This is a genomic window from Leeia aquatica (genome assembly GCF_012641365.1).
Classification (GTDB): domain Bacteria; phylum Pseudomonadota; class Gammaproteobacteria; order Burkholderiales; family Leeiaceae; genus Leeia; species Leeia aquatica.
In genome coordinates this window covers 167636-391824 of sequence record NZ_JABAIM010000003.1, presented here as the reverse complement: position 1 = coordinate 391824, position 224189 = coordinate 167636, and the positions used below count along the sequence as shown (strand labels likewise).

General features: G+C 61.5%; 218 protein-coding genes (1 of these 218 cut by a window edge). 116 read left to right on the top strand and 102 right to left on the bottom strand.

Annotation, left to right across the window (positions count from 1 at the left end):
• The first annotated feature begins 222 nt into the window (after positions 1–222).
• The 5 genes from xseA (at position 223) to HF682_RS14515 (ending at position 4750) form a co-directional block, all read left to right on the top strand.
• The gene (gene xseA / locus HF682_RS14535) at positions 223–1581 is read left to right on the top strand and encodes an exodeoxyribonuclease VII large subunit (RefSeq protein WP_308418746.1); all 1359 of its coding nucleotides are present in this window, start codon (positions 223–225) and stop codon (positions 1579–1581) included.
• Positions 1582–1646: 65 nt separating this feature from the next.
• On the top strand, positions 1647–2774 hold the full coding sequence (locus HF682_RS14530) for a CobW family GTP-binding protein (RefSeq protein ID WP_168878034.1): 1128 nt from the start codon (positions 1647–1649) through the stop codon (positions 2772–2774).
• A gap of 3 nt (positions 2775–2777) precedes the next feature.
• Entirely contained in the window at positions 2778–3656 is an 879-nt protein-coding gene (locus HF682_RS14525) for an AraC family transcriptional regulator (protein ID WP_168878033.1), read from the top strand.
• Positions 3657–3719: 63 nt separating this feature from the next.
• Complete coding sequence (locus tag HF682_RS14520; protein WP_168878032.1) at positions 3720–4433, top strand: AzlC family ABC transporter permease; 714 nt, start codon at positions 3720–3722, stop codon at positions 4431–4433.
• Positions 4430–4750, top strand: a complete 321-nt coding sequence (locus tag HF682_RS14515) for an AzlD domain-containing protein (protein ID WP_168878031.1) — start codon at positions 4430–4432, stop codon at positions 4748–4750. Before HF682_RS14520 ends, HF682_RS14515 begins: the two co-directional genes overlap by 4 nt.
• On the opposite strand, the gene miaA is transcribed toward HF682_RS14515, so the two are convergent.
• Both miaA and mutL read right to left on the bottom strand, forming a co-directional pair.
• Positions 4751–5710, bottom strand: a complete 960-nt coding sequence (gene miaA, locus HF682_RS14510) for a tRNA (adenosine(37)-N6)-dimethylallyltransferase MiaA (RefSeq protein ID WP_168878030.1) — start codon at positions 5708–5710, stop codon at positions 4751–4753. It lies immediately after the preceding gene.
• Entirely contained in the window at positions 5707–7503 is a 1797-nt protein-coding gene (gene mutL, locus HF682_RS14505; protein ID WP_168878029.1) for a DNA mismatch repair endonuclease MutL, read from the bottom strand. The genes miaA and mutL overlap by 4 nt, the downstream gene beginning before the upstream one ends.
• A 283-nt stretch (positions 7504–7786) precedes the next feature.
• On the opposite strand from mutL, the gene HF682_RS17980 reads away from it, so the two are divergent.
• From HF682_RS17980 to HF682_RS14455, 10 genes are all read left to right on the top strand, one after another.
• Positions 7787–8923: a methyl-accepting chemotaxis protein gene (locus tag HF682_RS17980; RefSeq protein ID WP_168878099.1), complete on the top strand. Its 1137-nt coding sequence runs from the start codon at positions 7787–7789 to the stop codon at positions 8921–8923.
• 34 nt (positions 8924–8957) lie between these two features.
• Positions 8958–9323, top strand: coding sequence for a response regulator (locus tag HF682_RS14495; RefSeq protein ID WP_168878028.1), 366 nt, complete (start codon positions 8958–8960; stop codon positions 9321–9323).
• A gap of 49 nt (positions 9324–9372) precedes the next feature.
• Positions 9373–11520 (top strand): chemotaxis protein CheW, encoded by a 2148-nt coding sequence (locus tag HF682_RS14490; RefSeq protein WP_240947282.1) that lies wholly within the window; start codon positions 9373–9375, stop codon positions 11518–11520.
• A gap of 17 nt (positions 11521–11537) precedes the next feature.
• Entirely contained in the window at positions 11538–12023 is a 486-nt protein-coding gene (locus tag HF682_RS14485; protein ID WP_205882092.1) for a chemotaxis protein CheW, read from the top strand.
• Between the two features lie 21 nt (positions 12024–12044).
• Positions 12045–14783, top strand: a complete 2739-nt coding sequence (locus tag HF682_RS18110; RefSeq protein WP_168878025.1) for a methyl-accepting chemotaxis protein — start codon at positions 12045–12047, stop codon at positions 14781–14783.
• A 74-nt stretch (positions 14784–14857) separates the two neighbouring features.
• Positions 14858–15700, top strand: coding sequence for a CheR family methyltransferase (locus HF682_RS14475; protein WP_168878024.1), 843 nt, complete (start codon positions 14858–14860; stop codon positions 15698–15700).
• Entirely contained in the window at positions 15697–16308 is a 612-nt protein-coding gene (gene cheD, locus HF682_RS14470) for a chemoreceptor glutamine deamidase CheD (RefSeq protein ID WP_168878023.1), read from the top strand. Before HF682_RS14475 ends, cheD begins: the two co-directional genes overlap by 4 nt.
• A gap of 19 nt (positions 16309–16327) precedes the next feature.
• Positions 16328–17407: a protein-glutamate methylesterase/protein-glutamine glutaminase gene (locus tag HF682_RS14465; RefSeq protein WP_168878022.1), complete on the top strand. Its 1080-nt coding sequence runs from the start codon at positions 16328–16330 to the stop codon at positions 17405–17407.
• A gap of 78 nt (positions 17408–17485) precedes the next feature.
• Positions 17486–17794, top strand: coding sequence for an STAS domain-containing protein (locus HF682_RS14460; RefSeq protein ID WP_240947281.1), 309 nt, complete (start codon positions 17486–17488; stop codon positions 17792–17794).
• A 13-nt stretch (positions 17795–17807) separates the two neighbouring features.
• The gene (locus HF682_RS14455; protein WP_168878021.1) at positions 17808–19538 is read left to right on the top strand and encodes an ATP-binding SpoIIE family protein phosphatase; all 1731 of its coding nucleotides are present in this window, start codon (positions 17808–17810) and stop codon (positions 19536–19538) included.
• Between the two features lie 41 nt (positions 19539–19579).
• Here the strand turns inward: HF682_RS14455 and HF682_RS14450 are convergent, their stop codons facing one another.
• From HF682_RS14450 to HF682_RS14435, 4 genes are read right to left on the bottom strand one after another with little or no spacing between them, the layout of a single operon-like run.
• Entirely contained in the window at positions 19580–20170 is a 591-nt protein-coding gene (locus tag HF682_RS14450; protein WP_168878020.1) for a BON domain-containing protein, read from the bottom strand.
• A complete protein-coding gene (locus HF682_RS14445) occupies positions 20167–20760 on the bottom strand; it encodes an SIS domain-containing protein (RefSeq protein ID WP_168878019.1) in 594 nt (197 codons plus the stop codon). The genes HF682_RS14450 and HF682_RS14445 overlap by 4 nt, the downstream gene beginning before the upstream one ends.
• Before the next feature lie 59 nt (positions 20761–20819).
• Complete coding sequence (locus HF682_RS14440) at positions 20820–21155, bottom strand: YraN family protein (protein WP_308418744.1); 336 nt, start codon at positions 21153–21155, stop codon at positions 20820–20822.
• A complete protein-coding gene (locus HF682_RS14435) occupies positions 21152–22234 on the bottom strand; it encodes a penicillin-binding protein activator (protein WP_168878018.1) in 1083 nt (360 codons plus the stop codon). Before HF682_RS14435 ends, HF682_RS14440 begins: the two co-directional genes overlap by 4 nt.
• On the opposite strand from HF682_RS14435, the gene rsmI reads away from it, so the two are divergent.
• Together rsmI and HF682_RS14425 are read left to right on the top strand one after the other, a co-directional pair.
• Positions 22233–23099 (top strand): 16S rRNA (cytidine(1402)-2'-O)-methyltransferase, encoded by an 867-nt coding sequence (gene rsmI, locus HF682_RS14430; protein ID WP_168878017.1) that lies wholly within the window; start codon positions 22233–22235, stop codon positions 23097–23099. The two genes, HF682_RS14435 and rsmI, sit on opposite strands and share 2 nt — an antisense overlap.
• The gene (locus tag HF682_RS14425; protein ID WP_168878016.1) at positions 23099–24589 is read left to right on the top strand and encodes a YifB family Mg chelatase-like AAA ATPase; all 1491 of its coding nucleotides are present in this window, start codon (positions 23099–23101) and stop codon (positions 24587–24589) included. The genes rsmI and HF682_RS14425 overlap by 1 nt, the downstream gene beginning before the upstream one ends.
• A gap of 6 nt (positions 24590–24595) precedes the next feature.
• Here HF682_RS14425 and HF682_RS14420 read toward each other — a convergent pair whose 3' ends face one another.
• Entirely contained in the window at positions 24596–26227 is a 1632-nt protein-coding gene (locus tag HF682_RS14420; RefSeq protein WP_168878015.1) for a methyl-accepting chemotaxis protein, read from the bottom strand.
• Positions 26228–26365: 138 nt separating this feature from the next.
• Between HF682_RS14420 and nhaA the strand changes: the two genes are divergently transcribed.
• The 8 genes from nhaA (at position 26366) to HF682_RS14380 (ending at position 35465) form a co-directional block, all read left to right on the top strand.
• The gene (nhaA, locus tag HF682_RS14415) at positions 26366–27697 is read left to right on the top strand and encodes a Na+/H+ antiporter NhaA (RefSeq protein WP_168878014.1); all 1332 of its coding nucleotides are present in this window, start codon (positions 26366–26368) and stop codon (positions 27695–27697) included.
• An 85-nt stretch (positions 27698–27782) separates the two neighbouring features.
• Complete coding sequence (miaB, locus tag HF682_RS14410) at positions 27783–29120, top strand: tRNA (N6-isopentenyl adenosine(37)-C2)-methylthiotransferase MiaB (RefSeq protein WP_168878013.1); 1338 nt, start codon at positions 27783–27785, stop codon at positions 29118–29120.
• A gap of 10 nt (positions 29121–29130) precedes the next feature.
• Positions 29131–30081: a PhoH family protein gene (locus HF682_RS14405; protein ID WP_168878012.1), complete on the top strand. Its 951-nt coding sequence runs from the start codon at positions 29131–29133 to the stop codon at positions 30079–30081.
• On the top strand, positions 30078–30566 hold the full coding sequence (ybeY, locus tag HF682_RS14400; protein WP_168878011.1) for an rRNA maturation RNase YbeY: 489 nt from the start codon (positions 30078–30080) through the stop codon (positions 30564–30566). The genes HF682_RS14405 and ybeY overlap by 4 nt, the downstream gene beginning before the upstream one ends.
• Positions 30532–30969: an SMU1112c/YaeR family gloxylase I-like metalloprotein gene (gloA2, locus tag HF682_RS14395; RefSeq protein ID WP_168878010.1), complete on the top strand. Its 438-nt coding sequence runs from the start codon at positions 30532–30534 to the stop codon at positions 30967–30969. Before ybeY ends, gloA2 begins: the two co-directional genes overlap by 35 nt.
• 73 nt (positions 30970–31042) lie before the next feature.
• Positions 31043–31897 carry a CorC family transporter gene (locus HF682_RS14390; protein WP_168878096.1) on the top strand — a complete coding sequence of 285 codons (855 nt, stop codon included), beginning with the start codon at positions 31043–31045 and terminating at the stop codon, positions 31895–31897.
• Positions 31887–33416 carry an apolipoprotein N-acyltransferase gene (lnt, locus tag HF682_RS14385; RefSeq protein WP_168878009.1) on the top strand — a complete coding sequence of 510 codons (1530 nt, stop codon included), beginning with the start codon at positions 31887–31889 and terminating at the stop codon, positions 33414–33416. The genes HF682_RS14390 and lnt overlap by 11 nt, the downstream gene beginning before the upstream one ends.
• 402 nt (positions 33417–33818) lie before the next feature.
• Positions 33819–35465 carry a methyl-accepting chemotaxis protein gene (locus HF682_RS14380; protein ID WP_205882091.1) on the top strand — a complete coding sequence of 549 codons (1647 nt, stop codon included), beginning with the start codon at positions 33819–33821 and terminating at the stop codon, positions 35463–35465.
• Between the two features lie 41 nt (positions 35466–35506).
• Here HF682_RS14380 and HF682_RS14375 read toward each other — a convergent pair whose 3' ends face one another.
• A complete protein-coding gene (locus HF682_RS14375; protein ID WP_168878008.1) occupies positions 35507–36268 on the bottom strand; it encodes a flagellar brake protein in 762 nt (253 codons plus the stop codon).
• A gap of 196 nt (positions 36269–36464) precedes the next feature.
• Between HF682_RS14375 and HF682_RS14370 the strand changes: the two genes are divergently transcribed.
• Entirely contained in the window at positions 36465–37043 is a 579-nt protein-coding gene (locus HF682_RS14370; RefSeq protein ID WP_168878007.1) for a TetR/AcrR family transcriptional regulator, read from the top strand.
• Here HF682_RS14370 and HF682_RS14365 read toward each other — a convergent pair whose 3' ends face one another.
• The 3 genes from HF682_RS14365 to leuA all read right to left on the bottom strand — a co-directional run bounded on the left by HF682_RS14365 (position 37044) and on the right by leuA (position 42235).
• On the bottom strand, positions 37044–38516 hold the full coding sequence (locus HF682_RS14365; protein ID WP_168878006.1) for a protein adenylyltransferase SelO: 1473 nt from the start codon (positions 38514–38516) through the stop codon (positions 37044–37046).
• A gap of 125 nt (positions 38517–38641) precedes the next feature.
• Complete coding sequence (locus HF682_RS14360) at positions 38642–40453, bottom strand: 2-isopropylmalate synthase (protein ID WP_168878005.1); 1812 nt, start codon at positions 40451–40453, stop codon at positions 38642–38644.
• A 132-nt stretch (positions 40454–40585) separates the two neighbouring features.
• Positions 40586–42235 carry a 2-isopropylmalate synthase gene (leuA, locus tag HF682_RS14355; RefSeq protein ID WP_168878004.1) on the bottom strand — a complete coding sequence of 550 codons (1650 nt, stop codon included), beginning with the start codon at positions 42233–42235 and terminating at the stop codon, positions 40586–40588.
• Between the two features lie 283 nt (positions 42236–42518).
• On the opposite strand from leuA, the gene argB reads away from it, so the two are divergent.
• From argB to HF682_RS14340, 3 genes are read left to right on the top strand one after another with little or no spacing between them, the layout of a single operon-like run.
• Positions 42519–43403, top strand: a complete 885-nt coding sequence (gene argB, locus HF682_RS14350) for an acetylglutamate kinase (RefSeq protein ID WP_168878003.1) — start codon at positions 42519–42521, stop codon at positions 43401–43403.
• Positions 43404–44066, top strand: a complete 663-nt coding sequence (locus tag HF682_RS14345; protein WP_168878002.1) for a pyrimidine 5'-nucleotidase — start codon at positions 43404–43406, stop codon at positions 44064–44066.
• Positions 44060–44668, top strand: a complete 609-nt coding sequence (locus tag HF682_RS14340; protein WP_168878001.1) for a 6-pyruvoyl trahydropterin synthase family protein — start codon at positions 44060–44062, stop codon at positions 44666–44668. Before HF682_RS14345 ends, HF682_RS14340 begins: the two co-directional genes overlap by 7 nt.
• A gap of 98 nt (positions 44669–44766) precedes the next feature.
• Here the strand turns inward: HF682_RS14340 and HF682_RS14335 are convergent, their stop codons facing one another.
• Entirely contained in the window at positions 44767–45162 is a 396-nt protein-coding gene (locus HF682_RS14335) for a hypothetical protein (RefSeq protein WP_168878000.1), read from the bottom strand.
• Between the two features lie 55 nt (positions 45163–45217).
• Complete coding sequence (gene lgt / locus HF682_RS14330) at positions 45218–46093, bottom strand: prolipoprotein diacylglyceryl transferase (protein WP_168877999.1); 876 nt, start codon at positions 46091–46093, stop codon at positions 45218–45220.
• A 158-nt stretch (positions 46094–46251) separates the two neighbouring features.
• Between lgt and ilvD the strand changes: the two genes are divergently transcribed.
• The 3 genes from ilvD to HF682_RS14315 all read left to right on the top strand — a co-directional run bounded on the left by ilvD (position 46252) and on the right by HF682_RS14315 (position 49172).
• Positions 46252–48105: a dihydroxy-acid dehydratase gene (gene ilvD / locus HF682_RS14325; protein WP_168877998.1), complete on the top strand. Its 1854-nt coding sequence runs from the start codon at positions 46252–46254 to the stop codon at positions 48103–48105.
• A gap of 7 nt (positions 48106–48112) precedes the next feature.
• The gene (locus tag HF682_RS14320) at positions 48113–48421 is read left to right on the top strand and encodes an MGMT family protein (protein WP_240947280.1); all 309 of its coding nucleotides are present in this window, start codon (positions 48113–48115) and stop codon (positions 48419–48421) included.
• A 79-nt stretch (positions 48422–48500) separates the two neighbouring features.
• Positions 48501–49172 (top strand): MgtC/SapB family protein, encoded by a 672-nt coding sequence (locus tag HF682_RS14315; RefSeq protein ID WP_168877996.1) that lies wholly within the window; start codon positions 48501–48503, stop codon positions 49170–49172.
• A gap of 40 nt (positions 49173–49212) precedes the next feature.
• On the opposite strand, the gene ggt is transcribed toward HF682_RS14315, so the two are convergent.
• The 5 genes from ggt to HF682_RS14290 form a co-directional block, all read right to left on the bottom strand.
• Positions 49213–50964 (bottom strand): gamma-glutamyltransferase, encoded by a 1752-nt coding sequence (gene ggt / locus HF682_RS14310; protein ID WP_205882090.1) that lies wholly within the window; start codon positions 50962–50964, stop codon positions 49213–49215.
• Between the two features lie 135 nt (positions 50965–51099).
• Positions 51100–51831: an amino acid ABC transporter ATP-binding protein gene (locus tag HF682_RS14305; protein WP_168877994.1), complete on the bottom strand. Its 732-nt coding sequence runs from the start codon at positions 51829–51831 to the stop codon at positions 51100–51102.
• Between the two features lie 18 nt (positions 51832–51849).
• Positions 51850–52515, bottom strand: coding sequence for an amino acid ABC transporter permease (locus HF682_RS14300; RefSeq protein ID WP_240947279.1), 666 nt, complete (start codon positions 52513–52515; stop codon positions 51850–51852).
• Entirely contained in the window at positions 52512–53240 is a 729-nt protein-coding gene (locus tag HF682_RS14295; protein ID WP_240947278.1) for an amino acid ABC transporter permease, read from the bottom strand. Before HF682_RS14295 ends, HF682_RS14300 begins: the two co-directional genes overlap by 4 nt.
• Before the next feature lie 128 nt (positions 53241–53368).
• Positions 53369–54265, bottom strand: coding sequence for a transporter substrate-binding domain-containing protein (locus HF682_RS14290; protein WP_168877992.1), 897 nt, complete (start codon positions 54263–54265; stop codon positions 53369–53371).
• 286 nt (positions 54266–54551) lie between these two features.
• Between HF682_RS14290 and HF682_RS14285 the strand changes: the two genes are divergently transcribed.
• The 6 genes from HF682_RS14285 (at position 54552) to HF682_RS14260 (ending at position 60835) form a co-directional block, all read left to right on the top strand.
• Positions 54552–55343 carry a transporter substrate-binding domain-containing protein gene (locus HF682_RS14285; RefSeq protein WP_168877991.1) on the top strand — a complete coding sequence of 264 codons (792 nt, stop codon included), beginning with the start codon at positions 54552–54554 and terminating at the stop codon, positions 55341–55343.
• Positions 55344–55421: 78 nt separating this feature from the next.
• Complete coding sequence (locus tag HF682_RS14280) at positions 55422–57881, top strand: penicillin acylase family protein (protein ID WP_168877990.1); 2460 nt, start codon at positions 55422–55424, stop codon at positions 57879–57881.
• A 59-nt stretch (positions 57882–57940) separates the two neighbouring features.
• Entirely contained in the window at positions 57941–58354 is a 414-nt protein-coding gene (locus tag HF682_RS14275; protein WP_168877989.1) for an acyl-CoA thioesterase, read from the top strand.
• Complete coding sequence (locus tag HF682_RS14270; RefSeq protein WP_168877988.1) at positions 58351–59343, top strand: biotin--[acetyl-CoA-carboxylase] ligase; 993 nt, start codon at positions 58351–58353, stop codon at positions 59341–59343. The genes HF682_RS14275 and HF682_RS14270 overlap by 4 nt, the downstream gene beginning before the upstream one ends.
• A complete protein-coding gene (locus tag HF682_RS14265) occupies positions 59340–60131 on the top strand; it encodes a type III pantothenate kinase (RefSeq protein ID WP_168877987.1) in 792 nt (263 codons plus the stop codon). The genes HF682_RS14270 and HF682_RS14265 overlap by 4 nt, the downstream gene beginning before the upstream one ends.
• Positions 60128–60835, top strand: a complete 708-nt coding sequence (locus tag HF682_RS14260) for an SPOR domain-containing protein (RefSeq protein WP_168877986.1) — start codon at positions 60128–60130, stop codon at positions 60833–60835. Before HF682_RS14265 ends, HF682_RS14260 begins: the two co-directional genes overlap by 4 nt.
• Before the next feature lie 16 nt (positions 60836–60851).
• Here HF682_RS14260 and HF682_RS14255 read toward each other — a convergent pair whose 3' ends face one another.
• Positions 60852–61898 (bottom strand): asparaginase, encoded by a 1047-nt coding sequence (locus HF682_RS14255; RefSeq protein ID WP_205882089.1) that lies wholly within the window; start codon positions 61896–61898, stop codon positions 60852–60854.
• 146 nt (positions 61899–62044) lie between these two features.
• Here HF682_RS14255 and HF682_RS14250 point away from each other — a divergent pair, with 146 nt between their 5' ends.
• Complete coding sequence (locus tag HF682_RS14250; protein ID WP_168877985.1) at positions 62045–62842, top strand: substrate-binding periplasmic protein; 798 nt, start codon at positions 62045–62047, stop codon at positions 62840–62842.
• Here HF682_RS14250 and HF682_RS14245 read toward each other — a convergent pair.
• Genes HF682_RS14245 through HF682_RS14235 form a run of 3 tightly spaced genes read right to left on the bottom strand, consistent with a single transcriptional unit; the run spans position 62839 to position 63632 of the window.
• Entirely contained in the window at positions 62839–63009 is a 171-nt protein-coding gene (locus HF682_RS14245) for a protein MIGRI (RefSeq protein ID WP_168877984.1), read from the bottom strand. The two genes, HF682_RS14250 and HF682_RS14245, sit on opposite strands and share 4 nt — an antisense overlap.
• Entirely contained in the window at positions 63006–63350 is a 345-nt protein-coding gene (locus tag HF682_RS14240) for a hypothetical protein (RefSeq protein ID WP_168877983.1), read from the bottom strand. Before HF682_RS14240 ends, HF682_RS14245 begins: the two co-directional genes overlap by 4 nt.
• A 33-nt stretch (positions 63351–63383) precedes the next feature.
• Positions 63384–63632 carry a hypothetical protein gene (locus HF682_RS14235; RefSeq protein ID WP_168877982.1) on the bottom strand — a complete coding sequence of 83 codons (249 nt, stop codon included), beginning with the start codon at positions 63630–63632 and terminating at the stop codon, positions 63384–63386.
• A gap of 87 nt (positions 63633–63719) precedes the next feature.
• On the opposite strand from HF682_RS14235, the gene HF682_RS14230 reads away from it, so the two are divergent.
• Complete coding sequence (locus HF682_RS14230) at positions 63720–64793, top strand: potassium channel family protein (protein ID WP_168877981.1); 1074 nt, start codon at positions 63720–63722, stop codon at positions 64791–64793.
• Between the two features lies 1 nt (position 64794).
• Entirely contained in the window at positions 64795–65832 is a 1038-nt protein-coding gene (gene pyrC / locus HF682_RS14225) for a dihydroorotase (protein ID WP_168877980.1), read from the top strand.
• A 36-nt stretch (positions 65833–65868) separates the two neighbouring features.
• On the opposite strand, the gene HF682_RS14220 is transcribed toward pyrC, so the two are convergent.
• From HF682_RS14220 to purU, 5 genes are all read right to left on the bottom strand, one after another.
• Positions 65869–67035 (bottom strand): hypothetical protein, encoded by a 1167-nt coding sequence (locus tag HF682_RS14220; RefSeq protein WP_168877979.1) that lies wholly within the window; start codon positions 67033–67035, stop codon positions 65869–65871.
• A gap of 124 nt (positions 67036–67159) precedes the next feature.
• Positions 67160–68962 (bottom strand): acyl-CoA dehydrogenase C-terminal domain-containing protein, encoded by a 1803-nt coding sequence (locus HF682_RS14215; protein WP_168877978.1) that lies wholly within the window; start codon positions 68960–68962, stop codon positions 67160–67162.
• A gap of 252 nt (positions 68963–69214) precedes the next feature.
• Complete coding sequence (locus HF682_RS14210) at positions 69215–69769, bottom strand: dual specificity protein phosphatase family protein (protein WP_168877977.1); 555 nt, start codon at positions 69767–69769, stop codon at positions 69215–69217.
• A gap of 10 nt (positions 69770–69779) precedes the next feature.
• Positions 69780–70334, bottom strand: coding sequence for a hypothetical protein (locus HF682_RS14205; protein WP_168877976.1), 555 nt, complete (start codon positions 70332–70334; stop codon positions 69780–69782).
• Positions 70331–71185, bottom strand: a complete 855-nt coding sequence (purU, locus tag HF682_RS14200; protein ID WP_168877975.1) for a formyltetrahydrofolate deformylase — start codon at positions 71183–71185, stop codon at positions 70331–70333. The genes HF682_RS14205 and purU overlap by 4 nt, the downstream gene beginning before the upstream one ends.
• 345 nt (positions 71186–71530) lie before the next feature.
• Here purU and HF682_RS14195 point away from each other — a divergent pair, with 345 nt between their 5' ends.
• Positions 71531–74416, top strand: coding sequence for a ribonucleoside-diphosphate reductase subunit alpha (locus HF682_RS14195; protein WP_168877974.1), 2886 nt, complete (start codon positions 71531–71533; stop codon positions 74414–74416).
• A gap of 179 nt (positions 74417–74595) precedes the next feature.
• Positions 74596–75753 (top strand): ribonucleotide-diphosphate reductase subunit beta, encoded by a 1158-nt coding sequence (locus tag HF682_RS14190; protein WP_168877973.1) that lies wholly within the window; start codon positions 74596–74598, stop codon positions 75751–75753.
• Positions 75754–75869: 116 nt separating this feature from the next.
• On the opposite strand, the gene HF682_RS14185 is transcribed toward HF682_RS14190, so the two are convergent.
• Complete coding sequence (locus tag HF682_RS14185; protein WP_168877972.1) at positions 75870–76760, bottom strand: GIY-YIG nuclease family protein; 891 nt, start codon at positions 76758–76760, stop codon at positions 75870–75872.
• Between the two features lie 399 nt (positions 76761–77159).
• Between HF682_RS14185 and HF682_RS14180 the strand changes: the two genes are divergently transcribed.
• Positions 77160–77519 (top strand): hypothetical protein, encoded by a 360-nt coding sequence (locus HF682_RS14180; RefSeq protein ID WP_168877971.1) that lies wholly within the window; start codon positions 77160–77162, stop codon positions 77517–77519.
• Positions 77520–77546: 27 nt separating this feature from the next.
• Here the strand turns inward: HF682_RS14180 and HF682_RS18015 are convergent, their stop codons facing one another.
• From HF682_RS18015 to HF682_RS14165, 3 genes are all read right to left on the bottom strand, one after another.
• Positions 77547–79643 (bottom strand): O-linked N-acetylglucosamine transferase, SPINDLY family protein, encoded by a 2097-nt coding sequence (locus HF682_RS18015; protein ID WP_168877970.1) that lies wholly within the window; start codon positions 79641–79643, stop codon positions 77547–77549.
• The gene (locus HF682_RS14170; protein WP_168877969.1) at positions 79643–80905 is read right to left on the bottom strand and encodes a FecR family protein; all 1263 of its coding nucleotides are present in this window, start codon (positions 80903–80905) and stop codon (positions 79643–79645) included. Before HF682_RS14170 ends, HF682_RS18015 begins: the two co-directional genes overlap by 1 nt.
• A gap of 129 nt (positions 80906–81034) precedes the next feature.
• Entirely contained in the window at positions 81035–82333 is a 1299-nt protein-coding gene (locus HF682_RS14165) for a surface lipoprotein assembly modifier (RefSeq protein ID WP_168877968.1), read from the bottom strand.
• 314 nt (positions 82334–82647) lie between these two features.
• Between HF682_RS14165 and hemE the strand changes: the two genes are divergently transcribed.
• The 9 genes from hemE (at position 82648) to HF682_RS14120 (ending at position 95565) form a co-directional block, all read left to right on the top strand.
• On the top strand, positions 82648–83727 hold the full coding sequence (gene hemE / locus HF682_RS14160; protein WP_168877967.1) for a uroporphyrinogen decarboxylase: 1080 nt from the start codon (positions 82648–82650) through the stop codon (positions 83725–83727).
• Between the two features lie 436 nt (positions 83728–84163).
• On the top strand, positions 84164–86332 hold the full coding sequence (locus HF682_RS14155; protein WP_168877966.1) for a primosomal protein N': 2169 nt from the start codon (positions 84164–84166) through the stop codon (positions 86330–86332).
• Between the two features lie 33 nt (positions 86333–86365).
• Positions 86366–88789, top strand: coding sequence for a CHASE2 domain-containing protein (locus HF682_RS14150; RefSeq protein WP_168877965.1), 2424 nt, complete (start codon positions 86366–86368; stop codon positions 88787–88789).
• Positions 88764–89462, top strand: coding sequence for a response regulator transcription factor (locus tag HF682_RS14145; RefSeq protein WP_240947277.1), 699 nt, complete (start codon positions 88764–88766; stop codon positions 89460–89462). Before HF682_RS14150 ends, HF682_RS14145 begins: the two co-directional genes overlap by 26 nt.
• Positions 89455–91098, top strand: coding sequence for a FecR domain-containing protein (locus tag HF682_RS14140; RefSeq protein WP_168877964.1), 1644 nt, complete (start codon positions 89455–89457; stop codon positions 91096–91098). Before HF682_RS14145 ends, HF682_RS14140 begins: the two co-directional genes overlap by 8 nt.
• A 61-nt stretch (positions 91099–91159) precedes the next feature.
• Positions 91160–92590, top strand: coding sequence for a D-alanyl-D-alanine carboxypeptidase/D-alanyl-D-alanine endopeptidase (dacB, locus tag HF682_RS14135; protein ID WP_168877963.1), 1431 nt, complete (start codon positions 91160–91162; stop codon positions 92588–92590).
• Between the two features lie 84 nt (positions 92591–92674).
• Entirely contained in the window at positions 92675–93928 is a 1254-nt protein-coding gene (locus tag HF682_RS14130; protein ID WP_168877962.1) for an Hsp70 family protein, read from the top strand.
• A 9-nt stretch (positions 93929–93937) separates the two neighbouring features.
• Positions 93938–94411 carry a hypothetical protein gene (locus tag HF682_RS14125; protein WP_168877961.1) on the top strand — a complete coding sequence of 158 codons (474 nt, stop codon included), beginning with the start codon at positions 93938–93940 and terminating at the stop codon, positions 94409–94411.
• A 56-nt stretch (positions 94412–94467) separates the two neighbouring features.
• Positions 94468–95565: a YHYH protein gene (locus HF682_RS14120; protein ID WP_168877960.1), complete on the top strand. Its 1098-nt coding sequence runs from the start codon at positions 94468–94470 to the stop codon at positions 95563–95565.
• A 6-nt stretch (positions 95566–95571) separates the two neighbouring features.
• Here HF682_RS14120 and murI read toward each other — a convergent pair whose 3' ends face one another.
• Complete coding sequence (gene murI, locus HF682_RS14115) at positions 95572–96366, bottom strand: glutamate racemase (RefSeq protein ID WP_168877959.1); 795 nt, start codon at positions 96364–96366, stop codon at positions 95572–95574.
• Positions 96367–96815: 449 nt separating this feature from the next.
• Between murI and HF682_RS14110 the strand changes: the two genes are divergently transcribed.
• Together HF682_RS14110 and fusA are read left to right on the top strand one after the other, a co-directional pair.
• Positions 96816–96956 (top strand): hypothetical protein, encoded by a 141-nt coding sequence (locus HF682_RS14110; protein WP_168877958.1) that lies wholly within the window; start codon positions 96816–96818, stop codon positions 96954–96956.
• A 96-nt stretch (positions 96957–97052) separates the two neighbouring features.
• A complete protein-coding gene (gene fusA, locus HF682_RS14105; RefSeq protein ID WP_168877957.1) occupies positions 97053–99065 on the top strand; it encodes an elongation factor G in 2013 nt (670 codons plus the stop codon).
• Between the two features lie 36 nt (positions 99066–99101).
• Here fusA and HF682_RS14100 read toward each other — a convergent pair whose 3' ends face one another.
• The 3 genes from HF682_RS14100 to HF682_RS14090 form a co-directional block, all read right to left on the bottom strand.
• Entirely contained in the window at positions 99102–99569 is a 468-nt protein-coding gene (locus tag HF682_RS14100; protein WP_168877956.1) for a Dps family protein, read from the bottom strand.
• A gap of 225 nt (positions 99570–99794) precedes the next feature.
• On the bottom strand, positions 99795–101225 hold the full coding sequence (locus HF682_RS14095; protein WP_168877955.1) for a catalase: 1431 nt from the start codon (positions 101223–101225) through the stop codon (positions 99795–99797).
• A gap of 231 nt (positions 101226–101456) precedes the next feature.
• Positions 101457–102059, bottom strand: a complete 603-nt coding sequence (locus tag HF682_RS14090; protein WP_168877954.1) for an FMN-dependent NADH-azoreductase — start codon at positions 102057–102059, stop codon at positions 101457–101459.
• 114 nt (positions 102060–102173) lie between these two features.
• On the opposite strand from HF682_RS14090, the gene HF682_RS14085 reads away from it, so the two are divergent.
• A complete protein-coding gene (locus HF682_RS14085) occupies positions 102174–103103 on the top strand; it encodes a LysR family transcriptional regulator (protein WP_168877953.1) in 930 nt (309 codons plus the stop codon).
• On the opposite strand, the gene HF682_RS14080 is transcribed toward HF682_RS14085, so the two are convergent.
• On the bottom strand, positions 103093–103959 hold the full coding sequence (locus HF682_RS14080; protein WP_168877952.1) for a LysR substrate-binding domain-containing protein: 867 nt from the start codon (positions 103957–103959) through the stop codon (positions 103093–103095). The genes HF682_RS14085 and HF682_RS14080 overlap by 11 nt on opposite strands.
• 120 nt (positions 103960–104079) lie before the next feature.
• Here HF682_RS14080 and HF682_RS14075 point away from each other — a divergent pair, with 120 nt between their 5' ends.
• Positions 104080–105291 (top strand): MFS transporter, encoded by a 1212-nt coding sequence (locus tag HF682_RS14075; RefSeq protein WP_168877951.1) that lies wholly within the window; start codon positions 104080–104082, stop codon positions 105289–105291.
• A 2-nt stretch (positions 105292–105293) separates the two neighbouring features.
• Here the strand turns inward: HF682_RS14075 and HF682_RS18010 are convergent, their stop codons facing one another.
• The 5 genes from HF682_RS18010 to gcvH form a co-directional block, all read right to left on the bottom strand.
• Positions 105294–105830 (bottom strand): DUF2087 domain-containing protein, encoded by a 537-nt coding sequence (locus HF682_RS18010; RefSeq protein ID WP_168877950.1) that lies wholly within the window; start codon positions 105828–105830, stop codon positions 105294–105296.
• Between the two features lie 200 nt (positions 105831–106030).
• Entirely contained in the window at positions 106031–106825 is a 795-nt protein-coding gene (locus HF682_RS14065; protein WP_168877949.1) for a substrate-binding periplasmic protein, read from the bottom strand.
• 227 nt (positions 106826–107052) lie between these two features.
• On the bottom strand, positions 107053–107211 hold the full coding sequence (locus HF682_RS14060; protein ID WP_168877948.1) for a DUF3563 family protein: 159 nt from the start codon (positions 107209–107211) through the stop codon (positions 107053–107055).
• A gap of 288 nt (positions 107212–107499) precedes the next feature.
• Positions 107500–110376 carry an aminomethyl-transferring glycine dehydrogenase gene (gcvP, locus tag HF682_RS14055; protein WP_168877947.1) on the bottom strand — a complete coding sequence of 959 codons (2877 nt, stop codon included), beginning with the start codon at positions 110374–110376 and terminating at the stop codon, positions 107500–107502.
• Between the two features lie 93 nt (positions 110377–110469).
• Complete coding sequence (gcvH, locus tag HF682_RS14050) at positions 110470–110841, bottom strand: glycine cleavage system protein GcvH (protein WP_168877946.1); 372 nt, start codon at positions 110839–110841, stop codon at positions 110470–110472.
• Positions 110842–110968: 127 nt separating this feature from the next.
• Here gcvH and HF682_RS14045 point away from each other — a divergent pair, with 127 nt between their 5' ends.
• The 3 genes from HF682_RS14045 to HF682_RS14035 all read left to right on the top strand — a co-directional run bounded on the left by HF682_RS14045 (position 110969) and on the right by HF682_RS14035 (position 114834).
• Positions 110969–111847, top strand: coding sequence for a LysR substrate-binding domain-containing protein (locus HF682_RS14045; protein WP_168877945.1), 879 nt, complete (start codon positions 110969–110971; stop codon positions 111845–111847).
• Positions 111848–111931: 84 nt separating this feature from the next.
• Positions 111932–113284, top strand: a complete 1353-nt coding sequence (locus tag HF682_RS14040) for a carbonic anhydrase (RefSeq protein ID WP_168877944.1) — start codon at positions 111932–111934, stop codon at positions 113282–113284.
• A gap of 98 nt (positions 113285–113382) precedes the next feature.
• Positions 113383–114834, top strand: a complete 1452-nt coding sequence (locus HF682_RS14035; protein WP_168877943.1) for a rhomboid family intramembrane serine protease — start codon at positions 113383–113385, stop codon at positions 114832–114834.
• Here the strand turns inward: HF682_RS14035 and HF682_RS14030 are convergent.
• Positions 114781–115170, bottom strand: a complete 390-nt coding sequence (locus HF682_RS14030) for a hypothetical protein (RefSeq protein WP_168877942.1) — start codon at positions 115168–115170, stop codon at positions 114781–114783. The two genes, HF682_RS14035 and HF682_RS14030, sit on opposite strands and share 54 nt — an antisense overlap.
• Before the next feature lie 118 nt (positions 115171–115288).
• On the opposite strand from HF682_RS14030, the gene HF682_RS14025 reads away from it, so the two are divergent.
• Positions 115289–115546, top strand: a complete 258-nt coding sequence (locus HF682_RS14025) for a hypothetical protein (protein WP_168877941.1) — start codon at positions 115289–115291, stop codon at positions 115544–115546.
• 18 nt (positions 115547–115564) lie between these two features.
• Here HF682_RS14025 and HF682_RS14020 read toward each other — a convergent pair whose 3' ends face one another.
• Both HF682_RS14020 and HF682_RS14015 read right to left on the bottom strand, forming a co-directional pair.
• Positions 115565–115942, bottom strand: a complete 378-nt coding sequence (locus HF682_RS14020; RefSeq protein WP_168877940.1) for a hypothetical protein — start codon at positions 115940–115942, stop codon at positions 115565–115567.
• A 60-nt stretch (positions 115943–116002) separates the two neighbouring features.
• The gene (locus HF682_RS14015; protein ID WP_168877939.1) at positions 116003–116608 is read right to left on the bottom strand and encodes an excisionase family DNA-binding protein; all 606 of its coding nucleotides are present in this window, start codon (positions 116606–116608) and stop codon (positions 116003–116005) included.
• A gap of 152 nt (positions 116609–116760) precedes the next feature.
• On the opposite strand from HF682_RS14015, the gene HF682_RS14010 reads away from it, so the two are divergent.
• The 7 genes from HF682_RS14010 to ubiA are packed head-to-tail and all read left to right on the top strand — an operon-like array spanning position 116761 to position 124543.
• The gene (locus tag HF682_RS14010) at positions 116761–119562 is read left to right on the top strand and encodes a PAS domain S-box protein (protein ID WP_168877938.1); all 2802 of its coding nucleotides are present in this window, start codon (positions 116761–116763) and stop codon (positions 119560–119562) included.
• Between the two features lie 9 nt (positions 119563–119571).
• Positions 119572–120060: a response regulator gene (locus tag HF682_RS14005; RefSeq protein WP_168877937.1), complete on the top strand. Its 489-nt coding sequence runs from the start codon at positions 119572–119574 to the stop codon at positions 120058–120060.
• A gap of 31 nt (positions 120061–120091) precedes the next feature.
• Positions 120092–120898: a response regulator gene (locus HF682_RS14000; protein ID WP_168877936.1), complete on the top strand. Its 807-nt coding sequence runs from the start codon at positions 120092–120094 to the stop codon at positions 120896–120898.
• The gene (locus HF682_RS13995; protein ID WP_168877935.1) at positions 120895–121722 is read left to right on the top strand and encodes an HDOD domain-containing protein; all 828 of its coding nucleotides are present in this window, start codon (positions 120895–120897) and stop codon (positions 121720–121722) included. The genes HF682_RS14000 and HF682_RS13995 overlap by 4 nt, the downstream gene beginning before the upstream one ends.
• Before the next feature lie 2 nt (positions 121723–121724).
• Positions 121725–123062, top strand: a complete 1338-nt coding sequence (gene nosR, locus HF682_RS13990; protein WP_168877934.1) for a response regulator c-di-GMP phosphodiesterase, NosR family — start codon at positions 121725–121727, stop codon at positions 123060–123062.
• A 55-nt stretch (positions 123063–123117) separates the two neighbouring features.
• Positions 123118–123684 carry a chorismate--pyruvate lyase family protein gene (locus HF682_RS13985; RefSeq protein WP_168877933.1) on the top strand — a complete coding sequence of 189 codons (567 nt, stop codon included), beginning with the start codon at positions 123118–123120 and terminating at the stop codon, positions 123682–123684.
• Entirely contained in the window at positions 123671–124543 is an 873-nt protein-coding gene (gene ubiA / locus HF682_RS13980; RefSeq protein WP_168877932.1) for a 4-hydroxybenzoate octaprenyltransferase, read from the top strand. The genes HF682_RS13985 and ubiA overlap by 14 nt, the downstream gene beginning before the upstream one ends.
• Before the next feature lie 5 nt (positions 124544–124548).
• Here ubiA and HF682_RS13975 read toward each other — a convergent pair whose 3' ends face one another.
• The 6 genes from HF682_RS13975 to HF682_RS13950 all read right to left on the bottom strand — a co-directional run bounded on the left by HF682_RS13975 (position 124549) and on the right by HF682_RS13950 (position 131558).
• On the bottom strand, positions 124549–126381 hold the full coding sequence (locus tag HF682_RS13975; protein WP_205882088.1) for a DEAD/DEAH box helicase: 1833 nt from the start codon (positions 126379–126381) through the stop codon (positions 124549–124551).
• A gap of 125 nt (positions 126382–126506) precedes the next feature.
• Positions 126507–127217, bottom strand: coding sequence for a purine-nucleoside phosphorylase (gene deoD / locus HF682_RS13970; protein WP_168877931.1), 711 nt, complete (start codon positions 127215–127217; stop codon positions 126507–126509).
• 14 nt (positions 127218–127231) lie between these two features.
• Positions 127232–128428 carry a phosphopentomutase gene (locus HF682_RS13965; protein ID WP_168877930.1) on the bottom strand — a complete coding sequence of 399 codons (1197 nt, stop codon included), beginning with the start codon at positions 128426–128428 and terminating at the stop codon, positions 127232–127234.
• 41 nt (positions 128429–128469) lie between these two features.
• Positions 128470–129804: a thymidine phosphorylase gene (gene deoA / locus HF682_RS13960; RefSeq protein WP_168877929.1), complete on the bottom strand. Its 1335-nt coding sequence runs from the start codon at positions 129802–129804 to the stop codon at positions 128470–128472.
• A 3-nt stretch (positions 129805–129807) separates the two neighbouring features.
• Positions 129808–130575 carry a deoxyribose-phosphate aldolase gene (gene deoC, locus HF682_RS13955; RefSeq protein ID WP_168877928.1) on the bottom strand — a complete coding sequence of 256 codons (768 nt, stop codon included), beginning with the start codon at positions 130573–130575 and terminating at the stop codon, positions 129808–129810.
• A 101-nt stretch (positions 130576–130676) separates the two neighbouring features.
• Entirely contained in the window at positions 130677–131558 is an 882-nt protein-coding gene (locus tag HF682_RS13950) for a LysR family transcriptional regulator (protein WP_168877927.1), read from the bottom strand.
• 80 nt (positions 131559–131638) lie between these two features.
• On the opposite strand from HF682_RS13950, the gene HF682_RS13945 reads away from it, so the two are divergent.
• Together HF682_RS13945 and HF682_RS13940 are read left to right on the top strand one after the other, a co-directional pair.
• Positions 131639–132052, top strand: a complete 414-nt coding sequence (locus HF682_RS13945) for a DoxX family protein (protein ID WP_168877926.1) — start codon at positions 131639–131641, stop codon at positions 132050–132052.
• Positions 132049–132714, top strand: a complete 666-nt coding sequence (locus HF682_RS13940) for a glutathione S-transferase family protein (protein WP_168877925.1) — start codon at positions 132049–132051, stop codon at positions 132712–132714. Before HF682_RS13945 ends, HF682_RS13940 begins: the two co-directional genes overlap by 4 nt.
• Before the next feature lie 69 nt (positions 132715–132783).
• On the opposite strand, the gene proB is transcribed toward HF682_RS13940, so the two are convergent.
• From proB to rplU, 9 genes are all read right to left on the bottom strand, one after another.
• On the bottom strand, positions 132784–133905 hold the full coding sequence (gene proB / locus HF682_RS13935) for a glutamate 5-kinase (RefSeq protein ID WP_168877924.1): 1122 nt from the start codon (positions 133903–133905) through the stop codon (positions 132784–132786).
• 76 nt (positions 133906–133981) lie between these two features.
• The gene (locus HF682_RS13930; RefSeq protein ID WP_168877923.1) at positions 133982–136795 is read right to left on the bottom strand and encodes an AAA family ATPase; all 2814 of its coding nucleotides are present in this window, start codon (positions 136793–136795) and stop codon (positions 133982–133984) included.
• Positions 136795–137484, bottom strand: a complete 690-nt coding sequence (locus tag HF682_RS13925; RefSeq protein ID WP_168877922.1) for a hypothetical protein — start codon at positions 137482–137484, stop codon at positions 136795–136797. The genes HF682_RS13930 and HF682_RS13925 overlap by 1 nt, the downstream gene beginning before the upstream one ends.
• Complete coding sequence (locus HF682_RS13920) at positions 137481–138764, bottom strand: hypothetical protein (protein WP_168877921.1); 1284 nt, start codon at positions 138762–138764, stop codon at positions 137481–137483. Before HF682_RS13920 ends, HF682_RS13925 begins: the two co-directional genes overlap by 4 nt.
• A gap of 98 nt (positions 138765–138862) precedes the next feature.
• Positions 138863–139609: an SIMPL domain-containing protein gene (locus HF682_RS13915; RefSeq protein ID WP_168877920.1), complete on the bottom strand. Its 747-nt coding sequence runs from the start codon at positions 139607–139609 to the stop codon at positions 138863–138865.
• A gap of 159 nt (positions 139610–139768) precedes the next feature.
• Positions 139769–140209, bottom strand: coding sequence for a hypothetical protein (locus HF682_RS13910; protein ID WP_168877919.1), 441 nt, complete (start codon positions 140207–140209; stop codon positions 139769–139771).
• 67 nt (positions 140210–140276) lie between these two features.
• Entirely contained in the window at positions 140277–141398 is a 1122-nt protein-coding gene (gene obgE / locus HF682_RS13905; RefSeq protein ID WP_168877918.1) for a GTPase ObgE, read from the bottom strand.
• 90 nt (positions 141399–141488) lie between these two features.
• Positions 141489–141746 (bottom strand): 50S ribosomal protein L27, encoded by a 258-nt coding sequence (gene rpmA / locus HF682_RS13900; RefSeq protein ID WP_168877917.1) that lies wholly within the window; start codon positions 141744–141746, stop codon positions 141489–141491.
• A gap of 29 nt (positions 141747–141775) precedes the next feature.
• Positions 141776–142087, bottom strand: a complete 312-nt coding sequence (gene rplU, locus HF682_RS13895) for a 50S ribosomal protein L21 (RefSeq protein WP_168877916.1) — start codon at positions 142085–142087, stop codon at positions 141776–141778.
• 199 nt (positions 142088–142286) lie between these two features.
• Between rplU and HF682_RS13890 the strand changes: the two genes are divergently transcribed.
• Genes HF682_RS13890 through rfbD form a run of 5 tightly spaced genes read left to right on the top strand, consistent with a single transcriptional unit; the run spans position 142287 to position 146694 of the window.
• Positions 142287–143270 (top strand): polyprenyl synthetase family protein, encoded by a 984-nt coding sequence (locus tag HF682_RS13890; protein WP_308418742.1) that lies wholly within the window; start codon positions 142287–142289, stop codon positions 143268–143270.
• 59 nt (positions 143271–143329) lie between these two features.
• On the top strand, positions 143330–144406 hold the full coding sequence (gene rfbB / locus HF682_RS13885) for a dTDP-glucose 4,6-dehydratase (RefSeq protein WP_168877915.1): 1077 nt from the start codon (positions 143330–143332) through the stop codon (positions 144404–144406).
• Entirely contained in the window at positions 144403–145269 is an 867-nt protein-coding gene (gene rfbA, locus HF682_RS13880; protein WP_168877914.1) for a glucose-1-phosphate thymidylyltransferase RfbA, read from the top strand. The genes rfbB and rfbA overlap by 4 nt, the downstream gene beginning before the upstream one ends.
• A gap of 1 nt (position 145270) precedes the next feature.
• Positions 145271–145822 carry a dTDP-4-dehydrorhamnose 3,5-epimerase gene (rfbC, locus tag HF682_RS13875; protein ID WP_168877913.1) on the top strand — a complete coding sequence of 184 codons (552 nt, stop codon included), beginning with the start codon at positions 145271–145273 and terminating at the stop codon, positions 145820–145822.
• Positions 145813–146694 (top strand): dTDP-4-dehydrorhamnose reductase, encoded by an 882-nt coding sequence (rfbD, locus tag HF682_RS13870; protein WP_205882087.1) that lies wholly within the window; start codon positions 145813–145815, stop codon positions 146692–146694. Before rfbC ends, rfbD begins: the two co-directional genes overlap by 10 nt.
• Here the strand turns inward: rfbD and HF682_RS13865 are convergent.
• The 6 genes from HF682_RS13865 to HF682_RS13840 are packed head-to-tail and all read right to left on the bottom strand — an operon-like array spanning position 146686 to position 150344.
• A complete protein-coding gene (locus HF682_RS13865) occupies positions 146686–147483 on the bottom strand; it encodes a substrate-binding periplasmic protein (protein WP_168877912.1) in 798 nt (265 codons plus the stop codon). The genes rfbD and HF682_RS13865 overlap by 9 nt on opposite strands.
• On the bottom strand, positions 147480–147689 hold the full coding sequence (locus HF682_RS13860; protein ID WP_168877911.1) for a zf-HC2 domain-containing protein: 210 nt from the start codon (positions 147687–147689) through the stop codon (positions 147480–147482). The genes HF682_RS13865 and HF682_RS13860 overlap by 4 nt, the downstream gene beginning before the upstream one ends.
• The gene (locus HF682_RS13855; RefSeq protein ID WP_168877910.1) at positions 147667–148245 is read right to left on the bottom strand and encodes a sigma-70 family RNA polymerase sigma factor; all 579 of its coding nucleotides are present in this window, start codon (positions 148243–148245) and stop codon (positions 147667–147669) included. Before HF682_RS13855 ends, HF682_RS13860 begins: the two co-directional genes overlap by 23 nt.
• A 14-nt stretch (positions 148246–148259) precedes the next feature.
• Positions 148260–149228, bottom strand: coding sequence for a homoserine kinase (locus tag HF682_RS13850; protein WP_168877909.1), 969 nt, complete (start codon positions 149226–149228; stop codon positions 148260–148262).
• Positions 149229–149256: 28 nt separating this feature from the next.
• Entirely contained in the window at positions 149257–149607 is a 351-nt protein-coding gene (locus tag HF682_RS13845; RefSeq protein ID WP_168877908.1) for a DUF2782 domain-containing protein, read from the bottom strand.
• An 8-nt stretch (positions 149608–149615) separates the two neighbouring features.
• Positions 149616–150344 (bottom strand): LOG family protein, encoded by a 729-nt coding sequence (locus tag HF682_RS13840; protein ID WP_168877907.1) that lies wholly within the window; start codon positions 150342–150344, stop codon positions 149616–149618.
• Positions 150345–150426: 82 nt separating this feature from the next.
• Between HF682_RS13840 and polA the strand changes: the two genes are divergently transcribed.
• From polA to HF682_RS13825, 3 genes are read left to right on the top strand one after another with little or no spacing between them, the layout of a single operon-like run.
• On the top strand, positions 150427–153162 hold the full coding sequence (polA, locus tag HF682_RS13835; protein WP_168877906.1) for a DNA polymerase I: 2736 nt from the start codon (positions 150427–150429) through the stop codon (positions 153160–153162).
• Positions 153163–153567 (top strand): STAS/SEC14 domain-containing protein, encoded by a 405-nt coding sequence (locus HF682_RS13830; RefSeq protein ID WP_168877905.1) that lies wholly within the window; start codon positions 153163–153165, stop codon positions 153565–153567. It abuts the gene before it with no gap.
• Positions 153549–154058 (top strand): GNAT family N-acetyltransferase, encoded by a 510-nt coding sequence (locus HF682_RS13825; RefSeq protein WP_168877904.1) that lies wholly within the window; start codon positions 153549–153551, stop codon positions 154056–154058. The genes HF682_RS13830 and HF682_RS13825 overlap by 19 nt, the downstream gene beginning before the upstream one ends.
• Positions 154059–154064: 6 nt before the next feature.
• Here HF682_RS13825 and HF682_RS13820 read toward each other — a convergent pair whose 3' ends face one another.
• From HF682_RS13820 to HF682_RS13795, 6 genes are all read right to left on the bottom strand, one after another.
• Positions 154065–154304 carry a hypothetical protein gene (locus tag HF682_RS13820; RefSeq protein WP_168877903.1) on the bottom strand — a complete coding sequence of 80 codons (240 nt, stop codon included), beginning with the start codon at positions 154302–154304 and terminating at the stop codon, positions 154065–154067.
• A gap of 126 nt (positions 154305–154430) precedes the next feature.
• Complete coding sequence (locus HF682_RS13815) at positions 154431–155417, bottom strand: serine/threonine protein kinase (protein WP_168877902.1); 987 nt, start codon at positions 155415–155417, stop codon at positions 154431–154433.
• A gap of 18 nt (positions 155418–155435) precedes the next feature.
• Positions 155436–156320, bottom strand: a complete 885-nt coding sequence (locus HF682_RS13810; RefSeq protein WP_168877901.1) for a DMT family transporter — start codon at positions 156318–156320, stop codon at positions 155436–155438.
• A complete protein-coding gene (locus HF682_RS13805; protein WP_205882086.1) occupies positions 156298–156825 on the bottom strand; it encodes a methylated-DNA--[protein]-cysteine S-methyltransferase in 528 nt (175 codons plus the stop codon). Before HF682_RS13805 ends, HF682_RS13810 begins: the two co-directional genes overlap by 23 nt.
• The gene (gene alkA / locus HF682_RS13800; protein WP_168877900.1) at positions 156812–158251 is read right to left on the bottom strand and encodes a DNA-3-methyladenine glycosylase 2; all 1440 of its coding nucleotides are present in this window, start codon (positions 158249–158251) and stop codon (positions 156812–156814) included. The genes HF682_RS13805 and alkA overlap by 14 nt, the downstream gene beginning before the upstream one ends.
• A 49-nt stretch (positions 158252–158300) precedes the next feature.
• Positions 158301–159170, bottom strand: coding sequence for an alpha/beta fold hydrolase (locus HF682_RS13795; RefSeq protein ID WP_168877899.1), 870 nt, complete (start codon positions 159168–159170; stop codon positions 158301–158303).
• 106 nt (positions 159171–159276) lie between these two features.
• Between HF682_RS13795 and dtd the strand changes: the two genes are divergently transcribed.
• Both dtd and HF682_RS13785 read left to right on the top strand, forming a co-directional pair.
• A complete protein-coding gene (dtd, locus tag HF682_RS13790) occupies positions 159277–159729 on the top strand; it encodes a D-aminoacyl-tRNA deacylase (RefSeq protein WP_168877898.1) in 453 nt (150 codons plus the stop codon).
• 28 nt (positions 159730–159757) lie between these two features.
• On the top strand, positions 159758–160603 hold the full coding sequence (locus HF682_RS13785; RefSeq protein ID WP_168877897.1) for a hypothetical protein: 846 nt from the start codon (positions 159758–159760) through the stop codon (positions 160601–160603).
• A gap of 19 nt (positions 160604–160622) precedes the next feature.
• Here HF682_RS13785 and HF682_RS13780 read toward each other — a convergent pair whose 3' ends face one another.
• Positions 160623–161108 carry an Lrp/AsnC family transcriptional regulator gene (locus HF682_RS13780; RefSeq protein WP_168877896.1) on the bottom strand — a complete coding sequence of 162 codons (486 nt, stop codon included), beginning with the start codon at positions 161106–161108 and terminating at the stop codon, positions 160623–160625.
• Positions 161109–161288: 180 nt separating this feature from the next.
• Between HF682_RS13780 and HF682_RS13775 the strand changes: the two genes are divergently transcribed.
• Positions 161289–162305, top strand: a complete 1017-nt coding sequence (locus HF682_RS13775; RefSeq protein WP_168877895.1) for a 1-aminocyclopropane-1-carboxylate deaminase — start codon at positions 161289–161291, stop codon at positions 162303–162305.
• A gap of 6 nt (positions 162306–162311) precedes the next feature.
• Here the strand turns inward: HF682_RS13775 and HF682_RS13770 are convergent, their stop codons facing one another.
• Positions 162312–162758 (bottom strand): GNAT family N-acetyltransferase, encoded by a 447-nt coding sequence (locus tag HF682_RS13770; RefSeq protein WP_168877894.1) that lies wholly within the window; start codon positions 162756–162758, stop codon positions 162312–162314.
• A gap of 255 nt (positions 162759–163013) precedes the next feature.
• On the opposite strand from HF682_RS13770, the gene HF682_RS13765 reads away from it, so the two are divergent.
• Complete coding sequence (locus tag HF682_RS13765) at positions 163014–163919, top strand: EamA family transporter (protein ID WP_168877893.1); 906 nt, start codon at positions 163014–163016, stop codon at positions 163917–163919.
• Positions 163920–163928: 9 nt separating this feature from the next.
• Complete coding sequence (locus tag HF682_RS13760) at positions 163929–164909, top strand: GlxA family transcriptional regulator (RefSeq protein ID WP_308418741.1); 981 nt, start codon at positions 163929–163931, stop codon at positions 164907–164909.
• Positions 164910–164982: 73 nt separating this feature from the next.
• On the opposite strand, the gene HF682_RS13755 is transcribed toward HF682_RS13760, so the two are convergent.
• On the bottom strand, positions 164983–165132 hold the full coding sequence (locus HF682_RS13755; protein ID WP_168877892.1) for a hypothetical protein: 150 nt from the start codon (positions 165130–165132) through the stop codon (positions 164983–164985).
• 469 nt (positions 165133–165601) lie between these two features.
• Between HF682_RS13755 and metX the strand changes: the two genes are divergently transcribed.
• Positions 165602–166747: a homoserine O-succinyltransferase MetX gene (metX, locus tag HF682_RS13750; protein ID WP_168877891.1), complete on the top strand. Its 1146-nt coding sequence runs from the start codon at positions 165602–165604 to the stop codon at positions 166745–166747.
• Positions 166747–167337 carry a methionine biosynthesis protein MetW gene (gene metW, locus HF682_RS13745; protein ID WP_168877890.1) on the top strand — a complete coding sequence of 197 codons (591 nt, stop codon included), beginning with the start codon at positions 166747–166749 and terminating at the stop codon, positions 167335–167337. The genes metX and metW overlap by 1 nt, the downstream gene beginning before the upstream one ends.
• Positions 167338–167390: 53 nt before the next feature.
• Here metW and HF682_RS13740 read toward each other — a convergent pair whose 3' ends face one another.
• Entirely contained in the window at positions 167391–167936 is a 546-nt protein-coding gene (locus HF682_RS13740; protein WP_168877889.1) for a bactofilin family protein, read from the bottom strand.
• Between the two features lie 200 nt (positions 167937–168136).
• On the opposite strand from HF682_RS13740, the gene HF682_RS13735 reads away from it, so the two are divergent.
• The 4 genes from HF682_RS13735 to HF682_RS13720 all read left to right on the top strand — a co-directional run bounded on the left by HF682_RS13735 (position 168137) and on the right by HF682_RS13720 (position 172065).
• On the top strand, positions 168137–169606 hold the full coding sequence (locus HF682_RS13735) for a HAMP domain-containing sensor histidine kinase (protein WP_168877888.1): 1470 nt from the start codon (positions 168137–168139) through the stop codon (positions 169604–169606).
• Entirely contained in the window at positions 169590–170132 is a 543-nt protein-coding gene (locus tag HF682_RS13730; protein ID WP_168877887.1) for a hypothetical protein, read from the top strand. Before HF682_RS13735 ends, HF682_RS13730 begins: the two co-directional genes overlap by 17 nt.
• Entirely contained in the window at positions 170129–171502 is a 1374-nt protein-coding gene (locus tag HF682_RS13725) for a sigma 54-interacting transcriptional regulator (protein WP_168877886.1), read from the top strand. Before HF682_RS13730 ends, HF682_RS13725 begins: the two co-directional genes overlap by 4 nt.
• A 170-nt stretch (positions 171503–171672) precedes the next feature.
• Positions 171673–172065: a BON domain-containing protein gene (locus HF682_RS13720; protein ID WP_168877885.1), complete on the top strand. Its 393-nt coding sequence runs from the start codon at positions 171673–171675 to the stop codon at positions 172063–172065.
• A gap of 62 nt (positions 172066–172127) precedes the next feature.
• On the opposite strand, the gene HF682_RS13715 is transcribed toward HF682_RS13720, so the two are convergent.
• The 3 genes from HF682_RS13715 to HF682_RS13705 form a co-directional block, all read right to left on the bottom strand.
• Positions 172128–172715 (bottom strand): TetR/AcrR family transcriptional regulator, encoded by a 588-nt coding sequence (locus tag HF682_RS13715; protein WP_168877884.1) that lies wholly within the window; start codon positions 172713–172715, stop codon positions 172128–172130.
• A 35-nt stretch (positions 172716–172750) separates the two neighbouring features.
• Entirely contained in the window at positions 172751–173476 is a 726-nt protein-coding gene (locus HF682_RS13710; protein ID WP_168877883.1) for a hypothetical protein, read from the bottom strand.
• A gap of 109 nt (positions 173477–173585) precedes the next feature.
• On the bottom strand, positions 173586–175148 hold the full coding sequence (locus HF682_RS13705) for an FGGY-family carbohydrate kinase (RefSeq protein ID WP_168877882.1): 1563 nt from the start codon (positions 175146–175148) through the stop codon (positions 173586–173588).
• A gap of 105 nt (positions 175149–175253) precedes the next feature.
• Here HF682_RS13705 and HF682_RS13700 point away from each other — a divergent pair, with 105 nt between their 5' ends.
• Both HF682_RS13700 and HF682_RS13695 read left to right on the top strand, forming a co-directional pair.
• Positions 175254–175745, top strand: coding sequence for a glutathione peroxidase (locus HF682_RS13700; RefSeq protein ID WP_168877881.1), 492 nt, complete (start codon positions 175254–175256; stop codon positions 175743–175745).
• 8 nt (positions 175746–175753) lie between these two features.
• Complete coding sequence (locus HF682_RS13695; RefSeq protein ID WP_168877880.1) at positions 175754–176896, top strand: glycerate kinase; 1143 nt, start codon at positions 175754–175756, stop codon at positions 176894–176896.
• Here the strand turns inward: HF682_RS13695 and HF682_RS13690 are convergent.
• Positions 176799–178481 (bottom strand): PglL family O-oligosaccharyltransferase, encoded by a 1683-nt coding sequence (locus tag HF682_RS13690; RefSeq protein ID WP_168877879.1) that lies wholly within the window; start codon positions 178479–178481, stop codon positions 176799–176801. The genes HF682_RS13695 and HF682_RS13690 overlap by 98 nt on opposite strands.
• 321 nt (positions 178482–178802) lie before the next feature.
• On the opposite strand from HF682_RS13690, the gene gap reads away from it, so the two are divergent.
• The 5 genes from gap to HF682_RS13665 all read left to right on the top strand — a co-directional run bounded on the left by gap (position 178803) and on the right by HF682_RS13665 (position 183292).
• Positions 178803–179819, top strand: a complete 1017-nt coding sequence (gene gap, locus HF682_RS13685; RefSeq protein WP_168877878.1) for a type I glyceraldehyde-3-phosphate dehydrogenase — start codon at positions 178803–178805, stop codon at positions 179817–179819.
• Between the two features lie 200 nt (positions 179820–180019).
• Entirely contained in the window at positions 180020–181489 is a 1470-nt protein-coding gene (pyk, locus tag HF682_RS13680; RefSeq protein WP_168877877.1) for a pyruvate kinase, read from the top strand.
• The gene (locus HF682_RS13675; protein ID WP_168877876.1) at positions 181486–181866 is read left to right on the top strand and encodes a methylglyoxal synthase; all 381 of its coding nucleotides are present in this window, start codon (positions 181486–181488) and stop codon (positions 181864–181866) included. Before pyk ends, HF682_RS13675 begins: the two co-directional genes overlap by 4 nt.
• A gap of 83 nt (positions 181867–181949) precedes the next feature.
• Complete coding sequence (locus HF682_RS13670; RefSeq protein ID WP_168877875.1) at positions 181950–182552, top strand: methyl-accepting chemotaxis protein; 603 nt, start codon at positions 181950–181952, stop codon at positions 182550–182552.
• Complete coding sequence (locus tag HF682_RS13665) at positions 182549–183292, top strand: oxygen-binding di-iron domain-containing protein (protein ID WP_168877874.1); 744 nt, start codon at positions 182549–182551, stop codon at positions 183290–183292. Before HF682_RS13670 ends, HF682_RS13665 begins: the two co-directional genes overlap by 4 nt.
• Before the next feature lie 36 nt (positions 183293–183328).
• Here HF682_RS13665 and HF682_RS13660 read toward each other — a convergent pair whose 3' ends face one another.
• Both HF682_RS13660 and HF682_RS13655 read right to left on the bottom strand, forming a co-directional pair.
• Positions 183329–184339, bottom strand: coding sequence for a BMP family lipoprotein (locus HF682_RS13660; RefSeq protein WP_168877873.1), 1011 nt, complete (start codon positions 184337–184339; stop codon positions 183329–183331).
• 88 nt (positions 184340–184427) lie between these two features.
• The gene (locus tag HF682_RS13655) at positions 184428–185621 is read right to left on the bottom strand and encodes an MFS transporter (RefSeq protein WP_168877872.1); all 1194 of its coding nucleotides are present in this window, start codon (positions 185619–185621) and stop codon (positions 184428–184430) included.
• A gap of 98 nt (positions 185622–185719) precedes the next feature.
• On the opposite strand from HF682_RS13655, the gene HF682_RS13650 reads away from it, so the two are divergent.
• Positions 185720–187393 carry an SgrR family transcriptional regulator gene (locus HF682_RS13650; RefSeq protein WP_168877871.1) on the top strand — a complete coding sequence of 558 codons (1674 nt, stop codon included), beginning with the start codon at positions 185720–185722 and terminating at the stop codon, positions 187391–187393.
• On the opposite strand, the gene HF682_RS13645 is transcribed toward HF682_RS13650, so the two are convergent.
• The 5 genes from HF682_RS13645 to HF682_RS13625 all read right to left on the bottom strand — a co-directional run bounded on the left by HF682_RS13645 (position 187381) and on the right by HF682_RS13625 (position 191158).
• Positions 187381–187938, bottom strand: coding sequence for a hypothetical protein (locus HF682_RS13645; protein WP_168877870.1), 558 nt, complete (start codon positions 187936–187938; stop codon positions 187381–187383). The two genes, HF682_RS13650 and HF682_RS13645, sit on opposite strands and share 13 nt — an antisense overlap.
• Positions 187919–188410 (bottom strand): hypothetical protein, encoded by a 492-nt coding sequence (locus tag HF682_RS13640; RefSeq protein WP_168877869.1) that lies wholly within the window; start codon positions 188408–188410, stop codon positions 187919–187921. Before HF682_RS13640 ends, HF682_RS13645 begins: the two co-directional genes overlap by 20 nt.
• A 134-nt stretch (positions 188411–188544) precedes the next feature.
• Complete coding sequence (locus HF682_RS13635) at positions 188545–189066, bottom strand: carboxymuconolactone decarboxylase family protein (protein WP_168877868.1); 522 nt, start codon at positions 189064–189066, stop codon at positions 188545–188547.
• A gap of 52 nt (positions 189067–189118) precedes the next feature.
• A complete protein-coding gene (locus HF682_RS13630) occupies positions 189119–189667 on the bottom strand; it encodes a peroxiredoxin (RefSeq protein WP_168877867.1) in 549 nt (182 codons plus the stop codon).
• Between the two features lie 123 nt (positions 189668–189790).
• On the bottom strand, positions 189791–191158 hold the full coding sequence (locus tag HF682_RS13625; protein ID WP_168877866.1) for an NAD-dependent succinate-semialdehyde dehydrogenase: 1368 nt from the start codon (positions 191156–191158) through the stop codon (positions 189791–189793).
• A gap of 83 nt (positions 191159–191241) precedes the next feature.
• Here HF682_RS13625 and HF682_RS13620 point away from each other — a divergent pair, with 83 nt between their 5' ends.
• Complete coding sequence (locus HF682_RS13620; RefSeq protein ID WP_168877865.1) at positions 191242–193197, top strand: transglycosylase SLT domain-containing protein; 1956 nt, start codon at positions 191242–191244, stop codon at positions 193195–193197.
• Between the two features lie 9 nt (positions 193198–193206).
• Here HF682_RS13620 and HF682_RS13615 read toward each other — a convergent pair whose 3' ends face one another.
• Positions 193207–194001, bottom strand: coding sequence for a substrate-binding periplasmic protein (locus HF682_RS13615; RefSeq protein ID WP_168877864.1), 795 nt, complete (start codon positions 193999–194001; stop codon positions 193207–193209).
• Between the two features lie 37 nt (positions 194002–194038).
• On the opposite strand from HF682_RS13615, the gene metH reads away from it, so the two are divergent.
• Positions 194039–197779, top strand: a complete 3741-nt coding sequence (gene metH / locus HF682_RS13610; RefSeq protein ID WP_168877863.1) for a methionine synthase — start codon at positions 194039–194041, stop codon at positions 197777–197779.
• Here the strand turns inward: metH and HF682_RS13605 are convergent.
• The 6 genes from HF682_RS13605 to HF682_RS13580 form a co-directional block, all read right to left on the bottom strand.
• A complete protein-coding gene (locus HF682_RS13605; RefSeq protein WP_168877862.1) occupies positions 197772–199922 on the bottom strand; it encodes a peptidase domain-containing ABC transporter in 2151 nt (716 codons plus the stop codon). The two genes, metH and HF682_RS13605, sit on opposite strands and share 8 nt — an antisense overlap.
• 20 nt (positions 199923–199942) lie before the next feature.
• Positions 199943–201196 carry an HlyD family secretion protein gene (locus tag HF682_RS13600; protein WP_168877861.1) on the bottom strand — a complete coding sequence of 418 codons (1254 nt, stop codon included), beginning with the start codon at positions 201194–201196 and terminating at the stop codon, positions 199943–199945.
• A 170-nt stretch (positions 201197–201366) separates the two neighbouring features.
• Positions 201367–201672: a hypothetical protein gene (locus tag HF682_RS13595; protein ID WP_168877860.1), complete on the bottom strand. Its 306-nt coding sequence runs from the start codon at positions 201670–201672 to the stop codon at positions 201367–201369.
• A 237-nt stretch (positions 201673–201909) separates the two neighbouring features.
• The gene (locus HF682_RS13590; protein WP_168877859.1) at positions 201910–202146 is read right to left on the bottom strand and encodes a hypothetical protein; all 237 of its coding nucleotides are present in this window, start codon (positions 202144–202146) and stop codon (positions 201910–201912) included.
• A gap of 101 nt (positions 202147–202247) precedes the next feature.
• Complete coding sequence (locus HF682_RS13585) at positions 202248–202490, bottom strand: hypothetical protein (RefSeq protein ID WP_168877858.1); 243 nt, start codon at positions 202488–202490, stop codon at positions 202248–202250.
• A 119-nt stretch (positions 202491–202609) separates the two neighbouring features.
• A complete protein-coding gene (locus HF682_RS13580) occupies positions 202610–202807 on the bottom strand; it encodes a hypothetical protein (protein WP_168877857.1) in 198 nt (65 codons plus the stop codon).
• A 361-nt stretch (positions 202808–203168) separates the two neighbouring features.
• Between HF682_RS13580 and HF682_RS13575 the strand changes: the two genes are divergently transcribed.
• Both HF682_RS13575 and HF682_RS13570 read left to right on the top strand, forming a co-directional pair.
• Positions 203169–203525, top strand: a complete 357-nt coding sequence (locus HF682_RS13575) for a hypothetical protein (RefSeq protein ID WP_168877856.1) — start codon at positions 203169–203171, stop codon at positions 203523–203525.
• A gap of 82 nt (positions 203526–203607) precedes the next feature.
• The gene (locus tag HF682_RS13570; protein WP_168877855.1) at positions 203608–204471 is read left to right on the top strand and encodes an AraC family transcriptional regulator; all 864 of its coding nucleotides are present in this window, start codon (positions 203608–203610) and stop codon (positions 204469–204471) included.
• Positions 204472–204474: 3 nt separating this feature from the next.
• Here HF682_RS13570 and HF682_RS13565 read toward each other — a convergent pair whose 3' ends face one another.
• Positions 204475–206340: an ABC transporter ATP-binding protein gene (locus HF682_RS13565; protein WP_168877854.1), complete on the bottom strand. Its 1866-nt coding sequence runs from the start codon at positions 206338–206340 to the stop codon at positions 204475–204477.
• A gap of 168 nt (positions 206341–206508) precedes the next feature.
• Between HF682_RS13565 and HF682_RS13560 the strand changes: the two genes are divergently transcribed.
• Genes HF682_RS13560 through HF682_RS13550 form a run of 3 tightly spaced genes read left to right on the top strand, consistent with a single transcriptional unit; the run spans position 206509 to position 208983 of the window.
• Positions 206509–208158, top strand: a complete 1650-nt coding sequence (locus HF682_RS13560; protein ID WP_308418740.1) for a response regulator — start codon at positions 206509–206511, stop codon at positions 208156–208158.
• A 33-nt stretch (positions 208159–208191) separates the two neighbouring features.
• Entirely contained in the window at positions 208192–208575 is a 384-nt protein-coding gene (locus HF682_RS13555) for a SpoIIAA family protein (RefSeq protein WP_168877853.1), read from the top strand.
• 27 nt (positions 208576–208602) lie between these two features.
• Positions 208603–208983 (top strand): DUF7793 family protein, encoded by a 381-nt coding sequence (locus HF682_RS13550; protein ID WP_168877852.1) that lies wholly within the window; start codon positions 208603–208605, stop codon positions 208981–208983.
• 12 nt (positions 208984–208995) lie between these two features.
• On the opposite strand, the gene HF682_RS13545 is transcribed toward HF682_RS13550, so the two are convergent.
• The 3 genes from HF682_RS13545 to HF682_RS13535 are packed head-to-tail and all read right to left on the bottom strand — an operon-like array spanning position 208996 to position 212257.
• Positions 208996–209874, bottom strand: a complete 879-nt coding sequence (locus HF682_RS13545; RefSeq protein WP_168877851.1) for a M48 family metalloprotease — start codon at positions 209872–209874, stop codon at positions 208996–208998.
• Positions 209874–210386 carry an SH3 domain-containing protein gene (locus tag HF682_RS13540; RefSeq protein ID WP_168877850.1) on the bottom strand — a complete coding sequence of 171 codons (513 nt, stop codon included), beginning with the start codon at positions 210384–210386 and terminating at the stop codon, positions 209874–209876. The genes HF682_RS13545 and HF682_RS13540 overlap by 1 nt, the downstream gene beginning before the upstream one ends.
• The gene (locus HF682_RS13535) at positions 210383–212257 is read right to left on the bottom strand and encodes an adenylate/guanylate cyclase domain-containing protein (protein WP_168877849.1); all 1875 of its coding nucleotides are present in this window, start codon (positions 212255–212257) and stop codon (positions 210383–210385) included. The genes HF682_RS13540 and HF682_RS13535 overlap by 4 nt, the downstream gene beginning before the upstream one ends.
• Before the next feature lie 128 nt (positions 212258–212385).
• Here HF682_RS13535 and HF682_RS13530 point away from each other — a divergent pair, with 128 nt between their 5' ends.
• The 11 genes from HF682_RS13530 to HF682_RS13480 all read left to right on the top strand — a co-directional run bounded on the left by HF682_RS13530 (position 212386) and on the right by HF682_RS13480 (position 221312).
• A complete protein-coding gene (locus tag HF682_RS13530; protein WP_168877848.1) occupies positions 212386–212838 on the top strand; it encodes a Fur family transcriptional regulator in 453 nt (150 codons plus the stop codon).
• Positions 212835–213014, top strand: coding sequence for a hypothetical protein (locus tag HF682_RS13525; protein ID WP_168877682.1), 180 nt, complete (start codon positions 212835–212837; stop codon positions 213012–213014). Before HF682_RS13530 ends, HF682_RS13525 begins: the two co-directional genes overlap by 4 nt.
• A complete protein-coding gene (locus HF682_RS13520; protein ID WP_168877847.1) occupies positions 213011–213769 on the top strand; it encodes a metal ABC transporter ATP-binding protein in 759 nt (252 codons plus the stop codon). The genes HF682_RS13525 and HF682_RS13520 overlap by 4 nt, the downstream gene beginning before the upstream one ends.
• Entirely contained in the window at positions 213769–214644 is an 876-nt protein-coding gene (locus tag HF682_RS13515; protein ID WP_168878085.1) for a metal ABC transporter permease, read from the top strand. The genes HF682_RS13520 and HF682_RS13515 overlap by 1 nt, the downstream gene beginning before the upstream one ends.
• Positions 214645–214711: 67 nt before the next feature.
• A complete protein-coding gene (locus HF682_RS13510; protein WP_168877846.1) occupies positions 214712–215581 on the top strand; it encodes a metal ABC transporter substrate-binding protein in 870 nt (289 codons plus the stop codon).
• A gap of 100 nt (positions 215582–215681) precedes the next feature.
• Entirely contained in the window at positions 215682–216689 is a 1008-nt protein-coding gene (locus tag HF682_RS13505) for a sulfate ABC transporter substrate-binding protein (RefSeq protein WP_168877845.1), read from the top strand.
• A 79-nt stretch (positions 216690–216768) separates the two neighbouring features.
• Complete coding sequence (locus HF682_RS13500) at positions 216769–217389, top strand: RBBP9/YdeN family alpha/beta hydrolase (protein WP_205882085.1); 621 nt, start codon at positions 216769–216771, stop codon at positions 217387–217389.
• Positions 217390–217514: 125 nt separating this feature from the next.
• Positions 217515–218411, top strand: a complete 897-nt coding sequence (gene cysT / locus HF682_RS13495; protein WP_168877844.1) for a sulfate ABC transporter permease subunit CysT — start codon at positions 217515–217517, stop codon at positions 218409–218411.
• Positions 218408–219283, top strand: coding sequence for a sulfate ABC transporter permease subunit CysW (gene cysW, locus HF682_RS13490; protein WP_168877843.1), 876 nt, complete (start codon positions 218408–218410; stop codon positions 219281–219283). The genes cysT and cysW overlap by 4 nt, the downstream gene beginning before the upstream one ends.
• Positions 219280–220362, top strand: a complete 1083-nt coding sequence (locus HF682_RS13485) for a sulfate/molybdate ABC transporter ATP-binding protein (protein ID WP_168877842.1) — start codon at positions 219280–219282, stop codon at positions 220360–220362. The genes cysW and HF682_RS13485 overlap by 4 nt, the downstream gene beginning before the upstream one ends.
• Positions 220359–221312: a CysB family HTH-type transcriptional regulator gene (locus tag HF682_RS13480; RefSeq protein WP_168877841.1), complete on the top strand. Its 954-nt coding sequence runs from the start codon at positions 220359–220361 to the stop codon at positions 221310–221312. Before HF682_RS13485 ends, HF682_RS13480 begins: the two co-directional genes overlap by 4 nt.
• Here the strand turns inward: HF682_RS13480 and HF682_RS13475 are convergent.
• Both HF682_RS13475 and HF682_RS13470 read right to left on the bottom strand, forming a co-directional pair.
• Positions 221261–221692 carry a carboxymuconolactone decarboxylase family protein gene (locus HF682_RS13475; protein WP_168877840.1) on the bottom strand — a complete coding sequence of 144 codons (432 nt, stop codon included), beginning with the start codon at positions 221690–221692 and terminating at the stop codon, positions 221261–221263. The genes HF682_RS13480 and HF682_RS13475 overlap by 52 nt on opposite strands.
• Positions 221685–222083, bottom strand: coding sequence for a MerR family transcriptional regulator (locus tag HF682_RS13470; protein ID WP_168877839.1), 399 nt, complete (start codon positions 222081–222083; stop codon positions 221685–221687). The genes HF682_RS13475 and HF682_RS13470 overlap by 8 nt, the downstream gene beginning before the upstream one ends.
• 81 nt (positions 222084–222164) lie before the next feature.
• On the opposite strand from HF682_RS13470, the gene HF682_RS13465 reads away from it, so the two are divergent.
• A complete protein-coding gene (locus HF682_RS13465) occupies positions 222165–222656 on the top strand; it encodes a prolyl-tRNA synthetase associated domain-containing protein (RefSeq protein ID WP_168877838.1) in 492 nt (163 codons plus the stop codon).
• On the opposite strand, the gene HF682_RS13460 is transcribed toward HF682_RS13465, so the two are convergent.
• The 3 genes from HF682_RS13460 to HF682_RS13450 all read right to left on the bottom strand — a co-directional run.
• Positions 222657–222944 carry a putative quinol monooxygenase gene (locus HF682_RS13460; protein ID WP_168877837.1) on the bottom strand — a complete coding sequence of 96 codons (288 nt, stop codon included), beginning with the start codon at positions 222942–222944 and terminating at the stop codon, positions 222657–222659.
• 117 nt (positions 222945–223061) lie between these two features.
• Entirely contained in the window at positions 223062–223985 is a 924-nt protein-coding gene (locus HF682_RS13455; RefSeq protein ID WP_168877836.1) for a helix-turn-helix transcriptional regulator, read from the bottom strand.
• 52 nt (positions 223986–224037) lie between these two features.
• On the bottom strand, positions 224038–224189 hold the end of the coding sequence (locus tag HF682_RS13450; RefSeq protein ID WP_168877835.1) for an efflux transporter outer membrane subunit. 1207 nt of this gene lie beyond the right edge of the window; only the last 152 of its 1359 coding nucleotides appear in the window; its start codon lies beyond the right edge, outside the window; it ends in the stop codon at positions 224038–224040.

The window sequence follows — 224189 nt, the reverse complement described above, 5'->3', positions numbered from 1 at the left end:
CTGTGGATAACTTTGTGGGCAACATTTGCAAAAGTGCGCTAACCCCCCGATGGTAAAGGAAGTTTTGTAGCTTGCCAGCTTCTTGGACAGTGTTTTTTATCTTTTAAAATCAATAACATAATTCTTTTGTTGACAAGATGACGCCCAGATTGCATGTTGCAGTGCGGGGCTTGACAAGGTGTGGATGAGTTGACCTTTACTGCAATGACAAATGAATTATCAGTGGCGGTAGTCCCGGTTTCCATGCTCAATCAACGGGTTGCCGATCTGCTGGCGGGCCAGTTGCCGCCCATGTGGGTCAGTGGTGAGGTGTCCAATCTCACCCGGGCGGCCTCTGGCCACTGGTACTTTGTGCTGAAAGACGAGCACGCCCAGGTGCGTTGCGTGATGTTCCGACACAAGGCGCAGTACGTGGCGTGGCCGGTCAGCAATGGCGACAAGGTGGAGCTGTATGCCAGCGCAGGGTTGTACGCCGCGCGTGGCGAATTTCAACTGGGGGTCGACAGCATGCGGCAAGCCGGGCGTGGTGCCCTGTTTGCTGCTTATGAGGCGCTCAAGCAGCGTTTGCAGGCCGCTGGTCTGTTCGATCCGGACAGCAAGCGCGCTTTGCCTGCGCATCCGGCAGCCATCGGGGTGATCACCTCACCGCAAGCCGCCGCCTTGCGTGACGTGCTCACGGCGCTGCGCCGGCGCGCGCCGCACATTCCGGTCATCCTCTACCCGGCACCGGTGCAGGGGGACGGTGCCGCCCCCTTGTTGCGGCGGGCCATCGAGCAAGCTAACGATCGCGCCGAAGTGTCGGTGCTGATTCTGTGCCGGGGCGGCGGCTCGATTGAAGACCTGTGGGCATTCAATGATGAGGCGCTGGCGCATGCCATTGCCGCCAGCCGGATTCCGCTGGTCAGCGGGGTGGGGCATGAAACCGACTTCACCATCGCTGATTTTGTCGCCGATGTGCGGGCCGCCACGCCCACCGCAGCGGCTGAGCTGGTGTCGCCGGATGGGCTGGCCATGCGTCAGCACCTGGGGCAGCTGCAGCGCCGCTTGCAGCGTGCCGTGGCGCGCCAACTGGAGCCGCGCATGCAGCAGCTCGACTATCTGGCGCGGCGGCTGTTGCACCCGGGCCAGCGCATTGCCCAGCAGCAGGCGGTATTACAGCAATGGCAACAACGCTGGCAGCGTGCTGGTAGCCAATTGCTGCAACAGCGCCAGCATCGCCTGCAACAGTTGCGCTGGCGCTGGCAGGCATGCCGTCCTGATTTGCCAAGGCTGGCACACCGCTTGAGCCAGCTGCAAAGCCGCCTCGGCCCCAGCCTGCAGCGCCAGCTGCAAAACCATGCGCACCGCCTGAATACGCTGGCAGCACGGCTACAGGCGCTGGACCCGACAGCGGTGCTGGCGCGGGGCTACAGCCTGGTGACCACGGCCAACGGGCAAGTGGTGCGCCAGCCGGGGCAGGTACGTACGGGCGATGCCTTGCTCATTCAGCTGGCAGAAGGGCAGCTGCAGGCGCGGGTCAGCCCGCCTGCGCCGCAGCAACAAACGTTGCCGCTGGAGCTGCCCAAGACAGACGGTGCTTGAAGAAGGCGCCCGCTTCCCCCATATTCAACAATTCATATGATTGACGCTCAGCCACAGGATTTTGCATGAACACCAACCCGAACCGCACCGACCTGATCCCGGTGACCATTCTGACCGGCTTTCTGGGGGCGGGTAAAACCACCTTGCTTAACCGCGTGCTGCAGGAGCAGCACGGCCAGAAGATTGCCGTGATCGAAAACGAATTCGGCGAAGTGGGCATCGACAACGAACTGCTGGTGCAGGACACCGAGCAGGTGGTGGAGATGAACAATGGCTGCATCTGCTGCACCGTGCGGGGCGACCTGCAGCGTATCCTGCTGGAGCTGGCGGGCAAGCGCGCGCTGGGGCAATTGCAGTTTGAGCGGGTGATCATCGAGACCACCGGTCTGGCCGACCCTGGCCCGGTGGCGCAGACCTTCTTCTTTGATGAAGACGTACAGAAGCTGTACCTGCTGGATGCGGTGTTGACGGTGGTGGATGCCAAGCATGGCCAGCAGCAGTTGGACCGTGAAGAAACCGCGCAGAAGCAGGTGGCGTTTGCCGACCGCATCCTGTTGTCCAAGACCGATCTGGTCAGCGAGGCCGAGCGCGCGGACCTGAGCCACCGCTTGGTACAGATGAACCCGCGTGCGCAGATTCAGGCGGTGCATTTTGGCGAGGCCCCGCTCGACACCATCCTCGACATCCGTGGCTTCAACCTCAACGCCCGGCTGGACATCAACCCGGATTTTCTCAACCCTGGCGAGGCGCATGATCACCACGATTGCCACGATGCGCATTGTGATGATCCGGCCCATCATCACCATCACGAACATGGCGAGCATTGCGACCACGACCACTGCGAGCACGAACACCACCACCATCACGCGCCGCATCGGCATCTGGATGCGGTGCAGTCCTTCGTGTTCCGCAGCGAGCGGGCATTTGACATGCACAAGCTGGAGGAAACCCTCAGCAAGCTGCTGGAAGCCTATGGCAACGACCTCTACCGCTACAAAGGCCTGCTCTACATCGCCAAAGAGCCGCGTCAGGTGGTGTTCCAAGGGGTGCACATGATGATGGGCAGCAATTTTGGCCGCCGCTGGAACGATGGCGAAAAGAAATCCAACCTGCTGGTGTTCATCGGGCGGCAATTGCCACGCGAGCTGATCGAGCAGGAGCTGGAACGCTGCCTGATGGCACCGAAGCGCTGAGCCATGGACGACCCGGCCCCCCACCTGACCACAGCCGAGGGGCCGCACCCGCTCGCACCCCGTGAGCGGGCCCATTTCTTTCGCCACCCGGCGCTGCCCGACAGTGACCTGCTGACGGCGCACTTCATTGAGCACCGCTTTACGCCGCACTGGCATGATTTCTACGCCATACCGGTGATTGAAACCGGCGCCGAGGCCTTTCAATACGGAGGGAAGCATCTGGTGGTGTCGCCGGGGCGGATGGGGGTGGTCAATCCCGGCGAAGTGCATACGGGAGAGGCGGTGTCCGCCGAGGGTTGGCGCTACCGGGTGTTCTACCCGACGGTTCCGGTGATGCAGCAGCTGGCGGATGAGTTGGCCGGGCGACCTGCACCGCTGCCCTGGTTTCCGGTCAAGGTGGTGGAGGATGCGCCGCTATGTGGGGTGCTGGATGCAGCACATCGAGTACTGGAGCAGGGGAATGACCCCTTGCAGGCGGAAAGTCTGCTGGTCAATGGCCTGAGCCTGCTGCTGCAACGCCACGCGGGCACCCGCTCTGACCGTGCGCTGCATTACCGTGACGATGCTCGGGTCCAACAGATGTTACTGCGATTGGCGGATGACCCGGCGCAGGAGCTCAACCTGCAAATGCTGGCGGATCAGGTGGGGCTGTCCCGCTACCACGCCGTACGGCTGTTTTCACAAACGGTCGGCATGCCACCCCACGCCTGGCGGGTGCAGCTGCGCGTCAACCGTGCCGCTGCCGCACTGCGGCGTGGCGTACCGGTGGCGCAAGTCGCGCTGGATGCCGGGTTCACCGACCAGAGCCATTTCACCCGCCATTTCAAGCGTGCGTTTGGTGTGGCACCGGGTCGTTGGCAGCAGGCTCGACGCGCGGCATAGCAAGAACGTACAAGCCAGCTACCCAGGGGTTACGTATGCTGAGGGTGAAAGGAGTTCATTCTCATGCATACCCCACGTTCTGCCTTGCTGGAAGGCGTGCGCGACACCTTGCCCATGCTGGTCGGTGCCGCCCCGTTTGGCATGATTTTCGGCACCCTGGCGGTGGGCTCGGCCATGCAGATATGGCATGGCTCGCTGATGTCCGCCACCGTCTATGCCGGTTCCAGCCAGCTCATCGCGGTGGGGCTGGTGGCCGGTCATGCCTCACTGCTGTTAATCTGGCTGACCACCTTTGTGGTGAACCTGCGCCATGCCCTGTATTCCGCCACCTTGCTGCCACACGTCGCCCATCTGCCGCTGCGTTGGCGAGCAGGGTTGGGGGCGTTGCTGACGGATGAGACCTTTGCCGTGATGGTGGGCCATTATCGCCTGCATCCGCAGCACAGCCACAGCCACTGGTATTTCCTCGGCTCAGCCGGATCCATGTATCTCAACTGGCAAAGCTGGACGCTGCTGGGGGTGCTGTTTGGTGCGGCATTCCCTGCCTTGCAGCAGTGGGGGCTGGATTTTGCCATGGTGGTGACCTTCATCGGCATCGTGGTGCCACAGCTCAAGCAGCGCCCGCAACTGCTGGCGGCACTCACCGCCGGTGCGGTGGCCTTGCTGGGCCGACATTGGCCCTATAAGGGCGGGCTGATGCTGGCCATCCTGGCTGGCGTGGCCGCAGGAGTTTGGGCGCATGCCAGAACATCGACCGTCGTGCAGGAGGCCGCATGAACTACACCGTGATGATTCTGGGCATGGCCTTGATTACCGTCTTGACCAAGGCGTCTTTCTTTCTGCTGGGAGATCGGGTCACCTTCCCCCCGGCCTTGCAGCGGGCACTGGCTTTTGTGCCGGTGACGGTGCTCACCGCACTGATTGTGCCCATGGTGCTGGCACCGCACGAGCAGGGCGTTGAGCTGCACTGGCGTAATCCGCAGCTGATCGGTGCGCTGGTGGCGATTGCGGTCTGCCTGCGCTGGCGTAACCAGCTGCTGACCATTGTGTTGGGTCTGGCCGCGTATTTTGCCTGGCGGGCAGCGCTGCTCTGATCAGTGGGCAGGCCCAGCGTCCAGCCAGCGCTGAACCTGTTGCTCGACCTGTTGCGGCAGGTCGGCCGCCAGACAGTCGAGCAACTGCCAGCCGGGCAGGCCACGCAGCCAGGTCATCTGCCGCTTGGCCAGCTGGCGAGTGGCGGCGATGCCTTTGTCGATCAGGGTCGGCAGATTGTCTTCACCGGCCAGATGCAGCCAGGCCTGCCGGTAACCCACACAGCGCATGCTGGGCAAGTCCGGGTGTAGCGCCGGGTAGCGCTGCTGCAGCTCGCGAACCTCATCCAGCAGGCCATCCTGCAGCATCTGCCGGAAACGCAGCGCAATGCGCTCATGCAGCACTGCACGGTCGGAGGGGTGTAGCGCCAGCTGCAGGGTGCGGTAGGGTAGCGGGCTGGCTTGCTGCCGCGCCAGCAAGGCCGACATCGGCTCGCCGCTCAGCAGGCAGATTTCCAGCGCCCGCTGGATGCGCTGGCTGTCGGTCGGGTGCAGACGGGCTGCGGTGGTCGGGTCGAGGCTGGCCAGACGGGCATGCAGCGCGGCCAGACCATCTGTGCGGGCATCGGCCTCCAGTTGCGCGCGCAAGGCGGGGTCCGCCTCCGGCAGGTCCGACAATCCCTCCAGCAGCGCCTTGTAGTACAGCATGGTGCCGCCCACCAGCAGCGGGATCTTGCCGCGTGCGGTGATTTCTGCCATCACCTGCAAGGCATCGTTGCGAAACTGCGCGGCCGAATAAGCCTCCAGCGGACTGATCAGGTCAATCAGGTGGTGCGGTGCGCGTGCCAGTGTGGCGGCATCCGGCTTGGCGGTGCCAATATTCATGTCGCGATAGACCAGCGCCGAATCGACGCTGACCAGCTCGACAGGCAGCTGCCGCTCCAGCAGGTGAATGGCGCAGGCGGTTTTGCCGCTGGCGGTCGGCCCGGCCAGCAGAATCAGTGGGGGCAAGGCGGGTGTCATTGGCCGCGCAGGAACAGTTTGTCGAGGTCAGCCAGCGTGAGCTGAAACCAGGTCGGGCGGCCATGGTTGCACTGCCCGGAGCGTTCGGTGGCTTCCATCTCGCGCAGCAGGGCGTTCATTTCCGGCACCGTGAGATGGCGGTTGGCGCGCACGGCGCCGTGGCAGGCCATGGTGGCGAGCAGTTCGTTGCGCCGGGCGGTCAGCACATCACTGCTGCCGACTTCCGCCAGGTCTTTCAGCACATCCCGTGCCAGCGCAATGCTGTCGGCCTGCTGCAAGGCCACCGGTACGGCGCGCAAGGCTAAATGCGTTGGCGAAACGGGGGCCAGCTCAAAGCCCAGCCGTGACAACGCCTCGCTTTGCTGGCTGGCGGTCGCCATCTCCAGGCTGGTGGCGTGGAAGCTGGCAGGAATCAGCAAGGGCTGGCTGACCACACTGTGCTGATCCAGTGCGGATTTCAGTTTTTCGTACAGAATGCGCTCGTGGGCGGCGTGCATGTCCACCACGATCAGGCCATGCTCGTTTTGCGCCAGCACATAGATGCCTTGCAGCTGTGCCAAGGCGTAGCCCAATGGCGGGGCATCGGTGGCGGCAGGGAGTGCCGGGGGCGCTTGCGGCAGGTCGTCCAGCGGCTTCAGGGCGGCAAAATAGTTCGGAACGGCCTCGGCAACACCCAGCGGCATCCGTGCTTGTTCATAGCGCGGCGCGGCTGCCCAGCCATTGCCTGCCGTTGGAGCGGGGCTGGCCGTCATCACCGGTGGCATGGGCGTGAAGCCGGGTTCGGTAACCGGGTGGCCGCTTCCTGCCACCGTACCCGCCAGAATCTGTTGCACGGTCGATTTCAGCAAGCGGTACACCGCGCTGCTATCGCGGAACTTCACCTCGCTCTTCTGCGGGTGTACGTTCACGTCCACCAACTCTGGCGGCAACTGGAAGAACAGCGCATACACCGGGTGGCGCTCGTGATGCAGTACATCGCGGTAAGCCTCGCGCAGCGCATGGCTGACCAGTTTGTCGCGGATAAAGCGGCCATTGACGAAAAAATACTGCGCATCGCGCCCGGCACGGGACTGGGTCGGGCTGCCGACCAGGCCAGAGAGCTGCAGCATCCCGTTTTCGGCAGCCACACTCAGGCCGTCTTCCAGAAAATGCTCGCCCAGAATGGCGGCAATGCGCTGGTGGCTGCTTTGTCGTGGCAAGCGCCAGCTGATACGGCCATTATGGCTGAGGGTAAACGCCACCTGTGGCCAGGCCAGCGCCATGCGCTTGAAGGTATCCTCGCAATGCCCGTACTCGGTGGCTTCGGTCTTGAGGAATTTACGGCGCGCAGGGGTGTTGTAGTAGAGGTCGTGCACCTCCACCACAGTACCGGCGCTGAGTGCGGCGGGCTCGGGCTGGGAGAGTTCGCCACCTTGTGCTTCCACTTTCCAGGCGTGATCCGCACCCACCGCGCGACTGGTCAGCGACAGGCGGGAAACGGAAGCGATACTGGCAAGCCCCTCGCCACGAAAACCGAGGGTACCGACCTGCTCCAGGTCCTCCAGCTGGCGAATCTTGCTGGTGGCGTGGCGCGCCAGTGCCAGCGGCAATTCAGCCACCGGGATACCGCCACCATTGTCGCTCACGCGAATCAGCTGAATGCCGCCTTGCTGCAGCTGTACCTGGATATCATCGGCGCCCGCATCCAGGCTGTTTTCCAGCATTTCCTTGAGGGCAGAAGCCGGGCGCTCCACCACCTCACCAGCAGCAATCTGGTTGATCAGATGGTCGGGCAACAGGGCAATGGCAGGCATGCGGAACGTCGTCAAAAAGCAGGGAATCCGGTTCATGACCGGCTGGCCGAGTATAGCAAGAATGGGGCATGCCTGTCCGAGTTGCGCCTTGACGAAGCGAGAGACGTCAACTATCACCAAACATAAGTGCTGCCGCAGCGGCACAGATCAAGCATGGCCCGCATGGCATATGCCATGACCGAATAATCATGCCTCGAGGTGCAAGGTGGGAGTGCTACAGAAACTGAACAATCGCTGGATACAGGGCAGCCTGCTGGTGCTGCTGCAGGCCGTGTTGTGGCAGATGGGCTGGCTGGACTGGCGTATCGCCCTGCTGCAGTTGCTGATGTGGGTGGGTTTGCTGTGCGTACGGCGCGAAGGTGGTGTGCAGGCTCCGCCACGTGAGCGTCACAGTGGCCACACCACAGTGGCCGAGCAGCAAGTGTTTGAAACCCTGTGCGCCGCGGATAACGAGTTCCTGCATCAGTTTGCCATTTCCGAGTCCGAGATGGTGCGGGTGCGCACCATCCTGGGTGATGCCATCGACACCCTGATCAACAGCTTTACCAGCATTACCCGGCAAGCCGCGTCGCAGCAGCAGATTGCCCAGGCGCTGACCCGGGGTGAAGTGGAAACCGAGCAAGGTCAGTCCATCACCTTTGAGGACTTTGCCAACGATACTTCGCGCACCCTGTCGCTGTTTGTGGACAGCACGGTGCGCAACAGCACCATCGGCATGGCGCTGGTAGAAAAAATGGATGACATCGCCAAGCAGGTCAAGCTGGTACTTGGCTTTGTGGGCGACATTGAAGCCATTGCCAAGCAGACCAACCTGCTGGCGCTGAACGCGGCCATTGAAGCCGCACGGGCCGGGGAGGCCGGGCGTGGCTTTGCCGTGGTGGCCGACGAAGTGCGCAACCTTTCCTTGCGCACCAACCAGTTCAGCCAGCAGATTCGCGACAATATTGGCCTGGTCCACTCCTCGGTGACAGATGCCGAAGGCCGTATTGCCGAGCTGGCCGCCCAGGACATGAACTTTGCCTTGCAGTCCAAGATGCGGGTGGAGCGCACCATGTCCGCCATTCGTGCGCTCAATGTCAGCATGGGTGAGGCGGTGGATCAACTCTCCGACATTGCCGGCGTGGTCGAGCAGGATACCAACCAGGCCATTCGCTCTCTGCAGTTCCAGGATCTGGTCAACCAGCTGGTGACGCATACCTCACGACGCATGGAAAACATGGCGCGCCTCTGCGAGCAATTGACCAGCATGCAGCAGGAGCTGGCTGCGCAGCCCCAGTTATTGAAACAAGCCGCCTTCCTGCAACGCATTCCGGATATCGCAGAAGAGGTTCGCCAGCAGATTGCGGCATTGCATGCAGATGTGGAATTCAACCCGGTTAGCCAGAATACCATGGACACCGGCGATATAGAGCTGTTCTGACCCCAGCCGACAACACTCAACACCTGGAGCACATATGGCCAAGAACATACTCACCGTGGATGACTCGGCGTCCATCCGGCAGATGGTGGTATACACCCTGAAAACAGCGGGTTATCAGGTACAGGAAGCGGTGGATGGCAATGCCGGGCTGGCGGCAGCCCGCGGCACACCGTTTGACCTGATCCTGACCGATCAGAACATGCCGGGCATGGATGGCCTTACCCTGATCAAGTCTTTGCGTGCGCTGCCGACCTATCGCACCACGCCGATCCTGATGCTGACCACCGAAGCAGGCGACGCCATGAAGCAGCAAGGCCGTGCTGCCGGCGCGACGGGCTGGCTGGTCAAGCCTTTCGATCCGCAAAAGCTGCTCGATGTCGTGAAAAAGGTCATCGGCTAACCTCGGCCCACCGGGTCATCGGCAGACGGAGCGGGTGATGAGCATAGACATGTCGCAGTTTCACCAGGTCTTCTTCGAGGAGGCGGCGGAACACCTGGGAGAGATGGAGTCCTTGCTACTGGCGCTGGATATTCAGCAGCCGGACGATGAGGCTTTGAATGCCATCTTTCGGGCCGCGCACTCGATCAAGGGTGGCGCCGGTACGTTTGGCTTCAATGACCTGACTGAAGTCACCCATATTCTGGAAAACCTGCTCGATCGTATTCGCAAGCATGAGCTCAAGCTAAGCAGTGAAATGGTGGATGTGTTTCTGCAAGCGGGCGATGTGCTGAAGAACTTGCTGGCGGCTCACCAAGGTCAGGGAGAGGCGGATGATGCGGCCAGCCAGCTGATCTGTGACCGACTGACGGCATTGAGCGGGGGGGCAGATGAAGCACAAGAAACCGCAGGCGGCGGGCTACCGGAAGGCGAGCAACGGCTGCGGCTCACGCTGAAGCTGGATGCTGTGCTGGCGGCCGGGCTGGATCTGGACTCATTGCAGGAGCGGCTTGCGGGCTTTGGCAAACTGGGCAGCATGAGTGAGCAAGATGAGGGCGACGGTGGCAAAACGCGCGAATGGGTGTTTACCACCGCTGCGTCCTGCCAGGACCTCTCCGAGATGCTGGGCTTTCTGCTGCCTGAGTTTGCGTTTACGGTAGCAGACTTCAACGCCGGACTGCAGGACGATGCTGATGGCGGGTTTGGTTTCTTCCCCCCCTTGGAGGGGACCGCTGTCAGCAGTAGCGATGTGCTGGAAGAAGATGAAGGCTTTGGCTTGTTTGCGCCACTTCCCTCCGCGCCGGCCCAGGCCTTGGTGCAGGAAGAGAGTGACGGTTTTGGCCTGTTCACGCCGCTGAGTGAGGCCGAGCAGCAGGCGGATGCGAGTATTGTGCCCGTGGCCGCTGTCGCTGCGCCCGCCAAGGTGCCTGCCGAGAAACCGGCTGCTGCCAAGGCCGCGGCCGCAGGCGCGGCGGCACAGGAAAGCACCTCGATCCGGGTCGGGGTGGAAAAGGTGGACCAGATCATCAATCTGGTCGGTGAGCTGGTGATTACCCAGGCCATGCTGGCGCAGATCGCCGGTCAGTTTGATCCGGTGCTGCATGAACGCCTGTACAACGGTGTAGCCCTGCTCGAGCGCAATACCCGTGAGCTGCAGGAAGCAGCGATGTCGATCCGCATGATGCCGATCTCCTTTGTCTTCAGCCGCTTCCCGCGCGTGGTGCGCGACGTCGCGGCCAAACTGGGCAAGAAGGTGGATCTGGTGACCATCGGCGAAAACACCGAGATGGACAAGGGCCTGATCGAAAAGCTGGCCGACCCGCTCACGCACCTGGTGCGTAATAGCCTGGATCATGGCATTGAGACCAGTGAAGCCCGGCTGGCCAAAGGCAAGCCGGAGCGCGGTACGCTGACGCTGAAGGCCTTCCATCAGGGCGGCAACATCATGATTCAGGTGTCGGACGATGGCGGCGGGCTCAGCCGGGAGCGCATTCTGGCCAAGGCGCGCAGCAATGGCATGACGGTGAGCGACAGCATGACCGATCAGGAAGTGTGGAGCCTGATCTTTGAGGCAGGTTTTTCCACGGCCGAAGTGGTGACCGATGTCTCCGGGCGGGGGGTCGGCATGGATGTGGTTCGCCGCAATATCCAGGGCATGGGCGGCCGTATCGACATTGAGTCGGCGCGAGATCAGGGCACCACCATGTCCATCCGGCTGCCGCTGACGCTGGCGATTCTGGATGGCATGTCGGTTTCGGTCGGGCCGGAGGTATTTGTGATTCCGCTCACCTTCATCGTGGAATCCTTGCAGCCCAGGATGGAAGACATCAACACCGTGGCCGGGCGCGGGGAGCTGATCCATGTGCGCGGTGAATACCTGCCGCTGGTGTGCCTGCACCGGGTGTTCAACATTGAAGACCATGTGGCGAGCTATGACCGCGGGCTGGTGATCATCCTTGAGGCCGATGGCGGCAAGCTGGCGCTGTTTGTGGATGACCTGCTGGGCCAGCAGCAGGTGGTGATCAAGAGTCTGGAAAGCAATTACCGCAAGGTGGCCGGTATTTCCGGGGCCACCATCATGGGCGATGGGCGGGTGGCGCTGATCATCGACGTGGAAGCCCTGTTCAAACTGAGCCAGCAGCAGCCTGCTGCAGCCTGATGCAAGGAATGGTCCGTATGGAAACAGTCAATCAGCACAATGCGGCCAGTGGTGAATACCTGGTCTTTACCCTCGGGCAGGAGGAGTACGGCATCGACATCCTCAAAGTGCAGGAAATCCGGGGCTACGACACGGTGACGACCATTGCCAACTCCCCGGCCTTCATCAAAGGGGTGATCAACCTGCGCGGCACCATCGTGCCGGTGGTGGATTTGCGCATCAAATTTCAGGTGGGCACCGCCACCTACAATCAGTTCACGGTGGTGATCATCCTCAATGTGGCACGCAGGGTGGTTGGCATTGTGGTGGACGGGGTGTCCGACGTGATCACCCTCGGTAATGAGCAGATCCGTCCCGCCCCGGAATTCGGGGCTACGTTGAAGACGGACTATATCCAGGGATTGGGGACGGTGGATGAGCGCATGATCATCCTCGCCGATATCGAAAAACTGATGACCAGCAGCGAAATGGAGTTGATGGACCACTCCATGCAGCCCGCCTGAACTTCCGCAGGGAGATACCAAGTGAACCTGAATGCACTGTCTGTACGTAACAAACTGCTCGGCGGCTTCGGCATCCTGTTGCTGCTTCTGGTGCTGTCCGCACTGCTGACCCGAAACCAGGTCATCAGCATGCAGGGCAACATGGCGGAAATGAGCCGCAGGCATTTCCCCCGCTCGGTACTGGCCAATGATGTCATTGATGCCGTCAACGGCATTGCCCGATCCATCCGCACCACGCAGCTGGCGGATGACAAGGCCCTGGTGGATGAGCAGCGCAAGAAGATCAACGACGCCCGCAGTATCATTGCAGACCGGCTCAAGCAGCTGGAGTCTGCAGAGATGGAGCCGGAAGAGCGTGCCCTGCTTGACAAGGTGAAGTCCACTCGAGACGGATTTGTAGCGGATACCAACGAGTTCCTGCGCCTGTTTGACAGTGGCGACCATGTGGCCTCCAAGACCTACCTGCTGACCAAAACCCGTGAGTCGCAGACTGCCTACCTCGAGGCCATCACGGCTTTGATCGACTTTGAAACCAGTCAGGTCAAAGAGCATGCCACGATGCTCGAGGCCGATGGCAATGCCACCATCAAGATGGTTTTGCTGATCGGGGTGGCGGCGGTGGTCATCGGCGTGCTGCTGGCATTCTGGATTACCCGCAGCATTCTCGGCAGCCTGGGCGGGGAGCTGAGCGTGGCGCTGGCTGCGGTCAAGCGTACGGCGGCGGGCGATTTGCAGACTGCGATTCCGGTGAAGTCGGGTGACAGCAGCAGCCTGCTGGCCAGCATGCAGCAAATGCAGCAGACCCTTCGCACGGCAGCTGAAGCTGCGGTGGCCAATGCCCGCATCAAGAGCGCTCTGGATGGGGTATCCGGCAACGTGATGATTGCGGACAACGACCGCAAGATCATCTACATGAACCGCGCGGTGCTGGACATGCTGCGTGCGGCTGAAGCCGATATCCGCAAGGACCTGCCACAATTCAGCACTGCCAATCTGCAAGGCGCGCTGATCGACACCTTCCACAAGAACCCGGCCCACCAGATGAGCCTGCTGGCCAACCTGACTTCTACCTACAAGTCACGCATCAAGGTGGGGGGACGTACCTTTGACCTGATTGCCAACCCGGTGAAAGATGAACAAGGCAGCCGTCTGGGCAGTGTGGTGGAGTGGGCGGATGTGACCGAGCAGCTGGCTGCCCGTGAGCGTGAATTGCAGGTGGCCGGTGAGAATGCCCGCATCAAGAGTGCGCTGGATGGGGTGTCCAGCAATGTGATGATTGCGGACAACGACCGCAAGATCATCTACATGAACCGCGCGGTACAGGACATGCTGCGTACGGCAGAATCCGATATCCGCAAGGACTTGCCACAATTCAGCACCGCCAACTTGCAAGGCGCGCTGATCGACACCTTCCACAAGAACCCGGCGCACCAGATGAATATGCTGGCCAACCTGAAAGCCACTTACCGTACCAAGATCCAGGTAGGGGGCCGCCACTTCGCCTTGATTGCCAACCCGGTGTTTGGCGAAGCCGGCGAGCGGCTGGGCAGTGTGGTGGAGTGGAGTGACATCACGCAGGAAGTGGCGGTGGAGCAGGAAGTGGACAGCATCATCCAGGCGGCTGGCCGGGGTGACTTCAGCCAGCGTATCGAGATGCAAGGCAAGGCAGGGTTCTTCAAGACCCTGGGCGACGGCGTCAACCGGCTGATGGAAACCAGCGAGCGTGGCCTGAATGATATTGGGCAGGTGTTCAGTGCGCTGGCGCAAGGGGATCTGACCGTCAAGGTGGTGAATGACTACGAAGGGGCTTTCGGTCAGCTGAAGGAAGACAGCACCACCACCATCGACCGCCTGACCGAGATTGTGCTGCAGATCAAGGAGGCCACCGATACCATCAACACGGCATCGCGGGAAATTGCTTCCGGCAACCAGAACCTCAGCCAGCGTACCGAAGAGCAAGCGGCCAGCCTGGAAGAAACTGCGTCCAGCATGGAAGAGCTGACCAGTACGGTGAAGCAGAATGCCGAAAATGCACGTCAGGCCAATCAGCTGGCGCGTGGGGCATCCGATATCGCGGTGAAGGGTGGAGAAGTGGTCAGCGAAGTGGTGACCACCATGCAGGCGATCAGTGGCTCGGCCCGCAAGATCGAAGACATCATCAGCGTGATCGACGGCATTGCCTTCCAGACCAATATCCTGGCCCTGAATGCTGCGGTGGAAGCGGCGCGTGCCGGTGAGCAAGGTCGGGGCTTTGCGGTGGTGGCCAGCGAGGTGCGCAACCTGGCACAACGCTCTGCCGGTGCCGCCAAGGAAATCAAAGCCTTGATCAATGACTCGGTGGAGAAAGTGGACAGTGGCTCCAAGCTGGTGGATGAAGCGGGGCACACCATGGAAGAGATCGTCACCGCTGTGAAGCGGGTCACCGATATCATGAGTGAGATCTCTGCTGCCAGCACTGAGCAAAGCGCGGGCATCGAGCAGGTCAATACCACCATCACCCAGATGGATGACATGACGCAGCAGAATGCGGCACTGGTTGAGCAAGCGGCGGCGGCAGCAGAGAGCTTGCAGGAGCAGGCGCAAGGCTTGACCATCTCGGTCTCGGTGTTCAAGCTGGGTGGCAGCAGCTCGCGAGCACTGGCCGCGCCGGCACCTACGGCGATGGCGACAGCGCGCGCTGCCAGCCCGGCGCGAGGGGGCAGCAGGCCAGCGTCCCTGCCCAAGCCTGTTTCGGATGATGGGGACTGGGAGGAGTTCTGAGCGGCCTCAATGAGCGTCTCCCGGTGTAAGGGCAGACTTGGGCCGGGAGCCCTCCCTACTATCTGGATGAGATCATGTTGAGCGAAGACAAAAGCCGGGAGTTCCACTTCACCGACCAGGATTTTGAGCTGGTGCGTCAGGTGATTTACAAGAAGGCAGGCATCTCGCTGGCAGACAGCAAGAAGCAAATGGTGTACAGCCGGCTGGCCCGTCGGCTGCGGGCACAGGGTTTGACCAGCTTTCAGGCCTATCTCGAGCAGTTGCAACGTAACCCGAACTCGCCGGAATGGGAGGAGTTCACCAATGCGCTGACCACCAATCTGACCTCGTTCTTTCGTGAGGCTCATCACTTTGATCTGCTGAAGGAGCAGCTGAGCAAGACCGCCAAAGATGGGCATCAGGTCAACATCTGGTGTAACGCCGCCAGTACCGGCGAGGAGCCCTATACGCTGGCGATGACCCTGATGGAACATTTTCAGAGTCTGACCCCGAATGCCCGTATTCTGGCCAGTGATCTGGATACCCAGGTGCTGAACAAGGGGCGGACGGGCGTCTATGCGCTGGAGAAACTGGAGAAACTGTCTGCAGACCGGATGCGCCGGTTTTTTCTCCGGGGCAGCGGTGCACATGCCGGTGAAGCACGGGTACGGCAGGAATTGCAGGCGCTGATCACGTTCCGCCAGCTCAATTTGCTGGACGCCAGCTGGCCGATTCGCGGACCATTTGACGCCATTTTTTGCCGCAATGTCATGATCTACTTTGACAAGCCGACCCAGCGGCGCATTCTGGAGAAGTTTGTGCCATTGCTGCGCAAGGATGGGCTGCTGTACGTTGGCCATTCCGAGCATCTGGGGCATGTGTCCGATCTGTTTGTGCCATGTGGCAAGACGGTGTATGGCCTGAAGGGTGTGGTATGAGTGCACGCCTGGAAGAGGAGGTGATTGCCCCCACTTTGTACTTCGACAAGCATTTTGACATCGAAGCCGCCAAGATCCTTCCGGGCGAATACTATGTAACCACGCGTGACATGATGATTGTGACCGTGCTGGGCTCCTGTGTGTCTGCCTGCATCCGTGACCGGGTGTCCGGCATTGGCGGCATGAACCATTTCATGCTGCCCGACGGGCAGGGGGACGGCGACTCTCCGCTGTCGCAATCGGCGCGCTACGGGGCTTATGCCATGGAGGTGCTGATCAATCAGCTGTTGAAGAATGGCGCACGACGCCAGAATCTGGAAGCCAAGGTGTTTGGCGGCGGCAATGTGCTGCGTGGCTTTACCGTGGCAAATGTGGGACAGCGTAATGCCAGTTTCGTGCGGCGCTTCCTGTCCATCGAGAATATCCCCATCTTGTGCGAAGACCTGCTGGACATTTATCCGCGCAAGGTATACTTCTTTGCCCGTACCGGTCGGGTGTTGGTCAAGAAACTGAAGACAGTACACAACAATACCATTGTCCAGCGCGAACGCGATTACAGCACGCGCATCAATTACGGCAGTGCCGAAGGTCAGGTCGAGCTGTTCTGACACAGAAGGGGCGGGGTGCATGGCAAACCCGATCAAGGTGGTGGTGGTGGATGATTCGGCGCTGATCCGCAATCTGCTCAGCGAGATCATCAACCGCAATCGTGACATGCAGGTGGTGGGCGTGGCACAAGACCCGATCGTGGCGCGGGAGGTGATCCGCAATACCAATCCGGATGTGATTACGCTGGATATCGAAATGCCACGCATGGACGGACTCGACTTCCTGGAGAAGCTGATGCGGCTGCGGCCCACACCGGTGCTGATGATTTCGACGCTGACCGAGCGCAGCTCGGAGGCTGCCATGCGCGCGATGGAGCTAGGCGCGGTGGACTACATTGCCAAGCCCAAGTTGGATATTGAGCGCGGTATTCAGGGCTACGCCGATGAGATCAGCGACAAGATTCGGGCGGCAGCTGGTGCGCGGGTGCATGCCCGCAAGCAGGAGATCGCGCCGCGCTTGACGGCGGACAGCATTTTGCCCAGTACACGGCCCAAGATTTTGTCGACTGAAAAGCTGATCATCGTGGGGGCGTCCACCGGTGGCACGGAGGCACTGCGGGACTTTCTGATGCCCTTTCCGCCTGACAGTCCGGCCATCCTGATCACGCAGCATATGCCGGAAATGTTTACCAAGTCGTTTGCCAACCGGCTGGACGGCTTGTGCAAGATCAAGGTCACCGAGGCGGTTCACGGCGAGCGGGTGATGCCGGGACATGCCTATATTGCACCGGGGCATTCGCACATGCTGCTGGCCCGCAGTGGGGCCAATTATGTGATCGAGTTGAATCAGGGTCCGCCGGTCAACCGCCATCGCCCCAGCGTGGATGTGTTGTTCCGTTCAGCGGCCAATGTGGCAGGCGCCAATGCGGTGGGGGTGATCCTCACCGGCATGGGCAAGGACGGTGCATTGGGCATGCTGGAGATGAAGCAGGGCGGGGCGTACAACTTTGCGCAGGATGAAGCGAGCTGTGTGGTATTCGGCATGCCCAAGGAAGCCATCGCGCAAGGCGGGGTGGACGAGATCGTGCCGCTCAACAAGATGGCAGAACGCGTGATGGCGTGGCTGGCGCGATTTGGTCGGCAAACCAACCGGGTGTAGACCATAATGTAATCAGGGCAGATGCACGGGCGGGTTACCGGCAGGTAACCTGAAGCGACAGGTTGATAGCAGGAGAGCATGATGCAGGCAAGTTATACCGTAAATGGGGCCGTGGCGACGGTGACGCTGGCTGGGCGGTTTGATTTCAATGCCCACCGTGAGTTTCGTGATGCCATCGACCGGGCGTTGGCAGAGTCTGCGGTGCGACAACTGGTTCTGGATTTTCGTGCGGTGGATTACATCGACAGCTCGGCACTCGGCATGCTGATGCTGTTGAAGGAAAAAGCCGACAACAACCACAAGCAGGTGACGCTTAGCCATTGCACCGGCTCTGCCAGGCAGGTACTGGAAATTGCCAATTTCAGCAAACTGTTTGTCATGGACTGAGGGCTGACTGCCGGTGGATACCCCGCAAACGCAAGGCATGATCCTGATGGTCGTCGACGACGACCGCATGATTCGCATGTTGTTGAGACGTTTTGCAGAGTCGCTGGGGCACCAGGTGCTGGAGGCGGGGAGTGGCGATGAGGCGCTGCAGATCGCCGAGCAGCAGACACCGGATATTGTCTTGATGGACATGGTGATGCCTGGCATGGATGGCATCACGACAGCTCGTGAGCTGAAAACCCGTGTGGGCGAACGCTGGGTTCCCGTAATTTTCCTGACGGCACTGGATAACGACGCCGACCTGGTGGCCGCCTTGTCCCAGGGGGGTGATGATTACCTGACCAAGCCGGTCAATTTTCCTATCCTGCGTGCCAAGATCAGCGCCTTTGAACGCAGTGTCATGCTGTACAAGCGGGTTCGGGAGCAGGCCATCGAGCTTAGCCGCTACCAGGATCGCGTGATCGAAGAGCAGCGGGTGGCGCAGCACTTGATGGAGCGTATCGTCAACAGCGCCAAGCTGGATGATCCGATGCTGGATTCCTGGATTTCTCCTGCCGAGTTTCTCTCAGGTGACTTGCTCGCAGCCGCACGCACACCGGGTGACGTGCTGTATGTGATGCTGGCCGACGGGGTAGGGCATGGTTTGACGGCCGCGCTCAATGTGCTGCCGGTGACGCAGCCTTTCTACACCATGACCGAGAAGGGCTTCTCCATTGCCGAGATTGCTCGCGAGATCAACAGCAAGGTCAGGCAGATTCTGCCGCGCGACCGCTTCATCTCGGCGGCGCTGGTGTCCGTGGACATGCTGACCAACCGGCTGGAAGTCTGGAATGGAGGCATTCCCAAGCTGCACCTGCTCAATGCACAAGGCGAGGTGGTGTTGCTGTTTCCGTCGCGGCATCTGCCCCTCGGCATCCTGCCGGAAATGCAGTTTGACTCCAAGACGGAATCCTTTGCGCTACAAGAGCCGCTACGGCTGGTGATGTGCTCGGATGGCCTGGTTGAGGCGGAGGACCACGACAGGGCCCCCTTTGGCTATCCACGGCTGCTGCAAGCCGTGCAGCAGGCCCCGCAAGGGGGTGAGGTCGAGCAGGTGCGCCAGTCCGTGGTCGACCATCTGGCCGGCGAGCCGCACCATGATGATATTTCCCTGGTCATTGTCCGCTGTGATCAGGAGCTGGCCGACCGCATCAGCGCGGATCAGCGCGAGCATGATGATGTGTCCGGCAGTGTGCAAAGCGGCTGGAGAATGGCGCTGACGCTGGGGCCGGAAGAACTGAAGTATGTGAATACGGTGCCGCTGTTGATCCATGTGCTGGATCAGGTACGCATTACGCGGCGGCAGCGTTCCGAAGTGTTCCTGATCCTGACAGAATTGTTCGCCAATGCGCTGGACCATGGCATCCTGCTGCTGGAATCCTCTCTTAAGGAGTCGCCGGATGGCATGGACGAGTACTTCATGCTACGCAGCGAACGGCTCACGGCCCTGACCCAGGGCGAAATCACCATTGAGCTGGCCATCTTGCAGGATGAGGCGGAGCCTGTCTTGCAGATCATGGTGACGGACAGCGGGCAGGGCTTTGATCACCAGGGCAAGCTGCAGCAGACCAATGCCCTGCAGGCACTGCGCCCCTCCGGCAAAGGCATTGCGCTGGTGCGCAATCTTTGCCGGGATCTGAACTACAATGCGGCCGGTAACGCCGTTACCGTGTCGTATCCGCTCAAGCATCGCCCGAGGTTGTAGCGGTCATCTGGAGGGGCACCTCCCGGGTGCCCTGGTCACACTCAATCCATATGTTCAAAAATAGTCACCACGCGTTTCACGCCGGAGGTGGTGCGTGCCACTTCCACGGAGTCCGCCTCTTCCTGTCGCTTGACCAGTCCCATCAGGAACACAACGCCATCTTCGGTAAACACTTTGACGTGATTGCTGTTGACCTTGCCGGAGTCCAGCAGACGCGCTTTCACCTTGGAGGTGATGAAACCATCATTGCTGCGGCTGCCCAGGCTGCTGGTCGGGCCCACCACCATCTCATTGAATACGGTCCGCACATTCGGCACCGTTTTGACAATGCGTTCGATGTCCTGCTTGGTCTTGGCATCCGGCACTTCGCCGGTCACCAGCGCTTGCCGGTTGAAGCTGACCACGTTGATATGCACATTGCTGCCACTGAACTTCTCGCCGATCCGGTTTTCGGCCTTCAATTCGATGCCCTGATCTTCCAGCTGGGTGGCCGTGGTGCGGCGATCATCCGCAGACGATGCCCCCAATACCACGCCAGCGCCTACCACCACCGGGCAGCCGCTCAACATCGGCACCAATGCCGTGACCAGCAGCAGGCTGGCCAAGGTACGACGGGAAAACGTATGTTTCATGCTTCCACTCCTAGCAGCAGACAATCCAGTGCGTCGCATAGGCAATGCAACGCCAGTAAATACAGTTCATGCACCCGGGCCGGGTCGGCACAGTGCACCTCCAGCAAAACATCCTGTTCCTGCAGTTGTGCGGCCAGCGCAGCACCCTCCGGGCCGACCAGTGCAATCACCATCAGCCCGCGCTCATGTGCTGCGGCAATGGCCTGCAGCAAAGCGGGGCTGGGCTGATCGCTGCACAGCAACAGCAGGGCGTCCTGTTGGTGGCCCAGTACTTCAATCTGCCGGGCAAAAGCCGTGTCCAGGCTGTCGGTCGCTTGCAGGGCGGCCAGCAAGCCGGCATCCCCAGACAGGTGCAGGGCAGCCAGACCCGGGCGCGCCTGCTGCAGGCGTGTCAGCAGGCGGCTGGCGGCATAGCTGGCCAAGGCCTGGCCATGCGCATCGGCACACAGCAGGATCTTGCCATCCTGCAATAGGCTCTCCACCAGTTTTTCTGCCGCCAGCGCCAGCGGTGTCGCCAGCTCTTCGCCATGCTGCAGGATCTGCGTGGCGCTGTCGGCGCAGTGTTGGTTGATACGGGCAATCAGATCCATGACATCCGCAATAGGGGTAAGGGTTGGTCTGGCATAAAAAGTTCCGGCGGGCCGGTGTGTCACTGGCCGTGGATGGCATCCTTCACCCAGTGCCAGTGCGTGCCCTCCAGTGCCAGTACATCAAAGCGGCATGCCGGCGTCTGAGGCTGGCTGGCCAGATAGTGCTGGGCGGTCAACCATAATTTCTGCTGCTTGCGAGGGCCCACACTGGCGGCAGCACCTCCAAACCGGCTGCTGCTGCGGGCGCGTACTTCAACAAACACCAGCGTATGGCCATCGCGCATGATCAGGTCAATCTCGCCATAGCGGCAACGGTAATTGCGTGCCAGCAGCTGCAAGCCTTGTTTCTGCAGCCAGTTTGCAGCCTCTGCTTCGGCCTTGGCGCCGTCGATCACGGCAGCAGCCGCACTTCATCATTCTGTATTTCGGCGCCGGTCAGCTCGCGCTGGAACTGGCCGTCCGGCAGCAATACCAGACGCCCGCTCACGCCGTCCAGCTCCAATGGCTGTTGGCTTTGGTGGGTCAGCATCTTTTCGGCCAGCCTCCAGGCATCAATGCCCAGCGCATACAGGCGTTCGTTGCTCAGTGACAACGGTACCGGACTGCGGCTGTAGATCATCACCGCCGGATGATCCAGCTGCAACAGCCACGGCATATCGTAGAAACGCAGGTTACGCAGGTCAAAGTTGGCGGGCGACTTGATCTGGCCGGTATAGGCTTGCGAAGTGGCGTACACGGCCACATCCGGTGGCAGATAGGGGCGAATGGTACGGGCGCGGGTGGCGTCGGTCGCCAGGAAAAACACATCGCACTGGCACTGGGCCAGCATCGGTTTGAGCGACGGGTAGTTGGGCTTGACCGTGGGGACATTGACCTGACTCACCATCGTGCCACCCAGCTTCTCCCATTCCGCCACAAACGCCTGTTGCATGCGCTGGTCTACGGCCGAATCCAGGGCCAGCGTGGTGGCGCGCTTCAGGCCAGCCTGCCAGGCTTTGCGTGCGACCAGACGGGCTTCAGCGGCCCCAGACAGGTTGAGCAGATACAGTTTTTCCGGAGCGGGCTGCTCGCTGCTCAGGGTGTTCAAGCCCAAGGTCGGGACGCTGATGGCCTGACGATCCACCAGTGTTTTCAAGGCAGGGATGGTCAAGGGGCCTACCACCACGCGGGCGCCACTACGTACGGCGAGCTGGTAGGTATCCACCACCTCGGCACCTTCGTCCGCCATCGGGTACACCACATACGGCAGCGCGTTGCTGCTGGCGCGCTCGAAGCCTGCCATGAAGCCGGATTTGATGGCGTCGGCTGACGGCCCCAGCGCCTTGGACTGCAAGGGCAGCAGCAAGGCGATGTGTGGCGTCTGCGGGGTGGCCGCTGGCGCACTGGCCGGATTCTCCTCGGCCTGACTGGCGAGGGACAGGCCGAGGCCGTATAGTAAGGCGACAGCAACACGAAACAAGGCAGAAAGGCGCATGGCGCAACCTGATAACAGAACAGTCGGCACATTATATGTGGTCGCTACCCCGATTGGAAATTTGCAAGACCTGACCGTTCGCGCGCGTGATGTGCTGAGCCGGGTGACCTTGCTGGCCGCCGAGGATACCCGGGTGAGCAGCGGTTTGATGCGCCATATCGGTGCCCAGCCCCGTATGCTGGCGGTGCATGAGCACAACGAGCGTGCGGCAGCGGAAAAGCTGTTGCAGCATCTGCAAGCCGGTGAAGATGTGGCGCTGGTATCGGATGCCGGCACGCCGGGTATTTCCGACCCCGGCGCGCGGGTGGTGGCTGCCATGCATCAGGCCGGGGTTCGGGTTGAACCCCTGCCGGGACCCTCCGCCGTCGTGACCGCCCTCTCGGCCAGCGGCTTTGAGCGTACCGCCTTCCGCTTTATCGGCTTTCTGCCGCCCAAACACAACGCCCGGCTGGAAGCGATCCGGGCGCTCAGCGATGCCACCGAGCTACTGGTGCTGTACGAGGCACCACACCGTATCCTGGATTGCATGCAGGACCTGCTGACCGGGCTGGGTGCGGCGCGGGAAGTGGTGGTGTGCCGCGAATTGACCAAGACGTTTGAAACCATCCGCCGTGGCACGCTCGGCGAGCTGCTGCCCTGGATGCAGGCGGACCCCAACCAGCAGCGCGGCGAGTTTGTCATCGTGCTGGATGGTGCGCCGGAGCGGGTCAGTGAGGGGCTGGAAGAGGAGCAGGAGCGGGTGTTACAGATTCTGCTGGCCGAGCTGCCGGTCAAGCAGGCAGTGGCACTGGCCACCCGCATTAGCGGTGCGCCGCGTAACCTGCTGTACAGCCGCGCGCTGGAACTCAAGGCACAGGAGGACTAATGGCGCTGGCGGTGCTGTACAGCCGGGCGCTGGCGGGCTTGCACGCCCCGCTGGTGACGGTGGAAGTGCATCTGGCCAATGGCTTGCCCTCATTTACCCTGGTGGGTTTGCCGGAAGCCGAGGTCAAGGAAAGCCGCGACCGGGTGCGGGCTGCGCTGCAGACTGCTGGCTTTGAACTGCCAGCGCGTCGCATTACCGTTAATCTGGCGCCGGCAGACTTGCCCAAAGAATCGGGCCGTTTCGACCTGCCGATTGCGCTCGGCATCCTGCTGGCCAGTGGCCAGCTGCAGGCCGATGGGGTGGAGCACTACGAGTTTGCCGGTGAGCTGGCCCTGACCGGTCAGCTCCGCCCGATTCGAGGCGCGCTGGCCATGGCACTGGCCACCCAGACGGCCGGACGGCAATTCATCCTGCCGCGCGACAACGCCGATGAGGCCGCGCTGGTACGCGAAGCACAGATTCTGCCCGCCGACACGCTGCTGGCAGTGTGCGCGCACCTGAATGGCCGTGAGCGGTTGCCGGGCTGGCAGGGGCAAGCGCAAGGTGTCGCGCGACACTATCCGGACCTGCGCGACATCAAAGGCCAGGCCCAGGCCAAGCGGGCGCTGGAAGTGGCGGCGGCAGGACAGCACTCCTTGCTGCTGTTTGGTCCGCCGGGAACCGGGAAGTCCATGTTGGCACAACGGCTGCCCGGCCTGTTGCCACCGATGAGCGAGCAGGAAGCGCTGGAAGCCGCCATGGTGCAGTCGCTGGGCTCCGGCGGCTGGCAAGCCCGGCACTGGGGGCAGCGGCCCTACCGCGACCCGCATCACAGTGCCAGTAGTGTGGCGCTGGTGGGTGGTGGCAGTTCACCGCGCCCCGGTGAGGTCAGCCTGGCCCATCACGGCATCCTGTTTCTGGACGAGTTGCCCGAGTTTGACCGCAAGGTACTGGAGGTCTTGCGCGAGCCGCTGGAGGCCGGGCGCATCACCATTTCACGTGCGGCGCAGCAAGCCGATTTCCCGGCGCGTTTTCAGCTGGTGGCCGCCATGAACCCTTGCCCCTGTGGTTACCATGGTCATCCGTCTGGGCGCTGCCGCTGCACGCCGGATCAGGTGCAACGCTATCGCGGGCGCTTGTCCGGCCCGCTGCTTGACCGCATTGACCTGACGCTGGAAGTGCCCAGTGTGCCGCCAGAGCAACTGGCAGCCATGCCGGATGGCGAATCCAGCGAGGCGGTGCAGCAGCGGGTGGCGCAGGCGCATGCTCGGCAGCAGCAACGACAAGGCATGCCCAACGCCCGCCTCGGTAGCCGTGAGCTGGAACAGTTCTGCGTACTGGACCCGACTGCACAGAACATGCTGACCCAGGCCAGCCAGCGACTGAACCTGTCGGCCCGTGCCTACCATCGCATTCTGCGGGTAGCCCGCACCGTGGCCGACCTGGCCGGGCGGGATGCTTTGCAGGTCACCGATGTGGCGGAAGCCATCCAGTACCGGCGAGGTTTGTAACCTTATTCACGATTCAGTACGGCTGAGTTGGAATCGTTGAACCGCCTGCAGCAAGGCGGTGCTTTGTTGCTCAAGGGCGTGGCTGGTGGCGCTGGCTTGCAGCAGGGTGGAATGGTTGGTGCTGCTCATGTCAGCGACCCGCTCGGTATCCTGTGCCACCAGATGATTGGCCTGGACTTGCTCTTGCAGTGCGATGGTGATTTCTGACACTGAACTCAAGGCCGCCTGCACATGGCTGCCAATCGCATTCAACTGCTCTCGAGTGGTGGTGGCAGTTTCCATGGTGGCCTTGACCTGACGAACATTGTTTTGCATGCGTTCCACGGTCTGCCCTGTCTGCTGCGTAATGCGAGAGACCACTTGGGTAATGTCACTGGTGGCAGTGGAGGTATGCTCAGCCAGTTTGCGAACCTCGTCCGCAACCACCGCAAAGCCTCGCCCCATTTCGCCTGCACGCGCAGCCTCAATGGAGGCATTCAGCGCCAGCAGGTTGGTTTGCTCGGCGATGGACGCAATCACCTTGACCATGCCATTGATTTCAGTACTGCTCTCGGCCAAGGTATGTACCTGTTGTGCAGAGTCCTGGATGGAGTGGCTCAAGCGCTCCAGCTCCAGATGCATGTCCCCGATCCGGGTCAGGGCGTGCCGGGCGGCGCTATCGGTAGCTTGAACCCCTTCACGGGCATGTGTCGCGTTGTCCTTGATCACGGCTATGCTGGTGGCGGACTGCTCAACCGCTGCCGCAATCGAGCTGGTGGCTTCGTCCAGGGTATCGGTAGCCGAGACGGCATGATTGACCGATTCGCCCATATGTCGGGATTGGTCGTTCAATTGTCTGGCCAAGCTACTGATCTGTTCTACCAGAGCATGAAGCTGTTGCCGCATCACCCCCAGCGAGGTCAGCAACAGGCCGGTTTCATCCTGGCCAGCGGCAGGGGGCAAGGCACTCAGATCACCTTGTGCGATGGTCTGCGCATAATGCACGGCGGTTCTCAGCGGCACAACAATGCTGCGGGCGATCCAGCGGCTCAGCAACAGGCTGATGGCAATCGCTGCCAGCAGCAGTCCGATGCTGATGGTGAGGGTGCGTTGGTATTGCTGCTCGCCGTCCTGATAGAGTCGCTGAGCTTCGCGTAACTGCAGGTCTATCAGTTCAGAGATTTTGCCAGATACCGGGTCGATGACTGGGTACATGTTCTTTGCGGCATATTGAGCCACAGCCTCTGCATTATTCTGCCGAATGAGGCCCAGCAGCTGGCTGATTGAGGTATCCGCCTGTTTCATCAGGGTGTCCGCCTCACCGGCCAGACGTGCTTCGTCTGGCGTCAGATAGGTGCTGCGATAGGCCTGCCATTCCTTGGCGATGGTTGCCCGGGCGGTTTCGATGCTTTGCTGGGCTGCCGTGGCATTCAGGTTGCCATTGCGCAGCTTGTGCGTGGTATCAACGATGTTGACCGCATACATGTCGGCCACCACTTTCAGCTGCTTGAGTGGAACCACCCGGTCATTGTAGGTGCTGGCAAAATCCTGATTGATGGCGCGCATGTTATAGAGGCTGACCAATCCGGTGAGTACAATCAACAGCAATAGACAGCCTCCCAGCAAGTACAATCGGGAAGCGATATGACGTTTGAGCATGCTGCACCCTCCGGACAGGGATTCAGTCAGATGGAACCACTTTCTTTTCAACCTAGTCCATGATCAGGGAAATGCAATGCTGGCCACAGTTTGCGGCCGAAACGGGCAAGCTACTCCCCGAAATTTAAAGGAGCCGTGATGACGGTTGACACACGACACACCATTCTGCGATTCATCGTGGCCCCGATCGAACGCTTCACGGCGCTGTCTGCCGCCAGTGGTATTGTTCTGTTGCTGGCGACAGCCGCCGCCTTGCTGTGGGTGAACCTGGGTGGGGAGCATGCTTACCATGCCTTGTGGGAGCTGCCGGCCGGGTTGAGTCTGGCCGGGCTTGGCTTGCAGTTGCCGCTGCATGCCTGGATCAATGATGGCCTGATGGCGGTGTTTTTCCTGCTGGTCGGGCTGGAGATCAAGCGAGAGTTGCTAGTGGGCGAACTGGCCAGCCTGCGGCAAGCGGCGCTGCCGGTGGTGGGGGCCATTGGTGGCATGCTGGTCCCCGCGGCCCTCTATCTGTATTTCAACCCGCACCCGCCGGCTGCCAACGGCTGGGGGGTGCCGATGGCCACCGACATTGCCTTTGCGCTGGGGGTGCTGACCTTGCTGGGCAACCGGGTGCCGCCATCACTGCGGGTGTTTCTGGCGGCACTGGCGATTGCCGATGACCTGGGTGCGGTGCTGGTCATCGCGCTGTTCTACAGCGGTGCCTTGCAGTGGGACATGCTGCTGGCTGCAGGTGGGGTGTGGGTGGTGCTGCTGCTGGGCAACCGGCTGGGGGTGCGCAGCCTGTGGTTTTACCTGTTGCCGGGGGTGGCCCTGTGGTATCTGGTGCTGCAATCCGGGGTGCACGCCACGGTGGCAGGCGTGTTGCTGGCGTTTGCCATTCCGGCCCGCCCGCAGGTGGCGCCGGGGCTGTTTCTCAAGGATGCACAGCGCCTGCTGAACGATCTGGCACAGCGTGACCCCAACCGCCTGTCGCTGTTGCTCACCGATCAGGAAGCACAAAACATCGTGCATGGACTGGAGGCGGGCTGCGAAGCTATCCAGGCCCCACTGCAACGGCTGGAGCATGGCTTGCACGGCGTGGTCGCGTTTCTGATCATGCCGCTGTTTGCCTTCGCCAATGCTGGCATCCATCTGGATGCCAGCCTGCTGACCACCCTGCAGCAACCGCTAGCACTCGGCATTGTCGCCGGGCTGGTGCTGGGCAAGCCCTTGGGCATCCTGCTACTGTGCGGGCTGGCGCGGCTGCTCCGTTTGGCGCGGCTGCCCGAAGGTGCACGCTGGCGTGACCTGTTTGGTGTTGGCTTGCTGGCGGGGATGGGCTTTACCATGTCGATCTTCATCGCCAGCCTGGCCTATCCGCTGCCTGAGCAACTGGAGCAGGCCAAGGGCGCCATTCTGCTGGCCTCGGTGCTGGCCGGGGTGCTGGCGACGCTGTGGTTTGCTGTATTGGGGCGACGCGCGGGGTGAACGGACGGCGCGCCTTGGGGCTTTGTGATAAAATCGCCCCATTTAATCAAGTATTTGCCCGCCCTTGGTGGGTAGGGTCCGCAGCATGAGCAAGAAACTGTATATCAAGACCTTTGGCTGTCAGATGAACGAGTATGACTCGGACAAGATGGCCGATCTGCTGAACATCAGCGAGGGCTTGTCGACCACCGACAATCCGGACGAAGCCGATGTGATCCTGTTCAACACCTGTTCGGTGCGGGAAAAGGCGCAGGAAAAGGTGTTCTCCGATCTGGGGCGGGTGCGCCACCTCAAGCAGCAGAACCCGGGCCTGATCATTGGCGTCGGCGGCTGTGTGGCCTCGCAGGAAGGCGAGGCCATCGTCAAGCGTGCGCCGTTTGTCGACGTGGTGTTCGGCCCGCAAACCCTGCACCGCTTGCCGGAAATGATGGCGGCGCGGCGACAGAGCGGTGAAGCGCAGGTGGACATCAGCTTCCCCGAGATCGAGAAGTTCGACAGCCTGCCACCGGCCAAGGTGCAGGGCGCGACGGCCATGGTGTCGATCATGGAGGGCTGCAGCAAGTACTGCAGCTTCTGTGTGGTGCCGTACACCCGTGGCGAAGAAGTGTCGCGCCCGTTTGATGATGTGCTGACCGAAGTTGCCGGTCTGGCGGTGCAAGGGGTGAAGGAAGTGACCCTGCTCGGGCAGAACGTCAACGCCTATCGCGGGCTGATGAGCGATGGCGAGATTGCTGATTTTGCTTTGCTGCTGGAGTATGTGCACGAAATCCCCGGCATTGAGCGCATCCGCTTTGTCACCAGCCACCCGAAGGAAGTGACGCCACGGTTGATCGACTGCTTTGCCCGTCTGCCCAAAGTGGCCTCGTTCTTCCATCTGCCGGTACAGGCGGGTTCGGACCGGGTGCTGATGAACATGAAGCGGGGCTACACCGCGCTGGAGTACAAATCGCTGGTACGCAAGCTGAAAGCGGCGCGGCCGGACCTCAGCCTGTCATCCGATTTCATCGTGGGCTTCCCCGGAGAAACCGAGGCGGACTTCGAGAAGACCATGCAGCTGATCGAAGAGATGGGGTTCGACCAGAGCTTCTCCTTCGTGTACAGCCCGCGCCCCGGCACGCCTGCGGCAGACCTGACCGACGATACCCCGCAAGAGGTCAAGCTGGCGCGGCTGGCGCGCCTGCAGGCCCGCATCAACGAGCAGGCGCGTGCGATCAGTGAAAGCATGCTGGGCACCGTGCAGAAGGTGCTGGTGGAGGGGGTGAGCCGCAAGAGCGACAGCGAGCTGTTTGGCCGCACCGAGAACAACCGCACGGTGAACTTCCCCGGCAACCCGCGCCTGATCAACCAGTTTGTCGATATCCGCATCACGGCGGTCAACCCTAACACCTTGCGTGGTGAGGTGGTGACCCACGAAGCGGCATGAAGGAGTGTGTGTGACGGTACTGGAAACCGCGTTTACCCCGGTCGATAACCAGAAGCTGGCCAATCTGTGTGGTGCGCTGGACGAAAACCTGCGACAGATGGAAAGCGGGCTGGGGGTGCAGATCAACCGCCGCGCCGAACAATTCCGCATTGAGGGTGCGCCGGATAAAACCGCGCGGGCCATCGAACTGCTGGAAACCCTGTATGGCCGTGCCAATCGGCCCATCGAGGTCGAAGAGGTGCAACTGGGGGTACTGGAAACGCTGCGCCCGGATGCGGGCGGGCCAGACAGCCGTGGGCCGATTCTGCTCACCCGCCGCCCCGACCTGCGTGGGCGCACGGCACGGCAAGTGAGCTACCTGCAAGCCATCCAGCAGCACGACATCACCTTTGGCATCGGCCCGGCCGGGACTGGTAAGACTTATCTGGCGGTGGCCAGCGCGGTGGACGCGCTGGAGCGCGATCTGGTGAAGCGTCTGGTGCTGGTGCGCCCAGCGGTGGAGGCTGGCGAGCGGCTGGGCTTCCTGCCCGGAGATCTGGTGCAGAAGGTCGACCCCTATTTGCGCCCGCTGTACGACGCGCTGTACGACCTGATGGGTTTCGACAAGGTGCAGCGCTGCTTTGAGCGCAACCAGATCGAGATTGCCCCGCTGGCCTTCATGCGTGGCCGTACCCTGAATCACGCCTTCATCATTCTGGACGAAGCCCAGAACACCACGCCCGAGCAGATGAAGATGTTCCTCACCCGCATTGGCTTTGGCAGCAAGGCGGTGGTGACCGGTGACGTGACCCAGGTGGACCTTGACCGCCGCCAGAAGAGTGGCCTGGTGGAGGTGCAGCAGATTCTGCAGGATGTGCGCGGGCTGTCCTTCCATCACTTCCAGGCAGAAGACGTGGTGCGCCACCCACTGGTTCAACGCATCATCCACGCCTATGACCAGTGGCAGGGAGAGGGCGCATGAGCCGCAAGCAGTTACACCTGACGGTGCAGTGCGAGAGCAAGGCCCGTGATCTGCCCAGCCGCAAGCAGTGGCAAGACTGGGCCACGGTGGCTTTGCCGGAGACGGTGCCAGTTGAGCTGACCCTGCGCATTGTCGATGCGGAGGAAGGCCAGCAATTGAACCGGGAGTACCGGGGCAAGGATTACGCCACCAATGTGCTGACCTTTACCTTCGACGATGACGGCCCGCTCATCGACGGCATGCCGCTGTTGGGCGATATTGTGCTGTGTGCACCGGTGGTGGCGCGTGAAGCGGCAGAACAGGGCAAGGCCCTGCACGACCACTACGCCCATTTGCTGATCCACGGCATGCTGCACCTGCGTGGTTATGACCACCTGGAGGACGACGAAGCCGAGGAGATGGAGGCACTGGAAACCCGCCTGCTGGCCGGTCTGGGCATTGCCGATCCTTATGTCGAATCCGGCGGGCGCGCCATTGACGACTGAGTGGCTCAGCGGCATCCACCATGTGGCGCTGATCGTCAGCGATCTGGCGGCAGCCCGGCATTTCTATGTCGAGCTGCTGGGGCTACGGGAGCGGGCCGCGCACTACCGTGCCGAGCGCGATTCGTGGAAGGTGGATCTGCAGCTGCCGGATGGTCGCCAGCTGGAGCTGTTTACCTTTCCGCAGGCCCCGGCGCGTCCCAGCCGGCCCGAAGCGCTGGGTTTGCGCCACCTGGCGTTTCGGGTTGGCGATCTGGATGGGCTGATTCAGCACCTGGCTACCGCTGGCGTGTCGTGCGAACCGGTAAGGGTGGACCCTTATACCGGTGCCCGCTTTACCTTCCTGCCCGATCCGGATGGCTTGCCGATCGAACTGTACGAAGCGGTCCCTGCCCCGCTGTCATGAAAATATCGCTTGCCCGCCGCGCAAGGTTACACCGTATAATCAGCCACATCTGCATTCCTGCTTGTCCAACCCAATGGAAGGTTCCCCCAAGCCACCGGCCAAACACTCCTGGCTGGAACGGCTCTCCGCATTCCTGATGCGCGAACCCGAAGACCGTGAACAACTGGTCGAACTGCTGCACGCTGCCTTTGAACGTAACCTGATGGATGCTGACGCCCTGTCGATGATCGAGGGGGTGCTGCAGGTGTCCGACCTGCGCGCAGGTGACATCATGGTGCCCCGGGCGCAGATTGACACGATTAACGTGGCGGAGCCGATTGCCCGCTTCATGCCGATGGTGCTGGAAACCGGGCATTCCCGTTTTCCGGTGTACGAAGGCAACCGCGATCAGGTGATTGGCATTCTGCTGGCCAAGGACCTGCTGCGCTACTTCGTCGACCCGGACAGCTTTGACCTGCGCGACAGCCTGCGTCCGGCGGTATTCATCCCGGAATCCAAGCGGCTGAACGTGTTGCTGAAGGAGTTCCGCGCCAACCGCAACCATATGGCGGTGGTGGTGGATGAGTACGGCGGTGTCGCGGGTTTGGTGACGATCGAAGACGTGATCGAGCAAATCATCGGTGATATCGAAGACGAGTACGATTTCGATGAAACCGAAGACCACCTGCTGCAAGACCGTGATGGCAGCTGGCGCGTCAAGGCCGTCACCGAAGTGGCCGATTTTAACGAGGCCCTGGGGGTTGACCTGCCCACCGACGAGTTTGACACCATCGGCGGGCTGGTGGTGCACCAGTTTGGGCACCTGCCCAAGCGGGGCGAGCGCGTTGAGGCGTTCGGGCTGCAGTTTGAGGTGTTGCGGGCAGATAGCCGTCGCCTGTACTCGCTGCAGGTGAGCCGTGCGCGCCATGGCGGGCCGGATGCCGCGTGATCACGCGGTGTCCATGACACCGCCCCGACTGCCCCGCGGTATGCCCTCCCTGCTCGCCTTGCTGGCGGGGGGCACAACGGTGTTTACCTTCGCACCCTTCCTGGTGGGCTGGCTGGCACCGCTGCCCCTGTTCGTGCTGTTCGGGCTGTGGTTGCACCACGCCCCCAGCCCACGTCGGGCAGCCTGGCTGGGTTTTCTGTTTGGCCTTGGCAGTTTTCTCGGCGGGGTGCACTGGGTGTATGTCAGCATGTCGGTGTATGGTGGCATGCCACCGGCACTGGCTGCGCTGAGTACCTTTCTGTTTTGCGTCTATCTGGCGGTATACCCGGCGCTGGCCGGGTGGTTGCAGGCCCGTGCCGCTCAGTCAGCGCCGCTTGGCTGGCGTTGCCTGCTGTTGATGCCGCTGGCCTGGACCCTGTGTGAAGCCTTGCGTGGTGTGTTATTGACCGGGTTTCCCTGGTTGTCGCTGGGCTTTAGCCAGACCGACACCCTGCTGGCAGGCTGGGCCTCGGTACTGGGGGTGCATGGGGTGAGCTTGCTGTTGGCGCTGGTGGCCGGCGGCCTGCTATGGATGGGGAGCTGCCGGCGCGGCCCGGTGTGGCGTCGCGGTGGTTTGCTCATTGCGCTGATCTACGGCAGTGGCTGGGGCTGGCAACACATTGCCTGGACCACGCCAGTTGGCGCACCTCTCTCGGTGTCCCTGCTGCAAGGCAATATCCCGCAAGACCTGAAGTGGAATCCGGACAATACCCGGTTGTCGCTGGAGGTCTATCAGTCGCAGATCCATGCAGCGCGCGGTCGCTTGCTGATACTGCCCGAGACGGCCTTTCCGCTATTGATGGAACAGCTGCCGCAGGGTTATCTGCAGGACTTGCAGCGTACCGCTCAGCAAAAAGGCGCTGCCTTGTTACTGGGCTTGCCAGAGCGTGGGCCGAGCGGGGATTACTACAACAGCATGTTGCTGCTGGCAGCAGACGAGCGGCCACAGTGGTACCGCAAGGTGCATTTGGTGCCGTTCGGCGAATACCTGCCACTGCAGCCGTTCAGCAGCTGGGTGCTGCGCATTTTGCATATTCCGCTTGCGGACATGTCCCCCGGTCAGCCTGCGCAGCCACCCATTACGTTGGGGGGGCTGCGCATTGCAGGCAACATCTGCTACGAAGACCTGTTTGGCCATGAACTGCGCAATGGGGCGCGTGATGCGCATCTGCTGGTCAATGGCAGCAATCTGGCCTGGTTTGGCAATTCAGTGGCTTTGCCGCAGCATTTGCAGATTGCCCGCTTTCGCAGCCTGGAGACGGGCCGCCCCATGCTGCGTGCCACCAATACCGGCATGACGGCAGCCATTGAGTTTGATGGCCGGGTCGTCGCGCAGGCTGCGCCCTTCCGCGCAGCAGTGGTGGAGGCGACTGTGCAGCCTCGCAGCGGAATGACCCCCTATCTACGATGGGGGGACCACTGGCTGTGGCTGGCACTGCTGCTGTTTCTGACAGCTGGGCGCTGGCGCCGGACGGTGTAACGCGAGGCACGGTTTCGCAGTGTCCGCACCTTTGCCATCGGGGTAGCCCCGTCACCGATCCCCTTATCCCCCTCCTGTGGTGCAGCACTGTGTGCCGTGCTTGCAAGCTTGCAGTGCGCGCGCTTTCGGCCTGGGGCATTGCGGCTTCCTTCGCCTCTGTTTATTGCATACAATATTCAAATGTAACGTTTTAATAAAAATGTAATAATGACAAATGAGAGATTTACTCAATGCAGCGCGGCCTGGCGCTGCGGTCAGCACCAGAAGCCAGCTGCCAGCTGGAACACAGTGTGGTTTTGACGGGAAAACACGATCACTAAATAGGCTTTCGTTTTTCCCAAAGGCATCTAGGATAAAAAAGTAACCTGCAGCAGGCAGGAATAACGGGGCGAGGGAATAATCATGATGCCAGTCATGTTGCGGCAGAAGATACGTTTGGGTTTTGTGGGCTTGCTGGTGATGCTGGTGGTGGTAGGGCTGCTGGGCTGGCGCGGTTTGCGGGTGCAGGGCGCGGCAGCAGGGCACAGCGATGCTGTGGTGCGGGTGATGCTGACCTCCTTGGCGAATTTCAGGGCAGAAGTTGGCAATCTGCGCCGCTTTGAGAAAGACATGCTCATCAACGCTGGTCTGGGGGATGCGGGCAAGGTCAAGGAATATCGCGGCAAGTGGGAGGATTCGGTCAAAGCAGCAGAAGCACAGCTGAATGTATTGAGCAGTGCTGACCCGATGCTGCAAGACGATGCGGACAAACTGAAACAGCAAGCCGAGCAGTTCCGTGGCTTGCTGTCGGCCTACGCCGGCGGGATGCGCGGCGTGGCAGATGGCATGGGTGCGGGGGGTGACCTGAAAGCGCTGTATGAGGCGGTGAAGAAGGTTCGTGAACCGACCCACCAGCTGGAAGATGCAACGACCAAGGCCTATGCTGCAGCCCTCAAGGAGATTGAAGCCAATACGGAAGAGCGCAATGCAGGCCAGCAGGCCGCGATCCGCTGGAGCCTGCTGGTGTTGCTGGCAGCGGTGGTGTTGGGTTCGGGTTTGGCCTGGAAGATATCCCGGGATATCAGTACGCCGCTGGGGCGTATGGAAGCGGATCTGGAACAGGCCGCAGCCCAGCGCGACCTGCGCCACCAGTGGATCGCCAAAGCGCAGGATGAAATTGGCCGGATGACCCAGGCGCTGGGTAGCCTGATGCAGGCTTTGCGCAATACCTTGCAGGAAAGCCAGCGCATCTCAGCGGAGGTGAAGCAGGCCGCTGGTGGCATGAGCCAGCGTGCGGGGCAGGTTGAGACGGTTTCCGCCGAGCAGGCGGATGCCGCCGCATCCACGGCTTCAGCAGTGGAGCAGCTGTCAGTCAGTATCCGGGTGGTGTCGGACAATGCACGCGGCGTGGCCAACGATGTGGAGCAGGTGCAACATGCGGCCAGCAGTGGCAGCCAGGTGGCCACCGAGGCCGCCCATGCTCTGCAGGGTATTGCCGGGGTGGTGACCGATGCGTCGCGCGGGGTGGATCAACTCGGCCAGCGTTCGATCGAGATCGGTGGCATTGCCCAGTCGATCAAGGAAATTGCTGATCAAACCAATTTGCTGGCCCTGAATGCCGCCATTGAAGCTGCGCGAGCCGGTGAGCAGGGGCGTGGTTTTGCGGTGGTAGCGGATGAGGTGCGCAAGCTGGCAGAGCGGACCGGGCAGGCCACCAATGAAATCACCCGTATCATCGCTGCGGTGCAGGATGATACCCGCCAGGCGGTGGGCTCCATGCAGGAGGTCAGCAGCCGGGTACAGCATGGTGTTGGGTTGACGGCCTCGGTGGCGGATTCACTGCAGCAGATTCGTGGTCTGGCCGAGCAGTCGGTGGTCAAGGCGTCGGATATTTCCACCGCAATCTCCGAGCAGGGGGTGGCCAGTGACATCATCAGCCGCAATGTGGAGCAGATCGCCAGCATGACCGAGAGCAATCATGAGGCCATGACTCAAGTACGCAGGCTTAGCGATGAGCTGTCGGCCCAAGCCACTGAGCAGGACCGACTGATTGCCCAGTTCAAGATCTAACAAGAAATGTAAGCTGATGAGGCGGGCGGGAAACCGCCCGTTCAGCGTTTCAGCAGGGCATTGCGCTCACGTTCCAGCTGGGCAATGAAACGCTGCAGAATATTCTGCACACTGGAGCGGGGGGAGATGAACTGGCAACCCATGCGATGGCTGATGCCACCGCCGCGATGTTCGATGGTCACCACATTGCGCACTTGCAAGGCCAGCGGCAGGATGCCGAACTCCCGCAGGTCCAGCTTGCAATCGGGCAACTCTTCCAGGAAGTTGAACTGGGTCGGGTTGCCGACGGTGAGACCGACGCCCCCCAGGCTGATGTCGTGCAAGGGTAACACCTGCTCACCTGACTCATGACCATGCACCGTGAGCAGATAGGGATTGCTGATGGGCGTTTCCAAGCGGAAAAACTCTCGCCGCTGCAATTTGATGGCGGTATCCGGCACCGCAACGGCAAATGCCGGGCGGCCATTAAAGCTGACCTGCTGAGCCTGGGTGGTGACGAACTGGATTTTCACGCCACCGGGCGAGGTGACAAACACATTACGTTCGCTATTGAGGAAACGCTGATTGGTCGCTTCGCTACCGCCCCAATCCAGAATCAGCTGGCCTTTGGCCGGATCGACATCCAGCAGGGTGGTCAGCATGAAATCCTTGCCATGGTTGAAATACACCGCCACCATCTGTCCGCTCTTGATCAGCGTGCGCAGGACGTACACCACTTCCACGGCGGAATGCAGTGTATAGCGGGCCAGATCATCGCTGGTCGCAAGGGGGACGGGGTTTTCCGTTTCGGGGCTGTCGGTCATTTTTCCTCTTCAACCGCAAGCGGCACATTGGCAGGTGAACCTGATGGAATTATTGCACAAGCTGCCCCGTTCTGGCTGCCAGTCTGTTCGACCGGGTGTCGGCTGGTGCTGCATTGTGTCATGTGTTGCGGCGGACGTTACGGTATCATGTCTCATATTCCGGATAAAGCAAGCGCTGCACTGACAGCGTGACCATATGGCCAAAGTCAAAACACACGAAGAAGCCAACCGCCGTACCGATCTGGTGCGTGCTGCCGCCCGCCTGTTTCGCGAGAAAGGGTTCGAGCGGACCACGGTGCGCGACATCGCCAACGCGGTAGGCATGCAATCGGGCAGTATTTTCTATTACTTCAAGAGCAAGGAAGAAATCCTGCTCGTGGTGATGGAAGAAGGGCTGTTACTGGCATTGCAAGACCAGGAAACGGCCCTGCAAGGGGTGAACACCGCACGTGAGAAGCTGCGCGCGCTGATGCGTGCTCATCTCAAGACCTTGCTCGAGCGGGGCAGCGATTTCATCCCGGTGCTGCTGTATGAGTGGAAATCGCTGTCCGAAGAGTCGCAGGCTCGCATTGTGAACCTGCGGGACCGCTATGAGCAGTCGTGGAATGAAACCCTGCAGGCGCTGAAGGACGAAGGCGCGATCCCCACCTCAGTGCGCATCACCCGCCTGTTCGTGTTTGGTGCGCTGAACTGGACCGCGCAGTGGTACGACCCCAATCTGCGGCTGGATATTGATGGGGTGGCCGACCGCGCACTGGAGCTGTTTGTCCGTTGATCAGCTGGAGCAGCTGACGCAGATTTGTGCGGCCCAGTCCGGCGGTGCCTCTGCATAGTGCGCCAGCTCTGGCTGTTCCTCAAACGGCTTGGCCAGCAAGCCCAGCAAGCGGTTTACTTCACTGAAATCCCGATCATCTTCGGCCTGCCGGATCGCCTGCTCCGCCAGATGATTGCGCAGGATGTACTTGGGATTGGCGGCGCACATGGCCGCTTGTCGCTCGTCATCAAGGCCAGACGTCAAGGCCAGCCGTTGCCGATAACCTTGCAGCCAGGCGTCGCAAGCGGCTGGGTCTTGAAACAGGGCGCGCAGATTCAAGTCCGCCGTCCCGGCTTGCCGCCCGACATGGCTGAGTTGGCGCCAGAACCGGGTGTAGTCCACCTGCTGTTGCTGCAGTAGCTGCAAGGTGGCCTCAATCAGCGGGGCATCCTGCTCAACTGGCTGGCTGCCCGCCAGCCCCAGTTTGGCTTGCATGCGCTGCAGCCAGGCCGCTTCAAACTGTGGTGCATAGTCTTCCAGCGCGGCAATGGCGGCGTCCCGGTCCAACAGTGGCAGCATGACGCTGGCGAGAATCTGCAGGTTCCATAGCGCCACGCCCGGTTGCTGGTCAAACGCATAGCGCCCGCTGTGATCGGAGTGATTGCAGATGTGCCCGGCGTCGTAGCGGTCCAGAAAACCGAAAGGGCCGTAGTCCAGCGTCAGCCCCAGAATGGACATGTTGTCGCTGTTCATCACACCGTGGCAGAAGCCCACCGCCTGCCACGCCGCCATCAGCTCCGCGGTACGCTGGATCACCCGTTGCAGCAGGGCCAGGTAGGGGGCGGGGGTGTCGCGCAGGTCAGGCCAATCATGGTCGATCACGTAGTCTGCCAATTGGCGCAGCAAGTCGTGCTGCTGGCGCGCGTAGAACCACTCGAAGTGGCCAAAGCGGACAAAACTGGGGGCCAGCCGCACCACCACGGCAGCAGGTTCTGCTCGTTCCCGATAGACCGGCAGGTCACTACCTACCAGCGCCAGTGCGCGGGTGGTCGGGATGCCGAGCCCGTGCATGGCTTCACTGCACAGGTATTCCCGTATCGACGAGCGCAACACCGCGCGGCCATCGGCATGGCGGGAAAAGGGCGTCATGCCTGCGCCCTTCAGTTGCACCTCCCAGTGACCCTCCGGCCCTAGAACCTCGCCCAGCAACAGCGCGCGGCCATCACCCAGTTGCGGTACAAACACGCCAAACTGATGGCCGGCATAGGCGCTGGCCAAGGGCTGACACCAATCAGGCAGCTGATTGCCGCTGGCCAAATTCAGTAATTCCTGACCGGTGAATGTTGTCTCATCCAGCCCCAGCAAACGGGCGGCAGCCAGATTGGCGCTGACCAGCCAGGGGGCGGGCAGGGGATCGGGTGCTTGCCAGGCAAAAAAGCCTTCTGGCAGGCGGGCAAAACGATTCTGGTGGGGCAGTTGTGACAGGCTAGGCATGGTGGCTCCGTTTCACCCCATGGTAACGGGGCTGCGAGCTACGCTCAAGCGAGCGGGTGCCTGGTCCCCCAAAAGCAAATGGCCGGCTTGTGGCCGGCCCGCGGTAGGCTTGTGGCCTGAACCCGCTAAACCTGTGGGTTGACCTTCTGCTCCTGACCCGCGAGGCGAGCCAGTGCGTCGAGGTAAGCCTTGGCGCTGGCCACCACGATGTCGGTGTCTGCGCCTTGTCCGTTGACTACCCGTCCCGAGCGGGATAGTCGTACCGTCACTTCGCCCTGACTGTCGGTACCACTGGTGATGGCGTTGACCGAGTACAGCAGCAGCTCGCTGCCAGACTGCATCAGGTTCTCGATCGCCTTGAACGCGGCATCGACTGGGCCGGAGCCGCTGCTGGCGGCGCGCTGCTCGTTGCCGTTCTGGCTGATGACGATCTCAGCCTGCGGCACTTCGCCGGTTTCGGTATGCACACGCATCGACACCAGTTTCAGCGCATCGTGCTCGTGTTGGGTGGCTTCATCGCTGACCAGGGCTTGCAGGTCTTCGTCGAAGATTTCCCGTTTCTTGTCGGCCAGCTCCTTGAAGCGGGCGAAGGCGGTGTTCAGTGCTTCCTCGCTGTCGAGCACAATGCCCAGTGCTTCGAGCTTGGTGCGGAACGCGTTGCGGCCAGACAGCTTGCCCAGCGTCAGGCGGTTGGTACTCCAGCCGACCGACTCTGCGCTCATGATCTCGTAGGTTTCACGGTGCTTCAGCACGCCATCCTGATGAATGCCGGATTCGTGGGCAAAGGCATTGGCACCGACGATGGCCTTGTTCGGCTGCACCGGGTAGCCGGTGATGGTAGAGACCAGCTTGCTGCTGGGCACGATCTGGGTAGCGTCAACGCCGGTGTGCACACCAAAGATGTCCTGTCGGGTTTTCACCGCCATCACCACTTCTTCCAGGCTGGCGTTACCGGCCCGCTCGCCGAGGCCATTGATGGTGCATTCCACCTGACGGGCGCCGCCCAGTACCGCAGCGAGTGAATTGGCCACCGCCATGCCGAGGTCGTTATGGCAGTGGGCGGACCAGATCACCTTGTCGCCCCCTTTGGTCTTGCCGATCAGCTCGCGAAAGAAGGCTTCGGTACGTTGCGGCACGGCATAGCCAACAGTATCCGGTACGTTCAGGGTGGTGGCACCCGCTTCGATCACGGCACTGAAAATGCGGGCGAGAAAGTCGATGTCCGAGCGCAGCGCGTCTTCGGCTGAAAACTCCACATCGTCGGTATATTCACGCGCCAGTTTCACGGCGGCCACGGCGGCTTCCACCACCTGATCCGGTGTCATGCGCAGCTTCTTCTCCATATGGATCGGGCTGGTGGCGATGAAGGTGTGGATGCGGCCACGTGCGGCCGGGCGGATGGCTTCACCGGCGGCACGCACATCGTTCGGGTTGGCGCGGGCCAGCGAACAGACGGTGGAGTCCTTGATCACTTCGGCAATGGCGCGGATGGCATCGGCATCGCCCGGGCTGGCGGCGGCAAAACCGGCCTCGATGATGTCCACCCCCAGCTTTTCCAGCTGGCGGGCGATGCGGATTTTCTCATCCTTGGTCATGGCCGCGCCGGGGCTCTGTTCGCCATCGCGCAAGGTGGTGTCAAAAATATAGAGGCGGTCGCTCATGTTCGATACCTGTGGCTGGGATGCTGTGACCACCGGGGTGGCCACGGCAGGGCTGCCTTCGGCAGCCAGATAATGGTGAATGCTGAAACTGCGCCCCTGTTGCTGGGCAACCACGCTCAGGCGGTTGACCTGCGCCAGCGGGATGCTGCCGCGCTCGCGCCATTTGTAGATGGCGGCGCGTGACAAAGGATCGTCCGGGAAGGCCTGGTTAAATGCCTCGCATAATGCGGCCGGTCCGCCAAAGTCACTGATCAGACGTTCGATGTCCAATTGCACGGTGCTGTCCTGTCAAAAAGCTGTTCCCACTGTAGAGGGTGTTAGACATTTTGTCAAATTTAACTTGCAAGATTGTCTAGATGCATTCACAAGATTGGACAAAATGTAGAATTTGATGGCGACATGGTCACCTCAGCATCGGTTCAGCGCACTGAAAACCGCCCGCAGGGCCGCTTGCAGACTGTCGCTGTGAATGCTGGCACCGAGGCGCTGCTGTCCATCCACCGACAGGGCCACAAACGCTACCGCGTCCGCTGCACGACCCTCGCTGCGGGCATGCTCGTGGAAGTCGAGGATGTCCAGTGTGCAGTCGAGATGGCGGGACAGGGCGTTCACCAGTGCGTCGAGCGGGCCATTGCCTTCAGCGCTGAGGCTAAGGGGCTGCTCGCCATCTTGCACCTGAAACTGCAGCAGCGGTTCACCTGCCGCTCCCGCAAGCAAAGCGGGCGAGCTGCCCAGCAGCTGGAAGCGTCCGGCGGACAGATACTGCTGCTGGAACAATTGCCACAGTGTATGGCTGTCCACTTCCACGCCACTGTGGTCGCTGTGCTGTTGTACCGTCTGGCTGAATTCCACCTGCCAGGCACGGGGTAGCTGCAGACCGTGGCATTCTTGCAGCAGCCAGGCGCTGCCGCCTTTGCCGGACTGACTGTTGACTCGAATCACCGCTTCATAGCTGCGGCCCACATCCTGTGGGTCAATCGGCAAATACGGTACCGCCCACGGCCCTTCGCGGTCCTGCGCGGCAAATCCCTTCTTGATGGCGTCCTGATGCGAACCGGAAAAAGCGGTGTAGACCAGCTCGCCGGCGTAGGGGTGGCGCGGATGCACCAGCAGCTGGATGCAATCGGACACCGTGTCGCGGATATGGTCGATGTCCGAAAAATCGAGGCCGGGATCAATGCCCTGGCTGTACAGGTTCATCGCCAGCGTCACCAGGTCGACATTGCCGGTGCGCTCACCATTGCCAAACAGGCAGCCTTCCACCCGCTCGGCCCCGGCCAGCTGGGCCAGTTCGGCGGCGGCAACCGCGCAGCCCCGGTCATTATGCGGGTGAACCGACAGCACCACGCTGTCGCGCCCGTGCAGATGACGGTGCATCCACTCGATCTGGTCGGCGTAGACATTGGGGCTGCTCAGTTCCACCGTGGCGGGCAGGTTGATGATGGCCTTGTGCTGCGGGGTGGGCTGCCAGATGTCCAGCACCGCATTGCAGATGTCGCGGGCAAATTCGGGTTCGGTAGCACTGAAGGTCTCTGGCGAGTACTGGAACACCCACTCGGTTTCCGGGTGACGGGACGCGCGCTGGTGGATCTGCTGCGCCGCCGTTACCGCCAGATCCAGAATGCCGCCCTTGTCCTTGCCGTACACCACTTTGCGCCACAGCGGGGCGGTCGGGTTGTACAGGTGTACGATGGCGCGGCGCGCACCCTGCAGCGCGTCGAAAGTGCGTTCGATCAGCTCACCTCGTGCTTGGGTAATTACCATCAGGGTGACATCGTCCGGCACTTCGCCCTCGGTAATCAGTTGGCGGACAAAGTCGAAATCGGTCTGCGAGGCGCTGGGAAACGCCACTTCAATTTCTTTGAAACCCATGGCCACCAGCAGGCGGAACAGCCGCAGTTTGGTGTGGCCGTTCATTGGGTTGGCCAGCGCTTGATTACCATCGCGCAGGTCAGAACTGCACCAGATCGGCGGGTGGGTCAGCTGGCGGTTGGGCCATTGCCGATCCGGTAAGGCCAAGACGGGTTGGGGGGGGTACTTGTGTACAGCAGACTGCATGGTGGGTTCTCCAGGTCATGGAACAACACAGCAAAAACCAGCCAGACCGGTCAGGTCGGGCCGGAGGTAAAGCACAAATTGTGGGGAGGGGGAGTTATGTGCGCGCGCAGCGCAGCAGCGCCAGCAGCAGGCTGGCGCGCAGGGAAATCAGCAGGAAGTGGCGGGAAAAGGCACACATGGTTTTTTCAACATAACCCGAATATCCGCCGCTTGACAAGTGGGGGCGAACCGGCACGCTACGCACGCTTCCGGTACAATGCGGGCATGACTTGATGGAGGACGCATGGACACCCCGAACATTGATGCCCAGCAAAAAGCCGGCATTCTGGCAGAGGCGCTGCCGTATATCCGCCGCTTTGCGGACAAGACCATTGTCATTAAGTACGGTGGCAATGCGATGACCGATCCGCAGCTGAAAGAAGGCTTTGCCCAGGACGTGGTACTGCTGAAGCTGGTGGGCATGAACCCGGTGGTGGTGCACGGCGGCGGGCCGCAGATTAACGATCTGCTGGCGCGTGTGGGCAAGCAGGGCGAGTTTGTGCAGGGCATGCGGGTGACCGATGCCGAGACCATGGACATTGTGGAAATGGTACTGGGTGGACTGGTCAATAAAGAGATTGTCAGCCTCATCAACAAGCATGGTGGACGTGCAGTCGGCCTGACCGGCAAGGATGGCGACATGATCCGTGCCCGCAAGCTTTACCTGCCGGATGAGCAAAACGACACCCCGCTGGACATTGGTCAGGTGGGCGAAGTGGCCGATATCAATCCGGAACTGGTGGCCTTGCTAGACAGCGGCGATTTCATCCCGGTGATTGCGCCGGTGGGGGTGGGTGAGCAAGGCGAAGCCTACAATATCAATGCCGATCTGGTAGCGGGCAAGCTGGCGGAAACGTTGGGCGCAGAAAAACTGATCCTGATGACCAATACGCCAGGGGTGCTCGACAAGCAGGGCAATCTGCTGACCGGCCTGACGCCATCACGCGTGGATGAGCTGGTGGCGGATGGCACCCTGTCCGGCGGCATGCTGCCGAAGATCAGCTCGGCACTGGACGCGGCGCGTGCGGGTGTGCCCTCGGTGCACATCATTGATGGCCGAGTGAAACATGCGCTGCTGCTGGAAATCCTGACCGACGCCGGGGTCGGCACCATGATCCGGGCACGCTGAATGGCAGAGTGGTTGTGGATCTTTGATCTGGACAATACCCTGCATGATGCCGGTAGCCAGATTTTCCCGCGCATCAGTCTGGAAATGTCGCGCTACCTGCAGCGCCATCTGGGGCTGGATGAGCAAGGGGCGCAGGCCCTGCGTGACCGCTACTGGAAACACTATGGGGCGACCTTGCGTGGCCTGATCCGGCATCATGGCGTGGATTCGGCGCATTTTCTGCGCGAAACCCACCCCTTGCACGAGCTGCTGGATTGCCTGCAGCATGAGCCGGGCCTGCCACGCCACCTGGCGCGGCTGCGCGGACGCAAGGTGCTGTTCAGCAATGCGCCCCGGCATTATGTGGATGGTATCTTGCAGCGGGCTGGAATCGAGCGGCAGTTTGAGTCGGTGTGGGGCATTGAGGATGTGCGGCTGCAGCCCAAACCTGCGCCGTCGGGCTATCGCCGCATCATGCAGCAGCTGGCGGTATCACCTGGCAGCATGATCATGGTGGAAGACAGTCTGGATAACCTGCGCACCGCCAAGCGGCTGGGCATGCGCACGGTGTGGATCAGCCGCGCCCGTCACCGCCCGGCCTTTGTCGATGCGGTGGTGCGAAATATTGCGGCCCTGACCCGGGTCGGCTGGGTGCGGCGCGGACCGCAGGAGGCATCATGCTGATACGCAAGAAATTCGGTTTTGAGAGTGCGCACATCGTGCGCAATTGTTCCAGCGACCGCTGCCGTCGCTCCATTCATGGCCACAGCTACAAGGTGGAAGTGCTGCTGGAGGCGCACGCGCTGGATCATGGCCAGATGGTGTACGACTTCGGGCTGATGAAGGGCAGTATCCGTGATCTGGTGGATGCGTTTGATCACGCGGTCACCTATTGGGATCGTGACGAGGCCGACTACATCGACCTGTGCCAGCGCTTCTCGGCACGCTGGATTGCCATGCCGGTATCGCCGAGCGCCGAGCAGTTCAGCCGGGTGTTTTTCGTGATGATTGATGCGCTGCTGCAGCAGACGGTGATGGTCAACGGGGAGGCCGATGTGAAGCTGCACTCCATCATCGCCCATGAGACGGAAACTGGCTATGCACAATGCTTCCGTGAAGACGCCTACAACCCGCGCATGGGCACCATCCGCCTGCAGGACATCGTGTTCTCAGACCAGGTGAAAGCCGAATGGCATGACCCGCAGCTTTACGACAAGTTGTTGGCCGGGGCGCAATTCGTGAATCCGGCCGTGACCTTGCAAGTACATACTCAAGACGACGACTGAGCAGGGTAAGAAATAGGCAATGAGGCCTGGCCCCTGTTGTTCCATCCCCACAGTATGAGGCGGTGTCTCCCGCCAGCCATGCGGTACGATGCCCGTCCTTAGACCACTGCCCCCATTGCCCAGATCGGGGCATAGCACGCCACCCCTATCAGGCCGACCCACAGAAACGTGAGCACCAGCAAGACACAGGCAAGGTAAAACGCCTGATCTTGCTGCGTTTTCTCCTGTTGCCGCGAGAGCAGCACATTGAGCCCGCCGGCCAGCACCAGAACCACCAGCAGCAGCGCAATCAGCTTGCCGTAGGCAAACACGATGCGAGTGATGGCGGGCAGGTCACTGCCGAAGGACTGGAACAGCTCCGCAAAAGCCGGGACGGTGAAGTGCGCTATCAGCAGTGATAGTACGGCAAGCAGCAAGGCAGCGCCGCAGACGAGCGTGGTCACGATGCCACGCCCATAACGGCTGAAATAGCCAGGCGTCGGTGAAGATGTCAACTTCCGCTCCCAAGATGTCCAGGGGCAGCCCCCTGCGAGTCTGTCTTTGCCGTGTTCACCGGACCATGCGTCGTCCCGGCTTCTGATTGTGTGACGCCCACCACATCCACAGGCCGATCAACACCATCGGCAAGGACAGCCATTGGCCCATGGACAGGCTAAATCGCAACAGGCCAAGGAAGTTGTCCGGTTCACGGGCAAACTCGGCAATGAAGCGGAAGCTGCCATAGCCGATCATGAACAGTGCGGACACAGCACCAGTCGGACGTGCTTTGCGGGCGTACAGCCACAGCAGGATGAACAGCAGCAGGCCTTCCAGCGCCATTTCATACAGTTGCGAGGGGTGGCGCGGCAGGCTGCCATATTGCGCAAAGAATGTATTCCACTCCGGGTGTGCCATCAGGTAGCTGGCGTCATCGCTGCGCGCACCGGGGAACAACATCGCCCAGGGCAGCTCTGCCGACGCCACCCGGCCCCACAGTTCACCATTGATGAAGTTGCCAAAGCGCCCCACCATCAGGCCCATGGGCACGGTCGGGGCGATGAAGTCGGTCACCGTCAGCCAGGTCAGCTTCTTCTTGCGGGCAAACAGCAAGGTGGCGAGGAACACACCCAGCATGCCACCGTGGAAAGACATGCCGCCTTCCCACACTTTGAAAATATTCAGGGGCTGGGTCAGATAGTCGGAAAACTTGTAGAACAGCACATAGCCCAGCCGCCCGCCGAGGATAACTCCCAGCGCGCCGTAGAACAGCAGGTCGTCCAGGTCGCGGGATGTCAGCTCCAGATGCTTCATCTGGCGCAGGCGTAGCCGCCCGAGGCCGAGAAATAGCAGGAAAGCTGTAAAGTACATCAGCCCGTACCAGTGAACGGCAAGCGGGCCTACCTGAAACGCGATCGGCTGGAATCCGAGGTCGGCGTGATTGAGCATGCGTGCAAGTCGCTTTTCTTTTAGAATCGGGGGATTATACCCGTTTCTCGGTGTACGGCATGTGACCGTCGCCACGGATACCACAAGTATCCGGTTTCCGGCTGGCAGCCGCCTTCGGCGTGCTGCTGCATATCCGTGCTACGACAGAGTGAATCATCATGCCGCAATACCGTTCCCGTACTTCCACCGCTGGTCGCAACATGGCCGGAGCACGTGCCCTGTGGCGCGCCACCGGCATGCAGGATGCCGATTTCGAAAAGCCGATCATCGCCATCGCCAACTCCTTTACCCAGTTTGTGCCGGGTCATGTGCATCTGCAGAACCTGGGTCAGCTGGTGGCGCGCGAGATTGAAAAAGCAGGCGGGGTCGCCAAAGAGTTCAATACCATCGCCGTGGATGATGGTATTGCCATGGGCCATGGCGGCATGCTGTACAGCCTGCCCAGCCGTGACCTGATTGCCGACTCGGTTGAGTACATGGTCAATGCGCATACCGCAGACGCGCTGGTGTGTATTTCCAATTGCGACAAGATCACCCCCGGCATGCTGATGGCGGCGCTGCGGCTGAATATTCCGGTGGTGTTCGTGTCAGGCGGCCCGATGGAGGCCGGCAAGGTCAACTGGAATGGAGGTGTACGCAAGCTGGACTTGGTGGATGCCATGGTCGAGGCTGCCGACAGCAAGGTGAGCGATGCCGACGTGGCCAGCATCGAGCGCTCGGCCTGTCCGACCTGCGGCTCCTGCTCCGGCATGTTCACCGCCAACTCGATGAACTGCCTGACCGAGGCGCTGGGCCTCAGCCTGCCGGGCAATGGCTCCACGCTGGCCACCCACGGCGACCGCAAGCAATTGTTCCTGCAGGCGGGTCGCCTGATTGTGGAGCTGGCCAAGCGCTACTATGAGCAGGACGATGCCTCGGTACTGCCGCGCAATATCGCCACCCAGGCGGCGTTCGAGAATGCCATGAGCCTGGACGTGGCCATGGGTGGCTCCACCAACACCGTGCTGCACCTGCTGGCGGCGGCTCATGAAGCCGGTGTGCCGTTCAACATGCAGGATATTGACCGCATTTCACGCCGGGTGCCCTGCCTGAGCAAGGTGGCCCCTGCCACGCAGAAGTACCATATGGAAGATGTGCACCGTGCCGGTGGCGTGATGGGCATTCTGGGTGAACTCGATCGCGCTGGGCTGATCCAGCGCGAGGTGCCAACCGTGCACAGCCCGAGCATGGGCGAGGCGCTGAACCGCTTTGACATCATGCGTGACAGCTGCAGTGACGACACCCGTACCTTCTACCGTGCTGCCCCGGGCGGAGTGGCGACCACCATCGCCTTCTCGCAGTCGATGCGTTACCCCGATCTGGACAATGACCGTGCTAACGGCTGTATCCGTAGCCGTGAGCATGCCTACAGTCAGGACGGTGGTCTGGCCGTGCTGTACGGCAATATTGCGGAAGACGGCTGCATCGTCAAAACCGCCGGGGTGGACGAGTCCATCCTCTGCTTTACCGGCCGTGCCCGTATTTTCGAGAGCCAGGATGCGGCAGTGGCGGCCATTCTGGGTGACCAGATCGTGGCCGGTGATGTGGTGGTGATCCGCTATGAAGGCCCCAAGGGTGGCCCCGGCATGCAGGAAATGCTGTACCCGACCAGTTACCTGAAGTCCAAAGGGCTGGGCAAGGCGTGCGCGCTGTTGACCGATGGCCGCTTCTCGGGCGGGACCTCGGGTCTCTCCATTGGTCACGCCAGTCCGGAAGCCGCCGAAGGTGGCGCCATTGGTCTGGTGGAAGAGGGGGATACCATCGAGATCAACATTCCGCAGCGGACCATACACCTGGCCGTGCCGGAAGCCACGTTGGCGGCGCGGCGACAAGCGATGGACGCCAAGGGCAAGGCGGGCTGGAAACCGCTCAACCGTGAGCGTACCGTCTCGGCTGCGCTGCGCGCCTACGCGGCGATGACCACCAGCGCTGCGACTGGCGCGGTGCGCGATGTCTCCCAGGTCGAAAAATAAGCCGGCCTTGACGCCTCACACGGCCATCCTGCAGGTGGTGGCCACCATCCCCTGCGGGCGAGTGGCCAGCTATGGCCAGGTCGCCCTGCTCGCCGGTTTGCCGCGGCGTGCTCGCCTGGTCGGCAAGGTGTTGCAGGATGCCTGTGATCCAGACCTGCCCTGGCACCGGGTGGTCAATGCGGCAGGCCGCATCAGCCCGCGCGGGCTGGACGGCAGTGACGAGCTGCAACGCGTGCTTCTGGAAGCGGAAGGGGTGGTGTTCTCCACCAGTGGCCGCATCGACCTGCGGCAGTTTGGCTGGGGCACCGCAAGCTAGCGCTTTGATCTGCCTCACACGGTGCTGATGCTGGCCTGACGTGCGCCATGACAGACGCTACACTGCACATATGGACCTGATGACCTTTTTGTTGCACGCCCTGCTGGCCTTGCTGCTGGGCTCCCTGATTGGTGCCGAGCGGCAGTGGCGGCACCGGCTGGCCGGTTTGAAAACCAATGCGCTGGTGTGTGTCGGCGCAACTCTGTTTGTCGGTGCGACGCCGTTCTTCAGCGGTGAGCCGGGTAGCAGCCGCATTGCGGCGCAAGTGGTGACCGGCATTGGTTTTCTGGGGGCCGGGGTGATGTTCCGCGACGGCATCACCATCAAGGGGCTGAACACCGCGGCGACGCTGTGGTGTGCCGCTGCCGTCGGTGTGCTGTGCGGCAGCGGTGCCTGGCGTGAGGCATCGGCTGCCACGGCGGTGATTGTGCTGGCCAATATTGTGCTGCACCGGGTCGCGGTGCAGATGGACATGTCGATGGGGCTGAGTGAAGCCAGCAACAGCCGTTACCAATTGAGGGTACGGCTGCCGCTGACGGGCTTGGTCGAATGCCGCCAGCAATTGCTGCGGCAGGCCGAGACACTGCAGCTGCGCATCCTTTCCCTGCAGGACAGCAGTGATGCCGAGCGGGGAGAGCTCACGGTGGTATTGCAGGCCGAGCAAGCCAATTTCCAGGTGATCGAACGGCTGGCGCGCAGCCTGCAGAAGCTGGGTGCGCGCTGTGACTGGACCAGCCTGAGTCAAGGCTGAGGTACCCGCCCGCCAGGCGAGGCCCGGCGGGCGGGTTCACTTACTCGGCAGCGACTACGCCTTCCCGCCGCGGGTCGGCACCACCAACCCAGCCCTTGCTGGTACGGACAATGGCAGAGAGGCCACTGGTCATCTCGATCAGCTTGACCTCATGGCCTTTGGCCTTCAGCTGCTCGGCCAGCCCTTCCAGCTTCTGGTCCTTTTCCAGCTCGGTGGCGCCATTGCGGTTGCCATAGTGCGGCATGGAAACCGCTTGTTGCGGGTCCAGCTTCCAGTCCAGCAGGCCGACCAGCGTCTGCGCGACATAGTTGATGATGTTGGAGCCGCCGGGCGAACCGGCTGCTGCGTAAAGCTGTCCTGACGAATCGAACACCAGCACGGGCGACATCGAACTGCGTGGGCGCTTGCCGGGTTCTACCCGGTTGGCGACCGGCTGACCGTTGTCGGTGGGGCTGAAGGAGAAGTCGGTCAGCTGGTTGTTGAGCAAGAAGCCACGCACCATGATGCGGCTGCCGAAGGCATCCTCAATGGTGGTGGTCATCGACAGGGCATGCCCCTCCTTGTCTACCGCCACAATATGGCTGGTAGAGGGCAGCTCGATGGCATTGTCCTTGCCCAGCGCCACCACTGCGCCGGGTGGAGTGCCGGGGTTGGCCTTGCCCATGCTCTTGGTCGGGTCAATCAGCTGGCTGCGCTGGGTCAGGTAAGCCGGGTCCAGCAGGCCTGCCGTCGGAACAGGAACAAAATCCGGGTCGCCCAGATACTTGCCACGGTCCGCAAACGCCAGCCGCCCGGCTTCGGCAAACAGGTGGCCGGATTCGACGGAGAGCGGCTGCTGGCTGGCCAGTGGGAAGCGCTCCATCAGCTTGAGCATCTGCAGCACCGCAATGCCACCGGAGCTGGGTGCGCCCATGCCGCAAATGCTAAAGCTGCGGTAGCTGCCGCATACTGGCGCGCGCTCCTTGGCGCGGTAAGCTTGCAGGTCGGCCAGCGTCATGTCGCCCGGGTTGCTCGGGTGGCTGCTGATGGCCTTGAGCATGTCTTCGGCAATCGGGCCACTGTACAGCGCAGCCGAGCCGCGCTTGGCAATCTCGCGCAGGGTGGCCGCATATTCCGAATTGCGCAGCAGGCTGCCCTGAGATTTGGGGCTACCATCGGCCTGATAGAAATAGCTGCGGGCGGGCTCCGCCAGCTTGAGGTAGTTTTCCCCTTTCAGCAGAGTATACAGGCGCGGCGAGATGGGGAAGCCTTCTTCTGCGCGGCGGATGGCGTCGTCAAACAGGCTGTTCCACGGTAGCTTGCCATAGCGCTTGTGCGCCAGCTCCAGTGCCGCAATGGCACCGGGGACGCCAACCGAGCGACCACCCACTACCGCATCGTAGAAGGACATCGCCTTGCCCGTCTGGTCGAGAAAACGCTCCGGCTTGGCGGCTGCGGGGGCGGTTTCGCGACCATCAAAGGTGGTCACCTTGCCGCCATCAAAATGCACCAGAAAGGCACCGCCACCGACGCCGGAGGATTGCGGCTCGGTCAGGCCCAGCATGGCCTGTGCCGCGATGGCGGCATCAATCACACTGCCGCCACGGCGCAATACGGCCATGCCGGCCTCGGTCGCCAGCGGGTTGGCCGTGACCAGCATCATCTTCTGGCCGGTGACCGGGGCTTTACTGGTCCAGCCAGAGGCGGCTTCGGGGGCAACGGCGTCAGACCGCGCCGGGGTAGACCACAGCAGGCTGCTGCCGAGCACGGCACTGATCAAGGATAGCTGGAAGAAACGGACAGGACGGTTCACCACACACCTCCGGATTCGGGACAGAACCCGCATCACATCACCTTGCCCCGTTGGCGTCAATGACCGATTTCGCCAAGCCGCCATGAAAGCAAAACGGCCACCGCGAGGGTGGCCGTCGGGATGCAACACAGAGGCTTAGTGGTGGATCTTGGACAGGAAGCCCTGTGCCCGTTCGGAGCGGGCTGACAGGTCGCCAAAGAACTCATCTTTGGCACAATCTTCGATGATGCGGCCCTGATCCATGAAGATCACCCGGCTGGCGACCTTTTTGGCGAAGCCCATTTCGTGGGTCACGCACATCATGGTCATGCCTTCTTGCGCCAGCTGAACCATCACGTCCAGCACTTCGTTCACCATTTCCGGGTCCAGCGCGGAGGTCGGTTCGTCAAACAGCATGACGATCGGGTCCATCGACAAGGCGCGGGCAATCGCCACCCGTTGCTGCTGCCCGCCGGACAGCTGCGCCGGATACTTGGCGGCGTGGGCGCTCAGGCCCACCCGCTCCAGCAAGGCCAGGCCTTTGGTTTTGGCCTCATCCTTGCTGCGGCCCAGCACCTTGACCTGTGCCAGCATCAGGTTTTCGGTAATGGTCAGGTGCGGGAACAGCTCAAAGTGCTGGAACACCATACCGACGCGGCTGCGCAGCTTCGGCAGGTTAGTCCCCTTGGCGCCGACCGAGGTGCCGTCCACAATGATCTCGCCCTTCTGGAAAGGCTCGAGCGCATTGACGCACTTGATGAGGGTCGATTTACCGGAGCCGCTGGGGCCGCAGACCACCACCACCTCACCTTTCTTGATGCTGGTGGTGCAGTCGGTCAGTACCTGAAACTGGCCATACCATTTGGAAATGTTCTTGATATCAATCATGAGGATTCTCCTGGGCGCTCAACGCAGCACGGCGTAGCGTTTCAGCAGCGTGCGGGCTGCCATGGAAATCGAAAAGCAGATGCCAAAATAGATCATGGCAATAAACATGATCATCGGCGGCAGCGCACCATTGTTCTTGCCAACCACCTCGGCAGCATGGAAGAAATCATAGACGCCGATCACCGAGGTCAGCGAGGTATCCTGAAACAGGATCACCACCTGGGTCACCAGCACCGGCAGCATGTTGCGGAAAGCCTGAGGCAACACGATCAGCGACATGGTTTGCCCATAGGTCAGCCCCAGTGCACTGGCGGCGGAAACCTGGCCGCGAGAAATGCTCTGAATGCCGGCGCGGATGATTTCGCAGAAGTACGCCGCCTCAAACACCGAGAACGTCACAATGGCGATATTGCCCACCTCCAGCCGGATACCGAAAAACGGCAGCAGGAAGAAGAACCAGAACAGCACCAGCAGCAAAGGCACCGAGCGGAACAGGTTGACGTAGCTGGAGGCCAGGAAGGAGAGGGGCTTGATGGAGGACAGCCGTGCCATTGCCAGCAAGGCACCACCAATCATGCCGATCACGCTGGCAATCAAGGTCAGTTTCAGGGAGAACAGCAGGCCTTCAACGATCAGGCCTTTGTTGGCGACTACCAGTTCCCAGTCAATCAAGGGCATGCTCATTTGCCACCTCCGGCAATCAGGCCCGGAATCCGCACCGCCCGTTCCAGCCAGGCCATGAAGCGGTTGACGATCAAGGCCAGGGCAATATAGATCAGGGTATACACAGCGATGGTTTCAATCACCACACTGGAATACTCCACCATTTGCCGCATCTGGAAGACCAGTTCGGTCAGGCCAATACCCAGTGCCACCGAGGAGTTTTTGAAAATGCTCATGAACTCACTGGTGAGCGGCGGGATGATGATGCGGAACGCCTGCGGCAGCAGAATCTTCAGGTACACCTCGGTGCGGGTGAATCCCAGAGCCAGCCCAGCCGCCGCCTGGCCACGGGGCAGCGATTTGATACCCGCGCTGACCTGCACCGCAACCCGTGCGGCAGTGAACAGACCGAGGCCAATGATGGCCGTGGTCAACTCTGGATAGGGCAGGTCCTGTTTCAGCCAGCGGCCCACCGCTTCCGGCAGTACTTCCGGCAACACAAAGAACCACAGGAACAGTTGTACCAGCAGGGGGATATTGCGGAATAACTCCACATAGGCATCGCCCAGCCAGACCAGCAGTTTATTGGGTACGGTGCGCAGAATGCCGATCAGCGAGCCGACCAGCAGCGCAATCGCCCAGCCACCGAGACTGACCAGTACGGTCCACTTGGCACCATCCAGCGCCAGCTTCCAGTATGGGCCATCTCCGGTGGGGGACTCTTCGAGGAATACTCCCCAGTTCATGTCCATAAGACCTCCACAACAGATGCACGTACACCTGCCGGGCCAGCATTGCTGGTCAGCAGGTGCGTTGCAGACAAGGTACGGGGGGCATCAGCCCCCCGTTGCTGCTTCCGTAGCGACTACGGGAATCAGGCGCCCTTGTCGTTCGGGTTGTCGAACAACGCCTTCAGCTTGTCGCTCATCGGCATGCGCAGGTTCAGGCCCTTCGGCGGAATTGGGGACTGGAACCACTTGGCATAGAGGTTGTAGATTTCCTTGGACTTGTAGACGGCATTCAGCGCGTCATCCACCGCCTTCTTGAACTGCGGGTCGTCCTTGCGCAGCATGATGCCGTACGGCTCGCCGGACAGGATTTCACCAACGATGGCAAAATCAGCCGGGTTACGCGAGTTGGCGATCTTGGCCGCCAGCAGGGTGTCATCCATCACAAAGGCGGCGGCACGGTCAGTTTCCAGCATCAGGAAGGACTCATCATGGTCCTTGCCGTACAGGTTCTTCACGTCGATCTTGGAACCGACTTCGTGCTGCTTGATGTAACGGTCAGAGGTGGTGCCGGTGGTGGTCACTACCGGCTTGCCGTTCAGGTCAGCCAGACCCTTGATGCCGGAGTTGGCTTTGACCGCCATCCGCACGTTGACCCAGAACATGTTGTTGCCGAAAGCCACCTGCTTCTGGCGTTCCATGCTGTTGGTGGTGGAGCCGCACTCGAGGTCGATGGTACCGTTCTGCATCAACGGGATACGGGTTTGCGAGGTCACCGGCTGGTAAATCACGGAGAGGGCGCTCAGCTTGAGCTGCTTCTTCACCGAGTCCACGACCTTGTTGCACAGGTCTACCGAATAGCCCACGTACTGCTTGTCATTCAGCAGGTAAGAAAAGGGTTGCGATGCATCACGCACGCCGACGACGATACGGCCGCTGTCTTTGATCTTTTTCAGGGTGCCGGTCAGTTCTTCAGCCAGGGTCGGTTGGGCGATGAAGGCAGCCAGTACCAGGGTGGACAGCAGTTTGGGGGTAACACGCATGTTCAGATTTCCTCTCAGCCTAGTGTGGGACGTAAGCCTGCTCGAATGGCAGGTGGCTCGCGTTTGGGGCGCTCCCGGCCCGACGCGTATGCAGTATCGGTCTTGTTTTGGTCACTTTGCCTGTTCTGCCTCGAGCGAGGGTAACAGACAGAATGTGCGGCCGATTATAGATTGGCCTGACTTGAGGGGCAAGCCGCTTGCTTTTTGCGCTGCAGCAGGGGCGGGCTTGCAGTCGTGGCAGGCTCGGCTATGCTGAATCAGGGAACGCCCGCCGTGGAGGAAACGGATGGTCAAGGCATGGATCTGTGCGCTGCTGTGCTTGTTCAGTCTGCCTCTACGGGCTGAGTTGCTGGATGACGTCCTCAGCAAGGGTGTGCTGGTGGCCGGGGTGCGCGACGGCTATCCCCCGTTTGGATTTCTCGATGCCAAACGGCAGTATCAGGGCTATGAAATTGATCTTGTACGTGCCATTGCCCGTACACTCAAGGTGCGCGTGCAGTTTTTGGCTGTTTCCACCCAAAACCGATTCCAGGTCCTGCAAAACAATTATGTAGATGTGCTGGTGGCCATGACGACCCGCACACCGGAGCGGCAGAAATGGTTTGATTTCAGCTATACCTATTTCGTTTCCGGGCAGCAGTTCATGACACGGGTCGGACGGGTACACCAATTGTCTGATTTGGCCAATTTACGTATTGGGGTGGCCAGCAACTCTACCAGCTATGACAATGTGCTTAAACTGCTGCCCACGGCTCGTATTGCCAAGTATGATGACAGTACCGCTGCAACACTGGCCTTGTTGCAAGATGAGGTGGATGCAGTGACTACAGATGGCCATATCCTGATGTCTTACCACAAGACCATTCCCAATCCGCAAGACTACGAAATCTCCTCGTTTACCATCTCGCGAGAACCTTATGGGGTGGTGGTGCGCAAGGGCAATCCCAAGCTGGTAGAGGCGATTAATCAAGCGCTACTGGCCTTGGAGCGCAGTGGGGAGGGTAAGCGGCTCTTTGATAAGTGGTTCGGACCGGGTACCAGCTACAAGCTGAAGCGACACTTCGTCTTCTCCCCCTGATTTAGCCTCCTCGCCCCTTGTCCTGACTGGCGCTTTGCTCTAGCCTTCGTGCAGCTTTGAACAGAGTCCGGAGTGGTCATGGTCTGGTTGCGTCGTATCCTGCTGGTCAGCGTATTGCTGGTGCTGCTGACGGTGGCGGGTAGCTGGTTGTGGTTGTTGGGACGTGCACCGCAACGGGAAGGGGAGCGTGTGCTGACCGGCCTGCAAAAGCCGGTCGATGTGCAGTTTGACGTCTGGGGCATCCCGCACCTGACCGCCAGCAACGAAGCGGATGCCATGCGGGCGCTGGGTTACCTGCATGCGCAAGAGCGTTTGTGGCAAATGGACCTGATGCGCCGTGTCGCGCAAGGGCGGCTGGCGGAGCTGGTCGGTGAGGCCGGGCTGAAAACCGACAAGCTGTTCCGCACCCTGGGTATCCGTGCTGCAGCCACCCGGCAGGCCGAAGCGCTGATTCGTCAGGGTGGCCCGGTACGTGAGGCGGCACAAGCCTACGTGGCGGGGATCAACCAGTATATCCGCGAGCAGCGGCTGCCGGTGGAGTACGCGCTGACCCGCAGCAAACCTGCCCCGTTTACGGTGGTGGACAGTCTCAGCATTGCCGGCCTGATGGCCTACGGGTTTTCACAGGGCTTTCAGGAAGATCCGATGGTCAGCCAGCTTGCTGCACGGCTGGGGCCGACCTATATGAAGGAGCTGGTCTATGACTGGCCCGGTGCCCAGACCACACCGGCCACCAAACCGCCGCTCAAGCCCACCGTAGCTTCCCCCGCGGTACGGCCAGATCCGGTGACGGCACCGGATCCGCAGCCTGCGGCCTCTGTCTCGGTTGCCATGGCGCGACTGGTGACCGAGGTCAACCAAAGTTTGCCGGTACCGCAACTGCAAGGCAGCAATAGCTGGCTGATTGCCGGCAAGCTTAGTGCCAGCGGCAAGCCCTTGTTTGCCAATGATCCGCACATCGGTTTCCATGCCCCGGCAGTATGGTACGAGGCTCAGATTCGCACGCCGGACTGGCAGATGTACGGGCACTTCTTGCCTGGTATTCCGTTTCCGCTGCTGGGGCACAATGGCCATCACGCCGTGGGCCTCACCATGTGGGAAAACGACGAGGTGGATTATTACCAGCTGGCGCAGGATCCCGCCGTACCCGGCCGCGTGAAGGAGCGGGGGCGCTGGGTGCAGCTGGGCGGGCGGGTAGAAACCATCGTGGTGCGCGACGCCGCACCGGTCACCCTGCATGTGCAGCTGGCCTTGCACGGCCCGGTGGTCAATAGTTTGTTTCCTGCCATGAAAGACAGTCCGCCAGTGGCCGTGAACTGGACCTATCTGGATCCACGTAATCGCCCGTTTGATAGCCTCTATGCCATCAGTCATGCGACGGATTTGAAGTCGATGGAGCTGGCCGCCAGCCAGCACTGGTCGCCCGGTCTGAATCTGAGCTATGCGGATGAAGATGGCAATATCGCCATGTGGGCTATCGGACGGCAGACCTTGCGCCCGCTGGGGGTGAACAGCCATCAGGTACTGGATGGCAGCAGTGGCAAGCAAGAGCCACTGGGCTTTGCGCCTTTTGTACAGAACCCGCGCTATGTGAACCCGCCTTCCGGCATTATCTATTCGGCCAATCATCCCTATCCTGCTGCGCTGAGTGCCGGCGGTATTACGGTGGCGGGCTATTATCCGGCGATGGACCGCGCGCTGCGGTTGAGTCAGTTGCTGGCGCCGCGTGAAGCGGCCTGGACCCTGCAGGACCTGCAGCGTATCCAGACTGATGTGCGCAACCCGGTAGCGGCGAATTTGTGCCAGAGCTGGACGCACCAGCTGGATGGCACCCGCCTGCCCCCCACCGAGCAGCAGTTGCTGGGCCTGATCGGCCGCTGGCAAGGTGATTACCCGGTCAACAGTCTGGCGGCAACCGTGTGCGACCGCTGGAAAGGCGAGCTGGTCAACAGCCTGTTTGCCGACAAGCTGAGCGCCGAGGATTTGCTGGTCTGGCGTCGCCTGTTCCTGCTCGATAAATCGCTGTATGGCATCAGCCGCAATCCACAGTCACCCTGGTGGGATCATCTGCGTACACCGGCTGTGGAAACCCGCGACCAACAGCTGCAGCATAGCTGGAAGCGTACGGTGGCTGGCCTGACTGCACAACTGGGGCCGGATATCCAGCAATGGCGCTGGGGCAAGGTGCATACCCTCACCCATGAGCATGGTTTGGGCAAAGTACCGGCACTGGCCCCCTTCTTCAATGTCGGACCGTTCCCGGTGGCAGGCGCACGCGACACCATCGACAACCAGTACACCCGGATGGAGACTGGCGGCGCCCCTGTAGTGTCGGGCCCCTCGACCCGACGGCTGATCGACATGGCGGAGCCGGAGGCGGCCGTAGGTATCAACCCGATCGGGCAAAGCGGCATCCTGCTGGATGAGCACCACCATGATCAGGCTGCACTCTTTGCAGCCCAGCAATACCGGCCCATGTGGATTTCCAGCCGGGATGTGGAGGCGCACCAGGCTTCCCAGCTACGTTTGTTGCCCTGATCTGGTTGCAGAACGGCGGATCGGTCACAATAGGCGCTTCCCTGAAGCTGAAGGCAGACATGCAGCAAACCACCTTGACTGTGCGCGGCTACCACATTGATGTGTATGGCCATGTCAACAACGCCCGCTACCTGGAGTTTATGGAAGACGGGCGCTGGGCGCTGTTTTCCAGCATGACCGACCTCAATGCCTGGTCCGAGCGCGGGCTGGCCTTTGTGGTGGTCAACATCAATATTGATTACCGGCGTGCCGCCCACATGCATGATGTGCTGACGCTCACGACCCGACTGGTGGAGATCGGTAGCCGCAATGCCGTGCTGGAGCAGCAGTTTCACCATCAGGAGAGCGGGCAGTTGCTGGCCAGTGCCCGGGTGACCTTTGTGGTGGTGGATACCCGCCTGCAGAAGGCCATCAGCATCGAAGGCGAGATGCTCGATATGCTGCAGGCCATGCAGGCGGCGGGGCAGGCATGACACTGGCCGCACCGCGCCCCTTGGTGTTCGATACGCTGCGAGCACTCAGCACCGAACAGTTTTGCTCCGGCGAAGCCCTCGCCGATCAGCTGGGCGTATCGCGTGCTTCGATTTCGCTGGCCCTGCAGCAGGCGCGCGAGCTGGGGGTGCCCGTGCACAGTGTGCATGGGCGCGGTTATCGCCTCAGCCAGCCGGTGGACTGGCTGGACGCTTCACAGATTCAGGCCATGCGGCAAGCGGGGGCACCACCGCTGGAAGTGCTGAGTGTGACGGATTCAACCAACAGCCAGCTGCTGTCACGGGCGGCGCAGGCCGTGCATGGCCTGTGCCTGACGGCAGAGTTCCAGACCGCCGGGCGGGGACGCCGCGGGCGCAGCTGGCAGGCTGCATTGGGAGGCAGTCTGGCTTTTTCTGTGCTGTGGCGTTTCCCCGGTGGGATCAGCCAGCTGTCCGGGCTAAGTCTGGCGGTAGGGGTGGCGGTGGTGCGGGTACTGCACCGCCTGGGCCTGCAGGCCGCGCAACTGAAATGGCCAAACGATATTCTGGTGGATGGCCACAAGCTGGCCGGCATCCTGATTGAAACCCAGGGCGATGCGCTGGGGCCCATCCAGGCGGTGGTCGGCATCGGCCTGAATGTGCGACTGCCCGACAACCTGCAGCAACAGATCGACCAGCGTACTACCGATCTGGCCGCACATCTGCCGCACCTGCCTTCACGCAATGCCTTGCTGGCCTTGCTGCTGGATGAGTTGCAAGCGGTGTCGGCGCAGTTTGTGGATGCAGGTTTCGCGGCTTTCCGCGAGGAATGGCAGCATTACCACGTCTGGCAAGGGCAGCCGGTACAGGTGTGCTACCACGATGACCACTGTCTGGCCGGAGTGGCCATGGGCGTGGATGCGGCGGGTGCCTTGCTGCTGCATGACGGGGTGACGGTGCGGCCGGTGGCCGCCGGTGAGGTGTCCTTGCGCGCAGCGAAAGACCGGACATGAACGGTGTGCGCCACTTGCTGCTGGATGGTGGCAATACCCGCCTGAAGTGGGCCTGGTGCCATGAACGGCAGCACTTGCAGCCGGCCCAGGTGGTCGATTATGCCGCATTGCAGGCCCAGCCGCCTTGGCGGGCGGACCCCGCGCCGCTCGAGATTTGGGGGAGCTGTGTCACCGGCGCGCAGCAACGCGCACAGGTGGAGCAAGCCTGCCGGGCCTGCTGGCCGGAGGTGCCCATTCATTGGGTGGTGCCGCAGGCGGATGCCGCTGGAGTACATAATGGCTATCTGGACCCGACACAGCTGGGGCCTGATCGCTGGCTGTCCTTGCTGGCGGCGCACCGGCTGCACGCGGGTGATGCGTTGGTGGTGAATGCGGGCACGGCCCTGACAATTGATGCCCTGACAGCAACCGGGACATTTCTGGGTGGGGTGATTGTGCCCGGCTTGCAGCTGATGCTGGACGCCCTGGCAGGCGGGACGGCGCGGCTGGCACGCCGCCCCGGACAATACGTGGCCTTTCCCCAGACAACGGGTGATGCGCTGTATAGCGGGGCATTGCAGGCGATGGCCGGGGCGGTGCAACAGCAAGCGCGCCTGATGCAGCAGCATGGGCAGACGCCGGTCTGCCTGCTGTCCGGTGGCGATGCCAGCCTGCTGGCGCCGTTGCTGGCGCTGGAGGTCAGGCAGGTTGACGGGCTGGTGCTGGAAGGGCTGTTGAGTCTGCTGCAGGCCGATTCTAGCCAGCCCCTTGCCGAAATCCCCTTGCAGGACAGACAATCCGCCTTATGAAGAAACTACTGTTGCTACTGTTGCTGGCCAATGCCGGTTTCTATGCCTGGAGTCGCTGGGGTTATCAGGCCGAGCAGCCTGAGCCACCGCATGCTGAGCTGGCGGCCTCCCGTGTCACCTTGCTCAAGCCGGAGGAGATCCCGGCCAGTCAGGCGGAGCCTGCTTCGGTGCCAAGCCCCGTCTCGGAGCTTCCGGCCAGTGAGGTGGCGGTGGCGGAGCCGCCCGCCAGCACCGCAGTGCCACAGCAGGTCTGCATGCAATGGACCCAGCTGGATGACGCGGGCTGGCGCAGCTTGCGGCCACGATTGCAGGCTGCCCGTCTGCAGCCTGTATCGGCGCGTTCCGAACCGTTTGCCGAGAAGTACTGGGTGTATATCCCGCCCTTGGGCGACAAGACGCTGGTTGAGAAAAAAGTCGAGCAGCTACGCTCATTGGGTGTGACGGATCTGAGCGTGATCGAAGATAAAGGGCGGTGGGACAGTGCCATTTCGCTCGGAATTTTCTCCAGCAAGGAAGCTGCAGATCACCACCTGGAGACCTTGAAGAATCAGGGGGTGAAGTCGGCCCAGGTGCGACCGCGCGATCCGGTGATCAAGCGCTGGACCCTGCTGTTTACCAAGCTGGATGAGGCCGGGCGTGACAGCCTGAAGGCGCTGTCCGCTGAGTGGCCGGGTAGTCGCTTGCAGGTTCAGCCCTGCCCCTGAGTATTGGCAGGGTCGTCTATGGCCGGCGGTGCTCCGCCAGCTCAATGCGGGCCACCATGCCGCCGACGGTTAGCCCTGCTGCATTGTGTAATGGCGGCTGATGCCAGGCGGCCAAGGCCGTGCGTTCCGGGTGATCCAGCAGCCCCAGTTGCTGCAGCAAGGCCAGGGTAACGGTGTGCAGGGCACGTGCATTGCCATCGGCAATCTTGATGGCAATGCCATAGCCTGCGTGCTGCACCGCGATGGCCTGCACCCCATCCGCGCCCCCTTTGGCAACCCAGCGCCCCTCACCCTGTCGGGTTAATGCCAGATCAAAGCGACCGCTACCCGATACCATGTCAGGGTAGGTCTGCATCGCCTGGTACAAGGGCTGTAAAGGTGCACCCGCTATCCCGGGCACGACACCTGCGGCCAGCCGGGCATAGCCGGTGGCCAAGGCGCGCAAGGGCAGCGCGTAATTGGGCGCACTGCAACCATCGATCCCCATCGGCATGCCAGCTGGGTCAACCTGACATACCTGCGCCACCGCTTCGCGTATGGCCTGCTGCAACGGGTGGCGGGGTGAGAGGTGGTTGCTGTGATCGTGCCCATGCAACTGGCAGTAGGCGAGAAAGCCGGTGTGCTTGCCCGAGCAATTGTGGTGCAGGGGGGTAAACGTTGCATCCGCAGGCAGGGCATGGTCGGTATAGAACAAAGGCACCTGACATCCGCACTGCAGTTGCGAGACCTGCCCGCCTATCTGTGCCAGCATGGCGCTGACGGCTTCAACATGCATCGGCTCACCAGAGTGGCTGGCACACAGCAGGGCCAGTTGCCGGGCGGTCAGACCAAAATGGTCCACCCCGCCGGAGGTTAGCAGCGGCAGGGCCTGGAAGGGCTTGAGGGTGGAGCGGGTGAACTGCGGTGTGTCCACATCGCCGGCGCGATACAGCAGATGACCCGAGGCATCACACACGGCTATCGAGCCATAGTGCACACACTCGACCCAGTCGCCACGCTGGCTGATCGCCAGCGGGACATGCTGGGGCAGGGCGGCAACCGGTTTCCAGACGGACATCATCATTACTCCCGCATACAGGCATGATGGCAGTATAAGGGAGGGGCTGTGCGCTTGCAGGCGTATTGAAGTCAGACTTGATCTGCCACAAGCGCCAATGGGCTTGACGGGGCAGGCGGATGTGCCAGACTGAAAGATCGGGGGATTGTTGAATGCGCTATTTATTGCTCTTGTGTGGCTGGCTGGTGCTGATCACGCCGCTGATGGCGGCACCGCAAGTTGTCATCATCTATTACGACGAGAACTACCCGCCGTATTCCTATCAGGATCATGGCCAACCGGCGGGTTTATACAATGACATTCTGCAGGCTGCATTCAGGCGCTTGCCGGACTATCGCTTGCAGTTGAGGCCCGTAGCGTGGGCGCGCGGTCTTGCCATGCTGCAGCAAGGGTCTGCGCTGGCGTTGATCCCTCCCTACCGCTGGCCACAGGAGCGACCCTATATCGACGCCTATGTGGGGCCGCTGGGAGAGGAGGATGTGGCACTGTACTGTCGCCAAGGCTTACCCCTTCCGGGCTCGCCGCGCTGGCCACTCGATTTTCGGGGGCTGCAGATAGGCGTTAACCAAGGCTTTCTGATGAGTCGCAGCCTGAACCAGCCGTTTCAGGACGGGGCGGTCCTGCGGGTGGAGTTCCGTGATGCCATGGAAGGGTTGGCTGCACTCAAGGTTGGGGCGGTGGATTGCTATGCCAATGACCGCCTCAGCGTGGAGTGGGCGTGGCGGCAGGCCAAGCGGGACAGCAGCCGGTTGGCCCGCATTCCCGCTGAACTGCGCCCCATACTGGTGCTGGACCGGCAGCAGGCTTTCATTGGCTTCAGCAAGGTCAATGCCCAGCAATACCCGTGGCGATCTGCACTGATCCGGCAACTGTCGCAGGTATTACGGCAGATGAGCAGCCAGGGCGAGATCCGACAATTGCAGGAACGGGTCTTGCAGGCTAAGGGTTAATGCCAGAGCAGCCACAGTACGCTGCTGCCGAGCAAGAGCAGGGCCAGCTGCCAGGCCAGCCTGTCCAGGCTGGCGCGGGTGCCGGGTGCAAACAGCATGCGGTAAGCGAGGCTGAAGCCCATTCCCAGCAATACGATGAACAGGACCCGGCCCAGCCAGCCACTCATTGCGGCTTTTTCTTGCGTTCAGCATCCGCCGCTGCCCAGGCCTTGTCCAGCCGACTATCGGCCTGAGCCAGTGCGTCGGTCGCCTTTTTCAAGGCCTGACTTTGCTTGTCCAGTTCCAGCTTGGCGGCCTCAGCCGCCTTCTGCGCTTCTTGCAGTTTTTGCTGGGCCTGCTGATGCTGGCGGGCGGCATCCTGCTGCCTGGCGTTGGCGGCTTGCCATTCGCTGTTCTTTTGCTCGCGCCAGTATTGGGCGTGGGTGACCTCGTCGTCGACCGGGCTGGCCCAAGCCAATCCAACGGACAAAGCGCCAACCATGACGGCGGTCAACGTGTGCTGTCGCATATGCTTTACCATTCAAATGTAAGGGGGCGTGTCTCAGGCTTTGATCAGCCAGGTCGAGGTGAGTTTCCCGGTGCGGCGTTCAAACCCTGAGCGTTGTTCCTGTGCTACCGCCTCATCCCGGCGGCGGCGCTCACTGCGGCGGCGGTCTTTGCTGTTGTGCCGATTGTCCTGCGCATGATACACCGGGATCGCACTCGCGTAGGGGTCTTGTACCGTGCGCACCGGCTCGGTATGACGTTCCGCTCGCGGCGCGAGGGTGGCAGGCAGGGGCAGGAGGTGCATGATGGCATGTGCAATGGGTGGACGGCCTGTAAGGTTTATCGACGCACGCGTCGTTAACTTTAGGATGAACGCATGAAAACAGGGACGATGAGGTGGTTATCCGGGGTTTGGTGGTGGGCCCACCGGCTACTGCACCATCCGCTTTACCGCAAGATTTTCTGGTTTCATGGCCTGCTTCTGGGCTTGTTACTGACCGGCATGATGGGTTATCACCTGCTGGAAGACTGGTCCTGGTTTGACAGCCTGTACATGACCGTCATCACGCTGGCCACCATTGGCTATGGCGAGACGCATCCGCTGTCGGATGCCGGCCGCTGGTTTACCATCCTGCTGATTGTGTTTGGCTCCGGGCTGATGCTGTACACCGTGTCCGGTTTCATTACCTCGCTGCTGGACGGCGACATACGCAAGGCTTTGAAGCATATGACCCTGCAACGCACCCTGGCTGGCATGTCCGGCCACATCATCCTGTGTGGCTACAGCCAGACCGGGCAATACGCGGTAGATGAATTGCGCCGGGCGAAGCGCCCTTTTGTGGTGATCGACATGGACCCCGCCAAGTTGGAGGCCCTGCAACAGCAACAGGTACCTTGCCTGCTGGGCGATGCCACCAGCGAGGCCTTGCTGCAGGAGGCCGGTATCGAGCGGGCACACGGCCTGATTGCCACCCTGCATCACGATGCAGATAACCTGTTCGTGGTGCTGACCGCCCGAGGGTTGAATCCGGCGCTGCGCATCATCGCCAAGGCCGTCGAAGAGAGCTCCTTGAAGAAGCTCAAGCAGGTGGGGGCAGACAGCGTGGTGATGCCCAATTTCATCGGCGGCTTGCGCATGGTATCCGAGATGGTGCGGCCGAATGTGGTGACCTTTCTCGACATGGTGCTGGGGTCGGACAACCAGACGGTGCGGGTGGAAGAGCTGCTGATCCCGCAGGGTTCGCCTGTTGCCGGACAAAGCCTGCAAGCGCTGGGGCTGGGGCATGAGGAGGGGGTGTCGCTGGTGGCCTTGCGTACCGGCCAGCAGTCCCAGCATATCTTCAACCCGCCCCCCTCCACGGTACTTGACGCACTTGATACACTGATCCTGATAGGCGATGCCGAACGGATTGCTGCCCTTAACCAGCGGCTGGGCCTGGCTCCCAGCCACCGCCACAGGACCTGACATGGAACTTACCCTGACCCGCCCCGATGATTGGCATCTGCACCTGCGTGATGGTGCCGCATTGGCCGCTGTACTGCCGCACACGGCGCGGCAGTTTGCCCGCGCCATCGTCATGCCCAATCTGAAGCCGCCGGTCACCACCACTGCCCAGGCACTGGCCTACCGTGAGCGCATCCTGGCCGCGCTGCCTGCGGGTTCTAGCTTTGACCCGCTGATGGTGCTCTACCTGACCGACAAGACGCCAGCGGAGGAAATCGCCCGCGCCCGGCAAAGCGGGGTGGTGCAAGCGGTGAAGCTGTATCCGGCGGGTGCCACCACCAACTCGGATGCCGGGGTGACCGACTTGCTGGGGCGGTGTGCCGATACGCTGTCTGAGATGGAACGGCTGGGCATGCCCTTGCTGGTGCATGGCGAAGTGACCGATCCGACGGTGGACGTGTTTGATCGGGAGGCCGTATTTATTGACCGGGTGATGCAGCCCTTGCTGCAGCGCTTCCCGCGGCTGCGGGTGGTGTTCGAGCACATCACCACGGCAGACGCCGCACAGTTTGTGCAGCAGGCGCCGGACAACGTCGCCGCCACTTTGACCGCTCACCATTTGTTGATGAACCGCAACGCGCTGTTTACCGGCGGTATCCGGCCGCATCATTACTGCCTGCCGGTGCTCAAGCGTGAGCGTCACCGCGAAGCCTTGCTGGCGGCTGCGACCTCGGGTAGCCGCAAGTTCTTCCTGGGTACCGACAGTGCGCCACACGCCAAGGGTGCCAAGGAGCATGCCTGCGGCTGTGCCGGCATGTATACCGCGCTCAGCGCCATCGAACTGTACGCTGAGGCGTTTGAATCGGTTGGGGCGCTAGACCAGCTGGAAGCGTTTGCCAGCTTCAATGGCCCGGACTTCTATCAGCTGCCGCGCAATCAGGAGCAGATTACGCTGCGCAAGGAGCGCTGGACGGTGCCGGATAGCCTGCCCTATGACGGAGATGTACTGATCCCGCTGCGCGCGGGCGAAGCGGTGGATTGGCGGTTGGTGACTGCGTAAAGCCGCCCCGGTCGTCAAGCAACCGGGGCGCGTGGCTTAATTCACCCAGTACAGATGGCGCAGGAAGGCCATGCTGGGCACGTCCGGATTCTTGTCCTGCTGTGCGACGTACTCGGTCAGGAAAGCAAACAGTTGGGATGCCGGGTGTTTGCTGTCCACCGCCCGGCACACCTGACGACTCAGTGCCTGCTGCGCTGCCTGTTTTTCCAGCGCGAAGGGATAGCGGACTGGCTTGTGGAAGACCGCTGCGATATCAATGCCCTGGCTGGTGGGGCAGAATTCGGCCAGCGTGGCGAGCAGGCCATCGTCCTTTTCCGTTGCGATCAGCAGGGTTTGGCCCGACCAGGCCGGAATCACATGGTCAAACAGGGTTTTCCAGGTCTGGAAAGTCTGCTCGTCCATGGGCAGCGGAAACACCGTTTGCTTCTGCTTTGGGTTCGGAATCCACTCAGCCGCATCATCGGTTTCCGCCAGCAGGGACGTACGCAGCGCGTCGGAGGTCTTGAGGCCAGCCAGCACCTGCTGGTGCGCGCGGGCAACCCCTTGCGGTGACTTCAGCTCCAGGATGCGTTCAAATGGGGCATCCCAGTGGATGTCGTAGGACAGTACCAGTTCCAGCACGCCTTGGGCGAACTGGTGATAGGCCAGCGCCCACTGCACGTCAGACTGATCGACCTGGAAGCGGGCATCCAGATTGTGCTCAGCCTGGTAATAGGCTTCATCATTGCTGGGCGCAGCCAGCAGCGGAGTCTGGTGGCCCCGTTTGGGAATTGCCAGCAGGTGGCGCTCCCACACCTCGATCTGACCATTACCATCCACATCAAACGCCCAACGGCCGGGCTGCACCCAGACCCCTTCGCCCGGTTGCAACTTGAGCGATTGCATGACTGCAGATTGCGTTTTCAGCTCACGCAGCACATAGGTCAGCTCTTGCCGGATGATGCGCTCCAGGGCTTCGTACTGGTGTTCGTTATACAGGCGCTCAAGGCGCTTGAGGTCGCCATAAATCACCTTGCCGGCATGCTGCAGCACGGCGATGTCACGACAAATCACAAAGCGCTGCCGCTGATCATTGTCACGCAGCTGGCTGGCCTGTTTGGGCAGTCCACTGCAGGCGGCTTCCAGCGCGGTGGTATCTTTCAGATCGCTGCTGGCGGTGGCCAGCAGGGGCAGGCATAGCAGTACGGCAAGCAGGCGGCTCATGGCCCGTCCTCGTCATGACAAAGCCATGATGTTACGCGAAGCGCGGATGCGGGCCAACTGCTGTCATAGGGGTGAAACAAAAACGCCCACCATCCGGTGGGCGTTTTCTGGCGGCGCAGGTCGCTCAGTAGAAGCCGAAGTGTTCGGCATCCAGCGCCAGCATGCTTTGCGCACCGGCCTTCAGTTGCAGCTTGAGCGCTTCCACTTCCGGGAACAGGCGGGCAAAGTAGAAGCGGGCGGTGCTGATCTTGGCCTTGTAGAAGTCGGCTTCATTGCCATTTTGCTGTGCCAGGGCCAGCTTGACCATGCGCGCCCAGAAGTAGCCGTAGACCAGATGGCCGAGCAGGCGCAGGTAGTCGACCGAGGCCGCGCCGACTTCCTGCTGGTTCTGCATCGCCTGCATGCCAATGGCCATGGTGATGTCACCCAGCTCTTTGTTCAGCTTGGCGACCGGTGCGATGAATTCGGCCAGCTCGGCGTTACCGGCTTCGGCTTCGCAGAACTTGTGTACCAGCTTGGTGAACTTGCGCAGCTTCTGGCCTTGGTCCAGCAGAATCTTGCGGCCCAGCAGGTCCAGCGCCTGGATGCCGTTGGTGCCTTCGTAAATCTGCGAGATACGGCAGTCACGTACGTACTGCTCCATGCCCCATTCACGGATGAAGCCGTGGCCACCGTAGACCTGCATGCCCATATTGGCGGCGATGTAGCCGTTGTCGGTCATGAAGGCTTTGGCAATCGGGGTCAGCAGGGCCACCAGGTCGGCGGCATCCTTGCGCTCTTCTTCGTTGGTGGCGCGTTCTTCCACGTCCAGCAACATGGCCAGCCAGGTGGAGAAGGCACGGCCTGCTTCGGTGTAGGCCTTGCCGGTCAGCAACATGCGGCGCACGTCCGGATGCACAATGATCGGATCTGCGGCTTTTTCCGGGGCTTGGGCACCGCCGAGTGCGCGCATTTGCAGGCGTTCCTTGGCGTAGGTCAGTGCGTTCTGGAAGGAGGCTTCGCCAATGGCCAGACCTTGCATGCCGCAGCCGAGACGCGCGGCATTCATCATGGTGAACATGCAGGACATGCCCTTGTTCACTTCACCAATCAAATAGCCTTTGGCACCGTCCAGGTTGATGACCGCGGTGGCATTGGCCTTGATGCCCATCTTGTGTTCGATGGCGCCGCAGTACACGCTGTTGCGCTCACCCACGCTGCCATCCGCGTTCGGCATGAACTTCGGCACGATGAACAGGGAGATGCCCTTGATGTCCTTCGGCGAATCCGGCAGGCGGGCCAGCACCAGGTGAATGATGTTGTCCGACATGTCGTGCTCACCAGCCGAGATGAAGATCTTGGTGCCGGTGATGCTGTAGCTGCCGTCGGCATTCGGCTCGGCCTTGGTCTTCAGCAGGCCGAGGTCGGTACCGCAATGTGGTTCGGTCAGGCACATGGTGCCGGTCCAGCTGCCGTCCACCAGCTTCGGCAGGTACTGGGCTTTCTGCTCGTCGGTACCGTGGGCGTGGATGGCGCTGTAGGCACCGTGGGACAGGCCCGGATACATGGCCCAGGCCACGTTGGCCGAGTTCATCATCTCCATCATCGGGAAGGACAGCGTCTTCGGCATGCCCTGGCCACCGTAGTCCGGGTCGCAATCGATGCTGGTGAAACCCAGCTCGCAGAATTGCTGGTACGCTTCCTTGAAGCCGGCCGGGGTCTTGACGCTATGGCTGGCGGCATCGTAAGTGCAGCCCTCTTCGTCTGCAGCACGATTGAGCGGGGCCAGCTCGCTTTCGCAGAACTGGGCGGCGGCTTCCAGATACTGCTCGAACACATCGGCAGTGGCTTCTTCCAGCCCCGGCAGCGTGGCCATTTTCTGGTCCGCTTGCAGCAGTTCGAACAGTACAAACTTCATGTCGCGCATCGGCGCTTTGTAGTTGGCCATCTGAGTGCTCCCGTCATCTGTAGGGGACCGTCTCCGGACACGGTGCGGACCCTGGCATGCTTCAAGTATAGTTGGGTTTCAAACAAGTGTTTGATCGGGTTCAGCTATTTCTACTTTCTTAATCTAGCAAGCGCTTGATTTTATAAGTATCACAATAATGAACCACAATTCTCGAATAAGCATAGCCGGGAAAATGGGTCCTGACAATCGGTCCGCTGCACTTTTTTCGCGCGGCGGGCAAGGATCAGGCGCTCAGCGGCTGACGGCCGCCTTGATGCGCGCGACATCGACCTGCTGGATATAGCTGCGGATGTTGTCCCACACCGGATGAAAGCCGTAGCCGCCGTTGATCATCTCATCGATCGCCGCCTGCTTGTCCCAGCCTTGCACCACAATACGGTACATGGCCGACACCACGCCGGTGCGATCGGCGCCGTGCTGGCAATGAATCAGTACCGGTGCAGCCGGTGAGGCTTGCTGCAACACCTTCAGGGCCGCCACCACGTCTTCGTCTTCAATATGCCAGGCATTCATCGGCACCCGCACCATTTGTACCGAGGTGCCCTTGAACAGGTACTCGTCGGAATGAAAGCGGCGCAGGTTAAGTACCGTACGGATGCCCAGTTTCTTCAGGCTGGCCACATCGGGGCCATCCAGCTGCGCGCTGCGATAAATGCTGGGCGAAATGCGGTACAGATTGATGATCTTGCCATTGCCCACCGGCTGCGCCCACTCACTGGGGCGTGGCGCCGCCCATGCCAGCAGGGGGAGCACAAACAGCAACAGCAGCAAATGGCGTAAGGACATGGCGATGATCTCAACTTGCAGGAGGCAGAATCCAGCCCAGGGTAATCCCGGTATGCAAACTGAGTATAAACACAGCTTGCGCAGAGAGCCAGCCAGCGGTGCCCAGCAGGGATAGCCACAACCAGGGCGCACCAGTCAGCTGACGCAGCCCGCGCAGGATGGCAAACAGGCAATACAAGGACAGCAAATCGCTCAGCGTTGCACCAGCGGCGCCCAGCTGCTGCAATAGGGGCATCAGGGCATCCGGCAGGCTGCCCATCACCAGCACGGTGAGACAGGCCAGCCACGGTAGACCGGGTACCATGCGCCGCAACACCTGCCACAGCACGTGTGCCAGTAGCAGATTGCTCAGCAGGTATATACCACTGAAAAACAGCACCCGCAGCACCGGCCCGGCGACAAACTCAGGTGCCGGATTGGTATTGACCACCCCCAGCAGCCACAGAACCAGCAGCAGCTCGCCATGCTGCCAGTGATAAGGCCAGGGCAGCAGGGGGCGCCCCAGCAGCAGGTGGGCGCAATCGTCCCAGAGCTGATGCAGGCGGGTGGTCAGGCGAGCAATCAATCAAACACCACGGTCTTGTTCTTGTAGACCAGTACCCGATGATCCAGATGCCAGCGCACCGCACGTGACAGCACCACCTTTTCCAGATCGCGGCCTTTTTGCAGCAGGTCGTCAATCGCATCACGATGGCTGATGCGGGCGACATCCTGCTCAATGATGGGGCCATCGTCCAGGATCTCTGTCACATAGTGGCCGGTGGCGCCGATCAGCTTGACCCCGCGCTCAAAGGCGCGGTGGTAGGGGCGGGCGCCGTGGAAGGCGGGCAGGAAACTGTGGTGGATGTTGATGATGCGCTGCGGGTAGCGGGCGCAGAACTCGGTGGAGAGCACCTGCATATAGCGGGCCAGCACGATCAGGTCGATCTGGTGTGCGTCCAGCAGGCGCTGCTGTTCGGCTTCGGCCTCTGCCTTGTTGTCACCATTGACCGGGATCACCACAAAAGGGATGCCGTAGAATTCGGCCAGCCGGCGGGTATCCTCATGGTTGCTGATGATCAGCGGGATGTCGCAGGGCAGTTCGCCACTCTGGTGGCGGTACAGCAGGTCCACCAGGCAGTGGTCAAAGCGGGACACAAAAATCGCCATCCGGCTGCGCCGCCGGCCATCTTCCAGCCGCCAGTCCAGTTGATGCCGCTCGGCAATCGGGGCGAACGCCTCTGCAAACTGCTCCAGCGGCAGGGTGAACTCCTCCAGATCCCACTCCACCCGCATCAGAAACAGGTTTTCCTGTGCGTCCTGGTGCTGATCGGCGTGCAGGATGTTGGCGTTGTGCTGGTAGAGAAAGTCGGCAATCGCAGCAACCAGCCCTTTGTGGTCGGGGCTGCTGATCAACAGGGTGGCGGTATTTTTCATGATGTCGAGTGGAGAAGTGTCATGCGGGGCCGTCGTAGCCGTACGCGGCACGGGGTTATCGGAGGGGCGGGAGCAGTGTAGCAGAAATGCACTGCGCGTCGTGTTGCGGGGCACACTAGCAACCATCGGATTTCTCAGGCCGTTGGCATAACGGGGCGGCCCTCTATACCGCATTGCGGCGAAAAATCAAGCTTGCGCGAAGCGGCTCAGGCTACTAGAATTTGTGACATCAAAGCAGGGTCCCCACTAGATATAGTGGATTCCCACAGATTATCCACAGCTTGCCCACACCTTTTGAGACGTGTTCCGGCGGGCTGTTTTTCGTGCGCCATCAGGAGCCTACGCATGCAAACCGTCGCAGAATCCACCGCATCCACCCCGCTCAGTCCGGAGGCAGACATGAACGCAGCCTACGCCCAGTACAAGACGATCCGCCGTAACGGGGATGTGGTGGCTTTTGAGCCGGTGAAGATTTCCGTGGCCATGACCAAGGCTTTCATCGCCACCCACGGCAGCCAGGCTGCTGCCAGCGCCCGCGTGCGCGAGCTGGTGGAGCAGTTGACGCAATCGGTGGTCAACGCCCTGATGCGCCGCAAGCCGGATGGTGGCGCCATCCACATTGAAGACATCCAGGATCAGGTCGAACTGTCGCTGATGCGTTCCGGCGAGCATGACGTGGCCCGCGCCTACGTGCTGTACCGCGAGCAGCGCAAGGCCGAGCGTGCCGCCAAGCCGGACACGGAAGCACATGCCACCATCCACGTGGTGGAAACCAATGGCAGCCGCAGCCCGCTGGACTTGAAAAAGCTGCGCGCATTGCTCGATTCTGCCGCCGAAGGTTACGAGTCGGTGGTGGACGTGGAACACCTGCTGGCCGAAACCCTGAAGAACCTGTACGACGGGGTCCCGGCGGACGAAGTACGCAAGTCGCTGGTGCTGGCCGCCCGCGCCATGATCGAGCAAGACCCGGCCTACAACTATGTGACCGCCCGCCTGCTGCTGAACACCATCCGCCGCGAAATCATCGGCGAAGAGCTGAGCCAGCAGGAAATGGCCGAGCGCTATGTCGACTACTTCCCGCGTTACATCAAGCAAGGTATTGAGGCCGAACTGCTGGACCCGCGTCTGGCCCAGTTTGACCTCGCCCGCCTGGGCGCCGCGCTGGACGCGCACCGCGATTACCAGTTTGGCTACCTCGGCCTGCAGACCTTGTACGACCGCTACTTCCTGCACGTACACGGCCGCCGTATCGAAATGCCGCAAGCTTTCTTCATGCGGGTGGCGATGGGCCTGGCCATCAACGAAATCGACCGCGAAACCCGCACCATCGAATTCTATGAAGTGCTGTCGAAGTTCGACTTCATGTCATCCACCCCGACGCTGTTCAACTCCGGCACCCTGCACAGCCAGCTGTCCAGCTGCTACCTGACCACCATCGCCGACGATCTGGACGGCATCTACGAAGGCATCAAGGAAAACGCGCTGCTGTCCAAGTTTGCCGGTGGGCTGGGCAATGACTGGACCCCGGTGCGGGCGCTGGGCAGCCACATCAAGGGCACCAACGGCAAGTCGCAAGGCGTGGTGCCTTTCCTCAAGGTGGTGAACGACACCGCCGTGGCCGTCAACCAGGGCGGCAAGCGCAAGGGCGCCGTCTGTGCCTATCTGGAAACCTGGCACGCCGACGTGGAAGAATTCCTCGAGCTGCGCAAGAACACCGGTGATGACCGCCGCCGCACCCACGACATGAACACCGCCAACTGGGTGCCGGACCTGTTCATGAAGCGCGTGATGGAAGGCGCAGACTGGACCCTGTTCAGCCCGTCAGAAGCACCGGACCTGCACGACAAGTTCGGCCTCGCGTTTGAAGAAGCCTACACCGCTTACGAAGCCAAGGCCGAGCGCGGCGAGATGCGCGTGCACAAGAAGATCCCGGCGCTCACCCTGTGGCGCAAGATGCTGACCATGCTGTTTGAAACCGGCCATCCGTGGATCACCTTCAAGGATCCGTGCAATGTGCGCAGCCCGCAGCAGCACGTGGGCGTGGTACACAGCTCCAACCTGTGCACCGAGATCACCCTCAACACCAATGACAACGAGATTGCGGTGTGTAACCTCGGCTCGGTCAACCTGCTGGCGCACCTGAAGGACGACGGTACCGGCAGCAAAGTGCTCGACCATGACAAGCTCAAGCGCACGGTGAAAACTGCCATGCGCATGCTGGACAACGTGATCGACATCAACTTCTACCCGGTGAAGAAGGCACGCAATGCCAACCTGCGCCACCGTCCGGTGGGTCTGGGCCTGATGTCGTTCCAGGAATGCCTGTTTGAACTGCGCGTACCGTATGGTTCGGAAGAGGCCGTCGAGTTTGCCGACCGTTCGATGGAAGCGCTGGCCTACTACGCCTACTGGGCATCCACCGAACTGGCGCAGGAGCGGGGCCGCTACCACTCCTACCAAGGCAGTCTGTGGGACCGTGGCATCCTGCCGCTCGACTCGCTCGACCTGCTGGCCGAAGCGCGCGGCGGCTATCTGGAAGTGGACCGTTCGCAACGCATGAACTGGGACGCACTGCGTGAGCGCGTCAAACAGTACGGCATGCGCAACTCCAACTGCCTGGCGATTGCCCCGACCGCGACCATTTCCAACATCGTGGGCGTGTCCGCGTCGATCGAACCGACCTACCAGAACCTGTTCGTCAAATCCAACCTGTCCGGCGAGTTCACCGTGGTCAACGACTATCTGGTGCGCGACCTCAAGGCCGCCGGCCTGTGGGACGAAGTGATGGTGGCCGACCTCAAGTACTTTGATGGTTCGCTGGGCCGGATCGACCGCATCCCGGCCAATCTGCGTGCACTGTACGCCACCGCATTTGAAGTGGACCCGAAGTGGCTGGTGGAAGCCGCCAGCCGCCGCCAGAAGTGGCTGGACCAGGCACAATCGCTCAACCTGTATGTGGCCGGTGCCTCCGGCAAGAAGCTGGACGACCTCTACAAGTTCGCCTGGGTCAAGGGCCTGAAAACCACCTACTACCTGCGCACGCTGGCCGCCACCTCCGCCGAGAAGTCCACCGGCCAGGGCGGTGAGCTGAATGCGGTGCCGGTGAGTGGTGGCGTATCCGCCGCCGCCCAGGCCGCCACCGCCATTGCCGCCGCGCAATCGGTGAGCGAACCGGCGTCTGACGTGAAATTCTGCAGCATCGACAACCCGGACTGCGAAAGCTGCCAGTGACTACGGCACCCTCGCCCCCTGCCGCTGTGGCGGCGGTGGTGGCGATGGCTGACCGTCTGGCGGCGGGCTGCAACAAGCACCCCCGCCGCCTGTCCAAACTGCAGCCCTGTCCTGCAGACTGAATGAACCAAGGGTGGTGCCGCGCGCCACCGGCTAGAGAGAATAAAGGAAAGACCACCATGCTGAACTGGGATGACGAAGTGGCAAGCCCGAGCAAACCCGCTGCGCCGCAAGCTGCCGCGACGCCCCGGCCCGACCCGGCTCCGGTCTATGCCGCCGAGCCGGTGGCCGCCAGCGGCCTGCTGAGCGGCGGCGCTTCCAACCGCGTCAACGCCGTCGACAAGCGCATCATCAACGGCCAGACCGACGTCAACCAGCTGGTACCGTTCAAGTACAAATGGGCCTGGGAAAAATACCTGGCCACCTGCGCCAACCACTGGATGCCGCAGGAAGTGAACATGCAGCGCGATATCGAGCTGTGGAAAAGCCCGAACGGCCTGACCGAAGACGAGCGCCGCCTGGTCAAGCGCAACCTCGGCTTCTTCGTCACCGCCGACAGCCTGGCCGCCAACAACATCGTGCTCGGCACCTACCGCCAGATCACCGCACCGGAATGCCGCCAGTTCCTGCTGCGGCAAGCGTTTGAAGAGGCCATCCACACTCACGCCTACCAGTACATCGTCGAATCGCTGGGGCTGGACGAAGGCGAAGTGTTCAATGCCTACCACGAGATCAAATCCATCCGCGACAAGGATGAATTCCTGATCCCCTTCATCGACGCGCTCACCAACCCGGAATTCAAGACCGGCACCCCGGCCACCGACCAGCAACTGCTCAAATCACTGATCGTGTTCGCCTGCATCATGGAAGGCCTGTTCTTCTATGTGGGCTTTGTGCAGATCCTCGCCCTCGGCCGCCAGAACAAGATGACCGGTGCTGCGGAGCAGTACCAGTACATCCTGCGCGATGAATCCATGCACTGCAATTTTGGCATCGACCTCATCAACACCATCAAGCTGGAAAACCCGCACCTGTGGACCGACAGCTTCAAGGCCGAGCTGGTTGAGCTGTTCAAGAAGGCAGTAGACCTGGAATACGCCTACGCCGAAGACACCATGCCACGCGGCGTGCTCGGCCTCAATGCCGGCATGTTCAAGGAATACCTGCGCTTCATCGCTAACCGCCGCATGCAGCAAATCGGCCTCGACCCCCTCTTCCCCGGCGAAACCAACCCCTTCCCGTGGATGAGCGAAATGATCGACCTGAAGAAAGAAAAGAACTTCTTCGAAACCCGCGTCACCGAGTATCAGTCGGGTGGGGCGTTGAGCTGGGATTGAGGGTTAGTCCATCGGGTGACAGTTAATTTTTCATTTATGTCGTACCATTCCCATTGTGCTGCCAACAAGAAGCCCCGCTTTTGCGGGGCTTCTTGTTATGATGGAAATCACTTTGGCTACTTCCAAATCTGATCAAGCGCCAGAGCTGCAGCGAGCTTTTCGCGCAGTGCGTACCGTGGGGACTGCATATTGATCTCGCTATTTTCCAAACGTGGTATAGGGGAGACCGCTGTGGCTGGCCCCTTGAATCGAATCATGTATTTACCCGTATCGTTATACGGAACAATGGTTTCGACCTCCGCAATGTGAGTAATGGCGGCAACAGGGGCAACCTGATAAGCCGCGATGTACTTCAGTTTTGAGATGTGCTTCGCATTGATCCGAACCGCAAACCAGCAGTTTTCGTTCAAGAAACGTTGTTTGAATCCTTCCTCACGAGCAGGGACAACGATGGTGTCGAACTTATCGCTTTCTGCCCCGACTGGTTGTACTTGATCGAGCGGATCTTCTTGCTTCGGTGGTGTGAACGCGTTGATCCCAAGCATTGGCAAGATCAACAGCATGTCTGCTAGGAAGGCCTGTGCCGTTGCCTTTGCTGCAGGAGCCATCGTTGGTGGGGTAGGACTATTCTTGTTTAACAGAATTGCGCGACCATGCTTCTTGGCCAGCGTCACCAGTGCCGATTCGAGATACTGAACTTCCGTTTTTCCAATCTTGTGGTTTCGGTCAAAAAAGTAAACGCCCCAGACCCATCCTTCCTTGTTCGAGACGTGATTCTTGAGCCGATCCCCGACCGGATCGGCCTCACCGATATAGATGGTCTCCTCAGCGGCGTTGCCTACAAGAATATAAACACCTGCCTGAGAAAAGCCGGGCTCTTGTTTCAGTTGATGAAATAGTTCCCGGTTGAACACTACGCCGTAGCCTGACCAGTTAGATTTGTCGACATGGCGAATACCCTCAGGGTCACCGGTGGTAGCAAACAGGGTGATTGAAAAAGGCTGCATGATGTGCTTTGTTGGTCCTATTTCGGATCATAAATTATCACTGCGCAGAAACCGATTTTACCGTGTACGCTCGGTATTGAGTACGCTACGTGCACCCACTATCGGGTGCCTCGCATGGGTATAAAAATGCCATCGACATTTTTAGCTGACTTGGCCTGTTTGATCTTCTCCAAAAGAATGCCGATCCCGAGTGTCAGGGCGATTGCCGACGTACCACTCTCGACTCACGCCTTGCGCGTGCCTACATACTCTCAAGCTCAGTAGGCGCAACTCCGCCTATCCTTTTGTTCAGGTTCAGCTGCCAACGTACAGATTTACCTCAAGCGGTGTTGGCATACCCACGTTAGCGCAGTAAAGTAAGCGACATGTTGCGATGCAATATTTTCATGTGGGGGTGCGATGAGTCTCAGCAAACAGCGGTTCAGCCATGAGCGGTGGGCGGAGACGGTGGAGGCGATTGATCTGGAGATCGTGCAGTTGTGCGTGATGAGTCAGGTGCGGTTGCTGGAGCCGGGAGTGATTGATCGGGTACTGGCGAATGACCTGACTGTCTGCAATGGGCATGCTTCCGCTTTTGAGAAGCTGCGCGGCTTGCTGGTACTGCACTATGAGGCGCAGACGCATCTGGTGGAGGAGCTGGGGCGGGCGGATGCGGCGGAGGTGCGGTTGGCGGTGTTTCGCCATTTGTCGCACCGGGTGGGGGACCAGCTGGGCGATGTGGCGCTGCTGGAAGGGCGAGAGCCTGCAGCTTCGGCGTGAAGCGTCTGCGCCGCCATGAGCAGTGCGCTAGTGCGCGGGGTAGGTCTCAATCACATGGCACCACATGCTCTCCAGCTGCTGGGCTTGCAGGCGACTGTTGAGTGGCGGGCGCTGGCGCGCGTTTTGTACCTGCTGGCGTAGCGCGGCCAGCGCTTGTGGCTCGCGGGCCAGCTGCAGTGCTCGCGCGCTGTAGTCTGCCAGACTGTGGCAGATCAGCGTATCCAGGCCGAGGGCGTGCAGGATGCTGGCGCCTTTGCGGGTGGAGGGGGTGTTGCCGCACAGGGTGAGGGCGGGCAGGCCGCTGTAGAGGGCATCGAGCAGGGTAGTGCCGGTGTTGCAGCAGGCGGTGTCGAGGAAGAGATCCGCCTGGCGGTAGCGGGCCAGATAGCGGGGCAGGTCCGGCTCGTAGGGGCTGAAGATCAGTCGCTCTGGCGGGATGCCGTGCCGCTCGGCTTCTCGTCGCAAGTTCTCCGCAACGGCGGGCAGACGCGGGGTTTGCCATAGCACGCTGCCGGGCACCGCGTGCAGCAGCTGCATCCAGGCGGCGAAGAGGGTCGGGTCCAGTTTGTAGTCGGAATGAATGCTGCAGAACACGAAGGCTTGCTCGGGCAGCCCCAGCTCGCTGCGGCTGGGGGTGACGGCGATGGCTTGCTGGTTGTCGTACAACCACAGGGTTTCCGGCATGCGCAGCAGGGTTTCCCGCCAGTAGCCGTCTTCGTCTTCCGGGGCCATGATCGGGTCCAGCAGCACATGGTCCAGCCCGGCACCGCCGCAGGTGCTGAAGTAGCCGAGCCAGCCTAGCTGGCGGGGGGCCGGGCGGTGGCTGAGCAGGGCCGGGCGGAACTGTGAAGTCCAGCCGCTGAGGTCGATCAGCAGGTCCAGCTGGTCTGCGGCAATGCGCTGGGCGGCATGCAGGTCGCTCAACCGCGACAGGTCTACCAGCGGGGAGTGTGCCTGCATGGCGGCAACTGGCGGGTAGGCCACAGGTGGCACGCTGGCGTAGCGTATGTAGTGTACGCGCGGGCTGGCATGGCGCAGTAGCGGCAGGATCAGGCGGGGGACCGGGTGCGGACACCAATCTGCGCTCAGCAGGCCGATACGGTAGGGGCCTTCGGTCCGCGCGGTGCGGGTCTGTCTTACCGGCGTGGCAGGCAGGCGGGCGGCCAGGGCTTCTGCACGCTCACGCAAGGCCATGCGGTCATGCGGTCGCCACAGCGCCTGAAACCACAGCACGTTGTCCGGTGGGTCGCCCAGTGGCGCGGGCAGGGCGTCCAGCGCCAGCGGGGCGCAGTGGGCGGGGTCGTGCCAGCTGGCATGACAGCGTTGCTCGTTCAGGTAGTGCAGGGCCAGCGTTTCCGGGTGCAGGCGGGCTTGCTCGCATTGCTGGGCACTCCAGCCCGGCGCACGCTGAGCAATGGCTTGCCGGGCGGCCTCCGGGGCCTGGGCAAACGACGCCCAGGCTGTGGCGGTATCGCCCGCACAAGCGGCAGCGATGCCCAGCAGGGCGAGTCGAAGCGGTTCTGGCGGCGTATCGGTGTCTGCTTGGCGTAACCGGGTGACGGCCTGTTGCGCTTGTCCGGTTGCCAGCAGACATTCTGCTTGCAGCAGTCGGTGGGGCAGGTCTTCCGGGCCGTCATCCGCCAAGGCCAGCGCAGCGAAGAGCTGGCCTTGTTGTTGCAGCAACAAGCAGGCTTTTTCACGGGCGGGCAGGTGCGCGGGCCAGCGCTCCAAGATGTACCGGTAGTGTGTCAGCGCGGCATCCACTTGCTGCAGGCTGCGCAGCAGCCAGGCCTGTGCGGTGTGCAGGTCTGGGCTATCCGGAAATTCAGTACACCATTGCTGGCAGAGGTGTAGCGCTTGAGTGAGCTGCCCGGCCTCACTCAAAGCCTGCAACCCTGCCAGCCGGGCCGGCAACAGGCTGTTATCCCGCTGCAAGGCACACTGCAACGCCTCCCAAGCCGGCAGGGGCTCCCCGGCCAGCCGTAGCGCGTGGCCGAGTAGCAGCCAGTAAGGGGCAGGAGCGCTACTATCTGCCGCCGCCTGCAGTACCCGCGCGGCCTTGGACGGGCGATTCTCCGCCAGCAGCTGCTCAGCCCGGCGTGCAGCTTGCTGCTGTATCGACACTATTGCTGCTGAAAGGCAGCGACACCAATCAGCCAGTTGCCGACGATATCCAACTTATAATTGATACCGGCCTGTTGTGCACTGGATCCCGCAAAAAAACCCTCCCCGTTGAAGGTGCAGCCAGGGCAGCTACCCCCCCCGGTCGAACTGGTGAGGTTGAAGGTGGCGGTCACTGAGCCGGAGTTGGGGGCGACAAAGCTGTAAACATTGGCGCCAGAGGTAATGCTGCCGGTTAATTTGGCAGTCTGGGCTACAAAATCCACATCGAGAGAACCGTTAAAGCTGTTGCTGGTTTGCCCTGTGGTTGCCGTGGGGGTAGTTCCCCCAATCAACTTATATGTGTAGCTGCCTGTAGTCGGGATGCTGGCAGTAGGCTGGCCTACCATATAGTGAAAGCCTTGGCTGCTGCCACTATAGACTTGACCAGACAAGCCGGTATCGTTACCCCCACTGGTACCATTGACCCAACGCCCCCAACCCAGCAGCCCACTGGTCATGGTCTCCTGTACTTGGGTGGTGCCGGGGTTGTTGTTATAGCCACTGTTGGTGTAGGTGGAAAGTGATGTGCCACCATTGGTAAAGGTGACCGTACTGCTACTGATTAGGCCAATGCCAGGCGAGCCGCCATTAATGCGCACATAGGCAAGGTTGTAACCTGAGCCGTCGCTCAGTGGCAGGACAACTGCGCTGCCCCCATTACTGTTGGTTTCATTGCCGGTAATTAAGGGGTTGTCTAGCGGAAGAACATCTTTAGGTAGAGTTTGCTCCTCATCCTGCTGGCTGACGACAACAGCACTTTTTTCAACGGGTTTGGGTGGTTGACGGGGGCCTTCAAAGAACACGCTCTCACCCGGTTGCAATACAACATTGCTGATTTCGTTGGTAACAACGACAGAACCTTTGGCTACAGCGACTTTGAGCCCATCGGTTTGTTCAGCGGTGTATTCGGTACCCCTAATGCCAATGGTTGCGGTCGGGGTGGTCACTTGATAGGCTTCGCGCCGCCCCTTGCCAATCAAACCAGTCACTGTGCGCATGCTGCCGCGAAACAGGCTGAAGAAACCCTGTTCCTCGCCATCGTTCTTGCCATTGAATTTGTACTGGGTGATCTTGAACTGGGTTCGTGGGGCCAAAGAGACATAGCCACCATCGGTAAAGCGAATTTGCACCCTGCCATTCTGGGTGTTGATCAGATCGGCGACGTCCAGTTCACTGCCACGACTCAAGGTGCGGGGCTGGCCATTGCTGCCGGTGGCCAGCACTTCTCCGCTGACAAACTCTACCTTGCCTGCTGCTGCCCACAGCTGCAGGGGTAATAAGCCGGCCAGCAGTAGCAAACTGGCTGGTCGGGTGAGCGTGAAAACATAGGTAGACATGGCTAACCTCGCAATCTATTCAAAGTCGTAACGCACGGTCAGATCAGCCTGGGTGCGGCGATAATCGTGCAGGCTGATGTTGGAGCGGCTGCGAGTCCAACTCAGAGACGGCATCAATGTCAGATTCTTGATGGGGGTGTAGCTGAGCCCAATACGAAGATCTAGTTGCCTGTCGCGACGAGAGGTTTTAAACAAGGTCTCCTGACCGCCATAACGTCGACGCTCGAAGCTGCTCTGGACGAATAGCTTGAGGTCTGGGCGCAAGTTCCACTCGCCACCCAAACGGAACCCAAACAATTTATGACCCAGATGGGGATAGCTGCGCTCCCGAACTGCTTCACGGCCCATGTAAAAGCCGCTATACATCATGCTGTCGTCGTCCAGTTGCTCGGCATAGGCGGCACCCACAACACTGCGGTTGACGTTTCGCACCGCTTGGATGGGGTAGCGAAGTTGTCCAAATTGAGCATACAGCGCAATCTGGCTTTCTGCATTCAGTGCGTGCACCCACTGGCCATTCAGGCCTGTCAGGGTGCGATAACTTTGCCCATCGACCCGTAACGATTGCCGCACCAATCCAAGGCTGTAACTGTCCTCTGGTCGTAGCCAGGTTAACCCGGTCTGCGCTGTCAAACTACGCATATCGTAGGCATCCCAGCGATGATTGTTACGCCAGTTGGCGTCTAGGCTTGCTGTCCAGATCAGATCGTTATCAATGGCATGACGGATGTCCACGCCGCCAGCCAAGGTGCTGAAGCTGTCTTTCTGCGAGTGATTGTTATCATTCAGATTGAAGACCAGTCCACCAAGTAAGGGGATGGCAATTTGCTGTTGCCCGGTAGCACTGTTGACATTGCTGTCGCGACCGAGACCCGCCTGCACATAACCATGGATACGGGTTTTACCGGCTTCAGGGCCGTCGATGGCATTCAGGTACTGGTTGATGGTTGAGAGCGCAGCTTTGGGCGGGTTGGCGTCCTTGACTGTCTGGAATTCCTCGCGGGCGGCGGCCTTTTCGCCGAGCATGAAGTGGGCGCGGGCGAGCTCCAGGCGAGCGGGCTGGTTGTCCGGCTGGATATCGACCACCCGTTCCAGGGCAAACACGGCCTCCGTCGGGTTGCCGCTATCGAGTGCGGCGATGCCGAGCAGATAGTCAAATTCGGGGTCGCCTGAAAGCTGTGGGGCCAGCGGCGCCAGCAGTTTGAAGGCGGCTGCTGGCTGTTTCCGCGCCAACATTTGTTGCGCAGAGGCCAAGGCCGGATGGCCAGCAGCAAACAGGGCCGATGAGGCCAGCAGGCAGCTGGCGGCCAGCAAGGTTCGGGTCAGGCGCATGTCCGGATGATCCTGTCGCGGATAGATCTGGCAAAGCCGCAGGCACGAGTGCACACACTGCGGCAGTGAATATACGAACAAGTATAGTCGACCGTTGAGTGTGCTGCACCAGACGCCGCTGTCTGGCAGCAAGGCCTTGGCTAAGGCTGTGGTGTACATGCTACGGTCCGGGCTTGATGCGGCCATGGTGCACAACACGGGGGGCTGCCATGAGCGGCAAACGCTTGATGCAGGTCGCCCTGGCAGCCAGTGGGGATCGGGTATAATGCACTTTTTGCTGACGACGGACCGCCACCATGACTGCTGTGCTTCAGAACGACCGTTTCCTGCGTGCCCTGCTGCGGCAGCCGGTGGATCAGACGCCGATGTGGCTGATGCGGCAGGCGGGGCGTTACCTGCCGGAATACTGTGCCACCCGCAAGCAGGCCGGTTCCTTCCTGCAGCTGTGCCAGAATCCGGCGCTGGCCACGGAAGTCACCCTGCAGCCGCTGGAGCGCTATGCGCTGGATGCCGCCATTCTGTTCTCGGATATCCTGACCGTGCCGGACGCCATGGGGCTGGGCCTGTACTTTGCTGAGGGCGAAGGTCCGCGTTTTGAGCGCCCGCTGCGGGATGAGGCCGCCATCCGCCAGCTGCATGCGCCCGATCCGGAGCAGGAGCTGCGTTATGTGATGGACGCAGTGCGGGAGATTCGCAAGGCGCTGCAAGGCCGTGTACCGCTGATTGGCTTCTCGGGCAGCCCGTTCACGCTGGCGTGCTATATGGTTGAAGGCCGTGGCAGCAGTGATGGCTTCCCGGTGACCAAGACCATGCTGCATGACCGGCCAGACCTGTTTCACCATATCCTGCAGGTTACGACCACTGCCGTGACCGCCTACCTGAACGCGCAAATTGCAGCCGGGGCGCAGGCGGTGCAGCTGTTCGATACCTGGGGTGGTACCCTGACCAAGGCGGCCTATCAGGAGTTTTCCTTGCACTACATGCAGCAGATTGTGTCGGGCCTCACGCGTGAAGCAGAGGGGCGCAAAGTCCCGGTGATTGTGTTTACCAAGGGCGGCGGGCAATGGCTGGAGATGATCGCCGATACCGGGTGTGACGCTGTAGGGCTGGACTGGACCACAGACCTCGGCGATGCCCGTCGCCGGGTGGGGGATCGCGTCGCACTGCAAGGCAATCTGGACCCGAGCACCCTGTTCGCACAACCGGCGGCCATTGAGCGTGAAGTCATGCGACTATTGGACAGCTACGGTCAGGGGAGCGGCCATGTGTTCAACTTGGGGCATGGTATTTCCCAGTTTACCCGCCCCGAGCATGTCACCGCGCTGGTGCAGGCGGTACAGCAGCATAGCCGCGCTTACCACCGTGCCGCAGTTTAAGCTGTCGTAAAATGGTCACAGCGCTGTTCTGAGTCGTCATGCGCCAGAGGGTAATGTCAACAGGTTTTTTTGCATTCACCCTCTTGCAAAGTGCGGCATTTTAAGTTCCATGGTCAAAGTTATGCACAGTTTGCTCAGGTCATGCGGCGCAGCACACTGAAGCATGCAAAAGACATTCAGAGTTTTTGCAAATCATTGATATATAAAGAAATTAATCTTTGCTTAAAGAATGTGCAACCTGTCGGTAACCTGCATGTTCTCGAAATTTGACCCGGCTGCCCCCGTATTTTCCACATAGTTATCCACAGAAGCTGTGGGTAAGGCAAAAATCGCTTTTGCGTAAAGGGTTTGCCGGTGTTTGTCACAACTTACTTTAACTTTCGCTGCCAAGTCCCTGACATGGGCAAAGGGTATGGATACCGGATCAGGAGCTTGCATGCAGATTGCCCGGGTGGCGCTGGACGTGCCGCTGCCGCAACTGTTTGATTATCGTGCGGAAGGATTGAACGAAGCGCATCTCGGCTGCCGCGTGCTGGTCCCTTTTGGACGACGACAGCGGGTGGCGATCCTCATGGCGCTGGATCAACACAGTGAGATTGAGCCTGCCCGGCTGAAATCGGTGATGGCCCTGCTGGATGAGGCGCCTTTGCTGGACTCGGGGTTGCTGCAGTTGCTGACCTTCTGCAGCCAGTATTACCAGTACCCGCTGGGTGCCACCCTGTTCACCGCTTTGCCGGGGCGCTTGCGCCAAACCGAAGCGCTGCGCGAGGCGATGCCACAACAGGTATGTCTGACGCCTGCCGGGCAGGCCGCTCTGGCCGCGCTCCCCGCACAAGCCCGGTTACAGCGACAACTCTTTCAAGCGCTCCAGCAGGGTGGCGACTGGCAGGTGCTGGTCAGCATGGGTGCAAGTGCACCTGCCTTGTTAAAGCACTGGCTCACGCAAGGTTGGCTGGAACCGGTCAGGGGCGTGGCCCCGGAGCTGTCACCGACTGACGGGCCTACCCTTTCCCCTGACCAAGGCCATGCCGTGGCGGCCTTGCGTGAGTTGGGGGCTGAGACCGCGCTCCTGTTTGGTATTACCGGCAGTGGCAAAACCGAAGTGTATCTGCAGCGGCTGGCCGAGGTGCTTGCTACAGGCCAGCAGGGCCTGGTGCTGGTGCCAGAAATCAACCTGACGCCGCAACTGTTGCAGCGCTTCCGCCAGCGGTTCCCGACGGCACGCATCGCTTGCCTGCACAGCGAGGTCAGCGATGCGGAGCGCGCCCGGGAATGGCTGGCTTGCCAGGCGGGTGAGCGGGATCTGATTCTGGGCACGCGTTTGGCGGTGTTCACGCCCTTGCCCCGGCTGGGGCTCATTGTGGTGGACGAAGAGCACGACGCGTCCTACAAGCAGCAGGAAGGCTTGCGCTACTCGGCGCGGGATGTGGCGGTCATGCGCGGACGGCAAGCCGGTGTGCAGGTGCTGCTGGGTTCGGCCACGCCTTCGCTGGAGAGCTGGCATAACGCCCAGCAAGCGCGTTATCGCTTGCTCTCGCTGGGTCAGCGTGCCGTAGCGGGTGCGCAATTGCCGGAAGTGGTGCTGCTGGACACCCGTCGGGCACCGCTGCGCGATGGGCTGTCCGAAGCCTTGCTACGGGTGTTGCGACAACAATTGCAGCGCGGGGAACAGAGTTTGTTGTTCCTCAACCGCCGAGGCTATGCCCCCGTATTGTTCTGTGATGCCTGTGGCTGGCAGGCCTCCTGCCGCCGTTGCAGTGCGCGCCTGGTCTGGCATCGAGGCGAGCGGCGTCTGGTGTGCCACCATTGCGGTTGGGGGCAGGCGGTACCGCAGCACTGCCCGGATTGCGGCAATCAAGACCTGAAGCCGGTGGGCAGTGGCACCCAGCGGCTGGAAGCGGCACTGGCCGAGGCCCTGCCGGAGGCGCGCCTGTTGCGGGTGGACCGCGACAGTATGCGGCGCAAAGGGAGCTGGCAGGCGGCACAGCAGCAAATTGTGGCGGGCGAAGCCGACATCCTGATTGGCACCCAGATGCTGGCCAAAGGACATGATTTCCCCAATCTGACGCTGGTGGCGGTGGTGGGGGCAGATGGCAGCCTGTACAGCGCGGATTACCGCGCCAGTGAACGGTTGTTTGCGCAGCTGGTGCAGGTGGCGGGGCGGGCTGGCCGGGCGGACAAGCCGGGGCGGGTGCTGGTGCAGACGGCGTTCCCGGATCACCCGCTGTATGTGGCGCTGACGCGGCATGATTACCCCGCGTTTGCAGCACAGTTGCTGGCAGAGCGGGCGCAATGCCTGTTCCCGCCGCTGGCATATCAGGCTATCCTGCGGGCTGAGGCGCGTACGCTGGAGCAGGCCTTGCAGTGGCTGCAGCAGGCGCGACAGTTGATGCTGCCCGAGCAGGCGGCCGATACGGTCGAAGTGTTTGAACCGGTTCCGGCGCTGATGCTGCGGGTGAATGGCCGGGAGCGTGCGCAGCTGATGCTGCAATCCACCACACGCGCCGCGCTGCAACAGCGGCTGCGCGCTGTGACGCCACAACTGTATGGCTTGCCCACCCCGGGCGTGAGCTGGACACTGGAGGTTGATCCGCTTGATGTCTGATATTCCTGTATGCCGTCTGGTGGAAGCCGTCGCATGATACGGCTGTGGCCCCGCTGGGGCGGCCACCGCGCGGGCTGGTCCTTGTTGCTGCGGGAATGGTTGCTCAGCCTGCTGTTGATGGGCGGGCTGGTCGGCTGGTTGGGCTGGCAGAACGGACTGGGGCGGCTGGACCAGACCTTGTATGACGGCTTGTTGCCCCAGTTGCAACGCTCGGCGCGGCCCGACATCACCCTGGTGACACTCGACGACGCCAGCATCCATGTGCTGGGCCGTTGGCCGTGGCGCCGTGCCGTACTGGCCGCCTTGTTGTCGCGTACCACACAAGCACGGGTGGTGGGGCTGGATGTGATCTTGTCAGAGCCTGACCTGAACCAGCCGCTCGACGATGTCTTGCTGGCGGAGGCAATGCGGCAGCATGGCAAGGTCATCCTGCCGGTGGTACTGAGCCAGCGTGGTGGGCAGCTGGAACTGCTGGAGCCGATTCCGCTGCTGCAACGCGCTGCAGCAGGCCAAGGTCACATTCACCTCGAGCTGGACCCGGATGGTCTGGCGCGCAGTGTGTATCTACAGGAAGGCTTTGCCAAGCAGACCTATCCGCACCTCACGCTGGCCATGCTGCAATGGGCAGGTCACAAGCCTGACCGCATACCGGGCATGCGCCGTCCGGAAGGGGGGGCAGCCCCCGGGGTCTGGCAGCGAGACTACTGGATGCAGGTGCCGTTTGCAGGCCCGGTCGGGCATTTCCGGCAAGTGTCGGCGCTGGATGTGTTGCAGGGCCGGGTCGATCCGGCCTCGTTTCGTGACCAGTATGTGCTGATCGGCGCGTCGGCTGTGGGGCTGGGGGATGCCTATCCCACCCCGGTATCGGGTACGTCCCGGGCCATGCCAGGCGTGGAAGTGATGGCCAATGTGCTGGACAGCCTGCTCGGCGGGCAGCGACTGGAGCGGGTGACGCCGCTGTGGTCCATGCTGTTTGCCTTGCTGCCCCTGCTGCTGGCCTATGTGGCCTTTCTCAGCCTGTCGCCACGCTGGATCCTGTTGACCACGGTGGCACTGGCGCTGGCAGTGCTGCTGGCGACAGTGTGGTTGATGCGGGCGGGTTGGTGGCTACCGCCTTCCGCTGCCTTGATTGGGCTGGGCATCGCCTATCCGGCATGGAGCTGGCGAAGGCTGGAAGCCGCCCTGCGCTATCTGGGCGAGGCGTTTGAGCGCCTGCGCGACGAGCCGCAGCCGTTTGGTCTGGTCGATGCCGCGCCTGAACAGCTGACCACGGTTCTGGACCAGCGCATCATGCTGGTGCGGCAAGCCATGGAGCGTGCGGCAGACTGGCGACGACTGGTGTTCGATGGTTTGAACAGTTTGCCGGATGCCACCTTGATTACGGATGCGGCGGGCACCATCCTGCTGGCGAACCAGGCGGCGGCACGCCGCTTTGAAGCTGCGCTGACCGAGCCACTGCCGGGGCGGCATCTGGCCCACCTGCTGTTGCCGTTGCAGCCGCAGGAGGCCAGCAATATCCTGGCCTGGCTGGATTTGCTGGACCCCGGCAAGATTGCCGAAGTGGCCGATGGCATTGAAGTCGGGGCGGGTGATGGCAGCCGCTTGCTGGTCAAGTGCGCGCCGTTCTTCAATGCGCGACGTGAGCTCAATGGCTGGATTGTCAATCTGGTCGATATCTCCAGCCTGCGACAGGCTGAGCGGGGCCGCGATGATGCCTTGCGCTTCCTGTCGCACGACATGCGTTCACCGCAGGCCTCGATCCTGGCCCTGATCGAATTACAGCGCAGCCCGGGGCGTGCGCTGCCGCAGGAGGAATTCCTGCAGCGGCTGGCCCAGTATGCCGGCCGGGCACTGGGTCTGGCCGAGAACTTTGTACAGCTGGCTCGCGCTGAGGCGCAGCAGTATCATTTTGCCGAAGAGAACCTGTCCGAGCTGTTACTGGATGCCCTCGACGAGCTTTGGGTCAATGCGCAGGAGAAAGGGGTGACCCTGGTCCAGCCCGATACCCACCCCGAAGCCCCTGTGCTGGCGGACCGGGTGTTGTTGACGCGGGTCTTGATCAACCTGTTGTCCAACGCCATCAAGTACAGCCCGGCCGGTACCTCGGTATTCAGCCAGATCCACTACGAGGGGGGCTGGTGGTGGTGCAGTATTCGTGACCAGGGCTATGGCATCCCGCCTGAGCGGCAGGCCGAGCTGTTTCAGCGTTTCAAGCGCTTCCGTACCTCAGGCCAGCCAGAAGAGGAGGGGGTAGGGCTGGGTCTGGCCTTTGTCAAGACCGTTCTTGACCGGCATGGTGGTATCATTGAAGTAGACAGCACAGTGGGGCAGGGTACAACGTTCCGGTTTGCCCTGATGTCGGCGGCAGGTGCTGACACTGGCGAAACGGCAATCGCGCCGCCAGCGGCGTGGACTGAGCAAGCAAGGATGGATGATGCGGATAGCAGTACTGGATGACGACGCCAGTCTTGGAGACTACGTCAGTCAGGTGTTGGGGGAAGCCGGACACAGTTGCCATACCTATCAGGAAGGCCGCCGGCTGGTCAACGAGCTGCGCCGGGAAAGTTTTGACCTGCTGATTCTGGACTGGGAAGTACCGGACATGTCGGGGCTGGAAGTGCTGACCTGGGTGCGTAGTTCCATCCAGGACCCGTTGCCGGTACTGTTCCTCACCTGCCGCAGCGAGGAAACCGACATTGTGGCCGGGCTGGCCGCCGGGGCTGATGATTACATGGTCAAGCCAATGCGGCGAGCCGAACTGATGGCACGGGTGTTTGCCCTGTTGCGGCGTGCTTACCCACAGCAGCAAGGGGTGCAGCAGCTTACCGTCGAACCGTTCGAGTTTGACGCCACCGCCAAAACCATTGTGCGTGATGGGGTGACACTGGAAGTGACGCACAAGGAATTCGACCTGGCCTTCCTGCTGTTCCGTAACCTGGGACGTTTGCTGTCGCGCAGCCATATCCAGGAAGCCGTGTGGGGGCATGACCATGATCTGCCCTCGCGCACCATGGATACCCATATTTCACGGGTTCGCAGCAAGCTGCAATTGCGTGCTGAGCAGGGATTCCGGCTGACGCCGGTATACAGTTTCGGCTATCGACTGGAGCAGGTGGGTGCGGATGTTTGAGGGGTGGTACCGGGCCTTGCCCGTCTTGATGCTGGGCGCCAGCCTGACCGTTGTCGCGGCCGGTTTGCCGAACCCTTCGCCGGATGACCTGCAGTATCAGGTCAAGCCGGGCGACTCGGTCTATTCTGTCAGCCACCAGTTGCTGGACCGGCCAGAGCGCTGGGCCGATGTGCAGCGCTACAACCGGGTGCACTTGCCAACCCATCTGCAGCCCGGCACCATCCTGAGTATCCCGCTGATCTGGCTGAAACCGCAACCGGCAACCGGCACGGTGCTGTATGCCCGTGGCGCAACCGTCAATGGGCAGGTGGTCACGGCCAATAGCAAGGTCAATGAGGGGGACGCACTGCTGACCCAGCCGGATGGTACACTCGCTTTGCGTTTGCCGGATGGCAGTATTGTCCAGCTACAGGGCAGCAGTCGTGCACGCCTGGAGCAACTGCGCCTGGCACCGGGCGGGCGGGGTGATAACCGCGTACAGCTGCAGCAAGGCCGGATCGAGGCGCATGCCAACCCGGACAAGCGCACAGGCAGTCGTTTTGACGTCAATACCCCGCTCGCCGCCGCCGGGGTTCGTGGCACCCGCTTCCGGGTGGCGTTTGATGAGGCCCAGCAGCACAGCCAGAGCGAAGTCACAGAAGGGCGAGTGGAGCTGCAAGGGCAGTCAGGCCGTTCGACCCAGCAACTGACGGCAGGACAAGGCAGCTGGGCTGATGCGCAAGGCAAGGTTGCGGTGCCGGTCAGCTTGCCTTCCGCCCCGGACCTGAGTCAGCTGCCACCCCTGCAAGAGCGGGTGCAGTTCCGGGTGGAGTGGCCTGCGGTGAGTGCCGCACAAGCTTATCGGGTGCGCGTGGCGCGGGATGAGGCGCTGAACCAGGTGCTGTTGTCCCTGTCGTCCACGCAGTCGCAAGCCCGGATCAGCGGGCTGGAAGATGGCCAGTACGTTCTGGCCATCCGCGCAGTGGACGCGCATGGGCTGGAAGGCCCGGACCAGCTGCACCCGTTCACGCTGGCCGCACGGCCGGAAGCACCGCTGCCTTCCGAACCTCGCACCGGCAGCAAGGTGGTAACGGGCGCCGTGGCGTTCCGCTGGGCCGAGCCGGAAGGGGTGTTGCGCTACCGCTGGCAGCTGGCGAGTGATGCCCGTTTTCAGAGCGTGCAACAGGATCGGCAGGTGTCGCAGCCGCAGCTGCAGTCGGAGCTGACGCCGGGCCAATACTACTGGCGGATGGCGACCGTGGTGCGGCAAACGGATGGCAGCGAGAAGCAAGGTCCGTATGGCGATGTGCAGCAGCTGACGGTGCGACCGCTGCAGCTGATCCCCTTGCAGCCCAAGGAGCGTAACGAACGCCTGTATTTCAGCTGGCCAGGAGAACCGGAGCAGCATTACCGGGTCCAACTGTCCGAGTACAAAGACTTCCGGCAGATCAAGCTGGAACAGATGGTGGCCAAGCCTGAGCTGGACCTGGCGCGGCCCGATGCCGGTGAGTGGTTCCTGCGGGTGCAGGCGATCGATCCGGATGGCTTTACCACGCCGTACTCACCTCCGCAGCGGTTTACCGTGGCCCGACGTCTGGTGACCAGCGATGGCACCCCCGTCACCAGTGGCAACGGCCAGCCGATCACTGCCCAGTAAAATTCAACATCATGCTTGCAGAGGCCAGATCGCGTGATCTGGCTTCTGCATTGGGGAAGTCATGCGTTCGTGGATTGCATTGTGCCTGTTACCGTTGACGGTACTGGCCGCAGAAGGTGAGTTGCCTGCAGAAGTCCAGCAGGCCATGAAGGCGGCCAAGCTGCCCGCCGACGGCTTGGCCGTCTATGTGATGCCGGTGCAGGGTGGCGCTCCCTTGTACCAGTACCGGGAGCAGGTCGCCGTCAACCCGGCCTCCACCATGAAGCTGGTGACCACCTTTGCCGGACTGGAACTGCTGGGACCGACCTATAGCTGGCGTACCGAGCTGTACGGGCAAGGGCGACAGGAGGGCGAGCGCTGGGTGGGTGACCTCTACCTGAAAGGCTATGGTGACCCCAAACTGACCCAGGAAAGCCTGTGGTTGCTGGTGCGGCAGCTACGCCTGCGTGGCATTCGTGAGATCAGCGGCGAGCTGCGGCTGGATCGCCGCTACTTCCCGCAGCAGCAGGAAGACGATGGGCAATTTGACGGCGCGGCAGATCGGCCCTACAACGTGGTGCCCGACCCCTTGCTGGTCAATTTCAAGACCTTGCGTGTACGGCTGTACGGCAGTGCCGACGGGGTACGCCTGCTGCCAGAGCCCGCGCTGCCGCGCCTGCAACTGGTCAACAAGCTGAGGGTGGGGGGCGGTGACTGCACCACCTGGCGCAACAAACTGAAAGTAGACAGCAAGACGGCGGCCAATGGTGAAACCCAGATGACCTTCAGTGGCGAGTTCCCCGCCAGCTGTCAGGACGCGACCTATAGTGTTGCGCTGGGTAATCATGCTGACTTTATCGCCGCCAGCGTACGCGACACCTGGCGCGAGATAGGCGGGCGCTGGAGCAAGCTGGATGCCCAGCTGTCGCTTGGCAGCGTGCCAGACGGTGCGGTCCCGGCAGAGGCAACCCTGCTGGCCAGTCAGGGTTCGCCGGTACTGCGTGAAGTGATTCACGACATCAACAAGTTCTCCAACAACCTGATGGCGCGCCAGCTGTTTCTCACCCTGGGGGTGGAGTCCGGGCAGGCGGGCGACCCCTTGCAAGCGGCCCGTGAGCGCATCCAGCAGTGGCTGCGCAGCAAGTCCCTGCAGTTCGGTGAGCTGGTGATGGAGAATGGCTCAGGGCTTTCCCGCATCGAGCGCATCAGTACCCAGCACATGGCGCAGCTGCTGCGCGCGGTGTGGCAATCGCCGTATATGCCGGAACTGATTTCCTCCCTGCCGATTGCCGGGGTGGACGGTACCATCCGCAAGCGCTTTGCCGAAGATTCGGTCGCCACCTCGGCGCACATGAAAACCGGCACCTTGCAGGATGTGCGGGCCTTGTCCGGTTTTGTGCGTGCGCGCTCCGGGCAATGGTGGATCGTGGTGGCGGTGTCGCATCACAAACTCTCCGAGCGGGCCGCGCCGGTACTGGACGCGCTGGTGAGCGAGGTGTACGAGAACCACTGAACCTGAGCACTTCTGTCAGGTAAGGACTTGTTCTGACAGGGGAAATCTGCCAGACTGCGCGACCCTTGATGCAGGAGTGGCAAGATGACGTCGGTGTGCGGTCTGGATTTCGGAACCTCCAATTCCACAGCGGGATGGGTGGTCGACGCACAGCCACGGCTGCTGGCGCTGGAAGACGACAAGTTCACCCTGCCGAGCGCGGTGTTCTTCAATGCGGAAAACCAGCAGGTCAGCTTTGGCCGAGCAGCGCTGGCTGAGTACCTTTCCGGTGAAGAAGGCCGCCTGATGCGCTCGCTGAAAAGCCTGCTGGGCAGCAGCCTGCTCGATGGCCATACCGAAGTGCTGGGCCGCAAGATCCCGTTCCGCGACCTGCTGCGTTTTTTCATCCAGGAGCTGAAGCGGCGTGCAGAGCAGGCCGCCGGGCGCAGCTTTGAGCGTGCGGTGCTGGGTCGTCCGGTGTTCTTTGTGGACGAAGACCCGCAGGCAGACCAACTGGCGGAAGATACCTTGCGCCAGACGGCGCTGGACTGCGGCTTTCGCGAGGTCAGCTTCCAGTACGAACCTATCGCCGCCGCGTTTGACTATGAACAGCAGGTGACGCGAGAAGAACTGGTGCTGATCGTCGATATCGGCGGCGGTACCTCAGACTTCTCGCTGATCCGTGTTTCCCCGCAGCGCCGCCATCTGGATGAGCGGCGGGACGATATCCTCGCCAATGCAGGGGTGCATATCGGTGGTACCGATTTCGACCGTCGCTTGAGTCTGGCGGCGGTGATGCCCCTGCTGGGCTACCGCAGCAAGCTGCGCCATCGTGATGCCGAAGTGCCGTCCAGTTATTACTTCAATCTGGCGACCTGGCATACCATCAACCAGGCCTATACCCGCAAGGTGTGGGCAGAACTGCAAGATGTGAAGCGTGATGTGGCGGAACCGGAACGTTTCGCCCGCCTGCTGCAGCTGGTGGAACAACGCGCCGGACACGCGCTGGCCATTGCGGTGGAGCAGGCCAAGATCGAGCTCTCCAGTCAGCCTGAAACAGTATTGGAGCTGGACCAGCTGGCGCCCCCGCTGCAGCATGTGCTGAGTGGGCAACAACTGGCGGATGCCATCGACGCAGACTTGAAACGCATCACGCAAACCGTCACCACCTTGCTGCAGCAAGCCGGTGTGCGTGCCGAGCAGGTCGATACCGTATTCTTTACCGGAGGGGCCAGTGGCGTCAGTTCGCTACGCCAGCAGGTACAGCGTCTGTTGCCGGCATCGCGGCCGGTGGAAGGTGACCTGTTTGGCAGCATCGGTGCTGGTCTGGCGCTGGCGGCACACCGCCGTTATGGCTAAGCTGCAACGATGAGCCATCCCACCAGCATCTACACCCACCTGTATTTCCATCTCGGGCCGGATCGCGCCACCATCGACGCGCAAGCCATTCCACACCGAGTGGTGCTGGATGACTGGAGCTACGCCTTCTTCTCACGATATTTCCAGCAGGCGCAGCTGGACCCGCACGACACCGCCTTTCTTGATCAAGGCGGGGAGACGGTGCTCAGCGGCTATCAGTTGCATCGCCTCAAGGTCGAGCTGGAGGAGGCATTGCTGGACCTCTCAGCCCGGCCAGACACCTTTCACATTCTGGTGGGCTGGCGTGGTGTCGAGCGCAGTCAGGAAACGGAAATCCACTATCGGCAGCAGCGGGATGACTTGCGGGATGAGACGCAGCAATTGATCGCCCTGCTGCAGGACGCCATCGACCAGCAGCAGTCGGTAGTGGCGCTCAGCAGCGAATTGTACTGGGTTGCTGCCGCGCCTGACCCGCGGGACTGAGCAGTACGCAGACCGCTGGCCTACACTGCAAGCAACGGGGCTGGATGGGGTATACCATGCGTAGCATGCTGATCGTGTTGACTCTGGGGTTGACGGCCGTTCACGCTGCGCCTGACCCGCATCATCTGCCACTGGGCGATGGCAAGATCAGCAGCCAGCCTCAGCGTGGCTACGTCTACGTCTGCAACAGCCGCTTCGATGGTGGCGGTGCCCAAGTGAAGGGCGACTGGATTCAGGGTGCCTTCTGGGACGAGACCCGCAAGCTGAGCGTGCAAGGGCAGGTCAGCTGGCCGGATGCACGCTTCAGCATCAGCCTGAGTGCGGACAGCCGCTTGCTACAAGGCAATGGCCTGCCATTGGGACATGTAACCGGGGTGTTTCCGGTGGCACGGAGCGACCCGGCCTACGCGGTGGACCGTAACCCCAACCGCATCAGCAGCCATACCGTGCAGATTCGCCTGCCGCGCCAGCCGCTGCGGGCAGCACAACCCAGTTGTGTGCCGATGGGCATGATCGGCGTGGCGCTGAGTGGTGTACCCATTTATAACGCGCTGGACGCCGGGGGGCGTGATGCGGTGGCACATGAGGTGCAGGACCGCTGCAACGGACATCCGCAACGGGAAGGGGAGTACCACTACCACGGTCCTTCACCCTGCCTGGAAGGGGCCAATGAGCGTGGCAAGCTGCTGGGCTACGCGCTGGACGGGTTTGGCATCTACAGCAGCGTTGACGAGTCCGGTCGCGAACTGGGCAATGCGGACCTGGACGAATGTCATGGCCGGACCGCGCCGGTGTGGTGGGAGGGGCAGCGGATCACGCTCTACCATTATGTGCTGACCCGAGAATACCCCTACACCATGGGCTGCTTCCGGGGCACGCCGGTGTGGGTCGCCAGCCGCCCCGGCAATGAGGAAAATGGCGCACCTGGCATGCCGGGCAATGCGCCTGCCGGTGGGCAGGGTGGTGCGCAGCGACAAGGCCCGGAAGGTTACGCCGGGGGAGGGCGGGTTCCCCCGCCGGAAGCACAGGTCGCGTGTCAGGGGCAAGCAGAGGGGAGCGGTTGCCGCTTCGTCACTCCGCGTGGCGACGTCTTGCACGGGCAATGTCGTCAGATACCGGGTAATGTGGTGGCCTGCGTGCCAGCCGGTCGTTAAGGACCGTTAACCGGGCAGGGCCTGTACGCTGACCTCTGCCCCCCACAGCAAGCGGGTGATTCGCTCGGCTTCGGGTCCGGCAGCGCTGCTGAAGAAACGGTCTTGTGGGGCGGTGCTGGACGTGTTGAGCAGGTCCAATTCTGCCAGCCGACGTTGTAATTGACGCGCCACCGCGCTGCCGGTGTCAATCAAGGCCACATCCGGTCCGGCCAGTTCACGGATCAAGGGGGCCACAAAGGGATAATGGGTACAGCCGAGCACGATGGTATCCACCCCGGCGGCGAGCAACGGCGCCATATAGCGTTGCAGCAGGGTGCGGGTATCGTCCGCCTGCAAGGCCCCCTGTTCGATCAGTTCCACCAGGCCGTGGCAAGGCTGCGTCACCACGGTAACTCCGCTGCCAAAGCGGGCCAGCAGCGCTGCAAACTGAGCGCTTTTCAGCGTACCCTCGGTCGCCAGTACCCCAATCACCTGATTGCGGCTTTGTGTCACAGCGGGTTTGACGGCGGGTTCCATTGCCACGATCGGCACATCTGGGTACTGCTCACGCAGCCAGGCCGCCGCCGCAGCTGTGGCGGTATTGCAGGCGATGACCAGTGCCTTGCAGCCTTGCGCCAACAAAAAGCGGGTAATGTGTTCACTGCGCTGGATGATGTAATCCGGCGATTTGCTGCCATAAGGCACATGCGCCGAGTCCGCCACATAACACAGCGACTCCTGTGGCAGGGTGGCCCGCACATGCCGTAAGACCGACAGGCCTCCCAGGCCGGAATCAAATACGCCGATCGCTGCGTCAGTCATCCTGCTTGCCTGTCTGTAGGGTTGATTGCATCTGCTGATTATATCGTGACATGCCCGCTATGCAGACAGTAACAGCGGCTGCCCAAGACATGCAGAACAGGGCAGCATGGTCAGGGGTGTGACAGCCACCACATGATGCTGACCACGCTTGACCCACCGCGTTCCAATATATCGGGGAGCGTGTGAATAAACCCTCTCTTGATATATTGTGTGCTACCTGTTACAGTGCGAGCCTTCCAGATTTGAACAGGGACGTTTCCCGATGTCGCAACCACAGTCTTTTCAGCTGAGCAGCCGCGCCCGCATGGGTGTGCAGCTGTACTTGTTGCGCGTATAGCCTCCAGGCCAGGCTTGGGAGGCGCAAGCCTGCCGGGCCATCGTCCCAGACCCCGGCAGGAGCACCCCGCCGGGGTTTTTGTTTTCTGGGGCTGACACGGAAAGTATTGATCATGCGTACCTACGACAAACTGATTGCCACGATTTACCTCGGCCAAGGACGCGGCGGCTTGCGCGCGTCCTTTGGTCCGGTGCGGGCGGATGTGTCGTTTGCGCAGCCATCCCGTCGTCAGATCACGCAAGCCATGCATTAGCCGCAGCATTCCTGCGGCCTTTGCCCGCAGGGTCACGCGCAAACCCCCTGCTGGGCAACCCCCACAGGGGGTTTTTGCTGGTAGTGAGAAATCAACATGGAAAACAGAAAACTTCGCAACATTGGCATCATTGCACACGTCGACGCAGGCAAGACCACCACCACAGAACGGGTGCTGTATTACACCGGCGCGCGTCACCGGCTGGGTGAGGTACATGATGGCGCTGCGACCATGGACTTTGACCCGCAAGAGCGGGCGCGTGGCATCACCATCAACAGCGCGGCCACCACGGTGCATTGGCGGGAACATCAGATCAACCTGATCGACACCCCGGGGCATATTGACTTCAATATCGAGGTCAACCGCTCGCTGCGGGTGCTGGACGGTGCGGTGGTGGTGTTCGACGGCGTGGCCGGGGTGGAGCCTCAGACCGAGACCAACTGGCGTCTGGCCGATCGTTACCGGGTACCCCGGCTGGCCTTCGTCAACAAGCTGGATCGGGTGGGTGCGGACTTCCACCGGGTGGTCGGCATGATCCGTGAGCGGCTGGGGGTGGAGGCACTGGTGACCCAGTTGCCCATTGGTCAGGAAGACCGGTTTATCGGTCTGGTGGACCTGCTGAGCCGTGAAACCTGGCTGTGGCCAGACGACAAGGCAGGCCCGGCGCAGCGTTTGCCGGTGGCGGAAGAGATGCAGGCGGAGGTGGAGCAGCACCGTGCTCTGCTGGTGGAAGCACTGGTGGGTCATGATGATGCGCTGCTGGAAGCCTGGCTGGCGGGGGAAACCCTGCCGCTGGTGTCGCTGCGCCGGGTCTTGCGACAGGTTACGCTGCAAGGCAAGGCGGTGCCGGTACTGCTGGGTTCCGCGTTCCGCAACCGGGGTGTCGAGCCGCTGCTGGATGCGGTGGTGGATTATCTGCCTGCGCCAGAGGACGTGCAGCGCGAGCTGGATGCGTCGGTCACCGGGCCGTTTGCGGCACTGGCGTTCAAGGTGACGCACGATGAGCACGGTACGCTGACCTGGCTGCGGGTATACCGGGGCCAGCTGGAAGCGGGCTCGACGCTGCTGAATGTTAATCGGCAGCGCCGTGAGCGTGTTTCGCGAGTGTATGAAATGCACGCCAGCGAGCGGGTGGAACGACCTCGCCTGCAAGCGGGCGACATTGTGGCGGTGACGGGTCTCAAGGATACCGTGACCGGTGAAACGCTGACCGCGCTGGACCAGCCGCTGCTGCTGGAGCAGATTGAAGCGCCAGAGCCGGTGCTGGATGTGGCGGTAGAACCGCGCAGCCGTGCCGACCAGCAGAATCTGCTCAAGGGTTTGCAGGTGCTGGTGCAGGAAGACCCGAGCCTGCGCTTGCGCACCGATCCGGAATCCGGGCAGTTATTGCTGTCCGGCATGGGTGAGCTGCAACTGGAGGTCACGCTGGAAAAACTGCGTAGCCGCTTCCGGGTGGAGGTGAATACCGGTCAGCCCCGTGTGGCGTATCGGGAAACCCCTACGCAAGGGGTGGTGCAGCGGCAGGTGTTCCGCAAGCAGACCGGTGGCCCAGGCCAGTTTGCCGAGGTGCAGCTGCAGCTGGAACCCTTACCTCGCGGTGAAGGGCTGCAGTTTGAAAGCCGTATCACCGGCGGCGCCATTCCACGGGAATTCATCCCCGGGGTGGAGCAGGGCTTCCGCCAGGCCGCGCAAGCGGGGGTGCTGGCGGGCTACCCGGTGGTGGATTGCAAGGTCGTTTTGCTGGATGGCAGCTACCATGAGCGCGACTCATCGGTGCAGGCTTTCGAGCAGGTCGCTGCGCAAGCCTTCCGGGCGGCGATGCTGCAGGCGAAGCCGGTATTGCTGGAGCCGACCATGACGGTGGAAGTGGTCACCCCGCTGGCGTATGTTGGCGATTGTATTGGTGATCTCAACCGCCGCCGTGGGCAGGTGCGTCAGCAGGAACCGCAAGGGACGGGCATGATGATCGTGGCCCAGGTGCCGCTGCGGGAAATGTTTGGCTATATCGGCCAGCTGCGTGCCCTGACCTCCGGGCGTGCCAGCTTCAGCATGCAGTTTGACCAGCTGGAGCCGGTACCCGTCCAGGTACAAGCCAGTTTGCTGGCATGAAGCAGAAGGGGCAGACCGCAAGGTCTGCCCCTTTTTTCAATCCAGCATGCTGCGCAGCATCCAGGCGGTTTTCTCATGCAGCTGCATGCGCTGGGTCAGCAAGTCGGCGGTGGCTTCGTCGTTCACTTCATCCACCAGCGGGAACAGGCTGCGGGCGGTACGTACCACCGCTTCCTGCCCTTTCAGCAGGATGGCCAGCATCTCCTGCGCCTTGGGCACGCCTTCGACCTCGGCAATCGACGTCAGCCGGGCAAAGGACTGATAGGTACCCGGTGCGGGGAAGCCCAGCGAGCGGATACGCTCGGCAATCAGGTCTACCGCCAGTGCCAGTTCGTTGTACTGCGTCTCGAACATCAAGTGCAGGGTGTTGAACATTGGCCCGGTCACGTTCCAGTGGAAGTTATGGGTTTGCAGGTAGAGGGTGTAGGTGTCAGCCAGCAGGCGGGACAAGCCCTCGGCAATCTGTTGCCGGTTGGTTTCAGGAATCCCCAAGTTGATCTCCATGATGCGTCCTTTCTGCAGAGTGATGACTGCATTGTGGATGCTGGGCCGGATTTTGTGAAATGGTTAATTCTTTAGCCGGCCATAGTTTATGGCTATGGTCTGGGCAGATCGGACAGCAGTTGCCACCAGCCGCTGACCAGGATCAGCAAACCCAGGGTATGTCGCACGTTCAGCTGCATGATGGCCTCCGCGAGAAAAGGCGGGCCGTCGGGCCCGCCGGGGTGATCAACCTTGCAAGGCCGCCGCCACACCGGCCGCATAGTTCGGGTCTACCTTGGCAAAGTGCGCCAGCATGCGCTGCTGGATCTCCACGGGTACAGGACGCATCGAGCGGGCGATGTTGCCAAACAAGCGGGTCTGCTGGGCAGCATCCATCAGGCGAAACAGGGCACCGGGCTGGCTGTAGTAGTCGTCATCCACCCGGTGATCCCAATGCCCTGCGCTGCCGAACAGGTCCAGATTGGGCTCAGTCTGCTGGGGCTGGTCCTGCAGGGCGCCGGGCAGGCTGCTCGGCTGGTAGTTCGGACCGCTTGGGGCCGCCAGTCGCATGCCGCCATCGCGATGCACGCTGTGGAAGGGGCAACGCGGTGCGTTTACCGGGATCTGGTGGTGGTTGACCCCCAGGCGGTAGCGCTGGGTGTCGCCGTAGGAGAATAGGCGACCCTGCAGCATGCGGTCTGGCGAGAAGCCAATGCCGGGTACCACATTGGCCGGGGTAAAGGCGGCCTGCTCGACTTCAGCAAAATAATCCTGCGGATTGCGATTGAGTTCGAGGATGCCGACCTCCATCAGCGGGTAGTCCGCGTGTGGCCACACCTTGGTCAGGTCGAACGGGTTGATGCGGTATTGTTGTGCCTCGGCTTCCGGCATCACCTGGACCATGAACTTCCAGCGCGGGAAGTTGCCCTCTTCGATGGCGGCAAACAGGTCACGCTGGGCGCTTTCGCGGTCGGAGCCGACAATGTCTGCGCCTTCTGAGTCGGTATAGAAGCTGTGCCCCTGCATCGACTTGAAGTGGAATTTCACCCAGAAGCGTTCATTGCGGGCATTGATGAAGCTGTAGGTGTGGCTGCCATAGCCATTGAGCTGGCGGTAGTTGCGTGGCAGGCCACGGTCGCTCATCAGGATGGTCAGCTGGTGCAGGCTTTCCGGATGCTGTGACCAGAAATCCCAGGCAGCAACCGGGTTACGCAGGTTGGTTTGCGGGTCCCGTTTCTGGGTATGGATGAAATCCGGGAATTTCAGCGGATCGCGCAGGAAGAACACCGGCGTGTTGTTACCCACCACATCCCAGTTGCCCTCTTCGGTGTAAAACTTGAGGGCAAAGCCGCGTACATCGCGTTCGGCATCGGCGGCTCCGCGTTCCCCGGCGACGGTGGAAAAGCGCAGGAACAGCGGCGTCTGCTTGCCGACCTGGCTGAAGACGGCGGCCTTGCTCCAGGCCGTGATGTCCTGCGTGATGGTCAAGGTGCCATAGGCGCCAGAGCCCTTAGCATGGACCACACGCTCCGGAATGCGTTCGCGATCGAAGTGGGCCAGTTTCTCCAGCAACCAGACATCCTGCAGCAGCACGGGGCCACGCGGACCGGCACTCAGGCTGTTCTGGTTGTTGATCACGGGGGCGCCAGCAGCGCTGTGCATGATGGGCTTGGACATGGTTTTGCTCTCCTCAGGGTCAATGGGCAACTGCGGCCAGAATGGCCAGAATGTGTTCCCGCAGGGTGGTTTGCGTGTTCATGGTGTGCTCCTGCGACTCGTTGGATCGAAGTATGGCGAGAGAAGATGAATTGGTAAAATTGATTGTTTAAAACAATTTAATTTTAAAAAACTATCGGTTGAGGCAAAAACAGCCACCCGAAGGTGGCTGTTGCGGCGTGGCGGGGTGGGTCAGGCAGCGACGGCGGCAATGTCCTGCTGCGCGGCTTGCAGCGCTTGCTGACGCATGCTGTCCCCCATGTTGACGCCTTCGGCGCGGATGATCTGCACATCGCTCAGACCCAGGAACTGGAACACGGTCTTCAGGTAAGCCTCCTGATGGTCCATGGCATTGGCGCTGCCATACAGGCCGCCCCGGCTGGACACGATATAGACCGTTTTGCCGCTGAGCAGGCCGACCGGGCCGGTTTCGGTGTACTTGAAGGTGGTACCCGCTACCGAGATGCGGTCAATCCAGGCCTTCAACTGGCTGGGGATGGAGAAGTTGTACATCGGTGCACCGACGACGATGGCATCGGCTGCCAGAAACTCGGCGAGGATGGCCTTGGCGGTTTCTACATCCTGCCGCAGCGTCTGGCTCCATTCCGACGGGTCTTGCTGGGCGGCACCCAGTTCGCTGTAAGACAAGTGGCTGGGGGCGTTCTGCGCCAGATCGCGATAGGTGAGGGTGGCATCCGGGTTTTGCTGCTGCAGTTGGCTGACCAGCTTGGCGGTCAGTTGGCGTGACACCGAGTGGGTCATCAGCGGGCTGGAATCGAGATGCAGGATGTTCATGGAAAGCTCCGATAAGTCGTGTTGAAGTGAGCCCATTATCATTGGTGTGGCATGTGGTGATAAGCCTGCATTTTTCGGATATATTGTCCTGCATATGGAACAATGGTGCTGAATATGACTTCGCCGACCCTGCCGCAGCCAAATCCTGACTGGAATGACCTGTTTTTCTTCAGCCAGGTGGTTCAGCATGGGGGGTTTGCAGCCGCCAGCCGGGTACTCGGGGTGCCCAAATCCCGCTTGTCGCGCCGGATTGCCCTGTTGGAGCAGGCGCTGGGGGTAAGATTGCTGCAGCGGAGTACGCGGCGACTGGCACTGACGGATATCGGCCACCAATACCTGCAGCACTGCTTGAGCATGCGCCTTGCCGCGGATGCGGCGCAGGAAACCGTGCAACGGGTGCATACCATCCCGCGCGGCCGGGTACGCTTCAGTTGCCCGATCGCCATTGCGCAGGGGCTGCTGCTGCACACCTTGCCAGAGTTCATGCTGCGCTACCCGGAGGTCAGCGTCGAGGTGGAGGTGACCAGCCGGCGAGTCGACCTGATTGAAGACGGCTTTGATTTCGCCTTGCGGGTGCGGCAGGAGTCTGATGAGGACGCTGGGGTTGTCGTCAGGCGGCTATCCCGCTCGCAGCCGGTGATGGTGGCCAGCCCGGCCTGGCTGGCACACGCCGGCTGGCCACAGCAGCCGCAGGATCTGCTGGGCAAGCCTACCGTCAGCCTGCGCCCGCATGATGGTCGCTTCCAGCTGCGCTTCAGTCATCCGGATGGGCAGCAGGTGCTGGTGCCGCACCAGCCCCGGCTGGTGTGCGATGACATGCAGTTGCTCAAGTCTGCCATCCTGAGCGGAGTCGGTGCGGGCTGGTTGCCTGCCTACCTGTGCGGCAAGGAGCTAGCGACCGGTGACTTGCAGCTGCTGCTGCCGGACTGGCAGCTGCCCAGTGGATTTTTCCACCTGGCCTACGCCAGCCGTCGCGGCCTGACGCCTGCGGTACGGGCATTGATCGACTTCCTGGTGGATACGCTGGAGGCAGTCAGCCTGTAGTTTGCTGTGCCTCCGCCAGCAGCCAGGCTTTGACCGTGCGTGCTGCGGTGGAGAGCCGCTGCGGTCGATGCACCACATGGTAGCCGTGGTTGAGCGGCAGGCGACAGGGGAAGGGTTCCATCAGGCGGCCATTGGCCAGCTCATCGGCCACCAGCACCGGGCTGATCATCAGCATGCCTTGGCCTCGGCTGCAGGCTTCAATGGCGATCACGCCCTGATCGACGTGGATCTGCGGTATGGCCTGCACGTGTTGGGGTGTCAGGCTACTGAAGCGGTCAAACCAGGCCGCCCAGTAGGGCTGTAGCGGGGTGGCATAGAGCGTGGCGCGGCTGAGGTCATCGACCTGCCATAGCGACAGCTGTTGCTGATAGCTTGGGCTGCAGAAAACGCGCACTTCGTCCGGACAGAGTAACTGGCTTTCCAGCCCCTCGTCCTCACCGGTGAAGTAGCGGATGGCCAGATCAAAGCCTTCCTGTACCAGATCCATGGGCTGGATCGAGGTGTGCACGTGCAGGCGTATGTGTGGGTGTTGCCGGGCCAGGTGCTCCAGACGGGGAGCCAGCCAGCGCGAGGCGAAACTGGGTGGCAAGGTCATGCGCACTGTATCGGTGCGTGGTGTCGTCTGATGCAGTGCCTGCAGTTGCTGCAAGATGGGTTGCAACTGCTGCCAGTAGGTTTGGGCCGCGGCAGTGGCCCATAGCTGTCGGGTGCTTCGCTGAAACAAGGGGTAACCCAGCATGGCTTCGAGTTTCTGGATTTGTTGCCCAATGGCCCCGGCGCTGACATGCAGCTCAGCCGCTGCAAGCGTGAAGCTGCCGCTGCGCATGACCGCAGCAAAGGCTTGCAGGGCTTTCATGGAGGGCAAGTGCATCATGGCGCAGGAAAACTGGGCAATGCCTGCAGTTTAACTGATTTGTCAGCCTGTGCCTGAAGGCTGACAATGCAGTATCAGTCACTACCTGCTGCGGGGCCTCGAATGTTTGCCAGTTTGCGACAACGTGATGTGATGGTGGTCACCCTGGCCGCGGCCGGTCTGCTGATGGTGTCCATGGGGATTCGTCAGTCGCTGGGGCTTTTCGTGGGCCCGATCAACCGGGCGACCGGCATGGGGGTGGCGACCATCAGTCTGGCGCTGGCCATTGGCCAGTTTGTGTGGGGGGCGGTGCAACCCATTGCCGGGATGGTGGCAGACCGTAAAGGCCCGCAGCAAGCGCTGCTGGTAGGGGTCTTGCTGCTGGCTGCGGGGTGTGCGCTGACACCGCTGGCGGGGCAGGGCTGGGCCTTGTCGATCACACTGGGGCTGTTTGCCGCGGCGGGTTCCGGCATCGCCGGGTTCTCCGTGCTGCTGGGGGCGGCTTCACAGCGCCTGCCGGCCAGTGCCCGCGCAGATGCGTCCGGAGTGATCAATGCAGGCGGATCGTTTGGCCAGTTTGTGTTCGCTCCCTTGCTGCAAAAGCTGATACTGGGCATCGGCTGGATGGGGGCACTCTGGACCATGGCACTGGCGGCGTTGGCCACCTTGCCCTTGATTGGCAAGCTGGGCGGACGAGAGCAGGCCCTGCCAAGCGCAAGTGCCGAGGCACAACCGCTGGGCGCGGTGGTACGGCAGGCGATGCAGGACCGCAGCTATCTGCTGCTGCATGCCGGCTTCTTTACCTGCGGTTTCCACATTGCCTTTCTGGTCACCCACCTGCCGGGTGAGGTCAATCTTTGCGGGCTGCCACCTCAGGTGGCCAGCTGGTCACTGGCCATTATCGGACTGGCCAATATTTTTGGTAGTCTGTATGCCGGGCGTTGCATTGGCCAATACCGCAGCAAGTATGTGCTGGCGGCCATGTATGGTTCGCGGGCCTTGCTGGTGGGACTGTATCTGCTGGCACCACGCACACCGCTGACCTATTACCTGTTTGCTGCCGGGCTGGGCTTTACCTGGCTGGCGACCGTACCGCCCACTGCCGCGCTGGTCGGCAAACTGTTCGGTACCCGCTACCTGGCCACGCTGTTTGGTCTGACCTTGCTGTCGCATCAGGTGGGCGGCTTTCTGGGGGCGTGGCTGGGCGGACAAGCCTTGGTCAAGCTGGGGAACTTCAATGCCATGTGGTATGCCGACATGGCATTGGCGGCGATGGCGGCCATCGTGAACTTGCCGATTCGAGAGCGGCCGGTGCAGGCCGCTCAACCGGCTTGAACTCAGGCGGCCTGCAACTGGCGTTCCCGGTGCTTCAATACGGCGATGACGTCATCAGGGGGCTGCGGTGACAGACGGCGGTAGTCCCGACAGTCGTCACTGCGGCTGAGCAGGCCCAGCCCGACCATTTCCCGGCGCAGCAAGGCCGGGTCACCGAAACGGTGGTGCTGGTTGAGCAGGGTATTGACCTCCCGCTCGTGGTAGCTGCGGCGGCGGTCAAAGCGACCCCACAGATACCACAAGGCCAGTTGCTGCAGGGGGCGGCCCGATGGCCAGCGGGTCAACTGGCCCTGTGCATCCAGCAGCTGCATGAATTTTTGCGCCAGCGCCGGTACCGGCGGGTGGGATACCTCGGTTTTCTGTGGGCGCAGCGCGTGCTGGCGATAGCTCTGAAAATTGCTGAAACCGGCGCAGCGTGCCAGCAGGTTCAGCATGTCGACCTGACCCGGCATGTCGGGATGGCTTGGCCAATGGCGGCGCAAGGCGCGTGCCAGATCAGACACGTCGGGCACAAGGTAAGGTACAAGGGTTTTGGACACGGTCAGACATCCTTCGCTGTAACGTGCCACCGACAATGCGGGACTGGTGATCGCCGACTTCCAGTGAGGCACAAGGCAAAGAGTGTGTTCCACAGGATGCTGCGGGCAGGTTTAGCACTCCTGGACAGGAGCGGCGATGCCTGGGTGAACTGCCGACCGACAATTATTATGGCATGCCTGCCAGTCCGGCTCAATGCGCTTCATGGTTGTGCATCGTGCCAGGCCTTTTGCAAGGCATCCAGTCGGCCTTGCTGCGCCATCTGCTGCAGCTGCTGTCGCAAGGCGCCGATCAAGCGAGGATCGGTCTGTTTGTTGGCTGCCAGCCACAACGGGGTGCTGAGGGCATCCAGCCGGAACACGGGCTCCAACTGACGTGCATCAACCCGCTGCTCACGGGCGCGGAGGCCCAGGCTGATGTCCGGGTGGGCAAAGAAATCGATGCGACCCATCACGGCTTTGCCCAGGTTGAGGGCGTTCTGCGGGACCGGGTCGAGCACCGTATTGTCTGGTGACTGGCCAATCCCTTGTTTGAGCAACCATTCCTGCACATTACTGCCATCCTGCACGCCGATGCGATAACCCTTGCCGCGCAGGGCCAGGATGTCCGTGGGTTTGGGCTGGGTGCTGCGTTTGCGATACAGCCAGATGTCGTAGGGGGATACCACGGCCACCCACAGCATGTCTTGCTCCCGATCCGGCGTACGTGCCACGCTGAGCAGCAGGCTGTTGGGCGTGGTTTGGACATTCAGCAGGGCGCGCTTGAGCGGTAAAAAGCTGAGGGGATCGGCTTTGAATGTGACATCGGTGCCCAGTTGCTGTTGCGTACGTTGCAGTGCTTCTTGCAGAAACTGGTGGACATAGCCTTGCGCATCGCCATCAGGCCCCGGGTACTGCAAGGGCGGGAATTCACTGGCAAACAGTTTGATGGCCAGTGTGTCCGCCACAGCGGGCAGGGTCGTGAGCAGCAGCAGAATCGCGCAGAGGCAGGAACGCACAACGATCACCCCGATCCGGTGGCAATAACACAAGAATAGCAGTAATCCTGAGTCAGCAAGCTTGCAGATGTGCAAATGAAAGCAGCCCGCATGAGCGGGCTGCAGGGGGTGGGCGCATGGCAGCTACCTTGTCAGACAGGCGATGGACCGATGGGTCTATCCCTTGGGGTCAGTGCTGCAGGGCCACAGGTTTCGCGCAGATTGCGAAACCATCCATCATGGATGGATCAGTGGAAAATGCGGTTGCCAGCCGGACGACGGTCCAGTTCGCGCATGCGGTTTTCCAGGTCAAACAGGTCTTGGGCTTCAGCCAGCCAAGCTTCGTGTTGCTCGCGCTCACGGTCTTCATTGGTGCTGAACAGCAGATGGAACAGGTTCGAGAACATGGTTTTACTCCTTGGTTATGATGCAATGCACAAATCATATCAGGTCTCTTAAATTAGTCAACTAATAATTCGCAAATTAATCAAAATGCCATATCCATAACATGTTTATTTACAGCGTTTTACAAGGGTATGAAGAATGAATGAAACCGGTTAAAGGGCGCGCTCAGGCCATAATGCAGCCGTGACAAAGCCACGGGAGGATGCAGGAGATCAGGTGATGTCTGCCTGTAATGCTGCAAAGCAAAAAGGCGCCCGCAGGCGCCTTTTTGGGGGTGAAACCGGTGAGGTCTACTGGTATGCGTCCATTGGGATGCAGCTGCAGAACAGGTTGCGGTCACCATAGACATTGTCCACCCGGCCGACGGGCGGCCAGTACTTGCGCTGACGCAGACCTGCCACCGGATAGGCGGCTTGCTCACGCGGGTAAGCATGGTTCCACTCGTTGGCCAGTACCGTTTGTGCGGTATGCGGCGCGTGCACCAGCGGGTTGTCCTGCAGCGACAGACGGCCTTCTTCCACCGCGCGGATTTCTTCGCGGATGGTGACCATCGCTTCGATGAAACGATCCAGCTCTTCCAGCGATTCGGACTCGGTCGGCTCAATCATCAGCGTGCCGGCAACCGGGAAGCTCATGGTCGGGGCATGGAAGCCGAAGTCCATCAGGCGCTTGGCCACATCGTCAACCGAAATGCCGCTGCTGTCCTTCAGCGGACGCAGGTCGATGATGCACTCGTGTGCCACCAGCCCGCCCGGGCCGCTGTACAGCACCGGGAAATGCGGCGACAGCTTGCGGGCCAGATAGTTGGCCGACAGGATGGCGCTCTCGGTGGCGTACTTCAGGCCGTCACCACCCATCAGGGCGATATAGGTCCAGGAAATCGGCAGGATGCTGGCCGAGCCGAACGGTGCGGCAGACACGGCGCCAATCTGCTGCTCGCCGTTCTCCAGCACACGGTGACCCGGCAGGAAACGCGCCAGATGGGCGCCCACTGCCACGGGGCCGACGCCGGGTCCACCACCGCCATGCGGAATGCAGAAGGTCTTGTGCAGGTTCAAGTGCGACACGTCGCCGCCGAAGTGCCCCGGCGCAGCCAGGCCGACCAGTGCGTTCATGTTGGCACCGTCCACATACACCTGACCACCATGCTGATGGATGATGTCGCAGATTTCACGCACACCTTGCTCGAACACACCGTGGGTGGACGGATAGGTGATCATGATGGCGGCCAGGTTGGCGCTGTGTTGCTCTGCCTTGGCGCGCAGGTCGGCCACGTCGACGTTGCCGTTCTCATCACACTTCACCACCACCACCTGCATGTCCACCATCTGGGCGGACGCCGGGTTGGTACCGTGGGCCGAGCTCGGGATCAGGCAGATGTTGCGGTGGCCTTCGCCACGGCTGCGATGGTAAGCCTGGATGATCTGCAGACCCGCGTACTCGCCTTGCGAACCCGCGTTGGGCTGCAGCGACACGGCGGCATAGCCGGTGGCGGCACACAGCATGTCTTCCAGCTGTTTGATCATGCTGCGGTAGCCTTGGGTCTGGCTGGCCGGGGCAAACGGGTGGATCTGGCCAAATTCCGGCCAGGTCACCGGGATCATTTCGCTGGTGGCATTCAGCTTCATGGTGCAGGAGCCGAGCGGGATCATGGCGCGGTCCAGCGCAATGTCCTTGTCCGCCAGATAGCGCAGGTAGCGCAGCATCTCGGTTTCCGAGTGGTACTGATGGAATACCGGATGGTCGAGGTAGCTACCCTGGCGCAGCAGGCTGGCCGGGAAGGCATCCGTTACATCGGCTTCCACACGGTCGAAGTCCGGCAGGCTGCTGCCCGCCGCGGCGAACAGGCCCCACAGGGTTTGCACGTCAGCGCGCGTGGTGGTTTCGTCGAAGGACACGCCAATGTGGGCGTCGTCCACCACCCGCAGGTTGATGCGGGCAGCGGCTGCTGCTGCGTGAATGCTGGCGGTGCGGTTGCCGGTCTGTACCGTGACGGTATCAAAGAAAGTGGCGTTGCTCAGCCCCAGGCCCAGGCTCTTCAGCCCGGCGGCAAAGGTGCCTGCCAGACGGTGGGTGCGCTGGGCGATGGTCTTCAGACCCTTGGGACCATGGTAGACCGCATACATGCTGGCAATCACCGCCAGCAGCACCTGTGCGGTACAGATATTGGAGGTGGCCTTCTCGCGGCGGATGTGCTGCTCGCGGGTTTGCAGTGCCAGACGGTAGGCGGGCTTGCCGTGGCTGTCCACCGACACGCCGACCAGACGGCCCGGCATCTGGCGCTTGAATTCATCACGGGTCGCCATGTAACCGGCGTGCGGGCCGCCAAAGCCCATCGGCACGCCGAAGCGCTGGCTGTTGCCCACTGCCACGTCGGCACCCCATTGGCCGGGGGCAGCCAGCAGCGTCAGTGCCAGCAGGTCGGCAGCGACGATGACCATGCCGCCACGAGCCTTGTAGCGTTGCACCCAGTCGGCGTAGTCACGTACGTCACCGTTCACTCCCGGGTATTGCAGCAATACGGCGAAGGAGTCGTTCTCCAGGGCTTCGTCGCCGGTGCAGATGCGCACTTCAATGCCCAGTGGCGCGGCACGGGTTTGAATCACGTCCAGCGTTTGCGGCAGCACGTCGTCGGCCACGTAGAATACATTGGACTTCGACTTGCCCACCCGCAGCGCCAGTGTCATGGCTTCGGCCGCTGCGGTACCTTCATCCAGCATGGAGGCGTTGGCGATGTCCATGCCGGTCAGGTCGCTGATCATGGTCTGGAAATTGAGGATGGCTTCCAGACGACCTTGCGAGATTTCCGGCTGATACGGCGTATAGGCGGTATACCAGGCCGGGTTTTCCAGGATGTTGCGCAGAATCACCCCCGGCGTATGGCTGCCGTAGTAACCCATGCCAATGTAGGACTTGAACACCTGATTTTGCTCAGCCAGCCCGCGCAGTTCCGCCAGCGCTTCCGGCTCGGTTTTGGCGCCCGGCAGCGGCATCGGTTCGGTGCGGCGAATGCTGGCCGGAACGATGGCATCCATCAGGCTGTCCAGCGAGCTGTAACCCAGCTCAGCCAGCATCTTGGCCTGGTCTGCACGGGAAGGGCCGATATGGCGGCGCTGGAAGTCGTTGTGCTGTTCCAGTTCAGCCAGCGAACGGCGGGGGGTGGTCATGGTGCGGCTCCTGCAACGGTAAGGGTGGGTCTGGTCAGGCAATGGCTGCCCGGCTGGCCAGCACAGTGGCCAGTCCGGCGCAGTCACACAACATCAGGCGCCGATATGGGCCTTGTAAGCAGCTTCGTCCATCAGGCCATCGGCTTCGGACAGATCGCTCGGCTGCAGGCGCACAAACCAGCCCGCGCCTTCCGGGTCTTCATTCACCAGCGCCGGGTTGTCCACCAGCGCTTCATTGACGGCCAGCACGGTGCCGGACACCGGCATTTTCACGTCGGCAGCAGCCTTGACCGATTCGATCACGCAGGAGGCGTCACCTTTGCTGACGGTGCTACCCACCGCAGGCAGCTCCACAAACACCAGGTCGCCCAGCGAATCCTGTGCGTAGTGAGTGATGCCAATGGTCACACTGCCGTCTGCTTCGCTGCGCAGCCACTCGTGATCTTCGGAAAATTTGGTGCTCATGTCGGGCCTCTTTATCGTCCATGGACTGGGGGTAGAAAACCCCGCAAAAATAGGGTTTGGCAACGCATAAGTCAAATCAATAGTTATAATGGTTTGATTAGTCCTGTTAATCCAAAGCCGGGAATGCATGAAAAACCTGCCTACTGATTTGCTGCGCACCTTTGTGACGGTTGTCGACGAAGGGGGATTCTCCAGCGCCGGAGACCTGCTGGGTCGCTCGCAACCGGCCATCAGCCTGCAGGTCAAGCGGCTGGAAGAGCTGGTCGGTGTACCGCTGTTCCAGCGCTCCGGTCGCAGCTTCCAGCTCTCCGAGGAAGGGCATGTGTTGCTCAGCTATGCGCGCCCCATGCTCAACCTGAACGACGAACTGCTGGCCCGCATCAACAAGACCAGCCTCTCCGGGGCGGTGCGGCTGGGGGTGCCCAACGAGTTTGCCGACTCCTTCCTCCCGGATATTTTAGGACGCTTTGCGCAAAGTTACCCGGAAGTGATGCTGGAAGTGGGTTGTGAACTGTCAACCCATCTGCTGGCCAAGCTGGAGAAAGGGGAATACGACCTGGTATTTGGCCTGCACGCCAATTCCAACGTCAAAACCACCAACGAAGGCTGGACTGAGGCACTGGTGTGGATCGGCAGCCCGCAGCATGCGGTATACAGCAAGAGCCCGCTGCCCTTGATTGTGGCGCCGATGGGCTGTGTTTACCGCCAGCGCATCCTGGAAACGCTGGAGCAGATCGGCCGTCCGTGGCGCATCGCTTATACCAGCCCGAGTTTTGGCGGCATCAAGGCCGGGGTGCTGGCCGGGCTGGGCGTTACGGTGCTGGCACGCAGCGCGGTACCGGAAGGGGTGCATGTGCTGGGCTCGCTGGAACGCATGCCCAAGCTGCCGGACATCCGTGTGCACCTGCATTATGACCGCAGCCGCGCCAGTGAAGCGGTACTGGCGCTGGTGGATTACATGTCGGCGCGCTTGCAACATACCACGGGTGGCACCAATCCCACCTGACCATGTCGTCATCTGCAAGCCGTCATTCCTGCGCTATAGTTAAGACGCATTGCGCGGTGTTGCGCCCCTCAAGGATGAATGCTCATGTCTGAACCAGCAGCAGAAGCCGCCGCCCCCGCGGCAGACAACAAGAAGAAAAAGTGGTTAATGATCGGCCTGATCGGCGGTGGTGTACTGCTGATCGTCCTCAGCGTGGTACTGGCGGTGGTGCTGAGCCACGGCAAGAGCAAGAAGGGCCAGAGCAAGGCGCATGACACCGAACAGCAGGCGGAAGAGGGCGATGCTGAAGGCGGTGGCGAAGAACACGCCGATGCTGAAGAGCACGGCAAGAAAGAGGAGGGGCATGAGAAGCCCAAGGCAGAGCATGGGAGCGCCGAGCCTGAACATACTACCGAGACACACAAGCCCGCCGAAGGCGGCAAACCGGGCGATGAAGCAGCCCTGAAGGCCGAAGCGGATCAGCTCAAGCAAGACATCGCCAAGTTGCAGCACGAGATGGACCAGCAAACCGAAATGCTGACCCTGTCGGATGAGGCGGCCAAGCTGAAAAGTGAAATCAATGCCCTGAAGGAAAAGAAAGCCTCGCTGGAGGGGGACAAGCAGAAGCTGGCCGAGGGGGTGAAGCAGATCCGATCCGGAGAGAAGAAGTGCGCCATCAGCGGCAACCCGGACAAGCGGCTGGATGAGCTACGGGCTTGCCTCGGCATGAGTCAGCATGGTGAGTCGAAACCCGGTGAGCACAAGCCTGCAGGCGACAGCCACGAAGTGCACTGGAGCTATAACGGCGAAAACGGGCCGGAGTTCTGGGCCAAGCTGAAGCCAGAGTGGAAGGTGTGTGCCGAAGGCCGTACGCAGTCACCGATCAATCTGGTGGGGAAATTCGGTAGCGGCGTACCGGCGCTGAGCTATGAATACAAGAGCAGTGCGCTCACCGTGGTGAACAATGGACATACCATTCAGGCCAATGTCGCAGAAGGGGGCGGCGTGGTGCTGGACGGCAAGCGTTACAAGCTGCTGCAATTCCATTTCCACACCCCGAGCGAAGAACAGATCAATGGCCGCGCCAACGACATGGTGGCGCATCTGGTGCACAAGAGCGAGGATGGCAAGCTGCTGGTGATTGGCGTGCTGCTCAACCGGGGCAAGGACAACCCAGTGCTCAAGCCGGTGTTCGACAATATGCCGGGCAAGGCCAGCGAAGAAAAAGCGGTACCCAATGCCGGTTTTGACGCCAACCGTTTGCTGCCCGCCAGCCGCAATTACTTCCATTACGATGGCTCATTGACTACGCCGCCATGCTCGGAAGGCGTGAAGTGGTTTGTGCTGAAGAATGTAGGCAATATCTCGCCCAAGCAGTACGACGCCTATACCCAGCTCTATCCCTACAACGCCCGCCCGGTACAAGCGGTGAATGGTCGAGCCATTGTTGAGAATTGAGCCGATCGCGGCTTGGCGCGGGCGTAGACTGCCTGCATAATCCGCATCAGGCCGCTGCAGGGGCAGCGGCCTTTTTCATTGCCGGTTTAGCTGACTAGATGCTGATTCTGCCCGTACCCCGAGCGCCCGACTGGCGCCGTCGCCCACCCTGGATGACCTTGCTGCTGATCATCAGCTGCACTTTCATTTTCTTTGTGCTGCAGGGCAAGGATGAACAGCGGACTGAAGCCGCCTGGACCTACTACCTGCAGTCGGACCTGCCTGATATTGAATTGCCGCTGTATGTCCGTTATCAGAACCAGCATGGCAAATCAGACGTACGCCTGCCGGAAGCACCGGATGAGGTGGCGGTCATGGTCCAGCAGCTGCAGTATGACCCTGGCTTTCAGCGTGCGCTGAAATCGGGCCAGCTGTTCCCGCCCAGCGGCCTGGCACCCGAAGGATGGCAGGCGGCACGCAAGCAGTTTGAGACCATGTTGGCCAGGAGTGTGACCGATCATTACGGCTTTGTGCCGGCACAACCCCGTGCGGTGACCTGGTTCAGTCACATGTTCCTGCATGGCAGTGCGGACCACCTGTTTGGCAATATGGTGGTGCTGTTCATCGTCGGCTATCTGGTCGAGGAAGCGCTGGGCGCGGGGCTCTTTCTGCTGTGTTACCTGCTGGCCGGGCTGGGCGCCAATGCCCTGGATCTGGCCCTGCATAGCGAGCGGCTGGTGGTGGGCGTGGGGGCCTCGGGCGCGATCTCGGGTGTCATGGCCATGTTCGTGGTGCTGTTTGGCCTGCAGCGCATCCGTTTCCTGTACTGGGTGGTGGTGTATCTGGACTTCTTCATGGCCCCCGCCCTGCTGGTGCTGCCGGTCTGGATGGCCAACGAGGCTTACCAGATGTGGGTCGACAAGGACGGCATGATCAATAACACCGCTCACCTCGGCGGCTTTGCGGCGGGGGCGGTGCTGGCAGGGCTGTATCGCTTGAGTCGGCGCAAGGATGAGCAACCGGTGGTGCTGGATGCCGGGCCTTCAGAGGCCGAGCAGCTGGCCGCGCAACTGCACAAGGTACACCTGCTGCTGGCCGATCTGGCCTTTGACCGCGCACGCACCCTGCTGCGCCCCCTGGTGCAACAGCACCCGCAGCAGGCGGAGCTATTGCAAGCCTATTATCAGGCCAGCCGCTGGCAAGGCGACAGCGAGGACTATCATCTGGCCACTGGCCGCCTGCTGGCCTGGAATGCGCTGCCGGTTGAGCAGGCGCGTGAGGTACTCAATCACTATCTGACGAACGCACGGCCTGTGCCGCGCCTGTCCGCCAGCCTGATGGCTAATCTGGGCAAACGGCTGCTGCAGGCGGGTTTCCTGCCGGAAGGGGTGCGTTTGTGCCGGGCCCTGCTGGCGCGCGACCGCCAGCATCGTGCCCTCCCGGCGCTGTTGCTGCTGGTGGCCCGCGCCAGCCGGGAGCAGGGCGATACCGCCCATGCCCAGCTGGCGCTGACCCTGCTACGCCAGCACTTCCCCGGCTCCGCCGAGGATCAACTCAGCGCGCAGTGGTAGGGCGCTGGCCGAGCACAGGCTACTGTGGAAGCCCAGCTGGACCGAGTCCGGCTCCAGCAGGGCCAGATAGTCAGCGCAGGCGGGATGGGACACCCACATCCCGCAGAGTGCCTGGGCGCGGGCCTCGCTGTCGGCCAGCAACAAGTCAATATAGCCACCCTCACCATCGCGCAGCACCGCATGGCCTTGAAAGCCGGGCTGATGCCGGAGCAAGCCATCCACCACCTTTTGCGCGGCTGACATCAGTTGTGCTTCCGTCACGCCGGGGCGCAGGCGAAAGCGGGACCATTCCACGCCAGCAAAGGGCAGAGGGGGCAAGGGTTGGACTGGATTCATGGGCTTGGGCTCATCGTGGTTAAGGGAGGCCCAGTATACCGGGGCGTGCTGACAGCCTGCTGTCAGCAGATTCACCTTGATAGCTGACTGGTAACCCAATTAAAATGGGTGCGCCACCATGATCGAAACCTTTACCCGTAACGCCAACCTGCTGACCCGCTACCAGCCTGCCTTGCACGGCAGCGGCCTGCCCCTGCTTACCACCCATGTGGTGCTGGATCAACGCGGTAACCCCACCAGCTATGTGACGGCGGAGCTCAACCGTGGCAGCTCCTGGTTCAGCCTGCCAAACCATGTCTTGCTGTTCCATGGCAGCTTCGAGAGCCTGCGGGCCTTGCTGGGTGGGGCCGCCATCATGGATGGTCGTTCGCAATAACGTCGACCAAAGCAGGGGTCAGAGGCCAGAAGCTGGCGGAGCCTGCCGGGGCGTGAGAAACGCTGCGTAGGGGCGGTAACGCTCTGCCAGTGGGTCATACCACAGGATGTCGCCCTCTGCCTCCACCCGGAAAGCGTCCAGCAGGGGAATGCTGCCGGGGTCACCCGGACACGGTGACTGATGGATCTCCCGCGTTTCCAGATCAACATACGCTGAAGTGCGGGCATTTTCTTCAATCAGCACACACTGCATCCAGTCACCCTTGGGCAGCAGCGCACGGTAGACCCCATCCTGACGCAGCTGCGACCGCAACCGCGCATCAGCATGTTGCAAGGGGTCAGGCTGACCGCCTGACAGTGCCAGCAGCAAGCCCGTGAGCAGAAGGTATCGCAGCATGTCAGGGCCCGGCCAGAAAGACCCTGAATGGACCCGCCTGCGCATCAGAAGTTGCGCCCGCTATCGGACGAGTGGGTGTGAGGCCGCTTGTTCCCGGACGAACAAAGCATGCAGAGCCTGCACATAGCCATGCAGCTCATGAAACGGCACCGGCTTGTGCATGCGGGTCACCCCGGCAGGCAGACCGCCACGGCTGGCAATCACCTCGTCCTCCAACCCGCTGACCGCCACAATGGCCATGGGTTTGACGCGCGGACTGGTGCGCAGGGCATTGAGCATGGCAAAGCCATCCAGCTCCGGCATGATCAGGTCAGTCAACAGCAAGTCAGGCGGTTGACGACCCATCTCCAGCAGTCCTTCCAGGCCGTTGCTGACCATTCGCAGTTCAACCGGCATGTTCCAGCTCTGGACTTGTCGTTCGTACAGCAGCCTCAATGCAGGATCATCTTCTACGATGAGAATCTGGAAGGCCCTGCTGCGTTTCTCTTGAGGCGTTGTTGACGCCAGCTTGGCCTCGACCGCCTCGCGTGGAATGCGGCGGTGTCCGCCTTGGGTCTTCCACGCGGGCAACTCCCCCCGTTCCACCATGTTCTGGATGGTGGCAAGGCTGACGCCAAGACGGTCAGCCGCTTCGCGTGTGCTGTAGTAGGCAGGGTCGATGGCCATGGCCGGATGCAGTCTGCAGGGTAGACAGGTTCCTATCCTAGCGGTTTGACAGTAAATCATCAATAAAAATATCAAAAATAATATATTTGATTTTATTTGATAAAAATGATAATTTGAATCCAGCGGGCACCCTGCCCCGCGTGGGAGGCAGCATGAACAAGCCATCACGTCTGCAGCTGGCATCCTGGGTTAGCATTGGGGCTGGCTGTGTCCTGAGCGGGTTGATCTGGTTCTACCATCAATCAGCGGTGCAATCGGCGGAAGACGATGTCACGGTGGATGAGCGCCATCTGGCTTCGGTCTATACCGAAGACCTCGACTTGCGGCTGGAGCAGGTCAGTCAGCAAGCCGAGCTGCTGACGCATGTGCTGGGCGATGTGAGGGGTGATACCGCACAGCTGGAAACGCGGCTGGTGCAGGCGCTGCAGGGGGTGGATGCCAGCCGGATCTATGGTCTGGGCGTCTGGTTTGAGCCCTCGGTCTTCCAGCCGGACGGGAAACGCTTTCAACGCTTCATGGCGCAACCCGAAGTAGAGGCGGCTGCCCATGGCATCAAGGTGGAATGGCTGCACGCTCAGGATGACTTCTACCAGAGTGCCTGGTATGGCGCCGCAGTGCGCGCCAAGGGTGAGGCCGTCTACACCGAGCCGTACTTCGATGTTTCAGAGGCCTACATCACGGTTGCCCGCAGTTTCCAGACCCAGGAGGGCAAGCTGGCGGGGGTGGTGACGGTGGACATGCTGCTGCCGCAGTTGCGGCAACTGCTGACTGCCGATCCTGCCCTCAAGGGGCGCTGGCTGATTGTTCGCAGTCCAGGTGGTGCCCTCATTCACCACCCCCGGCATGCCGAGATTCTGCAGATCGCCAATCAAGCAGGCTGGCGAATCAACGACATGGTTGAGCTGCAGCCCGCCCAGCTGCAAAGCCTGGCGCGACATGGTGGTGGGCAGCTGCTGCACCCGTCAGGCTATCGCTACATCGATTTCACCATGCGCAACGCAGGCTGGAAGGTGACACTGGCCGTACCTGAGACGGAGTGGGCGGTTCCTGCGCGCAAAGTCAGGCAAGACCACCTGATCAGCCAGATCGTGCTGTGGGCGGCTGTGCTTAGTTTGCTGTTCTTTTTCCGGGTGCAAGCGCGTCGTCAGCGCCAGCTGGAGCGCGAGAAGGCGGAAGCCGAGGAGCAGCGGGCGGCGGCACAGATGGAAATCTGGCAGATGGCTGAGCGGTTCGAGATGCTGTTCCTCACCAATCTGGACGGGGTCTTCCTGCTGGAAGAGCATGGGATGAGTGAGGTCAACCGTGCCGCCATCGGCATGCTCGGTGCATCCGATAGCAGCACCCTGCTCAATACGCCACCACGCAGTCTGTTTCCGCGCAAACAGCCGGATGGTCAGCGCAGCTGGCCGACTTTCCTGCGGCACCTGCGGCAAGCCGCACAGCGCGGCAACCATCGCTTCGAGTTCGAGTTCAAGCGGCTGGATGGCAGCCTGTTCCCGGCTGAGGTGGTGGTCAACAACATGCATCTGGAGCATGGCTTCATGCTGCAGATGATGTTGCGGGACATCTCCGAGCGTAAAGCGGCGGAGCGGGAGGCTGAGCTGCAGCGTGAAGAAGAGCGGCGCTTGATCGAGGAGCTGCAGCAAACCCAGGGCAGCCTGCTGCGTGAAGCGGCCGAAAGGCAGGAGGCAGAAGAGTCGCTGCGTGATTCGGAGGCGATGCTGTCCAGCATGATCCAGACCGCCAACGACGCCATCATCATGATTACCGGCGAGGGGTATGTCGAGCTGTGGAACAAGGCGGCCACTCACATGTTTGGCTATGCGCAGGAGGAAGCGCTGGGACAGCATATCCATACCCTGATTACCCCGGAGCGCTACCGGGCGACCGGTAATGCCGCCATGATGCGGTTTGCGCAGACCGGCGTGGGGGCGGTGGTTGGCAAAACGATCGAAATCGAGGCTACTGACAAGACAGGGCGGGAATTTCCGGTTGAGCTGTCGATCACCGCCTTCCAGCGCCATGATGCCTGGCATGCCGTGGCGATGATTCGCGATATTGAAGAACGCAAGGTAGCGGAGCAGCGTCTGCTGGAAGAGAAAGCAGCCCAGCAAAAGCTGATCGACCAACTGGAGCAGGCTCAGAACCAGTTGCTGCAATCGGAGAAAATGGCTGCCATCGGGCAGCTGGCCGCCGGGGTGGCGCATGAAATCAATAACCCGACCGGTTTTGTGGCCTCCAACCTCAATTCACTGGGCAAATACCTGAACGACCTGACCGGGCTGAACCAGATCTACCTGAATGCAGAGGGTGAGCTGAGCGAGGCCACCCGGGGCGAGGTGGCGCGTTACAAGAAGCAGATTGACTATGACTTCCTGCTGGAAGACACCACCGCCTTGCTGACGGAATCCCGCGACGGCATTGACCGGGTCAAACGCATCGTGCAGGACCTGAAGGACTTCTCGCATGTGGATGAGGGCGAGTGGCTGCTGGTCGACTTGCACAAGGGCCTGGACTCCACCCTTAATGTGGTGCGCAACGAAATCAAGTACAAGGCAGATGTGGTCAAGGAATACGGCGAGTTGCCTACGGTTGAGACCATTCCGTCGCAACTGAACCAGGTGTTCCTCAATATTCTGGTCAATGCCGCCCAGGCCATTGACGGATTTGGTGCCATCACCCTGCGCAGTGGTGCAGCGGAGGACCGGGTCTGGATTTCGATTCAGGATACCGGCAAGGGCATCAACCCGGAAAACCTGAAGCGGATCTTCGACCCCTTCTTTACCACCAAGCCGGTCGGGCAGGGCACCGGGCTGGGTTTATCACTGGTGTTTGGCATCATGAAGAAGCTGGGCGGCTATATTACAGTCAGCAGTGAGGTGGGCGTGGGTACCTGCTTCACCATCCATTTGCCGGTTCGCCGGGGCGAAGTGCTGGTTGCCGCTGAGGCATAGGAGACGGTCATGTTTGAAGTCATGCTGGTTGATGATGAAGCCAATGTGCTCAATGCACTCAAGCGGGAGCTGTCGTTTCTGGTCAAGGCAACGGACAGCGCCTTCCAGATCCGGCTGCATACGTTTACCGAACCCGCACAGGCGCTGACCCATGCGTTTGAGAATCCGGTGGACCTGGTGGTGAGCGACTATCGCATGCCAGAGATGAATGGCGTGGAAATGCTGCGCAGCCTGAAGCAGATCCGCCCGGATGCGGCGAGCATCATCCTCTCCGGTCAGGCGGACATGACGGCGGTGCTGCGGGCCATCAATGAGGTGGGCATTGCCCGCTTCATCAGCAAGCCCTGGGAGCGCGAGGCCCTGCTCACCCATCTGCTGGAGGTGATGTCAGACCTGGCCTTGCGGCGGGAAAATCGCCGGCTGGCGGATGAGATGCGCGCCTTGATGGGCATGCGTCCGGATGACCGGCCGGACGGTGTGGAGCACATCGAAACCTGAATGGCCCGGCCCGTCTGGAAAGGAGGGCAACATGAACAAGACCCTGTTGCTGGTGGACGATGAGGAAAACATCCTCTCCGCCCTCTATCGCCTGTTGCGGCAAGATGGCTATACCATCCTGCGCGCGAACAGCGGTGCTGAAGGGTTGGCGCTGCTGGAGCAGCACCGGCCTGGTGTCATCCTCTCGGACCAGCGGATGCCCAATATGACCGGTGTCCAGTTCTTGTCTGAGGCACACAAGCGCTACCCGGATACGGTGCGCATGGTGCTGTCGGGCTATACCGACCTGAAGTCGGTGACCGATGCCATCAACGAAGGGGCCATCTATAAATTCCTGACCAAACCATGGGATGACGAGTTCCTGAAGGCCACCGTGGCCGATGCCTTCCGGTTGTACGGCATCCTGCAGGAGAATGCGCAATTGCAGCGCGATCTGGTGCATGCCAACCAGCTACTGGAGCAACACTTTCAGGATACCGTGACCGAAAGTCGACATCAGGCTGCACACAGCATGGCGGCTTTGCGTGTGGCGCAGGAAGTGATGGACAACCTGCCCTTGGCCATGGTCGGGGTGTCGGACGAATGGCGTATCGTGCTGGCCAATCAGGCGCTGGAGAAACTGCTGGGGCGCGATGATCTGTATGGGCAGCTGGCAGCCGAAGTGCTGCCTGCGGACTGGTGTGCGGGTCTGGAGGCGAATATGCCTGCCGGGCAAGGGACTGTGCAGCTGGCGCTACAGCAGCCCCAGGCTCTGTTGGGCACGGTGTTTGAAATCGGTCAGCGTAGTGGCGGCAAAGGCAAGGTCCTGCTGCTGCAAACGGCAGGAGCCTCATCATGAACCCGGCCATGGCGCCCTACTTGCAGGCACCGTCCAGCTTGCCCAGTGCCCAGCATATTGTCTGGGAGCTGATTCGCATGCTGGATGCACCGGAAACCAGTGCGCATCAGGTCGCCGCCTGCATCAGCCATGATCAGGCCCTGACCGCGCGAGTGCTGGGTCTGGCCAATTCATCGTTCTATGGCCTCTCCAGCCGTATTGGTACGGTACAGGATGCAATGCTGGTGCTGGGCATGCAGCATGTCCGTCGGCTGGCCATCAGCGTCAGCCTGAGCCAGGTAGCAGCCCATCGCCCGGAACTGCAAGCGTTCTGGGCGCACAGCCTGCGCATTGCCTGGAATGCCGAATGGCTGGCCGGGAAGCTGGCGTGTCACCGTGATACCTGCTTCATTGCCGGGCTGCTGCATGATGTTGGCCTGCTACTGATGTATGACGAACAAGCCGAGCGCTTTACCCAGTGGGTTCACAGTCAGCGCGATGGCTGTGAACTGCTGCAAGCTGAGCGGGACGAACTGGGTTTTGATCACGCCGAGCTGGGGGCGGAGCTGGGGCGCTTGTGGCATTTTCCAGAGGCGATCATCCAGGCTATTGCCAGCCATCACATTGATGCGGCAATGCGGGTCGGCCCGGTGGCCACCATTGTCTATAGTGCGGATGAGCTGGTGCATGTGCTGCAGCAAGGCCGAGCCGATCCCGACGCCCCCTGCCTGCCGGACCCGATATTGCGCTTTCTGGGGCTGGATCAGGCGCTGTGGCAAGCCTGGCTGGATCAGCAGGCCGATATTTCTCAACGCGTGACATCTACCCTGGGTGAGGCGGAGTGATCATGGAAACGCTGGCGGATACCAACAACGATACAGCCGGAGCGCAAGCAGACCGACAGCCGGTGCTGTTGTTTGTGGATGATGAGGTGAACATCCTGTCGTCGCTGCGACGGCTGTTCCGTCCGCAAGGCTATCAAGTGCTGACTGCAGAGAGTGCGGCCATGGCGCTGGAGATCCTGCAGGCTGAACCGGTGGATCTGGTGGTGTCCGACATGCGCATGCCGGGCATGAATGGGGCCGAATTTCTGGCCCAGGTGCGGCAACGCTGGCCGGAGATCCCTCGCATTCTGCTGACCGGCTATGCCGAACTGGGTGCCACCATCCAGGCCATTAACGATGGTGGCATCTACCGCTACGTCGCCAAGCCGTGGGATGACAACGATATTGCGCTGACCGTGGCCGGCGCGCTGGAAAAGCGGCAACTGGAGCGTGACAAGGCGCGGCTGGAGGCATTGACCCGGACGCAGAATGACGAGCTGAAGCAACTCAACAGCAACCTGGAGGTCACGGTGCAAGCCCGCACCGAAGAACTGCGCCAGACCGTGCTGTTCCTGGAAAATGCGCAGGATCGGCTGAAGAAGAACATCTTCACCATGCTCAAGGTTTTCAGCAACCTGCTGGAGTTGCGAGGCGGCAATATTGGCAGCGGAAACCGCGTGGGTGAGCTGGCCCGGCGGGTCGCCCGCAAGCTGGGCCAATCTGACCAATTGGCGCAGGAGCTGATGGTGGCGGGTTTGCTGCACGATATCGGCAAGATTGGCCTGCCGGATGAGATTCTCGCCAAGCCGTTTGACCAGCTGACGCCTGATGAGCGCAACCTCTATGCGCGGCACCCGGAGAAAGGCCAGATGGCGCTGATGCCCATCGAGCAGATGGCGGCGGCCGGCAAGCTGATTCGCCATCAGCATGAGCGCTACGATGGCAAAGGCTTCCCCGATGGTCTGGCCGGAGAGCAGATCCCCCTTGGTGGCCGTATTCTGATGCTGGTGGTGGATTTTGAGGCCCTGCTGAGCGGCAGCCTGATTGGCCACGTGCTCAAGAGCGAAGACGCACTGCAATTCCTGCGTAAGTACAGTAAAAGCCGCTACGATCCTGCGGTACTGCAAGCCTTTGAAGCGGTGCTGGCGGAACCGGATGCCTTGCTGGTGGGCGGCACGCAGCGGGTAGATCTGGCCAACCTCAAACCCGGCATGAAGCTGGCCGAAGACCTGCGTACGCCAGACGGAGTCTTGCTACTGTCGCACGATCATGTGCTGACTGCGGCGCAAATCCAGCAGATTCAACGCTTTGCCCATACCGAGGGTAAAGCATTCCCGGTCGTGGTCTACACCGGCAGTTGACCCGCAATCGTCGTTCGCTGTGTCGCTGCGGCGCCATCTGGCATAATGGCGCCGTATGCATAACCCCTGTCTTCACGCACCGGATGGTGACGGCTGGTCACAAACCTTGCCGCGCATCGACCGGGTGCAGCAACAATGGCTGTCTGCGCCCGGCTCGCTGACTTGGCGCTTGCGCAGCCTGTCCAGCCGTTTCGCGGTTCGGCATGTGGTGTCTACGGTAGGCATGCCGCATGCCGACGAATTTCACGCGGTCGGGCTGCTGCGCCGTTTGCGCACCCTGGTGCGTGATGTCACGCTCACGCTGGATGGTCAACCCGTGGTGATCGGCCATAGCATTGCCCCGCTGGCCGCCATTCGTGGCAGCTGGCAACCCGTATTGCACCTGGGTAACCGCCCGCTGGCGGAGGTACTGTTTACCGATCCGCGCGTCAGCCGACAGGCGCTGTGCTACCGGCAGATCAGCGCCCGACACCCATTGCACCGACAAGCCGAGCGTGCTGTCGGGCAACGTTGCGGAACCCTGTGGGCGCGGCGCTCCGTGTTCCTGCTGCGGGGGGCGCCCTTGATGGTCACCGAAGTCTTTTTGCCCACCTTGTGGGAGCGATTGCATGTCGAATACTGACTGGCGGCGTACGCTGTGGGCCTACGCCCGGCTGACCCGCTTTGACAAACCGATTGGCACCCTGCTGCTGCTGTGGCCCACCCTGTGGGCACTATGGCTGGCCGGGCAGGGCAGGCCACAGCCGCTGGTGGTGCTGATCTTTGTCATTGGCACCATCCTGATGCGGGCGGCAGGCTGCGCCATCAACGACTGGGCTGACCGTGATTTTGACGGTCACGTCAAACGCACGGCGCAACGGCCTTTGGTGTCCGGTGAGCTGAAACCGCGTGATGCCTTGCTGACCGCCGCCGGGCTGGCGCTGCTGGCCTTGCTGGTGGCCTTGCCGCTGCCCGCACTGGCGCTGTGGCTGACCTTGCCTGCGGCCTTCATTGCCGCCAGCTATCCCTTCTTCAAGCGCTTCTTTGCCATCCCGCAAGCGTATCTGGGCATTGCCTTCGGCTTTGGCATCCCGATGGCCTACGCCGCCCTGCAAGGGCAGATTCCGCTGGAGGCGTGGTGGCTGCTGCTCGCCAATGTGCTGTGGACAGTGGCCTACGATACCGAGTACGCGATGGTCGACCGCGATGACGATATCCGCATCGGCATCCGCACCTCAGCGCTCACCTTTGGCCGCTTTGACGTGCTGGCGGTGATGCTCTGCTACAGCCTCAGCCTGCTGCTGATCACCCTGCTCGGCCTGCACCTGCAGCGCGGCTGGCCCTACTACGCTGGCGTAGCCGCTGCCGCCGCGATGGCCCTGTATCACTACCACCTCATCCGCCACCGCAGCCGCGAAGGCTGCTTCGCCGCCTTCCGCCACAACAACTGGTTCGGCGCTGCCCTGTTCGGCGGCATCTTGCTGGACAGTATGCTGCACTGAGGGGTTCAGGCGGCCTGCTGAGCAGGGGCGCAAGCTTGCTGTAATTTGCGGGTAAAGTCGGAGTCCTGGCTGGCGGTCAGGATCAACTGCTGCATGGCACGCGTCATGCCGACGTACAAGACACGGGCTTGTTCGTTGGCATCGTGACTGGCATAAGGCAAGTCCCCCAGGCCGGACAGGGCTACTGTCGAAAATTCTAGCCCTTTGCTCGCGTGCATGGTCAGGACGTTGACGGCTTCCTTGCCCTGCTCAGCCGCTTTGCTGGAGAGAGCTTGTGCCGGAATACCCGATTGCTGCAGCCAGTCGGTGACCATGCTGACTTGCTGTTTGCGGTAAACCAGTACCGCCATGTCCTGCAAGGCTGTGCCCGCCTCATTGGCAGCACGCAGCTTGTCGGCCACCAGCAGGATCTCTTCACGGAAAGACGGGAGCTGAATAAACTCAGGCGCTGGACCATGCCGCCCCGCACTTTGCGGTGCCACCAGCGGTACCCCGTCTTCTTCCGCCTCTTCGGCGGTCAGCAGCTCTTGCGCGAAGGCATGCGCAACCCCGAGTACCTCGGCGGTATTTCGGTAGTTCAGGCGCAAGATGGTGGTTCTGCCCTGTGCCTGGATGCCGACGCTGGCAAAGCTGAAGCGCCGTTTGCGGGTTTTCTGATAAATATCCTGCGCACTGTCGTACATCACCAGCAAGGCGTTGGTATCCGGGTCGACCATCTGTACGATCAAGCGGAACCACTCGGGTTCGAAGTCATGACCCTCATCAATCAGTACCGCGCTGTACTGTCCTGCCGGTACCTGCTGCTGGTTCACGCCGTCAATCACGGTCTGCACCATGGCGGCAAAGCGGCCCTCATCCTGCGGCGGGCGGGGTAACTGGTAGGTGGTGATCATGTCACTGCACCAACTGTGCAGGGTACGTACGGTGACGCGCTGCTCCAGTCCTTTACTGATCATCCAGCCGGCCAGCCGCTGCGCCAGCGCACGATTGAAGCAAAGAATCAGGATGGGCTTGCTGGCCGCTTTCGCCAGATATTCGGCACGGTAACCCAAAATCATGGTCTTGCCTGATCCGGCCACACCATGGATTACGCGGTGGCCTTCGCCCAGACTGCGTGCCAGTTGCTCCTGTTGCAGGTCCATAATGCGGATCAGGTCCGGTGCCTGAGGGACTGTCGTATCATCAGCATCAAACAAGGTGTGCTGATGAACGATACGTACATCCGGAAACAGGTGCCAGCGAATACGGTCGATCTGCGGCAGGGTCAGACGACAGGAAAAGGGTTGGGGGAACATGCCCCATAGCTGCAGCTGGAAGGCTTCCGCTTCCATGCCCTCGGTCATTTCGTCCTGACAAATGACCAGATGGGGCGCCAGTACATCCTGCAGGCCGGATTCCATAAAGGCCTTGCGATTGATCTTGCTGAGCACCAGACCATAGCCATAAGGCATGCACAGCTTGCCAGCGTGTCGACTGTCTGGTGACTGCAGCAGGAGGGGGTCCCGCTTTAGCAGGTCGACCGTGACATTCATGAAGTCGCGTGCCTTGAGCAGCGGGTTCACATCCCGTACCAAGCGACCATTGAATTCAGCCTGGACCAGGGTAGGGTCAATGGACTGGATGCTTTCCAGCTTCCAGTCCTTGACCTCCAGCGCCAGCAGGCCACGGTGGGGGTTCAGAATCAGAAAATCCGGCCTGCGTCGCTTGACGCCCACCGTCACGTCATACCAGCAGAGATAGTCGTCTTCCAGCAAGGCCTCAAGGCGGCGTGCGAAACGTTTTTCGCCGGAGGTCATGCGTGGAAGGCTGCTGTTCAGGTTGGGGATCAGGGTGGCCAAGGCGCAATCCGGGCAGGATAGACAAGCGCGGGATGCTAGCACTGCAGCAGCAAGGGTGCCTACTGGCCTTTAGTGAAAAGCGCCACCTCCTGGGTGGCGCTTTGCTGTAGCGTGACCGCCCTGTCTTACAGCTGGATGGCGGTATCGAGGGCGATCTCGATCATGTCGGCAAAGGTCTTTTGTCGCTCTTCGGCGGTGGTGGCCTCGCCGGTGCGGATGTGGTCGGAGACGGTGAGGATGCCCAGTGCACGGGCGCCGAACTCGGCAGCCAGGCCATACAGACCGGCCACTTCCATTTCAACCGCCAGCACCTTCATCTTCTCCATCACGTCGAACATCTGCGGTTGCGGGGTGTAGAACAGGTCGGCAGAGAACACATTGCCCACCCGCACGGCCTTGCCTTGAGTCTTGGCGACGCTGACAGCGGTCTGCAGCAGGTCAAAGTCGGCAATGGCGGCAAAATCGTGGTCCATGAAACGCATGCGGTTGACCTTGCTGTCGGTGCTGGCACCCATGGCAATGATCACGTCACGCAGCTTCACTTCGGTCGACAGCGCGCCGCAGGAGCCGACGCGGATGATGTTCTTCACCCCGTATTCACGGATCAGCTCGGTGGCGTAAATGCTGGCGGACGGAATGCCCATGCCGTGTGCCATGATCGACAGGCGCTTGCCCTTGTAGTGGCCGGTGTAGCCGAACATATTGCGCACAGAGGTGACCTGGCGCGCGTCGCTCAGCCAGGTTTCGGCAATCAGCTGCGCGCGCAGCGGGTCGCCCGGCATGATCACGGTTTCAGCAAAATCGCCCGGCTGGGCGCCAATATGAGGTGTAGGCATGGAAGACTCCGTGTTCAGTTCAGGAAGTTGCTGCCGTAGTCCATCGGACTCAGGCCAAAATGGTGGGCGATGCTCTGACCAATGTCGGCAAAGGTGCTGCGCTCACCCAGCGGACCCGCAGCGACCTGCTTGCCATAGCACAGCACCGGAATATGCTCGCGGGTGTGGTCCGAGCCCGGCCAGGTCGGGTCGCAGCCGTGGTCGGCGGTCAGGATCAGGATATCGTCCTCGCCCATTCGGGCCAGCAGCTCCGGCAGGCGCTGGTCGAATTGTTCCAGCGCACGGGCATAGCCCAGCGTATCGCGGCGATGACCATAGCTGGAGTCGAAATCCACAAAGTTGGTGAACACCAGCGTGCGGTCACCCGCGCGGTCCAGCTCCGCCAGTGTCGCATCCCATAGCTCGGGAATGCCGGTGGCCTTGACCTTGCGGGTGATGCCGACGTGGGCATAGATGTCGGCAATCTTGCCGACCGAGACCACTTCACCCCCGGCTTCCTGCAATTTTTGCAGCACGGTGGGCGCGGGCGGTTCCACAGCCAGATCCTTGCGGTTGCCGGTACGGGCAAAGTCGTCCGGGCCGTGCCCCACAAAGGGGCGGGCAATCACCCGACCGATATTGTAGGGGCCGAGTTCTTCGCGGGCGATACGGCACAGCTCGTACAGCCGCTCCAGCCCGAAGCTTTCCTCATGGCAGGCAATCTGGAACACCGAATCTGCCGAGGTGTAGAAGATCGGTTTGCCACTTTGCATGTGTTCCACGCCGAGGCGGGTGAGGATGTCGGTGCCGGAAGCGTGGCAGTTGCCCAGATAGCCAGGCAACCCTGCGCGGGCGACCAGCTTGTCCAGCAGTTCCTGCGGGAAACTGTTGGTCTTGTCGCTGAAATAGCCCCAGTCAAACAGCACCGGTACCCCGGCAATCTCCCAGTGGCCGGACGGCGTATCCTTGCCGCTGGAGAGTTCGCGGGCGTAACCCCAGGCCGAGATCGGCGCGGCGCGGTCCATCCCTTCCGGAAAGTAACCGGATGAGGCCTCGCAGGCATGGGCCAGCCCCAGCCGGGACAGGTGAGGCAGCGTCAAGGCATGGCCTGCCTGGGCGGCAGTCTGCGCAATATGCCCGAGGGTATTGCTGCCGACATCGCCGAAGCGGACGGCATCGGCCGTTGCACCGATGCCCAGCGAATCCAGTACCAGAATGATGGCGCGTTTCATGCGGCTTCTCCTGCGGATGCCGGACAGACATCCGCGTCAGTTCAAGCGAGGTCTTGCAGGCGAATCTTGCGGTACACCTCGGGGTGTGCCGCCGGCTTGGCATCAGCCAGCGTAATGGCTGCCCGTACCGTGGCGGCGGCTGCTTCATACTCGGCATCATTGCGGGCATGTACCATCGCCAGCGGGGTATCGCTGCTGACTGATTGCCCCAGCTCGACAAAGTCGGACAGGCCCACACTGTAATCCAGCTGATCGCTGGCGGTGCGGCGACCGCCGCCCAGCGCCACCACCGTCAGACCCAGCTCACGGGTATCCATCGCGCTGACAAAGCCACTACGTTCAGCATAGACGGGCTTGATCACGGCGGCCGTGGGCAGGTGTCGATCGAAATGCTCGACAAAGTCAGCCGGGCCGCCCAGCGCCGCGACCATCTGGCCAAAGCAGGCCGCTGCGCGGCCAGAGTCGAGCGCGTCCTGCAGTTTGGCGCGGGCTTCGGCTTCGCTGTCAGCCAGTTTACCGGCCAGCAGCATTTCCGCACACAGTGCCAGCGTGATTTCATGCAGACGGGCCGGACGGATGTCGCCCCGCAGATAGCGTACTGCCTCGCGGCTTTCAATGGCGTTACCGGCGCAGGTCGCCAGCGGCTGGTTCATGTCGGTCAGCAGGGCGGTGGTGGCCATGCCGGCGCCGTTACCGACCCCGACGATGCTGCGTGCCAGGGCTTCTGCCGATTCATAGGTGGGCATGAAGGCACCACTGCCGGTTTTCACGTCCATCACCAGTGCCTGCAGGCCAGCTGCCAGCTTCTTCGACAGGATGGAGGCGGTGATCAGCGGGATGGATTCCACGGTGGCGGTAATGTCCCGCGTGGCGTAGAAGCGCTTGTCCGCCGGGGCCAGGTCGCCAGTTTGGCCGATAATGGCCACGCGGTGGGCTTTGACCACACGGCGGAAGGTCTCATGGTCCGGCGTGGTGTTGTAGCCGGGGATGGCATCCAGCTTGTCCAGCGTGCCGCCGGTGTGGCCCAGGCCCCGCCCGGCAATCATCGGCACCATGCCGCCGCAAGCGGCGACCATCGGCCCCAGCATCAGCGACACCACGTCGCCGACGCCGCCAGTGGAGTGCTTGTCGACGATGGGGCCATCAAAGCCCATGTCATCCCAGCGCATCACCATGCCGGAGTCGCGCATCGCCAGCGTCAGCGCCACACGCTCGTTGATCGGCATGTCGTTGAAGTAGACCGCCATGCCAAAAGCGGCAATCTGGCCTTCGCTGATACTGCCACTGGCGATGCCTTTGACGAAGAAGCGGATTTCCTCGTCCGTCAGTGGCTGGCGATCGCGTTTTTTGCGGATGATTTCTTGAGGCAGGAACATGGATCAATACCCTTGCGTGGTCGATGCCGTGCCGTGACCGAGGGTCGCCAGCAGGTTGTTAAGCAGGCTGGATGCGCCAAAGCGGAAATGGGCCGGGGTCACCCAGTCGGCCCCCAGCAGCTGGTCGGCCAGCGACAGATAGCGCGCAGCATCTTCTGCTGACTTTACGCCTCCCGCTGCCTTGAAGCCACACCGCCCGCCGGTTTCTGCAATCACTTGCAGCATCACTTCAGCCGCTTCCAGTGTGGCATTGACCGGCACCTTGCCGGTCGAGGTCTTGATGAAATCCGCACCGGCAGCGATGCTGATCTGGCTGGCCTGGCGAATCAGTGCCGGGTCGCGCAGCTGACCGCTCTCGATGATGACTTTCAGCAGAATGTCGCCACACACGTCCTTGCAGGCGCGCACCAGCTGTTCGCCGACGGTGCCATCACCGGCTTGCAGTGCTCGCCACGGGAATACCACGTCCACTTCATCGGCACCATAAGCGACGGCCGCGCGGGTTTCTGCCACGGCGATCGCGACATCCTCTTCGCCCAGCGGGAAGTTGGTGACGGTGGCAATGCGGACATGCGGCGTGCCTTGGGCCTGCAAGGTTTTGCGGGCGATGGGGACAAAGCGCGGGTAGACGCAGACGGCGGCCACCTGGCCCGCCGGACTGTCAGCCTGCTGGCAGAGCGACACGATCCGGGCCGGGGTGTCGTCGTCGTTCAGGCTGGTCAAATCCATCAATTGCAGCGCGCGCAGGGCTGCTGTCTGAAGATCGGACATGGATTGCTCCAATGGAAGGCGGCTGGCGCGGCCAGCGAACCTCCATATTGTCAACAATTTGAATTTGTGTTGTCAACAATTTACCGGCAAAGCGCGCAAGATCAGGGCAGTTTGACCTGCTCGGCCAGCCAGGCATAGCACACAGCCACCCGCCGCTGATGACGGGACTCGGCATGGGTCAGCAGCCACAGGTCGGTCTGACACTCCGGCAGTTCATCGCTCAGCCTTTGCAGGCCCGGCTGCGGGTTCGCCAGAAAACAAGGCAGGATGCCCACCCCCAGCCCGCGCAACACCAGCTCCTGTACGCTCTGGATGCTGTTGACCCGGTAGGTGGGCTGCAGGCGCGGGTAATGCTTGCGGCGCCAGCGTACCGATGGATGTTCCGGCAGCGCGTCATCCGGCGTAATCCACGGCAGCTGCCCTTGGCACGCTTCCGCCATGCTGATGCGGGTCCCGGCAGGGGCGTAGAGGGCGACCCGAATCGGTCCCAGCCTGCGCCCTACCAGATGCGAGGGCGGCTGGCGCGTGGCGCGCACCGCCAGATCGGCATCGCGGCGGGTCAGGCTGGCCAGTTCATTGCCGGTATGGAGTTCAAACGCCAGCAGCGGGTGTTGCTGACGCAGGCTGAGCAGGGCAGGGGCCACCAGCCCGTGCAGGAGGGTGTCGGTGGTGGTCAGCCGCACGCTGCCACTGAGTTGCTCCGGTGCTTGTTGGGCACTGGAGCGCGCGGTCTCAATCGCCATCTCGATCTGCTCGGCTTGCTCGGCCAATTGCAGCGCCAGTTCGGTGGCGGCGTAGCCCTGTCGCGAGCGGACAAACAGATTGCAGCCCAGCCCGCGCTCAATGCGTTGAATGCTGCGGAACACCGTCGAGGCATCCACCCCCAGCCGTTCACCGGCCTGTGCCAGCTTGCCAGCTCGCACCAAGGCCAGTAGCAGGATCAGATCATCCGCGTTGAGCTTGTATTGCGTTTTTGCATGCATGGTTTGTGATTATGCTTATTTTCATTGCATGAATGCAAATATAGTCTACACCCACTGTTTACAACAAGGAGTAATTAAACATGTCTGTTAATACACAACAACAGTGGGGTGCTACTTTGCTGCGCTGGAGCCTCGGCATCATGTGGATGTCGCACGCGCTGCTGAAGCTGCTGGTGTTTACCCTGCCAGGCACCGCACAGTTTTTCGCCAGCGTCGGCTTCCCCGGCTGGATGGCGTACCCGGTCTTTACGGTGGAACTGCTCGGGGGGATGGCTTTGCTGCTGGGCATCTATGCTCGTCAGGTATCCTTGCTGCTGTTGCCGGTGATGCTGGCGGCAGCCTGGGTGCATCTGGGCAATGGCTGGGTGCACACCAGCCCCGGCGGTGGCTGGGAATATCCGGTGTTCCTCAGCGTGGCCTCGCTGGTGCAGTGGCTGGTCGGTGATGGTGCCCTGACGTTGCGTAGCCGTACGACCATGGGAGGTGCCGCATGAAGCTGACCCTCATCAGCCACCGGCTGTGCCCCTATGTGCAGCGCGCCGCCATTGCCCTGCAGGAGAAGGGGGTGCCGTTCGAGCGGGTGGACATTGACCTCGCCCACAAGCCGGACTGGTTTTTGGCGCTGTCACCCACCGGCAAGACTCCGCTGCTGCTGGTGGAAGGGCAGCCGATCTTCGAGTCGGCCGTCATCTGCGAGTATCTGGAGGATACGGCCCTGCCTGCATTGCACCCCACGGACGCGCTACAGCGCGCCCAGCATCGGGGCTGGATCGAGTTTGCCTCAGTCACCCTGAACGACATCGGTAATCTGTATGCGGCTGCCGATGAAGCCGGACTGCAGCGCGCAGGCCAGGCGCTACGGACGCGGTTTGAGCGGCTGGAGTCGGTGCTGGGCGAGGGCTCCTTCTTTGCCGGGAGCGCATTCTCGCTGGTCGATGCTGCATTTGCTCCGGCCTTCCGCTACTTTGAGGCTTTGACCGAAGTGGCAGACCTGCAGCTGTTTGCAGGCTTGCCCAAGCTGCAAGCCTGGCGGCAGGCGCTGGCGGATCGTCCGTCGGTGCAGCAGGCGGTGGACGTGGGTTATCCGCGCGAACTGCGGGCGTTTGTCAGCCAGAAAGGCTCTGCGCTGGCGCGGCGGATGCAACTAGCGGCCTGAGGCGGAGGGTGGCAGTACAAGCAAACGGCCCATCAAGGGGTGGGCCGTTTGCGTATGGTGCAGAAGGCATCAGGCTTGCAACAGCACCAGGTTGTCGCGATGGATCAATTCCGGCTCGTCGATATAGCCGAGAATGGGTTCAAGCTTGGTGGTAGGCTGGCGCAGTACCTTCTGCGTTTCCAGACTGGAGTAGTTGACCAGCCCGCGTGCCATTTCCACCCCATCCGGCGACAGGCAGCGCACCACCTCCCCGCGCAGGAAATCGCCATTGACTTCCACCACGCCTACCGGCAGCAGGCTGGCGCCACCACGCAGCGCCTTCACCGCACCCGCGTCCAGCGTGACGCTGCCTTTGACCTGTAAATGATCGGCCAGCCATTGCTTGCGGGCGGCCAGCCTGGAGGTACCTGCCGTCAACTGGCTGCCGATCGCCTCGCCCGCGGCTAGCCGGGTCAGCACCTGAGGCTCGCGTCCGCTGGCGATCACGGTATGTGCGCCACTGAGCGCCGCGCGCTTGGCGGCAATCACCTTGGTGTACATGCCACCGGTACCGACCGAAGAACCGGCACCACCAGCCATCTGCTCCAGCTCGGCAGACCCCGCCACCGCCTCGTGCACGAACTCGGCTGCCGGGTTGTTGCGCGGGTCGGCGGTATACAGGCCGCGCTGGTCGGTGAGGATGATGAGCGCATCGGCGTCGATCAGGTTGGTCACCAGTGCACCCAGCGTATCGTTGTCGCCGAACTTGATTTCGCTGGTCACCACCGTGTCGTTTTCATTGATGATGGGCAGCACGCGGTGCTGCAGTAAGGTGAGCAGCGTGGAGCGGGCGTTCAGGTAGCGGGTACGGTCGGCCAGGTCTTCGTGGGTGAGCAGGATCTGCGCAGTTTGCAGGCTATGCTGGCGGAAGCAGCTCTCATAGCCTTGCACCAGCCCCATCTGGCCGACGGCGGCGGCGGCCTGTTTTTCGTGCAGCATGCTGGGGCGCTTGGCCCAGCCCAGCCGCTTGACGCCTTCGGCAATCGCCCCGCTGGATACCAGCACCACCTGCTTGCCCATGCGGGTCAGCGCTGCAATTTCCTCCGCCCAGCGCGCCAGTGCGGCGTGGTCCAGCCCGCGGCCCTCATTGGTAACGAGGCTGCTGCCGACCTTGATGACGATACGCTGGCACGACTGGATGACGGACTGCATTGCTTCCCCCTGATAATGGCGGACCATTATAGGGGGAAGTGCAGCTGGTGTCTGTCCGTAGCCGACCGTTCCTGGCTTAACGTGCCAATGCGGCCCGTTTGCGGCGTGTCTGCAGCAGCGGCGGTGCCCAGCTTTCTCCGGGGCGCTTCTTGCGGGTGGTCAGCGTCAGTTCAGAGGGCTCGAAGATGTTGACGTTGTGGGTGTTGGGCGAGGTGATCAGATACTGCGCCTCGGTGGCCTTGAGGAAGGCGCCCACGCGGTCGATGTTGAAGATGTCCAGGTGGGCGAACGGTTCGTCGATGAACACAAAGCCGGAGGGCTGGCTGTCGTTCATCATCAGCCCGATCAGCAGGATCAGCGACTTCATCACCTGCTGGCCGCCGGAGGCTTCGCCATCGTTCAGCCCCATCATGCCCTTCTGGTCGAAGTTGAACTTCACCACCAGCCCGGCCTGCGCCAGTACCAGATCGTCGTTGTCCAGATGCGGCAACTCGCTTTCCACTTCGATGCCGGCCAGCGCACCCAGCTGCTTCACATTGCGGCCATAGGCCCGCACGGTGGACTTCAGCTTGTTGATGTAGGCACCACGCGCGTCTTCGGTCAGCGTGCGGGCACGAGCCAGCGAGATGCCGATGGCGTCGAGCTGTTGCTGGCGCTCCTGCAGCAGCTGTTGCAGCTTGTCTCGCCGCAGCAGCACGGTTTCATCGGTAATCCACTCGCCGCGCGCCAGACCGGCATCCAGTCGGTCCCGCTCCACCTTGATCTGGGCGCGCACCTGCTCCAGCGATTGATATTGCTCGCACAGGGCACGGCGCGCGTCTGCCAGCAGCCAGGCGGCAGGCATGCCATGGCGCACTTGCCGCAGCTGGGCCAGCAGGTCGCGCAACTGCAGGCGGCGCTGGGTGAGCAGGCGGCGCGCCTCTTCCAGACTGGCTTCCAGCGAGTATTGCTGGCGGCGTACGCCATCGCGCTGCTTGTCCAGCGCATTGCAGGCGTCACGTTCCAGCCGGGTAATGTCCTGTGCGGTGGCCAGTGCCTGTCCGGCGTCCTGCCGCAGCTGGGCCATGCTGGCCAAGGCTTCTTCAGCGGTAGCAAAGTCATCTGCACGCAAGGCCAGCTGGTGGGCCGCGTCCACCCCATCCAGCATCTGCTGCAGTGGCGACAGCTCACGGTTCAGTGCGCTGATGCGGCGCTGCAGTGCCATGTCCTGCTCGTGCAGGTCGGCCAGCTCACGATGGACCGCCTGCTCGCGCTGTTTCTTGACGCCAGTACCCAGACAGTAGTCGTGGGCTTCGACGCCAATGTGGCGGCTACCGCGCCGCTCCTTGAAGTAACCATCCGGGGTGATCCAGTCGCCCTGCACGGTTTCTCCATCGGCCACGCTGTCCACCCGGCTGATGCGGTTGAGTTGCTCGACCAGCCAGCCCGGCGCATCGGCGTTGAAGCGAATGGCTTCGAGCAGGCTGCCGCGTTTGGCCGTGCCGACCGGCTCACGCTCGTCGACGATGAAGTGGCGATAACGGGCGCGCTGCGCCAGCTCGCGGGCACGGCGACGGTCACTGCTACGCTTGAGCAGCACCAGATAACGGTTGCCGCGCAAGATGCCTTCGATGGCGGCCTGCCAGTGGGGGTCGGCAATATCGACAATGTCGACCAGCAGGTCATGCGCAATGCCTTCGCTGTCCAGCAGGCGGCGGAATTCACTCACCTCACGCGGCAGCGGCATTTGCCCGGTCTGCTGCAAGGAAGTGAGCGTGGCGTTCAGCTCATCGCGGCGCGACAGCAGCTGCTCGCGTTCTTTGTTGCACTGGCGCAGCTGGTTGCGCAGGTCAGCCACCTGATCGGCCAGCTGGTCGGCGCCGGGGTGCGACTTGGCGAGCTGGGTCAAGCGGTCGCGCAGCTTGAGCAGCTCTTCGTGCTGCTGGGCGTGCGACTGCAGTTCGGTAAGGTGGCGCAGCGCATCCCGTTCGATACGCTCGGCCTGCTCGACGGCGCTCTGCGCCTGCTTCAGGCGCTGGGTGAGCTCAATGTGCTGTTGCTCCAGCTCGTGTGCCTGCCGCCCCTGTTCGCGCAGGGTATGCCAGGGCAGCCGATAGTCTTTCCAGCGCTGGCTGAGGTCCTGATACTGGGCCTCCAGCCGCATGCGCGGCAGCACTTCGCTGTCCAGTGTCAGCAGATCGTCCGACAGCCGTTTCCATTCCAGATACTTGTCCGCGCGCTGGCTGGCGGTGGCGGCCTCATGCTCCAGCGCCTTGCTGGCGCGGTCCAGCTCTTCCAGCTCGTGTTCGACCTGCTGTTGCTGGGCTTTGGCTTCGGCGTAGTGGTCCAGCACCGCCTTGTCGCCAAAGACCTGGAACACCAGGTCCAGCAAGGCTTTCGGGCTGTATTCGCACAGTTTGTCGGTATCGCCTTGCTCCAGCGCCAGCACCTTGGCAATGGCGGGCGTCAGCCCGGCCTGCTCCAGCCGCCGCCGGTATTCCTGTACGCCCAGCCATTCCAGCGTCGATTCACTGTCCTCATTCAGCGGCACGTCACCGTCGGCAATGGCGTATTGCCGCACCCAGTCACCGCCTTGCTTGCGGATGCGACAAAACAGCGTCACTTCCGGGCTCTGGTGTGGCCAGAACGGGTAGGGGAACAAGCCGCTGGTGCGCGGGTTGGCGACGCGGCCACGCAGCCAGGCGAAGGGGGTCTTGTTATTGCGCACATAGCGCTTGTAGTCCCGACGGCCGGAGCAGTCCAGCGCCAGCATGGTGCGCAGCGCGTCCAGCAGCGTGGTTTTGCCGGAGCCATTGGGGCCGATGATGGTGACAATCTGGGCGTCCAGCGGCACGCTCACGCCTTGCCAGAAATCCCAGTGAATCATGTCCAGTTGCAGGATGCGGAACATCAGGCGTCCTCGTCTTCCGGTTCGTCGTCGTGCTGCGGGCCGGGCTGGTCCGGCAGGCTACGGCCCAGCTCGCGCAGCACGTCGCCCAGTGCGCCGTCGATGATGCGCGGGGCCAGCTTGCTGTAATCCAGCGCCAGGTCCAGCAGCGGGCCTTCGCCTATGCCTTTCTGGCGACGCTGGATGAAGCCCAGTCGCGTCAGCAGGCCGAGGTTCAGGTTCATGCGGGTCTTGCCGCCCAGCAGTTTGCCGAAGTCAGCGAACAGTGCTTCTTCCGACAAGGTGGTGGACACCTCCTCGCCGTGCGGCAGTGGCTTGTCACTGCCGAACATGTCTTGCTGGTCGGCCTGCTCCTTGCTGCGGCGGGCGTGCTGGCGCTGACGCTTGGGCAGGATGATCAGTGCCCACAGCACCACCAGCAGCGCGATGGCATCGCGCGGCAGGCCCAGGTTATTGGATTGCCAGACATCGTCCTGCCCGAAAACGGCGGCTTCCTGTGCGCCCAGCAGCGCCAGCGCAATGTATTCCGAGTAGGGATTTTCCAGCAGACGCAGGCCAACGGCGGCCAGGCGGGCATCCAGCTCGGCGCGGAAGCGCTCATCGGTCAGGGCGCGGCGGGCCAGCGGGTCCTGACGGGGAATGACGCGATGCGCCAGCAGGCGCGCGGTCAAGGTAGCAAGGGAATCGTTCATGCTGACTCGTCAGTAGGGTTCAGCGGGCGCAGCAGCCCATGGCTGATGCTCTCGATGGCATGGTGGTCGCTGACAGCTTCAATGCTGCCATCGCTGTCCAGCTGCAAGGGGAGCCGGGCCAGCTGCGCGACCACGCTGTGGTCAGCCGCCGTTTCCGGGTCGCCCAGCAAAGAGAGCAGGGACAGGCGATAGGCGGTGGTGGCGTAGCTGTCCGTCAGCACGGCGTCCAGCAGGCGGGTATCGCTTTGCACTGCCTGCAGGCGCTCAAACAGTCGCTCGGCAGCGATCAGGCGCTCTACGGTGGGGGCGTCGGCATCGGGCGCGGTCTCGACCGGAGGCAGACTGGTGGCCAGTGTTTGCGGGCGGTCGCGGTCGATCAGTTCGAACTCGGCCACGTCCAGCAGCTCATCGCTGGTCAGGAAAGCGGTATCCGGCAACGCGGGCAACAGCGCCTCCAGCAGGCTGGCCAAGCGGGGCTGGCTTTGCTGTTGCAGCCAGGCGGAAATATCGCGGGTGGTCAGGCCACTCTGCCCCAGATGCACCCGCTGCTGCTGCAATTGCGCCAGCCGGCGCTTGAAGGTGCCGGTCAGTGCCAGCATGCGGCTCTGTGCCAGCGAGATGGCCTGCGCAGTGTGCACGATGCTGACGGGTTGCTCTTCGTCGCTATAAACGGTACGGGCCACAGCGGTGGCTTTCTCCACACTCTGCCACACCCGCTCCAGCTTGCCCTGTGCGGCCTGGATGCGGAATTCAGATTGGGACTCCAGTGCGTCGGTGAATTCCTGGTGCAGGGTATTGAGGCCGCCCAGCAGATGGCGCAGCGCCTCTTCCGACACTTTGCCCACCGCCTGACCGGCGGCCACTTGCGAGGTCAGGTAATCCAGCTCCTGATCGGGGTCGCTGGCAAAGCTGAACAGGGTGGAGAGGGCGGCGAGGGCGGCGCGGGCCTGCTCGGACAGCGCGTAATCGCCACTGTCGCTGTCCCAGATCAGCAGATCATGCTCGCGCAGGCGCTTGAGCACGGTATCGAGTTTGACCGGATTCAGATAGCTGAACTGTTGCTGCAGCGCTTGTGGTGACCAGCGGGGCAGGTCGGCGCGTGCGCCAATCTCGCGCAGTACCAGCAGCCGCACCATCACCTCTTCTTCACCGCCGCGGAACAGGGCAATGAAGGCCTGTAGCAGGGGGCGCGCTGCCAGCAGCGGGCGCAGCATCGGCAATTCGCCAGGCGGCAGATCGGTGCTGAAAAACTCCGGCAGGCCGGAAACAAGGTCGCTCATGGGGCTGCTGCAAAAAAATCAGGCCGCATTATACTGCTTGCGGCCCAGAATTGCCCGCTTGTCATGGCGGGCCGAGAGGAGAGGTGGATGAAGCGAAATCAGTTCAGGTTATAGCGCACGGTAACCACCACCCGCGCCAGTTTGTTGATGGTGGATTTGTCGTAGACGCCACCATAGTCGTCGCTGTTGTCGTTCTGGCCGTTGGCAGGCAGGATGTAAAACGCACCTTGCGAGGCCGAGCGCATGCTGCCGACCGCCACATTGCCGTGGCGGGCAAACTCTTGTGCACGGCTGCTGGCATTGTCGGTGGCGGCACCGATCAGCGACATCTTGACCTGCTCCAGATTGCTGACCAGATAGGCTGCCGGTTCATGGCTGACCGGCAAGCCGGCTTCCTGCAGCTGCAATACATCGTGTTCGGTACGGGCAATGCGCTGTACATCCTTGCTGTGCAGGGTGTAGCTCTGCCGGGCGAGGTAGTAGTCCAGCTGCTCGGTCTGCCGACCTTCGTCGTCCTTCTTGTAGACCGGCTCAAAGCTTTCGTTATCCACTTCGATATCCGGCTTTTGAAACTGGTGCTGCTGGATGAATTGTTCCAGCTGCGGGCGCTGCTTGCGCAGGGCCGCCAGCGCTTCCGGCAGGGTGGCGCCTTGACCCGACAGGGTGAGCGCCAGTTCGCCATGATCGGCGGTCAACGGCTTTTCAGCCAGACCCTTTACCTCGATGCTCTGCTGGCCGGTGGTGGCCGCCTGCCGGGCTTGATAGCCCAGGATGAAGGCCGCACTGGCCATGCCAATGGCCAAGGTTACACCCAGTCCAGTCAGGTGAAAGCGGTTCGGGGTCATGCAGGGCTCCAATATCACTACTGAGCAGTGTAGGGGCTGGATGCCGTCATGCCAAAGGAATGTATGGGGAAGCACGTGAAGGAATCTTCACGCGCTGATCGGGCTGGGGCAGAAGCGGGTGGGTCAGAGGCAGGGGCTAGGGTGATCAGTGCCCGACGCTCAGAGAGCCGATCCCCGATACTGCTGCAGTAAGGTGTGGTAGCGGAGCACGGCCAGCGCACCTTGCGAGAAGAACAGGGTGAAAAACAGCGTCAGAATCATGCCCACTAAACCGACCGGCAAGTGCAGAACCCAGATATTGAACATGGTCAGCCCGAGGAACCAAACCGGAAGGGCAATGGCGCTTGCCCTGTTCTTGCGATATACCCCATAGGCCAGGCCACCCAGGCACAGGACGTCCAGCAGACTCCAGAGCACTTCACCCAGGTGCAGCGTGGTACCCGCCAACGAGAGCATATAGCCCATGGCACACAGCTTGAGGATGCAGAGCCCCAAGGCTGCCATCCAGCTACGCTGGATTTTCTCTCGGGTGCCATCTGGCATGATGTAAGCGTCGTCGGAGCGGGACAGGGAGCTATCAGGGGCGGCGTAGGGATTCATGATGTCTCACAAAAGCAGCAAGCCTGCCGGGCGGCAGGCTTGAGGGCAATGGTACGTTGGGACAGGCTCAGCTCTTGGTCGGGTCCCACGGCTCCGGTTCTACCGGGGCGGCTTCGCCCTCTGCAGCCTGGCGCTGCGGCCGGGTCGCTTCCAGGTAGTCCATGATGGCAAAGGTCAGCTCACGGGTGCCTTCGCCGGTGAGGCCGGAAATGACGAAGTGGCGGGCGGCCTGTGGGTCAAAAGCGGCCAGTGGGTCCGGGTTGGCGGGCCATTCGAAGCGGGCAAGGAAGTCGGCTACTTTGGCGTCACGCTCATCTTCCGCAATCATGTCCAGCTTGTTCAGTACCAGCCAGCGCGGCTTCTGGTACAGCGCTTCATCGTATTTGCGCAGTTCTTCCACGATGGCACGGGCTTCCTGCACCGGGTCGATGCTCTCATCGAACGGGGCGAGGTCGACCAGATGCAGCAGCACGCCGGTACGGGCCAGATGCTTGAGGAAGCGATGACCCAGCCCGGCCCCTTCGGCGGCACCTTCAATCAGGCCCGGAATATCGGCCATCACGAAGCTGCGGTCGTGGTCGATGCGCACCACACCCAGATTGGGGTGCAGCGTGGTAAATGGGTAGTCGGCCACCTTGGGCTGTGCCGCAGAGACGGCGCGGATGAAGGTGGACTTGCCGGCGTTGGGCATGCCCAGCAGCCCCACATCGGCCAGCACTTTCAGCTCCAGCATCAGTTCCCGCTGCTCGCCTTCCTCACCATGGGTGAACTGGCGTGGGGCACGGTTGGTGGAGGACTTGAAATGCAGGTTGCCCAGTCCGCCCTTGCCGCCGCGGGCCAGCACCACTTCCTGACCATGGTGGGTCAGATCGGCCACCAGATCGCCGGTTTCGCGATCAGAAATGACCGTGCCGATCGGCATGCGTAGATAGACATCTTCCGCGCTCTTGCCGTAGCAATCGGCGCCACGGCCATTTTCACCGTTGCGGGCGCGGTAGTGTTTGACGAAGCGATAGTCGACCAGGGTGTTGACGTTTTCATCCGCCACCACAATGATGCTGCCGCCGCGACCGCCGTCGCCACCATCCGGGCCGCCGCGCGGCACGAACTTTTCACGGCGCATGCTGGCGGAGCCGTTGCCGCCTTTGCCGGCCTGGACTTCGATACGGGCTTCGTCAATGAATTTCATGTTGTTCCTGCTTGCCTGGCTGCCTGTGGCAGCATAGGAAGAAAAAAAGCCCTATTCAAGCGAATAGGGCTTTGCGGTGCGAGGTTCGGATCAGGCCGGAACCACGGTCACCGTCTTGCGCTTCAGCGGACCCTTGGTCACGAAAGCAACCCGACCATCCACCTTGGCGAACAGGGTGTGGTCCTTGCCCATGCCGACGTTTTCGCCAGCGTGGAACTGGGTGCCGCGCTGGCGGATGATGATGCTGCCAGCGGAAATCAGTTCGCCGCCGTAGGCCTTGGTGCCCAGACGCTTGGAATGCGAGTCGCGACCGTTGCGCGAGCTACCGCCTGCTTTTTTGTGTGCCATGAGAGTTTACTCCTGTGCTGACCGTCTGCTTAGCCGTTGATGGCGGTGATTTGCAGTTCGGTGTAGTTCTGACGATGGCCTTGACGCTTCTGGTAGTGCTTGCGACGGCGCATCTTGAAGATGCGAACCTTGTCGTGACGACCTTGGGACAGCACGGTGGCCTTCACCGAGGCACCAGCAATCAGCGGCGTACCGACCGCTACCTTCTCGCCATCGGCGATCAGCAACACTTCTTCGAGTACGATTTCGCTGTTGATGTCTGCCGGTATCTGTTCTACTTTGAGTTTTTCGCCAATGGCAACTTTGTACTGTTTGCCACCGGTTTTTACGACCGCGTACATAAACGAGCTCCAGTTCTGGATTCTTCAAATTAAGCTATTCCACGCCCGGCAATGCGGCTGCCAGAATGTGGAACGCGACATTTTTCCTGAAAGTCACTGATTTGTCAACGGTTTTTATGGGTGCGCCGTGGGTGCGCTGCCAGATGGGCCGTTTTGCGGTACACTGGCGCGCAAACCCTCAGACTGATTGGCTTGTGTTGTGATTGTCCAACCGATTTCCTTCCAGACCTTGCGCGCGAGTTTCGCGGCTGACATGCAGGCGGTGGATGCCTGCATCCGCTCCCACCTTGGTTCCGAGGTGGTGTTGGTCAACCAGGTTGCCGAATACATTATTGGCAATGGTGGCAAACGCCTGCGTCCCTTGCTGACCTTGATGACGGCGCGTGCCTGCCAGTACCCGGGGCAGCATCACCATGTGCTGGCTGCCGTGGTGGAGCTGATCCACACCGCCACCCTGCTGCACGATGACGTGGTGGATGAGTCCGGCCTGCGCCGTGGCAAACAGACGGCCAATGCCATGTTCGGCAATGCCGCTGCCGTACTGGTGGGGGACTTCCTGTACTCGCGCAGTTTCCAGATGATGGTGACCGTCGGCCAGATGCGGGTGCAGGAAATCCTGGCGGATGCCACCAACCTGATCGCCGAAGGCGAAGTGTTGCAGTTGATGAATATCGGTAACACCGATATTGATGTGCCGGACTACTTGCGGGTCATCCAGTACAAGACGGCCAAGCTGTTCGAGGCGGCTGCCCGTCTGGGTGCGGTGCTCGCCGGGGTGTCGGTGGAGCAGGAGGAGAGCCTGGCGCGCTACGGCATGCACCTGGGTACTGCGTTTCAGATCATCGATGACGTACTGGATTACTCGGGTGATGCGCAGACCATCGGCAAGAACGCCGGAGACGATCTGGCCGAAGGCAAGCTGACCCTGCCGGTGATTTACGCGCTGCGCCGTGCGCCGGAGGCGGAATTGCCGGGGTTGAAAGCCGCGATTGTGGCGGGCGATCTGGCGATCATGCCTCGCTTGCTGGAGTTGATGCAGCAGACCGGTGCGGTGGCCAGCGCGCGGGAAGTGGCGATGGGTGAAGTCGAAGCCGCCATTGCCTGCCTGCAGGGGGTGCCAGACAGCGAAACCCGAGATCAGCTGCGACAGTTGGCGCTGCTTTCCATTGAGCGCGACGCCTGATACCGCACCTTGTGATGGTCGTTGTGTGTGACCGTAGAATCCATGATTGAGGAGACGCTGTGTCACGTCGCCCCTGGCTAGTCACCGGCGGAGCCGGTTTCATCGGTGCCAATTTCACCCTGTATGCCCGGCAAGTACTAGGCCAGCCGGTGGTGGTGGTGGACAAGCTCACCTATGCGGGCAACCTGTCCAGTTTAGACCCCTTGCGCGGTGATCCTGACTTTACCTTTGTGCAGGGGGATATTGGTGATGCCGCGCTGCTGGCCGATTTGCTGCGCACGCACCGGCCTGCTGCCATGGTGCACTTCGCTGCTGAAAGCCATGTTGACCGCTCCTTGCTGGGGCCGCGCGACTTTATCGACACCAATATCGTCGGCACCTTCACCTTGCTGGAAGCCGCACGGCAGTACCAGCAGACGCTGCCGCCGGAAGGTCATGCGGTATTCCGCTTTCTGCATGTTTCAACCGATGAAGTCTATGGCTCGCTGGCACCGGATGCTGCTGCTTTCCACGAGCACACCCCTTACGCACCCAATAGCCCCTACTCCGCTTCCAAGGCGGCGAGTGACCATCTGGTGCGGGCCTGGCATCACAGCTATGGCCTGCCGGTACTGACCACCAACTGCTCCAACAACTATGGACCGCTGCAGTTTCCGGAAAAGCTGATCCCGCTCATGCTGTGCAAGGCCTTGGCCGGGGAAGCACTGCCGGTTTATGGCGATGGGCAGAATGTACGCGACTGGCTGTATGTGCTGGACCACTGTAAAGGTATTGCGAGGGTGCTGTCACAAGGGCAGCTGGGGGAGACGTATTGCATTGGGGGCTGCAACGAGCAAACCAATCTGTCGGTGGTCGAGACCTTGTGTCAGTTGCTGGATGCACGTCGTCCGCGCGCGGATGGTCTATCCTATCGGCAACAGCTTCAGTTTGTGGCGGATCGGCCAGGACATGACCGCCGCTATGCCATTGACGCCAGCCGGATGCGTCAGGAGCTGGGCTGGCAGCCGGAAGAAACCTTCTCGAGCGGGCTGGCCAAAACAGTGGACTGGTATCTGGCCAATGAGACGTGGTTGCAGCGGGTGCAAAGCGGTGCCTACCGCCAATGGCTGCAAACCCAGTATGGAGATCAGGCATGAAAGGCATCATCCTTGCGGGGGGCTCCGGTACCCGCCTGTACCCGGCCACGCTGTCGGTATCCAAGCAACTGCTGCCCATCTACGACAAGCCGATGATTTACTACCCGCTCAGTACGCTGTTGCTGGCGGGGATTCGTGACATCCTGATCATCTCCACTCCGCAGGATACGCCTCGTTTTCAGGCGCTGCTGGGCGATGGCAGCCAGTGGGGAATCCAGTTCAGCTACTGTGTGCAGCCCTCACCCGATGGTTTGGCCCAGGCGTTCATTCTGGGGGCGGATTTTGTTGGACAGGAGCCTTCGGCGCTGGTGTTGGGTGACAACATCTTCTACGGGTCTGATCTGGTGCCATTGGTCAGAGGTGCTGCAGCGAAAAAGCAGGGCGCAACGGTGTTCGCCTATGCCGTGAATGACCCTGAACGATATGGTGTTGTGGAATACGACGCTGCAGGGCGCGCCATTAGTATTGAAGAGAAACCAATCGCGCCGAAGTCACACTTTGCGGTGACCGGTTTATATTTCTATGATGCAGATGTGGTGCAAATTGCTCGAGAACTGAAACCCTCGCCTAGAGGGGAATTGGAGATCACGGATATTAACCGTGCTTACCTTGAGAGAGGACTTCTGGAGGTGGCATGTATGGGTAGGGGGTATGCCTGGCTGGACACCGGGACGCATGAGTCCTTGCTGGAAGCATCGCAGTTTATTGCGACGATTGAGCTACGTACTGGGCAGAAGGTTTCCTGTCCGGAGGAGATTGCGTGGAGGATGGGGTATATAGACGGCGATCAAGTGCTTCGCCTTGCTCAGCCTTTGAGAAAGACGGGCTACGGGCAGTATTTGGAAAAACTCATTAAAGGTTAGCATGCGCATCATTCACTCTCGCTTGCATGGTGTGTTGATCTTGGAGCCAGATGTCTATAGGGATAGCAGAGGTTTTTTTCTGGAAAGCTATAACCAGAAATACCTTGATAGTCTATTAGGAACCCAAACTGTTTTTGTACAAGACAACCACTCCCGTTCCAGTCGGGGGGTGTTGCGTGGTTTGCATTACCAGTTGCCGCCGTTTGCCCAGGGCAAACTGGTACGGGTGACCTCGGGCCGCATCTATGATGTTGCCGTGGACTTGCGGCGTGATTCCCCTGCCTATGGGCAATGGGATGGTGTGGAGCTGAGTGCAGAGAACCACCGACAACTGTGGATTCCACCGGGTTTTGCACATGGCTTTCTGGTGTTGTCCGACACGGTAGATGTCCTGTACAAAGCCACGGCGTACTACGCGCCGGAGACGGAGGGCAGCATCCGCTGGGATGACCCAACCCTGGCGATTGATTGGCCATTGGAAGGGCTGACGCCGCTGTTGTCCGGCAAAGACCAGAATGCACCCTGCTGGGCAGAGGCCAAACCATGGCCGTGATGACTGCCGACATCCTGCTGACCGGAGTGACCGGACAAGTGGGGTTTGAGCTGGCGCGTACCCTGTCAACCCTCGGCAAGGTCTGGGCACCGACGCGCACGGAGCTGGATCTGCTGGATCCTATTGCGGTGGCGGCGGCGGTTCGAGGATGCCAGCCGCGCTGGATTGTGAATGCGGCGGCGTATACCGCGGTAGACAAGGCGGAAACCGAACGTGACTTGTCCCGGCAGCTCAACACCGCCTTGCCGGGCGAGCTGGCTCGCCTGGCCCATGAGCTGGGCTGTGGTTTGGTGCATTTTTCTACCGACTATGTGTTTGCGGGGGAAGGCGAACAGTCGTACCGGGAAACGGATCCCTGTCAGCCCCTCAATGCCTATGGCGCGGACAAACACGCCGGTGAGCAGGCCATTCTGGCCAGTGGCGCGGCAGCGCTGATCTTTCGCACCAGCTGGGTGTATGGCAACCGGGGCCGCAACTTCATGTTGACCATGCTGCGTCTGGCTGCGGAAAAACCCGAGCTGGCGGTGGTGGCTGACCAGATCGGTGCACCGACCTGGAGCCGTCATATTGCTGAGGCGGTAGCGCAAGTGCTGGTGCAGGTGTCGCCCACCACCCTTGGTGAGCGTGCAGGCATCTACCATCTGGTCAATGGCGGGGAAACCAGCTGGCATGGCTTCGCCTCGGCCATCGTGGCGCAATCCGGGTTCAGTACGCCGGTACGGCCGATCACCAGTCAAGACTTCCCCTCACCGGCCCGCCGGCCCGCCAATTCTCGGTTGAGCTGCGACAAGCTGGCTGAGGTATTCTCGATACGTTTGCCGGATTGGCAAACCGGTTTGCAACAATGCTTGCAGGCGCGCGGGTTAGCGTAGTTGAGGCTGGGCATCCGGTGCGATGTCCGGCTGCTTCTTCGGATCACTGACGTTATTGACCAGCTGTTGCACACGCGGGTACTTGAGGATCTGCCGCAGCGCCGTCTCCAGTTCAGCACGGCGGGTAAACCAGGGTGAGTTGCGCGACAGGCTGATCTGGCGTGGAGCGGAGGATTCCATGGCGTAGGGTGCCCGCACCAACTTGCCATGAAATTCCGGGGTGCTGAGCAGGTAATCCCCTTGTGCAGAGGGCACGGCAACCACGTCCAGCCGACCAAACGCCAGCTTGCGGAAATTGTTGTAGGCACTGCCGGTGGTGTCCTTGCACAGGCTGGTGTCGTTATCAAAGGCGCTGGAGAACTGGCTACCCAGCACCACGCCAATGCAGCGCCCTTTCAGATCACTCAGCTGCCGGATCGGCTGCGCGTCATCACGGCGCTGATAGAAGGCGGTATTGCTGCCCCAGGCAAACGGCGGGGTCAGAAAATAGAGGAATTGCTCCCGCTCGGGTGTGGCGCGCAAACCGATGGAGACATCGGCTTCACCAATTTCCAGCAATTTCAGACAGCGCATCAGCGGGCATTCCTGAATCTGCAGTGGCATCTGCATTTCCCGCCCCAGCTCCCGGATCAGGTCGATATAAGGTCCCGCAGGTCGGCCATGCACGTCGGTGTAGCGTAGTGGCGGCATGACGCTGTAAACCAGCACCAGAGGCCGTGCGCTCAGCCACAAGGGGCTCAGCAGCAACACACCCAGGCAGAGCCGGGCGCAGAGGGACCGCAGCGTCATGATTCCGGCGGTTGCCGGTTTTGGTCCGGCAAGTGGTGGGAGAAGGTGCGCAGGTGCCCTAGCTGTTGCCGGAAGTTGCGGCAGCTGCTGCACAGCCCCAGATGCCAGCGCAGCCAGAAACGTTCCCCCAGCCCCAGCGGCTGGTCAAGCGAGCGGGATAGTAATTCAGTGGCCTTGCGGCAGCTACGCGGTTCGGGCTTCACCATCAAACCATTTCTCATTCAGACAGGTACGCAACCCCATGCGGGCCCGGTATAACAGCACTGAACAATTGGTCGCTGTCACCTCCAGCGCCTTACAGATTTCTGCAATCTCCAGCCCCATGACCTCGCGCATCATGAAGGCCTGCGCAGTTTTGACCGGCAGCCGCTGCTGACACCATTCAAACAGCTGCCAGAACTGACTGTTGCTCAGTGCATGCTCGGGCTTGCTCCAGTCAGACACATTGGGGGTGGCCCAATGGCCGCGCTCATCAAACAAGGTTTCCAGCTCGCCCAGCCCCTCTTGCGCCAGCTGCTGCTCTTCACTGGCCAGCGGTTCGCGGCTGCGGGCGCGGATCACATCAATGATCTTGAACTTGAGGATGCCGGTCAGCCAGGTTTTGAGGCTGGATTTACCGGCAAAACCGGATTTCTGCTCAACGGCGGCCAGCAGCGTTTCCTGGGTGACGTCCTCCGCCTGATCCGGATCGCGTAGCTGTAACAGGGCGTAGCGATACAGATAATCGCGGTGCTGTTGCAGTTCGGTCAGAAAGTCGGCCATGTGGAGCGGGTTCCTCAAACCGGCAAGGGCGGGGTTTCCCGCACATGCTGGGCCAGAATGCGATGGAAATGCCGTGGGTCTTTCGGCTGGTTCATCTCAGCCGGACGCGGCAGGAAGTAATCGTACAGCCGGGACAACCAGAACCGCAAGGCGGCTGCACGCAGCATCATCGGCCAGGCTTCGGCTTCGGCGGCAGTAAAGGGCCGGGTGGCGTGATAGTGCTGCAAGAAGGCTTGCAGGCGGGCGGTATCAAACCGGTAATCATGACCCATGCACCAGTCGTTGACGGTGATGGCCACATCGTAGAGCAGCAGATCGGTGCAGGCAAAATAGAAGTCGATCACCCCGCTGACGGTATCGCCGACGAACAGAATGTTGTCGCGGAACAGATCGGCATGGATGGCCCCCGTGGGTAATTCGCTGCGGTCAAAGGTGGCTTGCAGGGCGACCTCGTTCTCCATCAGCCCTTGTTCGGCAGGGGTCAGGAAGCGGGACACCGCAATGGCGGTGCGGATACGCCAGGCATTGCCATGGGTATTCTCGCGTTGCTGCGGGTAGGCTTGCCCCGCCAGATGCATGCGGGCGAGCAAGCCGCCCACCTGCGCACATTGCGCCACATTGGGCCGCTCGGTCCAGTCACCCTCCAGCCGCACGACCAAAGCGGCTGGTTTGCCATTGAGCTCGCCCAGATACTGCCCGTTGCGATCCCGTATCGGAGCGGGGGAAGGCAGGCCTTGCTGAGACAGGAACTCCATCAGCTCCAGATTGTAGGGCAGCTGCTCGGCTTTCAGGTTTTCGAACAGGGTCAGCACAAAGCGGGTCTGATCGGGCCAGTTGCCGGAGCGATCTCCCTCGGTAGTGACAAAGAAATTGCTGTTGTCGATGCCGGCCAGAATGCCCTTCAGCTCCCGCAGGGGCCCCAGGGTGTAGGCGCGCAGCCAGTCGGACAGTTCAGCTTCGCTGACAGGGGTAAAAACAGACATAAGGATTCAGGCTCGGATAAAGGGTGGGTCAGAATTCCATCACCACCCAGCGGGGGATCTGCAGATTAACATCAACACGGTCACGGCGCTGGAATTGTCCGCTGCCTTTGTCGTCGACCAGGTAATAGCTGTTGCTGCCGTTGGCCGGGGTAACCTTGATCATGTAGAGCCGACCCCGGATGCGGAATTGCTCTTCCTTGACCTCGCCTTTCTGGACGACCGTCACTTCGGGCTCATTGTCCGGATCAATATTGACCAGCGGAGGAGGCACATCCGGCAGGGGCTGCAGGCCAGGTGGCAACGGCTCAGCCGCATGCACGGCAGGTGCAGTCAGTTGCAGGGCCAGCCCCAGGCTGGCCATGATCAGGGTAGCGCGCATGCCGGTTCTCACAGTGAAAAAGTCGAGGCCCGCTCAGCCAGGGTTTGGCCCCGGCTGCGCGCTTCGTAATGGTTGAAGACGATGTCGACCACTTCTTGCGGGTCGTCGGTGACTTTGACCAGATCCATGTCTTCCGGGTTGATCATCTTCTCGCCCACCAGCGTACTCTGGAACCAGTCCAGCAAGCCTTGCCAGAAACTGCGGCCCACCAGAATCACCGGAATCTTCTTGGCTTTGCCGGTCTGGATCAGGGTCAGGGCTTCGGAGAGTTCGTCCAGCGTGCCAAAGCCACCCGGCATCACCACGTAGGCGGTGGCGTGCTTGACGAACATGACCTTGCGGGCAAAGAAGAACTTGAAGTTGACGCTGACATCCTGATACGGATTACCCCCCTGCTCATGGGGCAGCAGGATGTTGAGGCCAATCGAAGGCGAGGTGCCAGCGAAAGCGCCCTTGTTGGCCGCCTCCATGATGCCGGGGCCGCCACCGGAAATGACCGCAAAGCCGGAATCCGACAGGCGGCGCGCGATGTCTTCCGTCAGTTGGTAATACGGGTGCTCCGGCTTGGTGCGGGCGGAACCAAAAATGCTGACGGCAGGCAGCACCTTGGTCAGCTGCTCGATGCCGTCCACAAATTCGGACATGATTTCCATCAGCCGCCATGATTCTTTGGCGGAGTAGGGCTTGTTCTGCGCGCGCGGATCGACTACCTTCGGTAGCTTGTCCCTCAAACTCATTGGCAACCTCCAAATCCGTTCTGGGCGGGCCTGTTCAGGTCCGCGGGGTGAGGTGGCCGCATGCCGGAAAGTCTCGAACCCCATGAAAAAGCTGGTACTGGTCGACGGTTCATCCTATCTCTACCGCGCCTTTTATGCCTTGCCCGATCTGCGGACCAGCAGCGGCCTGCCGACCGGTGCCATCAAGGGCGTGGTGAGCATGCTGCGTCGTCTGCTGAAAGAGCAGCCGGCTGATTATACCGTTGTGGTGTTCGACGCAAAAGGCAAGACCTTCCGTGACGACCTCTACCCGGAGTATAAGGCGCATCGGCCGCCGATGCCGGACCCGATGCGACCGCAGGTCGAGCCTTTGTACGACATCATACGCGCCATGGGCTTGCCGCTGCTGGTGGAGCCAGGCGTGGAGGCCGACGATGTGATCGGCACCCTGGCGCAGCGGGCCGCCGCAGAAGGCATGCAGGTGGTGGTGTCTACCGGCGACAAAGACATGGCGCAGCTGGTGACCTCGCATATCACCCTGGTCAATACCATGACCGAGGAGGTGCTGGACCACGACGGCGTGATCGGCAAGTTTGGCGTGCCGCCCGAGCGCATCATCGACTACCTCACCCTGATTGGCGACAGTGTCGACAATGTACCCGGTGTGCCCAAGTGTGGCCCCAAAACTGCGGTCAAATGGCTGAGTGAGTATGGCGATCTGGCGACCCTGATGTCTCGTGCGGATGAGATTGGCGGGGTGGTCGGGCAGAACCTGCGCGACAGCCTGCAATGGCTGCCCTTGGGGCGGCAACTGATCACCATCAAATGCGATGTGGCGTTGCCGCCCGGCTGGGATGCGCTGCAACCACAACCCAAGGATGTGGCCGCCTTGCAGGCTTTGTTCCAGCTGTGCGAATTCAAGAGCTGGGTGCGCGAGCTGGACAGTGAAACCCCTGCTGCCCGCCCGCCGGTGGGCGCACCCGTTGAGGCGGTTGCAGGGGCGACGGCAGCCGTTGCGGCCCCGGCGGATTGCCAGTACGACTGCATCACTGATCTCGGGCAGTTGCAACGCTGGCTGCAACGCCTGCAAGCGGCCTCCATGGTGGCGCTGGATACCGAAACTACCGGGCTGGATGGCATGACCGCCCGCATGGTCGGCATCTCGTTCTCGGTGCAGGCGGGCGAAGCCGCCTATCTGCCGCTGGCACATGACTATCCGGGCGCCCCCCAGCAATTGCCCATGGACGAGGTGCTGGCCCTGCTGAAGCCCTGGCTGGAGGACCCGGCGTCACCCAAGGTGGGGCAAAACCTCAAGTACGACCGCCACATCTTTGCCAACCATGGCATCACCCTGCGTGGTGTGGTGGACGACAGCATGTTGCAATCCTATGTGCTGGCCAGCAATGAGCCGCACAATATGGACGATCTGGCCAGCAAATACCTGGACCTCACCACCATCAAGTACGAAGACATTTGCGGCAAAGGCGCCAAGCAGATTCCGTTTGCGCAGGTCAGCGTGGAAGATGCCACCCGCTATGCGGCCGAAGATGCGGATGTGACCCTGCGGCTGGTGCAGCAGTTTCAGCCTGAGCTGCAGCGGCAAGCCTCGCTGGATTATGTATATCGCCAGCTGGAGCTGCCGGTGGCTGAGATCCTGTTCCGTATGGAGCGCCACGGTGTGCTGCTGGACCCGGCGCTGCTGCAACGGCAAAGCCACGAGCTGGGCCAGCGCCTGCTGCAACTGGAACAGCAGGCGTATGAACTGGCCGGACAACCGTTCAACCTCAATTCGCCCAAGCAGTTGCAGGAAATCCTGTTCGGCAAGCTGGGCATCCCGACCAAGGATGTGAAGAAAACTGCCAGCGGCGGCTTTTCCACCGACGAAGAAGTGCTGCAGAAACTGGCGCTGGATTACCCCTTGCCCAAGCTGCTGCTGGAAAACCGCAGCCTGTCCAAGCTCAAGTCCACCTACACCGACAAGCTGCCTTTGATGGTCAACCCGCAGACCGGACGGGTACATACCAACTATGCGCAAGCGGTGGCAGTCACCGGGCGGCTGGCCAGCAACGACCCCAACTTGCAGAACATCCCGGTGCGTACCGCCGAAGGACGACGCATCCGCGAGGCCTTCATTGCGCCAGCCGGCCATGTGTTGATGAGTGCGGACTATTCGCAAATTGAGCTGCGCATCATGGCGCACCTGTCGGAAGATCCCGGCCTGCTGCGTGCGTTTGCCGAGGGCCTGGACGTGCATCGGGCAACCGCAGCAGAAGTGTTTGGCACTAGCCCTGAGGCGGTATCGTCCGACCAGCGCCGTTACGCCAAGACCATCAACTTCGGCTTGATCTATGGCATGTCCGCCTTCGGCCTGGCTAGCCAGCTGGAAATCGACCGTGGCACGGCACAAGGTTTTATCGACCGTTACTTTCAGCGCTATCCAGGGGTGAAGGACTATATGGAGCGCACCCGCAGCCAGGCACGTGAGCAAGGCTATGTCGAGACCGTGTTCGGTCGCCGCCTGTGGCTGCCGGAGATCCAGGCCGCCAATCCAATGCGCCGGCAGGGTGCGGAGCGCGCAGCCATCAATGCGCCGATGCAAGGTACGGCAGCAGACCTGATCAAGCTGGCGATGATTGCGGTGGACCGCTGGTTGAGCGAGCAGCAGCTGCAGACACGGCTGGTGATGCAGGTACACGATGAGCTGGTGCTGGAAGTGCCGGATGCCGAGGTCGCGTGCGTGCAGCAGACGCTGCCGCAGCTGATGGCTGATGTTGCCAGCCTGCGGGTGCCGCTGCTGGCTGAAGTGGGCATGGGGTCAAACTGGGAGGCTGCGCATTGAATGCGGCCTGATCCGGATATCCAGACCTGCTGTGATGACACCGGCCAGCCCTTGTTGCGGTATCAGCAACAAGCGGGCTGGCTGCAGGTGACCATGCTGGCCGAATCCACCTTGCCGCACACCCAGAACATGATGCAGGTGTTCTATCAAGTACTGGACAAGCTGGACCCGGATCGGGTCCGGGTGGATAACCGGCAGTTGAGAGGGCGATTGTCGCTGGCGGACAGCTATGTGTTGCTGCACAGCCTGCCCTTGCCGCGCCGCCGCCGGCGGATGGCGGTGGTGGAAGATCCGGCCTGGGCGGAGCAGGTGCGTTTCATGGAAACGGCGGTCCGCAATGCCGGGGGAATGCTGCGCTACTTCTATGACGAGGAACAGGCTTTGCAATGGCTGCTGAGCGAATAAGCCCACCGGGCACGATGCGCCGGGCCAGCCAGGCCGACTTGCTGGTGATTTGTGCGCTGGGTGCCGTGCTGCAAGCACAGCACCATCAGGCAGTACCCGAATTGTTCACCCCGGTGACGGATCCGATGCGGGATGCCGAGTTCTGGCAGGTCCGGCTACAGCGGCAGGAAGCGGGGGAGGGGGCATTCTGGCTGTGGCAGGTGGATGGCCAAGTGGTGGCCTTACTGGTAGCACGCTTGCTGGATGAACGCAGCATGCCGCACCTGCAGCCGATGCTGGCATGCCAGATCCAGAGCGTGGCGGTGTTGCTGCCATGGCAAGGGCAGGGCATCGGCCATGCCTTGCTGCACCAGGCCGAGGACTGGGCACGTGAGCAAGGCGCACAGGAAATGCGGCTGGACGTGTTCCAGTTCAATCAGCACGCCATCGGGCTTTACCAGCGGCGTGGCTACCAGCCCCGACTGCAGCACATGAGCAAGCGGCTGGCCTGAGCACCGTCAACGCAGCTGGGCCAGCGTCTGCAAGGTATCGCGGTTAGGGCAGAAGGGCTCCAGCGTCTGGTCTACGCGATCGTGCGCCAGATCGTCCACGCATTGTTGCCCCTGTGGGCAGGCGCGACACTGCTCGCCGAGGTGTTGCATCAACTGGGGCTGGCTCTGAGCCAGCTCGGCAGCGGGAAGTCCCAGCAGTTCCAGGGTAGCTTCCAGCGGGGCGGGGGTATCGGGTGTCACACTCATGACGCACTCCTCGGGTTATGACGAGCAGTGTGCGCATCCTGGCGGACAGGGGGCTTGATGCGGATCAAACCAACGCGTTCTGACCGCAGCGGGTGGGCGATGGCTCTACTGGGTGGGGCGGGATGCTTACACCACCAGCGGGCCTTCCTGCATCGCCGCGATCTGTTCGCGCAACTCCAGAATACGTTCTTCCCAGTAGCGCTGGGTATTGAACCAGGGGAAGGCGGCGGGGAAGGCGGGGTCGTGCCAGCGCTGGGCCAGCCAGGCGCTGTAGTGGATCAGGCGCAGGGTGCGCAGCGCTTCCAGCAGGTGCAGTTCTGCCGGATCGAATTCACAGAAGTCTTCATACCCGGCCAGCACGTCCAGCAGCTGTGATTGCATCTGGGCACGGTCGCCCGAGAGCAGCATCCACAGGTCCTGCAGCGCAGGCCCCATGCGGCTGTCGTCAAAATCGACAAAATGCGGTCCGGCATCGGTCCACAGCACATTCCCGGCGTGACAGTCGCCATGCAGGCGCAGCAGGGTGAGGTCACCGGCGCGGGCATAACAAGCGGCTACGCCTTCCAGCGCCTGATTGACCACGCTCCGCCACGGCTGGCGCAATTCGGGGGGCAACTCGGCATGCTGCAGCAGGCTGTCCCGCGCCTGATGACCAAAGCTGTCGAGGTCCAGCCGCGGGCGGTGCTGGTAGGGCTGCAGACGCCCCAGCGCATGGATGCGCCCCAGAAAGCGGCCCATCCAGACCAGGGTGTCGGGCTGGTCCAGCTCCGGCGCACGGCCACCACGTCGCGGGAACAGGGCAAAGCGGAAGCCTTCAAACGCATGCAGCGTACGGCCTTGCAGCAGGAGTGGCGCGACCACCGGGATTTCCTGTTCGGCCAGTTGCTGGCTGAAGGCGTGCTCTTCCAGGATGGCGTCGTCACTCCAGCGTGCCGGGCGGTAGAATTTGGCCACCAGCGGCGGACCTTCTTCCATGCCAATCTGGTAGACGCGATTCTCGAAACTGTTCAGCGCCAGCTGGTGGCCGCTACAACGCAGGCCCAGGCTTTCGACTGCATCCAGTACCCGGTCCGGGGTCAGGTCCGCATAAGGCGGCAGCAAGGTGTCATTCATGCCGCCATTGTACGCAGATTAGCGAGGGCTTGCCGGTCTGGCCCTAGGCAGCACGCCGGTAGCCAGTGCCACCCCGAGCAGGATCACCAGCCCGCCCAGCAGCATGCGCAGCGTCACCGTTTCGTGCAGTAGCAGATAACCCCACAGGATGCCAAACAGCGGAATCAGATACGTCACGGCCAGTGCGCGCGCCACCCCGACCTGACTCAGCAGGCGGAAATACAGGATGTAGGCAATACCGGTACAACCCACGCCCAGCATCACCACCTGCCCCCACTGCGCTGTGCTGGCGTGAACTGCTGGCCACTGCCAGAGTGCCAGCGGCAGCAGGCAGAGTGCGGCGCCCAACTGGCTGCCACAGGCCACCGCCAGTGGACGGACACCCGCCAGCTGACGTTTGACCAGGTGTGAGGCCAAGCCGTAGCAGAAGGTGGCCGCCAGCCCGGCTACCACTGCCAGCCCGCTGCCACCGGGCTTGAACGACACTTTATCCCACACCAGCAAGGCCACGCCGGAAAAGCCGACCAGCAATCCCAGCAAGCGACTGCGCGCCAGTGGCTCCTGCCACAGCAGGTAGCCGAGCAGCGCGCCCCACATCGGCGCCGTGGCATTTAACACCGCAGCAAACCCCGCTGTCAGTGACAGGGTGGCGTAGGCCAGCAGCACGAAGGGGATGGCGGTATTGATCAGCCCCGCCAGTAGCAGACGGAACGGATGCTGCCGTAGCGCGCTGCCACCGCCCTGCATCAGCAGCAAGGGCAGCAGGAACAGGCTGGCGATGCAAACCCGCAAGGTAATCAGCGCAATGGGGCCAAACAGTGGCGCAGTGGCTCGCATGAACAGAAATGAGGCTCCCCATAAAGCGGCCAGCAGGAACAGGTCAATCAGGCTGCGCAGCGGCATGGGGTGTCCTCAGGATGGTGTGTTCCAGTTGCAGCAGGGCTTGCTTGCGTGGCAGCCCCCCGGCGTAGCCGGTGAGCTGCCCCTGCTTGCCGAGCAGGCGATGGCAAGGAATGAGCAGCGATAAAGGGTTTTGCCCGGTGGCATGGCCTAGCGCACGTGCAGCGGTGGGGCGACCGAGTGCGGCGGCCAGTTCGCCATAGCTGCAGGTGTGTCCATACGGGATGCGGGCAATGCCTTGCCACACCCGGTGCTGAAACGGGGTACCGACCGGGTCCAGCGGCAGCATGAACTGCTGAAGCTCACCCGCAAAATAAGCCGTCAGCTGTTGCTGTGTTTCGCGCAGCAGCGCATGCCCCGGCGTAGCGGCGAAGGCGTTGGCATCGGCCGGAAAATAGCGCTGCCCGATGAACCATACGCCGCGTAGCCCCTGCGCACTGCAGCGCAGCAGCATCTCGCCCAAGGGGCTGGGCCACACGCATTGCCAGATTGGCTCAGTGGTCTGCATGGCGGTGCCACAGGTGCATGACGGCGTAAGCACGCCACGGTCGCCAGGCCTGGCTGATTTGCTCCGTCTGGCGAGCGTCGCGGCAGCCCAGTGCCTGGTACAGGCCGACATCGGCCGCCGGAAAGGCATCCGGCCAGCTCAAGGCACGCATGGCGATGTACTGCGCAGTCCACGGCCCGATGCCGGGAATGGCTTGCAGTTGTTGCAGGGTACGCGGCAGGTCGCCCCCCGGGCGCAGCAATAATTGCCCATTCGCCACCTGTTCCGCCAGCGCGATCAGGCAGGCACTGCGCCGCCGCAGGATGCCCAGTTCACCCAGTACCTCGGGTGCGGTGGCGGCCACCGTGGCCGCGCTGGGGAATAGGTGGGTTACCGGCCCGGCATCCGGCAGTGGGTCGCCCAGACGGGCCACCAGCCGGGTGACCAAGGTCCGCGCGGCTTTCACCGTCACCTGCTGGCCGAGGATGGCGCGCACCGCCAGTTCAAACCCATCAAAACTGCCCGGTACCCGTATGCCGGGCCGGTTTTCGGCCAGCGTGCCGAGCACGGCATCAATCTCGTCCGGGTTGCAACACAGATCGAACAGCTGGCGGACCCGAATCAATACCGGCGGGATGGCGCGCGCTAGCCCGGGCCCCAGTTGCAGCAGCAGGCTGGGGCGATCTGGCATGGGCTGCACCTGCAGCCAGCCTTGGTGGGGCTGCCCTTGGTATTCCAACCGTACACTGCGACGGTAGACCTCTCCCTCCCAATGCTCGACACCGGGAATGCAGCGGTGGGACAGGAAATCCCGCAGGGTGGCCCAGTCATAGGGCGGGCGGTAGCTGAGCTCAAAGCGCAGTGGCGCGTCCGGCGCAGTCTCTCGTACCGGCTGCTGTCGCAAGTCGCTGGGCGCCATGCGGTAGCAGCTGCGAAACAGGCTGTTGAAGCGCGACAGGCTGCCAAAGCCACTGGCCAGAGCCACCTCGGTGACCGGCAGCGTGCTGTCGGACAACAGGCGCTTGGCCAGCAGCAGACGCTGGGTCTGGGCGTAGGCATTGGGCGTAACGCCGTACTCTTCCTGAAACACCCGCCGCAGGTGGCGATCGCTCACCCCCAGTTGTGCCGCCAGTTCCGGCAGGCGCATCTGGCTCAGGTCGCCCGCTTCGATCCGGCGGGCAGTGAGGATGGCGAGCCGGGCGGCACTGTCCATCGCTGATTTGCCGGGTGCCAGCTCCGGACGGCAGCGGCGGCAGGGGCGAAAACCGGCGGCTTCTGCCGCTGCCGCACTGGGATAAAAACGGCAGTTAGCCAGCTTGGGCGTTTTCACCCGGCACACCGGGCGACAGTACACCCGGGTGGAGGTGACGCCTATGTAGAACTGGCCATCAAAGCGATGGTCGTGGCTCAGCAGGGCGTGATAGCAGTGGTCAGGATCGAGCAGCATGAGCCCATTATGCGCGTGCCTGCCGCGCCCCGCTCACTGTTTTCGGACATCAAACCGGCGCAGGGGTGTGCTGCAGGAAATGTTGGACCACACCGATCTGGGCGGCATCGTGAAACATCGGCGCATGCCCCACTCCGGCGATTTCCGCTGCTTCGGCCCGGGGGCCACATGCCTGCATGTGTTGCACCGTCTCACGGCTCAGCAAGTCCGATTCGGCACCACGGATCACCAGTGTCGGGCAGTGAATCTGCTCATACAGTGGCCACAGTGGAATATCGTTGCCGCCCACCAGCGCCTGGAAGCTCTCTGCCAGTTTGGGATCGTAGCGCATCACAAAGCCGCCCTGCGGATGAGGGCGCACGCTGCTGAGGGTGAAATCACGCCACTGCGCATCACTGAGTGCGCCAAAGGGGGTCGAGACGCGCCGGATATGCGCTTCGGCGGCAGCGAGGTCCGGAAACACCGGCTCTTTGCCAATGTATTCGGCAATACGGTTGATAGACACGGCGGAGATCAAGGGGCCGACATCGTTGAGCATCAGCCGGGCAATCGGGTTACCCGGCAGGCTGGCGAGCGCCATGCCGATCAGCCCGCCCATTGACGTCCCCAGCCAGTCCACCCGCTCGACCCCCAGCCGGGCAATCACCGTCACCAGGTCGGCCACATACTGCGGCACGGCATACAGGCTGGCCTCGGGCAACCAGTCGCTCAGCCCGCGTCCGGCAACATCCACACTGACCACCCGGTAATCCGCACTCAGGGCCTCGGCCAGATAGCGGAAATCCAGCCCGTTGCGGGTGACTCCGTGCACACACAGCAATACGCGCGGGTTGGTCGGGTCGCCCCACTCGTAGTAATGCACACGGTGCAGGCCGCCGGGGTGGCTACACAGCACAAAGGCTTCTCGAGGCGCATTCATGGGCCAGCTCCAGCGGCAGGGAATGCTTCATTCTAGCAGCTGTCTGCCAGCGCGTAGCCTGTACGGCCAGCGTGGTAGCATGGGGCTTTTGCCGGGAGCAAGTACGGTGCGGGTGACATTACAGCGGGTGAAGCAGGCGGCAGTCAGCGTGGAAGGTGAAGTGGTCGGGGCGATTGGCATGGGCTACCTGCTGCTGGTCGGGGTCACCGCTGATGACCAGCCAGACGACATCGACTGGTTGACCCAGAAGCTGGTCAACCTGCGGCTGTTTTCAGATGCGGAGGGGGTGATGAACCGCTCCGCGCTGGACGTCGGCGCCGAAATGCTGGCAGTCAGCCAGTTCACCCTGTATGCCTCGGTCAAGAAAGGCAACCGGCCTTCCTGGAGCCGCGCCGCGCCACCGGAGGTGTCCCGCCCGCTGTTTGATGCCTTTGTCCGCACCCTTTCCGAACGGCTGGGCCGTCCGGTTCCGACAGGGGTGTTTGGCGCCGACATGCAGGTATCGTTGCAAAACGACGGCCCGGTTACCCTGTGGCTGGATTCCCGCCAACGCGAGTAGGGGTTGTCTTCTTGATGGAGGGTTGTTAATGCGATCTAGCCTGGCCTTGATTGGCAGCCTAAGCGTGGCCAGTATCAATATGGCTTGGGGCGGTACTTCGTGCGTAGATGTCCCCGTGCAGTTGGTGGAGAACGATCGCACGGGTCCGATAACCGCGCTCACTGCAGTCCAGCTACCGGACGACTCAAAGGCGTTGCATGAGCTGATGACGACGGTGACCTCGCATATTACGACCCGCATGGGGTGGGGGCAGCGTTGTCAGGAAGGGGCAGAACACCGTTCCCGATCGTTACTCCAGTTTGTGAACTGGAAGCTCACTTATATTGAGCGAGCACTGCTGAATCAACCCAAACCATTGGAAGACCTGGGTTTGGCGGGCTGCCGGGTGTCCAGCCCTTGGCTGGACATGGTGTATGTACGTCAGCCTGCCCCAAGTGTGCGAGCAATTATTCGCTGGAATGCGCGCCAGTTGCTGGCTGACCAGGCTGCCTTGGCTGGGGTGGAACATGTGCAAACCGGGGTGGTATTGCCGTTACCGCAAGCTAAGCTCCTCGATCTGGCGGAGCGTTATGCCGAGCTCAAATTCCACAGCAGGGCATCAGACGCTGCTTTTGAGGCAAAGGTGCCTGCTGACTTGAAGTGGATGTTCAGTAAGACCAGATACATGAATGATTTAAGCCCGTTTTCTTTTCAGGTGGGTGTCCCCAGGCATTTTGTGAGCGAGGAGGCTGTGCAGCGCTATGCACAGTTGATCACCAAACTGGTCGACCGCTGCTTTGGCTCAAATGGCATGGAGATCCACTACAACAGCATTCTGGAAACAGGGGATTTGATCTCCCTTGAGCACTATAGAATCAATGGTTGGCCAGAATGAGACCGCCACGTGTAGTGCGTTACAGCGGCAGCTGGGTGGTGGACAGCACCTGCTTGAGCACGATGAAGGAGCGGATCTGCCGTACGCCGGGCAAGTGCAGCAGCTGTTCGGCGTGCAGGCGGTTGAAGCTGTCGTTGTCGCGGGTGCGGATCAGCATGAAGTAGTCGAATTCACCGGTGGTGACGTGGCATTCCATACAGCCAGAGACCTTGACCACCGCTTTTTCAAACTCGGTAAACGATTCTGGCGTGGAGCGGTCCAGTACCACGCCGATCATCACCAGCATGCCCGCATCCAGCGCCTTGGCATCCAGCAGCGCAACCACACCACGGATCAGCCCGCTTTGCTTCAGGCGCTCTACCCGCCGCAGACAAGCGGGCGGGCTGAGGTTGACGCGCTGCGCCAGCTCCACGTTGGAGAGTGAAGCATCTCGTTGCAGGTGGCGCAGAATGGCGCGGTCGATACGGTCCAGCGGCGTGGTAGTGGGCTTGGCAGGGTTTGGCATTAATTTTATTCTGCTTTGTAGTGAATCATAAGAATATTAATAATTCGAATTATTTTTTGATGTTTTATTGTTTTGCCAATGTGGGTATTTTTGCAATGTAGTGCTTTTTGGCTTTGCTTACAATGGTTTGGTCACCGCAGCGGACCCTGCGGTACCTGATAACCCTTTGGAGGCAAGCTGATGAACCTGTCCGCATTTCCACGTTACCCGCTTACGTTCGGGCCATCACCGATTCACCCGCTGCAGCGCTTGAGCCAGCACTTGGGCGGGGCGGTATCGTTGTATGCCAAGCGTGAGGATTGCAACAGCGGGCTGGCGTTTGGTGGCAACAAGACGCGCAAGCTGGAATACCTGATCCCGCAGGCCTTGGCCGAGGGGTGCGATACGCTGGTGTCGATTGGTGGCATTCAGTCCAACCAGACCCGGCAAGTCGCCGCTGTGGCAGCGCATCTGGGCATGAAGTGTGTGCTGGTGCAGGAGAAATGGGTGAACTACGCCGAGCTGGGCTATGACCAGGTGGGCAACATTCAGCTCTCCCGCATTCTGGGGGCGGACGTGCGGCTGGACCCGGCGGGCTTCGATATCGGCATCCGGCCCAGCTGGGAGCGTGCCATGCAGGAAGTGCGCGAGGCGGGGGGCAAGCCGTTCCCGATTCCGGCGGGGTGTTCCGAGCATCCCCTGGGCGGGCTGGGGTTTGTGGGCTTTGCGGAAGAGGTGCGGGCGCAAGAGGCCGCGCTGGGCTTCCAGTTTGATTACATTGTGGTGTGCTCGGTGACCGGCAGCACCCAGGCCGGCATGGTGGTGGGTTTCGCGGCGGATGGCCGTGCCCGGCGCGTGATCGGGATTGATGCCTCAGCCACCCCGGACAAGACCCATGCGCAGATTTTGCGGATTGCCCAGCAAACTGCGGATCGGGTTGCGCTCGGTGTACCGATTACGGCGGAAGATGTGGTGCTGGACCCGCGCTTTGCCGGGCCGGAATATGGCCTGCCCAGCGAAGACACCCTGGAAGCCATCCGGCTGTGCGCGCGCCTCGAAGGCATGCTGACCGACCCGGTGTATGAGGGTAAATCCATGCAAGGCCTGATCGGCTTGGTGCGCGAAGGGTTTTTCCCGGCAGGCTCACGGGTGCTGTATGCCCACCTGGGCGGGGTGCCTGCGCTGAACGCCTACAGTGAGCTGTTCCGTCAGGGCTGAGGCGGGTTAATGCAGCAAGCGGAAGGGGCGCTGGTAATGGATATCCCACTCCCCTTCGCCAATCTGTTCAAAGCCATGCTGCCGGTAGAAGCGGTTAGCATCGCTGCCGCGTAGTGCATCCACCCGCACGGTGACCTGAGCCTGGTCTGCTTCCTGCAGCAACTGTCGCAGCAGGTGGCTGCCAATGCCGCAGCCCTGGGCGCTGGGATCAAGGTAGAGTTGTTCCAATGCCCACGGGTCCTGGCTGCGATCTACGGTGATCAGGCCGATGCAGCTGCCTTCCAGCTCAATGCGCAGGGTGCGGGCCGGTGAAAAGGCCTGACGAAAACGCTCGCGGGCGCGCTGTGGGTCAAAGCGGCCAAGGGCCTCCAGGCTGGGGCGCAGGGCACGAATGCGCAAGGCCAGCAGGGTTTCAAAGTCACTGTCCTGTGCCGGGAGGAGTTGCAGCTGCATGACGGTTACTCCTTCTGCGCGCATGCCTTGGCTCAATTTGTCCGCATGCTGGCGGGTACGGCTATGGTGATGGCCGTCCGCTTGCCTCACCATCTGCTTACCCGGATCAACCAGGGCAGCGGGCCGTGTCGGGACACAGTAGCAAACTGTCTTCTGATTGTGCCGGTACAGTGCAGATGAATTTGCCAGCCGCTGTTCCTGTTGTGCAAGCCGGGCTGACATGCACAGTATGGTACAAACGAAGGGTGGTGAAAAGTGCGTACACGGGATATCGGGCTGGCGGGTTTGATCGTGCTGGTCTGGGGTGTCAATTTTGCAGTGATCAAGGCTGGGCTGCATGGGGTGCCGCCTTTGCTGCTGGGCGCATTGCGCTTTGTACTGGCGGCGTTGCCGGTGCTGTTTGTGTCGCGTCCGAAATTGCCCTGGCGCTTGTATATCCTGTATGGGCTGACCATTTCCGTGGGGCAGTTCGGCTTCCTGTTTTCCGCCATTCATGTCGGCATGCCAACGGGGCTGGCTTCGGTGGTGCTGCAGTCCCAGGCCTTCTTTACCTTGCTGCTGTCCCTGCTGTGGCTGGGTGAGCGCTGGCGTACGAGCCAGCTATTAGGCTTGTTGCTGGCAGCGGGTGGGCTGGCGTTGATCGGCATGGCGCACGGTCTGGGTATGCCGCTGCTGGGCTTCCTGTTCACCTTGTGTGCCGCCAGCATGTGGGCCTGCGGCAATATCGTCACCCGTCAGGTGGCCAAGCATGGCCCCGTCAACATGTTTGCCTTTGTAGTCTGGGCCAGCCTGATTCCGCCGCTGCCCTTCCTTGGCTTGTCGCTGGCGATTGAAGGACCTGAGGCCATCCGGACGGCCTTGACCGGATTTTCCTGGCCTTCACTGCTCGCTGTGGCCTATCTGGCTTGGGTGGCGACCTTGTTGGGCTATGGTTTGTGGAGTCGATTGCTGGCGCGCTATCCCGCCAACCAGGTGGCACCGTTCAGTTTGCTGGTGCCGGTGGTGGGACTGATTACGGCGTGGGTGGTGTACCGCGAGCAGTTGAATGGCCAGCAATGGGGTGGGGTGGTGTTGCTGATGGCGGGCCTGCTGGTCAATTTGCAGGGCGCGCGGTTGTGGAGCCTGCTGCGTGGTCAGCCGGCACCGGCAAGAACGGGATAGGAGGGGAACGTGGCAGACGGGCGTACGATGGGCAGGGTGCCGGTGTATTTTGTGCTGACACCACAATTCATGATGCTGGACATGGCAGGGCCTGCGGAAGCGTTTCGTGTGGCCTGTGCCAAGGGGGCGCCATTCGACCTGCATTGGGTAGCCCCCAGTGAGCAAGTATCATCCTCGCTGGGTTTGCCGGTGGCTGGGGTGTCGCCGCTGCCATCGCATCTACCAGAGCAAGCGCTGGTGATGCTGTGCGGCGTGACCCAGTCCATCGTCAATTACGCACTGCCTGAGGCGCAGCAGGTGGTGAACTGGCTGCGATCCACTGTGGGTTCGCGGCATCAGGTGGCTAGCATCTGCTCGGCTGCATTGTTGCTGGCGCGTGCAGGTCTGCTCAATGGCCGCCGCTGCACCACCCACTTTACCCTGCTGGAACGGCTGCGCCTGCAGGCACCGCAGGCCAGGGTGGAAGATGACCGTATCTTTGTTGAGGATGGCTCTATCCTGACCAGCGCCGGCGTGACGGCGGGGATTGATCTGGCGCTGTATCTGATCGAGCAACATGCCGGACCTGAGATTGCACAGGCCGTGGCCCGGCATCTGGTGGTCTATTTGCGGCGCAGCGGGCAGGACCCTCAGTTGTCACCCTGGCTTGCGCACCGTAACCACATGCACCCTGCGGTACACAAGATACAGGATGTGATCAGTGGCAAGCCGGATCGTCACTGGTCCCTGCCCGAGTTGGCGGAGCAGGTGCACATGAGTGTGCGTAACCTGACCCGGTTGTTCCGGCAGCATGCCGGGGTGGGAGTGGTGGATTATCAGCAGCAGATTCGGGTGACCTTTGCACGGCAGCTACTGGAAAATCCGCGCCACTCGGTGGAAAAGGTGGCGGAGCTGGCGGGTTTTGGTTCCGCACGGGACTTTCGGCGGGTATGGGCCAAGTTTGACCCGGTGCCGCCGGGGCAGCGACGCCAGCAGCTGGAAGTTGTGTAATTGCGCTGCTGCCACAAAAAACAGGCCCGCCATCTGGCGGGCTTTTTGTTGGGTCAGGCGCGCCGGGTGGCGTTCAGTCCTGACTCAGCCAGCGGCGCTTCGGATTGCTGAGGAACAGCGGGCTCAGTTCCTGCTCCGGTTCCGGTGCAGGGGCCGGGTTCAGTTCTTCGTTCAGACGGTTGCGCATCAGCATATAGGCTGCAAGCAGGCCAAGGTCTGTCATGGTGTTGCTCCTTTCGTCATGCACCTCATGAGTGCAGGATTAATGTAGCAAAATTTGTTGTGCAATGCAATATGTTTAGGTGACTAATTTTTGTATTTTGGTGTGGATGGTAGCAGCAAGTTTTTATTTTATTGTTGCTTTTCAATTGATTGTTTGTATTTGGGTTGTTTTCGTTATTTTATTATTACGCTAACAAAGTAATTAAACTACCAAAAACAATCTGGGCGTGCATGGTGCCCGCTCGGGCGGCGGTTGACGGGCGGGGTGGGTGCGCGTAGATTTCATGCCATTGGATGCCTGTGCATCCCGCGCGGATTTGAAGGGACAGCTTGCCGGCGCGCTATAAATGGGGCTAAAGCGTAGGGTCATCCTGTTCCGCCACGTTGCGGAATCCAAGAACACCCGCACGCGATGCCTGCGGGTGTTTTTTATTTCAGGCCGGGCCACCATGCCAGGCCAAGGAGTCAGGATGAGTCAGGATAAAGGCGGCTCGGTGGGCTGTGTGGTCCCGCAGACCGCCCAGTTTGATCAGCCCTTGCTGCTGACCTGCGGGGTGACCGTGCCCCGCTACCAGCTGGTATATGAGACCTATGGCGAACTGAATGCAGACCGCAGCAATGCGGTGCTGATCTGCCATGCCCTCTCTGGCCATCACCATGCCGCCGGTTTGCACCATGAGGACGACAAGGCGGCAGGCTGGTGGGACAACATGATCGGGCCGGGCAAGCCGATTGATACCGAGCGCTTCTTCGTGGTGGCCTTGAACAACCTGGGCGGTTGCCACGGCTCTACCGGGCCCTCGACGATCGATCCGGAAACCGGTAACCCGTTCGGTTCGCGCTTTCCGTTGGTGACGGTGAAAGACTGGGTGGATTCCCAGGCGCGCCTCGCTGATCAACTGGGGATTGCGCAGTGGGCGGCGGTGGTGGGCGGCAGCCTCGGTGGCATGCAGGCCCTGATGTGGACGATGAGTTTCCCGGAGCGCATCCGCCACGCGGTGGTGATTGCTTCTGCACCGCGCCTGTCGGCGCAGAATATTGCGTTCAACGATGTGGCACGCCAGGCCATCCTCACTGACCCGGATTTCCACGGCGGTGACTATTACGCCCACGGTGTGGTGCCCACCCGTGGCCTGCGGCTGGCGCGCATGCTGGGCCATATTACCTACCTGTCCGATGATGGCATGGGCTCCAAGTTTGGCCGCCTGCTGCGTGGCGAGCGCTTCAACTATAACTTTGATGTCGAGTTCCAGATCGAATCCTACCTGCGCTATCAGGGGGACAAGTTCGCCGGGTACTTCGACGCCAATACCTATCTGCTGATGACCAAGGCGCTGGACTACTTTGATCCGGCTCGCCGCTACGGCGAGGGGAATCTCAGCCGCGCCTTGTCGCGTGCCAAGGCGTCCTTCCTGATTGCCGCGTTCGATTCGGACTGGCGCTTTTCACCGGACCGCTCACGCGAGATCGTCAAGGCGCTGACCGATAACCGGCTGCCGGTGACCTATGCCGAGATTCGATCGGTGCACGGACACGATGCCTTCCTGATGGACGATCCCCAATACTTTGCCGTGATGCGGCGCTATTTTGACCGCATTGCGGCGGAGGGGGTGTGATGCTGACCTTGCGACCGGAATTCCTGCAGATTGCCGAGCAGATTGCGCCCGGCAGCCGGGTGCTGGACCTGGGCTGTGGTGATGGCAGCCTGCTGGCACTGCTGCAGCGCGAACGACAGGTGACGGGTTACGGCGTGGACCGTGACGACGCCAATATCGCCGCTTGCCTCGATAATGGCGTGCATGTGATCCAGAGCGATCTGGAGAGTGGGCTGTCGATGTTCGAGAGTGGCAGTTTTGATTACGTGCTGCTCAGCCACACCATCCAGTCCATGCACGATGTGGAAGGCATCCTGCGTGAAATGGCGCGGGTCGGGCGCGAGTGCATCGTGTCCTTCCCCAACTTCGGCTTCTGGCAGAACCGCTGGCAGATCCTGTGCGGGCGCATGCCGGTGTCCGACCTGATCCCTTATCAATGGTATGACACGCCGAACATCCACTTCTGCACGGTGAACGATTTTGATCATCTGGCCGGCCAACTGGGTTTCCGGCTGCTCGACAAGCGGGTGATGCACCGAGGCCGTCTGGTGCACTGGTGGCCGAACTGGCGCGGCAGCGTGGCCATCTTCCGCCTGGGTCAGCGCGGCTAGGCCTGGCGGAATGGCAGGGTGACTCCGGCTGGCGCCACCCTGCGGCAGCAAGCTTAACCCGCCGCGCTGGCCAGCGCTTTCAGCGGACTGATTTCTGCACTGTCACGACGCGACAACGGCTTGTCGGGCTCAGCCGACAGCGAGCGGACATCGCCAGACAGCTGGCCGCCTTCCTCCACCAGCAACTTGCCATAGCGCAGCTGCCCATTCACCTTGCCGGTGGCGTGGATCACCAGCTGCTGGCGGGCCGTCAGTTCGCCATCAAACTGGCCGTGGATTTCCGCCACGTCGATGCTGACCTTGCCGGAAAACGAGCCATTGGCTGCGATGCGCAGCACCCGGCTGTCCATGGTGGCCTCGACCCGTCCTTCCACCACCAGGGTGTCGCAGTCGAGAATTTCCGCCCCTTTCAGCTTCACATTGGGGCCGACGATCAAGCGCGCGCCGCTTTCGGTCTCGGCAGGGCTGACCGGAGCTTCTGGTTGCGCCACCAGTGAGGCGGGCGGCGTGTTGAGCGGGCTTTGCTGCAGCGGACGGCCTCCCAGCGGGTTACGCACATCACGCTCGGTGGATGGGGTTGGGGTGTTCTTGTTGAACATGTCAGCTCCTAGCAGTAATCAGGGGATATCCAGGCACCCCAAAGGGGGTTGATCACCCTCTTGCAAGCGCTGTGCCAGAATGGATTTTCCTTTTTAATCAATGGGGTGAATCTCCTTCTTGTGAAGGAGCGCCTGTTTTTGTCGTGTCACCCCGACAGTTGGTTGCGCAACTTTCTGGCCGGTGGCTTGCCCTAGGCAGGATGATTTCCCGCTTTTTCCGCTGGCGACACCCTACCTTTCGCCAGGTCCTACTGCTGAGCATGCTGCTGGTGGCCTTGTTGCCCAGCCTGGCGCTGCTGCGCAGCCTGTTGTTGCTGGATACCCAGGTCAGCAGCAACCGGCTGCTGACCCGCCGTGCCGTGCAGGTGACGGAGGATGTGCAGCAATTGCTGATGCAGGGGGTCGCGCTGGAGCGCAGCGCCCGCCAGTATCTGTTGCTGGATGATGCCAGCCTGTTGCAGAACTACCGGGCACAGTGGCTGGAGAGCCAGCAGCGTGCGCAACGCCTGCTGCAGCCGCTGGAAGGGGCTGCGCATCAATCCTTGCAGCACTGGTTAGAGCTGGGACGGCTGGTCTACGCCAATCTGCCTGCTGCCAGTGGCCATCCGGAGCGGGTGCGGCCCTTACTCACCTTGCTGCAGCAGATGGATGAAACCATGCAGGCGGTGTCGCGTGCCAGCCAGCAAGCGTTGGCTCAGCGCCAACAGCAGCAGGACCAGCAGCTCGATCGTGAGCGGCAGCAGCTGCTGGTCTGGATTGTTGCCGCGCTATTGGGGGTGATCCTGCTGGCGGGGGGCTTGGGGCGCTGGCTGAATCGCCCGGTGCGGCAGCTGGAACGCGCCATCCATCAGCTGGGAGAGGGCCGCTTGACTGAACCCGTGCAGTTGCAAGGCCCGCGTGACCTGTTGCAGCTAGGGCAGAGGCTGGACTGGCTGCGCCAGCGTCTGGCGGCGCTGGAGGATGATCAGGCGCGGGTACTGCGCCATGTGTCACACGAGCTGAAAACCCCGCTGGCGTCGCTGCGTGAGGGCAGTGCCCTGCTGGCGGAAGATGGCGTGGGCGAGCTGAGCGCTGCCCAGCGAGAGGTGGTCAGCATCCTGCAGCAGAATACCTTGCTGCTGCAGCGGCGGATTGAAGACTTGCTGCAGCTACAGGCCGCCGCGACCCGGCATGACCCGCTGCGGCGTGGTGTGTCGCTGCAAGCCGCATTGGAGGCGGCGCTGCAGCGTCACGCGCTGCCGCTGCAGTCGCGCCAGCTACGGGTCGAACTGATGGTGCCGGATGTGCAGCTGGCGCTGGACGAGGCGCGCTTTGCCATGCTGTGGGACAACCTGCTCTCGAATGCCATCCGCTTCAGCCCGCCGGGCGGGTTGATCCGCATTGTGGGTACCCGGCTGCAGCAAGAGGGGCGATCCTGGCTGCAGCTGGACTGTATTGACCAAGGGCCCGGTGTGGACCCGCAAGATCATGCCCGCATCTTTGATCCCTTCTTTCAGGGGCAGCGCCAACCGCTGGACCGGGCGACCGATGCCGGTCGTGGCAGCGGGGTGGGGCTGTCCATTGTGCGCGAGTGCGTGCTGCTGCATGGTGGCCGCGTTCGTTTGTTAGCCAGCGCGCAGGGCGCGCATTTTCGGATTGAATTGCCTGATGATCATGATGCAGAACCTTAACCGTCTGCTGGCGGCCTTGCTGGCATGTGGTTTGCTCAATGCCTGTGCGGCACCCCGGCGTCCGGCGGCGCCGGTGGTGAGCGCCGAGCAACAACGCCAGCAAAAAGCCGATCAGGCCTTGCGCGAGTGGCTGGTGCTGTACCAGCGCTATCAGGGCATGAGTCCGGCCGAGTTGAGCAGGGAAGCAGCACGGCTGGGTGAACTTAAACGCAGTGAAACGGTGCAGGTGCAGCAGGTGATGGTGTGGTCGCAGCTGCGCGGGGCGGGAGACCTAGCGCGCGCGGTGCAACAGGGCGATGAATTGCTCAAACGGGCGGAGAACGCCAGCTGGCGACCCCTGCTGCATGTGTTGCAAACCCAGTGGCAGCAACAGCGCAAGCAGGAGGAACAGGTGGACCGGTTGAATGCGCAGTGGAAAGACGAGAAAAAACGGGCCGATCAGTTGAACGACAAGCTGGAAGGCATGAAGGCGATCGAACGCAGTCTGGCCCCCAAACCTGCACCGACACCGGAGGCCAGCCGATGAGCAGCACACCCTATATCCTGCTGGTGGACGATGATCCTGACCTGCGCCGGCTGGTGACCTTGCGCCTGCAGACTGCCGGGCACCAGGTGGTGGCGGTCGAGCATGCCGAAGCGGCGCTGGCACAAATGGCACTGGTCTTGCCGCAGTTGCTGATCAGCGACATCCGCCTGCCGGGCATGGATGGCATGCAGCTGTTCGAGCAGGTGCGCGCCAGTCACCCGGGTTTGCCAGTGATCCTGCTGACTGCCCATGGCAGCATTCCGGATGCGGTGGATGCTGCACAGCGCGGGGTATTTGACTACCTGAGCAAGCCGTTTGACGGCAAGCTGCTGCTGCAGAAGGTGGCGGCCGCCATGAGCATGCTGCCCACCCCGGCGGCGGGGGACGATGAGGGCTGGCACGCCGGCATCCTCAGCCGCAGTGCGGTGATGCAAACCTTGCTGGCGGAGGCTCGCCTGCTGGCGCAGAGCGACGCCAGTGTGCTGATCCAGGGCGAGAGCGGCAGCGGCAAGGAGCTGCTGGCGCAGGCGGTACACCGTGCCAGCCCGCGCCGCAGCGCGCCCTTTATTGCGGTGAACTGCGGGGCAATTCCGGAATCGTTGCTGGAGTCCGAGCTGTTCGGCCACGTCAAAGGCTCGTTTACGGGAGCCGTGCGGGACCATGAGGGGCTGTTTCAGGCTGCCGACGGTGGCACTCTGTTTCTCGACGAGATTGGCGACATGCCCTTGCCCTTGCAGGTGAAATTGCTGCGGGTGCTGCAGGAGCGGGCGGTGCGCCCGCTCGGTGCGGCGCAGGCGCGCAAGATCAATGTACGCATCCTCTCCGCCACCCATCGCAATCTGGATGAGGCCATGCAGCAGGGCCAGTTCCGCGAGGACCTGTATTACCGGCTCAATGTGGTGTCACTGCACCTGCCGTCGCTGTCCGCACGGCGGGAGGATATCCCGCTGCTGGCCAACCACTTCCTGCTGCAGCAGTCGCAGCGTTACGACAAACTGCTGCAGGGCTTTGTGCCGGAGGCAATGGAGATGCTGGTTAGTGCACCGTGGCCCGGCAATATCCGCCAGCTCTACAATGTGGTGGAGCAGGTGTCCGCGCTGGCCACCTCGCCCCTGATTCCGCTGGGACTGGTGCAGCGCGCGCTCCGCCAGCCCAGCATGGAGAGCCTCAGCTACGCCGCGGCCAAGCAGGCGTTTGAGCGGCAATACCTGATCCAGTTGCTGAAACTGACCGATGGCAATGTCGCCGAAGCCGCCAAGCTGGCCGATCGTAACCGTACCGAGTTCTACCGCCTGCTGCAGCGCCATGCACTGACCCCCAGCCTGTTTCGGGGGGAGACGCTGGGCGAGCCAGCACCGGTTGAGGTCTGACCTGTCGGGCTGGGGCGACGCCAGCAGGCTTGCCCGGCAAAAATCCTGTCCGGATTGATGGTTAACTCTTTGAATTTAAAGGATGGTAATGGGCTGGCATGCCCTTTGCTGATAGCGGAGTGGCACCGTGATGCGGTGCGCTTTTGTGTTCAGTAAAAGGAGTATGACGCATGTGGAATCGTAAAGCCGTATTGGGATGGTCTGCTGTGCTGACACTGGCATTGGCCAGCGCAGGTTGGGCGGCCAGCAGCAAGCCCAAGGCCAAAACCAGCAAAGCCGCCACCGTAGCCCCTGCCGCCGCCACGCCCGCCGAGGTGGCCGCCGCACCAGCCCCGGCCATCCCGGCGCAGCCGAGTGACCAGGCGCTGAGCGAGCAGATCAGCGCAGCCTTCAAGGCCGATCCCTTGCTGGATGGTCAGGCCATCCAGGTGGAAGCCAAAGCAGGCAACATCACCTTGCGCGGTGAGGTGGCTTCTGATGTGCAGTTGAATCATGCACTGGACCTGGCGGGGGCCATCCCGGGCGTACGGGCGGTTGAGAACGCCATGCTGGTCAAGTCCTGAGCGTGAACCGTGGCCCGCATGGCGGGCTACTCCGGCCCTGACCCGCAGTCAGGGCTACGGGTTCAGGACAGTACCCCGGTCTGGCCCAGTTGCAAGGCGGCCTGCATGCCGATCTCCAGCATGGCGTCAGCCTCGGCACGGTCAGTGGTGGTTCGAGCCAGCAACAGTGTCCCCAGCATGGTGGCCAGCACCGCCTTGGCTGGCCGACCCGCTTGCTGCTGTGTGGCGGGTGGAAGCTGTGACTCGATCAAGGCTATCAATGCCTGGGTTTGCTCGGCAAAAGCGGCGCGGGTCTCTCCGGGCTCCCGGCTGACTTCAGCGGCCAATGCTGCAATGGCGCAACCATCTGCCGGGTTATCCCGGTGGTCGGCACTCAGGTAGGCGTGTAGCAGGGCCGCGAGGCCACCCTGTGCGTGGGCCACTTTCTCCAGATGCTGGCGGGTGTCGCTCAAGGCCGACACCAGTGCCTCACGGATCAAGGCTTGTTTCGATGGGAAATGCCCATAGAAACCACCGTGGGTCAGTCCAGCCTCGCCCATCAAGCTGGCTACGCCTACTGCAGACAACCCTGACTCACGAAAGCGGCGCGCCGCCAGCCGGACCACCCGCTGATGGGTTGTTGCCTTGTGTCCTTTGTCGTAGCGGGCCATGGGCCGACTCCTTGTGTGCCTGCAGCATGCCGGATTCAGTGGCATCCCAGGGTAATGTTGGACAATGTGACTTCGACCACGCAGCGCGCCTTGTTGGCCTGATTATCCGGGCCACGCGGGTAAGCCCGCCGCTGGGTGGGGATGCGCAAGCCAGAGCAATCCTGAGGGGCAGACATATAGTGTGCCACTGGAACGCCACCCATGATATCGGCCTGATAATCCAGCCGTCGCAGCTGACGTGCCTCATCCACGTAGAATACCTGCTGCCTGGAGTGAGTGGGGAAGCCTTCGGGAAAGGTGACCTGCAGCCGCCGCCACAGCTCACCATCCTCTTCCCAGACATCCCCTTCCGTGACCGTGAAGCCCGGCCCGTTGAGAAAGAAGGGCGCGCACAGGTAATTCCAGATGGCGTAGCCCCCGAAATAGAGCAGCGAAAGGTCATCCCAGCTGGCGGATGCGGCGGGATCAGAAAACGCCTCACGTGGCTGGGTGCGGGTACACAGCACCGCGTCATCGTGGCTCATAATGGCGACACGGGACGGCTGGAAAATGCCAGTCTGACCCACCGCCGGGAATGGCGTGTAGATCGCACGAGGCTGGTGGCAGCTGACTTCCACTTCGACATCGGCCAGTGTGTCCGGATGCCCTTTGGCGGTAAACAGGCCGCCTGTCGCCGAAACCGAGGCCCGGATCCGGGCTGTCTCCTGCCACCGCGCCATGCCACCGTGCGCCTCAATGACTTCTGCCAGCAACTGTGTCATCACCACTCTCCTTTTGAATGATAAGCATCATATAAAATGATTGTCATCATGTAAACAGGTTCAGTCTATTACGGCGTGGCGTCCTGCTCAGCGTGTGTCAGGCAATGGCTTACTGCGAGTGGTTGATGTCGTACAGCGCGCGGTAAAGGGGTTGCAGCCGCTTGTACAGCTGACGGTAGACCCGCTGGTAGAGCTGCTGGTAACGGTGCTGCCGCGCTGGGTCGGGCAGGAAAGTTTGCCCAGGCTGGCACATGGCCTTGACCGCTGCCGCATGGTCGGCGTGCAGGCCGAGGCTGACGGCCGCCACCATGGCCGCACCCAGCGCCGAGGCTTCGTACAGGCGGGGCCGGGTGGCGGGCAGGCCGAAGATGTCTGCCGTCAGCTGCATGGCGGCATCGCTCTGCGAGCCACCACCGGCAATCCGCAATTCGGTGATGCGGGTACCGCTGCGCTGCTCAATCTGCTCCTTGGCTTCCCGCAGGGCATAAGACAAACCTTCCAGAATGGCGCGATACAGATGGGCGCGATTGTGGCTGTCGGTAAAGCCGATGATGGCACCTCGGGCCTCCGGGCCGGGCTGCTTGACGCCGGGGGACCAGTAAGGCTGAAGCATCAGCCCCATGGCACCGGGTTCGGCGGTATCGGCCAGGTGTTCAAACAGCTGCTCCGGGGTCACCCCCAGCTCTTCTGCCAGCGCTTGCTCCGGGTGGCCAAACTCTTCCTTGAACCAGCTCACCATCCAGTAGCCGCGGCTGATCTGGATTTCGGTATTCCAGGCATCCGGAATGGCCGCGGGGTAGGGCGGGATGAAGCGCAGCGGCTCGATGTAGCGGGTCTGGGTGGTGTTGATGGTGGCGGTGGTGCCAAACGACAGGCAGGCGATATGCGGTTGCAAGGCGCCACTACCCAGCACCTCGCAGGCTTTGTCGGCTGCGGCGGCAATCAACGGCAGCCCGGCTGGAATGCCGGTGTGGCTGGAGGCGGTGTCCGTGATGTGACCCAGTACACTGCCGGGGGGCAGCAGCTCGGGCAGCTGTTCGCGTCGCAAGGCGGGCAAAGCTTGCCATTTCCAGTCCCAGGCAGCGGCCCAGCGGTGATGCTTGAAGTCATAAGGCACATAGCCGACCTGACAGCCGGTACTGTCTCGAAAGTGTCCGGTCAGTTTCCAGGTCAGGAAACCGGACAGCAGCAGATAGTGTGCCGTGTGTGACCACAGCTCGGGCTGCTGTTCGGCCAGCCAGTTGCAGTCGGCCTCACGGTGGAAGTACTGTACCGTGTGCTGCAGCCCCAGCAGGCGGAAGGCGCTGCGCCAGTGCCAGCGCAGACGTGGCAGGGTATTGGCGCGGCGCTGGTCGGGCCAGACGATGGCTGGGCGCAGGGCCTGACCCTCGGCATCCAGGGCCACCATGGTGGCGCGCTGGGTGGTGAGGCTGATGCCGATCAGGCGGTGGCGTGCATCTGCAGCAGCGTTGGACCACAGCTGCTGGCAGACCGCGCCCAGCTGCTGCCAGAAGCCGTCGGCATCATGCTCCATCCAGCCGGGCTGTGGCGCCTGATAATCGTTCAGCGCCAGCTGGGCCTTGCCATGAACCGTGCCGTGCGCATCAAACAGCATGGCGCGCACGCTTTGGGTGCCAAAGTCGAGGGACAGGATCAGGGCATCAGCAACCATCTGCAGGCGGTCAAGACAAAAGGATGCATTGTGCGCCAATTCAGCGCAGACTGCAGCGATCATGATCACGCTACAATCGGAATTTTCGAACCCCGGAGGACGAACATGACGACAGCTTTCGATTTTTCGGCACAGACCCTGAATGGGGAGACCGTGGACCTGGCGCGCTTTCGCGGGCAGGTGCTGCTCATTGTCAATACCGCCAGCCAGTGTGGCTTCACTCCACAGTATGCCGGCCTGCAGGCTCTGCATGAGAAATATGCATCGCAGGGGCTGGTGGTGCTGGGCTTTCCCTGCAACCAGTTTGCCCGGCAGGAACCCGGCGACGCGGCGGAGATTGGCGCTTTCTGCGAGCGCAACTATGGGGTGAGCTTTACCATGTTTGACAAGATCGAGGTGATCGGAGACGGCACTCACCCGCTGTACAGTTTCCTGAAAGCCTCAGCGCCCGGTCTGCTCGGTACCGAGGGCATTAAGTGGAATTTCACCAAATTCCTGGTCGGACGTGATGGCCAGGTGCTGGACCGCTATGCACCGACTACCAAGCCGGAGGCCATGCAGCAGGACATCGAGAAGGCCTTGCAGGCCAGCGTGTGAGCACCCCCATGTGGCCCTTGCGCGTGCTGCTGTGTCCGGACAGTTTCAAAGGTTCGCTGGATGCGGTACAGGTCGCGGAGGCGATGGCAGCAGGGGTGCGACAGGTGTGTCCGGAGGCTGAAGTGGCCTGCCTGCCGCTGGCCGATGGTGGCGAGGGCAGCCTGCAGGTGCTGGCGCAGGTGCAGGGTGGCCCGCAATACCGCGTACCAGTGGTTGACGCCTACGGGCAACCACTTGAAGCACCGCTGTTGTGGCTGTCTGAGCGTCATGCGCTGCTCGAGGTTGCAACGGTGGTTGGCCTGGGGCAGGCGGGCGAGGGTGACCCGATGCAGCGCAGCAGCGCCGGGGTGGGGTTGCTGATTCGTCAGGCGCTGGATGCGGGCGCTACGCACATCAGCGTGGCGCTGGGCGGTAGCAGCGTCAACGACGGTGGCCTGGGGCTGCTGGTGGCCTTGGGCGCGCAGCTCGCACCGCGAGCAGCCGCAGTATGGCCCACGGCGCAAGACCTGTTGTCCCTGCAGGCACTGGACCCCGATGGCCTGGACCCCCGGCTGGCGCAGCTCACGCTGACCCTGCTCAGCGATGTGGACAACCCTTTGTGCGGACCACAAGGGGCGACCAGGGTGTTTGCCCGGCAAAAAGGCTTTGCACCGCCCCAACAGGAGGCGCTGGAGGCGGCCATGTGTCACTGGGCCACGCTGGGCGATGCCTTGGCGGGATGGTCCGCCAGTGCGGCCACCGGTAGTGGGGCGGCGGGTGGTATCGGTTATGCGCTGCGGCTGCTGGGTGCCCGACAGCAATCCGGTGCCGACTGGATGCTGCAGCAGCTGGGGGCCGAGGCCAAGTTGGCCTGGGCCGACTGGGTGGTGACCGGCGAGGGGCGTAGCGACCTGCAAACGTTGGGTGGCAAGTTGCCTTGGCGCGTAGCCGCTTGGGCGCAGCGGCAGCCGGTGCCGGTCAGCCTGCTGTCAGGTGCCATTGATCCTGCGGCACGTGAGGCGCTACAGGCACGCTTTCAAGGCTGCTTCTCCATCGCCGATGGCCCGGCGGACCTCAGCGCGATGCAGGCTGCGACGCCGCGCTTGCTGCAACAGGCTGCAGCTTCAATGACGCAGCTCTTTTGCGCTGGATGGCGGCCACCTCAGCCTTGATCTCGTCCAGCCGCTTCTGGCTCGCCACCTGATACTCGGCATAGAAGGCTTTGAGCGCTGGGGTCGGCTCGGAGCGCACATACATGTTTTCCAGGTAGCCGCGATCCTTGGGGTAGTTGCGCAAACCGGCAGCCAGCCAGAAACGGGCTTCCTTCAACTGGCCGGCCTGGGCCAGCAACAAGGCGCGGTGGTAGACCACACTGGCGAAAGGCCGCCAGCGCAGCAGGCGGGTATTGCGTGCCAGCGTATCCGGCAGCGTGCGCAGATTGGCGGTATCGCCATAGCTGTACTGCATCTCCGCATCCAGCGACAGCAGCGGGTTATTCAGCGCCGGGCGGGCCAACTGGCGGGACTGGCTGACATTGCGCGCGGTAAAGTAGGCGTGATAACTGGCGTTGATCTGCTGTGTGCCCAGCCATTGCTGGTAACCGCCCCAACCCAGCAGGGTAAGCGCGGGTGCCAGCAAGAGCACACTACCCGGTACCGACAGGCGCAGATGCCAGCGGCTGTCGTCGTTCAACGCCAGCAGCAGGGTGAACGGGATCAGGAAATACCAGTACCACAACGGGAATTCCAGCATGCTGTGGGTCAGCAGGATCAGCACACCGGCACAGCCCAGCAGGCGTGGGCTATCCATCTTCTGCCACACTTGCTGGATGGACCACCACCACAGAAAGCCGAGCAGCAAGCCCAGACCGATCAGACCCTGCTCGGCGAGCACCTCGAAAAGGAGGTTGTGCGGGTGGGTGTACAGTCGCTCGCGCGGGATTTCGTTGAAGGGGGCCTGCTGTTGCAGGACAAAGCTATGGTAAGGGAAGCGTACGGTACCGACGCCGGTGAGCGGGTGTGCCTGCCACACCTGCACCGCCTTTTTCCACTCGTCGGTACGCAGGCGGGCGCTGGCGGTGGCCCCTGCGGCCTCTACGCGTTGCAGTACGCTGCGGTTGGTAGCCCCGGTCAATTTGGCCAGCGCCGGTGGCAAGGTAAATTGTGACACCAGCGCCAGCAGCATGGCGAGCAACAGGCTGAGCCCAAAGTGCTTCTGCCGCTGATAGCGGCCCAGGATCAGCGCGGCAATCGCCAGGCCACTGAGCAGCGCCAGATTGATGAACATGGTGCGCGAGCCGGTAAACGGCAAGGTGCAGCCGAAGACCACTGCTGCCAATAGCCAGCCACCGATCCGCCACCAGCGAACTTGCAACGCGGGCAGCAGGTAGAGGGTGGCGGTCCAGCCCAGTAACAGCATGCTGGCGTACAGATTCGGCTGGCGAATCAGGGTGCCGGCAATCTGCTGGTTGGCAAAGCGGGCTGAGCCCATGGCGCTGAGCAGCTGTTGCGCCCCGTCGACAGCAACCACCGTACCGCCGACACACAATGCCGCAGCCAGCAGATCGGTCAGCGTTTCGCGTTCCAGCCAGCTGCGTGCCAGCAGAGTGAGAAACACCAGCGCGGTCAGTCCGACAAACACCAGGGTGTATTGCACCAGCGCTGAGTAGCCGGGGTCGACAAACAGGCAACAAAAACCGAGCAACAGACTGGCGAGGGTGGTGAACAGCAGGCTGGGGGTAAGCGGAAGCGGGCGCATGATGACGGCGTAGTGGCAGGTCGCGCTATATTAACAGAGCAGGCCGCTGCCAGCATGGGCATGCATGGATGCTGCGATCGAGTGCCCCCTGGATGTGCATGCGACTACATCAAACTGACACAAAATTATTAGTTTTGTTACTTGTAATTGAACTACATTTGGACTAGAGTAGTCTCAACCTTTCCATGCGCGCCGGTGGCTTGTTTGCATGCAAATATTGTCGGAAACTCCTGACAATCAACATGTTGCGATGCACGAATCGTTTGCGCTGCGGTGTTGGAAACAAAACTACATCTGTATTGAAGTACTGTGGAGGTGAGCATGAGCATCCGGGTTGCCATCAACGGCTATGGCCGCATTGGCCGCAATGTACTGCGGGCCCTGTACGAAGGCGGCAAGAAGCACGATATCGAAATCGTGGCCATCAACGATCTGGGCAATGCCAACACCAACGCCCACCTCACCCAGTACGACACCACCCATGGCATGTTCCCGGGGCAGGTCTCGGTGGATGGTGAATATCTGGTGGTCAATGGCGACCGTATCCTGACCACCGCCGTGCGTAACCCGGCCGAGCTGCCGTGGAAGGCGCTGAATGTGGACGTGGTACTGGAATGTACCGGCCTGTTCACCAGCAAGGAAAAGGCGAGCCTGCACCTGCAAGCGGGGGCCAAAAAGGTGATCATCTCCGCGCCGGGTGGCAAGGATGTGGATGCGACGGTCGTTTACGGCGTCAACCATGGCGTGCTGAAAGCCAGCGACACGGTGATTTCCAATGCCTCCTGCACCACCAATTGTCTGGCACCGCTGGTCAAACCGCTGCACGAGAAGATCGGTCTGGTGAACGGCCTGATGACCACGGTACATGCCTTCACCAATGACCAGGTGCTGACCGATGTGTACCACGAAGACCTGCGCCGCGCCCGTTCGGCAGTATCGTCGATGATCCCGACCAAGACTGGCGCCGCCGCTGCCGTCGGTCTGGTGTTGCCGGAACTGAATGGCAAACTGGATGGCTTTGCCGTGCGCGTGCCTACTATTAATGTGTCGCTGGTGGATCTGACCTTTGTCGCCGCCCGGGATACCACGGCGGATGAAGTCAATGCCGTGCTGAAGGCCGCCGCGGAAGGCGAGCTGAAGGGCATTCTGGCGTACAACACCGCTCCGCTGGTGTCAGTGGATTTCAACCACAACCCGCATTCCAGCATCTTTGATGCTACCTTGACCAAGGTATCTGAAGGCCGTCTGGTCAAGGTGTCGAGCTGGTATGACAACGAGTGGGGTTTCTCCAACCGCATGCTGGATACCACCGTTGCCTTGATGAAGGCAGCGGGCTGAGCGACGCGAACAGCGTCACATGACCGGTTCACGAGTGGGGGGCACGGGGTGGCCAGTGTTTCTGGGGGGAAACGCTGTCTGTCTTGTGCCCTTCTTTTTATTTGACCGGCGCTTACCCGCGCCCGGTTTCCGTTCCACGGGCCTGCCGACCATCCGTCCAGCCCGAAGCCAGGAGGCGCGCTAAGGGCGCGTAATCAGCCATGTTCCGTAAAACCAAGATTGTTGCCACCCTTGGCCCGTCCAGCACCAGCCCGGAAGCCCTGGAGGGCATGCTCAAGGCTGGCGTGAACGTCGTCCGCATCAATTTCTCGCACGGCACGGCCGAAGAGCATACCCAGCGGGTACGGCTGGTACGCGAAATCGCCGCCCGACTGGGTTGTGATGTCGGCGTGATGGCGGACCTGCAGGGGCCGAAGATCCGTATCGGCACTTTTGTCGAAGGCAAGGTTCACCTGAACAACGGCGAGCGCTTCATCCTCGATGCGCATGCAACCAGCGGTGATTTGAACCGGGTCGGGCTGGACTACAAGGAACTGGTCAATGATGTGACCGAGGGCGATACCCTGCTGCTGGACGATGGCCGCATTGAGCTGCGGGTGGAAGATGTGCGCAACAGCGAAGTGCATTGCACCGTGGTACACGGCGGGGTGCTCAGCAACAAGAAGGGCATCAACAAGCTGGGCGGCGGGCTGACCGCGCCAGCGCTGACCGCCAAGGACATGGAAGACATCAAGACTGCGGTGGCGTTTGAGGCCGACTTCATCGCCGTCTCCTTCCCCAAGAACGGCGCCGACATGTATATGGCGCGTGAGCTGATGCGCGCTGCGGGTGGCCATGCGCAGATGATCGCCAAAGTGGAGCGCACCGAAGCGGTACGCGACCTGGAAGACCTGCTGCAAGCCTGTGACGGCGTGATGGTGGCGCGTGGCGATCTGGCGGTGGAAATCGGTGATGCGGCGGTGCCTGCGGTACAGAAGAAGCTGATCCGCATGGCCCGCGAGCATAACAAGCTGTCGATCACGGCGACGCAAATGATGGAGTCGATGATCTCCAGCCCGGTACCGACCCGTGCCGAAGTGTCGGATGTGGCCAATGCCGTGCTGGACGGCACCGATGCGGTGATGCTGTCCGCCGAAACCGCGTCCGGCCAGTTCCCGATCGAGACCGTGACCGCGATGGCCCGCATCTGCGTGGAAGCGGAAAAATCGGCCCATATCACGCTGGATACCGATTTCCTCAACCGCACCTTCACCCGCATCGACCAGTCGATTGCCATGGCGGCGCTGTTTACTGCGCACCATCTCAAGGTCAAGGCCATTGCCGCGCTGACCGAATCGGGCTCGACCGCCCTGTGGATGAGCCGCCTGAACGCCGGAGTGCCGATCATTGCACTGACGCCGCAGGAAAGTACCCGTCGCCGTTTGGCGCTGTACCGGGATGTCAGCACCTTGCTGCTGGAAGCCAATTATGTGGACCGGGATGCCTTGCTGGCCGATGCCGAGCGCAAGCTGCTGGAAGCCGGGCTGGTAGAGGTGGGCGACGCCATCGTCATCACCAATGGCGAGCCCCTGGGCAAGCCGGGTGGTACCAATACCATGAAGATTGTGCGTGTGGGCCATGGTCTCGACGCACCGGCGGCGCCGAAGCGTAAACCCCGCAAAACGGCATGAAGCGGCTGACCATTGCCCTGATTGCGCACGATCGCAAGAAGGATGACATGGTAGCGCTGGTACGGGCGCACGCAGCGCTGCTGCGCCCGCATCGCCTGATCGGTACTGGCACCACCAGTCAGCGTATTCGTGAAGGTACTGGCCTGCCGGTGGAGGGGCTGCTGTCCGGCCCGCTCGGTGGCGACCAGCAGATTGGTGCCTGGGCGGCTGAGGGGCGGGTGGACATGGTCTTGTTCCTGCGCGATCCGCTGCAGGCGCAGCCGCACGAACCAGACATCACTGCCCTGCTGCGGGTGTGCGATGTTCACAATGTGGCGCTGGCCACTAATCTGGCGACAGCACACGCCCTGCTGGTGCGCTTGCCTGCGGTGACTTGATCCGGATCAAGCCGGGCTGCGCGCCGCACAGCAAAATTTTTCTCATTTGCTAGACTGAAGCTGTTACCTGCCGGGGTAAGCCGATGTCCGAGCAATCTGCTGCTGCAACCGAACTGGTCGATATGGTGCATCTCAATGAGGGCATCAAGGAGGTGGTGGTCATCGCCTTCCAGATCAATATCATGGCCCTGAATGCCATCTTGCTGGCCAACCGGGCAGGACGCGCCGCGCTGGGCTTCAGTGTCATCTCCAAAGAACTGCGGGTCTTGTCGGTGGAGCTGACCCGGGTCATGCAACTGCTGAAGCAGGATGCCTATCGCTCGGTGGCCCTGATCACCGACCTGCTGCGACAAGAGCGGCGGGCCAAGCTGATGCAAGCCGCCAATGTGTTGTCTGGTGAGCACTGCGGAGCATTAAAGCAGCGGTTAGGTCAGCAGAAGCAGGCTTTCTCCCGCATCCGAACCGACATTCGCCAGTATCGACGCGAATTGCAGGTCAAGCTGGATGACGCCCAGAAGATCTGCCAGTTTGGCATTGCCATTTCCCGCTCCGCCAAGATTGAGGCGGCCTACGGTGCCGCCTACAGCAACCAGCTCAGTGAAGTCTCGCAGGATTTTGACCAGAACATCCAGGCCATTGTTCCGGCCCTGGCCGCATTGCATGATGGTTTGGGGAGGCAAGCATGAAACAGGCAACCGTCATTTTCCAGCAAGGCGATCATCGCTGGACACTGATCGCACGCGACCCGGACAAACACGGTTATGTGATTGATACCAATGAATACCTGATCTCCAGTGGCAACGACAATCTGCTGACCGATCCAGGTGGCAGCGAAATTTTCCCGGCGGTGTTCTCTGCTATCAGCGCGGTGGCGGACCCGCTGTCGATCCGCAGCCTGTTTGCCTCGCACCAAGACCCGGACATCATTTCCTCGCTGGGCTTGTGGCTGGACTTCAACCCGCAACTGCATTGCTATATCAGCCGCCTGTGGGCCACCTTCATTCCACATTTTGGGGGGGACGATCAGACGCTGATTCCCATTCCGGATGAAGGAATGAGCTTCCGTCACGGTCAGCTGGAGCTGCAGGCGGTTCCGGCCCACTACCTGCACTCGTCTGGCAATATGCAGCTGTATGACTCGGCCGCCCGTATCCTGTTTTCCGGGGATGTGGGCGCAGCGCTGCTGCCTGAGGAGGATGGGGGTCTGTTCGTTACCGAGTTTGACCAGCACATTCGCCATGCAGAAGGCTTCCACCGGCGCTGGATGGGTTCGACCGAAGCCAAGCTGGACTGGTGCGAGCGTGCCGCCAAGCTGAACCCGGACATGATGTGCCCGCAACATGGCGCGGTGTATCAGGGGTCGGATGTGATGCGCTTCATCAACTGGTTTGCAGCCTTGCCGGTGGGCAGCGGCATCAAGCGTTAGCACCGGGCTGCCGCAAGGGGCAGCCCGGCGTGTGTGTTACATCGGCGTGAGCGCAACGGGGCAACTGTTGCCCTCACGGAAATCCACCACCCGGGTTTTGCCCTCGATGATGTTCTTCCTGGCCTGTTCCACGGCCGCCTTGGTGGCGGGGCTGATCAGGCTGGCGTTGTACGTGTCCAGCGACCAGTCCACCCCTCCTTCCTTCAGGCCCAGTTTCAGAATGCCCGGCTTCCAGCTGCCTTTGCTGGAGCTGGTCAAGGCCTGATAGACCGCGGTGTCGATGCGCTTGACCATGGAGGTCAGCACGCGGCCTGGTAGCATCCAGTTCTGGTTACTGTCCACGCCAATGGCAAAGGTATTGGTGTCGCGGGCCACCCGCAGCGTGCCCAAGCCGCTAGCCCCTGCTGCGGCATACACCACATCGGCGCCTTTCTCGATCTGCTTCTTGGCCAGCAGCGCTGCTTTGGGTGGATTGCTGAATGCCTCGCCGGTGGTGCCGATGGTGCTGGTGAACACTTCAATATTGCCGCGCACCTGTTTGGCCCCTTGGGCATAACCGCAGCCAAACGCCTGCAGCATCGGAATGTCCATGGCGGTGATGAAGCCCAGCTTGCTGGTTTTGCTGCCATAGGCCGCTGCCATGCCGACCAGATAAGACCCCTCATGCTCCTTGAACACAATCGACTGCACATTGGGGCCTTCCACCACGCTGTCTACCAGCGTGAAGCGAACCTTGGGGAATTCCTTGCTGGTTTTGGCCACGGCATCCGAGAAGGTGAAACCAATCAGGATGATGTGGTCTGCGCCCTTCTGGATCATGTTGCGAATCTGGTTTTCCGCGTTGTTTTCATGGGTGGCCATGGCTTCCAGAAAACTGATTTTGCTCTCGGCGCGGAATTTCTCCGCACCTACAAAAGCCGATTCGTTAAAACCTTTGTCGAATTTACCGCCCTGATCGTAAATGATGGCGGGGGTGAGCGCGTGGGCGACGGTGCTTGCCATGAGGGCAAGCGACGCCAGCGCGGGTGCCCGCAGCAAGCCGTGCATACCATACTCCAATACCAGTTTGACTTAGCCGGGGGGCAGTGGGCATGGTATGCGGCACGCCTGGTTTGGGCAAGCACCGCTCGTCATGTCAGCCCGGAGCAGCCGTCACCGGGACCGGTTGCGTACGTTGCTGTTGCAGGCGCAAGCCCAGTAACAGCAGCATGACACCCGCGATGGCGATGCCTTGCAGTGATAGAAACAGGGCCGTGTTCCCGCCCCACTTCAGCAAGGCGCCACACAGTACCGGGCTGAGCGCCGCACCCAGCATCGACAGCTGGCTGGCACCATAGTAGGCCCCACGCGCATCAGCCGGGGCAATCTGGTCGATCAGCTGGTATTCTGCGGGTACCAGTACCAGCTCAGCCAAGGTGAACAGCAGGATGGCCGCGCACATCATCGGCAGGCTGGTGGAGACCTGCAATATCCACAAAGCGGGCAGCAGGCACAGGCTGGCCCACAGTAACCATCGTGCCAGATGACCCCGCAACAGCCAGCGGCTGACCGGGTACTGCAGCAAGACGACGCCGAGCGTATTGGTCAGGATCATGCTGGTGAGGTAGCGCTGGCTGAGCATGGGGCTGCAATGGTCCAGCAGCCACAGCATCAGCCAGGCGCTGAACCGGCCATAGATCATCGAGTGGCAGAAACTGACCAAGGTGTAGCACACCAGCACGTGGTCCTGGCGCAAGCGGCTGAGAGTGTCAACGAAACGGGCCGTACTGCGGACATCGGCATCGTGCTGGACAGGAAACCTGCGGAGCTGTCGCAGCACAGGCAAGGTCAGACCCACACTGATGCCTCCCAGCCAGAAGGGAATGGCAAACTGCAGGCCGGCCAGCTGCAGTCCCAAAAGCGGTCCAAGCGAGAACATGATGTTGGAGAGCAGGTAGCCGGTGGCGTAGACCTTGGGCCGCTCCTCGGTTGTAATCCAGCGTGCCAGCATGGCCTTGAACGACACCAGGATGACACTCATGGCACTGTCCACGCTCAAGATGAGGAGGGCGGACATGGCGGGATGCGGTGAGAGTGTCAGGGCCGGCAAGGTCAGCGCAATCAGCAGTACCATGCTGCGCAGCAGCCGGGCCGGCCCCATGCGGTCTGCCAGATGCCCCCCATACAAGCCAATCAAGGTGGCGCTGACCCCGCACAGGGAAAGAATTAGGCCGATCCATTCGGTGGAGAGGTGCTGGCGGTGCAGCAACAGGACAAACAGCGGCTGGGTTAGCGCGCGGCTGAGCACCAACAAGGCTTGGCATAGCAGAAGCAGACGGATGGCGGTCATAGTGGACTTTTGAGGTGTGTAATGACCGGGCAAGTGTGCAACAATAAGCGGAATGAAAATAAGGGCTAAAGCAAGGGTTCTGTTCTGCTTTTTACCTCATGTCGCTGGCACGCTACTTCCAGAAACTGTATCAGACCTACGGTGAGCAACCGGTTCAGCCCGGCTTGCCGGAGCTGGCTGCGCAACTGTGTGTCAGCGAGCGGCACGCCCGGCAACTGCTGGGGCGCATGCAGGGCGAGGGCTGGTTGACCTGGCAAGCGGGCCGTGGACGCGGGGTGCGCTCTACCTTGCAGCTGCATGGCAAGGCGCTGCAGCAACTGGAGCAGGAGCTGCAACAGTTGCTGCAGCAAGGCGCACTGTCGCAGGTATTGCAGCGCCTGCCTGCTGCAGAGCGGCAGCAATGGCTGGATAGCCTGCCGCGCTTGCTGGCGCAGCACGATGCCGGTTCCCGGCTGCGTATTCCCTTGCCTCGCGCGCTCAAATCGCTGGACCCGCTGACGGTGGCGTTCTGGCTGGAAGCCAATCTGGTGCGGCAGCTGTTTGACCGTTTGCTGGAGGTGGACCCACAACGCGGGCTGGTTGGTTCACTGGCACACCACTGGGAGGCACAGCAGCAGGGGCAGTGCTGGCGTTTCTGGTTACGCCCCCGCCTGCAATTTCATGATGGCAGCGTGCTGGATAGTACAGCCGTGATGGAAACCCTGCTGCGCTTGCGGGATGAGCCGGGCCCGGCGCAGTGGCAATACAGGCATCTGCGGCGGGTGGTCTGCCACGATGCGCTTGGCTTCAGTTGCGAGCTGGAGCGGCCAGACTGGCTATGGCCGCACTGCCTGGCCAATGGCCCGGCGTCCATCGTGCCGCGTCGCCGCCGACGTCATTTTGGAGAGCTGCCGGTTGGCAGTGGACCGTGGCGCTTGCTGCAGCGGCATCCGGGGCGCTTGCTGTTGCAGGCCATGCCCTATCACCATCGTGGTGCACCGCTGCTGGAGCAGATCGAGCTGTGGATTCTGGACCTGCCGGATTACCCGGCGCCCTATGATCTTGTCTGGCAGCAGGAAGAGGGTCAGCCGGTCCACAGTGAGGGACTGCATTGGCCGGAGGGCTGTCATTACCTGATTTTGGGCGAACCGGACGACAATCAGAGACAACAGCTGGCAGCGTTGCTGTCGCATCCCCCGCTGGTGGCGGACGACGAGGTCTGGCGGCGCCCGGCCCACCATTTGCTAGCGAGTTGGCCACCTATGGAGGGCACGCCAGCCGGGCGGATAAGCCGCCCCCCCGCACAGGTTTTGACCCTGCAGCATTTCGGGGTGCCGCAGGCCAGTGTGTTATTGCCGCGCATTCGTCAGCGGCTGAGCATGGCGGGCATCACACTGACAGTTCTGCAGCGCAATGCCGCATTACTACAGGAAGGTACTGGCTTTCCACGGGCAGACCTGACCTTGCAAGGGGAGATCTTGTCCGAAGATACCATATTCAGCCTGTATGAATGGCTGGGCGGTAATATCATTGAGCATTTACCACCACTGCGGCAGCAAGCACTGTGGCGGGCTTTGGCCAGGATCCAGGCAATGCCGGGGCAGGCCGAGCAACTGGCGGGTTTTCAACAGGAAGCCAGCCATCTGATCCAGGAGGGCTGGTTGCTACCGTTATCGCATGAAGCCAATTGCCTTCACCCGGCGCCATGGCTGGCCGGAGCCAAGCCCGGTAACAATGGCTGGGTGGATTTCAGCAAGCTGTGGGTGCGAGGAGACAGCACTCAGCCATCGTGAAAGTGGCAAGCCCAACCGTAGCGTTTAGGGTTGGCTGTAAGTGGTCCGACCACCTGCTGCATGACTCCCGGCCCTGCCGTGTGATCGATAAAGCGGGCATCCAGTAAGCCATAGCCATCTTCCCGGCGTTGCTGGTTACTGCCGGTATGGGGTTTCAGACGCAATGACTGTGCCAACTGCGTCGCGTCGCCGTCGAACTCAGCCATAAAGATCCCGCCGCTATCAGCCTGATAGTACAAGGTCTTGATGCGAACCCCAGCGATAGTGATCGGTGACTTGAAGCGAAAGACCTGATCTGGTGGGCCTTCAGGGTCATGATTGATGAATTGCACGCCCTGCTGTCGTAACCATTTCCGGGTTGCAGGATCTTGAGCGTCCAGAGGATCCGCCTTGCAACGTAGTGCGAGTTCAATCCGGGTAGCCAAAGGTGTGGCTGCCATGATCCAGCTCGGTTGCAAGGCGAGCAGTGCTACGGTAATTGCAAGCGGCTTGATCATCAGTCGTGCCTTTGGAAGGTGAATTTGCTCAGTGCTTTGAGTATTCATCGGCCCATGCTTCGTTGCTACGGTGCAGCCCCAGTCCGACGCTGTCAAACTCGTCCAGCCCGGGTTTGGCGACAATACCAAGATGACGCAGCGCCAGACTGATCGGGGTATCAGGCCAATTGGACATGTCATGGGGGGTATCGGACAGCTTCAGCGTCAACTGACCCTCTTCCCAGACTAAAGCGTCTTGGTAGCCCATGCCGCCATGGAAAAAGGTGGCGGCATATAAAACAGGCCCGCGATGAGACAGCTGTGCCGCCAAAGGGGCCAGGCCGGCTGCAATGTCTTCGACCAGTGGAGGATGGGGCTCCTGTTGGGCCCAGGCACTGGTTTGCAATTCATGCTCAACCGCGTGAGTGACGGGGAGCAAGCTCAGACCATGTTGCAGCGGGCAGATGACAGCGGATGGCAGGGTGAGGCTGGCTTCGATAAGGACAGCGCGAGGCGCGATCAAGGCTTGGACCCAGTGCATGGTATTCCTGTGAGCAACAATGGATACCGGTAGTACAGCGGGGTTCCCCTGCACTGCCGTGGATCGTACTGACGATCAGCGGCGAGTGTAGGGGATATGCCATGAGGATGCCAGCGGCTGGCGTGAAACTTTAGTCACGCTTTAGCTGCCAGCACTTGTGCCGTCGCGTTGATGACAGCAGCAATGCGGCCGACATCGCGCAGCTCTGTACTGTTCATGCCCTCTTGCTGCAGCACCGCGTAGTGGGCAGAGATGCAGAAACGGCATTTGCCGACGATGCTGCTAGCCAGCGCGTACAGTTCGAAACGTCGCTTGTCGACACCACCATGGTTTTGGTAGGCGTTCATGCGCAACTGGGCGGGCAGGGTTTTCAGCTCGTCGTTATCCGCCATGTCCAGATAGCTGTACCAGACATTGGTCATGCCCATCAGGGCGGCCGCGGTGTGGGCGGCTTCGGTTTCCTCGGCGCTCAGGATGTCGCTGTCGCGGAAGGCCGCAATCAGCGGGGCGGACTTGCTGGCGAAGGCGGCTGCCAGGGCTGCCCCTACGGCGTCTGCCGGGCTCAGGCTGGAGCGGGCCAGGACGCCGTCCAGGTTCAGGCGAACATCCTTGGCATAGTCCGGAATCAGCGCTTTGATGTCGTTCAGGAATTCCATGATGCAGTCTCCAGCCGGGGGCGGCAGCGCCCCCGGTGTTTGGTAAGGTGAATTACAGGGTCTGGCCGCCTACCGCGCGGTTGCACGGGCACAGCTCGTCGGTCTGCAGGCCGTCCAGCAGGCGCAGGATTTCTTGCGGGTTGCGGCCCACATTCAGGTTGTTCACCGAGACGTGCTGGATCACATTGTCCGGGTCGACAATGAAGGTGGCGCGTAGGGCGACGCCAGCCTGGGCATCACGCACGCCCAGCATGTCCACCAGCGAACCGGTGACATCGGCAAACTGCCAGTGGTTCAGGCGGTCCAGGTCCTTGTGCTCACGACGCCAGGCCAGCTTGACAAACTCATTGTCGGTCGAGCCACCCAGCAGCACCGCGTCGCGGTCGGCAAAGTCGTTAACCAGCTTGTTGAACTCGGCGATTTCGGTCGGGCAGACAAAGGTGAAATCCTTGGGATAGAAGTAGATGATCTTCCACTTGCCGCTGAAGGACTGCTCGGTCAGGCTTTCAAAGGCGGAAACGCCATTTTCTTCGTGGTGGTTGAAACCGGGCTTGACGCCGGTGATGTGGAAGGCTTCGAGGGATTGTCCGACGGTTTTCATGCTGAGGCTCCTGCGTTGAGTGAAGATGCCTCATTATGATTTGCGCTATTGGTTCTGTTAAATTGATTGTTATTATCTATTTAATAGGGGTGGGCTATCGCTATGGCTGCCGTCATTGCAAGCCTAGTCCCGGATCCAGATGGACTTGGCGTTGGTGAACTCGCGGATGCCCAGCTCGGACAGCTCACGACCATAGCCCGAGGCTTTGATACCACCGAAGGGCAGCAGGTTATTGGAACGTAGCTGGCTGTTGACGTAGGCCATGCCGGATTCGATGCGGCGGGCAAAGGCTTCGGCGCGTTCCAGATCACGGCTCCACACCACACCCCCCAGACCATAGCGGGTGTCGTTGGCCAGCCGTAGTGCGTCCGCTTCATCCTGTGCGCGAATCACCGCCGCCACCGGACCAAACAGCTCCTCAAAATAGGCGGGGGCATTGTCGGGCACCTGATCCAGCAAGGTGGCCTGGAAATAGTAGCCGGTACCCGGTTGGCGTTTCCCGCCCAGAATCACCTCCGCGCCGGTCGCCACGCTGGCATCCACCTGCCGCTGCAGCTTGTCGAGCAGGTCCTTGCGGGCCAGCGGTGCCAGGCGGGTGGCCGGGTCCAGCGGGTCACCCGGGGTTAGCCGCGCAATGCGCTCGGCCAGCAGGGCGACAAAGCGGTCGGCAACCTCGGGTACCACAATGATGCGCTTGGCAGCGGTACAGGCTTGCCCGGCGTTGATGAAGCGAGCTGCCACGGCTTGATCGGCCGAGGCTTCCAGATCGGCATCATGCAGCACCACCCAGGGGTCGGAACCGCCCAGCTCCAGCACGCACTTCTTCAGATAGCGCCCGGCGGTTGCCGCGACCAGCCGGCCTATGGTCTCCGAGCCGGTAAAGGAAATGGCGCGCACGGTGGGCTGGGCAATCGCCCGGTCGACATCGTCATTTTCCAGCAGCAGGGTCTGGAAGGTCTGCGCGGGCAGACTCGCATCGTCAAACAGCTGTTGAATCGCCATCGCGCACTGTGGCACATTGGCGGCGTGTTTGAGCAAGCAGGCATTGCCCGCCAGTAGCGCAGGAATGGCAAAGCGAAAAACCTGCCAGAAGGGATAATTCCACGGCATGACCCCGAGCACGGTGCCCAGCGGCTGGTGGCTGACATAGCCGCGGCCACTGGGCAGGGCGACCGGCTGGTCCGCCAGCATGGCAGGCGCATGGTCGGCGTAAAAGTCGGCCAGGTCGGCGCATTTGCCCAGCTCAGCCACCGCTTCGCGGTTTAACTTGCCCATCTCCTGGCTGATCAGACAGGCTAATGCATGTTCCCGGGAACGCAACAGGCGGGCGACCTGTCTCAGCGCTTCACAGCGTGCAGGTAGCGGCCAATCTGCCCAGCGTTTCTGGGCCTGTGTGGTGGCCGCTATGGCATCATGCAAGTCAGCGGAAGGCAAGCTGGCGAACTCGGCCTGCAGGGCTTCCGTGGCCGGGTTCAGGCTGTAATATGGCATTGTGTTATCCTGTAAGGCCACCTGAATAGGTGGCCCGTTTCCACGATCCCGGCGTGAGCCGGAAGCTATGTGACATAGAGTACATGAACCGACTGCGTCATTTTACCCCGATTTGTCTGAGCCTGACCGGCCTGCTGATGCTGGCAACGGCCCACGCCGGTATCCCTGAAGACCTGAATGCGGCCCGTGATGCTTTCCGTGTCAAGGATGCGGCGCGTCTGGAGCAGCTGGCCAACCGGCTGGATGGCACCCTGGGCGCCCCTTACCCGCGCTATTGGCAATTGGCGCTGGATCTGGACAACGCCGCCCCGTCGCGGGTGGACGCTTACCTGAAGCAATACGCCGACAGCTGGATGAGTGAGCGTTTGCGGCTGGAGTGGCTGCTGTCGCTGGGGCGTCGCCAGCAGTGGAGCGTCTTCAACCAGTTTGATGCCAAGCTGGGCAATGAAACCCAGGAATTGAACTGCTACCGGCTGCTGGCACGGCAAGCCGGGGGTACCACCTTGCCTCCGGCTGAACTGAAGGCGCTATGGTATAGCGGGGCCGAGCAGGCCAAAGGCTGCCTGACCTTGCTGGACAGCTGGCGTCGGCAGTCCGGCCTGGACAGCACCGCAGTGTGGGACCGCATGCGGCTGGCCTTGCGTGAAGGACGAATCACCAAGAGTGACCGGCTGGATGCCGCCCGCGCCACCAACGATTGGTTGCCGGCCGGTGAGCAGCTGGACCTGCGCCAGTTGGAGAGTATTTATAACAGCCCGACCAGCTATCTGGCGCGCCTGAGCGAATTCCCCAAGCCCCGTGCAGCACGAGAGGTGGCCTTGTTCGCCTTGAACCGGCAAGCCATGCTGGACCCGGCTCAGGCCGCTGCGCTGCTGCAACGCTGGCAGGGCGGCATGGATGCCGTAGACCGCAAATACGCCTGGGGGCTGGTGGCCCACTGGGCGTCATTCAAGCTGATGCCGGAAGCGGTGGAGTGGTACCGGCTGGCAGGGGACACCGCGCTGTCGGAAACCCAGCTGGGGTGGAAAGTGCGGGCGGCATTGCGCGGCAAGGACTGGGCGATGGTGAAAGAAGCCATCGCCGCCATGCCGGAGAAAATGGCCAGTGAAAACACCTGGCGCTACTGGAAGGCACGGGCGCTGGCGGCGCAGGGCAATCTGGACGAGGCGCGCGAGCTGTACCAGGGCCTGGCCGGGGAGTACACCTACTATGGCCTGCTGGCATCGGAGGAGCTGGGCCAGAACACTCTCAATCTGCGTGAAAGCTACAAGCCCACCGAGGCCGAGGTCAAGCAAGCTTCACAAATGCCGGGCTTTGCGCGCGGCATGCTGCTGTACCAGATGGACTGGAAGTTTGAAGCCAACCGCGAGTGGCTGCTGACCCAGCGGGAACTGGACGACAAGCTGCTGCTGGCTGCTGCCGAGTATGCCCGCCGCAACCAGTGGTATGACCGCGCCATCAATACGGCCGACCGTACCAAACAATTGCACAACTTCTCATTGCGTTTCCTGAGTCCCTACCGGGATGTGATGAAGCTGCATACCGAGCGGCTGGGGGTGAATGAGGCCTGGGTGTTTGGCCTGATCCGGCAGGAAAGCCGCTTTGCCAGCGTGGCGCGCTCCGCAGTGGGGGCCGCCGGGCTGATGCAGCTGATGCCGGGTACCGCCAGCTGGATTGCCCGCCGCATTGGTCTGGCCGGTTATCAGCAAAGTGCGGTACATGATATCGACACCAATGTGCTGCTGGGTACCAGCTATTTGAAGTATGTTCTGGATAGCCTGGGCCACCCGGTGCTGGCGACAGCGGCCTACAATGCCGGCCCGGGGCGTGCACGTGCCTGGCTGGGTGGCAAGCCGCTGGAAGGGGCCATTTATACCGAGTCCATTCCGTTTGATGAAACCCGCGACTATGTGAAGAAGGTGATGAGCAATGCCGTGTTCTACGCGGCGGTGCTGGGGGACCCCTACATCAGCCTGAAAAAGCGCATGGGCACCATGCCGGTAAGGGGCAGTGTATCCCTGGCGCCGGATGCACAGTAAGGGTGGCGCTTACGGTACCGGGGAGAGCTGGTAGCGACTCATGATCTGTTGCAACTGACCACTCTTGCGCAAGGCATCCAGTGCGGCATCCAGTTGCTCCAGGGTAATGGGTGCTTTGGGCGAGAGCAGGCAGTGGGTGGGGTAGGTGGTCAGGTCCTTGTCGCTGACCACAAACTTGCCCTGCTCCGTCGGGCGGCGGCGTAGCCAGGCGGCGATTTCATCGCGGGTGCTGATCAAGGCGGTCAGCTGCCCGCTGCCCAGTTTGCGGAAATTGCCATCCAGTGAAGGCTCGTCCCGACGCAGGATGCTGCCTTGCTGAAAAAAGGGCTCCAGGTCCGGGTAGCGGTAGCCCAGAATGGTGCCGAGAGATCCGCCTTTCAGGTCCTGCGGCTCGCGGATCGGCTTGCCCACCTGCTGTCGCGAAACCAGGGTTTCGGCGTGGGCGTAAACCGGCTTGCTCCAGTGATAGCGCTCGGGTTTGTCCATCCAGGCCGGATTGGTATTGCAGGCAATGTGAGCATCGCCGTTCAGCAAGGCCATTTCGACACGCCGTCGGGAAAATTCTACAAACTGCAGCTGCACTTTCAGCTGCAAGGCCAGTGCCCGGCCCAGGTCATAGGTCACGCCACCGCTCAGCGGGGCATTCGGGGCCTTGCTTTCAAATTCGACGATGGGCTCGCCGTCGGCGTGGCCAAACATCATGTTGAGGGTGACGGCGGGCGTTGCAGGGCTCAGGCAAAGCAGCACCAGCAGGGCGGACCAATGGCGCAGGGGGGTGGAGTGAGCGTGGTACAATGCAGGCACCTCCTCAGGTTTCCTTTAGGTCTAGCACCGTACTGTCATGAATACAAGCGCACCCGCCACCATCGTCAATCGCCGCCCGGAATTGCAACGCCTGCTGGCAGAACGCATTCTCATCCTCGATGGCGGCATGGGGACCATGATCCAGCGCCATCGCCTGGAGGAAGCCGACTATCGCGGCGAGCGCTTTGCCGATTGGCCGCATGACCTCAAAGGCAATAATGACCTGCTGGTGCTGACCCGCCCCGACGTGATTGGGGGCATTCACCAGGCCTATCTCGATGCCGGGGCCGACATCATCGAGACCAACTCCTTCAATGCCACCTCGATCGCCATGGCCGATTACGGCATGGAATCGCTGGTGTGGGAGCTGAATTTTGCGGCGGCACAGCTGGTGAAATCGCTGTGTGAGGCGGAGACCGCGCGCAACCCGGCCAAGCCACGTTTCTGTGCCGGGGTGCTGGGGCCGACCAACCGCACCTGCTCGATCAGCCCGGACGTCAACGACCCCGGTTACCGCAATGTCACCTTTGATGCGCTGGTGGAATCCTACACCGAGGCGATTGATGGTCTGCTCAAGGGCGGGGCGGACCTGCTGCTGGTGGAAACCATTTTCGACACCCTGAACGCCAAGGCGGCGGTGTTCGCCATTGAGCAATACTTCGACCAGCATGGGGTGTCGGTACCGGTGATGATCTCCGGCACCATTACCGACCAGTCTGGCCGTACCCTGACCGGTCAGACCACCGAAGCTTTCTACAACTCGCTGCGTCACAGCCGCGCGCTCAGCTATGGCCTGAACTGTGCGCTGGGTCCGGATCTGTTGCGCCCCTATGTGGAGGAAATGGCGCGTATCAGCGAGAGCTGGGTGTCGGTGCATGCCAATGCCGGTTTGCCGAATGAATTTGGCGGTTACGACCTGACGCCGGAAGACATGGCGCAGCATGTGGCGGAATGGGCCGACAGCGGCTTGGTTAACATTGTCGGTGGCTGCTGCGGCACCACGCCGGACCATATCCAGGCGATGGCACAGGTACTGGCGACCAAGCCACCGCGCGCGCTGCCGCAGATTGAGCCCAAGTGCCGCCTGTCCGGGCTCGAGCCGTTCAATATTGGTGACCGTGACCTGTTCGTCAATGTGGGCGAACGCACCAATGTGACCGGCTCCAAGGCCTTTGCCCGGCTGATCCTGAACGGCGACTACCCGGCAGCGCTGGAAGTGGCGCGGCAGCAGGTGGAGGCCGGGGCACAGGTGATCGACATCAATATGGACGAGGGCATGCTGGATGCCCACAAGGCCATGGTCACCTTCCTCAATCTGGTGGCCGCCGAACCGGATATCAGCCGGGTGCCGATCATGATCGACTCCTCCAAGTGGAGCGTGATCGAAGCCGGTTTGAAGTGTGTGCAGGGTAAGTGCATCGTCAACTCGATTTCCCTGAAGGAGGGCGAGGAGCAGTTCCGCCACCAGGCCAAACTGCTGCGCCGCTATGGCGCCGCCGTGATCGTGATGGCGTTTGACGAGCAGGGCCAGGCCGATACCTACGCCCGCAAGGTGGAAATTTGCCAGCGCAGCTATGACATGCTGGTGCACGACATCGGCTTCCCGCCCGAAGACATCATCTTTGACCCGAACATCTTTGCGGTGGCCACCGGCATCGAGGAACACGCCCGCTACGGTCTGGACTTCATCGAGGCGACGGGCTGGATCAAGGACAACCTGCCGCACGCCAAGATTTCCGGCGGTGTCTCCAATGTGTCCTTCAGCTTCCGCGGCAATAACAAAGTCCGTGAAGCCATTCACGCCGTGTTCCTCTACCACGCCATTCAGTGCGGCATGACCATGGGCATCGTCAATGCCGGGGCGCTGGAGGTCTACGAAGAAGTGGACCCGCAACTGCGTGAACGCATTGAAGATGTGGTGTTGATGCGCACGCCCAAAGAGGGCGGTGATGCCACCGAACTGCTGATCACGCTGGCGGAAAGTTTCCGTGGTGACGCCGCGCAGAAACAGGGTGAAGACCTGAGCTGGCGCCAGGGCAGCCTGCAGGAGCGCATCACGCACGCGCTGGTCAAGGGTATTACCACTTATATTGTGGACGATACCGAAGAAGCCCGCCTGCAGGCCGAGCGCCCGATCCATGTGATCGAAGGTCCGCTGATGAATGGCATGAACCATGTGGGCGACCTGTTTGGCGCCGGCAAGATGTTCCTGCCACAGGTGGTGAAATCGGCACGGGTGATGAAGGCTGCCGTCGCCCATCTGGAACCCTTCATTGAAGAAGAGAAGATCCGGCTGGGGTTGGCCGATGCACCCGCCAAGGGCAAGATCATCATGGCCACCGTGAAGGGCGATGTGCACGATATCGGCAAGAATATTGTTGGCGTGGTGCTGCGCTGTAACAACTATCAGGTGATCGACCTTGGCGTGATGGTGCCGGCGCAGACCATTCTGGACGCGGCCAAGGCCGAGCGGGCCGACATCATCGGGCTGAGTGGCCTGATTACGCCGTCGCTGGAAGAAATGGCGCACATGGCCAAGGAGATGCAGCGGCAAGGCTTTGACATTCCGCTGCTGATTGGCGGCGCGACCACCAGCAAGGTGCATACCGCCGTCAAGATCGAGCCGAACTATCCGGCGGGCTGCGTGGTGTATGTGCCGGATGCCAGCCGTGCGGTGGGCGTGTGTTCCAGCCTGCTGTCCGACGAACTGAAACCGGCTTTTGTGGCCGGTGTGCAGGCGGAATACCAGAACATCCGCACCATCCATGCCAACAAGGAGCAGGCTCGCTTTTTGAGCATTGACGCTGCCCGGGCGAATGGCTTTGCCCCGGCGACCGGCTTCGACTGGTCACAGTACCAGCCACCGCGCCCGCGCCAGTTGGGGGTGTTCCGCTTCGAGGATGTGCCGCTGGCCGAGATCGAGCCCTATATCGACTGGAGTCCCTTCTTCAACGCTTGGGAGCTGTTCGGCAAGTATCCCCGCATTCTGCAGGACGAGGTGGTCGGCGAGTCGGCGCGCGCCCTGTTTGCCGACGCGCAGACCATGCTGCGACAAATGGTGGCCGAGCGTTGGGTGCAGGCCAATGGCGTGGTGGGTTTGTTTCCGGCGGCCACCGTCGAGCACGACGATATTGAAATCTACCACCCGGAAACCGGCGAGCGGCTGATGACCTGGCACAATCTGCGGCAGCAGAATACCAAGGCGGCTGGCAAGCCAAACTGGTGCCTGGCGGATTTCATCGCGCCCAAGGGTAGTGGCGTGCAGGATTACATCGGTGCCTTTGCGGTGACCGGTGGCATCGGCATTGACCCGCATGTGGCGCGTTTTGAGGCGGCCAATGATGACTACAGTGCCATTATGGTCAAAGCGCTGGCCGACCGTTTTGCCGAAGGCTTTGCCGAGTACATGCACGCCAAAGTGCGGCGCGAGCTGTGGGGCTATGCCGCCGATGAAAGCCTGACGGTAGACCAGCTGACCGACGAGGAATATGTGGGCATTCGTCCGGCCCCCGGTTACCCGGCCTGCCCGGACCACGTCGCCAAGGCCGATCTGTTCCGCCTGCTGGATGCGCCAGCCATCGGCATGACCCTGACCGAAGGCTACGCCATGCTGCCCACGGCAGCGGTATCCGGCTTCTACTTCAGCCATCCGCAAAGCCAGTATTTTGCCGTCGGCAAGATCAACCGTGATCAGGTGGAGGACTACGCCCGCCGCCGTGGTGTTACACAGCAGCAGGCGGAGCGTGACCTGGCGCCGGTGCTGGGCTATGTCAGCTGAGGCTGGCTTCCGGCATGGCCACGTCAGCAGTGCGAGACAGCTCCTGTAGCTTGCCTTGTTGCAGCAAGACCACCCGATCTGCAGAGGCGATGGTTTGCGGGCGGTGTGCGACGATGATGCGGGTAATCTGCAGTGCCTTCACCGACTGGTTGACGAGGTGCTCCAGCTCCACATCCAGGCTGCTGGTCGCCTCGTCCAGGTAGAGAATATGCGGGCGCTTGTAGAGGGCGCGCGCCAGCAGCAGGCGCTGCTTCTGGCCGCCCGACACGGCGGTGCCCATGTCGCCGACCAGGGTGTTATAGCCCATGGGCATCCGCAGGATATCCTCATGAATGGCGGCACGCTGGGCACATTCCTCTACCCATTCGCGGTCTGCATGGGGATCAAAGAAGCTGATATTGTCCTTGATGGAACCGGCGAACAGTACATCATCCTGCATCACGGTGCCGACCAGCTGCCGGATGGCATTGGGCCCCAGCTTCTTCAGGCTGACATCGCCAATGCAGACATCGCCGGATTCCGGGGTATGGATCCCCAGCATCACATGAATCAGGGTGGTTTTGCCGCAGCCTGAGGGCCCGACAATGGCGACGGATTCCCCTGCGTTCACCTTCAGCGAGGCGCCATCCAGCACCCAGCTTTCATGGGTGCCGTAACGGAAGCGAACCTCCTGCAAGGTGATGTCGGCTGCGCCGGTGATCGTTTCCGTCGGTTCTGCGTGCTCCCGCTGCAGGGTTTCGGGCGGGGTCAGCGCGATATCGGCCAGCCGTGCGCCTTGCAGCTGCAGCATCTTGAGCTCAAAGTACTTGTTGACCAAGCTGCTGACCCGGCCATCAAACTGGGTTTTATAGGCAATGAATGCCATCAGGGCACCCGCGGTGTATTCGCCAGCCAGCACGGCTTTGGCACCGACCCAGATCATCACCACATGCACCAGCCCGAACAGCAGGCTGTTATACACCTCATACGCAATGCTCATTTGCTGGGTACGCACACCGGCATTGACTTGCTCGGCTTGCAGGGTGAGCCAGGTCGAGCGGCGGATGTCCTGCCGCTGAAACAGCTTGATGGCCTTGATCCCGCGTATGGACTCGAGAAAATGACTCTGCTGACGCGCGGCATACACAATCTGGGCTTCGGTGGCATTGCGCAAAGGTCTGAACCAGAGCGCGCGGCCCACGGCATAGGCCAGCATGGCCAGTACCGCGATGGTCGCCAGTGCCGGGCTATACAGGTACATGACGGTCAAGGTGAGCAGGGTCATGATCCCGTCGAGAATGGCCTCCATGAAAGAGGTGGTCAGCGTTTGCTGGATGGCATCAATGCTGCCGAAGCGTGACACCACATCGCCGACATGACGTCTTTCAAAGTACTGCACCGGCAGGTTCAGCAGGTGGGTGAACAGATTGCTGCGCCATTGCAGGTTCAGGGTGGTCCCCAGATACAGCATTACCCATTTTCGCAATGCATTGATGGCTTGATTGAAAAAGGTCAGCGTGAGAAAGCTGATGCCCAGCGTGGTCAGCAAGTCCAGATCGCCGGTGGTCAGCACATGGTCCAGCACCCACTGCATCATCAACGGGGTGATCAGGGAGAACACCTCCAGCGCGGCGGAAAGGCCGAGGATTTGCCACAAAGCCTGACGAAAGCCGCCAACCTGCCCCATCAGTTCCCGCAGGCGTACCCGCTGTACTTCGGTTCTGGGTTGAAACGGCTTGCTGGGCCACAGCTCCAGCGCCACACCGGTAAAGCTGCGCGATGCTTCTTCCCAGGAGAGCTGCCGCTTGCCCAGCGCGGGGTCGTGGATGACAATGCCGCGCCGATTGACCGCATGCAACACCACAAAGTGGTTGAGGTTCCAGTGCAGGATACAGGGGCGGCGCAGCTGGTCCAGTTCGGTCAGCTCCAGCTTGAGCGGACGGCTGTTCATCTCCAGCTGGTTGGCCATCTGTATCAGATTGGCGAGGGTGACCCCCTTGAGCGAGATGTTGAAGCGATTGCGCAGGGTGGGCAGGTCAACGCGATGACCATGCCAGGAGGACACCATGGCCAGACAAGCCAGGCCACACTCCGCTGCCTCGGTTTGCAGAATGATCGGCAGTTGCGGCGACATGCTGAAGCGCAGATGCTGAAGGATGGACATGAGCACGGATCCGGAAAGATTTATTGCAAGCGGTCGCTAAAACCGAACAAGGGCTCCAGCGCCCACTCATACAATTTGCGACGTTCCTGCTGTACCTCCGCCTGCAGCCGCATGCCGGGCTGCAAGGGGAAATGCCCGCCACGGCTGACAAAATCCTGCTGCGCCAGCTGCACGGTAATCTGGTACATGGGCTCGCTTCGCGTGTCGGCAGCTGCAACCCCGCTTTCCTGCAGGTTGATGCTGGTGCGCGAGACGGAAATCACCTTGCCGGTCTGGTGGCCGAACTTCTGGAAGGGGTAAGCTGCATAGCGCAAGACCACCCGATTGCCGGGGCGGATGAAGCCAATATCCTGACTGGGGGCGTACAGCCGTGCCTGCAGGCGGGCATGGGCCGGGATCAGGCTCATCAGCGGGCGTTCCGGGTTGACGGGCTGCCCTTGCTCGGCAAGCACAGCCGTGGCGACGCCATCTTCCGGAGCAGTCAGCGTGATGGTACGGCGGGATTCACTCTCCATCCACTCTTGGTTCAGCTCGGCCAGCTCCCGCTCCAGCCCGGAAAGCTGGTTCTGCTGTTGCCCCGGCAATTGCTGCAACTGGCGCTCGGTGTCGGCAAATTGCCGTTGCAGCCCGGCTTGCTCCTTTTCCAGTTGCTGCAGGCGGCTGCGTTGATCCAGCAGCTCAGATTGCTTCTGGGCTAATTGCTCTGCTGAGACAAAGTGCTGTTCCACCAGCGACTCGTAGCGCTTGACCACGCCCTCCGCCAGCCGTGTACGCTCCTGCTGCATCGACATGGCCATTTTCAGCTTGTCCATTTCGTTGCCCAGACTGGAGAGCTGGGTCTGCAAGCGCTGCTGCTCCTGCAACTGCAGGGCCTGGGTCCGGCTGCGCTGCGTCTCCAGGCTCTGCCTGCGCTTGGCAATCTGTTCACTGATGGCTTGCTGGATGGCGGGCTGGCTGGAGGCATCCCGGTCGCTGCCCAGGATGAACAACGCCTGCCCCTTGCGCACCGGCTGGCCTTCCTGCACCAGCTTGCGCAACACCAGCCCGGATTGAGGAGCGCGGATACTGAGGGTGCCTTTGTCGGGCCGCAACTCGCCATTGATGGTGCTGTGCCGGGTATAACTGCCAAAGATCAGCAGCGCCAGCAGCGCGCCTGCCAGTGCCAGTGCCAGCCCGGTCAGCACCCACGTCGCCATGGGCTGGGTCAACAGAATGTCTCCCAGCCAGCGAATCTGCTGGTGGCGCAGGGCTTCCTCACGAAACAGGGGACGCATTTCAGTCCTATCCTTCAACAAACAAGCGGGCCGCACCCGTGGACCGTCTGGCTTGTCGCAGGCAGCATGCCGCGTATCCGGACCGGTAAGGGAGGGTAAAGCCCGGACGGGGCAGACGCAAGCGCCTGCCCCGAACGTTTTCCAGCAGTGACGCCGGAGAAAGCACACCCTTACGGCAAGGGATTGCCGAATGCATCGACTTCATTGGGATTCGCGGTGGGCGTGGGGCTCGTTGTCGAATCGGGGGTGTTGTGAGGGAAAATGGCTCCTGGTGTTGGCTGCATGATCCACACCGTGCCACTTCCCCCAGAGGCCATTCCTGCCTGGTTTCTCGGCACTTCTGCCCACGTGAGCATAACGTAATTTGCCCCTAATTCGCGGGTATCAATTTCGGTCCATTCTTCGTCGCCCCCGCCTGACACCAATGCGACTTCTTCCAGGCTCAGGGTCTGCAACGCGTGCTGTTGCTGTGTCATGGTTCACTCCTTAACATGAATTGTTATTTTCTCAGTGTGTTGCTTGCCAGACATGGCATGGGTGCGACGAGCGGGGGAGGGTGAGCGTGTATTTGCTCGTTCAGCACCAGACTGCAATGACCATGACCGGCTTCAGAGGCGGGCTCGGCATGCGTGAGCCCGTCTATGCTCTGATCCATCTACCCGGTCTGCGGGTTTCCCTGTGCTGCCGGGACAAGCCGCAATGGGGGCACCCCCTTACGGGTGGCTGGATGCATTGCGAATGGCGTTAATGTAGTCCAGACGCTCCTCCGGGGTCATCCCAGCCATCCCGACGCTTTGGTAGGGGGGCAAATACCCAGGGTACCCACCGCCCGCGCTAGGTGGCACAGCATCACCCATGCCGCGTGGTTCACCGAGGAGATCGGCCACCCAGTTATCACGCGCTCTTGCACCTGCGACTTGCTGAATTTCCTGTTGCAACAACATTTCCATTTGATCACTCCCTTTTGTGATGCCCGAATGGATCGGGTCTATCGTTTTTAGGCTGCCTTGCTGCTTGATCAGGCAAGCAAGGCAGCCACCGGCCCTGCGGATCAGAAGTGGAGCGTTACACCCGCATTCCAGCTACCACCGCTGCCGAAACCGCCAGAGAACGTCCAGTTGCCGGAGTTGTAACTCCCTCCGGCGCTCCAGCTGCCATTACCCCAGTTGTAACTGCCATTGACCGAGCCGCTGCCAAAGCTGTACGTGCCGCTGATGGAGCTGGAGGTAAGAGAAAAGCTAGGGTTGGTACCACCGGCCACGCCGTTCAGTTCTTCGTGAGACAACATTTCCATTTTTGCTACTCCTGTTCATTTGCAGGCTGATATGCGTTTGCCTGGGCGTGCACTTCGGTATGCTCGAAGGCCCAGGGGCATATGCATGTCACATGAGAAAGCCAAGTCTTGTCGCGGGCTTAAAAGCTGAAACGAACGCCCACGCTCCAGCTGCCATTGTCCCAGTTGTAGCTGCCAAACAAGCCGCCCCCGGCGTCCAGCTTGATGGAGGAGGGGGTCAGAAAAAGCCATTGCTTGCCTGGATCTTGCAGGCCGCCATTGACGTGAGCGATTTCTTCCATCGACAGTTCTTGCAGGTGCTGGGAATGCTGTTGCATGTGGTGCTCCTGTTTTGTATGTGGTTAGAGGGTTAACTGACTTCACCCAACTGGTCGGATAGCGGACGCGGTGGGTGCACAATCCTAGTTTTATTCTATCTTTATGTAAATTATTATTTTTACTTTTGTGGAAAATTAGTGACTCCATTTTTTATGGAAAGAATATTCGCATGAGTAAGTGGGTGCGGGACACCCCACACGAGTGGATGCGATGAGCAAGGATGATGCGAGGCGAGGGGCAGGTGGGTGAGGGGCAGGTGGGTGAGGGGCAGGTGGGTGAGGGCGGCGGGGACTTGATGTGGTTGATGCTGGATGCTGTTGGTATAATGAGGGATTGTCACCTCACCCTCGAAAGACACTGATGCGTACCTTGCTGTTGTTGTTGGTTGCTGCGATGAGCAGTAGTGCTGCCCTGGCGGCAGCGACGACCATCCCGGCCCCGTTTCGTGGTAACTGGGTGGATGTGACGGCCAAGCAGGGCTGTAAAGCTGTCCTGCCGGACGATGACGTGGGTTATGTCATCGACAGCAAGACCCTCATGCAGTATGAGCAAGTGTGTACCCTGAAGTCGCCGAAGGTCAGTACGGCAACCTTGCTGGAGGGCACGTTCTCCTGCAATGAAGAAGGGGAGGTGTACAAGGCGCCATTCACACTCAAGCTGTCCCCTGATGGCAAATTCCTGCTGGTGAACGACCGCAAGCTGCAACGCTGCAAGTAAATCCTGCCATGCAGGTTCGCACGATCTGCCAAGTGTTCATGCTGCGCGCCGCTTAAGCTGATGCCACTCAGAAGGAGTGTGAATGATGCGCGATGCGCGGCGTTGGCAGCAGGTGTGGCACAGTCTGGAACATCATCTGGACCAAAAGCAGGGGCGTGAGGATTTGAGTCAGCTGGCGGCCTGTTCGCCCTGGCATTTTCACCGCCTGTTTACCGCACGCTTTGGCCTGAGCGTGCTGGCTTTCCGGCAAGGGGCTCGCCTGCAGCGTGCGGCGGCCTTGCTGGCCTGGCGGCCCCGCCATAGCATCACACGCATTGCACTCGATCTGGGCTATGACAGCTCTGCTTCCTTGTCACGCGCGTTTCGCCAAGGCTTTGGTATCAGCCCGAGCCAGTTTCGGCGTCAACCGCAGTGGCAACGCTGGCAGGGTGTTTTTCAGCCTTTGCATACTGCACGGAGTGCCATCATGTTTGAACCGGATGCCGACATCCTGATTCGTGATTTTCCCCTGACACGGGTCGCTATGCTACCGCATCGCGGACCGAGCGCCTTGCTGGGGGAAAGCCTGCAACGCTTCATTGCCTGGCGCAAGGCGCATCACCTGCCGCCCAGCCGTTATGCCACCTACAATGTGTGTTACCACCATCCGGACGATGTCGCCCCGGCGGATTTCTGCTTCGACCTGTGCGTGGCCTGGGAGGGTGAAGTGGCTGCGAATCCGCAAGGGGTGGTGGCGGGCACATTGCCGGGCGGGCGCTGTGCCGTGTTGCGCCATATTGGCCCGGATGAGCAGCTGGAGGGGGCCATCCTGCATCTGTACCGACACTGGCTCCCCGGCAGCGGAGCGCAGTTGCGGGACGCGCCGCTCTTCTTGCAGCGCGTCCGCCTGTTTCCGGATGTACCAGCACATGAAGCGGTGACGGACATTTTCTTGCCCATCCAATAAGCGTCAGGCTGGAAGGGGGGCCTCTTCTACGGCTTCTTCGTCGGCTTCCTCGCCGAGGAAACCACCGCTCTGGTGCGCCCACAACCGGGCATAGATGCCACCCAGTTCCAGCAGTTGCTGGTGGTTCCCCTCTTCCACCACCTGGCCCTTGTCCAGCACGATCAGCCGGTCCATGGCCGCAATGGTGGAGAGCCGGTGGGCGATGGCAATCACCGTCTTGCCTTCCATCAGTCTGTAGAGGCTGGCCTGGATGGCGGTTTCCACTTCCGAGTCCAGGGCACTGGTAGCCTCATCCAGCAGCAGGATGGGGGCATCTTTCAGCATCACCCGTGCAATGGCAATGCGTTGACGTTGCCCGCCAGACAGCTTCACGCCACGCTCACCAACGTGGGCGTCATAGCCTTTACGACCCTGCGGGTCCGAAAGCTCCAGCACAAAGTCATGGGCTTCGGCACGCTGTGCGGCGTGGACGACCTGTTCATCACTGGCGTCCGGCCGGCCATAGCGGATATTGTCATTCACCGAGCGGTGCAGCAGCGAGGTGTCTTGCGTCACCATGCCGATTTGCGCCCGCAGGCTATCTTGTGTTACGCCTGAAATATCCTGCCCGTCGATCAGGATGCGACCTTGCTCAATATCGTAAAAGCGCAGCAGCAGGTTGACGATGGTGGACTTGCCCGCACCGGATCGGCCAACCAGCCCCACCTTCTCGCCTGGGCGGATATTCAGTTGCAAGGCCTCAATCACCGGGCGCTTGCCGCCGTAGTTGAAGGTGACGTGCTCGAAGTGGATGTCCCCCTGGGTCACCAGCAAAGGTTTGGCGTCTGGGCGGTCCACCACACTATTGCCCCGGCTCAGCGTGGCCATGCCATCCTGTACCGTGCCGATATGCTCGAACAGGCCCGCCATTTCCCACATGATCCAGTGTGAAATGCCATTCAGGCGCAAGGCCATGGCGGTGGCCGCCGCCACCGCACCGACCCCGACCTGGCCTTGCGTCCACAGATACAGGGTGGCACCGGCGGTGCTGCCAATCAGCGCAATGCTCAGGATATGGTTGATGATGTCAAACCCGGAGGCGAGCCGCATCTGGGCATGTACCGAGGCCATGAATTCCTGCATGGCAGAGCGCGCATAGTGCGCTTCACGCTGGGCATGCGAGAACAGCTTGACGGTGGTGATGTTGGCGTAAGCATCGGTAATGCGGCCGGTCATCAGTGAGCGTGCGTCAGCCTGCCGCTGGCCAACCTTGCCCATGCGTGGCACGAAGAAGCACAGGGTGGCAATGTAGAGCACCAGCCAGCCAAGGAAAGGCAGCAGCAGCCAGCGGTCCAGCTGACCGACAATCGCCACCATGGTGACAAAGTAGATCATCACAAACACCATGATGTCGATGACCGCCATCCAGGCATCCCGCACGGCCAGAGCAGTCTGCATCACCTTGGTGGCAATGCGGCCGGCGAATTCATCCTGGTAAAAGCGCATGCTCTGATCGAGCATCAGACGGTGAAAGTTCCAGCGTAGTCGCATGGGCAGATTACCTTGGAGCCCCTGGTACTTCAGCAGGGCATGCAGGGCAATCAGTAACGGGCTGGCGAGCAGCAAGCCGCCAAGCAGCAGCAAGGTATCAGCATGTTGGGTCCACAACTGGGACGGGGTGACGTTACTCAGCCAATCGACCACTTCGCCCAGCATGGCAAACAGCAAGGCCTCAAAGGCACCAATGGCCGCTGTCAGAATAACGATCAACAGCATCCACTTGCGTACGCCTTGCGTCCCAGCCCATAAGAAAGGCAACAAGGTTTTGGGGGGGCGAACCGGTGGGGTGTCGGGATACGGGTTAACCAGACGCTCGAACAGACGAAACACACTGAACTCCTTGGCAAAGAACGACGAAACACAGCGAAGGCTGCATTTCGGGAAAAACGTTTCCAATCTAACCACAGGGCTGACCCAGCGGTCAATCCATCTGCCTCGTGAACCGGCGCAGGCAGTCAAGCAACGCACCTTACTCTATACTGACACCATGTCAAACCGGTGAAAGGACAGTTGCAGGTGGAGCTTGACCCGGATTTTTCCCGTGCCGGCTTTCTGGTGGTCGACAGTGTGGCGGAGATGCGTACGGCGCTGTCGATGACCCTGTCGTCATTTGGTGCCAATCGGGTGGATTTTGCTTCGCGGATCCATGAGGCCTTGTCGCGGGTGCAACGAGGCGATATTGACGTGGTACTGAGCGACCTCTCACTCAGTCATCCGTTTGATGGCCTGCGCCTGCTGGAAGAGCTGAAAACCCGCAATCTGCTGAAGCAATCTGCCGTGTTCATGATTGTGACGGCTGAAGCCAACGCCCAGACGGTGCTGTCTGCGGCGGAGCTCGCACCGGACGACTATCTGTTGAAACCCTTTTCGGGGGAGACCTTGCGCCAGCGGCTGGTGAAAGCCGTGGCCAAGAAGCAGGCGTTCAAGGTGGTGGACCAGGCCATCCTGCAACATGACTACCTGCGTGCATTGGCGGAGTGCAATGCCCGCATTGAAGAACGGGATCCTTACGTGATCGACTTCATGCGGCTCAAGGCACGTCTGTCCTTGTTGACCGGGGCCTTTCTTGAAGCGCGGCAAACCTATGAGCAGGTGCTGCGCATCCGGCCAGCACCGTGGGCGCGCATGGGCCTGGGCAAGTCGTTGTTCCGCCTGAAGGATTATCCCAATGCCCGCCGCGTGTTTGAGAGTGTGCTGGCGGAAAATCCCTATGCAATGGAAGCCTACGACGGTCTGGCCGGGTGCCTGGAGGCACAGGAAGATTTGCTGTCCGCGCAGGAAGTGCTGTCGCGTGCGGCGGCGCGCTCACCGGCGATCATCCAGCGACAGCGGCAACTGGGAGAGCTGGCACAGCGCAATGCCGACTGGCCGGTGGCGGTGGATGCGTTTCGCAACACGATCGAGTATGCCCGCTACTCCTTCCAGCACGACGCTGGTGATTATGCCCAGTTGAGCCAGAGCTTGCTGGCCAGTGGCGAGACCCAGTCGGCAGAGCAGACGCTGGCGCAGGTGCGACGGGCATTCCACACACCGCAGTCAGACCTGCTGGCCCATGTCATGGAGTACGGTATTGCAAGCGCACGGGGTGATGCGGTGCGGGCGGGAAAGAGTTTGCAGGCCGCACGGGAGCAGTTTGCTGAGTTGAAGGATAACCTGCCAGGCACCTACAGCGTGGCACTGGCGGAAGCCTGCTACCGGGCGGGTGATGAGCAGGCTGGAAAGGAGGTTGTATCCAGTTTGCTGCGCAATCAGCACGATGATGTGGCAGTATTGCGAAAAGTGGAGCAGATGTTCGTAGCCGTTGGGCGTGAATCTGAAGGCAAAGCCTTGATCGAGGATCACGCCAATGATGTGGTGGAATTGAATAATGCCGCCGTGCGTATGGCGCAGGCGGGGGATCTGGAAGGGGCGGTACACCACTTTCTGTCGGCACTGGCAGAGCGGCCAGGCAGCATGCCGGTGGCCTTGAATGCCATCAGCGCCGTATTGGCCTATGTGGGGCAGCACGGCTGGCACGATGCGTATATGCAGCTGGCACAAGACCTGTTGGCGCGGGTAGGGGCGCAAGACCCGACCAATGGCAAATATCAAAAAATGATGCAGGCGTATCGTATGGTACGCCAGCAGTTTGGAATCAAGGGAGCGTGATGCGGGCGAAGCCGCATCATGACAGGGTAGCCGATGACAGAATCTCGGGTATGGCTGGGAGAAGATGGTATTGTCCGCATCGACCATGGGGTGGACCCGGAATTGTCCCTTGACCTGATCCAGCGGGTGTTTGAAGCGCGGGCTCGCCTGTGCCCGCAGCCACATCCGGTCATGGTGTTGGGCAGGGGGCGACCCAAGGTCAGCAAGGAAGCCAAGGCGTTTACCCAGCAGGCCATGGTCGCCCGCATGACCACCGCCATAGCCTATGTGGCCGATTCCTACTGGATCCGCAATATGGTCAAGCTGTACCTGCTGTTTGATACGCCGCCCTATCCTGCCTTTGTCGTATCCAGCGAGGCTGAGGCGGTGGCCTGGCTCAAGCGATACGTACCGAAAACCGGAAACGAAGCCGCCTGAAAGGGGCTCCGGACATGGGAGGCAAGCATGCGGCCACGAGTCTGGCTGGGTGCGGATGGCATCGTCAGGGTGGATCATGGCAATGATCCGCTGATCACACTGGAAGACATCCAGTGGGCGGTGACCCGGCAGCAGGAGCTGGCGGATTGTCCGTGCCCGGTCATCGTCTTCGGTAGCGGGCGGCCGTCTGTGCCGCCCGAGGTCAAACGCTACCTGTCCGGCCCGGCGCTATGCGGTGTGACCAGCGCACTGGCCTATGTGCTGGAAGGCTGGTATCTGCATCATCTGTTCCGTCTGTCACTGCTTTACAACCGGCCACAGATTCCCTGCTTTGCCTTCAGCAATGAGCCTGACGCGGTGGCCTGGCTGCAGCGTTACCTTACCCCGCCTGCGCGGCAAGCGGGGTAAGGTCAGCCAGACTTACCTGGCCAGCAGGCGCTGGATGTTGCGCAGGCGGCTGGAGTCTTGCGATGCGGTTTTCTCAAAACCATCCAGCTTGTCACCCATCAGCTTGTCCAGCCGGTTCAGGCGGTCATTCGGCATCGGGTGGGTCGAGAACAGCAGCTCAAACCCCGGGTCTTTGGCATTGGCGGCTGCAAACATCTGCAGCACCGAAGGCAGGCCATACGGCGAGTAGCCGGCACGGGTGGCCAGTACCACCCCCAATTCATCGGCCTCATACTCATCGGCCTGGTCCAGACCGGAGGTATAGACATTCTTGAACAGATTGTTCATGGCCGCCAACTCCGGCGTACCTTGCTTCTGCGCATACTGACCGATGGCCCCGCTCACCAGTTTGCCCATGCCCTTCTTCTTGGCCACTTGCACATGGTGACGCTTGATGACGTGGGCGATTTCGTGGCCCAGGATCCCGGCCAGCTCGGATTCGGATTTCACCGACAGCAACAAGCCCTTGGTGACGAACACATAACCACCAGGTGCCGCGTAGGCATTCACACCCTTGTCGTCAAGAATACCAAAGCGCCACGCTAGATCGGGGCGTTCGCTCTGCAATGCAATCCACAGGCCCAGCCGGTTGACGTATTGTTCTGCCGCCGGATGGCGCAACAAAGGCCTTGCGCCCAGCAGCAGCGCGGACATGTCCTTGCCCATGGCGCGCTCTTCTTCCGGGCTGACATCCGAGGTGGCCTCGGCTGCACCTTGCAGCATCTGCTTGGCGTTGCTGTCCGGCAAGTTGTTGAATAGTTTCTGTACCTCTTTATTGTTGGCACAGCCAGCCAGCAGCGCAGCACACAAGGCGGTCAGCAGCAGCGGGCGCAGGGTAAGACGGGCACGCATTACTGGCCTCCTTTCAGGTAATCTACTTTCTGTGCTTTCAGGCGGTTGGCCTGGGCGATTTGCCGGGCCTCATTGGCCGAGACGGCATAGCGTTCCATCTGGGCGACATCCGCCGGGTTGGGGGTGGCATTCTGAATATCTGCCTTGGCCATGGGGTCGTCCTTGCCGGCTTTAGCACCCGTCGTAGAGGCCGAGCTCGTACTGCCGGAGCGGGTGGCGCCGAGCACCTGCGCCAGTCCTGCACCGGCGTTGCCACTCGCAGTGCTCTTGAAGCGAATCGCCATCAAGTTGACCCAGCCGCTCTTGCCGTCGCTGGTCTTCACTTGCACCCAGCGGCCTTCGCCGGGGGTGGCATCCACTTCGCTATTGGCCGAGAGGGTGGCGATGGTAGGCGCGTCGAGTTGCGGTTTGGCTTTCAGATCACTGCTACGGGTTACCGTGGCGGGAGCCGCCAGAGCCAGCCCCCCGGTCACCAATAGCGCCCCGGCCAGCAGGCGCGGCATGCGGTTCATGTTGTCTTCCTTTTTGGTTCAAATAGCCGGACCGGTTGTTCCCGGCCCTTGACCTGATGTTCACCGTGGTCGATGAATTCAAATTGTTCACCGCACGCCAGCCGGGTGGATTCCGAGACCAGAATGCGGGCGATACCTTTGGTTTGTCCTTCAATGCGGCTGGCCAGATTCACGGTATCCCCAATCGCGGTGTAATCCAGTCGCCGCTGGGTGGAGCCAATCAGGCCCACCACGGCGGGGCCGCTATGGATGCCGATACCGATATCAAACCCTTGTCCGGCCTCACCCAGCATGCGCTTGAACTGTTCCAGCCGGTCGGTCATGTCCAGTGCTGCGGCGACCGCCTCGCTGGCGTGATGCGGATTGCTCAGCGGCGCCCCCCAAAAGGCCATGATCGCGTCGCCGATGAATTTGTCCAGTGTGCCACCGTGCAAGTCTATCGCCTCTACCTGCAAGTCGAAATAACCGTTCAGCATCTGCACCACTTTTTCTGGTGGCTGCCGCTCAGACAGGGTGGTAAAACCGCGGATGTCGGAGAACAGCACCGAGATTTCCACTGCCTGACCGACTTCCGCCTGGGCCAGTGCATTGCGGTCTACCAGCTTGCGCACCACACGGGGATCCAGAAAGCGGTTGAACAGTTGCACGGTATGCTCACGCCGCCGCCGCTCGGCCAGAAAGTACAGCAAGGCGCAGATGAAAAAATACAACCAGCATAGGGTCAGATAGCTAAAGGGAAGCCAAAGAATGGTCCGCTGCAAGAGCAGATAGCTACCCAGCGTGCTGAGCGCTGTTGCCAGCAGCAAACCCAGAGCAAGCAGGCTGACATGCCAGCCACGCCGCCAGCCCCAGGCCAGCAGGAACATCAGCAGGATGGCCAGCCCCAGCTCCGAGGCGCGCGGTGCCGGACGCAGCCAGTCGCCGTGTTGCAGGTTGGCCAGTGCGGTGGCCAGAATCTCTGGCCCGGCGGTCGGGGTAGGCGGGTCGGTGAGGCGGCTCAGTGGCGTGGGGTGCAGGTCGGACAAACCCGAGGCATACGCGCCAACGATGATGATCTTGCCGCGTAGATCCGGCAGCGGGATAGGTTTGCTGAACTGTCGGCTCAAGACCACATCGCGGTAAGACAGACGGGGGAAGGGTTTGCTGTACCAGTTCAGCAGAATGTCGGTTTGTAGTGGCACCACCCAGCCCTGATCGCGGGCGACCCGGGCAGGCAGGGAAGGGATGCGCCAGCCTTGTCGTGAATAGTCGATATAGTAGCGACGCCCCACGGTATCCGGATCGGGCAGGAAGTTGATCAAGCCGGTGCGCCAGACATCGACCGGCAGCGCCATTGGCGTCAGCAGTGGCGCACCCGCGTCGGGTTGGGCATCCGGGCCGGGGCGGACTGCCATCAGCGGGGGTAGCCGCTTGAACGGGGAGGGCTGCCCATCCGGCTGCACCACCAGCGGTAAATAGGCCGGGAATGCCCGCAGGGCTTGGGCAAAGGCGCGGTCACTCTCTGGCGCCGAGGGGTCACCTTCGGTGAAGGTGAGGTCAAAGATGACAGCCTTGGCACCCCGTTGCTGCAGTTCACGCAGCAGCTCGGCATGCACCATCCGTGGCCACGGCCAGTTGCGCCCGGCAAAGTCCAGCATGGCGTCGTCTTCCAGGCTGCGCTGGTCGATGCCGATCATCACGATGTTGTCGGGTGTGGGGCGCTGTGAGGCGTGCTGGCGGAGCAGATGATCGCTGAAGTAGGTATCAAGCGGGGCCAGCAGGCGCAGGCCCGCCAAGGCTTCCATCAATACCCAGAGCGCAAACAGGCCGGCCAGCGCCAGGGCGGGCTGTAACTGCAGGCGAGTGAGCCAGGGTCGCAAATGGGAGGCCATATCAGGGTCCGCGAGGTTTCGCCGCTGATTATGGCAGGTTTGTGGCGCGGCTGCAGGCTGGACGCATCAGGGTGTTATGTTATAACATTGCATTCATAAAACCTGAGACTGTACCTCCTGCCACCCCGATGAATACCGTGCCCCTTGCCTTGCAGGCCGCCCAGCAGTGGTGCCTGAGCCGTGGTGAAAAGCTCACTGACAGCCGCCGCGAAGTACTGGCCATGTTGCTGCAGGCGGGTGGCCCACTCAAGGCGTACGACATTCTGGCCAGCTTGCAGAAAGCCAAACCCACGGCTGCGCCGCCAACGGTGTATCGGGCGCTGGATTTTCTGGTCAGCATGGGGCTGGTGCATCGGCTGGAATCGCTGAACGCCTTTGTGGCCTGCGAGCATGGGTTGACGCCGCACCATCAAGGTGTGCTGCTGATTTGTCAGCGTTGTCATCAAGTCACCGAAGTCGCTGGAACGGCCAGCATGCGTCAGTTGCAACAAGATGCCGCTGCCGCACAATTCACCATCACGGCGCATGAGCTGGAAATCAAGGGCGTTTGCCACGCCTGCCAACAGGAAGCTACCGCATGAGCGGTCACACCCACTCGCACTCCCACGAGCCGACAAGCCACACGGCACGCCCGCTACCCCAGCGCGCACGCTGGAGTGTGCTGGGGGCCTCTGCTTGGCAGCGGGTGCTGTGTGTATTGCCCTTGCTGCTGCTGCTGTGGGGCGGGGTGTGGTGGGCGCTGAAGGGGGCGGCATGAGTGCGGTGACGCTGGAGAACGTGACGCTGGCGTACTATCGCCATCCGGCGGTACACCATGTGTCCGGTCAGTTTCGGCAGGGGGTGACCACCGCCATCGTCGGCCCCAATGGGGCCGGCAAGAGCAGCTTGCTCAAGGCATTGGTGGGTTTGCTGCCGGTGCAGCATGGCAGCATCCGCTTTGCCGACCCGTCGCGGCACATGGCGTATTTGCCGCAATTGGCGAATATCGACCGCAGCTTCCCGGTGTCGGTGCGTGATGTGGTGCTGCTGGGGCATTGGCGCAAGCGAGGCTGGTTTGGTGGCGTGTCGCAGGCTGAGCGCGAGCAGGTGGAGCAGGCGCTGGCCACGGTGGGCCTGGAAGGCTTTGGCGACCGCAGTATCGGCAGCCTGTCCAGCGGGCAATTCCAGCGGGTGCTGTTCTCGCGCATCCTGCTGCAGGATGCGCCCATCATCTTGCTGGATGAGCCGTTTACCGGGGTGGATGCGCGTACCACGGCCGATTTGCTGCGACTGATCCAGCACTGGCAGCACGAGGGGCGTACCGTGATTGGGGTGTTGCATGATTTTGACCAGGTCCGTAGCCATTTCATGGACACGGTCTTGCTGGCCAAGGAGTGCATTGCCTGGGGGCCGACCCATGAAGTGCTGACCCCGGCCAGTCTGCAGCGTGCCAACGCCATGGCGGAGCGCTGGGTAGACGATGCGCCGGTGTGCCACCGCGATGACCCCGTCAACCAGAGTGTGGCCGCATGATGCATAGCTTGTATGAATGGCTGTGGCAACCGTTTGCCGAGTTCGCCTTCATGCGGCATGCGCTGATTGGCTGCCTGGCGCTGGCGATGGGCTGCGCACCGATCGGCCTGCTGCTGGTGCTGCGCCGGATGAGCCTGGTGGGCGACGCCATGAGCCATGCCATCCTGCCGGGTGCGGCCATTGCCTTTATTGCGCAAGGCTTGTCGCTGGTGGCGATGAGCATTGGCGGGCTGATTGCCGGGGTGGTGGTGGTGGTGCTGGCGGGCTGGGTGACACGACAGACCCAGCTCAAGGAAGACGCCAGCTTCGCCGCGTTCTACCTGTTATCGCTGGCGACCGGGGTGCTGCTGGTGTCCAAATGGGGCAAGAATGTCGACCTGCTGCACTTCCTGTTTGGCGCGGTACTGGCAGTCGATCCTGCTGCCCTGTTGCTAGTGGCGGGTATCGCCAGTTTCACGCTGCTGACGCTGGCCCTGTTGTACCGGCCACTGGTGCTGGAGAGTTTTGACCCGGATTTCTTCCGCGCCATGGGTGGCGGCGGCGCGGTGGCGCACTTTGTATTCCTGATTCTGGTGGTGCTCAATCTGGTGGCCGGTTTTCAGGCGCTAGGCACCCTGATGGCGGTGGGCCTGATGATGCTGCCTGCCACCAGCGCCCGCCTGTGGGCGGCCCAACTGCCGGGCCTGTTTGCGGTGTCACTGGGGCTGGCGGGTTTGTCTGGCTACCTCGGTTTGTTACTGTCCTATCATGCGGATCTGCCCTCCGGACCCAGCATCATTCTGGTGGCCGGGCTCGGCTACATGCTGTCGCTGCTGCTGGGCTCACAGGGCGGGCTGCTGTGGAAAGTGTGGCGTTTGCGCCATCTGGAGGCCTGAGCAGGCCTGCGGAGGGTGCATCGGTTTATTATTAAATGCAACTGGGTTGCGTAAGAAGAGGTGAACCATGCGTCGTCATCGTTGGGTACAACTGTCAGCTGCCTTGCTGCTGATCTGCGGGCTGGCAAAGGCGGAGCGCTTGCCGGTGGTGGTCAGCTTCTCCATTCTGGGGGACCTGGTACAGCAAGTGGGTGGGGATCAGGTCAGCGTGACCGCGCTGGTCGGGCCGGATCAGGACGCCCATGTCTTCCAGCCCGCCCCCAAGCACGCTGCGCTGCTGGGGAAGGCCCGGCTGGTGGTGGTCAACGGCTTGGGGTTTGACGACTGGTTGCCTCGGCTGGCTACCGCCGCACATTATCAGGGCGCGCTCACCGTCGCATCCAAGGGTGTGCAGACCCTGGCCGGCGAAGAGCATGGTGTAGACCCGCATGCCTGGCAGGACCCGGCACGTGTCCGCCAGTATGTGCAGAACATCGAGCAGGCCTTGAGCAAGGTTGACCCGGCGCATGCGGCCTATTATCGCCAGCGCAGCAGCGCCTATCAGCAACGCCTGCAGGTACTGGAGCAATGGGCGCTGGCTGCCGTGGGCAAGCTCCCGGCGGCCCGCCGCAAAGTCATCACCTCGCATGATGCGTTTGGCTACCTCGCACAGCGTTTCGGCATCACCTTCTTGGCGCCGCAAGGCATGAATACCGATGCTGAAGCCACCCCCAAGGCGGTGGCACGCCTGATCGAGCAGATACGTCAACAACAGGTCAAGGCCGTGTTTGTGGAAAACATCAGCAACCCGCGCCTGTTGCAGCAGTTGGCCAGTGAAGCGGGCGTCAAGCCGGGCGGCAAGCTGTATTCGGATGCCTTGTCGGCAGCATCCGGTCCGGCGGCCAGTTATGAAGCCATGTTCCGCTACAACCTGAGTCAGCTACTGGCGGCCATGTGAGGGTGACACCGCAGGCGATAAGCTTTGCACTTTTTCTTGGTTCACCCGGTCCGGGCTGAGCCGTACAGTGACCTCATTACACACGACATGAGGTCACAGCATGAAACAATCTGTACGAATCCGCTCATCCCGCTGGCTACTGGCGCTGGTCGCCAGTGTGCCCCTGTGGGCGCAGGCAGACCTGCTCAATGTCTCCTACGACCCGACCCGCGAGTTTTACAAGGACTACAACGAAAAATTTGCCCGCTACTGGAAGGGCAAGACCGGCGAGGAGCTGCGCATCAACCAGTCTCACGGCGGATCCGGCAAGCAGGCCCGCGCGGTGATCGACGGGCTGGAGGCGGATGTGGTCACGCTGGCACTGGCTTACGATATTGACGAAATTGCCAGCAAAACCGGCAACCTGCCCGCCAACTGGCAAAAGCGCTTGACCCACAACAGCGCACCCTACACCTCGACTATTGTGTTTCTGGTACGCAAGGGCAACCCCAAGGGCATCAAGGATTGGTCCGATCTGGTCAAGCCCGGTGTGGAGGTGGTGACGCCCAATCCGAAAACCGGTGGCGGTGCCCGCTGGAACTATCTGGCGGCCTGGGGCTATGCTCTGAAGCAACCGGGCGGCTCCGAGGCAAGCGCCCGTGAATTTGTACGCAAGCTGTATGGTAACGTCAAAGTGCTGGATTCCGCTGCACGCGGCTCGCTGACCACCTTTGCCGAACGCGGTATGGGCGATGTATTGCTGGCGTGGGAAAACGAGGCATTCCTCGCTACCCAAGAGCTGGGACCGGACAAGTTCCAGATTGTGGTGCCTTCGGTATCCATCCTGGCCGAGCCGGTGGTGGCGGTGGTCGACAAAGTGGCCAGCAAGCACGGACAGCTGAAGCAGGCGCAGGCTTACCTGCAGTATCTCTACTCTGCAGAAGGGCAGCGCCTGGCGGCAGACCATTATTTCCGCCCGGTATTGCCGCAGCTGGCGCAGCCGGAAGACCTCAAGCGCTTCCCCAAGCTGAACCTGTTTACCATTGATCAGGTTTTCGGTGGCTGGCAAAAGGCACAGAAAGTCCATTTTGCCGATGGCGGGGTGTTTGACCAGATCGCGGTCAAGTAAAGGAGACGCTGTGTCTCACGCTACCATTCTCATGGTACCGGGCTACATGGGCAGTGGCCCGGAGCACTAGCAGAGCTGGATGGAGCAGCAGCTGCCGCAGGCGTGCCGGGTTACCGGCATTGACTGGACACAGCCGGTACTGGCCTGGTGGGCCAGCTCGGTACGCCAGGCCATACAGGAGGCCGTCGGGCCGGTGTATGTGGTGGCACACAGCTTTGGCTGCCTGGCCAGTGTGGTGGCGATCCAGGAATTGCCTGGCAAAGTGGCCGGGGCGTTGCTGGTGGCACCGGCCAGCCCGGCGCGCTTTGACTTGCTGGGCTTGCAGCCGGAGGAGGTGAGCTGGCAAGCCGGTGTAGCGGCCTGGCTGCCAGACAAACCTTTGCCCTGCCCCAGTGTGCTGGTGGCCAGCCGCAATGATCCGTGGATGCGGCTGACGTCTGCGACATGGTGGGCGGACCGCTGGGGTAGTCGCTTCGTTAATCAGGGTATGGCCGGGCATATCAATGTGGAGGCCGGTTTCGGCCCTTGGCCTGCTGGCTTGCAATTGCTGCATGCCTTGCAGGCTTGTCAGACCGGTATGCCCTTGGGAAATGATGATGACGCCCTCTATCTGCCCAAAGGGCGAGGTGGGCACCTTTCCCGCCTGCGCCATCACACCCGGCTCTTGCTGGAGCGGCAAACAGGCCGCCGTTTGGCTTAAATTCCCTTCAGTTCTTAGTGATGTTTCTTTAAATCACTATATTGAATAAAGAACGCAGTTTTTAATATTTCTCAAGCGCTGTCAGGCTCCCTACACTGGCCTTCACCAACAACGGGGAGCGCATCATGCCAACCGGGGCAGACGTGATACGGGAAGCCATTCCGCACCATGGGTCATCTACCCGCAGTGCGCGCCGTCAGCGCTGGCATGTGCTGCCGGGCTTTCGCCTCAGTCTGGGCATAACCTTGCTGTATCTGCTGCTGATGGTGCTGCTGCCTCTGTTGGCGGTGGTACTGAAAGCGGGTTCGCTGGGGTGGGAGCACTTCTGGCAAGCCGCCACGTCGGAGCGCGTGGTGGCCTCTTACCGACTGTCGTTTGGTATGGCCATGGCGGCAGCGTTGCTCAATGCCGTGTTCGGGGTGCTGCTGGCCTGGGTGCTTGTGCGTTATCCCTTCCCGGGCAAACGGGTGGTGGACGCCTTGATGGATCTGCCCTTTGCCTTGCCAACCGCTGTGGCGGGTATTGCCCTGACCGCACTGTATGCCCGCAATGGCTGGATGGGCCAGTGGCTGGAGCCCTTGGGTCTGAAGGTCGCTTTTCAACCGCTGGGGGTGTTTGTCGCGCTGGTGTTTGTCGGCCTGCCGTTTGTGGTCCGTACCGTCCAGCCGGTGCTGCAAGCGCTGGATGCGGCACAGGAAGAGGCTGCCGCCAGTCTGGGTGCCCGACGCTGGCAGGCCTTCCGTCACGTGATTCTGCCCGGCCTGCTGCCCGCCATCCTTACCGGGCTGGCGCTGGCGTTTGCCCGTGGTGTGGGCGAGTACGGTTCAGTCATTTTCATCGCCGGTAATTTGCCCATGGTCTCTGAAATTGCGCCGCTGCTGATCATCAGCAAGCTGGAACAATATGACTATGCCGGGGCCACCGCCATTGCGGTGGTGATGCTTAGCCTCTCGCTGATCATGCTGCTGTTGATCAACGGACTGCAAGGCTGGCTGGTACGCCGCCAGGGAGCGCCAGCATGAGTACGATCGTGATCCAGGCTGCCTCCCACCATCCGCTGGCCACCCGTGACCCACGCTGGGTGCGTCTCAGCCTGCTGGTGGTGGCATTGGCCTTCTTTGCCCTGTTCTTGCTCATGCCGCTGGTCGTGGTGCTGGTGGAGGCCTTGGCCAAAGGCTTGTCGGCCTGGCTGAGCGCCCTGCATGACCCGGAGGTCTGGTCTGCCATCAAGCTGACCTTGCTGGCGGTGGGCATTGCCGTACCGATCAATCTGCTGTTCGGGCTATGCGCCGCCTGGGCTATTGCCAAGTTTGACTTTCCCGGCAAGACCTTACTGATCACCCTGATCGACATCCCGTTTTCGGTGTCGCCGGTGGTGGCGGGGCTGATGTTTGTCCTGCTGTTTGGTGCGCAAGGCTGGCTGGGACCTTGGTTGGCCAGCCATGAGCTGAAGGTGATCTTTGCGGTGCCGGGCATCGTGCTGGCCACCCTGTTTGTGACCCTTCCTTTCATTGCCCGTGAGTTGATCCCGCTGATGCAGGCGCAAGGCCGGGAAGAGGAAGAGGCGGCGCTGGTGCTGGGGGCCAATGGCTGGCGCACCTTCTGGCATGTGACCCTGCCCAATGTGAAGTGGGGGCTGCTGTATGGCGTGATCCTGTGCAGTGCACGGGCGATGGGTGAGTTTGGCGCAGTTAGTGTGGTGTCGGGGCACATCCGTGGCATGACCAATACCCTGCCGCTGCAGGTCGAGATTTTGTACAACGAATACCAACATGCTGCGGCCTTTGCCGTAGCGTCCCTGCTGGCAGTGCTGGCTTTGTTCACCCTGGTGGTCAAAACCTGGGTGGAGCATCGGGCTGCACGGCAGATATCCTTGCTTCGGGAGGCTCCATGAGCATTCAGGTTCAGCATATTCACAAGCGCTTTGACCAATTTGTCGCGCTGGATGACATCAGTCTGTCGTTTCCCTCTGGCGAACTGGTGGCGCTACTTGGGCCCTCCGGCTGTGGCAAAACGACCCTGCTGCGCATCATCGCCGGGCTGGAGCAGGCCGACGCCGGACAGGTGATTCTGGATGGCGAAGATGCCGTAGCGCGGCATGCCCGTGAACGGCAAGTGGGTTTTGTATTCCAGCATTACGCCTTGTTCCAGCACATGACGGTGTTTGACAACATCGCGTTTGGCCTGCGCATGAAGCCCCGCCGTGAGCGCCCGTCGGAGGCCACCATCCGTGAGCGGGTGATGTCACTGTTGCAGCTGGTACAGCTGGACTGGTTGGCAGACCGTTTCCCTTCCCAGCTATCGGGTGGGCAGCGGCAGCGGATTGCACTGGCACGGGCGCTGGCGGTAGAGCCCAAGGTGTTGTTGCTGGACGAGCCTTTCGGTGCACTGGATGCCCAGGTGCGCAAGGAACTGCGCCGCTGGCTGCGCCGTTTGCACGATGAACTGCATGTCACTTCCCTCTTCGTCACGCACGATCAGGATGAGGCGCTGGAGGTGGCAGACCGGGTGGTGCTGATGAACCACGGCAAAGTAGAGCAGACGGGAACCCCGGAGCAGGTCTACCAGCAACCGGAAACGCCGTTTGTGTATGGCTTCCTTGGCAACGTCAACCGCTTTGCCGGGCGCATCAATGCCGGGCGGGTGGAGATTGGCGCGGCCAGCTTGCCGCTACAGGGCAGCTTCGCCCAGGGCGAGGAGGTGATTGCCTTTGCTCGTCCGCATGAGCTGGATATTCTGCCGCAGGCGAGTGTAGGCGAGGGCATTGCTGCCCGAGTGGCACGGGTGTTGACCTTTGGTATCCGCAGTCGGGTCGAGCTGGAAAGTCTGGAGGGCCTGCGTGCCCCGATCGAGGTGGAGCTGAGCCGCGAGCAATTGCAGTCGCTGGCGCTGCAGGAAGGACAACTGGTGGCATTGCGACCGCAGCGATTGCAGTTGTTTGCCAGGCAGCTGGCAACGGGAGTCGCCGCATGAATTTCCAGCAACTGCGCATCATCCGAGAGACGGTACGCCGCAACTTCAATCTGACCGAAGCCGCCAACGCCCTGTTTACCTCACAGTCCGGGGTCTCCAAGCATATCAAGGACCTGGAAGACGAACTGGGAGTGGAACTGTTTGTCCGCAAAGGCAAGCGACTACTGGGGTTGACCGAACCCGGCAAGGAACTGGTCAATATGGTGGACCGCCTGCTGCTCGAAGCGGGCAACATCAAGCGGCTGGCTGAGCAGTACAGCCAGCGGGATGAAGGGCAGCTGACCGTCGCCACCACCCACACGCAGGCCCGTTATGTGCTGCCGCAAGTGGTGACTGCATTCAAGCGGCGCTTTCCGCGCGTACACCTGAAGCTGCATCAGGGCAGCCCGGATGAGATCGCCCGCATGTTGATCGACGGGCAGGCCGATATCGGCATCGCCACCGAATCCCTGGCCGAGCATCCTCCCTTGGGCTCCTTTCCCTATTACCACTGGCATCATGGGGTGCTGGTACCGGATGGGCACCCGCTGCTCGATGTACCCGAGCTCACGCTGGAAGCGTTGGCAGACTACCCGATCATCACCTATCACGAGGGGTTTACTGGCCGGGCCAGGATAGACCAAGCCTTTACCGACGCCGGTTTGCTGCCGGATGTGGTGATGTCGGCACTGGATGCGGACGTGATCAAGTCCTACGTCGAGCTGGGGCTGGGCGTGGGCATCATTGCCTCCATGGCGTTCAATGCTCGGCGCGACCAAGGCCTGCACCTGCTGGACAGCCACGCTTTGTTCCCGCAGAACACCACCCGCATTGCGGTACGGCGAGGCCACTATCTGCGGGACTTTGCCTATCGCTTCATTCAGCTGTGTGCCCCGGAGCTGGATGAATACCGCATCAGTCAGGTACTGGCGGAAGGTGAGGGGGCTGAGCGCCTGTCTGCCGTGGCCTGAATCTCGGCCGCGTGCTCGGCAAACACCGTGCGTGCCACGGCCAGCGCATTCAGCGCTGCCGGGAAACCGGCGTAGACCGACATCTGCATGATCACCTCCAGAATTTCCTCGCGGCTGAGCCCGACATTCAGCGCTGCATGCAGGTGCACCTTCAGCTGTGGTGCGGCATTGCCCAGTGCGGTTAGCGCGGCCACCACCGCGATCTCCCGCCCGCGCAGATCGAGGCCGGGACGGCTGTAGATGTCACCAAACGGGTATTCGATCAGGTAACGGGCAAAGTCGGGGGCCAGGTCCTGCAAGCTGTCGATCACCTGCTGGCCAGCATGGCCGTCAATCTCGGCCAGCTTCTGCAGGCCGCGCTGGTAACGTGTGTCATTCATGGTTGGGTTCTCCGGTCGCGGTGATAGCCAGCTCCAGCCGCCGGTAGTGGGCGATCTTTTCATCCAACAGATGGGCGGACTGCTGCAATTGTCCGATCCGTTCCTGCAGGGCGGTCTGATACTGCTCCAGCATGGTCCGGCGCTGCGCGAGCGTGCTGTCACCAGATTGACGAAGCCTGGCGTAGGTCTGCATGTCCCGGATGGGCATGCCGATCACGCGCAGGCGTTGCAGGAACGCCAGCCAGCGCAGGTCATCCTCCCGGTAGCGGCGCTGGCCGCCCGGTGCACGCGGTACCGGCCCGAGCAGCTCGATGCGCTCGTAGTAGCGCAGGGTATGGGCGCTCAGCCCGGTCTGTGCACTGATGTCCTGTATGCTGTACATGGCGTTCATGACCCACTGTAAAAGTTGGAGTGTACTCAAAGTCAAGCAGGCTGGCTTGACGCCCCTCCAGCCTGCTGGCAGGGTAGGGTCATGACGACGCTTGATAACTTTCTGCAACAACACGGCATCGACAGCCCGTGCTGGACCCACCCTCCGGTATTTACCTGTGAGGAAGCGGACCGTCTGACGGCTGAGGTGCCGGGCTTGCCCACTAAGAACCTGTTTCTATGCGACGGTAAAGGCCGCCAGCACCTGCTGCTGGTGGTGCCGTCAGACTATCAGGTAGATTTGAAGGCACTGTCACCGTTGCTCGGAGTGTCCGGCCTCAGGCTGGCCTCCGCTGAGCGCCTGCAACGCTATTTGCAATTGCAGCCGGGCTCGGTGTCGCTGCTGGCCCTGTGGCAGGATGCAAGCCAACAGGTGCGCTGCGTACTGGATCAGACAGTGTGGGATGCCTCGGCGGTACAGGCGCATCCTTTGGTCAACACGGCAACACGGGTGCTGAGTCAGCGCGATGTGCGTCACTTTTTGCAAGCCACCGGGCATACGCCGGATATTCTCGACGTACCCCGGCGCGCCTGATCAAGCCACTTGCAGCCAGTGTACCTGGGGTGCAGCGGCCAGCAGGGATTGCACATGGGCCCAACCCCCGGAGGCCTCCAGCCGGGCGAAGTGGGCGGCATGGTCCTCACGGGATTGCCACTGTTCCAGCACGGTCAGTGCGTGAGGGTGTTCCAGCGAACGGAACAGTTGAAAATGCGCGCAGCCACCTTGGCCGGGCAGGGTCTGACTGGCTTCGGTCAGTAATTGCAACAGGGCCGGGTAGTGCTCGGCTTGAGCGTTAAAGTGAATCAGCAGATGGGCGCTCATGATTTGGATGTCCTGAATGGAGGTCACGTTGACCGGGAGCGCCATTGTGCCCAGCGACGAGCGGCCTGCCGATGCCGGGAACGCCAGCCGACATGCCGGATTGTGCAAACCGTTAGCTCAGCCTGCCATCGCCGCCAGCGGCAGCACCGCTTGCCGCAGAAAGGTATCCGCATAGCGGCCAGGACTCAGGCCAAACTGACGACGGAAATCGCGCGAGAAATGCGAGGTACTGGCGTAGCCCGCCTGTTCTGCCGCCTGCGCGACCGACACCTGCTCGTCGAGTAACAGCAGGCGAGCCGTCTCCAGCCGTAACTGGCGGGCATATTGCCCTGGCGGCATGCCGACAATCTGGCGGAAGCGATGCCCCAGACTGGAACGACTCATGGCCACAGCGGATGCGATCTCCTCGATCTCCGGCTGACGGGTGGCGTGGCGCTCGATGTATTGCATGGCGCGCAACACCTGCAGGTGCTCGCGAGTCAGCCCGGCGCGCAGCACACTGGCTGCCTCAGAAGTCAGTAGCCGGACGGTGATTTCCTTCAAGTAGAGCGGAGCCAGCAGACGGCGCTCGGTGGCGTGGCCAAGGCAATCCAGCAGGCGGCACAAGGCATCTGCCAGCGGCGCATTCACTTCGCCGACAAAAGCGGCGGCAGCCACCTCGCGACGCGGCAACAGCTGCGCTTCCAGCAGCTCCAGCAGGGTGCGCCCCAACAGGGCCGGGGGGAGTTGCAGCTTGAGGGCAATATAGGGCGCTGCCGGGCTGGCTTCCACCTCGGCCTGATAATGATGCCGGCCGTGGAGCACCACATGCTGACGAGCATCGTTGAGAAACGTCTGTCCCTGACAGTGAATCCACTTGCGGCCACTGAGCGCAACCGCCACCTGGCTATAGGGGCTGTAGCCGCGTACCAGCGACAAGGGCTGGTCACTGCGGAACAACCAAAGCTCGGGCAGGGCAGTCGCGGTGTGCCCGGGCTGGCTGGCCAGCGGGCGGGCCTGCTGTTGCAGGCTCAGCAGGGGATCGGGTGCGGCGTGCGGCATGGCGGGGTCAGGTCAATATCAGGCCACATCATCGCCTTTCCCTAAGGTGCAATCAATAGCCGCCACCCAGTGCTGCATAGAGTTGCGACAGGCTTTTGAGGCGTTCCAGCTGAAGGTCCAGCCATTCCAGCTCGCCCTGCCTGCGGGCTTCGCTGGCGGCCAGCCACTCCTTGAGCGCCACCGCACCGGCGCGATAGCGCTGCT

Excerpts from the sequence above, each read along its gene's own strand:
- HF682_RS14530 (WP_168878034.1), top strand. The coding sequence starts at position 1,647 with ATGAACACCAACCCGAACCGCACCGACCTGATCCCGGTGACCATTCTG.
- HF682_RS14525 (WP_168878033.1), top strand. The coding sequence starts at position 2,778 with ATGGACGACCCGGCCCCCCACCTGACCACAGCCGAGGGGCCGCACCCG.
- HF682_RS14520 (WP_168878032.1), top strand. The coding sequence starts at position 3,720 with ATGCATACCCCACGTTCTGCCTTGCTGGAAGGCGTGCGCGACACCTTG.
- HF682_RS14515 (WP_168878031.1), top strand. The coding sequence starts at position 4,430 with ATGAACTACACCGTGATGATTCTGGGCATGGCCTTGATTACCGTCTTG.
- miaA (WP_168878030.1), bottom strand. The coding sequence starts at position 5,710 with ATGACACCCGCCTTGCCCCCACTGATTCTGCTGGCCGGGCCGACCGCC.
- mutL (WP_168878029.1), bottom strand. The coding sequence starts at position 7,503 with ATGCCTGCCATTGCCCTGTTGCCCGACCATCTGATCAACCAGATTGCT.
- HF682_RS17980 (WP_168878099.1), top strand. The coding sequence starts at position 7,787 with ATGGGCTGGCTGGACTGGCGTATCGCCCTGCTGCAGTTGCTGATGTGG.
- HF682_RS14495 (WP_168878028.1), top strand. The coding sequence starts at position 8,958 with ATGGCCAAGAACATACTCACCGTGGATGACTCGGCGTCCATCCGGCAG.
- HF682_RS14490 (WP_240947282.1), top strand. The coding sequence starts at position 9,373 with ATGTCGCAGTTTCACCAGGTCTTCTTCGAGGAGGCGGCGGAACACCTG.
- HF682_RS14485 (WP_205882092.1), top strand. The coding sequence starts at position 11,538 with ATGGAAACAGTCAATCAGCACAATGCGGCCAGTGGTGAATACCTGGTC.
- HF682_RS14475 (WP_168878024.1), top strand. The coding sequence starts at position 14,858 with ATGTTGAGCGAAGACAAAAGCCGGGAGTTCCACTTCACCGACCAGGAT.
- cheD (WP_168878023.1), top strand. The coding sequence starts at position 15,697 with ATGAGTGCACGCCTGGAAGAGGAGGTGATTGCCCCCACTTTGTACTTC.
- HF682_RS14465 (WP_168878022.1), top strand. The coding sequence starts at position 16,328 with ATGGCAAACCCGATCAAGGTGGTGGTGGTGGATGATTCGGCGCTGATC.
- HF682_RS14460 (WP_240947281.1), top strand. The coding sequence starts at position 17,486 with ATGATGCAGGCAAGTTATACCGTAAATGGGGCCGTGGCGACGGTGACG.
- HF682_RS14450 (WP_168878020.1), bottom strand. The coding sequence starts at position 20,170 with ATGAAACATACGTTTTCCCGTCGTACCTTGGCCAGCCTGCTGCTGGTC.
- HF682_RS14445 (WP_168878019.1), bottom strand. The coding sequence starts at position 20,760 with ATGGATCTGATTGCCCGTATCAACCAACACTGCGCCGACAGCGCCACG.
- rsmI (WP_168878017.1), top strand. The coding sequence starts at position 22,233 with ATGGCGCAACCTGATAACAGAACAGTCGGCACATTATATGTGGTCGCT.
- HF682_RS14435 (WP_168878018.1), bottom strand. The coding sequence starts at position 22,234 with ATGCGCCTTTCTGCCTTGTTTCGTGTTGCTGTCGCCTTACTATACGGC.
- HF682_RS14425 (WP_168878016.1), top strand. The coding sequence starts at position 23,099 with ATGGCGCTGGCGGTGCTGTACAGCCGGGCGCTGGCGGGCTTGCACGCC.
- HF682_RS14420 (WP_168878015.1), bottom strand. The coding sequence starts at position 26,227 with ATGCTCAAACGTCATATCGCTTCCCGATTGTACTTGCTGGGAGGCTGT.
- nhaA (WP_168878014.1), top strand. The coding sequence starts at position 26,366 with ATGACGGTTGACACACGACACACCATTCTGCGATTCATCGTGGCCCCG.
- miaB (WP_168878013.1), top strand. The coding sequence starts at position 27,783 with ATGAGCAAGAAACTGTATATCAAGACCTTTGGCTGTCAGATGAACGAG.
- ybeY (WP_168878011.1), top strand. The coding sequence starts at position 30,078 with ATGAGCCGCAAGCAGTTACACCTGACGGTGCAGTGCGAGAGCAAGGCC.
- gloA2 (WP_168878010.1), top strand. The coding sequence starts at position 30,532 with ATGTCGAATCCGGCGGGCGCGCCATTGACGACTGAGTGGCTCAGCGGC.
- HF682_RS14390 (WP_168878096.1), top strand. The coding sequence starts at position 31,043 with ATGGAAGGTTCCCCCAAGCCACCGGCCAAACACTCCTGGCTGGAACGG.
- lnt (WP_168878009.1), top strand. The coding sequence starts at position 31,887 with ATGCCGCGTGATCACGCGGTGTCCATGACACCGCCCCGACTGCCCCGC.
- HF682_RS14380 (WP_205882091.1), top strand. The coding sequence starts at position 33,819 with ATGATGCCAGTCATGTTGCGGCAGAAGATACGTTTGGGTTTTGTGGGC.
- HF682_RS14375 (WP_168878008.1), bottom strand. The coding sequence starts at position 36,268 with ATGACCGACAGCCCCGAAACGGAAAACCCCGTCCCCCTTGCGACCAGC.
- HF682_RS14370 (WP_168878007.1), top strand. The coding sequence starts at position 36,465 with ATGGCCAAAGTCAAAACACACGAAGAAGCCAACCGCCGTACCGATCTG.
- HF682_RS14365 (WP_168878006.1), bottom strand. The coding sequence starts at position 38,516 with ATGCCTAGCCTGTCACAACTGCCCCACCAGAATCGTTTTGCCCGCCTG.
- leuA (WP_168878004.1), bottom strand. The coding sequence starts at position 42,235 with ATGCAGTCTGCTGTACACAAGTACCCCCCCCAACCCGTCTTGGCCTTA.
- argB (WP_168878003.1), top strand. The coding sequence starts at position 42,519 with ATGGACACCCCGAACATTGATGCCCAGCAAAAAGCCGGCATTCTGGCA.
- HF682_RS14345 (WP_168878002.1), top strand. The coding sequence starts at position 43,404 with ATGGCAGAGTGGTTGTGGATCTTTGATCTGGACAATACCCTGCATGAT.
- HF682_RS14340 (WP_168878001.1), top strand. The coding sequence starts at position 44,060 with ATGCTGATACGCAAGAAATTCGGTTTTGAGAGTGCGCACATCGTGCGC.
- lgt (WP_168877999.1), bottom strand. The coding sequence starts at position 46,093 with ATGCTCAATCACGCCGACCTCGGATTCCAGCCGATCGCGTTTCAGGTA.
- ilvD (WP_168877998.1), top strand. The coding sequence starts at position 46,252 with ATGCCGCAATACCGTTCCCGTACTTCCACCGCTGGTCGCAACATGGCC.
- HF682_RS14315 (WP_168877996.1), top strand. The coding sequence starts at position 48,501 with ATGACCTTTTTGTTGCACGCCCTGCTGGCCTTGCTGCTGGGCTCCCTG.
- HF682_RS14305 (WP_168877994.1), bottom strand. The coding sequence starts at position 51,831 with ATGATTGATATCAAGAACATTTCCAAATGGTATGGCCAGTTTCAGGTA.
- HF682_RS14300 (WP_240947279.1), bottom strand. The coding sequence starts at position 52,515 with ATGAGCATGCCCTTGATTGACTGGGAACTGGTAGTCGCCAACAAAGGC.
- HF682_RS14295 (WP_240947278.1), bottom strand. The coding sequence starts at position 53,240 with ATGAACTGGGGAGTATTCCTCGAAGAGTCCCCCACCGGAGATGGCCCA.
- HF682_RS14290 (WP_168877992.1), bottom strand. The coding sequence starts at position 54,265 with ATGCGTGTTACCCCCAAACTGCTGTCCACCCTGGTACTGGCTGCCTTC.
- HF682_RS14285 (WP_168877991.1), top strand. The coding sequence starts at position 54,552 with ATGGTCAAGGCATGGATCTGTGCGCTGCTGTGCTTGTTCAGTCTGCCT.
- HF682_RS14280 (WP_168877990.1), top strand. The coding sequence starts at position 55,422 with ATGGTCTGGTTGCGTCGTATCCTGCTGGTCAGCGTATTGCTGGTGCTG.
- HF682_RS14275 (WP_168877989.1), top strand. The coding sequence starts at position 57,941 with ATGCAGCAAACCACCTTGACTGTGCGCGGCTACCACATTGATGTGTAT.
- HF682_RS14270 (WP_168877988.1), top strand. The coding sequence starts at position 58,351 with ATGACACTGGCCGCACCGCGCCCCTTGGTGTTCGATACGCTGCGAGCA.
- HF682_RS14265 (WP_168877987.1), top strand. The coding sequence starts at position 59,340 with ATGAACGGTGTGCGCCACTTGCTGCTGGATGGTGGCAATACCCGCCTG.
- HF682_RS14260 (WP_168877986.1), top strand. The coding sequence starts at position 60,128 with ATGAAGAAACTACTGTTGCTACTGTTGCTGGCCAATGCCGGTTTCTAT.
- HF682_RS14255 (WP_205882089.1), bottom strand. The coding sequence starts at position 61,898 with ATGATGATGTCCGTCTGGAAACCGGTTGCCGCCCTGCCCCAGCATGTC.
- HF682_RS14250 (WP_168877985.1), top strand. The coding sequence starts at position 62,045 with ATGCGCTATTTATTGCTCTTGTGTGGCTGGCTGGTGCTGATCACGCCG.
- HF682_RS14245 (WP_168877984.1), bottom strand. The coding sequence starts at position 63,009 with ATGAGTGGCTGGCTGGGCCGGGTCCTGTTCATCGTATTGCTGGGAATG.
- HF682_RS14240 (WP_168877983.1), bottom strand. The coding sequence starts at position 63,350 with ATGCGACAGCACACGTTGACCGCCGTCATGGTTGGCGCTTTGTCCGTT.
- HF682_RS14235 (WP_168877982.1), bottom strand. The coding sequence starts at position 63,632 with ATGCACCTCCTGCCCCTGCCTGCCACCCTCGCGCCGCGAGCGGAACGT.
- HF682_RS14230 (WP_168877981.1), top strand. The coding sequence starts at position 63,720 with ATGAGGTGGTTATCCGGGGTTTGGTGGTGGGCCCACCGGCTACTGCAC.
- pyrC (WP_168877980.1), top strand. The coding sequence starts at position 64,795 with ATGGAACTTACCCTGACCCGCCCCGATGATTGGCATCTGCACCTGCGT.
- HF682_RS14220 (WP_168877979.1), bottom strand. The coding sequence starts at position 67,035 with ATGAGCCGCCTGCTTGCCGTACTGCTATGCCTGCCCCTGCTGGCCACC.
- HF682_RS14215 (WP_168877978.1), bottom strand. The coding sequence starts at position 68,962 with ATGGCCAACTACAAAGCGCCGATGCGCGACATGAAGTTTGTACTGTTC.
- HF682_RS14210 (WP_168877977.1), bottom strand. The coding sequence starts at position 69,769 with ATGTCCTTACGCCATTTGCTGCTGTTGCTGTTTGTGCTCCCCCTGCTG.
- purU (WP_168877975.1), bottom strand. The coding sequence starts at position 71,185 with ATGAAAAATACCGCCACCCTGTTGATCAGCAGCCCCGACCACAAAGGG.
- HF682_RS14195 (WP_168877974.1), top strand. The coding sequence starts at position 71,531 with ATGCAAACCGTCGCAGAATCCACCGCATCCACCCCGCTCAGTCCGGAG.
- HF682_RS14190 (WP_168877973.1), top strand. The coding sequence starts at position 74,596 with ATGCTGAACTGGGATGACGAAGTGGCAAGCCCGAGCAAACCCGCTGCG.
- HF682_RS14185 (WP_168877972.1), bottom strand. The coding sequence starts at position 76,760 with ATGCAGCCTTTTTCAATCACCCTGTTTGCTACCACCGGTGACCCTGAG.
- HF682_RS14180 (WP_168877971.1), top strand. The coding sequence starts at position 77,160 with ATGAGTCTCAGCAAACAGCGGTTCAGCCATGAGCGGTGGGCGGAGACG.
- hemE (WP_168877967.1), top strand. The coding sequence starts at position 82,648 with ATGACTGCTGTGCTTCAGAACGACCGTTTCCTGCGTGCCCTGCTGCGG.
- HF682_RS14155 (WP_168877966.1), top strand. The coding sequence starts at position 84,164 with ATGCAGATTGCCCGGGTGGCGCTGGACGTGCCGCTGCCGCAACTGTTT.
- HF682_RS14150 (WP_168877965.1), top strand. The coding sequence starts at position 86,366 with ATGATACGGCTGTGGCCCCGCTGGGGCGGCCACCGCGCGGGCTGGTCC.
- HF682_RS14145 (WP_240947277.1), top strand. The coding sequence starts at position 88,764 with ATGATGCGGATAGCAGTACTGGATGACGACGCCAGTCTTGGAGACTAC.
- HF682_RS14140 (WP_168877964.1), top strand. The coding sequence starts at position 89,455 with ATGTTTGAGGGGTGGTACCGGGCCTTGCCCGTCTTGATGCTGGGCGCC.
- dacB (WP_168877963.1), top strand. The coding sequence starts at position 91,160 with ATGCGTTCGTGGATTGCATTGTGCCTGTTACCGTTGACGGTACTGGCC.
- HF682_RS14130 (WP_168877962.1), top strand. The coding sequence starts at position 92,675 with ATGACGTCGGTGTGCGGTCTGGATTTCGGAACCTCCAATTCCACAGCG.
- HF682_RS14125 (WP_168877961.1), top strand. The coding sequence starts at position 93,938 with ATGAGCCATCCCACCAGCATCTACACCCACCTGTATTTCCATCTCGGG.
- HF682_RS14120 (WP_168877960.1), top strand. The coding sequence starts at position 94,468 with ATGCGTAGCATGCTGATCGTGTTGACTCTGGGGTTGACGGCCGTTCAC.
- murI (WP_168877959.1), bottom strand. The coding sequence starts at position 96,366 with ATGACTGACGCAGCGATCGGCGTATTTGATTCCGGCCTGGGAGGCCTG.
- HF682_RS14110 (WP_168877958.1), top strand. The coding sequence starts at position 96,816 with ATGCGTACCTACGACAAACTGATTGCCACGATTTACCTCGGCCAAGGA.
- fusA (WP_168877957.1), top strand. The coding sequence starts at position 97,053 with ATGGAAAACAGAAAACTTCGCAACATTGGCATCATTGCACACGTCGAC.
- HF682_RS14100 (WP_168877956.1), bottom strand. The coding sequence starts at position 99,569 with ATGGAGATCAACTTGGGGATTCCTGAAACCAACCGGCAACAGATTGCC.
- HF682_RS14095 (WP_168877955.1), bottom strand. The coding sequence starts at position 101,225 with ATGTCCAAGCCCATCATGCACAGCGCTGCTGGCGCCCCCGTGATCAAC.
- HF682_RS14090 (WP_168877954.1), bottom strand. The coding sequence starts at position 102,059 with ATGAACATCCTGCATCTCGATTCCAGCCCGCTGATGACCCACTCGGTG.
- HF682_RS14085 (WP_168877953.1), top strand. The coding sequence starts at position 102,174 with ATGACTTCGCCGACCCTGCCGCAGCCAAATCCTGACTGGAATGACCTG.
- HF682_RS14080 (WP_168877952.1), bottom strand. The coding sequence starts at position 103,959 with ATGAAAGCCCTGCAAGCCTTTGCTGCGGTCATGCGCAGCGGCAGCTTC.
- HF682_RS14075 (WP_168877951.1), top strand. The coding sequence starts at position 104,080 with ATGTTTGCCAGTTTGCGACAACGTGATGTGATGGTGGTCACCCTGGCC.
- HF682_RS14060 (WP_168877948.1), bottom strand. The coding sequence starts at position 107,211 with ATGTTCTCGAACCTGTTCCATCTGCTGTTCAGCACCAATGAAGACCGT.
- gcvP (WP_168877947.1), bottom strand. The coding sequence starts at position 110,376 with ATGACCACCCCCCGCCGTTCGCTGGCTGAACTGGAACAGCACAACGAC.
- gcvH (WP_168877946.1), bottom strand. The coding sequence starts at position 110,841 with ATGAGCACCAAATTTTCCGAAGATCACGAGTGGCTGCGCAGCGAAGCA.
- HF682_RS14045 (WP_168877945.1), top strand. The coding sequence starts at position 110,969 with ATGAAAAACCTGCCTACTGATTTGCTGCGCACCTTTGTGACGGTTGTC.
- HF682_RS14040 (WP_168877944.1), top strand. The coding sequence starts at position 111,932 with ATGTCTGAACCAGCAGCAGAAGCCGCCGCCCCCGCGGCAGACAACAAG.
- HF682_RS14035 (WP_168877943.1), top strand. The coding sequence starts at position 113,383 with ATGCTGATTCTGCCCGTACCCCGAGCGCCCGACTGGCGCCGTCGCCCA.
- HF682_RS14030 (WP_168877942.1), bottom strand. The coding sequence starts at position 115,170 with ATGAATCCAGTCCAACCCTTGCCCCCTCTGCCCTTTGCTGGCGTGGAA.
- HF682_RS14025 (WP_168877941.1), top strand. The coding sequence starts at position 115,289 with ATGATCGAAACCTTTACCCGTAACGCCAACCTGCTGACCCGCTACCAG.
- HF682_RS14020 (WP_168877940.1), bottom strand. The coding sequence starts at position 115,942 with ATGCTGCGATACCTTCTGCTCACGGGCTTGCTGCTGGCACTGTCAGGC.
- HF682_RS14015 (WP_168877939.1), bottom strand. The coding sequence starts at position 116,608 with ATGGCCATCGACCCTGCCTACTACAGCACACGCGAAGCGGCTGACCGT.
- HF682_RS14010 (WP_168877938.1), top strand. The coding sequence starts at position 116,761 with ATGAACAAGCCATCACGTCTGCAGCTGGCATCCTGGGTTAGCATTGGG.
- HF682_RS14005 (WP_168877937.1), top strand. The coding sequence starts at position 119,572 with ATGTTTGAAGTCATGCTGGTTGATGATGAAGCCAATGTGCTCAATGCA.
- HF682_RS14000 (WP_168877936.1), top strand. The coding sequence starts at position 120,092 with ATGAACAAGACCCTGTTGCTGGTGGACGATGAGGAAAACATCCTCTCC.
- HF682_RS13995 (WP_168877935.1), top strand. The coding sequence starts at position 120,895 with ATGAACCCGGCCATGGCGCCCTACTTGCAGGCACCGTCCAGCTTGCCC.
- nosR (WP_168877934.1), top strand. The coding sequence starts at position 121,725 with ATGGAAACGCTGGCGGATACCAACAACGATACAGCCGGAGCGCAAGCA.
- HF682_RS13985 (WP_168877933.1), top strand. The coding sequence starts at position 123,118 with ATGCATAACCCCTGTCTTCACGCACCGGATGGTGACGGCTGGTCACAA.
- ubiA (WP_168877932.1), top strand. The coding sequence starts at position 123,671 with ATGTCGAATACTGACTGGCGGCGTACGCTGTGGGCCTACGCCCGGCTG.
- deoD (WP_168877931.1), bottom strand. The coding sequence starts at position 127,217 with ATGCCTACACCTCATATTGGCGCCCAGCCGGGCGATTTTGCTGAAACC.
- HF682_RS13965 (WP_168877930.1), bottom strand. The coding sequence starts at position 128,428 with ATGAAACGCGCCATCATTCTGGTACTGGATTCGCTGGGCATCGGTGCA.
- deoA (WP_168877929.1), bottom strand. The coding sequence starts at position 129,804 with ATGTTCCTGCCTCAAGAAATCATCCGCAAAAAACGCGATCGCCAGCCA.
- deoC (WP_168877928.1), bottom strand. The coding sequence starts at position 130,575 with ATGTCCGATCTTCAGACAGCAGCCCTGCGCGCGCTGCAATTGATGGAT.
- HF682_RS13950 (WP_168877927.1), bottom strand. The coding sequence starts at position 131,558 with ATGCATGCAAAAACGCAATACAAGCTCAACGCGGATGATCTGATCCTG.
- HF682_RS13945 (WP_168877926.1), top strand. The coding sequence starts at position 131,639 with ATGTCTGTTAATACACAACAACAGTGGGGTGCTACTTTGCTGCGCTGG.
- HF682_RS13940 (WP_168877925.1), top strand. The coding sequence starts at position 132,049 with ATGAAGCTGACCCTCATCAGCCACCGGCTGTGCCCCTATGTGCAGCGC.
- proB (WP_168877924.1), bottom strand. The coding sequence starts at position 133,905 with ATGCAGTCCGTCATCCAGTCGTGCCAGCGTATCGTCATCAAGGTCGGC.
- HF682_RS13930 (WP_168877923.1), bottom strand. The coding sequence starts at position 136,795 with ATGTTCCGCATCCTGCAACTGGACATGATTCACTGGGATTTCTGGCAA.
- HF682_RS13925 (WP_168877922.1), bottom strand. The coding sequence starts at position 137,484 with ATGAACGATTCCCTTGCTACCTTGACCGCGCGCCTGCTGGCGCATCGC.
- HF682_RS13920 (WP_168877921.1), bottom strand. The coding sequence starts at position 138,764 with ATGAGCGACCTTGTTTCCGGCCTGCCGGAGTTTTTCAGCACCGATCTG.
- HF682_RS13915 (WP_168877920.1), bottom strand. The coding sequence starts at position 139,609 with ATGACCCCGAACCGCTTTCACCTGACTGGACTGGGTGTAACCTTGGCC.
- HF682_RS13910 (WP_168877919.1), bottom strand. The coding sequence starts at position 140,209 with ATGAATCCCTACGCCGCCCCTGATAGCTCCCTGTCCCGCTCCGACGAC.
- obgE (WP_168877918.1), bottom strand. The coding sequence starts at position 141,398 with ATGAAATTCATTGACGAAGCCCGTATCGAAGTCCAGGCCGGCAAAGGC.
- rpmA (WP_168877917.1), bottom strand. The coding sequence starts at position 141,746 with ATGGCACACAAAAAAGCAGGCGGTAGCTCGCGCAACGGTCGCGACTCG.
- rplU (WP_168877916.1), bottom strand. The coding sequence starts at position 142,087 with ATGTACGCGGTCGTAAAAACCGGTGGCAAACAGTACAAAGTTGCCATT.
- rfbA (WP_168877914.1), top strand. The coding sequence starts at position 144,403 with ATGAAAGGCATCATCCTTGCGGGGGGCTCCGGTACCCGCCTGTACCCG.
- rfbC (WP_168877913.1), top strand. The coding sequence starts at position 145,271 with ATGCGCATCATTCACTCTCGCTTGCATGGTGTGTTGATCTTGGAGCCA.
- rfbD (WP_205882087.1), top strand. The coding sequence starts at position 145,813 with ATGGCCGTGATGACTGCCGACATCCTGCTGACCGGAGTGACCGGACAA.
- HF682_RS13865 (WP_168877912.1), bottom strand. The coding sequence starts at position 147,483 with ATGACGCTGCGGTCCCTCTGCGCCCGGCTCTGCCTGGGTGTGTTGCTG.
- HF682_RS13860 (WP_168877911.1), bottom strand. The coding sequence starts at position 147,689 with ATGGTGAAGCCCGAACCGCGTAGCTGCCGCAAGGCCACTGAATTACTA.
- HF682_RS13855 (WP_168877910.1), bottom strand. The coding sequence starts at position 148,245 with ATGGCCGACTTTCTGACCGAACTGCAACAGCACCGCGATTATCTGTAT.
- HF682_RS13850 (WP_168877909.1), bottom strand. The coding sequence starts at position 149,228 with ATGTCTGTTTTTACCCCTGTCAGCGAAGCTGAACTGTCCGACTGGCTG.
- HF682_RS13845 (WP_168877908.1), bottom strand. The coding sequence starts at position 149,607 with ATGCGCGCTACCCTGATCATGGCCAGCCTGGGGCTGGCCCTGCAACTG.
- HF682_RS13840 (WP_168877907.1), bottom strand. The coding sequence starts at position 150,344 with ATGAGTTTGAGGGACAAGCTACCGAAGGTAGTCGATCCGCGCGCGCAG.
- polA (WP_168877906.1), top strand. The coding sequence starts at position 150,427 with ATGAAAAAGCTGGTACTGGTCGACGGTTCATCCTATCTCTACCGCGCC.
- HF682_RS13830 (WP_168877905.1), top strand. The coding sequence starts at position 153,163 with ATGCGGCCTGATCCGGATATCCAGACCTGCTGTGATGACACCGGCCAG.
- HF682_RS13825 (WP_168877904.1), top strand. The coding sequence starts at position 153,549 with ATGGCTGCTGAGCGAATAAGCCCACCGGGCACGATGCGCCGGGCCAGC.
- HF682_RS13820 (WP_168877903.1), bottom strand. The coding sequence starts at position 154,304 with ATGAGTGTGACACCCGATACCCCCGCCCCGCTGGAAGCTACCCTGGAA.
- HF682_RS13815 (WP_168877902.1), bottom strand. The coding sequence starts at position 155,417 with ATGAATGACACCTTGCTGCCGCCTTATGCGGACCTGACCCCGGACCGG.
- HF682_RS13810 (WP_168877901.1), bottom strand. The coding sequence starts at position 156,320 with ATGCCGCTGCGCAGCCTGATTGACCTGTTCCTGCTGGCCGCTTTATGG.
- HF682_RS13805 (WP_205882086.1), bottom strand. The coding sequence starts at position 156,825 with ATGCAGACCACTGAGCCAATCTGGCAATGCGTGTGGCCCAGCCCCTTG.
- alkA (WP_168877900.1), bottom strand. The coding sequence starts at position 158,251 with ATGCTGCTCGATCCTGACCACTGCTATCACGCCCTGCTGAGCCACGAC.
- HF682_RS13795 (WP_168877899.1), bottom strand. The coding sequence starts at position 159,170 with ATGAATGCGCCTCGAGAAGCCTTTGTGCTGTGTAGCCACCCCGGCGGC.
- HF682_RS13785 (WP_168877897.1), top strand. The coding sequence starts at position 159,758 with ATGCGATCTAGCCTGGCCTTGATTGGCAGCCTAAGCGTGGCCAGTATC.
- HF682_RS13780 (WP_168877896.1), bottom strand. The coding sequence starts at position 161,108 with ATGCCAAACCCTGCCAAGCCCACTACCACGCCGCTGGACCGTATCGAC.
- HF682_RS13775 (WP_168877895.1), top strand. The coding sequence starts at position 161,289 with ATGAACCTGTCCGCATTTCCACGTTACCCGCTTACGTTCGGGCCATCA.
- HF682_RS13770 (WP_168877894.1), bottom strand. The coding sequence starts at position 162,758 with ATGCAGCTGCAACTCCTCCCGGCACAGGACAGTGACTTTGAAACCCTG.
- HF682_RS13755 (WP_168877892.1), bottom strand. The coding sequence starts at position 165,132 with ATGACAGACCTTGGCCTGCTTGCAGCCTATATGCTGATGCGCAACCGT.
- metX (WP_168877891.1), top strand. The coding sequence starts at position 165,602 with ATGAGTCAGGATAAAGGCGGCTCGGTGGGCTGTGTGGTCCCGCAGACC.
- metW (WP_168877890.1), top strand. The coding sequence starts at position 166,747 with ATGCTGACCTTGCGACCGGAATTCCTGCAGATTGCCGAGCAGATTGCG.
- HF682_RS13740 (WP_168877889.1), bottom strand. The coding sequence starts at position 167,936 with ATGTTCAACAAGAACACCCCAACCCCATCCACCGAGCGTGATGTGCGT.
- HF682_RS13735 (WP_168877888.1), top strand. The coding sequence starts at position 168,137 with ATGATTTCCCGCTTTTTCCGCTGGCGACACCCTACCTTTCGCCAGGTC.
- HF682_RS13730 (WP_168877887.1), top strand. The coding sequence starts at position 169,590 with ATGATGCAGAACCTTAACCGTCTGCTGGCGGCCTTGCTGGCATGTGGT.
- HF682_RS13725 (WP_168877886.1), top strand. The coding sequence starts at position 170,129 with ATGAGCAGCACACCCTATATCCTGCTGGTGGACGATGATCCTGACCTG.
- HF682_RS13720 (WP_168877885.1), top strand. The coding sequence starts at position 171,673 with ATGTGGAATCGTAAAGCCGTATTGGGATGGTCTGCTGTGCTGACACTG.
- HF682_RS13715 (WP_168877884.1), bottom strand. The coding sequence starts at position 172,715 with ATGGCCCGCTACGACAAAGGACACAAGGCAACAACCCATCAGCGGGTG.
- HF682_RS13710 (WP_168877883.1), bottom strand. The coding sequence starts at position 173,476 with ATGACACAGTTGCTGGCAGAAGTCATTGAGGCGCACGGTGGCATGGCG.
- HF682_RS13705 (WP_168877882.1), bottom strand. The coding sequence starts at position 175,148 with ATGGTTGCTGATGCCCTGATCCTGTCCCTCGACTTTGGCACCCAAAGC.
- HF682_RS13700 (WP_168877881.1), top strand. The coding sequence starts at position 175,254 with ATGACGACAGCTTTCGATTTTTCGGCACAGACCCTGAATGGGGAGACC.
- HF682_RS13695 (WP_168877880.1), top strand. The coding sequence starts at position 175,754 with ATGTGGCCCTTGCGCGTGCTGCTGTGTCCGGACAGTTTCAAAGGTTCG.
- HF682_RS13690 (WP_168877879.1), bottom strand. The coding sequence starts at position 178,481 with ATGCGCCCGCTTCCGCTTACCCCCAGCCTGCTGTTCACCACCCTCGCC.
- gap (WP_168877878.1), top strand. The coding sequence starts at position 178,803 with ATGAGCATCCGGGTTGCCATCAACGGCTATGGCCGCATTGGCCGCAAT.
- pyk (WP_168877877.1), top strand. The coding sequence starts at position 180,020 with ATGTTCCGTAAAACCAAGATTGTTGCCACCCTTGGCCCGTCCAGCACC.
- HF682_RS13675 (WP_168877876.1), top strand. The coding sequence starts at position 181,486 with ATGAAGCGGCTGACCATTGCCCTGATTGCGCACGATCGCAAGAAGGAT.
- HF682_RS13670 (WP_168877875.1), top strand. The coding sequence starts at position 181,950 with ATGTCCGAGCAATCTGCTGCTGCAACCGAACTGGTCGATATGGTGCAT.
- HF682_RS13665 (WP_168877874.1), top strand. The coding sequence starts at position 182,549 with ATGAAACAGGCAACCGTCATTTTCCAGCAAGGCGATCATCGCTGGACA.
- HF682_RS13660 (WP_168877873.1), bottom strand. The coding sequence starts at position 184,339 with ATGCACGGCTTGCTGCGGGCACCCGCGCTGGCGTCGCTTGCCCTCATG.
- HF682_RS13655 (WP_168877872.1), bottom strand. The coding sequence starts at position 185,621 with ATGACCGCCATCCGTCTGCTTCTGCTATGCCAAGCCTTGTTGGTGCTC.
- HF682_RS13650 (WP_168877871.1), top strand. The coding sequence starts at position 185,720 with ATGTCGCTGGCACGCTACTTCCAGAAACTGTATCAGACCTACGGTGAG.
- HF682_RS13645 (WP_168877870.1), bottom strand. The coding sequence starts at position 187,938 with ATGAATACTCAAAGCACTGAGCAAATTCACCTTCCAAAGGCACGACTG.
- HF682_RS13640 (WP_168877869.1), bottom strand. The coding sequence starts at position 188,410 with ATGCACTGGGTCCAAGCCTTGATCGCGCCTCGCGCTGTCCTTATCGAA.
- HF682_RS13635 (WP_168877868.1), bottom strand. The coding sequence starts at position 189,066 with ATGGAATTCCTGAACGACATCAAAGCGCTGATTCCGGACTATGCCAAG.
- HF682_RS13630 (WP_168877867.1), bottom strand. The coding sequence starts at position 189,667 with ATGAAAACCGTCGGACAATCCCTCGAAGCCTTCCACATCACCGGCGTC.
- HF682_RS13625 (WP_168877866.1), bottom strand. The coding sequence starts at position 191,158 with ATGCCATATTACAGCCTGAACCCGGCCACGGAAGCCCTGCAGGCCGAG.
- HF682_RS13620 (WP_168877865.1), top strand. The coding sequence starts at position 191,242 with ATGAACCGACTGCGTCATTTTACCCCGATTTGTCTGAGCCTGACCGGC.
- metH (WP_168877863.1), top strand. The coding sequence starts at position 194,039 with ATGAATACAAGCGCACCCGCCACCATCGTCAATCGCCGCCCGGAATTG.
- HF682_RS13605 (WP_168877862.1), bottom strand. The coding sequence starts at position 199,922 with ATGTCCATCCTTCAGCATCTGCGCTTCAGCATGTCGCCGCAACTGCCG.
- HF682_RS13600 (WP_168877861.1), bottom strand. The coding sequence starts at position 201,196 with ATGCGTCCCCTGTTTCGTGAGGAAGCCCTGCGCCACCAGCAGATTCGC.
- HF682_RS13595 (WP_168877860.1), bottom strand. The coding sequence starts at position 201,672 with ATGACACAGCAACAGCACGCGTTGCAGACCCTGAGCCTGGAAGAAGTC.
- HF682_RS13590 (WP_168877859.1), bottom strand. The coding sequence starts at position 202,146 with ATGGAAATGTTGTTGCAACAGGAAATTCAGCAAGTCGCAGGTGCAAGA.
- HF682_RS13585 (WP_168877858.1), bottom strand. The coding sequence starts at position 202,490 with ATGGAAATGTTGTCTCACGAAGAACTGAACGGCGTGGCCGGTGGTACC.
- HF682_RS13580 (WP_168877857.1), bottom strand. The coding sequence starts at position 202,807 with ATGCAACAGCATTCCCAGCACCTGCAAGAACTGTCGATGGAAGAAATC.
- HF682_RS13575 (WP_168877856.1), top strand. The coding sequence starts at position 203,169 with ATGCGTACCTTGCTGTTGTTGTTGGTTGCTGCGATGAGCAGTAGTGCT.
- HF682_RS13570 (WP_168877855.1), top strand. The coding sequence starts at position 203,608 with ATGATGCGCGATGCGCGGCGTTGGCAGCAGGTGTGGCACAGTCTGGAA.
- HF682_RS13555 (WP_168877853.1), top strand. The coding sequence starts at position 208,192 with ATGACAGAATCTCGGGTATGGCTGGGAGAAGATGGTATTGTCCGCATC.
- HF682_RS13550 (WP_168877852.1), top strand. The coding sequence starts at position 208,603 with ATGCGGCCACGAGTCTGGCTGGGTGCGGATGGCATCGTCAGGGTGGAT.
- HF682_RS13545 (WP_168877851.1), bottom strand. The coding sequence starts at position 209,874 with ATGCGTGCCCGTCTTACCCTGCGCCCGCTGCTGCTGACCGCCTTGTGT.
- HF682_RS13540 (WP_168877850.1), bottom strand. The coding sequence starts at position 210,386 with ATGAACCGCATGCCGCGCCTGCTGGCCGGGGCGCTATTGGTGACCGGG.
- HF682_RS13535 (WP_168877849.1), bottom strand. The coding sequence starts at position 212,257 with ATGGCCTCCCATTTGCGACCCTGGCTCACTCGCCTGCAGTTACAGCCC.
- HF682_RS13530 (WP_168877848.1), top strand. The coding sequence starts at position 212,386 with ATGAATACCGTGCCCCTTGCCTTGCAGGCCGCCCAGCAGTGGTGCCTG.
- HF682_RS13525 (WP_168877682.1), top strand. The coding sequence starts at position 212,835 with ATGAGCGGTCACACCCACTCGCACTCCCACGAGCCGACAAGCCACACG.
- HF682_RS13520 (WP_168877847.1), top strand. The coding sequence starts at position 213,011 with ATGAGTGCGGTGACGCTGGAGAACGTGACGCTGGCGTACTATCGCCAT.
- HF682_RS13515 (WP_168878085.1), top strand. The coding sequence starts at position 213,769 with ATGCATAGCTTGTATGAATGGCTGTGGCAACCGTTTGCCGAGTTCGCC.
- HF682_RS13510 (WP_168877846.1), top strand. The coding sequence starts at position 214,712 with ATGCGTCGTCATCGTTGGGTACAACTGTCAGCTGCCTTGCTGCTGATC.
- HF682_RS13505 (WP_168877845.1), top strand. The coding sequence starts at position 215,682 with ATGAAACAATCTGTACGAATCCGCTCATCCCGCTGGCTACTGGCGCTG.
- HF682_RS13500 (WP_205882085.1), top strand. The coding sequence starts at position 216,769 with ATGGAGCAGCAGCTGCCGCAGGCGTGCCGGGTTACCGGCATTGACTGG.
- cysT (WP_168877844.1), top strand. The coding sequence starts at position 217,515 with ATGCCAACCGGGGCAGACGTGATACGGGAAGCCATTCCGCACCATGGG.
- cysW (WP_168877843.1), top strand. The coding sequence starts at position 218,408 with ATGAGTACGATCGTGATCCAGGCTGCCTCCCACCATCCGCTGGCCACC.
- HF682_RS13485 (WP_168877842.1), top strand. The coding sequence starts at position 219,280 with ATGAGCATTCAGGTTCAGCATATTCACAAGCGCTTTGACCAATTTGTC.
- HF682_RS13480 (WP_168877841.1), top strand. The coding sequence starts at position 220,359 with ATGAATTTCCAGCAACTGCGCATCATCCGAGAGACGGTACGCCGCAAC.
- HF682_RS13475 (WP_168877840.1), bottom strand. The coding sequence starts at position 221,692 with ATGAATGACACACGTTACCAGCGCGGCCTGCAGAAGCTGGCCGAGATT.
- HF682_RS13470 (WP_168877839.1), bottom strand. The coding sequence starts at position 222,083 with ATGAACGCCATGTACAGCATACAGGACATCAGTGCACAGACCGGGCTG.
- HF682_RS13465 (WP_168877838.1), top strand. The coding sequence starts at position 222,165 with ATGACGACGCTTGATAACTTTCTGCAACAACACGGCATCGACAGCCCG.
- HF682_RS13460 (WP_168877837.1), bottom strand. The coding sequence starts at position 222,944 with ATGAGCGCCCATCTGCTGATTCACTTTAACGCTCAAGCCGAGCACTAC.
- HF682_RS13455 (WP_168877836.1), bottom strand. The coding sequence starts at position 223,985 with ATGCCGCACGCCGCACCCGATCCCCTGCTGAGCCTGCAACAGCAGGCC.